The organism is Mesorhizobium zhangyense (genome assembly GCF_011045115.1).
Taxonomy (GTDB): Bacteria; Pseudomonadota; Alphaproteobacteria; order Rhizobiales; family Rhizobiaceae; genus Mesorhizobium_M; species Mesorhizobium_M zhangyense.
The window spans coordinates 1-175,284 of record NZ_JAAKZG010000012.1 but is presented as its reverse complement, the minus strand read 5'-3'; the positions used below and the strand labels follow the sequence as shown (position 1 = coordinate 175,284).

Here is a 175,284-nt window from a genome sequence, read left to right as displayed (position 1 = left end):
CTTGCCGGGCACGATCGGTTTGACTGTTGCCGGTTTCTTCGCCGCAGGTTTCTTGGCAGCGGCCTTCTTCGGCGCGGCCTCAGACTTTGCCTCGGCTGTCCTGGTTGCCTTCGCCGCCGGCTCGCTCTGAGCGGGTGCGGCATTGGCGAAATTCGGATGAACGACCTTGCCACCGTCGGTCAGCATCGTCGCCTTGACGAGATCGTCCTCGCGATTGATCGCAAGCTGCTTCGTGCCCTTGTCGACCATGGTTTCGAGGAAGGCAAAGAGGTTCTTGGCGTAGAGCAGCGAGGCAGATGCCGCGACCCGGCCCGGCACATTGAGATGGCCGACGATCTTGACACCGTTTGCGGTCGTCACGACCTTGCCAGGCACAGCGCCCTCGACATTGCCGCCGCGCTCGACCGCCAGATCGACGATGACCGAACCGGCCTTCATCGAGGCGACCATGGCCGCAGACACCAGCTTCGGCGCCGGACGGCCCGGAATGAGTGCCGTGGTGATGACGATGTCCTGCTTGGCGATGTGCTCGGCGGTGAGTGCCGCCTGCTTGGCCTGGTATTCCTTGGACATTTCCTTGGCGTAGCCGCCGGCGGTTTCGGCCGCCTTGAATTCCTCGTCCTCGACGGCGAGGAACTTAGCGCCGAGCGAGGCGACCTGCTCCTTGGCGGCGGGGCGCACGTCAGTCGCCGTCACGATACCGCCAAGGCGGCGCGCCGTGGCGATCGCCTGAAGACCGGCAACGCCGACGCCCATGACAAAAATCTTTGCCGCCGGCACCGTGCCCGCCGCCGTCATCATCATCGGCAGCGCCCGGTCATATTCGGCAGCACCATCGATGACGGCCTGATAGCCGGCGAGGTTGGCTTGGCTGGACAACACGTCCATCGACTGGGCGCGCGTGATGCGCGGCATGAATTCCATGGAAAATGCCGTGACGCCTGCCTTGGCCAGTGCCGCCACCGCAGCGTCATTGCCGTAGGGGTCCATGATCGCCAGCACCGCAGCGCCCGCTTTATAGCCTTTCAGCTCCGCATCGCTCGGCCGGCGCACCTTCAGCACCACATCGGCCTTGCCCGCGTCCGACACCTTGCCGATTTTCGCACCCGCTGCGGTGAATTCGGCATCGATGATGCGCGAGTTCAGGCCGGCACCAGTCTCGACAATCACGTCAAAACCAAGCGCGGCAAGCCGTTTCACCGTATCCGGAGACGCCGCAACGCGCGGCTCGTTCAAATCAACTTCCTTGGGGACAAAGATCGTCTGCGCCACGGCAGGGCCCTTTCGGCTGGAACACCATCCGGCGCGAACCGGCTGGAGCGCCAGACCCGCACCGCAAGGAGAAGTCTGGAAGGATTAGCGGAGGAGAAATCCGCCGACAGCGCAGACAATCAGGAACAACACCGTCGCCGAGAAGAAGCCGGCGCTGGTGAAGAAGCCGAAGGCCATGGCGATGAGGAGAGCGCCGACTGCAAGCGAGCCGTACTTAGCGAGCGTCAGGAACCCGGAATAGGTGCGCTCGTGCTCTCTGTAGTCCATCTCGGCGCCCATCTCGAGCGGGCCGGTCGGCGTATGGTCTGCCATCTAAAGTCCCTCCGGAAACATTCCATGCGCACATAGCGAAAAGCTGCGCCGAGGGCAATGCCTCGCGATGTCGCGATAACATTTAGCAACACTGAAACAGTCTTTAGTTTTTCGCGTTTAACCCGCGGGCCGCCAACGGCTAGCCTCCGTCCTTCCCGTTGAATGGAACTGGAGGCCGATGATGATCCCCACTGAGCGCTTCGACTGGAACGGCACGAGCATCGCCTGGGGCTCCATCGGCAGCGGTCCGCCGCTTGTGCTCGTCCATGGCACGCCCTTCTCGTCCCATGTCTGGCATCGCGTTGCGCCGGAGCTTTCGCGCAGCCACACGATCTATTTCTACGATCTCCCCGGCTATGGATCGTCGGGGAAATTCGAAGGCCAGGACGTATCGCTCGGTATCCAGAACGAGGCGTTGGCGGCAATGCTGGCATTCTGGCAACTGGACCGCCCGGACGTCATCGCCCATGATTTCGGCGGTGCAACCGCGTTGCGGGCGCATCTGCTCAACGGTTGCGATTATCAGCGGCTGCTTTTGATCGATCCCGTCGCCATTCGCCCTTGGGGCTCGCCATTCGTCCGGCATGTGAGGCTTAACGAGGCCGCTTTCGCCGGCGTTCCCGACTATATCCAGCTCGCAATCCTGAAAGCCTATATTTCCGGCGCGGTCGCGCGGAAACTTTCCGACAGCGAGCTCGAGCCATATGTCGCGCCATGGACCGGCCCGACCGGCAAGCCGGCCTTCTACCGCCAGATCGCCCAGATGGACCAGCGCTTCACCGACGAGGTGCAGGACCGCTATGGCGAGCTTCGCTGCAAGGTGGCCCTGCTGTGGGGCGAGGAAGACCAGTGGATTCCGCTCGAGCGCGGCCGAGAACTCGCCGCCATGCTGCCGAACTGCGCATTCGCGCCCGTTCCTCGATCCGGCCACCTGATGCAGGAGGATGCGCCGGAGGCAATCGTGGCGGCCGCCGTGCGTTTGTTCACGAACTGACATGATTTGAAATAAACCGTGCGCATCCTGCAACAGCCGAAAAGGAAATCGGCAGGGCGTGCATTTGTACCTTTGGCTGGCCAAGCCACACTGTTAGGAACCGCCATTCCCGAAAAACTTGCGCATGAGATTTCCGTTGCGGGCGCGCACGCCATTTGGAATGGAATATGACTTCTCTACGACCCCTGACCCTTTTCCTCGCCGTCATCCTGTCTGCGACCACGGCGAACGCTAACGACAAGCCGCTGATCTGGACGCCGGTGAAGAATTCCAGCGATTCCTATGCCATGCGCATGGGCAGCCGCCTACCGACCGACTGGGAAGCCAGCGCCGGCACCGAGGTCAGCTTCGCCGGTTCCAATCTTGAAAAGTTAACGCGGCCCAACAGACCGGTGAATTTCTGGGGCTCGTTGAAACTGCCCTCCCCGGGCGGCAAGGCTGCGACGAACACCGCCGACGTCAGCGTCAGGCTGAACGGCCTGACCGGCAGCCGCTCGGTTTCCGTGAGCCGGTCGCGCTCGCTGACATTGACGCCGGAATTCGCCGCGCAGCTCGACGATTTCTACACGTTGAACTACGACCATGGCGGCGATCGCCGCATCGACATGCGAACCACCAGTTCCGTCCGCATCCTCTCATCTTCAACAGGCACATCTTTCTTCGCGCGTGGCTCACGCTCGACCCGCGATCAGGAATGGCAGGCAAGCGTCGGCGTGGAGCAGAAGGTGCTGACGGGCATTAACCTTCGCGCCAACATCGATAATCTGGCACGGCGGCACAAGACCGGCAGCTTCGGCGCCAGTTATGCGCATAAATGGTAGGTTGAAGAGGCGATATGGCCTCAGGCATCCCTTTTTAAGTTTGCGCCGCCCCTCATCCGCCTGCCCGGCACCTTCTCCCCGTATAGTGACGGGGAGAAGGAGGAAGCTCCAACGCCGACCCCTCCCTCTCCCCGTTCTTCACGGGGAGAGGGAGGGGTGAGGGGCAGCAGCTTCGACAACAGCATCAATTGTTGACGTCTGCGCTCTTATGCCAGCCAGCGCTTGCGGCGCTTGTAATGCTTCACGTCCTTGAACGACTTGCGCCCTTCGCCGGCGACGCCGAGATAGAACTCCTTGACGTCCTCGTTTTCGCGCAGCGCCTGGGCCTCGCCGTCGAGCACGATGCGGCCGGATTCGAGGATGTAGCCGTATTTGGCATAGCGCAGCGCGATGTTGGTGTTCTGCTCGGCAAGGAGAAAGGAGACGCCCTGCTCCTCGTTGAGCTTCTTCACGATCTCGAAGATTTCCTCGACCAGCTGCGGCGCGAGGCCCATCGACGGCTCATCGAGCAGGATCATCTTCGGCTTCGACATCAGCGCGCGGCCGATCGCCGTTATCTGCTGCTCGCCGCCTGAGGTGTAACCGGCCTGGCTGGTGCGCCGCACTTTGAGGCGCGGGAAATATTCGTAGACGAGATCGAGATCGGCGCGGATGGCGGCGGCCCCATCGCGCCGGGTGAAGGCGCCCGTCATCAGATTGTCCTCGACCGACAGATGGCCGAAACAATGCCGCCCCTCCATGACCTGGATACAGCCGCGCCGCACAAGCTGGTTGGGTGAAAGTGACTGAATCTCGTCGCCTTCGAAGACGATGGTGCCCTTGGTCACCTCGCCGCGCTCGGCGTGGAGCAGGTTGGAAATCGCCTTCAGCGTCGTCGTCTTGCCGGCCCCGTTGGCACCGAGAAGTGCGGTGATGCCGCCCTTCGGCACTGTCAGCGAAACGCCCTTCAGCACGAGGATGACGTGATCGTAGATCACCTCGATGTTGTTGACCGAGAGGATCGGGGTGGCGGGTTCGGACTGCGGTGCGGCGTTGGTCATGCTGGCTCCGGTGGTGAGACTTCCTTCTCCCCTTTCGGGCTCCGAAGGACGGGCCGAGACCTTTGGCTCGACCCGGAGAAGGTAACCCGAAAGGCCGGATAAGGGGCGGCGCTTCCTTCGATGAAGATGGTCAACGTCGGCACAGCCCCTCACCTGTCTGCCGGCATCCTCTCCCCGTAAAAACGGGGAGAGGAAAGCTGTCATTACATCTTGCACTCTTCGTTGATCGGCCAGGGCGCGTTGGCCTCGGCGTATTTCTTCGCCTCGGTCTGAACCAGCGGGTCGATCATCTCAGCATCCGCAGTGATATGGTCGGAAACCTTGACGAATTTCGCGCCGTCCCATTGCAGCATCCAGCCGCCGGCATGGCCGGCATGGTTGTTGCAGGCGGTGGAGAACGGCGCGATCATGCCGTCCATGCCGATTGCCTTCAGCGCCGCCTCGTCGAGCTTGAGGTTCTCGAGACCCCAGCGAAGCTGCTCGGCGCTGACCACCTTCGTGTTGAAATGCGCCTGCGCGGCCTTGATGCCTTCGACGGTGAACATCGAGATCAGCACGCCGCGCTGGTAGAACACCCAGTCGAACTCGCCTTCGCCGATTTCGGCCTTCTTGGCGTCGAGGACGTATTTCTTGATGTCCTGCATGACCGAGGACTCGGAATGCGGCAGGCTCCACGAGATCGAGCGATAGCCCTTGCCGGCCTCACCAACCGACTTCATGTCGCCGTCATGACCCGACCACCAGATGCCGACGAACTTGTCCATCGGGAACTTGGTCTTGGCAGCTTCGGTGACGGCGCCGACATTCATCGCGCCCCAGCCCCACATCAGCACGAAATCAGGACGCTCGCGGCGGATCTGCAGCCACTGCGCCGACTGGTTCTGCATTTCCTTCACGCCAACCGGAATCGGCAGCAGGGTGAAGCCGTATTTCTCGGCATAGGCCTGAAGCAGTGGGATAGGCTCCTTGCCATAAGGCGCGTCGAGGTGCAGCAGCACGATCTTCTTGCCCTTGAGACTGTCGAGATTGCCCTCCGAAATGTTCTTCAGGATCATCGAGGCGCCGTCCCAATAGGAGGCCGGCGGGTTGAAGGCCCACTGGAACACCTTGCCGTCGGACATTGGCGAGAAGCCGTAGCCCGGCGCCAGGATCGGGATCTTGTCGACATTCGACTTCGGCAGGACCTGCAGGGTGATGCCGGTGGACCAGGGCTGCGTGACGATGCTTGACCCCTTGGTCTTTTCGTAGCACTCGGCACCCTTCTCGGTGTTGTAGCCGGTCTCGCATTCGTCATAGACCAGCTTGACGCCGTTGACGCCGCCATCGCGCTCGTTGAGCATCAGCATGTAATCGCGCTGGCCGTTCATCAGCGGCGTGCCGGTGGCCGCGAACGGCCCGGTGCGATAGGACAGGTTGGTGACATTTACAGCGTCCTCGGCCAAAGCGGGGGACGCGCCAAGCGCCGCCGCAAGAGCGAAGACCGCCGGAAGCAAGGCGGATTTCCTCATAAGTGTCTTCATTGCCATTTCCTCCACGTGGTCGTTTTTCCATGACGGACCGGGGAAACCACCCCCCGTTTTCAACGACCGCCCCCGCGGCCGCTATCTTTTTGACCATGATCTTATCCAAAAACCGGCTGCCACTTTTTGGGATCATGCTCTGCCTCAATGCGGGAACGGCCAGATGACCAGCTTCTCCCGGATGATCGCCCACAGCCTTGCCAGGCCATGCGGCTCGAGGATCAGAAAGCCGATGATGGTCGCCCCCACGATCATTGTATTGAGATGCTCGACCATCGCCGAACTGACCGGTAGGCCAAGCGCGCCCGGCACGAACGAGATCAGCACCGGCAGCGCCACGATCAGCACCGCGCCGAGATAATTGCCGAGGATCGAGCCCATGCCGCCGATGATGACGATGAACAACACGCGGAACGACAGTGGAATGTCGAACAGCACCGGCTCGGCAGCACCCCGCCACAGGAATACGAACAGCGCACCCGCGACACCGACGATGTAGGATGAAACGGCGAAGGCCGAGAGCTTCGCCTTCATTAGATTGATGCCGACGAGTTCGGCGGCGATATCCATGTCGCGCACCGATTTCCAGATGCGGCCGATGCGCCCGCGTGTGATGTTGATGGCAAACCAGGTGATCAGGCAGACGACGCACAGCACGAAGTAATACTGCACGACGGCCTTGGCGTTTGGCCCGGCCACCGTCAGCCCGAACATGTCGATGTTCGGTACCTGGATCGCGCCCGAGGAATTGTAGTTGTAGAGCCAGGCCCATTTCTCAAACAACCAGACGAGGAAGAACTGGGCTGCGAGCGTCGCGATAGCCAGATAAAAGCCCTTGATGCGCAGGGATGGCAGGCCGAAGGCAACGCCAACCGCTGCCGAGAAGAAGCCCGACAGCGCGATCGCCACGACGATGTTCAGTTCCGGGAAAATCGTGACCAGCTTGTAGCAGGCATACGCCCCCACGCCCATGAAGGCGCCAGTGCCGAGCGACAACTGGCCTGCATAGCCGGTGAGGATGTTCAGCCCAAGCGCCGCCAGTGCATAGACCAGCACCGGGATCAGCAGCGCGTTGAAGACGAATTCATTGGCGGTTGCCGGCAAGACGACGAAGGCGATGAGCAGGATGAAACCCAGCAGCCAGGCATCCTGCTTCACCGGGAACAGAGCGTGGTCTGCATGATAGGAGGTTTTGAACTGGCCGACGGTGCGGTAGAGCATGGATTACACCCGCTCGATAATACGTTCGCCGAACAGGCCTTGCGGCCGGAACAGCAATACGATGAGTGCGAAGACGAAGGCGAACCAGGTTTCGGTGTTGCCGCCGAGCAGCGGCTGGCCCCAGTAGATCTCGAAAAGCTTTTCCAGAATGCCGATGGCCAGTCCGCCGACGATGGCGCCGAGCACCGATTCCAGCCCGCCCAGCATCAGCACCGGCAGCGCCTTGAAGGCGATGACTTCCAGCGCGAAGGAAACGCCGGCACGCGCGCCCCAGACGATGCCGGTGACCAGCGCAATCACGCCGGCGATGAACCACACCAGCACCCAGATCGTCGACAGCGAGATGCCGACCGAAAGGGCTGCCTGATGGTCGTCGCCGAGCGCGCGGATGGCGCGGCCCATCTTGGAGCGGTTGAGGAACAGGATCAGGCCCGCCACCAGCAGGATCGCGCCGACCACCGCCGTCACGTCCTTCTGCTCTATCGAAACGAAGCCGCCGAAGGGCTCGAACTCGATGCTGCCGGTCGGGATGTAAAGCTGCTCGGTGATCATCACCTTGTTTTCGCCGCCGAAGATGATCTCGCCGAAACCGACGAGGAACAGCGTGATGCCGATGGTGGCCATAAACAGGATCATGTCGGGCTGGTTGACCAGCGGGCGCAGCACCACCCGCTCGATGACCACTGCCAGTATGAACATGACGAGCAGCGTCAGCGGCACGGCAAGCAGCGCCGGTACGCCTTTTTCATGCAGGCCGACCAGCGTGAGTGCGGCGAACACCACCATGATGCCCTGCGCGAAATTGAAGATGCGCGACGATTTGTAGATCAGCACGAAGCCGAGCGCGATCAGCGCATAGAGCACGCCGGCGACGAGGCCCTCCCAAAGCACCTGCAGCAGAAAATCCGGCGCGCCGGCCATGTCGGCAAATGGTTTGACGAGAATGGAATTCAGGAAATCCATGGTGTCAGTTTTTCCTTTGCCCGGTAGCCGGCGCGCCGTTGATGCAAATTACCCCGCCAGATGCGGGAACAGGCCGAGAAGGCCGATGACGATGAGGTAGAACGCGACGATGTAGTTGAGCAGGCGCGGCATCACGAGGATGAGCACGCCGGCGATCAGCGAAACCAGTGGGGTGATGGCAAGCGTCGAGATGGTCATTTCGATTTCCTTTCAATGCGCGACACCGAGATAGGCGTCGATAACGTTCTGGTTGGACTTCACGGCATCGGGTGTGCCGTCGGCAATCTTCTTGCCGTAATCCAGAACGACGACGCGGTCAGAAAGGTCCATGACGACGCCCATATCGTGCTCGATCAGCGCAATCGTGGTGCCGCGCTGCCGGTTCACATCGATGATGAAGCGGCTCATGTCCTCCTTCTCTTCAAGGTTCATGCCGGCCATCGGCTCGTCGAGCAGCAGCAGCGACGGCTCCATGGCAAGCGCCCGGCCAAGCTCGACGCGCTTCTGCAGGCCGTAGGGCAGCTTGCCGACCGGCGTGCGGCGGATGTGCTGGATTTCGAGGAAGTCGATGATCTCCTCGACCTTTTCGCGATGCTCGATTTCCTCGCGCAGCGCCGGGCCATGCCAGAACATCTGCCAGAACAGGTTGCGCTTCATCATCACCGAGCGGCCGGCCATGATGTTGTCGAGCGTCGACATACCCTTGAACAGCGCCACATTCTGGAAGGTGCGGGCGATGCCTTGCCGCACCGCGTGATGCGGCTTCATCGCCCGCCGCTCCTCGCCGCGAAAGACGATGGTGCCCTTCTGCGGCGTGTAGAAGCCGTTGATGACATTGAGCATCGAGGTCTTGCCGGCACCGTTGGGGCCGATGATGGCGCGGATTTCGCCCTTGCGGACATTGAAGGAAATATCGGTGATCGCCTTCACGCCGCCGAAGGACAGCGAGACGTTCTTCACGTCCATCAGAAGGTCGCCGGCGGGAATGCCGTCGTCCGGGGCGACAATGATCAGCGGTTCGGCGCGTGAGTTCATTCCGCGGCCTCCCTGACTGGTTGCACGGCCGGATAGACCTTGGCATCCATGATGCGGACGGTGGCGCGCACGATGCCCTTGCGGCCGTCCTCATAGGTCATGTCCGTCTCGATGAATTTCTCCGTCGAACCGTCATAGAGCGCGGCAATCAGCGGCGCGTAGCGCTCGGAGACGAAGGCGCGGCGCACCTTCAGCGTTCGGGTCAGTTCGCCGTCGTCGGCATCGAGCTCCTTGTGCAGCACGAGAAACCGCTTGATCTGCGCTCCCGCCATCATCGGCTCTTGCGAAAGCCGCAGATTGGTCTCGTCGACGTGCTTGGCGATTATCTCATAGACTTGGGGATGGCCGGCCAGCTCCTGATAGGAGGCATAGGCGATATTGTTGCGCTCGGCCCAGTTGCCGACGGCCTGAAGGTCGATGTTGAGGAAGGCGGCTGTGAAATCCTGCCCATGTCCGAAGGCCACCGCCTCCTTGATGTTGGGGAAGAATTTCAGCGTGTTCTCGATGTATTTCGGCGCAAACAGCGCGCCCGAGGTGAGCTTGCCGACATCCTTGGCGCGGTCGATGATCTTGAGCTGGCCGTCAATATCAAAGAAGCCGGCATCGCCCGTCTTGACGTAACCGTCCTCGGTCAGCGTCTCGGCAGTCGTGTCGTCCTGCTTGAAATAGCCGGAGAACATGCCGGGCGAGCGGAACTGCACCTCGCCGGCGTCCGAGATGCGGAGATCAACATTGGGCGCGGCCGGCCCGACCGTATCGGCGCGCACCTGGCCATCCTTCTGCACGGTGACATAAAGGAAGGCTTCGGTCTGGCCGTAGAGCTGCTTCAGATTGATGCCGAGCGAGCGGAAGAAGGAAAACAGGTCCTGCCCGATCGCCTCGCCCGCCGTATAGGCGACGCGGATGTTGGAAAGGCCGAGCACATTGCGCAGCGGCCCATAGATGAAGAATTTTCCCAGCGCATAGGACGCTCGCCCCGAGAGCGGCACCGGACGGTTTTCCAGGATCGCTTCGCCGTATTTCTTCGCCACGCCGATATAGTGCGAAAACAGCTTGCGCTTCAGCCAGCCGGCATCCTCCATGCGGATCGTCACGCTGGTGAGCAGGCTCTCGAAAATACGCGGCGGCGCGAAATAGAAGGTCGGCCCGATCTCGCGCAGATCCTGCGCCACGGTCTCCGCACTTTCCGGGCAGCACATGCAGAAGCCGGACGTATAGCCCTGCGCGTAGTTCAGGTAGTGGTCACCGACCCAGGCCAGCGGCAGATAGGCGAGCACGCTGTCCCGCTCCGAAAGCCGGTCGAATTCGGCCGTGTCGCGCGCGGCGTTGACAGCATTGATCGCCTTGATCATCACGCCCTTTGAGCGCCCGGTCGTGCCTGACGTGTAGAGCATGATCGAGATGTCATCGCCGCTCGCAGAGCGGATGGTTTGTTCCCAGCGCCCGGCAAGGCCGGCATCGGCCTTCATCAACGCCTCGCCCTTCTCCTGAACGGTGGAGAAAGCGTGCAGGCCGGCAGGGCTATAGTCGCGCAAGCCGCGCGGCTCGTCATAGATGATCTCGGCGAGCTGCGGGATCTTGTCTGCGAAGGACTGGATCTTGTCGACCTGCTCCTGATCCTGCACGACGGCGAAGCGCACGCCGGCATGGTCGAGCACATAGGCCATCTCTTCGGCCACGGCGTCGGCATAGACCGGCACCGGCACGGCGCCCAGCGATTGCGCGGCGGCAAATGTCCAGTAGAGGCGCGGCCGGTTGGCGCCGATCACGGCGATGCGTTCTCCATGCTTCAGGCCGAGCGCCTGGAGGCCGAGCGCAAAGGCGCGGATTTCTCTGAGCTGTTCCGCCCAACTCCAGCTTTGCCAGATGCCGTAGTCCTTGTGGCGCATGGCGGGGCGGGCACCGAACCGTTCCGCATTGCGCAGAAGGTATTTCGGGAATGTATCAAGAACCATGTCGGCGGCGGAAACCGTCGCAACCATGATCAAGCTCCTCCCAGTTCCGCGTTTTCAGCGGTTGTGGAAGGCATCATGGCACCAAGCAGTGCTGCGGCAAATCCCCAATTAGACTCAGAGAAACCGGATGCGCCCGATTGCGGCTGAACGGTCTTCCCGGCTGACGGCCAAGGCTTCGTCAAACGCTTCTCCTCCCAGGAGCGCGGGTATGTTCCCGCTGCTCGAAAAACCTCCGCCCGAAGTTGGCGCGGCTTCTTTTTCATTGTGGTCAGCGTATTCCCGAATCGTCTCTCCGATCAACGCGCCCCTTGACAGACAGGCCGGCAGATTGTCTCTTGAATGCGCGGCCTGTGTGCCCGCCCCTCTTCCTGACAATCTAGCCGATCTTCAGACCGCGATCTCAGGCGCCGTAATCGCCGAGCCTTTCGGCGTCGGCAACGATCACCCGGCTGTGCTCGACGGTCACGAGCCCTTCATCCGCCAGCACCTGCAAGCTGCGATTGGCGACGGGGCGAGAGACGCCGGCAAGCAGCGCCAGTTCTTCCTGCGTGATCTCGACGACGCCCTTTACATCAGGGCAGAGCACCGGGTTGCACAGCCACGACAAATGGCGTGCCACGCGCGCCTTCGGATCGAGGAGGCGCTCATATTCGGTCGAGGCGATGAACTGCGCCAGGCGCTCGTTCAGCAGCCGCACCAGGAAACGGTTGAAGCCGACGCTGTTTTCATAAAGCCAGAAGAAGGTGGCGCGGTTCATCATCAGGAGATGCGTATCGCGGATCGCCACCAGATCGTATTTGCGTGGCTCGTCCTTCAGTACCGAGCCTTCGCCGAACCAGCCTCCGGCACCGATGCCTGCGAAGGTGATCGCCTTGCCGCTGCGGGCGATGGAACTCATCTTGACGAGGCCGGTGACCGCGCCGGTCCAGTAGTCCAGCCGGTCGCCGCGATGGCAGAGATAGCTGCCCTTGGAAAAATTTCGCTCGGAAACCCCGCGCAGTGCCCGCTCCACCTCGTCGCCGGCAAGTTCGCGCGCCCAGACTGTGGCACGGACAAGGTCGCTTCTGCTGTTCATCGATTCCCTTGGCTGGAGAATGCTCGGCCTCGGCAAAGTTATGAACGGGCGTTCCGGCGATGGCAAGGCGAGGTAAATGCCCCGCCCCTCAGGCCGCGTCGCGGAAATACTTCGCCGTCGGCAGAATGGTCAGCGGGCCAAGCTCGCCGTGCAGCGGTTTGGCAAACAGCATACGCTGTTCCATCGCTGTGGATTTGAAGAATGGGTAGCGGTTGAACGAGCGCTCGCGGATCGCCGCCACATCGGCCCGGTACAGCACCACCTGGTAGTTCAGGCCCGGATAGTTCCTGGTCTCGCCGATCTGCTCCGAGCGGTAAATGCGCTTGTAGAAACCGGCGTGCTCTTCGCGGATGGTCGAGAGGCAGTAGGGCGCCTTGAAATGAAAGCAGGCCATGCCGGCAAGCCGAAGCGTCAGGTAAGGAATCTGCGGAAATACGCGTGACCAGTCGGGATCGGCGGCAAAACGGCTCGGATCGATGAAGCTCGCACCCGACGCCAGCATCGGCCGCAGAATATCGCCGTAGACAGTGTTTGAAGGTGATTGCGGCGTCGCCTCGCAAACATGATGAATACGCAGCGTGCTGATCAGTTCGCCATCGACATAGACACCGAACTTGTAGCAGTTCGGGGCTTCATCCAGCTCGTCATGGATAATGTGATCCGGGTTCTCCGGAACCATGTCGCTCAGCCGATAGGACTTGTAGCGCAACCGATAGATGTCTTCGAGATCTTCACCCTTGTCGCAGCAACGATACTCGGTGCGCTCGAGCAGTGCCGAGACATGACGCGCAAATGTCGACATTTCCGATACGCCGGATGCCTCGGCACTGGCGTCTTCGCCAGCCGTCGTCTGCTGCGTTGTCATGAATTTCCCTGTACTTTCCGCCGCCGGGAATAAGCGTACTCGGAGGATATCATATGTAAAGGTGAAAATCGGACCGAAGCCGTTTACCGATTGTTAAGGTTAACGGCGCAGATGCCGATAATCGACTGAAAACCGATGCGATCAGGCCTTCGAGCCGCGGTTGGCCGCCTTGATTTCGCTGGCAAACGGCCAGACGGTGTTGGACATCGTCTCGATGCCGGAAGCGGTCAGCGCGGAGCCGAACAGAAAGCCCTGCACCAGGTCGGGCTTGACCGAATGCGCCAGGATTTTCAGCTGTTCGAAGGTTTCCACCCCCTCGACCGTAACGGCAAGGCCGAGCGGCCGCGACAGGTTGACGATGCCCTTCAGCAGTTCCAGCGAGCGCTTGTTCTGCGTCACGTCAATCAGGAAGCTGCGGTCGATCTTGACCTTGTCCAGCGGCAGCTTGTGCAGGTAGCTTAGGCTCGAATAGCCTGTGCCGAAATCGTCCAGCGCGATCCTCACGCCGAGTTGTTTGATCTCTTCGATGTACTGGCGGGTAAGCGACTTGTCGTCGAGAAGTGCCGTCTCGGTCACCTCGATCTCCAGCCGATGAGCGGCAAGGCCCGAGGAGGCAAGTGCGTCGCGCACCTTGTCGACGACATCGTGGTTGCGAAAATCCTTTGCCGAAAGGTTCACCGAGACGCGGAGTTGTCCCGGCCATTTGGCGCACTCGCCGCAAGCCGTATTCAGCACGAAAGTGCTGATGTCCGAGATGATGCCCATCTCTTCAGCCAGTGGAATGAAGACCGCCGGGGAGACGGGGCCGAGATCGGGATGGTTCCAGCGGCACAGCGCCTCGCAGCTTGCGATCCGCATCGTATCCATCGACACGATGGGCTGGAAAACGACGCGCAGGTCCCTGGCTTCCACAGCGCCGCGCAGATCGGCTTTCATCATCTGCTTGTCGCGGAAGGCCGCATCCATTGCAGATTCGAACAACCGCCAACTGTTCTTGCCGAGTTCCTTTGCCTTGTACATGGCAAGGTCGGCCTTGACGATCATCGTGTCGACATCGCTATCCCTGACCTTCGCCAGAACCGCCCCGCCGCTCGCCTGGATGCGCAGGACATGACCAGCCACATCGACATCACCCTGCAGGCCCGCAAACAGATCGTCCAGCATGCTGGCAAGATGGCTCTCATCCTCGACCCGGTCGAAGAACACCATGAATTCGTCGCCGCCGAAGCGGCTGACCTTCACGCCCTCGGCTGCCACCGCCGACAGCTTTTCGGCCACCGCATAGATCAGCCCGTCGCCAATCGGGTGGCCGAGCGTGTCGTTGACGCTCTTGAAATCGTCGAGATCGAGAACCGCAAGACCACACAGCCTTTCGCGGTCGCCGGCAGCCATGAATTCGCCGACCAGTTCATGGAAATAGGCGCGGTTGGGCAGGCCAGTCAGGCTGTCGTAGCGGGCCATTGAGCGGATCTTCTCTTCCGCTTCGACGCGCTGCGACACATCCTCGAAGGTAATGACGCCGAGATCCTGATTGCCTTCGCGCGCCGAGAATTCATAGTGCTGGCCGTTCGAAAACGACACCAGGACCTTGCGGTCCCGGCCTTCGCGCAGCGCCCGCGTCAACTGCGCCTCGATATAGCGGCAATCCTTGGGGGCGAGCATGCCCCCGGCCACGCCGCGCTGGAGTAGCGAATGTATGGAACGGCCCAGAAGCGCATCCGGTGACTGAAGCGACATCAGGTGGGCGGCTTCGGCGTTTGCCACCACCACCTTGCCGTTCGGCCCGAGCATCACCAGGCCATGCGACATGGTGTTCAGCGCGCGGTTGAAGCGCTCCGCCAGACGGTTCGCCTTCTTCTCTTCCGACAGCGCGGTGAGCAGTACTTCGCGCACCATGTCGGCAAAACGCCTGATCGCGAAGAGGAACGGCACCGACAGCAGACCCAGGAGGATGTGATACAGATCGCCTCGCAGGATGAAGCCCAGTGATATGGGCCAGGTCATCGTCATGATGAACATCATGACCATCCGCGGTGATCCGTAGTTCCGCCCGGCGATCGAGGTGGCGGAGGCAAGCGTTACGCAAACCGACGCGATTTCGGCGAAACTGTCATGTGCGAAATAGATGCCGAGGAAACAGAACATCCCAAGCGTAAAACCGTGCAGCGACCCATAGAGGATATAGTCGTTCTCGCGCCGACGTGCCTCGTCACGGGACTGTGGCGGCGGCGCATTGCGATATTTGCGTATGTTGGCGAGGCGCACTACCCCGACCGCGATCAAGCATGCGGCAAGCACGACGTAGCTCACATCCTCGGTCTTCCAATAGACCAGGACGATCAGCAGCGTCTGCGCCACCAGACCGATCGTAAGTGTCAGGCCGTCACGGAACAGCGTCTCTACAAACGGAATGTAGACGTCGACCGGAATCTCGGTTTTTCTTTTTATAGCCACGCCTGCACCCGTTTTTCGGGAGCTTAGCAATGGCATATTCGCCTTAAGAAAGACTTATTGGAAAGCATCGGAACACTGGAAACAATAGGGAAAATGGCCTTTAGTACAGGGCATGAAAAGACACTGGACCAGAAAGAAAAAATCATTCTGCCGCCTGTAGAACAGTGTCTATCCGCGCTCCTGCAAAACGCTCTACAAGTCTTTCCCGTTCACCCGCGGCCTTTGTTGCACTGGCGGCTTTGACATGACCATAGCCACGGATGAGTGCGGGCACGGAAGCAAGTGCAGTCGCCGCTTCGATCTTCTCCGCAACGAGTGAGGTCCCTATCAGGTCGAGATCGCGCTCATACCGGGCGAGCAGGTCGCGTTCCATTCGGCGCTCCGCGGTGTAGCCGAAAACATCAAGCGGCGAGCCGCGCAGTCCCTTCAGCCCGGCGAGGATACGAAAGCCTTTCATCATCCAGGGGCCGAAGCTCGACTTGCGCGGTTTTCCATCGGTCGTGCGCCGTCCCATGATCGGCGGCGCCAGATGGAATTCGAGCCGGTCGTAGTCCTGGAACTGCTTGGTCAGCTGCCGCAGGAACGAGCCGTCGGTGTAGAGCCGCGCGACCTCGTATTCGTCCTTGATCGCCATCAGCTTGAACAGGTTTCTCGCGGCGGCCTCCGTCACCACGGTCGAGCCTTGGGACGCCTTGGCCTCAGCTGCCCGGAGCGCTGCGATGCGGTCATGATAGCGACGCGCATAGGCAGCGTTCTGATAGGCGGTGAGGAATTCGACGCGGCGCACGATGATATCGTCGAGCGTCTCGGCGATTTCGCGCTTACCGCCAGCCTCCCCAGGCTGGCTGACCAGCCCGCGCACGAACTCCGGCTCGTGTGCTGCGCGGCGGCCCCAGCGGAAGGCCGCGATGTTCATCGCGACTGCCTCGCCGTTGAGTTCGATCGCCTTCTCCACCGCCTCGGCTGACAGCGGCAAACCGCCATGCTGAAAGCCGAAGCCGAGCATGAACATGTTGGCGCCGAGCGAATTGCCAAACAGAGCCGTTGCCGTGCGGGTGGCATCGAAGAAATGCGCGTGATTATCGCCTGCCGCTTCGCGGATCACCTTCTTCAGCCGCTCGGTCGGAAGCGAGAAATCGGCCGAGCGGGCGAATTCGCCGGGCATGATCTCAGCCGTGTTGGCAACGAAGATCGTGTGCCCCTCGCGCACGGCAGCCAGCACCTTCTTAGCGCCGGAAACGACGAGGTCGCAGCCCAGGATCAGATCGGCCTTGCCGGCCGATACGCGGATGGCGTTGATATCCTCAGGAGTCTTGGCGATGCGCACATGCGTGAAGACCGAGCCGCCCTTCTGCGCCAGGCCGGCCATGTCGATCATGCCGCAGCCCTTGCCTTCGAGATGGGCTGCCATGCCGAGGATCGCGCCGACCGTGACGACGCCGGTGCCGCCGACGCCATCGATGATCGAGGACCAGCCCTGATCGATCGGGAACTGTTTTGGCTCCGGCACACCGGTCAGCGGATCGGATTTGCCTGCGATGCCTTCGGCCTTGCGGATCTTGGCGCCGTGCACCGTCACGAAAGACGGGCAGAAACCGTTGACGCAGGAAAAGTCCTTGTTGCAGCTCGACTGGTCGATCCTGCGCTTGCGGCCGAACTCGGTTTCCACCGGCTGGATCGAGACGCAGTTGGACTGCACGCCGCAATCGCCGCAGCCTTCGCAGACCAGCTCGTTGATGATGACGCGCTTGTCCGGATCGGGAAACGTGCCGCGCTTACGGCGGCGGCGCTTTTCGGCGGCGCAGGTCTGGTCATAGAGCAGAACGGAGACGCCCTTGACGTCGCGCAGCTCGCGCTGGACCAGATCGAGGTCGTCGCGATGATGGATCGTCGCGCCCGCAGGGAACTCGACATGACCAGCATATTTGCCCGGCTCGTCGGTGACGACGGCTATGCGATCGACGCCTTCCGCCCGCACCTGCCGGGCGATCATGTCGACGGTGAGATTGCCCTCATGCGGCTGGCCGCCGGTCATGGCGACGGCGTCGTTGTAGAGGATCTTGTAGGTGATGTTGGCGCTCGACGCCAAGGCGAAGCGCAGCGCCAGCGTGCCTGAATGATTGTAGGTGCCATCGCCGAGGTTCTGGAAGATGTGGTCGCGCTTGGAGAACGGCGCCTGGCCAACCCACTGCGCGCCCTCCCCGCCCATGGCGGTGAAGCCGATAGTCGAGCGGTCCATCCACAGCGCCATGAAATGGCAGCCGATACCGGCCGCCGCGATCGAACCGTCAGGCACCTTGGTCGAAGAATTATGCGGGCAGCCCGAGCAGAAGAACGGCGTGCGCGAGCCGACATCCTGCGTGTCGGCCAGCATCGCCTGAAACTGCTTCAGCCGGCTGACCTTGGCGGCGATCTCTTCCGACGGGCCGATGGCCTTCAGGATGCGCTCGCCGAGCGCGATGGCGATGTCGTTGGGGTCGAGCGCGCCCTTGGCCGGGAACAGCCAGTCGCCGCGCTCGTCCTTTTTGCCGATCACGGTCGGGTGCATGGCGGTGTTGTAAAGATTTTCGCGTACCTGCACTTCGATCAGCGAGCGCTTTTCCTCGACCACGATGACCGTTTCCAGCCCGCGCACGAAATCGGCGATGTGCTCGAGATCCAGCGGCCATGGGCAGCCGACCTTGAACAGCCGCACCCCGATCTCGTTGGCGCGCATCTCGTCGATGCCGATGTCGTCCAGAGCCTGGCGCACGTCGAGATAGCTCTTGCCGACGGTGATGATGCCGATCTTCGCATTGCGCCCGCCGGAATAGACGGTGTGGTTCAGCTTGTTGGCAAGGATGAAGGCCGAAGCCGCCGCGCGCTTGTACTCATGCAGCCGCGCTTCCTGTCCAAGCTGGTCGAGCTCGTTGCGGATATTGAGCCCGCCCGGCGGCATGTCGAATTCGGGGATGACGATGTTCAGCCGGTCGAGCGACGCATCGACCGAGGCCGTCGATTCGATATTGTCCTTGACACATTTGATCGCCGCCCATGTGCCGGCAAAGCGCGACATCGCATAGCCGTAGAGCCCATAGTCGATCAGCTCCTGCACACCCGCCGGATTGAGGATCGGCATCATCGTGTCGACGAAGAGGAACTCGGTGGCATGCGCATTGGTCGAGGATTCGGCGTTGTGGTCATCGCCCATCAGCGCCAGCACGCCGCCATGCCTGGACGAGCCGGCGAGATTGGCGTGGCGGAAGACGTCGCCGGAACGGTCGACCCCCGGCCCCTTGCCGTACCAGAGCGAAAACACCCCGTCATATCTGCCTTCGCCGAGCAGTTCTGCCTGCTGCGTGCCCCAGACGGCAGTGGCTGCCAGTTCCTCGTTCAAGCCGGGCTGGAAGACGACATCGGCCTGCTTGAGCTGTTCCTTGGCTTTCCAGAGCTGGAGGTCGAGACCGCCGAGCGGCGAGCCGCGATAGCCCGAAACGAAGCCCGCGGTGTTCAGCCCAGCGCGCCGGTCGCGCTCGCACTGCATCAGCAGCATGCGGATGACGGCCTGCGCACCCGACAGGAATATACGTTCCTTGCCAAGATCGAACTTGTCGTCGAGGGCAACGTCGTGAAGCGTCATCAGGCAGTTCCTCTGCGGAAGCGGCACGATTCGGGGCCGCTAACGTCGGGACAGATGACTAACTGTTTCCTCCCTTGGAGGCGAGGTCAAACAAAAACCGCCACATTCCAAAAACAACAACAGCAGCGATAAATGTCTGGCAATCCTTGATAAAAGATTGCTCGGCCATCTCTGGGAACGCATGAAAATTTCGTGATCGAATCCGACGTCAGCTCGATGCCGGGCAGGTTACGCCGCGCCCGCCGGGCAGCTTCCCGTCAGGATGACCAGCCAGTTCGGGATTTGGCTCATAACCCGGCCCCACCACCAGCGGCTTGTCGGGCAGCATGCTCTGGTCCTGAGACGAGACCATCGTGGTTTCGATCCCCTGCAGCAGCGCGCCACCCGCGCCCTCGATGCGGATCGCCACCTTGTAGGGCTTGTCCTTGACGAGGCATTCCAGCGGCGGGCTTTCGAGCGTCACCTTCTGGTGGTTGGGAAAGAGCTTTTGGGTGACCACGATGGGCTCGCCACCGGCCGGGTTGTCCATGGTCATCACCGCCTTCTCTCCTTCGGCGATCGGCTGCAGTGGGACGAGATTGACCAGATAAGTCACCTTCGCCTCCCGGTAATTGAAGACGACGAGCCGCCCGGAAAGCTCGAAAAGCGCGTCCTTGCCGCTGTCACGGCAGGCTGCAAGTGCCGCCGGTAAAAGCAGAAGCGCGAAAGCGAGACGCAGTCGCTCAGACATGGGAAATCTCCTCCGACCCGCTTTTGCGGCGGTGATAGTGGCGCTTTGCCTTCTGGCGGTTGCCGCAGACCGCCATGTCGCACCACATGCGGCTGCCATTGCGGCTCCTGTCGAGAAACAGCCAGTTGCAATTCGGACAGACCCTCAGCCGCCTGACGCTTTCATTCGACAGCAGCGACAGCGCCGAAACGGCAAGTGCAGCCTCGAAGGCCAATGGTGCAGCAGCATTGCCGAACGGTCTTCCCTGCCCACCGATTTTTCCGTCATGACCGGCAAGCCCGTCGGCGCAGGCGCGCAGGAACTCGGGCAGATGTCCGGTCGAAACGTCCCCCTGCACCGCCGCATCGCGAAACAGCCGGTCGGTCGTCTCGCGGATGGCCAGCACGGTCGGCAAGATGGCCAAGGGTCTTGGCGCGATAAGCGGCCGCGCGTCCAACTCGGCGGCGCGAAAGCCGGTGGCGGCGGCAGCAAACCGTGGCAGCTCCGCCGCATCCTCGAAACGGTCGAAACTACGCACCGCATCGCCGCGATGAACGACCGTGTTGGTGACGTCAAGCGCCAGCACGCCGCCGGAAAATCGGTGCCGGGTCCAGGAAATAGTCATCCCTCAAATCTAACTGCTAAATCGCCTTTGACAAGTTAGATTTTCAGGCGCAGTTTTCGCTCAGGTCGCCCCGATCGCGGCCACTGGATGACGCATGCTCTATTTCCTCCAGCAAGCGCTGAACGGCCTGCATATCGGTGCGATCTACGCGCTGCTCGCCTTCGGCTATGCGTTGATCAACGGCGTGCTGCATCGGACGAACCTCGCCCATGGCGCGATCTTCGCTTTCTCGGGCCAGACCATGATCCTCGTCGCAGTCTATGGCTGGCAGGTGCTGTGGCTGACCTTGCCGGCAACCATAACGGTGGCGATCATTGCTGCCCTCGCCTATGCGGCGCTGATCGGCATGGTTCTCTCGCGCAACGTGTTCGAACCCTTGGCCGACCGTTCGCCCAACATTATCGTCGCCGCCACGCTCGGCGTTTCGATCGTGCTGATGGAGCTTTCGCGCATCGCCGCCGACACACATGATTTCTGGCTGCCGCCGCTCCTGTCCACGCCAATCGTCTTCACGCAAGGTGGCGGCTATCAGGTCACGCTCACCGTCATGCAGCTTCTCAACTGCCTGGTAATCCTAGCCACGCTTGCCGTCGCCGGCCTTGCCCTTGCCCGCTCGCATTTCGGGCGCGAATGGCGCGCCGTCTCCGACGATCCTGCAGCAGCAGCCCTGTGCGGCGTCGATGCACGCCGCGTATTCCGCGGGACGGTGCTGGTCGGCGCGGTCACCGCAGCACTCGCCGGCATTCTCGCCGCTCTTTACTTCGGCAATATAGGTTTCGGCAGCGGCCTGGTCTTCGGCCTGAAGATCCTCTTCGTCACCGCCATCGGCGGCTATCATGCGCCAACCCGCGCAGCACTTGGCGCGTTCGCCTTCGGCATCGCCGAGTCACTATGGTCGGGCTATTTCCCGATCGAATGGCGCGACGCCTGGATGTTCGCGCTGCTTGCCGCAGTGCTGGTGCTGCGCATGGCCGGCCAGGAAACGCAGAAACCCGCCCAGCCCTGACCCATCGGAAGTTCTACAACTTTCGTTGCATTCGTGTCCCGGAACGTTGGATTTCCACAACGCTTGGCATAATCCGTACCGAGTCGTGCACCATCCGTTGTTGACGCCGCCCCGCCTGTCAGCCTACCGATGAAAGCCAGATGCGCCATCAAGCCCGGGAAACGGGCGATGGCCGAAAGCTTATTGAGGGAGGAGATCGCATGGCAGGGCTAATCGCTCTATCCAGAGCCATCGACCGCATGAACGAAGTCGTCGGCAGATGGGTCTCGTGGCTCATTCTGCTTGCGGTGCTGGTCAGCGCGGGCAACGCCATCATTCGCAAGACATTCAACATGTCGTCGAATGCGTGGCTGGAATTGCAATGGTATCTGTTCGGCGCGGCATTCCTGCTCGCCGCCGCCTATACGTTGAAGCAGAACGAACATATCCGCATCGACATCGTCTACGGCATGTTCTCGCGCCGCAAGCAGCACTGGATCGACCTGTTCGGGCACGTCTTCTTCCTGATGCCCTTCGTCCTGCTGATGATCTTCTATTTCGTACCCTATGTGAGCCTGTCCGTCCGCAACGGCGAAATGTCGTCCAGCGCCGGCGGCCTGATCATCTGGCCCGCCAAGGCGATGCTGTTGATCGGCTTCCTGCTGCTCGGTTTCCAGGGCATTTCAGAGATCATCAAGAAGATCGCAATCATGCGCGGCGACATGGATGATCCAACACCGTTCATATCGGCTCATGAGGCAGCTGTTGCCGAAGGCGAAGCGCTGGCGAAAGAGGTGCAGAAGTGATCCATTTCATCGCCGAGAACATGGCGCCGATCATGTTCTTCTGCCTCATCATCTTCCTGCTGCTGGGGTATCCCGTCGCTTTCTCGCTGGCCGCCAACGGCCTGCTGTTCTTCTTCATCGGCGTGGAACTCGCGCCGTACTCCAGCGGCTCGATCAACCTTTCCTGGCCTCTGCTCTATGCCATGCCCGAACGATTATGGGGGGTGATGTCGAACGACACATTGCTCGCCATCCCGTTCTTCACCTTCATGGGCATCGTGCTCGAACGCTCCGGCATGGCCGAGGACCTGCTCGACACGATCGGCCAGCTTTTCGGCCCGATTCGCGGCGGCCTCGCCTATGCGGTGATCTTCGTCGGCGCGCTGCTGGCGGCGACCACCGGCGTGGTGGCGGCATCCGTCATCGCCATGGGCCTGATCTCGCTGCCGATCATGCTGCGCTACGGCTATGACCGCCGCGTCGCCTCGGGCGTCATCGCGGCATCGGGAACGCTGGCGCAGATCATCCCACCGTCGCTGGTGCTGATCGTTCTGGCCGACCAGCTCGGCCGCTCGGTCGGCGACATGTACAAGGGCGCGCTGATCCCCGGTCTGGTGCTGACCGGGCTCTACGTTCTCTACATCTTGCTGATGTCGATTTTCCGGCCGAAATCCATGCCGGCGCTACCGCTCGAGGCGCGCACGCTCGGCCATGGCGTCACCTCATTGGCTGTCGCACTGGTCGCTGCGGCGGCCGTGGCCTACGTTTCCCATGTGCTGCTCACGCCAACCCTTGGCGTCGATGCAGACATCTGGGGCGCGGTCGTCGGCATCATTCTCATCTATATCTTCGCCATCATTGACCGGGCGATGAACCTCAACATCATGTCGAGGCTGGCCCAGCAGGTCATCATCGTGCTGATCCCGCCGCTGGCGCTGATCTTCCTGGTGCTGGGCACGATCTTCCTCGGCATCGCCACGCCGACGGAAGGCGGCGCCATGGGTGCCGTCGGTGCCTTGATCATGGCGGCGGCGAAAAGCCGCCTCTCGATGGAAGTCATCAAGCAGGCACTGGCGGCAACGACGCGGCTGTCCTCCTTCGTGCTGTTCATCCTGATCGGCGCGCGCGTCTTCTCGCTCACCTTCTACGGCGTCAACGGCCATCTCTGGGTCGAGCACCTGCTGACCTCGCTGCCCGGCGGCGAACTCGGCTTCCTGATCGTCGTCAACGTGCTGGTGTTCTTCCTGGCCTTCTTCCTCGATTTCTTCGAACTGGCCTTCATCATCGTGCCGCTGCTGGCGCCGGCGGCCGACAAGCTCGGCATCGACCTGATCTGGTTCGGCGTGCTCTTGGGCGTCAACATGCAGACCAGCTTCATGCATCCGCCATTCGGCTTCGCACTGTTCTACCTGCGGTCGGTGGCGGCCAAGGTGCCCTATCTCGACAAGGTCACCGGCAAGCGCATGCAGCCAGTCACCACCGGCCAGATCTACTGGGGCGCGGTGCCGTTCGTCTGCATCCAGGTCGTCATGGTCGGGCTGGTCATCGCCTTCCCGCAGATGGTCATGCACTACAAGGGGCCGGTGGTTGATCCAAATTCCATCCAGATAAAGATGCCGGACATGCCGGGTCTCGGTGGAGGCGGGCTCGGCCTGCCGCCACTCGGTTCACCGCCGCCTGCGGGCGGCACCGCTCCGGCGAACCCTACGCCGCCGGCCAACGACCTGTCGAAGCCGCCGAGCTTCAACTGATCGGCAAGGAGCCCGGCCAACGCGCCGGGCTCTTTCTTTGCAGATGCAGGCAACAAAAAACCCCGGAACGATCGTTCCGGGGTTTTCTTTGAGGTCAGGTTCCTGCGATCAGAGCTTGCCGTTGCGCTGCTGGATCATCATGAACGTATCGTAGTTGTATTCGGCGATCTGCGCCCAGAGGTAGTGCTCCTTGCGGAAGTCCTTGATCGAATCCCAGATCTTCTTGAAGGCCGGGTTGCTCGCTTCCATCTCGGCATAGACCTCGTTGGACGCATTGAAGCAGGCTTCAAGGATTTCCGGGCTGAACGGGCGCAGCTGCGCGCCGCCGGCAACCAGCCGCTTGACGGCCGGCGGGTTCAGGAAGTCGTATTTCTGTAGCATGTTAGCGTCCGCAGCTTGCGAAGCGGTGTGCAGCAGCGACTTGTAGGCCGGCGTAAGCTCTTCATACTTGGCCTTGTTGTAGAGGAAATGGACCGTCGGGCCGCCTTCCCACCAGCCGGGATAGTAGTAATAGGGCGCGACCTTCTGGAAGCCGAGCTTCTCGTCGTCGTAGGGGCCAACCCATTCGGCAGCATCGATCGTGCCCTTTTCCAGCGCCGGATAGATGTCGCCGCCGGCGAGCTGCTGCGGCACGACGCCGAGCTTCTCGAGAACCTTGCCGGCAAAACCACCGACGCGGAACTTCAGGCCCTTGAGGTCTTCGACCGAATTGATCTCCTTGCGGAACCAGCCGCCCATCTGCACACCGGTGTTGCCACCCGGCAGGCCAAACAGGCCCTGCGTGCCGAGGAACTCGTTGAACAGGTCAATGCCGCCGCCGTGATAGTGCCAGGCATTGATGCCGCGCGCATTGAGCGAGAACGGAACGGCCGCACCCAGCGCCCATGTGGGGTCCTTGCCCCAGTAATAATATGCCACCGTGTGGCAGGCTTCGACCGTACCGGCAGAAGTTGCATCCGCGGCCTGCAGGCCCGGCACGAGTTCACCCGCCGCGAAGGGCTGGATGGTGAAGTTTCCGTCGGTCGCTTCCGACAGATATTTCGACAGCACTTCCGCGCCGCCATAGATCGTGTCGAGCGATTTCGGGAACGAAGAGGCAAGGCGCCAGGTGACCTTGGGATTGGACTGGGCAATCGCGGGAGCGGCCAGCGTCGTCGCGGCGACGGCCCCGGCACTGGCCAGCCCGGCCTTGCTGATGAATGAACGGCGATCCATGAAGTTCCTCCCTATTGGACCAAGACAGAGGCCGGATACCTTTGAAATATCAGCTTTTCCGGCGTGAGCACCGCCCGAACAATACACAGCACTTGGTCCAAGTCCAGCACCGACGGGACAAACGGTACGCGCATGGTGTAAGAATTCTGAGTTGGCGCCGCGCGCCTAAAACTATAGTCTAAGAAGGTATTTTCTTCTCGCGAAACAGCAATGGAAAGCCGCCGGAATATCGCCTATTTTAAAGGCAGAATACCGTCTCGTCCTGAATCGGAAGCAATAGACAAAATGCACCAGCCGCTCGTCGCCATATCGACCGATGTACGCCAGTTCGACAACTACACGTGGCATGCCGCGCCGAAGCAATATCTCGAAGCCGCGATTTCCGGAGCCGGCGTGTTCCCTGTGCTCGTTCCCAATTTCGGCGACCGGCTCGACCTCGACCAGCTTCTGGCTTCCGTCGACGGCGTCATGATCACCGGCTCGAAGTCGAACGTGCACCCCTCGCTTTATGGCGGCGACGCCAGCGAAGCCAACGGTCCCTATGATCCCGATCGCGACGCCACCACGCTGCCGCTGATCCGCAAGGCGATCGAATATGGCGTGCCGCTGCTGGCGATCTGCCGCGGCATCCAGGAGATGAACGTCGCGCTCGGCGGAACGCTGGCGACCGAGCTCCAGGAGCGCGAAGGTTCGCTTGATCACCGCGCACCGGTGAGCGATATCCAGGACGAGCGCTTCGCCATCCGCCAGAACGTGACGATCAAGCCGGGCAGCTGCCTTGCCGGCATCTTCGGGCCGGGCGACATCATGGTCAATTCGGTCCACCGCCAGGGAGTCGACCGGCTCGGCTCACGGCTTCAGCTCGAGGCAGTGGCCGAAGACGGCACTGTGGAAGCCGTGTCGGCCAAGGACGCGCGCGCCTTCGCCGTCGGCGTCCAGTGGCATCCGGAATACTGGGTGCAGTCCGACAGCGTCTCTGCCCGCATCTTCAAGGCTTTTGGCGATGCCGTGCGCCAGCATGCCGTGGCAAGGCAGGGCGCCAGAAGCGCAGCGGAATAGAACAATCTTTGAAGGTGGCAGCGCTCCGAGGGCGAAACCTTGGAGCGCAGCGCCGCCCCTCATCCGCCTGCCGGCACCTTCTCCCCGTATAGTGACGGGGAGAAGGAGGAAGCTCCAGCGCCGACACCCCCCTCTCCCCTTCTTCACGGAGAGAGGGTGAGGGGCAGCACCAACTTTTCAAAGTCAGCCTGCCAGCCGAATATCAGCTTTTCGCCTTCACATTCACCGTCTCAGGCACCGGCGCCAGCGCCCTACCTTCTCCGAACCATGAAATAAGATTGTCCACCACGAGGTCGGCCATGCCGTCGCGCGTATGGACCGAGGCCGAGCCGACATGCGGCAGCAATGTTGCGTTGGGCAGGTCCAGCAGCGCCTGCGGCACATTTGGCTCGTCGGCGAATACGTCGAGCCCCGCCGCCGCTATGGTGCCGTTGGCGAGGGCCGCAATCAGGGCATCCTGATCCACCGTCGAGCCACGGCCGATATTGACGAAAACACCATTAGGCCCGAGCGCCTTCAGCACTGCCGCATTCACCGCCTTCTGCGTCGATGCCGTTCCCGGCGCAACCGAGATCAGCGTATCGACCGCGCCGGCAAGCCCGGCCAGCGTCTCGTGATATTCATAAGCCAGGCCTTCCACGCGCCTGCGGTTGTGGTAGGCGACGGTCATGCCGAATGCCTCCAGCCGCTGCGCGATGGCAAGCCCGATGCGGCCCATGCCGAAAATGCCGGCCTTGCGTCCGCGCAGTGTGAGCCGGCTCAGCGGATAGTTGCCGTCCTTCGCCCAGCGGCCGTGGCGCAGCCACGCTTCGGCGCGCGGCAGTTCGCGCACGGTGTTGATGAGCAGGCCGATTGCGGTGTCCGCGACCTCCTCGGTCAGCACATCCGGTGTGTTGGTGACCATGACGCCGTGCTTGCCGGCATGGGCGGCATCGACGCCGTCATAGCCGACACCGAAATTGGCGACGATCTCCAGCTTCGGCAAAGCCTGCATGAAGGCAGCGCTCACCGAATTGTCGCCGAGCGACGGCGAGGCGGCAACGCCGCGCACAGTCTGCTTGAGTTCGTCCGTTATCAGCGTCGGATCGATCTTGTCGAGGCGCACCAGCCGGAATGCCTCGCCGATGCGCGAGACTGATCGCGGGTGCAGCTTGCCGGGAACAAGGATGGTGATGGCGCTGAGTTCGGTCATGCCTGCTTCTTTCGGTGAGTATCTGGGTGTTTCAGCCGCGCTCTACGGGCTTGCCTGTCGACTGCCGGACATGAAGCTCCGGCCTGATGAGTTCTTGCGATGGCCGAACCGACTGGCCGTTGAGCTTGTCGAGCAGCGCGCTTGCCGCCCGCCGGCCCACTTCGCGCTGGCCGTTCCACACCGTCGTCAGCGCCGGCGTGGCGATCGCGGCCTCCTCCAGATCGTCGTAGCCGGTGACGGAAATGTCGATGCCGGGCACGAGGCCGGCGCGCGCTATACCGTTCATCAGGCCAATGGCGACAAGATCGTTCCAGCAGCAGGCCGCAGTGGGCTTGTCTTTCAACGCCAGGAACTGGCCGGCAGCCTCGAAGCCCGCCTGCTTGGTGCGCGGGCCAGGAATACGCCAGCTTGGCCGGACCTCCAGCCCGGCGGCTTCCATGGCGTTCAGGTAGCCCTGATAGCGGTCGCGGCCTGTCGAGGTCTGGTCGGTGCCGCCGATCATGGCGATGCGCTTGTGGCCAAGCGAGATCAGGTGGTTGGTGGCCAGCCCGGTGCCATAGGAATCGTCGCCACGGAAAACCGGCACTTCGGCCCCTTCCACCGTTCGTGCGATCAGCACCGCCGGCAGGCCGTTTTCCTCAGCCATGATGATGTCTTCCGGCGGCGTACCGATCGCCGGCGACATGATCACGCCATCGGCACCGAGTTGCAGCAGCGTGTCGATGAAGGTGCGCTGCTTTTCGAGATCGTCGTAATGATTGGAAAGGATGAAGGTCTGGCGGCTGCGGTCAAGTTCGCTCTCGATGGAGCGCAGGATTTCGGCGAAGAAGGGGTTCATGATGTCGTGGACGACGACCCCGACGATACCAGACCGCGACGTGCGCAGGCTGGCTGCGCGCCGGTTGTAGATGTAGCCGATGGCGCGGGCGTGTTCCTTGATGCGGTCCCGCGTCGTGTCGGCCACGAGCGCGCTGTCGCGCAACGCCAGCGAAACGGTGGCCGTGGAAACGCCGAGCGCATCCGCAATGGTCGAAAGCTTGATCTTCTGTGCCAGAACGTCCTCCCCCGAGCGACGATTTAAACTGTTTAAATCGGCTTATGCCATCGAACACCGGCAAATCAAAGCTTTTTTGCCAGATCCTCGTCTTCGGCATTCGGAACGGTGCGGTTCTTGAGGCGCAACCTGTGCTCGCGGTGGACGATATAGAGGCCGCTGGCGACGATGATGCCGGCGCCAACCAGTGTCCACTTATCCGGGAACTGATCGAAAACCAGATAGCCAGCGGTGATCATCCAGACCATCTGCAGATAGGGATAAGGGGCAAGCGCCGTCGTCGTTGCCTGCTTGTAGGCTTTTATCAGCAGCCAATGGCCGAACCCGCCGAAGAAGCCGAGCGCCAGAAGAATCGCCCCGTGGAAAAGATCCGGTGGCATCGAAGCCGTATAGGGCACGGCGGGCGCCATCAGCACGACCGGAGCAAGTGCTGAATAGAAGATCAGGCTTTCAGGACTTTCCTTTGCCGACATCGAGCGCGTCATGATGACGTAGAGGCAGTAGCTCACGGTCGAGCACAGCGCATAGAGATGGCCGATCTGGAACGTGACGAAGCCCGGCCGCGTGATGACGATAACCCCGACCAGTCCCGCAAGGATCGCCATCCAGCGCCGCCAACCGGCCCATTCGCCCAGCAGAGGCCCGGCAAGCGCGGTGATGACCATCGGCGCGAAGAAATAGATCGACATGGTTTCGGCAAGCTGCAGCGAACGCAGGGCCATGAAATTGAAGATCGTCGAGCCGAACAGGAAGACGCCGCGCAACACCTGCAGCGGCAGGTTCTTGACCCGGAACATCGCCGGATTGCTCCAGCCCCGAAACAGCAGAAACACCAGCACCAGATGGGTGGCAAACCGCACCCATGAAACGAATGCCGGATCCATGCCTGACAGCACGAGATATTTCGCGCTGGTGTCGAGGCATGAAAACAGGACACCGGCGCAGAATACGAACAGAATCGCAGATGCCGGTGTGGCCTGTTCGGAGGTGGCGGGAGAAGAAGTCACGGGAAGCAGTCGTTTCGGTGATCGTTATCCCCGCTTGTCGGCCACGAAGCAGGTCAGCGCAAGTTGAAAAACACCGCAGGGCGCAATTGTCGGCCGATATGGCAGGATTGCCGGATCAGGCGTGCATGCGCGCACCCTTGACGATCTTGTCGACGAGCTTCTTTTCGGCCCTAAGGGCAATCCCGACAACCTTCGCATCGTCCGGTCCGAACTTGCCGAACACCTCCCGGTTGGCCACGTCATGACCGGTAGAAAACATCTCCTCGACATAGAGCGAGGTCTTCACGCCGCGTTCCAGCGAACGCTGATGAATCTTCGCCATGGTTGCGCCATCGGCGGAGAGCACGATAACGGGCTGGATCGACATCGGATTGTAAAGATTGCCGGCGGCATCCCGATAGGGATCGCCTATGATGGCCGGAAGCTGGGCGACGATGCCGCTGGCGAGAAAGGCCGTGACATTGAGTTCCTGCCAGGTGGCGAGATTGTCTCGCAACACGATTGCAAATTTTGTATCGAACATGAAACGCCTTGATGTTGTGCGGATGTGATTATGCCTGACGATCTAAGCACCGCGCCTTCCCAAGGTCTTGGACGTTTGTGCGCAAACGAAGGTGACAACCGGATCATCTCGGCACCCGCGCTTGCCGGCATCGAGCGCATCGAGGCCCGGTTCTCGGGCAATGCCTTCGACATGCATCGCCACGACACCTATGCGATCGGCGTGACGCTGCACGGCATCCAGACCTTCCGCTATCGCGGCCGGACGCGTCACAGCGCGCCGGGGCAGATCATCGTGCTGCATCCGGACGAGCTGCACGACGGCGGCGCCGGCACCGAGGACGGCCTGCGCTACCGGATGCTTTATCTGGAGCCGTCGCTTCTTCTCGAATGCCTGGGCAATGAAGGCGGGGTACTGCCCTTCGTCGACGAGGCCGTGCTCAGCGACAATGCGCTTAGCGCAACGTTGCTTTCGGCACTCGGCCCACTCGATCGGGCACTGGACGAGCTGTTTATCGACGATTTCGTGACACAACTGGCGCGCAGCCTTTCGCGGCATTCAGGCCGGCCGGCACAACCGGTCGGCAAGCCGGCGCTGCGGGCAGCAAGCCTCGCCCGCGATTTTCTGGATGCAAATGCCATGCGCGTTGTGCGCTCGGAGGAACTGGAAGCTGTGACCGGTCTCGATCGCTACGCACTGTCGCGGCATTTCCGGGCTGTGTTTTCGACAAGCCCGCACCGTTTCCTGTTGATGCGCCGGCTTCAGAGCGCTCGCCGGATGATCGAAACGGGTGAACCACTGGCGGAGATCGCGGTGACCGCCGGTTTCAGCGACCAGAGCCATTTCAATCGACAGTTCAAGAAGGCTTACGGGCTTACGCCGGGCCGATGGTCTGCGCTGACCCGCCCCGCCTTTGCCGAAGGGTTGATTGCACGTCGTCAGTCGGCTTGACGCCGGCTAACGCGTAGACAAGCTTTAATCTTCCGTCAGTTCGATCTCGTCATCGGCCTCGATCGTCGCGGCATCGGAGAGATTGGCTTCGATCCGGGACAGAAGTTTGGCGAGCGCCTTCTGCTCCTTCTTGTCGAGACCCCGAAACGCCTGCTTCTCGGTCTTGCGCACCGATTTCTCGATGGCCCGGATGGTGTCCCTACCCGTCTCGGTCAGGAAGATATGCGCCTGCCGCGCATCGGCTTCGGAGGCGCGCTTTTCCAGAAAGCCCTGCGCCTGAAGCCGGTTTATCGTCTTGGTGATGGTCGGCGGGCGAACGCCGAGCCGCGTCGCCAACTGGCCGGGGGTCTGCCCGTCTTCATGGTCCAGCGACAGCATGATCTGGTCCTGGCCGGCATAGAAGCCGTGCGCAAGAAGCCGCGACGCCAGCGCTGTCCGCGCCAGTCTCGCCGCCGAATGCAGCCGGCTCATGGTCGCGCTCTTATCTGCCTTGGCCATTTTTTACCTTTCCTGGCCGCGCCGTCGCCTTCAGCGCAGAATAGTCCCGGTCTTCACAATGACAATCGGCAAACAGACATATTCCCGGTATTCGAGGCGAAGCTTTGCCGGCAATCGACGATTGTGCCCGCAGCGCTAATGCCAGACGCATATTTCATTTAGATGACAAACTAAAATTGCTTTCGCGCAAATGCAGATTTTTTGCCGGCGGTTCAGGTATCCGCTTTCACGGCGACGACCAGCAGCGCCTCATAAGCGGCCTTGGTCTCGCGCAGGGCTGCTTGCGACATCGGCCCGGCCTGACGCGCGATGCCGTCCTGCGCGTTGAACATATCGCGCTTTTCGGGCCGGTCCGTGTATGGCGCAACCGTCGTGAAAAGATGCTCGCTGAGATCGTCGGGAAAGAACAACTGCCCGGTCATCGCCGTATTCGCGTCGGGAAAGACCTTGAAGTGGATATGCGTGGTGCGTCCGCGATACCAGCCGGGATAGATCGTCTGGAACGAGACGATGCCCTGCTCGTCTGTGTGCTGGATGCCGCGCAGGAATTTCTCGCCGCTCGTGTCGATATCGCGACCGTCGCCCTGCCGGGGATAGCCGGAATAGATGCCCTTGGCGTCGCAGTGCCAGATATCGACCCGCGCCTTGACCAGAGGCCGGCACTGGTTGTCGACCGCCTGCAGGCGCACCGTCAGCGGCACGCCCTGCCGGCCTTCTGTGATGTCCTGCCGCTCAAGTTCGGGATCGAAATAGAACGGACCTTCTGTCACCTCCGGCGTGATCGTACAGACGCCGGCACCGGGCATCAGCAGTGATGCGTTTCCAAAGGGCGACCCTACCGCCGCACGCGCCGCTGGCGTCACGAAAGCGCCGCCGGTTGCCGTCACGGCGATCAATCCGAGTGCCTGGCGGCGGTTCATCCTGGTCGCAAATTGCCTGGCTGTCATTGAAACTTCCTTTGCAATGCTGAAGCCCCGGGCCTTCTATCTAGGCGCTTCCACACGCACATCCCAATGACATTTCGGTAATGCCGGCTGGCCGGTTGAACTGCGTGGATTGGCACGTGCAAATCCGCTTTCAGCATCCTATATGGAAGCAACAATCCATCCGAGGACCATCATGAGCGAAGCACAGACGCAGATCCCGGTGACCGTCCTGACCGGCTATCTCGGCTCCGGCAAGACGACGCTGCTTAACCGCATTCTCTCCGAAAACCACGGCAAGCGCTACGCCGTCATCGTCAATGAATTCGGCGAAATCGGCATCGACAACGACCTGATCGTGGAATCCGACGAGGAAATCTACGAGATGAACAATGGCTGCGTCTGCTGCACGGTGCGCGGCGACCTGATCCGCGTCGTCGAGGGCCTGATGCGCCGTCCCGGCCGCTTCGATGCCATCGTCGTCGAAACCACCGGCCTGGCCGACCCCGTTCCGGTCGCACAAACCTTTTTCATGGATGACGATGTCCGCTCCAAGACCAAGCTCGACGCCGTCGTGGCGCTGGTCGATGCCAAGCACCTGCCGCTGCGCCTGAAGGATTCGCGCGAGGCCGAGGACCAGATCGCTTTTGCCGACGTCATCGTGCTCAACAAGACCGATCTCGTCACCCCGGAAGAACTGCGAGACGTGGAAGCCACGATCCGCGCCATCAACCCGGCCGCCGCCATCCATCGCACCACCCGCGCCGGCGTACCGCTGGACACCGTGCTCGACCGCGGCGCTTTCGACCTGAAGCGCGCGCTGGAAAACGACCCGCATTTCCTCGAAGCGCATGACCACGACCACGACCATGAGTGCGGCCCGGATTGCGACCACGATCATCATCACCATGATCACCACCATCATCATCACGGCGAAGCCTCTTCGATCCATGACGTGACGGTGCAGTCGGTCTCCCTGCGCGGCGGCGAGATGGACCAGAAAAAATTCTTCCCCTGGATCGAGAAGATCACCCAGATGGAAGGCCCGAATATCCTGCGACTGAAGGGCATCATCGCCATCAAGGACGACCCGGACCGCTATGTCATCCAGGGCGTCCACATGATCGTCGAGGGCGACCACCAGCGCGCCTGGAAGGACGACGAAAAGCACGAAAGCCGCCTCGTCTTCATTGGTCGCGAACTGGACGCCGAACGCCTGAAGCGCAGCTTCGACGCCTGCCAGGCTGCTTAAGCTCCACGGCCAATCTGCTGCGTATTTGCTGCCCCTCATCCGCCTGCCGGCACCTTCTCCCCGTATAATGACGGGGAGAAGGTGGAAGCTCCAACGCTGACGCCCCCCTCTCCCCGTTCTTGCGGGGAGAGGGTAAGGGTGAGGGGCAGCACAAATCTTTCAATGGAATAGCTCGCCCATGCCCACAGTCGCCCCGCTCGACCTCGAAGGTCACTGCATCGCCACCATCTTCCTCGGCGGCGTACCGCATTTCGCGCTGGCCGACGGCGTCGTCCATCGCCTCGACCACGGCCACAAATGGACCGAGCTTCACGACGGGCTTCTCTCGACCGCCTATGACGCCGCCCGCTCGCGGCTGGTCACCGGCGGCGAGGACGGCAAGGTCCGCGCAATCGGCGCGAACGACAGCGTTGAAACGCTTGCCGAGGCCGGCAGGAAATGGATCACCAGCGTAGCCAGCGGCCCGCAAGGCGCCATCGCCTTTGCCACCGGCAAGACCGCCACGGTGCGCTTTGCCGACGGCAAGACCAGGGATTTCACCCATCCGCGTTCGGTCGAAGGGTTGGCCTTCGCGCCCAAGGGCATGCGCTTCGGCGTTGCCCGCTACAATGGCGCGACGCTGCATTTCCCGGCGACCGAAGGCAAGCCGGTGGACCTCGAATGGGCCGGCGCCCACACCGGCATCACCTTTTCGCCGGACGGCAATTTCCTCGTCACCTCGATGCAGGAAAATGCGCTGCATGGCTGGAAGCTTGCCGACGGCAAGCACATGCGCATGACCGGCTATCCCCTGAAGGTCAAAAGCATGTCGTGGAGCGCCAAGGGCAAATGGCTGGCAAGCTCCGGCGCGCCGGCAGCCATCGTCTGGCCCTTCACCGGCAAGGACGGCCCGATGGGCAAGGCGCCGCTGGAACTCGGCACGCGCGGCAATGCCGCCGTCACCTGCGTCGCCTGCCACCCGAGCGAGGACATCGTCGCCATCGGCTACAATGACGGCATGATCATCGCCGCACGCTTCGCCGACGCCAAGGAAGTGCTGCTGCGGCGCCCCGGCAAGGGCGCGATCACCGCGATGGCCTGGGACAACGATGAAAAGCGCATCGCCTTCGGCTCGGAGGCAGGTGATTGCGGCGTCATCGATATTACGGGCTGAGCTGACTCCGCAATAAACTTCAGACGTAGGCGCTGCCCCTCACCCTTACCCTCTCCCCGTAAGGACGGGGAGAGGGAGGCGTTGGCGTTGCGGCCAATTTCCTTCTGTCCGTCATGTAGAGAGCAGGATGAAGCTCCACGTAGACGTCCCCTCTCCCCGTTTTTCACGGGGAGAGGGTAAGGGTGAGGGGCAGCGCGACGTTTCAGAACGAACACGCGCCTCAGACACCACCATCACCCCCCTGCCCCAACCGCCCGCCATTGCCTGACCTTACGCCGGACGCTACAAATTCCGCCGACAGGGGCAAACAGGCAGGTAATCTTGCAATCATCGACAGGCGCGGCCGCCACGCAGGGCGGCATTTCCTCCTCGCGGATAGACTCCATCCGCGCGGCCGAGGCCAAGATTTTCCGCAAGGCGCGGCCGAAATCGGAAGCTGCCGTCGGCAAGGGCGTGAAAGGGTTTTTCGGCGGCGTGCCGATGCACTGGATGAACGACTGGCCGACCCCTTTCCCGATCCTCGTCGAAAAGGCCAAGGGCGCGACCATCACCGATGTCGACGGCAACAAGCTTGCCGATTTCTGCCTCGGCGATACCGGCTCGATGTTCGGCCACTCGCCTGCCCCGGTGGCCAAGGCGATCCGCCGCCAGAGTCGCCGCGGCCTGACCTACATGCTGCCGTCGGAAGACGCGCTGGTGCTCGGCAAGCTGCTTTCCGAACGCTTCGGCCTGCCACATTGGCAGATCGCCACCACCGCCACCGACGCCAATCGTTTCGCGCTGCGCGTCGCCCGCGCCGTCACCAACCGGCCAAAAATCCTCGTCTTCAACGGCTGCTATCACGGCTCGGTCGATGAAACCTTCGTGCGGCTGGACAATGGCAAGCCGGCCAACAAACCCGGCCTCACCGGCGAATTCCGCGACCTCACACAGGGCACGAAAATCGTCGAATTCAACGACCTGCCGGCGCTTGAGGCAGCGCTTGCCGACCAGGATGTCGCCTGCGTCATCACCGAGCCGGTGCTGACCAATTGCTGTATGGTTCTGCCCGAACCAGGCTTCCTCGAAGGCTTGCGCAAGGCGACCCGCGCCACCGGCACGCTGCTGCTGATCGACGAAACCCACACCATCTCCACCGGCCCCGGCGGCTACACCCAGCGCTACGGGCTGGAGCCCGACCTTTTCGTGCTTGGTAAACCGGTCGCCGGCGGTGTGCCGGCCAGTGTCTGGGGCATAAGCGACGAACTTGCCGCGCGCTACGAAGCCTATAACCGTTCCAAGCAGCCCGGCTATTCCGGCATGGGCACGACGCTTTCGGCCAACCCGCTGCAATTCGCCGCCATGCGCGCAGCCCTTGAAGAGGTGATGACCGAGGAAAACTACGCCCATATGGAAAAGCTCGCCGGCAGGCTCGCTGCCGGGCTGGAGGCCGCGATAGCAAAGCACAAGCTGCCCTGGCATGTCCGCCGCGTCGGCGCGCGCGTCGAGTTCATCTGCGCGCCGGGACCGCTGAAGAACGGCAGCGAGGCCGATGCCGCCCACGCATCCGAGCTCGAAGCGGCCATTCACGTCGCTCTGGTCAATCGCGGCATTCTCATTGCGCCGTTCCACAACATGATGCTGATTTCGCCGGCCACCACAAAGGCGCAGGTCGACCGCCTGATCTCGGCTTTCGGCGACATTGCCGCGCAACTCACGGCGTGAGACAAGCGCCTTTCACAACAGAGTATCCCTAAATGACTTCACCCACCGGTTCGACCGCCGACGAGGCCAAGGCGTTTCTCGAAGCGCATCCCGAGATCGAAGCCTTCGATATCGTGCTGACCGACGCCAACGGCATCGGCCGCGGAAAAATCATCCGCCGGCATGAGTTGATGGGCATCTATGAGGGCGGCCGGCATCTGCCGATCTCCATCCTCGGCCTCGACATCACCGGCGAGGACGTGCACGAAACCGGGCTGATCTGGGATTCCGGCGACGGCGACCTGCGCGCTTGGCCCATCCCCGGCACGCTGAAGCCGCTGCACGCGACCAACCCGCCGCGCGGCCAGTTGCTGATGTCGATGTTCCATCTCGACGGCGCGCCGATGACCTCCGACCCACGGCTGGCACTGGTGCGGCAGGTCGAGGCGCTTGCGGCCAGAGGCCTGCATCCGGCGGGCGCCTTCGAGCTCGAATTTTTTCTCCTCGCAAATGAGCGCGATGGCGAAGGCCGCGTGCAGCCCGCAAGTGCTGTGCTCGACGGGCGCAAAAGCGGCAAGACCGAGGTCTATTCGGTCGACCATCTCCATGGCATGGAGCCGTTGTTTTCCGACATCTACGCCGCCGCCAAGGCGCAAGGTATTCCAGCGGAGACCGTCATTTCGGAATATGCGCCCGGCCAATACGAGCTGACGCTGCACTACCGCAAGGACATCATGCAGGCAGCAGACGACTTGTTGATGCTGAAGCGGCTGGTGCGCATGCAGGCCCGCCGCCACGGCGTCACCGCCTGCTTCATGGCCAAGCCGATCGAGAAATATGCCGGCTCCGGCATGCACCTGCATGTCTCGCTGCAGGACGATGCCGGCAAGAACGTCTTCACTGAAGCCAAAGAAGGCGCATGGTCGCCCGCGCTGCTGCATGCGCTGGGCGGGCTGACTGAAACCATGGCCGAATCCATGCTGATCTTTGCCCCGCATGCCAATTCCTGGCGGCGCTTCGTCTCGCAGTCCTATGCGCCGATCGCGCCGACATGGGGCGTCAACAATCGCTCGGTGGCCCTGCGTGTACCTGCAGGCGACGCAAAAAACCGCCGCATCGAGCATCGTCCGTCAGGCGTCGATGCCAATCCTTATCTGGTCGCAGCGACCGTGCTTGCCGGTATTGCGAAAGGCCTCGACGAAAAGCTCGATCCCGGCCCGGAAACCACCGGCAACGGCTACGAGCAAGGCGCCTCAAGCAGTTCCATGCCCGCCGACTGGCGCTCGGCCATCGAGGCGGCCAAGGGTTCGTCTTTCCTCAAACAGGCGCTCGGCGAGGATTTGCACCGCACGTTCACAGCGATCAAGGAAGCCGAACTGTTCCGCGTCGCCCGCACCGTGAGCGAGCTGGATTATCATCTTTATTTGCATGAAGTGTGAGGGGATCGGGGGACGTCCTTCGAGGCTCGCTTTGCGAGCACCTCTGGATGAGGGCCGTCAGCGCGACCGGCATTACCCCCACCCCCTTGTGGGCAGGGCAATCGCATATGGCACGGCTTACCCCCACTCCGTCGCGCTTCGCGCGCCACCTCTCCCCCTCAAAAGGGGAGAGGAAGGGTGCCAGCCTTGCGGACGGCTTTTCCTCTCCCCCGTCGATCGGGGGAGAGGTGGCTCGGCGAAGCCGAGACGGAGTGGGGGTCGAACTCCATACGAGATTGCCCTGCCCACAAGGGTCGGGGGTAAGGGGTGGGGGTGTTTCAAATGCGAAGCCCTGCGACAAGGAAGAGCAATCACCGCACCAATATCGCCCTGAGATCATTCACATTCGTGCCCGTCGGCCCTGGAACAAACAAATCGCCGACCGAATTGAACGCCGTCCAGGCATTGTTGGCGGCAAGCATCGCCTTGGCATCGACGCCCCCGGCGCGCATGCGGGCAACGCTCGTGCCGTCGGCAAAGGCACCGGCATTGTCTTCCGAACCATCGATGCCGTCCGTATCTGCCGCAAGCGCGTGGATACCGGACACACCATCAATGCCGAGCGCGAAGGCGAGCAGGAATTCGCTGTTCCGGCCGCCCTTACCCTTGGCCCGCAGCGTCACCGTGGTTTCGCCGCCCGACAGGATCAGCACCGGCTTTTTGAATGGCCGGTCTTTCGTGGCCACTTCGCGCGCGATGGCCGCATGGACCGCGCCGATATCTCGTGCCTCACCCTCGATCGAATCCGACAGGATCACCGCCTCGACGCCCTGCTTCTTCGCTTCCGCAGCCGCTGCTTCCAGCGACACGGCAGCCGAAGCGATCACCCGAACCGCGTTGCGAGCGAAACGGCTGTCATCCGGGCGCGGCGCGTCTGCTTGGGGCGCATTCAGATGCGCCATCACAGCCGCCGGCAATTTCATGCCGTAGGTTTCAACGATCTTCAGCGCATCTGCGCGCGATGCATCGTCCGGCACGGTCGGACCGGAGGCGACCAGCGCCGGATTGTCGCCGGGAATATCGGAAACGACAAGCGATACGACACGCGCCGGATGCGCAGCAGCGGCGAGCCGCCCGCCCTTGATCGTCGAGACATGCTTGCGCACCGCGTTCATCGCCGAGATCGGCGCGCCGGAGGCGAGCAGTGCCTCGTTGACTGCGATTTCGTCGGCCAGCGTCAAACCTTCCGGCGGCGACGGCAGCAGCGCGGAGCCGCCGCCGCAGACCAGCGCAATGACGAGATCGTCAGCGCTCAGCCCACTCACCATGTCGAGCAGCGCCTTCGATGCTTCGATCCCCGCCGCATCCGGCACCGGGTGCGACGCCTCCAGAACGCGGATACGCTCGCAGGGCGCGGCGTAGCCGTAGCGCGTGACGATGACGCCCTCGAGCGGCCCGTCCCACGCCTTCTCCAGCGCCGCCGCCATCTGCGCCGCCCCTTTGCCAGCGCCGATTACGATGGTGCGGCCCCTGGGCTTTTCCGGCAGGTGGCTGCGGATTGTCAGTTCGGGATCGGCTGCTGCAACAGCGGCGTTGAAGATGGAGGTTAGGAAGGTCTTGGGGTCGATGTTTTTCAGGTCAGCCACGTTCGATCATCCGTATCGGTATCAAATAACAAACGCGGCGCTGCCCCTCACCCTTACCCTCTCCCCGTGAAAAACGGGGAGAGGGGGTCGCCGGCGTTGCGGCCAGCCTCCTTCTCCCCGTCACTATACGGGGAGAAGGTGCCGGCAGGCGGATGAGGGGCGGCGCCAACCTTTCAAGCCTTTGCCTCAGCCGGCAACGCCAGCCCCGCATAATCCAGCCCCAGATGCTCGCACACGGCACGAACCACCACCTCATGATCCTGCCTCTCCGGCAGACCCGAAACGGTGATGCAGCCGATGACGCCGGCGCCCTTCACGGTCACCGGAAAGCCGCCGCCCGCCAGCACGTAGTCAGCGATGTCCAGCCCCTCGCTGGGCTTGAAGGAGCGGTCGGGGCGATCCTGTTCCAGCACCATGCGGTAGGTGCTTTTGAGGAAGCGTTTCACCACATTGATCTTGCGGCGCGCCCAGTCGGGATTGGATGCGTTCGAGCCGGGCATGGCGGCATAGAACAGCGGGCGGTCCCAGGTCCGGATATCGACAATGATGCCAAAACCGTCCTTCAGCGCCCGGTCGCGTATGCGCGAACCCACGGCAAAGGCGGTCGCCTCGTCGAAGGTAGGAAACACCAACTCGCGCTCCTGCCGAATGATCGTCTGGATATCGTCAGCAGCGCCCAATCTTTCCTCCGCGATCCAACCATGCCGATAATCGATGCCGTGGTTTTATGACATGATGACGGTGGGTCAAGCCCGGATCAGGCGGCAGCCAATTCCATCGTGCTCTTTGCCGGCCTGCCGGCGACATAGACCTCGCGGATGGCGCGGTCGTCGCCCATGGTCTGGAGCAGAAACAGTTCCTCGGCGAGCGTCTCCACCCGCTCCATCCTCAGCCGCATACCCGGCGTTGCACGAGAATCCAGCACGACGATATCCGCGTCCGTACCGGCATCCAGCGTCCCGACCTTGTCGTCCAGCGAAAGCGCCTGTGCGTTGCCGAGCGTCATCTGCCAGAACGAGGCGAAGGGGGTAAGCTTCTCGCCATTCAACGCGATCACCTTGTAGCCCTCGTCCATGGTACGCAGCATCGAATAGCTGGTGCCGCCGCCGACATCGGTCGCAGCCGCGATGCGGATCGGCTTCTCGCGCTGCCGGAACCGCTGGTAGTCGAACAGGCCGGAGCCGAGAAACAGGTTGGAAGTGGGGCAGAACACGGCCACCGAACCGGTTTCCGACATGGCATCGGCCTCGCGCTCGGAAAGGTGGATGCAGTGGCCGAACAGGCTCCTTTTACCGAGCAACCCGTAATGCTCGTAGACATCCGTATAGTCCTTCGACCACGGATAAAGCTGCTGCGTGAAGGCGATCTCGGCGTGGTTTTCCGATAGATGCGTCTGCATATGCAGGTCAGGATGCTCGCGCATCAGCGCGCCCGCCATCTCCATCTGCTCCGGCGAAGAGGTGATGGCGAAGCGCGGCGTCACCGCGTAATGCTGCCGGCCTCGCCCGTGCCATTCGGCGATCAGCGCCTTGGTGTCGTCATAGCTCGATTGCGGAGTGTCAAGCACACCCTCGGGCGCATTGCGGTCCATCATAACCTTGCCGGCGATGGTCAGCATGTTGCGGTCATGCGCTTCAGCAAAGAACGCTTCCGCCGACTGCCTGTGCACCGAGCAATAGGCCGCGACCGTCGTCGTGCCCTGCCGTACCATCTCGTCCAGGAACAGCCGTGCGATGCGGCGGCCATGCTGCGCGTCGCGGAAGTGCGATTCTTCCGGGAAGGTGTAGGTATTCAGCCAGTCGAGCAGCTCGGCGCCATAAGACGCTATGATGTGCATCTGCGGCACATGCACATGCGCGTCGATAAAACCTGGCAACAGCAGATGCGGCCGATGGTCGATGACCTGGACGCCCGCGCCCGCCTGTACGGCGACTTCCGCATAGGGGCCGGCGGCAACGATCGTGCCGTCGCGCAGCAGCAGGCCGCCGTCTTCCTCGTAGCGATAGGCGGCGTGGTCGTCGACGCTGTCGGGCCAGCGCAAGAAGGAAAGCGTGCGGCCGCGAAGGAGTGTTTCCGTCATATTATTTCTTCTTCGCCTCTTCGAACCAGGTCACCAGCAATTCCCGCTCCTGCGGGGTAATCGCGGTAACATTGCCGGGCGGCATGGCGTGACTGCGCCCGGCCTGGAGATAGATTTCGCGAGCGTGGGCTGCAATCGCTTCATCCGTTTCGAGGATCACGCCCTTCGGGGCCTGATAGACGCCCTCATAGACCGGCTCGGCGGCATGGCACATGGAACAGCGGCCAAGCACCGTGTCGCGTACCGCCGGGAAATGCGACGAGGCGATATAGGTCTGGTCGGCGGCTGCGGTCTTCGGCTCGCCGGTCAGGATTTTCGGCACCGTCGAAAGCCAGACGATGATGATGAACAGGATGACGGTTGCCAGCCACGTCCAGGTCGGGTTGCCCTTGCGGGCGTGCAGGCTGTTGAAATAATGCCGGATCAGCACGCCGATGATGAAGACCAGCGATGCGATCACCCAGCTGAACTGCGTGCCGAACGCCAGCGGATAGTGGTTCGACAGCATCAGGAACAGCACCGGCAGCGTCAGATAGTTGTTGTGCAGCGAGCGCTGCTTGGCGATCTTGCCGTATTTCGGGTCGGGCTTGCGGCCCGCGATCAGGTCGGCGACGACGATCTTCTGGTTCGGGATGATGACCATGAAGACATTGGCCGACATGATCGTGGCGGTGATGGCGCCGAGATGCAGGAAGGCCGCACGCCCGGTAAACAGATGCGTCAGGCCCCAGGCCATGAAAACCAGGATAACATAAAGGATCAGCATCAGCGCGGTATCGGCCTTGCCGATCAGCCAGCGGCACAGAAGATCGTAGACAATCCAGCCACCCGCCAGGCAGGCCAGCGAAATCAGGATACCGACCGGCACTGAGACGTCGAGCACATTGCGGTCGATCAGGAACAGGTCCGCGCCGGCATAATAGACGATTGCCAGCATGGCGAAGCCGGACATCCAGGTGGCGTAGGACTCCCATTTGAACCAGGTGAGATGCTCGGGCATCTCGGCCGGTGCCACCAGATATTTCTGGATATGGTAGAACCCGCCGCCATGAACCTGCCATTCCTCACCGAAAGCGCCTTGCGGCAGGCCGGGACGCTGGCGCAGGCCGAGATCGAGCGCGACGAAATAGAAGGACGAGCCGATCCAGGCGATGCCCGTTATCACGTGCAGCCAGCGCACGGCGAAGCTCACCCAATCCCATAGTATCGCGAAATCGTTCATGTCGGCCCTCTCTACCACCTCGACTTTACGGCCTTGCGCCCAAACCGAAAGGGGCGAGGTGCACGATGACTTTCAAAAAAAAATGTAAAATACTAGGATGATTATATCGTTCGCCAACGGAACAGCGGGTACGCATGGCCTATCTCGACAACATCGCCGTCTTCGTCCGCGTCGTCGAACTCGGCAACCTGTCTGCAGCCGGACGCGACATGCGGATATCCCCTGCTGTCGCGTCGAATCGCATCAAGGAGCTGGAAAAGCATCTCGGCGTGCGCCTGTTCAACCGCACGACGCGGCAATTGATGCCGACCGAACAAGGCACCGTGTTCTATGCCGGGGCCAAGCAGGTGCTGGAGGCGATTACCGAGGCGGAGGCCGCCGTCAGCGCGCTATCAGGCCAGCCGCGCGGCACGATCCGCGTCACCGCCCCGCTCGGCATGGGTCGGCGGCTGATTGCGTCCGGCATTCCCGATTTCCACGACAAATATTCCGATATCGAAGTGCGGCTTCGCCTGTCGGACCACAATGTCGATATCATGAAGGAAGGCATCGACGTCGCCTTCCGGCTCGGGCTGCTTGAGGATTCCAGCCTGAGGATGCGCGGCATCATGGAATGCGAGCGCGTGCTGGTCGCAGCCCCCTCCTACCTCGAACAGCGCGGCGAGCCGCAGCATCCGCAGGAGCTGGTGGACAAGAAGCACGACTGCCTGATGCTGCGCTTTCCCGGCATGCGCGAGTTCTACTGGACCCTGAACACGCCGTCCGGCCCGGCCAAATTCGAAGTCCATGGGCCGTTCGATTCCGACGATGGTGATGTCCTGACCGGCTGGGCGCTGTCTGGGCGCGGCATCGTCAACAAGCCGCGTTTCGAGGTCGAGCCCTTTATTCGCGACTGGCGGCTGAAGGTGATCCTGCCCGAAACGCCGCCAACCCCGATCCAGCTCGCCGCCGTCTATCCGCACAAGAACCTGCAGGACCCGAAAGTGCGCCTGCTGCTCGACTTCATGGCCGAGCGCTGCCAGCGGCTGATCAAGGATATTCTGGCGGGGAAGTAGGGCGTCAGATCAGGCTTTTTTTGCCAACGCCATCATGATCTCGGCCGCGGCCATCGCCGCGATCACTGCCGGGCGCTTGTCCTTCACCGCATCGCCGCCGATGGGCGAGACGAGGCGCGCGAAGGCGTCTTCGGTGCCGTTCGCGGTCTTGAGATACCAGCTCCTGAACGTCGCCTTCTTGGTCTTCGAGCCGATCATGCCGACATAGGCCGCATCGTCGCGCTTCAGCGCTTCCGCGACAATCAGGAAATCCAGCGCGTGGTCATGCGTCAGCACGACGAAGGCAGCGCCCGCCGGTGCCTCGCGCACCATTTCCTCCGGCATCGGCGTCAACCGCGTCTCTGTCGATTCCGGCATGCCTTCCAGAGCCTCGGCGCGGGTTTCGACGACAATGACGTGAACCGGCAGGAGAGAAAAGGCCGAAGCCAGCGCATGGCCGACATGACCGCCGCCGAACACATAGATATGCGGGCTTCTGGCATCCTCGATGCGGGCTTCTTCGATCAGGTTTTGACGCAGGGGGTCGTCGACCACGCTGATAGAGAGATTAACCCGACCGCCGCAACATTGGCCGATTTCGGGGCCAAGCGGGATGTCGAGCACTATACCCTCCCCCTTGCGGGGAGGTTCGATCTGCGAAGCGGAGCGGGGTTGGGGTGGTAACGGGTTCGCACCATTCTGAGCCACCCCCACCCGACCCTCCGGGCCACCCTCCCCGCAAGGGGGAGGGAGGAGCGCTTCCGCCAACATCTCCCGCGCCTTGTCGATCGCCATGAATTCCAGTTGGCCACCGCCGATAGTCCCGAAGATCGCATCAGGCGAAACCAGCATTTTCGTGCCGGCCTCTCGCGGGGTCGAACCCTTTGCCTCTGCCACCTCGACGAGTGCGACCGCCGGCGACACGTCGAAGAAGGCGCGCAGGCTTTCGGCGTTGCGTGTCACTTGCCCGCCGCTTCAGCCTTCAGCCGCTCGACCGCCATCAGCACACGCTCAGGCGTGGCGGGCGCGTCGAGGCGCGGGCAAATCTTGTGATCGGCAACGCTCGCCACTGCGTCCGACAACGCGTGCAGCACCGACATGCCATGCGGCAGCGGCGGCTCGCCGACGGCCTTCGAGCGATGGATCGTCGGCTCATAGGCCTGCGACCAGTCCGTCAGCGCCACGTTGAAGATTTTCGGCCGGTCCGAGGCGAGCGGGATCTTGTAGGTCGAAGGCGCATGGGTGCGCAGGCGGCCCTTGTCGTCCCACACCAGTTCTTCGGTGGTGAGCCAGCCCATGCCCTGGATGAAACCGCCTTCGACCTGACCGATGTCGATCGCCCGGTTCAGCGAGCGTCCGGTATCGTGCAGAATATCCGTGCGCTCAACGACATATTCGCCGGTCAGCGTATCGATGGAGACCTCCGAACAGGCCGCGCCATAGGCGTAGTAGTAGAAGGCATGGCCGCGGCCCTTGGCTCGATCCCAATGGATTTTCGGCGTCTTGTAGAAGCCGGCGGCCGACAACTGGATGCGGTTGAGATAGGCCTGCTTGACCAGTTCGTTGAAGCCGATCTCCTGATTGCCGATGCGCACGCGGTTCGGCAGGAACACCACCTGATCGGTCGGCACCTGATATTTTTCGGCGGCAAAATCGGTGAGCCGCTTGCGGATCTGCCGCGCGGCATCCTGCGCCGCCATGCCGTTCAGGTCGGCTCCCGAGGACGCCGCCGTCGGCGCGGTATTGGGCACCTTGGCCGTGGTCGTCGCGGTAATCTTGACGCGGTCGAGGTCGATCTGGAACTCCTCGGCCACCACCTGCGCGACCTTGAGATGCAGCCCCTGCCCCATCTCGGTGCCGCCATGGTTCATATGCACGGAGCCGTCATTGTAGACATGCACCAGCGCGCCGGCCTGGTTGGACTCCGTCTTGGTGAAGGATATGCCGAACTTGACCGGCGTCAGCGCCATGCCGCGCTTGATGAAGCGGCTGTTGGCATTGAACGCATCAATCGTGCGGCGGCGGCCGGCATAGTCGGCACTTTCCGCCAGTTCCGCCACGATGCGGTGGATGATGTTGTCCTCGACCTTCTGGTGATAGGGCGTGACGTTGCGCTCGCCTTCAGCGCCCATCGGGTCATAAAAGTTCAGCTTGCGGATTTCGAGCGGGTCCTTGCCGACGGCGAAGGCCACCTCATCGATGACGCGCTCGGCCCCAACCATGCCCTGCGGGCCGCCGAAGCCACGAAATGCCGTGTTGGAAACCGTGTTGGTGTAGAGCGGCGCGGACTTGGCGTGCACATGCGGATAGAAATAGGCGTTGTCGCAGTGGAACAGCGCGCGGTCGCCAACGGGACCCGACAGATCGGCGGAAAAGCCGGCATTCAGCGCGAACATGAAGTCGACGCCGAGGATATTGCCCTCATCGTCGAAGCCGACCTCATAGTCGATGGCGAAGTCGTGGCGCTTGCCGGTGGCGGTCATGTCCTCGTCGCGGTCGAGCCTGATCTTGACGGCTCTGCCGTGCTTCTTGGCGGCGATCGCAGCGATTGCCGCGCATTGGTTCGCCTGCGTTTCCTTGCCGCCGAACCCACCGCCCATGCGCCGCACTTCCACCGTCACGGCATGGCTCGGCACGCCCAGCACATGGGCGACGAGATGCTGCGTCTCGCTCGGCCCCTGCGTCGAGCAATAGACGATGACCTCGTCATCCTCGCCCGGTATCGCCAGCGACACCTGGCCCTCGAGATAGAAATGATCCTGGCCGCCGAGTTTCATGCGGTTCTTGATGCGGTGCGGTGCCGCTGCGATGGCAGCCGCCGCATCGCCGCGCGTTAGCGTCAGCGGCGTCGTCACCTGCTTGTCTTTTTCGGGATCGAGGTTCCAGATATCGAAGATCCCCGGCAGTTCCTCGTATTCGATCTTCGCGAGGCGGGCAGCAGAGCGGCCCTGCTCGCGCGTTTCGGCAATGACGGCAAAGATCGGCTGACCATGGAATTGCACCTTGCCTTCCGCGAAAACCGGATCGTCATGCATGCCGCTCGGCGAGACGTCGTTCTCGCCCGGCACGTCGGCATGGGTAAGCACGTCAACCACACCGGGCGCGCTCCGCACCGCCGACAGATCGACCGATTTTAGCTTGCCATGCGCAACGCTCGACAGGCCGATGCCGACATGCAGCGTGCCCGCCGGCTCCGGCATGTCGTCGATATAGACGGCGGTGCCGGCGACATGCTTGTGCGCTGAATCGTGGCGCTGGTCTGTGTGAACGCCACCGGCGATCTTGGCTGCTTTCAGGTTGGGGGAAGCGTGTTTGTTCATGAGCAAGCTCTCCCGGCCGGGCAGCGCTCTACGTTGCCCCCCTCTGGCCTGCCGGCCATCTCCCCCACAGGTGGGGAGACTAGCTGTGTCGCTCGCCCCGCATATTCTGAAACGTCCAAGATTGGCGAAAGCCATGATGAAGGCTGATCTCCCCACCCGTGGGGGAGATGGCCGGCAGGCCAGAGGGGGGCGCGAAGGAACGTGGCATTCAATGTTAGGTTCATGACCGTCACCTCACGCTACCCGGTGCCGCGAGACCTGGATCGGCGCTTTTCCGCCTTGGCTCTCCGCAAAGAACCGCATCAGCAAATTGCGCGCAGCCAGCATACGATATTCCGCCGTCGCGCGCATATCGGTCAGCGGGGTGAAGTCTTCGGCATATTTTGTCATGGCCGCTTCCACGGCCGCTTCGGTCCATGGCTTGCCGGTCAATGCCGCCTCCACCGCCCGCGCCCGCTTCGGCGTCGCCGCCATGCCGCCATAGGCGATGCGGATGGAGGCGACGGTGCCATCCCTCGCAAGCGTCAGAAGAAACGCGCCCAGGGCGGCCGTGATGTCCTCGTCGCGGCGCTTGGTGATCTTGTAGGCGGCAAAATAACTATCTTTCGCCGGCACCGGCACATGCACGGCCTCGACGAATTCGCCCGGCTGCCGGTCCTGCTTGCCATAGGCAATGAAGAATTCTTCCAGCGGGATCGTGCGCCGCGCCTTGCCCTTGCGCAGCGTCAGCGTCGCGCCGAGCGCGATGAAGGGTGGCGGCGTGTCGCCGATCGGCGAGCCGTTGGCGATGTTGCCGCCGATCGTTCCCATATTGCGCACCTGCTCGCCGCCGATGCGGTCGATGAGCGGCCCGAGGGCAGGAATGCGCTTCGACAGCGTCTCAAACGCTTCCGTATAAGTCACGCCGGCGCCGATGCTGACCAGGCCGTCCTTTTCCGAGATCGTGCGCAATCCGTCGAGATGGCCGATGAAGACCACCGGCGAAATATCGCGCATGTGCTTGGTGACCCACAGGCCGACATCGGTAGACCCTGCCACGATCGTCGGCTTCTGCTCGCTTTCGAGAATGGAGGCGAAATCGTCCACATCCGCCGGCACGATCAGGCGATGCTTTTCCGCACCGATCTCGACGCGCGAACCGTCGCGCAGCACAGTGAGTTTCTCGGTCACCGCCGCGCGCTCGACCGCCAGCGGGTCCTTGGCAACCTTGCCGTAGCTCGAAATAGCGCGGGCAGCGCGCATGATCGCCTCATAGCCGGTGCAGCGGCAGAGATTGCCCTGCAGCGCCTTTTCGATCGCCGCATCCGCCGGTTTTGGCTCTTTCATCCACAGCCCATAGAGCGACATGACGAAGCCCGGCGTGCAGAAACCGCATTGCGAGCCATGGAAATCGACCATTGCCTGCTGGACGGGATGCAGCTTGCCGGCCTCGCCGCGCAGATGCTCGATCGTCACGACATGGCAGCCATCCAGCGAACCGACGAAGCGGATGCAGGCATTGACGCTTTCATAGACCAGCTTGCCGTCCGTCAGCCGACCGACCAGCACCGTGCAGGCACCACAATCGCCCTCGGCGCAGCCTTCCTTGCTGCCGCGCAGCGAGCGGCGCAGGCGCAGATAGTCGAGCAGCGTCTCGTCGGGCGCGACCTGCGACAGCGCCACATCCTCGCCATTGAGCAGGAAGCGGATTTCGTTGCGGGTTTTGGTCATTTTCAATCTCTCCAACCGCAGCGCTGCCCCTCATCCGCCTGCCGGCACCTTCTCCCCGTAAACAGGGAGAAGAAGGAAGCTCCAACGCCGACGCCCCCCTCTCCCCGTTTACGGGGAGAGGGTAAGGGTGAGGGGCGGCACAAACCTGCAAATGCCATCGTCAACTCCCCCGATACGTCGAATAGCCGTAGGGCGAGATCAGCAGCGGCACATGATAATGCTTTTCTTCCGACATGCCGAAACGGATCGGCACCTCATCCAGGAACATCGGCTCCGGCAGCGCCAGCCCGGTGGCGCGGAAATAGGCGCCGGCCGAAAATACCAGTTCATACTGTCCGGCCTGGAATGCGTGCCCCGCAAGCAGCGGCTCGTCGCAGCGCCCGTCGGAGTTCGTCACCACGGTCTTTACCTTGCGGTGCGAATTGCCGCTGACCTTGAACAGCGAAATCGACAGGCCTGCGGCCGGCTTGCCGGAAGCCGTATCGAGAACATGGGTCGTCAGGCGCCCGCCATCCGTCGTCGACATACTGCCTCCCTGCTTGTGAACACGAACGATCGATTGTGCGGCAAATAAATGCCATGCATAAGTCCCGGAGAAGCCGAAGGCCACAAAAAGACTTTCAAAAATAATAAGGGGAATGCCCCGGCCAGTCTTTCGATTATTCTTAATCTGCAAGTTCGGCTTTCGCCGGAAGCCTGAGGGATTTCATGCGTTACGAAAGAGACATGCGCGGCTATGGCGCCAACCCGCCCGACCCGAAATGGCCGGGAGGCGCGCATGTCGCCGTGCAGTTCGTCGTCAACTACGAGGAAGGCGGCGAAAACTGCGTTCTGCATGGCGATGCCGCTTCCGAAGCCTTCCTGTCGGAGATCGTCGGCGCTGCCCCCTGGGTCGGCATGCGTCACTGGAACATGGAATCGATCTACGAATATGGCGCGCGCGCCGGCTTCTGGCGGCTGCACCGCATGTTCACCGAGGCAGAAGTTCCGGTCACCGTCTATGGTGTCGCCACAGCGCTTGCCCGCTCGCCCGACCAGGTGACCGCCATGCAGGAAGCCGGCTGGGAGATCGCCTCGCACGGGCTGAAATGGATCGACTACCGCGAGCATTCTCTCGAGGCTGAGCGCGCCGACATCGTTGAGGCGATAAGGCTCCACACCGAAGTCACCGGCGAGCGCCCGCGTGGCTGGTACACCGGGCGCACCTCGATCAACACGGTGCGACTGGCCTGCGAGGCAGGCGGCCTCGACTATATCTCCGACACCTATGACGACGAACTGCCCTACTGGCTCGAGCATCAGAACCACGCTCACCTGATCATCCCCTACACGCTCGACGCCAACGACATGCGTTTCGCGACGCCGCAGGGCTTCAATTCCGGCGACCAGTTCTACGCCTATCTGAAGGACTCCTTCGACACGCTCTACGCCGAAGGCAAGGCAGGCCGCCCGCGCATGATGAATATCGGCCTGCACTGCCGCCTCGTCGGCCGCCCCGGCCGCGCGGCAGCACTCAAGCGCTTCATCGATTACGTGAAAAGCCACGACAAGGTCTGGCTGGCGCGGCGCATCGACATCGCCCGCCATTGGCAGGAGCATCACCCCTATCAGCCGCAAGCGCTGCGCCCGTCAAAAATGGCGCGCGAAGAGTTCGTCGAAAAATTCGGCGGCATCTTCGAGCATTCGCCATGGATCGCGGAACGCGCCTACGGGCTGGAACTCGGATCGGCTCACGACAGCGCCGGTGGCCTGCACAATGCGCTCTGCCGGGCCTTCAGGTCAGCGAGTGAAAAGGAGCGGCTGGGCGTGCTGACCGCCCACCCCGACCTCGCCGGCAAGCTTGCGGCCGCAAAACGCCTGACACCGGAATCCACCCAGGAGCAGGCCTCCGCCGGGCTCGACGCCCTGACCGATGCCGAGCGCGAGCTCTTCTCCAAGCTCAACGCCGCCTATGTCACCACCTTCGGCTTTCCCTTCATTATCGCCGTAAAGGGCAAGACCAAGGACGATATTCTCGCCGCCTTCGAAACCCGCATCGGCAACAGCCGCGCCGAAGAATTCGAGACGGCCTGCAAGCAGGTGGAGCGCATCGCGCTGCTGCGCCTGAAAGACCTTTTACCCGCCTAGATCGTGAAAGCTCCGGCTTGGGCGGGATAACGCTCAACTACTAAGGACCCAGAATGGCCGACCGCACCTATTACGCCCCGACCGGAGGCCTGCCGCCGCAGACGCAGCTTTTGACCGGCCGTGCCGTCTTCACCGAGGCCTATGCCGTCATTCCCAAGGGCGTGATGAGCGACATCGTCGCCAGCCTGCTGCCTTTCTGGGACAACACCCGCGCCTGGGTGCTGTCGCGCCCGCTCTCTGGTTTTGCGGAGACGTTTTCGCAATACATCATGGAAATCGCTCCCGGCGGCGGCAGCGACAGGCCGGAGCCGGACGCAGGTGCCGAAGGCGCGCTCTTCGTGGTCGAGGGCGAACTGACCATCGCCTTGGACGGCAAGAAACATGTCCTGCAGCCGGGCGGGTTTGCTTTCCTGCCGCCGGCCAGCAAATGGACCGCCCGTAACGAGAGCGGCACACCCGTCCGTTTCCACTGGGTCCGCAAGGCCTATGACTATGTCGACGGCATCGACGTGCCGGAAGCCATCTTCGCCAACGAGAAAGCCATCGCGCCCTCCCCCATGCCGGGCACCGAGGGCAAATGGGCGACGACCCGCTTTGTCGATCCGGCCGACCTGCGCCACGACATGCATCTGACCATAGTGACCCTCGAGCCGGGCGCGGTGATTCCCTTCGCCGAAACGCATGTGATGGAGCACGGCCTCTATGTTCTGGAGGGCAAGGCCGTCTACCGCCTCAACCAGGACTGGGTCGAGGTCGAGGCCGGCGATTACATGTGGCTGCGCGCCTTCTGTCCGCAGGCCTGCTATGCCGGCGGACCGGGAAACTTCCGCTACCTGCTCTACAAGGACGTCAACCGGCATATGAAGCTGGGTGGCGCTGCTGTGCGCCGGCCCTAAACCGAAAGGACGCCGCCATGGATCGGATCATCACGGCAAAGCTGCTCACCCGCGAGAACTTCGCCGAGTTCGGCGATGTCATCGACAAGGGCGGCGACAACCACTACCCGATCAATGGTGGAAAGACCGAGCGCTATCACGATCTGGCCAAGGTGGACGCCGCCGGTCCGAACGCGCGCGTGCTGGTCAGCATAGGCGCCGGCACACCTTACAAATTTCCGCTGAAACTCTCCATGGTCGAGCGCCATCCCTTCGGCAGCCAGGCCTTCATCCCGCTGTCGCCGCGCCCCTTTCTCGTCGTCGTCTGCCACGATGGCGAGGACGGTCCGGAAACGCCGCACGCCTTCCTGACCCAGCCCGGCCAGGGCGTGAACTATCCGCGCAATCTGTGGCACGGCGTACTCACCCCCATCGGCAAAAAGCAGGACTTTCTGATCGTCGACCGTGGCGGCGACGGCTCGAACCTGGAAGAATTCCACTTCTCCCACCCTTACGAAATCCACCTGCCGGAAGCCCGATGACCGAAACCTCGCTGATCAACCGCCTGTTCGACGTCATCGAGGACGACATCGTGCCGAAGACGGCGGAAGGCGTGGCCCATGGCAACAAGCTGTTCGGTGCCGCGATCCTGCGCAAAGCCGACCTGTCGCTGGTGCTTGCCGAAACCAACAACGAGATCGAGAATCCCCTCTGGCACGGCGAGATGCATTGCCTGAAGCGTTTCTACGAAATGCCCAAGGCCGACCGCCCGGACACGAAGGACTGCATCTTCCTGTCAACCCACGAGCCCTGTTCGCTCTGCCTGTCGGCCATCACCTGGACCGGCTTCGACAATTTCTACTATCTTTTCTCCCACGAGGACTCGCGCGACAGCTTCGCCATCCCGCACGACCTGAAAATCCTCAAAGAGGTCTTCACGCTCGACCCCGGCGGCTACAATGCCGAGAACGCCTATTGGAAAAGCTTTTCCCTGCGCAAGCTGTTGCGAGAGTTACCTGAAGCCGAACGCCAGACGTTGGAGGAGCGTGTCGCCAAAATCTCGGCCAGATACGACCGGCTTTCGGGAGAATATCAGGACGGCAAGGCCGAGAATGATATTCCGCTGAATTGAGCTGGCTTCAGCGCTTGCTTGCGGCCTCATAGATCGCCGAGCGGTCCCGCCTGCCGACGGCTATGACCAGCACCACCAATTCACCGTCGATGACTTCATAAACCAGCCGGTAGCCCGAGCTGCGGAGCTTTATCTTGTAGCGATCCTTCGCGTCGCGGAGTTTGGCCGATGGCAGGCGCGGGTTCTCGCAGCGCTCTTTCAGCTTCTTGCGGAACTGTTCACGCGTATTGGCGTCGAGTTTCTTCCATTCCTTGAGTGCGGATGTGAGGAACTGGACCTCATATGGCATCGAGATCGACCCGGATGCGCTCCTCGCCCTTGCGGGCATCGGCAATCGCATTGAGTTCGAAATCCTCGATCCGGTCCATCATCGCCTCGAACGCCTTGGCTGGCACGCAATAGAAGGCCGGCTCATTGCGGTTCAGGATCGCGACCGGAAAGCCTTCGCCGGCCGCAACCGTTCCCATCGGGTTCTTTTTCAGCTCCGAAACGCTGGCCGTGACTTCGGCAAGAATGGTGTGAGGCACGAGAAGCTCCGTCCTTTATTGGTACTTTAAATAGCACTCATAACAGGTCTTTTCAATTGGTCCGTCCAACTGGATTCAGATTTCGAAATTGAGCCATTCGCCGCAAAAAGCAATCCGGGCGGCGTTTCTCCGACTTGCTTTTGGCCCCTGTCCGATGCCTCCTGTAGTCATCAGGAGCATAGGCATGAAAACCATCACCGATTTCCCCCGCACCGTTCTCGAATTTCCCGATATGGGCATCGTCATGCCCGATGGCTGCCGGTTGTCGGCGCGGGTGTGGATGCCGGACGATGCCGATCAGGACCCGGTGCCGGTGATCCTCGAGCACCTGCCCTATCGCAAGCGCGACGGCACCACGGCACGGGACGATCTCACTCACCCCTACTTTGCCGGCCATGGCTATGCCTGCATCCGCGTCGACATGCGCGGCAATGGCGATTCCGAAGGGCTGATGGACGACGAATATTCGGAGCAGGAATTGCAGGATGCGGTGAATGTCATCACCTGGGCAGCAGGCCAGCCCTGGTGCAACGGCAATGTCGGCATGATGGGCATTTCCTGGGGCGGGTTCAATTCGCTCCAGGTCGCAGCCAAGCAGCCGGAGGCGCTGAAGGCGATCATCACGCTCTGCTCCACCGACGACCGCTATGCCGACGACATCCACTACAAGGGCGGCCTGCTGCTCAACGAGAATCTCGGCTGGGGCTCGACCATGCTGTCCTATTCCTCGCGCTCGCCCGACCCTGCGCTAGTTGGCGACAAATGGCGGGATATGTGGCTGGCGCGTCTTGAGAACGAGCCCTTCCTGCCTGCCGATTGGCTCAGGCATCAGCGCCGCGACGCCTATTGGAAGCGCGGCTCTGTCTGCGAGGATTTTTCGAAGATCAAGGCGGCGACACTGGCTGTCGGCGGTTGGGGCGACGCTTACAAGAACGCCGTCGCGCGGATCGTCGAAGGTGTGCAGGCGCCGGCCAAGGGGCTGATCGGCCCGTGGATCCACAAATATCCGCATTTTGCCGTGCCCAAGCCGGCAATCGGCTTCCTGCAGGAAGCGCTGCGCTGGTGGGACCATTGGCTGAAAGGCATCGACACCGGCGTCGAGAACGACCCGGCGATGCGGCTCTATGTCATGGATTCGGTGCCGCCGCGCGACTGGTATGAGGAACGTCCCGGCCGCTGGATCGCCGAGAAGAACTGGCCCTCGCAAGACATCAAGCCGAAACGCCTGCATCTGGCGGCTGACAGCAAGCTCGCCGACACCGCCAAAGCGCTCGGCAGCGTGAAAGTCGCCACGCCGCAGGATTGCGGCATGGCCGGCGGCGAATATTGCGCGATCTGGCTTGGTCCGGAACTTCCCGGCGACCAGCGCGAGGACGACGAGAAATCGATCTGCTTCGACGGGCCGCCGCTGGAAGCCGCGATGGATATCGTCGGCGCCCCGGTCATCCGCCTCAGGCTCGTGGCCGATCACGAACGGGCCATGGTCGCGGTTCGTCTCTGCGACGTTCAGCCGGACGGCTCGTCCACGCGCATCACATACAGCGTGCTGAACCTCACCCACCGCGACAGCCACGAGTTCCCCAAAGCCATGCCGCCCGGCGAGGCGGTGGAGATCACGCTTCAGCTTGACGACATCGCCTACAGCGTCGCCAAGGGCCACCGGCTTCGGGTCGCCGTTTCGTCCACCTACTGGCCGCTGGTCTGGCCTTCGCCCAGGCCCGTTACGCTGACGCTTGAACAAGGTGCGATCGATCTTCCGTTGCGCCCGTCCGGCAGCGGCGATGAGGTCACTTTCGCGGAACCCGAGGGCGCCACGCCCTGGCAGGTTGAAACGCTGCGCAAAAGCGCCAACAGCCGCAAGGTCGATCGCGATCCGGCGACCGGCAAGGTCTCGCTGGTCATCGTCGATGATTTCGGCGAAATCCGCGACAAGGACCACGGCCTGGTGAATGGCGGTGTCGCGCGCGAATGGTGGACCATCGATCCCGCCGATCCACTGTCGGCTTTCGGCAAGACGCACTGGACATCGACCCTGTCGCGAAATGAATGGTCGCTGCGCACCGAGACTTTTTCGGAGATGCGCTCCGACGCGAAAAACTTTTATCTCACCGGCAGGATCGAAGCCTACGAGGGAGACGAACTAGTGTTCGAGCGCGACTTCAAGGAGGAGATTCCGCGCGACCACATTTGACGAATGAAACGCATTGGTCTAAATACGACATTCTATTTGCGTCATTTCATGTCTCGACCGGCATCGTTAGATGCCGGTTCTGCATTCAGTATTTCTGCTGTTCGAAAGAGAAAATCGACGCCCGCCAAACCACCGGACCGGGGAGAAATCGATGTCGAACGATTACGCCTATTCAGGCCTTTTTCCAGTTATCGCCTTCTAGGCCTTCGCTGCGGAGCGGGATATTTCCCGCTCATCGGCCGGGACCGCCGAGAACTGCCGGCGTTGGTCCACCATCACGCATCATTTACGCCACGTCATGTCGCAAACTGCCTTGCGCGCGGCGCGATGTTGCGAGCAATATTCCCTCAACAAGAAATCAAGACCGATAACGGTCACCTAACAGAGTGAGGAACCTCTATATGTCGAATGAACTCGAATTCCTGAGCCATCGTGTAGCCGTCGGCAAATTGAGCCGGCGTGATTTTCTCGGCCGCGCCGCGGCTCTCGGCGTTACCGCCACTTTCGCCAATTCGCTGCTCGGCACAGCCGCCTTCGCCGCTGGCCCGCAGAAGGGCGGCGTCCTCAAGGCCGGCATGGTCGGCGGCGCTGCCACCGACAGCCTCGACCCGGCTTCATGGTCGAGCCAGGTGCCTTATTTCTTCGGCCGGCAGTGGGGCGAGCAGCTCGTCCAGCTTACCGCCGATGGCGAAGTCAAGCCCGCGCTGGCCGAGGAATGGGGCGCATCGGACGATGCCAAGGTCTGGACCTTCAAGATCCGCAAGGGCGTGCAGTTCCACAACGGCAAGGAAATGACCCCGGCCGACGTGCTGGCGACGATGGAGCGGCATTCCGACGAGAAGTCGAAATCCGGCGCGCTCGGCATCATGGGCGGCATCGACACGATCAAGGTCGACGGCCAGAACGTTGTCTTCACGCTCAAGGAAGCCAACGCCGATCTGCCCTACCTGCTCGATGATTATCACTTGATGATCCAGCCGAATGGCGGCAAGGACAAGCCGGACGAAGGCATTGGTACCGGCCCCTACAAGGTCACCGTCAATGAGGCCGGCGTGCGTCTCGGCGGCGAGAAGTTTGCCAATTACTGGCGCGACGATCGCGGCTTTGCCGACCAGATCGAGATCATCATCATCAATGACGCGACCGCCCGCACCTCCGCCCTTCAGGGCGGCCAGGTCGACATGATCAACCGCGTCGAGCCCAAGATCGTCGAACTCATCAAGCGCGTTCCCGGCGTCACCATCCAGAACGTCGCCGGGCGCGGCCACTATGTGTTCATCGCCCACTGCAACACCGCGCCCTTCGACAACAACGATCTGCGGCTGGCGCTGAAATTCGCGCTCGACCGCGAGGAGATGCTGCAGAAGATCCTGATGGGCTACGGCTCCATCGGCAACGACACGCCGATCAACAAGGCCTATCCGCTGTTCGCCGAGATCGAGCAGCGCAAGTTCGATCCGGAAAAGGCTGCCTTCCACTACAAGAAGTCCGGCCACTCCGGCACGGTGCTGATGCGCACTTCCGACGTTGCCTTCCCCGGCGCCGTGGACGCAGCCCAGCTTTACCAGCAGAGCGCTGCCAAGGCCGGCATCACCATCGAGGTAAAGCGCGAGCCGGGCGACGGCTATTGGTCGGAAGTCTGGAACAAGCAGCCCTTCTCGGCCTCCTACTGGGGCGGGCGCCCGACGCAGGACCAGATGTACACCACCGCCTATTATTCCAAGGCGGACTGGAACGACACGCGTTTCATGCGCGAGGACTTCGACAAGCTGCTGTTCCAGGCACGCTCGGAACTCGACAAGGAAAAGCGCACCGCCATCTACAAGTCGATGGGCGAGATGGTGCGCGACGAGGGCGGCGTCATCACGCCGATGTTCAACGACTTCATCGACGCCACCAGCGCCAAGGTCGGAGGGTGGTCGCCCGATGGCAACCAGGAAATGATGGGCGGCTACGCACTGTCCAAGTGCTGGGTCCAGGCCTGAGTTCGGCCTTGTCCAGATGGCTCCCATCCTGAAACTGATAGCCCAGCGCCTGGCGCTGGGCGTGCTCCTGCTTCTGGCCGTTTCGGTCCTGATCTTCGCCGGCACGCAAATCCTGCCCGGCGACGTCGCACAATCCATCCTCGGCCAGTCGGCGACGCCGCAGGCGCTTGCAAACCTGCGCGAGGCCATGGGCCTCAACGATCCCGCCTATGTCCGCTATTTCAAGTGGCTCGGCGGCGTGCTGACCGGCGATCTCGGCACCGCTCTGTCGAGCGGCCAGGACATTGCGACGTCGATCAAGGGCCGGTTGTGGAACACGCTGTTCCTGGCCTTCTGGGCAGCCATCGTCTCGGTACCGCTGGCGATCATTCTCGGCCTGCTCGCCGTGCGCTACCGCAACGGCTTCGTCGACAAGCTCATATCCGGCCTTGCGCTAGCCTCGACTTCGCTGCCGGAATTCCTCATCGGCTATGTGCTGGTCTTTTTTTTCGCCGTGAAGCTGCAATGGTTCCCCGGCATTTCAACCGTCTATGAAGGCATGCCCTTCGGCCAGCGCATGCAGGCGATCGCCCTGCCCGCTACCGCGCTGACGCTGGTGGTGCTGGCGCATATGATGCGCATGACGCGCGCCGCCATCCTCAACGTCATGCAGTCGGCCTATGTCGAAACCGCCGAACTGAAAGGCTTGTCGGCCTTCAACGTCATCCGCAAGCACGCATTTCCCAATGCGATCGCGCCGATCATCAACGTCGTCATGCTCAACCTCGCCTTCCTCATCGTCGGCGTGGTCGTGGTGGAGGTCATCTTCGTCTATCCCGGCATGGGCCAGTATCTCGTCGACCATGTCGCCAAGCGCGACGTGCCGGTGGTGCAGGCGGTCGGGCTGATCTTCGCCGCCGTCTATATCGGCCTCAACATCATCGCGGACATAGCGGCGATCATCGCCAATCCGCGCCTCCGGCATCCGAAGTGAGGGCGCGCAGCTATGCTTAGTCTGACAAGAATCCCCCTCGGCGCCGTGATCGGCCTGATCTTCACGACGCTCTTCCTCCTTACCGCCATCTTCGCGCCGCTCATCGCGCCTTACGGGCTCGGCGAAATCGTCGGCCAGGTCTGGGAGCCATCGTCGGCGAACTTCCTGCTCGGCACCGACAATCTCGGCCGTGACCTGCTCTCACGCATGATCTATGGCGCAAGAACGACGATCTTCATCGCGGTTCTCGCGACCGCGCTGTCCTTCTCGCTGGGCTCGATCCTGGGCTTCACCGCCGCCGTCGTCGGCGGTTGGTTCGACATGATCATGTCGCGCTTCGTCGATCTCCTGATGGCAATCCCGACGCTGATCTTCGCGCTCGTCGTGCTCTCGGTCCTGCCCACGAACATCTTCGTGCTGATCATGGTCATGGGCATCCTCGACTCGACCCGCGTCTACCGCCTGTCGCGCGCAGTGGCCGTCGACATCAACGTCATGGATTTCGTCGAGGCGGCAAAGCTGCGCGGCGAAGGCCGCCGCTGGATCATCTTCCGCGAGATCCTGCCGAACGCGCTGTCGCCGCTGGTATCGGAACTCGGCCTGCGCTTCATCTACTCGGTGCTACTGTTGTCGGCCCTGTCCTTCCTCGGCCTCGGCGTCCAACCGCCGGCAGCTGACTGGGGCGGCATGGTCAAGGAAAACAAGGACGGCATCGTCTTCGGCATTCCGGCAGCGCTTATCCCCGCCGCCGCGATCGCAGCGCTTGCCATTTCCGTCAATCTCGTCGCCGACTGGGTGCTCAACCGCACGACCGATCTCAAGGGAGGCCGCGGCAATGGCTAATCTGGCGACCCCGAGCGACAATCTGCTCGACATCCGCAACCTGCGCATCGAGGCCAAGGTCTACCCGCCCGGCGAAGAGCCGCGCAACATCACGCTGGTGCATGACGTGTCGCTGACCCTGAAGAAAGGCAAGGTGCTCGGCCTGATCGGCGAATCCGGCGCCGGCAAATCGACCATCGGCCTGTCGTCGCTCGGCTATGGCCGCGGCGGTGTCAGGATCACCGGCGGGCAGGTCTTCATCAATGGCCGCGATATCCTCACCAGCGGAAAGAGCGGCATCCGCAAGCTGCGCGGCCGCGAGGTCTGCTATGTCGCGCAATCGGCCGCTGCCGCCTTCAACCCGGCCCACCGGCTGATGGACCAGGTCGTCGAGGCATCCCTCCTGCATGGCACAGGCACCCGCGCCCAGGCCGAAAAGCGCGCTGTGGCGCTGTTCAAGAAGCTTAGCCTGCCGGACCCCGAGAACATCGGCAAGCGCTTCCCGCATCAGGTCTCCGGCGGCCAGCTCCAGCGCGTCATGACCGCGATGGCGCTGTGTTCGGAACCCGACCTGATCGTCTTCGACGAGCCGACGACCGCGCTCGACGTGACCACGCAGATCGACGTTCTGGCGGCAATCAAGGATGCCATCCGCGATACCGGTGTCGCCGCGCTCTACATCACCCACGACCTCGCCGTGGTGGCGCAGGTGTCGGACGAGATCATGGTGCTGCGCCATGGCCGGCTGGTCGAATGGGGCGGCACGCGCCAGATCATCAAGGAACCGCGCCAGGAATACACCAACCAGCTCGTTTCGGTTCACGAGATCACCCACGAGGAGCAGAAGCCCGGCACCACGCCGTTCCTGTCGGTGAAGAATGTCACGGCCGCCTATGGCGGTGGCGCGGTGAAGGTGCTGAAAAACGTCTCCGTCGACATTTATCCCGGCCAGACGCTCGCCGTCGTCGGCGAATCCGGCTCCGGCAAGTCGACGCTGGCGCGTGCTGTCACCGGCCTTTTGCCGCCGCTTGAAGGCAACGTCACCTTCGCCGGAAGGCCGCTGGCAAACCGCCTCGCCGACCGCACCAAGGACGATCTGCGCCAGCTCCAGATGATCTACCAGATGGCCGACGTAGCAATGAACCCGCGCCAGACCGTCGGCACCATCATCGGCCGGCCGCTCGAGTTCTATTTCGGCATGCGCGGCAAGCAGCGCGACGCGCGCGTGGCCGAACTCCTCGACAAGATCGAGATGGGCAAGGGCTTCATCGACCGCTACCCGGCAGAGCTTTCGGGCGGGCAGAAGCAGCGCGTCTGCATTGCCCGCGCGCTCGCCGCCAAGCCCAAGCTCATCATCTGCGACGAGGTGACCTCGGCGCTCGATCCGCTGGTCGCTCACGGCATCCTTGAGCTGCTTCTGGAACTGCAGAAGGAAGAGCAGGTCGCCTATCTCTTCATCACCCACGATCTCGCAACGGTGAAGTCGATCGCCGATTCCATCGCCGTCATGTATCGCGGCGAGGTCGTTCGCTATGGGTCGAAAAGCGAAGTGCTGAAGCCACCCTTCGACGCCTATACCGAGCTGCTGCTTTCATCGGTTCCAGAAATGGAAATCGGCTGGCTCGAAAAGGCGATCAAGGGCCGGCGCATGGAGAGCGCGGGGAACTGACGGGCCTGCGTTTAACCTGCAGCGTCGACCTGCTCGACGTTCAAGAACCCCTCTCCGCCTCGCTGCGCTCGGCACCTCTCCCCGCTTTGCGGTGCGAGGAAAGGTGGCGCGCGCAGCGCGACGGAGAGGGGGTAGCACCCCAAAAGGCTCCGCGACGCCTACCGATTAAACCAGAAAATCCCCACTCCCCGCCTTCGCGGCAGCCTGCGTAACCCCATCCAGCTCATACGCCTTGATATAGTCGATCTGCATCTCGGCCGGCGTCGCCAAGCCATCCGCCGGCGTTCCCGCCACACCGCCGACCGCCAGATTGACCAGCATGTACATCGGCCCGTGCATGTCGCTCGGCGTATCGGTGCGCGCGATCTCGACATCGTCGAAATACCAGACGATCTCCTCCTCGGTCCACAGCACGCCATAGGTGTGAAAGCCGGACGTATCCGGCACATTCACCGCCGAGGAGACAGAGGTGTGGCTTCCGGTTTCATTGGTATGCGCCGTCACATGCACCTTGCCGGGTTCCTGTCCGCGCATTTCCACCACGTCCAGTTCCGGCGGCCAGGAGCCATCCGCCGGCAGCAGCCAGAAGGCCGGCCAGGCGCCCTGGTTTTCCGGCATGTCGGCGCGCATCTCGAAATAGCCGTAGGTCTGCGAAAACGACTCGTAGGTCGTCAGCAGGCCGGACGTATAGTCGTAATTGTTGACTTCGGGCTTGATCGCATCCGGCGTCGGCGCGGCGGTGATGGTGAGAACGCCATTATCGATACTGAACGGATTGACCGACTTCGTCGGCGCGTAGTTGGTGTCGATATACCACTGCTTCTCACCATTTCCGGTGTGGGTACTGCCGTTCTCGGCACCCCACCAGAAATTCGAATCCCACGTACCGCTCTCGCCGTTCCACAGGCTGAGCGAATTGAAATCGTCGGAGAAGGACAGGCTCATCTCGGACTTGTCCAGGCTGAGCTTGAACCGCCCCGCATCGAACTGGTCGACGGTGGTGTTGGCGAAGACAAGGATCTCGTCATTGCCGAGATCGAGCGTCACATTGGCGCCCGTTTGGGTCAGGTTCGACTGGATCGCATCGAACGAGATAAAACCGTAACCGTCGAGACGCACCTGATCGTCAACACTGAAATCGAGTATCAGGTCGCTGCCATTGCCCTCCGAAATGACAAAAATATCGGCGCCGCCACCACCCTTAAGCACGTCGTTGCCAGCGCCGCCGTCGATGGTCTGGCTGCCGGATGCGCCGCTGATGATGTTGTCGCCGTCATTGCCGATCGCCGCCCGGCCATTGCCGGTCACGGTCAGATTCTCGATGTTCTCGGGAAGCCGATAGCTCATCCAGGTGTTGATCGTGTCAACACCTTCACCGGCCTTTTCGAAGGCGCTGTTACGGGCCGAATAGAGATAATAGATGTCGTCGCCCGTTCCGCCCTGCATGACGACATTGACCGAACTGTCGCCCCACATCGAATCGTTGAGCGCACTGCCGGCAAGCTGCGGGCCGGAATTCGTTGCCGAGAAATGGTTGACCGAGGAGCCGCTGTAAGGGAGGGGGACGCCCTTGGCGTTCAATACAGTGTTCATCGTCGCTTCCTGCTTCCTGGATTTATCCTCCCGAAGTCAGGCTAGCATCCGAACCATGACGGCGCGACCGGCCATCGTTAACGTTGTGCTAAATTAGGTTTATCAAAAGTTATTTGGGACCATAGAATTTTATGCAAACGCCCACTCACGCCGGCCAAGCATCGCCACCGCTTCGATGATCCGCGTGAAGCTGGCGCGGGCGCGACCAACCGTATGGCGGGCGCGCAGATAGCCGTGCACCAGTCCCGGCTCTTCATGCGAGAAGGCCTTGCCGCCCGCCGCGATCACCCGCGCGGCATAGGCCTGCCCGTCGCTCGAAAGTGGATCGCATTCGGCGGTAACGATCACCGTCGGCGGCAGATTTGAGAAATCGGCGTCAGCCAGCGGCGTGTAGGTGACGTCGCCCGAAACGTCGGCGCCGCCAGTGCGGATGTCCTTGTAGAAGGCCATATCACGCATCGTCAGCATCGGCGCTTCGGCGTGAGTCACATAGGAGCCCTTCGACTGGTCGCCACCCAAGCCCGGATAGATCAGCACCTGCCCGACCGGCCGGCGCGCATGGCCGCGCGTAGAGTGGCTGACGGCGGCGGCGAGATTGCCGCCGGCGGAATCGCCGCAAAGCAGGATCGGCTGCGTATAATTTTTGGCGACCCATTCGAACGCGACAAAAGCATCGTCGAACGCCGCCGGATGCAGATGCTCCGGCGCGAGGCGATAGTCGACCGACACGACTTCGTAGCCGGTGCGTGCGCAAAGCTCGGCGCAGACATCGTCATGGCTGTCGAGCCCGCCGAGGATAAAGCCGCCGCCATGATAATAGACCACGATGGCCTTGGGGTCGGCCGAAGCGCGATAGATGCGGACCGGGATTTCGTGCAACGGCGCAGTAAGCGTGCGGTCCTCAGCCTTTACACCATCTGGATAGCCGGCAAAGAACTCACGGCACATGCGGTCATAAATCGCGCGCTGCTGCTCGATCGTGTAGTCGATCGTATCGGGCGGATAATAGGAATTTGTCCGCTCGATAAAGGCCCAGGTCTCGGCATCAATCAGTTTTGTGTAGTCGGTCACGAGCCTTACTTGCCCTTCCACACGGGATCGCGCTTTTCGGCAAAGGCCTTGAAGCCTTCCATATTGTCTTCCGACGCGTAGAGCTCATCGACCGTGCGGAACTTGCGCTTGGTGATCCAGTTCATCGCGTCCTGGAACTCCATCGCCTCGGCCCGGCGCGCGACCTCCTTGATCGAGGCGAAGACCAGCGGCGGCCCGCCGGCGAGCAACCGTGCGACTTCCCAGACACGATCCTCCAACTTGTCGGCGGGCAGCACCTCGTTGACCAACCCCCAGCGATGCGCCTCCTGCACATCCATCCAGCGCCCAGTGAGCAGAAGGTCCATGGCGACGTGATAGGGAATGCGTTTCGGCAGCTTTATCGTCGCGGCATCGGCCAGCGTGCCAGCCTTGATTTCGGGCAGGGCAAACGAGGAATGGTCGGAGGCGTAGATGAGATCACAGGACAGCGCCAGCTCGAAGCCGCCACCCACCGCCATGCCGTTGACGCAGGCGATCACCGGCTTGTTCATGTCGCGCAACTCCTGCAGTCCGCCGAAACCGCCGACGCCATAATCGCCATCAACCGCATCGCCGCCGGCTGCCGCCTTGAGATCCCAGCCAGCGGAGAAGAATTTTTCCCCGGCGGTCTTCACGATGGCGACGCGCAGTTCGGGGTCATCGCGAAAGGCACGAAAAGTCTCGCCAAGCAGGCGCGAGGTTGCCAGGTCGATGGCGTTGGCCTTGGGCCGATCGAGCGTGACTTCGAACACTCCACCCTCGCGACGGGTTTTTACGACGTCGGACATGATTACTCTCCTGCGCTGACTGCCCCCTCCCCCTTGAGGGGAGGGTGGCTGGACAAAGTCCGTTCGGGTGAGGTCGCCGCGGCAGTGCGCGACGGCGTGGCAGTGTCTTCTGAGGTAACCCCCTCCGCCCACTGCGCGGCCACCTCCCCCTTGAGGGGCGAGGATGTGACGAGCAGCACATCGGCAATCCACGCGCCCTTGCCCTCCCCGCAGACGATGAGTGGATTGATATCGAGTTCCTCGATCGCGTCGGCCTCTTCAAGAACGAAATCCGCAATGGCAAGGATGGCGTCGATGGCCGCCGAAATATCGGACCTGGGTCTGTCGCGATAGCCGTCGAGCAGCGGGAACATCCTCAGGCCGCGCAGCGCGGTCTCTATCTCGGCGCGCGAGGCTGGCAGCAGCAGCGTCGCGCTGTCCTTCAGAAGCTCGACCAGAACACCGCCCGTGCCGACCGTCATCACTGGGCCGAAGAGTTCATCTCGGGTAACGCCGACGATCAATTCGGCGACCCCGCCCTCGACCATGCGCTCGACATAGAGGCCGGTTCCAAGCGGAAGCAGCGCCTCGCCGGCGCTGCGGACATCGTCGGCGGATTTGAGATTGAGCCTGACCGCGCCAAGCTCGCTCTTGTGGGCAACGCCAAGCGCTTTCAGGGCGACGGGGAAGCCGAGCTTTTCGGCGGCTTCAACCGCTTCGGCAACGCTCCCTGCGCGCGCGCCCTGCGGAACGGCAAGGCCGGCCTTGCGCAGCAGTGCTTTGGCCTCTGCCTCGTCGGGGGTGTTCCCCTCCCCCTTGAGGGGGTGAGGAACGCCCGGAGCCATAGCGGAGGGCCGGGCCCCGCCGGGTGGGGTCGCCGATGAAGCGCGCGACCTAGTGGCGGTGCCTTCTGAGGCTACCCCCTCCGTCCGCTTCGCGGACACCTCCCCCTCAAGGGGGGAGGGCCGCCGCCAAGCCTCTCCAATAAACGCAGCCGCCTCAGCCGCATCCATCGCTTCAACAATGCCCTGCAAGGGCACGATACCGCGCCGGAACAGTTCCGCGGCATGCGCCTCGGTCAGGTTCTCGAGCATCGAAGCAACGACCGCGCCACGCGCATTGTTAGACTTCAACGCGGCCTCGAAGGCCCGCACCGTCGGCCACCAGTCGGCATCCGAGCAACGATCGTTGCGCGGGAAATCCAGCACCAGCATGTTGAGGTCGAAACCGCCCGACACCATGGCGGTGAAGGTCGCCGTCATCGCCGGCTCATCGTTCCAGATGAAGGTGTGATAGTCGAGCGGGTTGGCCACCGCTACGAAGGAGCCGAGCGTCGATTTCACACGCGCCCAGTGCTCTTCGCCCAATGCCGGGAAGCGCACCTTGCGGCCCTCGGCGCTGTCGGCCATCACCGACGCCTCGCCGCCCGAACAGCTCATGGATGACAGCGTGCCGCCCGCAAGCGGCCCGAATGCGTGCAGCAGCTTCAGCGTCTCGAGGAAGGACGGGATCGAATTGACCCGTGCAATGCCGAGGCGTTTCAGGAAGGCGTCGGACGCAGCGTCCGATCCCGCGAGCGAGGCCGTATGCGAAATGGTCGCTGCCCGCGCCTGTTCGGAACGCCCGACCTTCATGGCAACTATCGGCTTTTTCAGTTCTCGCGCCCGCGCGGCAAGGCGTTCGAACCCATCGACCTTGTCGAAGCCTTCGATATGGAGGCCGAGGCAGGAAACGCGCTCATCCTCGATCAGGCCGAGCGCCATTTCGGACAAGCCCGTCTGCGCCTGGTTGCCCGCCGTCATCAGGAAGGCGATCGGCAGGCCGCGCTGCTGCATGGTCAGGTTGCAGGCGATGTTGGACGACTGCGTGATGATTGCAGCACCCCGGGTGCCCGGCTCCAGGCGCTGCCCGCCATGCTGGTCCGGCCACAGAAGCGCGCCGTCGGCATAGTTGATCAGGCCATAACAGTTCGGCCCGATGACGGGCATGGTACCTGCTGCCTCGATCAGTTCGGCCTGAAGCCGTTCGCCGTCCTCATCGTCGGCGCCTGCCTCGAGAAAGCCGGCGGCAAAGCAGATCGCGCCGCCTGCGCCGAGCTGCGCAAGCTCGCGCACGATGTCTATCGTGGCGAAGCGGTTGACGCCGATGAACACCGCGTCCGGAGCGCCCGGCAGGTCGCTGACGGAGCGATAGGCTTTTACACCCGCGACCTCGTCCCGCTTCGGATGGACGGGCCAGACATCACCGGCAAAGCCCATCTTGAGCGACTGCCTCACGACATTGGGAGCAAACGCTCCACCACCGATCACGGCGATGGATTTGGGACGAAGGAGACGTTCGAGACGCAGCATGGTTACCCGCCGACTGCGCGCAGAAGCGCTCGCGAAATGATATGCCGCTGAATCTCGGACGTGCCTTCCCAGATGCGTTCGACGCGGGCGTCGCGCCAGATGCGCTCCAGCGGCAGGTCGTCCATCAGGCCCATGCCGCCGTGGATCTGGATCGCCTCATCGGCGACGAAAGCAAGAACCTCCGTCGCCTTGAGCTTGGCCATCGCCATATCCTGATCCGTGACGGTGCCCTGGTCGTATTTCCAGCCAGCTTCGAACACCATCAGGTCGGCCGCCTTCAGCTCGGTCGCCATGTCGGCGAGCTTGAACGACACACCCTGGAACTTGCCGATCTGCTGGCCGAACTGTTCGCGCTGGGCGGCATATTCGATGGCATGCTGCAAAGCCCGTTCCGCCCGGCCGAGGCAGGTCGCGCCGACTTGCAGGCGGGTCGCGCCAAGCCAGCTATTGGCGACCTCGAAGCCTTTATGGACTTCGCCCAGAACCTGCTCCTTGGGCAGGCGGCAGTCGTCGAACTCCAGCACCGAATTGGTGTAGCCGCGATGCGAGACATTGCGGTAGCCGTCGCGCACGGTGAAACCCTTGGTGCCCTTGTCGACGAAGAAGGCGGTAATCTTCTTGCGCTTGCCGCGGGAAGAATCTTCCTCGCCGGAAGCCATGAAGACGATGGCGAAATCGGCAATGTCAGCGTGGCTGATGAAATGTTTGGTGCCATTGAGCACCCAATCGTCGTCGTCCTGCACGGCGGTTGCCTTCATGCCGCGCAGGTCGGAGCCCGCGCCCGGCTCGGTCATGGCGAGGCAGTCGGATTTTTCGCCGCGAATGCAGGGAAACAGATATTTCTCGCGCTGCTCGGGCGTGCCGGCGAGCAGGATGTTGGAAGGCCGCGCCACGCAGGTCCAGTGCAGCGCATAGTTGGCGCGGCCAAGCTCCTTTTCGTAGAGCAGCCATGTCACCGTATCGAGCCCCGCCCCGCCAACATCGGCCGGCATGTTGGCGGCGTAAAGCCCGGCTTCGATCGCCTTGGCCTTCAACGCCTCGATCAGGTCGCGGCGCAAATGGCCGGTGCGCTCCACCTCCGCTTCATGCGGATAGAGCTCGTTTTCGACAAAGGCCCTCGTCGTGTCGACGATCAGGCGCTGCTCTTCGGAAAGGCCGAAATCCATGGCTTAGCCCTTCTTCTTTTTCTTCGGCTTCTCGGCCTTGGCTTTCACCGCTTTGGTTGCCTTGGCCTTTTCTGCCGATTTCGACGCCTTGGGCTTCTTGGCCGCAAGCTTGGCTAGCTGCTTTGTGTAGTCGTTGTGCAACTCCCCGGCGCCCCAGCCCTTGCCCTTGTTCTGCTTCGAAAGGGCTTCCATGATGGCGACGAGATTGTCGTCGCGGATCTTTTCGAGTTCGCGGATCGACCATTTGTCGGACTGGTCGTCCGACTGCGTGGCGATGAGGTCGACCAGTTCGTCGTTGAATTCCGGCACATCCATCAGCTTCGTCCACGGCCATTTCAGGCAGGGGCCGAACTGGGCCATGAAGTGGCGCATGCCGGCCTCGCCGCCGGCAACGCGGTAGACCTGGAACATGCCCATCTGCGCCCATCGCAAGCCGAAGGAATAGCGCATGATGTCGTCGAGTTCCTCGACCGTGCAGATGCCGTCCTTGATCAGCCACAGCGCTTCGCGCCAGGCCGCTTCGAGCAGGCGATCGCCAACGAAAGCCTCGATCTCCTTGCGGATCACCACCGGCTTCATGCCGATCGAGGCGTAGATTTCCTTGGCGACCTCGATGGCTTCCGGAAAAGTCTGTTCGCCACCGACGATCTCGACCAATGGCAGGAGATAGACCGGGTTGAACGGGTGACCGACGACCAGCCGCTCCGGGTGCTTTTTCATCGCCACCTGCATGTCGGTGGGCTTGATGCCGGAGGTGGACGAGCCGACGATGGCGTTGGCCGGCGCGTGCAGGTCGATTTCGGCCAGCACGCGATGCTTCAGGTCGAGCCTTTCCGGCACGCTTTCCTGGATGAAATCGACGTCGTGCACGGCCTCCGCGATGGTCTTGGCAAAGGTCAGCTTGCCTTCCTTGGGCAGGCCACCGGGCACCATCTGTTTATAAGCGCGGCGCGCGCCCTTCATCACTTCGCTGACCTTGCGCGAAGCCTCCGGGTCGGGATCGTAGATCGAAACGTCGATGCCGTTCAGAAGCAGGCGGGCGACCCAGCCGGCGCCGATGACCCCGCCACCGATGGCGGCGGCCTTGCTGACAATGCTCATGCGGATGCTCCGGCTTTCTGGCTGATGGGTGCGCGCTTGGTCAGGTTCAGCTTCTTGCGCACTTCCTCCGGCCCGATGATGCGCGCACCCATGTTGGAAACGACCGTGACGGCTCGCTCGACCAGCTGCGCATTGGTTGCGAGCACGCCCTTGTCGAGCCAGAGATTGTCCTCAAGCCCGACGCGGACATTGCCGCCGGCAAGCACGGCAGCGGCGGCATAGGCCATCTGGTTTCGCCCGATGGAAAAGGCCGACCAGTTCCACGTCGACGGGACGTTATTGACCATGGCCATGAAGGTGTTGAGGTCGTCCGGCGCGCCCCACGGCACGCCCATGCACAATTGCACGAGTGCGTCCGGCTTCAGAACGCCTTCCTTCACCAATTCCTTGGCAAGCCAGAGATGCCCGGTGTCGAACGCTTCGATCTCCGGCTTGACGCCCATCGCCGTCATCATGCTGCCCATGGCGCGCAGCATGCCGGGAGTGTTGGTCATGACATAATCGGCTTCGGCGAAATTCATGGTGCCGCAGTCGAGCGTGCAGATCTCCGGCAGGCACTGGCGCACATGCTCGACACGCTCGCTGGCGCCGGCCATGTCGGTGCCCTGCGTCTTCAGCGGCAGCGGCTGCTCGGTCGAGCCGAACACCATGTCGCCGCCCATGCCGGCGGTGAGGTTCAGCACGACATCGACATTGGCATCCCGAATGCGCTCGGTGACCTCGCGGTAGAGGTGAACGTCGCGGCGCGGCTTGCCGGTTTCGGGGTCACGCACATGGCAATGGACGATCGCGGCTCCAGCCTTTGCCGCGTCGATCGCCGAATCGGCGATCTGCTTGGGAGAGCGCGGCACATGCGGGCTGCGGTCCTGCGAGCCGCCGGACCCGGTCACGGCACAGGTAATGAAAACCTCGCGGTTCATCTCAAGCGGCATCGAACTCTCTCCCAATCGAAACAGGCGACAACAATGCCTGACTTGCCGGAAACTGCTTTGCACTTTACGAAGTATGATTGATGAAAAGCGAAAAGCCCTCGATCTTTCTGCCGGACCGTTCAGCCCTCAAGGTGACGCTTCTGGTTTTCTCCGGTTCGTCCATCATGTGCGTGGCCTCGGCAATCGACCCGCTGCGCGCTGCCAACCGCGTTTCGGGCGAAACGCTTTTCGACTGGAAGATCGTATCGATCGACGGAGAAGCACCCATCACCACATCCGGTCTCCCCGTTGCAGTCAGCAGCCGCTTCGATGCCAATGAAAAAACCGATGTGCTGGCAATCGTCGGCGGCTTCGGCACCAAGACGCAAGGCACACCCGCCCTCCTGGCCGCGTTGCGACGCACCGCGCGGTCGGCGCAGGCCATCGGCGGCATCGAAGCCGGCACATGGCTTGTCGCGCGGGCGGGATTGCTGGAAGGCCGCGCCGCAACCACGCATTGGGAAGACATGGAGGATTTCGCGCAAGCCTTCCCCGGCGTCGACGTGCGGCCGGACCGCTACGTCATCGACGGCCCGGTCTTCACCAGCGGCGGCGCATCACCCACCTTCGACCTGATGCTGCACCTCATCCGCTCGCGCCTCGGCATGGCGGTGGCGCTCGATGTGGCGAGTGTCTTCATCTACGATCAGGCGCGCGCCGCAACGGATGCGCAGCCGCTCGTCTCGCTCGGCCGGCTCGACGGCTATGACCCACGCCTCGCCCAGGCGATCCGCCTGATGGAGGCGCATATCGACCAGCCATTGACGGTCGCGGCCATCGCCAGACGCGCCGGCGTAACGCCGCGTACGCTGGAGAGCATTTTCCGCAAGTCGATCGGCGAGACGCCGGGTGCCTATTATCTCAGGCTGCGCCTCGCCGCGGCGCGCCGGCTGGTCGCCGACACGCAGGTTTCCATGGCGGACATCGCCACGCGCACCGGCTTCTCATCGCCGGCGGCATTTTCCAGAAGTTTCTCGCATGCATTTGGGGAAGCGCCGGTCAAAGTGAGGCGGCGCTAGACGGAGCGGTCAGGCCGCGTTGCGCTGGTCCTTGCCGATGAGCGAACGCAGCTGATTTGCCAGAACCGCCTCGAGCCGGCTGTTGACAGCGCGGTCCCATTCGTTCGTCTGCTCGCCGGTGGAAACCTGGGCGGGCAAGGCAAACAGGCCATCGACGATCGAGCTGCCTTCGCGGCGCGAAAGCAGTATTTCAATCTGGTTTTCAGGTTCGGAGTTCATCTCGACTGTCCTCCTATAAGGCTACTCTGAAGCCACTATATAGGAAGCAGGTGACGGCTTCTTGAAGGCAGGAGAGGGGTCATCATGAGGCAAATTCGGTCACACTTTGTTGCGCTGACACCCTGCCGCGAAACACAAATTTGAACCGCGCAATCAGGCGAATTGCTTGACAAACAGGACCGTGGTGAAGCCGCTGTCCCACTCATCGTCGGGATAGCGGCCCTTCTCCTCATATCCGCGCGCCTTGTAAACGGCCTGAGCCTGCTCGTTGAACGTGTCCGTCTCCAGTCGGGCCTGCGGGAAACCGGCGCTGCGGATCATCGCCTCCGCGTGATCGAGAAGGTTGCGGCCGACACCACGCCCCTGATATTGCGTGGAAACGTGCAAGGCTTCGATGAAATCGTCTTGCCAATGCACCAGCCCGGCAAGCTTTCCGTCTATCTCGGCGACGGCGAAGTCCTGCCCGTGTTCATCCACATAGTGGCCGCCAATATCCGAGTGGACATAGCGCTCTGCCGATGCGGGCGTTATATGCGGCAGCCAGGTATTCTCGAACGTATCGCGCAGGATTTCCTTCAGCGCGACAGTATCGCCTGCCCGCGCGCGGCGCACATTTATCCGACCATCACTCATCTGCCTTCAGCTCCGCTTAGCCGACCTTTCTTAGCAGCAGGCAGCAGCGATGGCTTTCGTCAGATCAGGGCAAGCGTGGTGCCAGCGGCGTAGCGCGCCGGCACCCTGCCAGGCTCATACGTAGCGGTTGACGACGTTCTCAAGATACTCCTGCCGGCCCGACTTCGGCTGCGGCTCGATCTTCTTCTTGACGACGCGCTCGGCGATCTCTTCCAGCGAACGCTTGCCCGAAAGCATCGCCTTGGCTTCGGCGGATTTCCAGCCGGCGTAACGCTCCTCAAGCGGACCCGAAAGCGCCTTGTCCTCAATCATTTTCGCGGCAGCCTTCAGCCCGCGCGCGCAGCAATCCATCGCGCCGATATGGCCGATCAGCAGATCCTGCGGGTCGAGTGACTGGCGGCGCAGCTTGGCATCGAAATTGGTGCCGCCGGTCTTGAAGCCGCCGCCGGCCAGCACGTGATAATAGGCCAGCGCCATTTCCGGCACATTGTTGGGGAACTGGTCGGTGTCCCAGCCGGACTGGTAGTCGTTGCGGTTCATGTCGATGGAACCGAAGATGCCGAGCGCGTTGGCCAGCGCCAGTTCGTGCTCGAAGGAGTGGCCGGCGAGAATGGCGTGGCCCTGCTCGATATTGACCTTGACCTCCTTCTCCAAGCCGAAATCCTTCAGGAAGCCATAGACCGTCGCAACGTCGTAATCATACTGGTGCTTGGTCGGCTCCTGCGGCTTCGGCTCGATGAGGATCGCGCCCTTGAAGCCGATCTTCTTCTTGTAGTCGACGACCAGCGACAGGAACCGCCCTGCCTGCTCGCGCTCGCGCTTCATGTCGGTGTTGAGCAGCGTCTCATAGCCCTCGCGTCCGCCCCACAATACGTAGTTCTCACCGCCGAGCTTCTTGGTGACGTCGAGGCACTTTTTCACCGTCGCGGCAGCGTAGGCAAAGACATCCGGGTCGGGATTGGTGGCAGCACCTGCCATGAAGCGGCGGTTGGAAAAGAGGTTGGCCGTGCCCCAAAGCAGCTTGACGCCCGTCTGTTTCTGCTTCTGCGCGAAGATGTCGACAATATCATCGAGACGGGCTGCACTTTCGGCGAAAGTATCGGCTTCAGGGCGCACATCCGCATCGTGGAAGCAGTAATAGGGCGCGCCCAGCAGCGAGAACATCTCGAAGGCGACATCGGCCTTCAGCTTGGCATTCTCCATCGTATCGCCGAACCACGGACGCTCGAAGGTCTGGCCACCAAAGGGATCGCCGCCCGGCCAGGCAAAGGAATGCCAGTAGGCAACGGCAAAGCGCAGATGATCCTCCATGCGCTTGCCGAGCACCACTTCGTCCTTGTTGTAGAAGCGGTAGGCCAGCGGGTTGGTGCTGTCGGGGCCTTCATATTTGGCGGGCTTGGCGTCGCCGAAAAAACCGGTGGTCACGATGAAACTCCTCTGATGGCTGGGTAGAGCGCGCGGTAGCGCTGATAGGCGTTCGAATAAGGGTCTGCTTGCCGGGCGTCGGGCTCGATCGTCTCGGCCGTTTCCGGCGCAACACAAACGGCCAGCGGATCGGCGTTCTCCGCCGCGATCAGTCCAAGACGGGCAGCGCCGAAAGCAGCGCCGAAATCGCCGTCCGCCGGGATATCGACCGGCACGCCGAGCGCGGTGGCGATCGATTTCAGCCAGTAGCGCGAGCGCGAACCACCGCCAATCGCCGTGACGCGGGAAAGCGTCGTGCCCGCTGTTTTCAGAGCCTCGAGGCTGTCGCGGAAGGCAAACGACACGCCTTCAAATACCGCCTGCGTGAGCGCCGCACGGTCCGATTCATGGCCAAGGCCGGCAAAGACACCGCGGATCGCCGCATCGTTGTAGGGCGTGCGTTCGCCGGAGAGGTAGGGCAGGAAGGAAACACCGGTCGGTGCTTTCAATTCATCGCCGAGTTCCTGCGTCAGTTCGGCTGCGCTTTTGCCCGTGATCTCGGAAAGCCAGTTGAGCGAATCCGTCGCCGACAAAATGACGCCCATCTGATGCCAAGTATCCGGCAAGGCATGGCAAAAGGTATGGACGGCACTTTCCGGGTTCGGAAGGTAGGAGCCGTTGGAGGCGAAAAGCACGCCGGATGTCCCAAGCGACACAAACGCATGACCCGGCTTGACGATGCCCATGCCGCAGGCAGAGGCCGCATTGTCCCCTGCACCGCCGGCAACGACGACCTTGCCATTAATGCCCCACTTGGCCGCGAGCTCGGCGCGCAGAACGCCCGCTTGCTCGGTGCCCTCGACAAGGCTCGGCATATGCTTTTCATCGAGGTCGGTTGCCGCCAGCAGTTCGGGCGACCAGCGCCGGTTGGCGACGTCGAGCCAAGACGTGCCGGCCGAATCCGACATCTCGGAAATATGCTCGCCCGTCAGCCAGAGCCGCAGAAAATCCTTGGGCAGGACCACCTTCGCGACCTTGGCGAAAACCTCCGGCTCGTTGTTCTTGACCCATGCCAGCTTCGGCGCGGTGAAGCCGGGAAACACGATGTTGCCGGTGATCTTGCGAAAACGCGGATCGGCATCCAGCTTGGCCGCTTCCGCATGGCTGCGCGTGTCATTCCACAGGATGCAGGGCCGCAGCACCTGATCGCGCTCGTCCAGCAGCGTCGCGCCATGCATCTGGCCCGAAAGGCCGATGCCCTTGACCGCGCCAACCTCTTTGGAATGTTTCGCCTTCAGCTCGCCCAAAGCTTCTTCGGTGGCGCGGATCCAGTCGGCGGGGTTCTGCTCCGACCAGCCATGGTGGGGGCGAGAGACATCCAACGCACCGTGCCCGGAGGCCACGATTTTCTGCGCATGGTCCATCAACAGCGCCTTGACGCCGGACGTGCCGAGATCAATTCCGAGATACATCGCTCTCCTCCCGACTGAAGCCAAATGCAGGCAGATGCCGCGCTTCAGACGTATTCGCTTCTTGTGTCAGAGCGACGCAAAGCTGACCTCGCGCCGCAAATCCTCCCGTATTCCTGTTTCATAGCAAATATTGCTGCGCTGGGAAGTATTTTTTCGAGTCTCGTAAAAAATGATTGTTCAAGCAGCCCCTGCTCTCAGCGTCTCGGCGCGCTTGACGAAAAGCTGGGACAATGGGCTGGCCGGGCGCGCATTCGCCCGGTCCGCCGACAGCTTTCCTGCGAGCGCGGCATCGCCCGCCCGCAATGCCGCCTCGATGAGGGTGAGGTCGATAACATCGCGCTGCGCATGACTTCCGCCGAATGTGTGTGCGATCGAAAGCACCGGTTGGAGCAATCGAACGGTGTCGTCGTAGCGCCCTTCCCCGAACGCCTTGAGAGCCAGCGTGACCGGATGGCCGACATCCCGCGTGAAGGCGGCATTGTCGTCGCCAGCCTGCATCGCCTCATGTTGCGCGTCGAGAAGTTCCCTTGCCGGCTCGGAAAGTCCCGCACCGACAAAGGCCATCATCGCGTGGATGTCGTTGAAGGCGTAATTGCCGGCTTTCGCCTTGGGTGCCCAGCTGGCGGCGAGACCGGCCCAGCGCGAACCGACATCGACGCCACCCAGATGCAACCGCCAGAGGATCGCCGAGGCATCGACCATGTTGAGCGCGAGCTGCGAGCGAGCGCCGTAGATCGGCCCGTCATAGAGTGCCAGCACTTCGTCCGTTTCGCCGAGGTCGTAGTGAAACAGTGCCAGGTGCCACCAATTATGCACCTGCAGGAAGCTCTCTTTCGTCCATCCTTCGGTATTGGCTCGCATCCAGGAGATGCCGTCGCGCTGGCGGCTCTGCATTTCCATCACATGGGCGACTGCATGCTGTGCCCAGCCGTCACGCGGCTCGAGGTCTATCGCTGCGCGGCCCAAGGCTTCGGCGCGGGCGTAATCCCCCATTTCCTCGAAGCCGAAAGCCTGCATCCCGAGGATGGCGTGATAGCCGTCCATACCGGCACTCCAGGCAGGCATGGCGCGTGCGAGCCGATCGCGCAGCATCGGCGCGTTGCCGGTGAAGAAATCGATCTGATGACCGGCCTGTAAGGCCAGCGCATCGCGCGGCACCTCCTGCGTCAGATCTTCAAGAACGCGCCCGGCATCGTGCCAGCGCCCGTTGGCGAGATGGCCGAGTGCGGTGACATGCGCGTGTTCGCGGCCCGTTGCGCCAAATTGCGACGCAGCCTCATGACATTCACGCGCAACCACCATGGCCTCGCGCTCTGTAGCGAGGCCGTAGAGATAGCCCTTCAGCACATGCGCCATGACGAAACCGGCATCGACGTCGATCGCCGCATTCACCGACCCGACCGGATCGCCGACGAAGCACTGCAGCTCATGCAAGGCGCGCTGATAATGCGCCAGGCTTTCACGCCCCGCCCCGGAAAGGGTGAGACCGAGAGTGTCCCGCTCCTGCATTTTTTTCTCCCGACGCTGAGACTACCACTGCCACGCAACCACCTGCTTGTGGCATCGCGACAGGATCGATCTTCCCCGCCGGGTTTTCAAGCCGGCACAATGGGGCGGGGCACGCGACGTGCGATGACGCTACGTCAGCAAAAAAGCAACACTTGTAAACCAAACCGCAATTTCGCCGTACACGGTACGGTTGCCTTCATTGCTGGATTATGGCTTTAATGCGGCGGGGTTGAGGCATGGGGATTCTGATTGAGCTCTTCTGATCTATAACAATATTGCATTTGGAGACGGTGATGCGGCACTTCACCTTGGACGACCCGATGCCGGGAATATCGGCTTGGGATTCTGTTTCTCGTACGAGGGGCAGAAAGCGCCGCCTCGGACTTCTGGCCTCTACATCGATCGGTATAGCATTCCTTCAGGCAGCACCGGCCATGGCCGCCTGCACGTTCGTCCCGACAGCCGGCAATGACACTTTCATCTGCGACAGCGGCATATCTCCCGGCGGCCTGACGGACCTTCTCGGCAACAACACGTTGCAGTTTCCGGACGCCGGCACAGGAAATCTTAACGGCAACGTGGCCTTCGGCGACGGCGCCGACCGCATCGAGATGAATTCCGGAACGATCACCGGCACGGTCGACCAGGGCGGTGGCGCTGACAGTTTCATCATCAACGGCGGCGCCGTCACGGGCAATGTTCAGCAAGGCGGCGGCATCGACGATTTCCAGATGACGGGTGGCGTCATCCAGTCGCTCAACCAGGGCGACGCGCTGGATACGTTCTTCATGTCTGATGGCCGCATCGTTGACTTCTTCGATGATGGCGACCGCGCCATCATGACCGGCGGCCGCATCGGCCGCGTCAACATGAAGCTCGACAAGAACTACTTCAACATGTCGGGCGGCACGATCGACCGCAATCTGGTTACGGGCTTCGATCAGGACACCGTCATCATCTCCGGTGGAACGATTGGCGGCAATATCAGCGTCAGCGGCGGCAATGACAGCGTGACCGTCACCGGCGGCAGCATCGGCGGCGACGTGCTGATGAGCTTTGGCTCCGACACCTTCACCTGGGACGGCGGCGGCATCATCTACGGCACGGTGGATCTGGGAGGAGACAACGACACCGCGACGCTGAAAGACCTCACCAATGCCAATCTCGGGGCAACGACGGCCATCACAGGCGGCCTCGGAACCGACAGCCTGACCCTCAATCACGTCCTGACACCTGGCGTCGCCCGCTTCCAGAGCTGGGAAAGCATCGCGGCCACCAACGACACGCAGCTGACCTTCGACGGACAGCTGAAGCTCGGCGACAGCGGAACCGGCACCGGAACGCTCAGCGTCGATGCGACGAGCACGCTCTATGGCGGCGGTTTCAACAGCGGCGTCAGCGCCTTCACTGCCGGTCAGCTTGCCAGCGTCGTCAATTCCGGACGCATCGACCTGACCAATAATGGCGGCGGCACCAGCGACACCTTCACCATAGGCGGCAATTATACCGGCGATGGCGGTTTGCTGCTGCTCGACACCGTTCTTGGCGATGATGCATCCGCTTCCGACAAGCTGGTGATTTCCGATGGCACCGCGTCTGGCACAACAAGCATCAGCATTGTCAATGCTGGCGGTGCTGGGGCGTCCACAACGCAGGACGGGATCCAGGTCGTCGAGGCGGTCAATGGCGCAACCAGCGCCAGCGGTTCTTTCTCGCTCAACGGGCCTGTCGCTGCCGGCGCCTTTGAGTACCTCCTGTTCAAGGGCGGCGTGTCCGACGGCACCAGCGAAAACTGGTATCTGCGCTCGACGCTGGTCGCGCCTCCTCCACCGCCACCGACACCCGAGGAACCAAACCCACCGGCACCGCCGCCGCCGGAGCCAGCACCTGCTCCGCCTCCGCTCGAGCCAACTCCGTCGGAGCCGGACCCAGCTACACAGCCGGTAGAGCCGGAACCGACGCTACCGGCACCGCCGCCTCAGGTAACGCCACCGCCGCCGGTGCCGCCGGAGCCCACTCCGAGCAATCCTGATCCTGTTGATCCGGCACCACCGGTGCAGCCTACCGACCCGGCACCCGTGGCTCCTCCGCCAGCGCCACCGGCACCACCGATCGATCCGCCGCCGGCACCACCGACGCCGCCGACGGAGCCGGCACCTGTACCAGTGCCGACACCGATCAACACCGGCCCCGAGCCGTTGCCGCCGCCTGTTCAACCGGTGCCGCCAACGCCGGGAGCAACACCGGTCATTGCCGAGGTCATTCCGCTCTATCGCATCGAGGTGCCGACCTATTCGGTCCTGCCTCCGGTTGCCTATGAGCTTGGCCTTGCCAATCTCGGCACGTTCCACGAACGCCGCGGTGAGCAGGCCCTATTGCAGGGCGTGGACTTCCTGCCGGTGGTCTGGGGCCGTGTCTTCGGACAGGACAACGAGACCAAATGGTCCGGAACGGTATCCCCGACCTTCGACGGCCATTTGCTCGGCTTCCAGGCCGGCGCGGACCTGTTCGGCTGGGAGAGCTCGTCAGGCCATCGCGATCGTGCCGGCCTGTTCGTCGCTCACTCGAGCATGGACGGCGACATTCGCGGCCAGGCACTCGGCTGGAACGATCTGGCCGTTGGCAAGCTCAATCTCGACGGGACCAGTGTCGGTGCCTACTGGACGCATATCGGCCCGACCGGCTGGTATCTCGACGGCATCGTCATGGGCACCTGGTTCAGCGGCGATGCGACCTCGGATCGCAATGTCGGCGTCGACATCGATGGAAGCGGCGTTGCCGTCTCCCTCGAAGGCGGCTACCCGATCGCCCTGACCGGCACCTGGACGATCGAGCCGCAGGCCCAGATCATCTGGCAGCACTTGTCGTTCGACGATCAGCAGGACCGGTTCTCCACCGTCTCCTTCGATCCGGGCAGCGGTGCCACCGGCCGCCTCGGCGTGCGTCTGCAAGGCGAAATGCCTTTCGGCGACATGAAGCTGCAGCCCTATCTGAAGGCCAATCTCTGGCACGACTTCAAGAGCACCGACACGGTCACCTTCGGCTCGGACGCTATTTCGACCGAGCGCAAGGGAACCGCTCTTGAGCTCGGCGGCGGTGTCGTCGCCAAGCTCACCGACACGGTCAGCCTGTTTGCCACCGCCGACTACACGACCAATCTCGGTGGCGAGAAGACGCGGGTCTTCGAGGGCAATATCGGCCTCAGCGTGAAGTGGTGAGGCCGAACGCATGAAAGCAAAGAGGCGGGCATTGCCCGCCTCTTTTTTATCCCGAACTATGAAATGCTAACTACCGGACCTGACAGCAACAGTCGCGATACCCGCGCCGACAAGCAGCGTGCCGCCGGTCTTGTTGAAGATGCCGATCGCCTTTGGATTGCGGACGAGATTGCGCGCCCGCGCAGCCACCAGCGCGTAGCCGAACGCATTGGCGAAAGCGAGCGCCAGGAAAGTCGTCTCGAAGATCAGCATCTGCGTCAGGAAATCGGCGTTGTGGTCAAGAAACTGCGGCAGGAACGCCACGAAGAAGGTGATGCTCTTCGGGTTCAGCGCCGTCACCAGCCAGGCATGGCCCATCATCTTCGCAGCGGATGCGGCGTCCGTGCGCGGTTCGGCGTTGAGCGTTCCGCCGGCGCGAAACAGCTTTATGCCGAGATAGACCAGATAGGCCGCCCCGATCCATTTGAGGATGGTGAAGACCGTGGCGGATGCGGCCAGCAACGCACCGATGCCGAGCATGGAAAGCGTCATGGCGGTGAAGTCGCCGAGCGCGACACCGACCGCCATCGGAAATGCGGTGCGCCAGCCCTGGCCGAGCGCGTAGGAAACCACCAGGAGAATGGTGGGACCGGGAATGATTAGAAGAACTGCTGACGCGGCCGCGAAGGCTGCCCAGGTTTCAAACGGCATGGAACTCTCCTGTGCTCAAAGGAGAGTATAAATCCTTGCCATCGCGATGAAGTAAAGGGGGAAATTTTGGACGCGAAAAGATCGTCCTTGGGCCGGGTTTTCATGAGAACGCCCGCGCAATCGCAGCCACGATATCGGCAGCGCTGACATTGGCGCCAAGCACCATCGCGGTTGCAATGATCGTTCCGAAAAACAACGCCAGATCCGTCTTGAATGTCACGCTCATGATTCCCTCGCAGCACAGGCGGCGAACCTAGAAACGGGTCCGGTCGAGATTGTGACGCAACGAAGGTGTTGTTGCGTCTTGCAACCCTTCATTGAGGCATTTTGGCGGTCCCGTTCCAGGCGCGCGTCGGCAAGTCCTTGCAAAGTCAGGCGGAAATGCGATTCACGATTTATCAACCACGATTGATGAAAATGCTAACGGCTTTGATCGCAGGGTTTCGCGAATCCCAGAGCGTGTGTGTTCAACCGTGGAAACGTGCCCGTGTCGCAAAATCCAGCCTTGCCGAAATCCATGCCTTCCGACGAACCCGGCCTCATTTCGCGGCGAGCGGCCCTGATCGGGCTTGGCTCGGCTGCACTCCTTGGAACTGCCGGCTGCTCGCGCAGCGTGGATATGTCCGCGCTCCAGCTCGACAATGTCACCACCGGTTCCATCCGGCCGCGCATCAGCGTCGACAAGCAGGTGACGCGCCCGGAGCTGATGTATGCCTCCTTCACCGACAGCGGCAACACGCTACCGGAAATCCCCTTCGCCAAGATCAACCCGAAATTCCGCCGGCAGATCGTCGTCGACCCAACCGGCGAGCAGCCAGGCACGATCGTCGTGCACCTGCAGGAGCGCTTCCTTTATCTCGTGCAGCCGGGCGGCGACGCCATCCGCTACGGCGTCGGCATCGGCAAGGACGGCTTCGTCTGGAACGGCCGTGCCAACATCCAGTACAAGAAGGAGTGGCCGACCTGGACGCCGCCGTCGGAGATGATCGGACGACGCCCGGAGCTGGAAAAATTCCGCGGCGGCCAGCCCGGCGGCCTGACCAACCCGCTCGGCGCGCGCGCGCTCTACATCTTCAAGGACGGCAACGACACGCTGTTCCGCGTCCATGGCTCGCCGGAATGGTGGTCGATCGGCACGGCCGTATCGTCCGGCTGCGTGCGCATGATTAATCAGGATGTCATCGACCTTTACAATCGCGTACCGACCAAGACACCGATCGTGGTCGTCTGACCCCTTCTCTGATCCTCAGAAACAGAAACGCCGGCGGTGATGACCGCCGGCGTTTCTGCTTTAAGTAAACCGATCTCAGGCGTTGGCTGCGACCAGCGCCTTTTCAAGCTTGCCCAGGCCCTCGGCGAGGATCTCGTCGGAGATCGTCAGCGGCATGAGGATGCGGATCGTGTTGGCGTTCACGCCGCAGGAGAGAAGCACCAGACCTTCGGCAAGTGCTGCCGTTGTCACGCGCTTCGTCGCGTCGGCGTCGGGCTCCTCGCTTCCGCGGCCCTTCACGATATCGAACGCGACCATCGCGCCCGGTCCGCGGATGGCTGACATCGCCACCGTGTCGTTGCGCCGGGCAAAGCGGGCCAGTTCGCCCTTGATGCGATCGCCGAGTGAATTGGCGCGATCGATCAGCTTTTCCTCGGCAATCACGTCGAGCACGGCCAGCGCTGCCGCACACGCAATGGGGCTGCCGGCATAGGTGCCGCCAAGACCGCCGGGCTCGGCGGCATCCATGATCTCGGCGCGGCCGATGACGCCCGAAAGCGGGAAGCCGCCGGCAAGCGATTTCGCGATCGTCAGCAGGTCCGGCTCGACGCCGCTGTTTTCGATGCCGAACATCTTGCCGGTGCGGGCAAAGCCGGTCTGGACCTCATCGGCGATCAAAAGGATGCCATGCTGGTCGCAGAGCTTGCGCAGCGCTTCCAGAAGCTCGGTCGGCGCGGGATGGAAACCGCCCTCGCCCTGAACCGGCTCGATGATGAAGGCGGCGACGTTCACCGGGTCCACATCTGCACGGAACAGATACTCGATTGCCTTCAATGTGTCGGCCACCGTCGTGCCGAGCTGCGAAACGGGGAACGGCACATGCCAGATGCCGCCGGGCATCGGTCCGAACTTCTTCTTGTAGGGCGCGACCTTGCCGGTGAGCGCGCTGGTCATCAGCGTGCGGCCGTGGAAAGCGCCGGTGAAGGCAATCACATTGGTGCGCCCGGTGGCAGCACGTGCGATCTTGACCGCGTTCTCGACGGCTTCCGCGCCGGTCGAAAACAGGATGCTCTTGGCTTCGCCCTTGAAAGGAGCCAGCGCGTTCAGCTTCTCGCAGAGCTCGATATAGGGCTCGTAAGGCACGATCTGGAAGGCCGTATGCGTGAAGGCGTCAAGCTGCTCGCGCACGGCGGCAATGACCTTCGGATGGCGATGGCCGGTGTTGAGCACGGCGATGCCGCCGCCGAAATCGACATAGCGCTTGTCATCGACATCCCAGATCTCGGATCCTTCGGCGCGCTTTGCGAATACCGGATAGGCCGTCGCCACGCCGCGCGGTATCGCCGCGACCCGGCGGGACTGGAGAGAAGCATTGCTTGTCATGACATTCCTCATTCAAAAATCGTTCCGCCCATCTATTCGATGCAGCATGCCGGCGGCAACGGTACTCCATGCAGCCAGCGCGAAAGATTGCATGGTTCCAGCGAGGGAGCCGCAATCGATCGGATAATACCCGCTTTTGTGCCAAGCATGTTGCGCCAAACCGGCAAGCGCGCAATCATGCCGCAAACAATTCGAGAGGAATACCTGGATGGCTGCAACATTCGTGATCGCTCAAGGCGGCGGACCTACGGCGGTCATCAACCAGACCATGGTGGGAGCGGTCATCGAAATCCAGAAACGCCACCCGGATGCCCGGATTCTGGGCGCCCGTCACGGCGTGCGCGGCATTCGTGATGGCGACTACGTCGAACTCTCCGACGTACCGGAAGAACAGTTGCGCCGCGTTGGCACGACGCCGGGCGCCGCCCTCGGCAGCACTCGCGACAAACCGGATGCGGCCTATTGCGAGCTCGTGTTTGCCGGCCTGAAAAAGGTAGGCGCGGACGCCTTCATCTATATCGGCGGCAACGATACGGCGGGCACGCAGCAGATACTGGCCGATGCTTCGGGCGGCTCGATCGCCTTCGTCCATGCACCCAAGACGATCGACAACGACCTCGTCGAGAACGACCACACGCCGGGTTTCATTTCCGCCGGCGAATTCGTCGCCGGCGCGTTTCTGAGCGTCGATCTCGATTTCCGCGCTTTGCCCGGTGTCTATGTCGGCATCGTCATGGGCCGTCACGCCGGCTTCCTGACCGCCGCTGCCGCTGCCTGGCGCGATGACGAGGACAGCGGCCCGCATCTTCTCTACGTGCCGGAGCGGGCTTTTTCAGTGCCGCGCTTCATCAATGACGTCCGCGCCACGCTCGGCCGCTACAAGCGCTGCATCGTTGCCGTCTCCGAAGGCGTGAGCACGGCGGATGGCAAATCACTGGTGGAAAGCATTGTGCCGCCCGATCGCCTCGAGCGCGACGCCCATGGCAATCTGAAACTGTCCGGCGGCGATCTCGGCCTCGCCTTCGAGCATGCGCTGCGCGACGGCCTGCCCGGAACGCGGGCCCGTGTCGATGCACTGGGCTACATGCCGCGCGGCTATATCGGCGCGATCAACGACACCGACTCTCACGAGGCGTTCAACGCCGGTGCGTTTGCCGTGGAAGCCGCAGCACAGGGCGGCGGTTCGGTCGCCCTCCAGTTCGACGGCAACAAGACGGTGATGAAGCTGGTTCCGCTTTCAGCCGTGGCGGGCAAGACCCGCCACATGCCCGACGATTTCCTGAAGCCGGATATCAACGAGCTTTCCGACAAGGGTATCGCCTATCTGAACCGGCTGGTGCCGGGGAAGTATCAGGTCGGCAAGCCCTTCGTTTAGATCGTTTCCACCTCAGGCAGAATTGCCCCTCATCCCGCTGCCGCGACCTTCTCCCCGTATAGTGACGGGGAGAAGGAGGCTGGCCGCAACGCTGGCGACCCCCTCTCCCCGTTCTTCACGGGGAGAGGGTAAGGGTGAGGGCTGTTTCCATCAAGACCGGAACCGTCTAAAGACCACTCACTTCGCCGGATGTGCCGCCAGCCATTCGTTGAGCTGCTTGATCTCGCCTTCTTGCGCCTTGATGATGTCTTCGGAAAGCTTGCGGATTTCCGGGTCCTTGCCGTATTCGAGCTGAACCTTGGCCATGTCTATGGCAGCCTGGTGATGCGGGATCATGCCGCGCGCGAAATCGATGTCGGGATCGCCCGTATAATCCACCGAGCCCATCGCCTCGTGCATCGCGTCCATCGCCTTTATATAGCCCTTGGCCGCGGGCGTCTCCGCCCCGGCGGTAGCCGCCATGCCGCTCATATTATGGCCGCTATGGTCAGTCTGCGCGAGTGCGGCCCCGGCTATGCCGGCACCCAGCAAAAGGGCAGCCGAAAGCGCTACGAGCTTGCGTTGTGAAGTCATGGAAATCTCCTGTTTCAGTGCTTGGAAGGGGATGAATGTTCCGCCGCCTCGGCAGGCGAAGGATCGCGCGGTGCTTTGCCGGAAAGATCGTCGAGTATCGGGCAATCGGGCCGCGCATCGCCGTGGCAATTGTGGACGAGGTGCTGCAGCACACCACGAAGCTCGATGAGTTCGGCAATCTTGCGGTCGACTTCGCCGAGCTTGACCTCGGCCATAGCCTTCACATCCGCGCTCTCGCGGGCTGTATCGCCATAAAGCGACAGAAGCTGGCGGCATTCCTCGACCGAGAAACCGAGGCTGCGCGAACGCTGCAGGAATTTCAGTCGATGCACATCGCTCGATGAATAGTCGCGGTAGCCGTTTTCGGCGCGGCCGGGCTTGAGCAGCCCGATATCCTCGTAATAGCGGATCGTCTTGGCCGGAAGGCCGGAGCGGTCGGATGCGTCACCGATATTCATGGTTCTCGTCTCCAGAAATTCAAAGCTTCAGCGTCCTGAGCCGCAGCGCATTGGCAATCACCGACACCGACGACAGGCTCATCGCGGCAGCGGCCAGCATTGGCGACAGCAACATCCCGAAGATCGGATAGAGCACGCCCGCCGCCACCGGCACGCCGAGCAGATTGTAGATGAAGGCGAAGAACAGGTTCTGCTTGATGTTGCGGATCGTCGCCTGCGCCAGCGTGCGGGCCCGCACGATGCCGTTGAGATCACCCTTCACCAGCGTGATACCCGCACTTTCCACGGCGACGTCGGCCCCGGTTCCCATGGCAATGCCGACATCGGCAGCCGCAAGCGCCGGCGCGTCGTTGACGCCATCGCCGGCCATGGCGATCCTGGCACCCTTGGCGCGCAGTTCGTCTACCAGCGCTTTCTTGCCTTCCGGCAGGACATCGGCGCGAACCTCATCGATGCCGAGCTTGGCGGCGACCGCTTTGGCCGTGCGCTCATTGTCGCCGGTGGCCATGATGATCTTCAGCCCGCTTTCATGCAGCGCCTTGATCGCCTCGACCGTGGTCTTCTTGATCGGATCGGCGACAGCGACGATGCCGGCAAGCTTGCCATCGACGGCGACGAACATCGCCGTCTTGCCGTCGGCCCGGAGTGCATCCGCCTTGGCACTCAATTCGCCAGCGTTGACCTTGATCTCTTTCAGCATCGCGGCATTGCCGAGCACGACATGCTTTGCGCCAACGACGCCCCGGACACCCTTGCCCGTCACCGCCTCGAAATCCTTGGCCTCAAGCAGTTTCACGCCGCGCGTCTTGGCACCTTCAACGATCGCGTCAGCCAGCGGATGCTCGGAGCCTTTTTCCAGCGTCGCGGCAAGCGCCAGCAGTTCGTCCTCGGCGAAACCATTCACCGTGACCACATCGGTCAGCACCGGTCTGCCTTCGGTCAGTGTGCCGGTCTTGTCGACGATCAGTGTGTCCACGCCGGCGAAACGCTCCAGCGCTTCCGCATCCTTGATCAGCACGCCGGCATGCGCGCCTCTGCCCGTCGCGGTCATGATCGACATGGGTGTGGCAAGCCCGAGCGCACAGGGACAAGCAATGATCAGCACCGAAACCGCCGAGACGATGGCGAAGATCATGCTCGGCTCCGGCCCGAACAGCGCCCACACTATGAAGGCGGCGATCGCCACCAGCACCACCGCCGGCACGAAATAATAGGCGACGCGATCGGCCAACCCCTGGATCGGCGCACGCGAACGCTGCGCCTTGGCGACCAGCTCAACGATCTGCGAAAGCACCGTGTCCGCGCCGACCTTTTCGGCCTTGATGATCAGCGAGCCATTCTTGTTGATCGTGCCGCCGGTAACGCGGTCGCCGGTGGTCTTTTCGAGCGGCACGGCCTCACCGGTGATCATCGATTCATCGATCGAGGAACGGCCCTCGAGCACAGACCCGTCGACAGGAACGCTGTCGCCCGGCCGGACACGCAGCCGGTCGCCGGTCTTGACCTCTTCCAGCGGCACGTCGGCTTCCGACCCGTCGGCATGGATCAATCGTGCGGTCTTCGGCGCAAGGTCGAGCAGCGCCCTGATGGCAGAACCGGTGCGCTCGCGCGCCTTCAGCTCAAGCACCTGACCAAGAAACACCAGCGCGATGATGACGGCCGCCGCCTCGAAATAGACGGGAACCGCCCCACCGTGACCCCGGAATGTGTGCGGGAACGCATCGGGAAACAGCGTCGCCACGACACTGTAGAGATAGGCCGCGCCAACGCCGAGCGAGATCAGCGTCCACATGTTCGGGCTGCGATTGACGATCGATTCCCAACCGCGATGGAAGAAGGGCAGCGCCGCCCACAACACGACCGGCGTGGCCAGCGCGAGCTCGATCCAGACCGCAAGCTTTTCGCCGAACCAGTCGCGCACCGGCAGGCCAACCATCGGCCCCATAGTCAGGATCAGAAGCGGGATCGAGAGCGCGGCACTGACCCAGAAACGATGCGTGAAATCGACAAGCTCGGGGTTCGGCCCCTCGTCACCTGTAGGAACGCCCATCGGCTCCAGCGCCATGCCGCATTTCGGGCAGGAACCGGGCTTGTCACGGACGATCTCAGGATGCATCGGGCAGGTATATTGCGTACCCTTCGGCATCGCCTGCGGCGCCGGGCGGTCGCCCAGATATTTTGCCGGCTCAGCCTCGAACTTCGTCTTGCAACCCGCCGAGCAGAAGTAGAAGCCCTGCCCTTCGTGGCGGGCAAAATGCTTGGCCGTTGCACGGCTGACCTTCATGCCGCAGACAGGATCGACGGCTTCGAGATAGGCATCGGGGGCCTTGGTGAACTTCTCGCGGCAGGAGGCGCTGCAGAAATGATAGACGTGCCCGCCATATTGCGCCGTCGGCTTTCCCGCCGCCGGATCGACGGTCATGCCGCAGACCGGATCACGAACGACCTCGGCGGCAGCGTTTCCGCCATGCGCGCCGCAGCAATTTGCGTGTTCGTGATGATGATCCATGACTTCAATTCCCATGCCGGTCTTATGTAGGAACTGAACGTAAGGCTTCCAGCAACTGGAAGGTCAAGGCCTATTCCTTTTATTTCGGAACGATTGACAAAGGGGTGAAGTTACCCCTTCAGAGAATCCACCCAAATCAATGAGAGAAAGGATTCGCAATGAAACGCGTCGAGCTTTTGGCTCGCCTGAAATCAGCGCAAGTACATGATCTTTATAGGGGCAAGGACATCACAACCCTGACCGCCTTCATGAACAACACGGAACTTGAAAAGCACATCCAGAGCTTCGAAAAAGGTATCGAAGCCTCCGGGGACAGGCGCGCTAAAACGGCGAATGCCTGAGATCAGGTGACGGCTGCGCGAACCGCGAAGCGCTCCTGCTTCCAGCTGCCGGTCTTCAGGATATCGTGCAGGATCGCCACCGCATCCCAAACATCGCGATAGCCGACATAGAGCGGCGTGAAGCCGAAGCGCATGACATTGGGCGCACGGAAATCGCCGATGACACCGCGATCGATCAGCGCCTGCATGATCTCATAGGCATTCTGGTGCGCAAACGACACCTGGCTGCCGCGCCGTGCGCCTTCCCGCGGCCCGACCAGCGTAACGCCATATTCGCTGCAGCGTGCCTCCACCAGTTCGATGAACAGGTCAGTCAGCGCGATGCTCTTCTGGCGCAGAAGCGTCATATCGACATCGTCCCAAACATCGAGCGCGCCCTTCAAGGCTCGCAAAGACAGGATCGGCTGCGTACCGCATAGAAAGCGTCGAATGCCCGAGCCGGCCTGATAGCCCTGCTCGAAGGCAAAGGGCTTGGCATGACCCCACCAGCCGGTCAGCGGCTGGCGGATATGTTCGTGATGACGCTTGGCCGCATAGATGAACGCCGGCGCACCGGGGCCGCCATTGAGATATTTATAAGTGCAGCCAACGGCGAAATCCGCATTGGCACCGTCAAGATCGACCGGCAGCGCGCCGGCGCTATGGCACAGGTCCCAGATGATAACCGCGCCTGCTTCATGCGCCTTGCGGGTGAGCGCTGCCATGTCGCACAGCTCACCGCTCTTGTAGTTCACGTGATTTACCAGAACCACGGCAACCTGCTCGTCTATCAAATCCTCGATCGCCGGTGCATCGACGCCTTCGAGGCGGATGGTGACACCCGGCCGCGTCGCGGCGACACCTTCGGCCATGTAGATGTCGGTCGGGAAACTGCCGCCTTCGGCAACGATCACCGAGCGCTCCGGCCGCAGCCAGAGCGCGGCGTGAAGTGCCTTGTAGATATTGACCGAGGTGGTGTCGCAAACCACCGTTTCGCCGGCGGCAGCGCCGATCAGGCGACCGACGCTGTCGCCCAGCTGTTCGGCGAGTTCGAACCAGCCGGCGCGGTTCCAGCTGCGGATCAGGCCGTCGGCCCATTCCTCGCGCGCTGCTTTGTCGAGTTCGGCGAAAGCGCTCTTTGGCGCTGCACCCAGCGAGTTGCCGTCGAGATAGATGACGCCCTGCGGCAGCACGAAACGATCGCGCATATGGCGCAAAGGATCGGCAGCATCACGCGCTTCTATGGCGGCATGATCGGGAACTGCACTCATGATCGACAACCCTCGTTTTTTCGCGCGCGGATGCTGCTTCAGCCTATCGTGCAGGGGATCATACGAGCCCGATATCACCTGTCAATATTATATATAATTTCTGCAATCGACAGCTATGATATATAAGGCAACGATCAGAACCAATGGACCAGCCCATGGATGGCGAGCACATCAGCAAGACCGAAGCGGCCTACCGCACTTTGCGTCGCGACATATTGTCGACGCGCCTTGGTCCCGGCACGCCGCTGAAACTCGGCGCATTGCGCATCGCCTACAGCATCGGCTGGACGCCCTTGCGCGAGGCCCTGTCACGGCTCGAGGCCGAGCGGCTGGTAACGGCGGTCAGCAATCGCGGCTTTGCCGTCGCAAAGGTGTCCAGGGAGGAACTGGAAGATCTGACCCGCGCGCGCCTGCTGATCGAGGTGCCGTTGTTCGTGGAATCGATCCGGAATGGCGGCAGCGATTGGGAAGCGTCCGTCATCACCGCCCATTATCGCCTGTCCCGCTGCACACTTGCAGTCGAAAATCCTTCGGAAACAGCACTCGACGACTGGGATGAAAAGCATCAGGCATTTCACGATGCCTTGCTTGGCGCGGCTACGTCAGCCTGGCTTCTGCGTTTCCAGGAAACGATCTCCGATCAATTGCGCCGCCACCATCGCTTCCTCAGCCTCGCCCCGATGCTGCGGGCAGCGGCCGGGCAGGAACATGGACATGAACAGGCGCTGGCCGCACTGCGCGATGCCACGGCCATCGAACATCATACGCATCTGATGGAAGCCGCATTGGACCGCGACATTGAGCGGGCCAAGGCGCTGATGACCGAGCACATCGGCTATACGCTCGATGTTTACGCACGGTCGGAGGAAAAGCCGACGAGCACGAAGCGCCGCCGCCGCCCAAAGTGATCAGCCGCTACTCGGCAGCCTGCTTGGAACCTGCTATCTCGACAGGCAGCGTTTTGGCCTCGTCGCTCTTTTCACCACGCCCGGTGATACGAGCGAGCCAACCCGACAGCTGTTCCATGTAGAGATACAGAACGGGCGTGACGAACAGCGTCAGCGTCTGGGAGACCACGAGGCCACCGACAACCGCGACGCCCAGCGGCTGGCGCAATTCGGCGCTCGCGCCAGCACCAAGCGCGATCGGCAACGTGCTCATCATCGCGGCCAGCGTCGTCATCATGATCGGCCGAAACCGCATCAGGCAGGCCTTGTGAATAGCGTCTTGTGCCGAGGCCCCTTCGCGCCGAAGCGTCAGCGCCACATCGATCATCATGATCGCGTTCTTCTTGACGATACCGATCAGCATCAGCAACCCGATGACGGCGATGACCGACAGGTCGAAGCCGAACCAGCCTATCGCAAGAAGCGCGCCCGCCGCTGCCGCCGGCAGGCCCGAAAGAATGGTAATCGGGTGGATGAAGCTCTCATACAGAATGCCGAGCACGATATAGATCGTCAGGATAGCGCCCAAAATGAGCAGCCCCTGGTTGGCCGCCGCATCCTGAAAAGTCTTGGCCGTTCCGTAGAAACTGGTCGTCACCGATTGCGGCATGTCGATCTGCGTCTTGAGCCGATTGATTTCGTCGATGCTGTCGCCCAGCGCCACGCCGTTCGGCAGATTGTAGGAGATGGTGACCGCCGGCAATTGCCCAAGCTGGTTGACGGTCAAGGCACCGGCAACTCTGTCGATATGCGAGAAGGAGCCGAGCGGCACAAGCGTTCCCGAACTCGTCGAAACCTGCAGCCGCGACAGCCGCTCCGGCGTCCAATCTATCTTTGGGTCGAGTTCCAGGATGACCTCGTAGCTGTCGCTCGACGTATAGATCGTCGAAACCTGCTCGGCGCCGAAACCGCTATAGAGCGTGGAGCGCAAGACATCCGCCGTGATGCCCAGTGTGGCAGCCTTGTCGCGGTCGATGACCAGCCTTGCCTGCAAGGCATTGTTCTGAAGGTCCGAACTGACATCGGTAAAGAAACGCCTGTCGGTGCTCATCGCATCGTTCAGCTTCTGTGCCCACTGGTTCATCTGGGTCTCGTCCAGGCTCTGGACGACAAGCTGGTATTGACTGGCCGAAGAGCGCGCGCCGACCGACAGATTCTGCACCGGATTCATGAAGGTGTTGATGCCGGGAATCTCGCCAAGCTGATGGCGTAGGTCCGAAAGTACGGTCTGCAGCGGCGGCCGCTCGGATTTGGGCTTCAGCTCTATGAAGAGCCGGCCTGAATTCATGGCATTCGAGCCGCCGCCGGCCCCACCGCCACCCACCGAGCTGCCGACATGCGTGACATAGGGCGATTTGGCGAAGACGTCGGCGACCTTCGCCTGAAGCGCGCTCATCGCGTCGAAGGAAATGTCCTGACGCGCCTGCGTCGTAACCTGAAGCTGGCCGATATCCTCTGTCGGAAAGAAGCCCTTGGGAATTGTGTTCAGCTCATAGAAGGTCAGGCCGATCGTGCCGAGAAAGACCAGGAAGACAACAAGATGAAAGCGGAAACACACCTTCAGCAATCGGTCATAACCGCGAACGACCGCATCGAACCCACGCTCGAGCCAGGCCCCAATTCCGTGCTGGTCGCCTCCCTCCGAAAGGGATGTCGTCGGTAGACGCGATGCAAGCATCGGCGTCAGTGTCAGAGAAACGAATGTCGAGGCAAGAATGGCAACGACCACCACCACGGCGAACTCGTTGAAGATCTTGCCGATCACGCCGCCCATCAGCAGCACAGGGATGAACACGGCAACCAGCGAGATCGATATCGCGATGATGGTGAAACCGATCTCGCGCGAGCCCTTCAGTGCTGCCTCGAACGCGGTGTCGCCGTTCTCCTCCATGTGACGAACGATGTTTTCGAGCATGACGATCGCATCGTCGACGACGAGGCCGACGGAAAGTGTCAGCGCCATGAGAGAGATGTTGTCGATGGAAAAGCCGAACAGATACATAACGCCAAGGGTAGCGATCAACGAAATGGGAACTGCCAGCGCCGGGATGAGCGTTGCCCACACGCGCCGCACGAACACGAAGATCACCATAACGACCAGCGCGATTGTGAGCGCCAGGGTGAACTGCACATCGCTTACCGACGCAAGGATGGAGGCCGCACGATCGTTGAGCGTTTCCAGCGTGGCAGCCGCCGGCAACTCGCTCTGGAATGTCGGCAGCATCTCCTTCACGCGGTCGACCACCGCGACCGTATTGGCATCGGGCTGGCGCTGCACGGCGAGGATGATGGCGCGCGAGCTGTCATACCAGCTCGCCGTCTGCGTGTTCACCACCGAGTCGATAACCCGTGTCACGTCGCCGAGACGAACCGCCTTGCCGTTGTTGCTTGCGATGATGAGGTTGGAGAAGGCGGCCGCGTTGTCGAGCTGGGTGTTCGCGACAATCGTCAATTGCTGCTGGCTGCCTTGCAGGGTGCCAAGCGGGGCATTGCTGTTGGCCGCAGCGATTGCCGTCTGGAGCTGGGAGACGGAAATGCCGCGTGCAGCCAGCGCATTGGCATCGATCTGAATGCGAACAGCATATTCCTGGCTGCCGAAAATCGAGACCTGCGCCACGCCGTTGAGCGTGGAAAGCGACGGCGAAATGACCTGCTGGGCAAAGGCATCGAGGTCGGTAAGCGGCACGACATCGCTTTTCAAAGCGAGAAGCAGGATCGGCGCATCGGCCGGATTGACCTTGCGGTAACTCGGCGGCGACGGCATCTCGTCCGGCAGAGCGCGCTGCGTGCGGGTGATGGCCGCCTGCACGTCGGCAGCGGCAGCATCGATGTCGCGATCGAGATCGAACTGAATGGCAATCGACGTCGTGCCGAGCGAATTGGTCGTCGAGATGCTGTCGATGCCGGCAATGGTGGCAAACTGCTTGATCAGCGGCGTCGCGACCGATGTCGCCATCGTATCGGGCGAAGCGCCCGGCAGCGAAGCCGACACGTTGATGACCGGAAAATCGGCCCGCGGCAGCGCCGCAACCGGCAGCGCCGTGTAGGCAAAGAGGCCGGCCAGCACCAGCGACAGCGACATCAGCAGCGTTGCGACGGGCCGGCGTATGCAGAATTCGGAGATCGTCATCGCCGTCGCCCTACTGTTGTACGCTGTCCTGCGCCGTGGTTTGCGACTTCTCGTAAGCTGCAGGCTGGACTGCCGAGCTGTCATCGGCCTCTGCAGTGGCCGTCGTCGGCTTGACCGCGGCACCCGGCTTCAGCCGCAACTGCCCCTCGGTGACGATCTTGTCCCCCGGCTCCAGGCCCGAGGCGATCGCGGAGGTATCACCGTCACTCAACGCCACTTTGACGGGACGAACCTCAACAGTGTTGTTCGACCCGACGACATAGACGAACTGGCCGTTCTGGCCGGGCTGGAGCGCGACTGTCGGAATGACGGTCGCATCGTTCAGGTCGTCCTGATCGATCTCGACATCGACGAATTGCCCCGGCCAGAGCACGAAACTGCTGTTCTCAACGGTCGCGCGCATGGTGATCGTGCCGGAAGCCGTATCGACCGCTGAATCGATGAAATCCATCCTTCCCGAGGCAATCAGATCGGCGCTGCCGCTCTTGAGAACCCTGACCTCGGGCGCCTTGCCGGCATCCAGCAGTGGCTTGAAGACCTGCAAATTACTCTCGGGAAGATGAAAACTGACCTGGATCGGATCGACCTGCGTGATCGTGACGAGGCCGGAAGTCGTGCTCGACGACGTGCTGGAGCCACCCACAAGATCGCCGACCGAAACCTGCACCGCACCCAGCCGCCCATCGATCGGGGCGGTAATGCTGGTGAAATCGAGCTGTATCTGGTCGGCTTCGACGGTTGCCTGATCGCTATCCACCGTCGCCTGTGCCGATTGCTGCGCGGCGAGCGCGTCGTCATAGGCCTGCTGCGTGCCGGCCTGCTTGGTGGCGAGATCCTTGGCGCGGTTCATGTCGGCTGTCGTGCTGACCAGAAGCGCACTGTCCTTGGCCAGAATGGCCTTGTCGCGCGCCAATTGCGCGCGCAGCGCCCGGTCATCCAGCGAAATCAGCAGATCGCCGGCCTTGACCATCTGCCCGTCTTTTACGTGAATTTCGGTGACCTGACTGCTTATCCGTGCCCCGACCGTGACGACAGCCGGTGATTGAACGGTGGCAAAGCTCCGGGTGACGACGGGAAAGGATTGCTTCTGCGCCGTAGCGACGATCACGGCAATCGGCCCGCCCCCGCCTGATCTGCCCTTGCCGGACGAAACCGCAGATTGCGCGGCGGCTGTATTGGCATTCGACGTTGCTGCGTCCGGCATTTTTGCGGCGTCGGCAGCCGGCTTGCCCGCGATGAGTTCTGCTACATAGCGCTGGCCGGTGCTCGTCAAGTTCGGAAAGAAGAACAAGACGCCGGCAATGCCGAGCGCCGCAATGGCAAGGACAACGAAGCGGGAAGCCTTCATAACTTCGACCTTCAGAAACCTGACGATATTTTATGGATTGGACGCCGCCCAAAGCAATGACGCTTTGCTCCGGGACTTAAGGACACGAAATGCGGATTTCCGACGCTGCATGAAACCGCATTCTTGTAACCGGCCTCGACCTGTAACATCGCTTTATGTCCCGACGAGGCGCAAAACGTTGCATCACGACCCGACAATTTGACGAAGGACTGCATGCCCAACAAGGCGGTACGCGTCCTGACAGCCGAGATGTAGGGGAGAAAACCGGTCCAAGCGAGGCGAAACCCGCGGATTACCAAGATTTAATATGCCGCTCATCAGGACGCGTTCTATGAAAACATCGAAGTTCTGAGCAGGCTGAGGACGGTACGGCTGTGGCGATGACGCCGGTCCGAGTCGTTCGTCGCCGTCTGATATGAGGTGCAAGGCGCTTTGCGCCCGGTGCTGGAAACAAGTTGCCATTCAGTTTTGCTACAGAACCGCCCGGCGGTACCTATGACGAAGCGCTGTGTCGAATAGGCCAGATCGAACGGCTCCGCGCTCGATAATCTCACTGAACTTGACCGCGTCGTGGCAGGATCAATTCAATACTGCCCCGACGACGCTGGAGCACTTATTCCCAAATCCGAGGCTAGCTCGGCTGCAATCCCTGCCTCCATAAGCCCGAAATCGGTGCCACAGGCGACAAAATTGAAGCCCTCCTTGAACCGCTCCCTGAACGGAACCTCCAAGACCACAATGGATTCCGGAGATCTTTCCTGCCTCCTGCACCTTGCGATGCACCATCGCGATGCCGTCCACTACTTCCCGGTTACCGGATGTGAGGCTTGGCTCATAGCCAAGAGACAAGGAAAGATCCGCGGGACCGATATACACGCCGTCTATGCCGTCCACCGACAGAATTTCGTCGATGTTCGACAGAGCTTCTCTCGTCTCTATCATCGCCAGCGCTGTCACGACGCTGTCCGATTCGCGCCGGTAGCTATCGCCATATACCCGCCTTGCCCTGGTCGGCCCGGGGCGGATAAAAACATGCTCTCGCCAGGCGAAGCGCGTCTTCCCGCGTGTTGACCATAGGACAGATGATGCCCACCGATCCGGCATCCAAAAGTTTTCCCACGATGCCGGGTTCGTTTGTCGGGATGCGGCAAAGCGGAGCGACACCGGAACTAACCGTCGCCTGCAGCATCTGCAGGGCGACCTGATAATCGATCAGCCCGTGCTGCAGATCGACTGTAACCGTGTCGAAGCCCTGGGCGCACATGATTTCGGCGGATGAGGCCGCCGGAATCATGCACCAGCCATTGGTGGCTTGACCGCCATTTAGAAGAAAGGTCTTCAGTTTTCTGCTGCGATTGCCATCGGTTTGTCCAGTCAGCGTCGTTTCGGAAGGAAGGCGAATTAAAGCTCAAGCACGACATAGTCATCCTCAACGACGACCTTGCAGGTCTCCGCCACAAAGGGACCCTTGGCGAGCTCCGCGCCATTTTCCACGTCTACCTTGTATGCCTTTGCGCGCACGCTGTTGGGGTCGCACCAAGACTGACCTGTCTTGATGTCGAACTCCCAGCAATGCCACGGGCAGCGGATCATCTTCTCGCCGGAGACGAGTTTGTACTCGCCGGGCTGGCTCGAGCTCGTCTTCGAAGACGGTGCCCTCGCACAGCGGTGCTCCTTGATGGAGGCAACGATTGATCAGTCCGTAGAATTGATTGTCGATGTTGAATATCCCAACTTCCCGGCCGCCGACCGAAACCAGCTTTTTGCCGCCAGATGGAATTTCCCCGATCGCGGCAACGACATGTTTGGCCATGGGTCAGAGGCCGCGCGCGAGCGCTCCCTCTTCTCTGATGAGTCCGCTAATGCCGCGATACGTGGCCACTCCCTCTGGCTCCGTGATGCTTTGTCATTTAGGATAGCTGTTATGTCGTCCAATTCCGGCAAGCGTCGCTGGTGTCTGACAACCAAGCAAGGGATGCGCCGCATTGATGCCTTGGGCGCCGGCGAGAATCCAATTCGCTGCAATTATTCGAATCTAAGCCAGTTCTCGCCCTGTATCAGTCGACCGCCATGCTCGCACGCATCGCCGAACCGCGCGACCTTCCTGCCATTGATCTTCGCCACGGACGACCCACCGGTGATGGCGGCGGTGGTCGGCACGCCGGTGCATAGGCACTTATCGCCGACAGTCGCGATGGGGACACCATTCACCTTGACGAAGTTCTGGCTGGTCGACTGGACGGGACCGCCGACATGCGGCTTCGGTCCCGGATCACACATCGGGCAGACATGCATCGCGCCTTGCAGGGCTACCGGCTTTCCCATATCACGTTACCTCCACGCTATTCTGGCGCATCAGCACGCAATCACGTCTTTCAGTTGAAACCTGCGGATGCACGCGGTGGCGCGGCAGCACTTTCTCGACATGGAAATCGACCTTTTCAAGCAAGCGGATCAATGGCGCGACCTGCGCGTCGATCAGCGTCCACGCCTGCGTCAGCCCGAGTGCTGGAATCAGCGCGCGCATGATCTCCTCCGACAGCCCCGCGCCCGAGGCGCTGTGCATCAGCGCACCTCCAAGCTCTTCGTCCGGCCCTATGTTCACAAAACCGATGGGCTCGCCCACCGCTTCCTTGCGCGCAACGACATAGGTGCGCAGACCCTTGTCCCAGTGCTCCTCCCAGTCGACGATGATGAGCTTCACCTCCATCAGGCTGGCGGCTAGCGGCACGGGGCTGTAGTGGAATAGCTGCGGGTCTGAAAGCATGGCGTAAAGCCCATCGGCATCGCCAAGCACCGGGCGTCGCAGTATGAGCCGCGCGGTCTCGATCCGGTCTGGCGACTCGTGCCTTGGTGCTTGCTCAGCCATATCGGATCACCCCAGAACCGAATGGTTGATGAACTTGTCCATCTCGCCTTCGGGCAGATAGGGTTTTTGGCGCAAGGTCACGGTGCGTCCCTGGAATTGCTCGTCGGCCTCGTCCAGCGTACGCACGCCGGCAGCCGCGTCGGTCACGCAGAACCCATCCGTCGAAATAGCGAGCTTGTCGAATGCCGCTCCCGTGCTGGCGTAGCGGCCGGGGCCGCCATTCAGCCGCTCCAGCAGTGCCAGCGCCTCCAACGCGCTCAGCGAAAACACGTCCTTGCCGTCGAGGAAAAGCGGGCGCTGCTTTATGGCCGGCATGATCTCGACGAGCCGGTCGGCCTCGTAGTGCAGGACGAGACCCGGATTGCCGCGCGCTTCAGTCACACTGTCAGCAGACGGAGCGCTTTGTGCATAGGCTGCGATAAGGGCCTGTTTTTCCTCTTCGCTCATCGCGTCGCCGAACTTCTCCAGCGTGTCGCGCAAAATGTCGTCGGGAATGGCGTCATTTCTGCGCCCTGTCACAGCACCATAGGTATCGGACAACGCGTCCACCTGCGCCGGAGACATGCCGAATTCGAGTTTTCCCAGCCCCTTGCCGGGAAAAGCCGTCCAGTCATCTTCTGCTGCCATCGTGATCCCTGTCTCTTACTGTATGATACCAAATCTTTTGAGACAGCTCGCATAGGCGGTAGCCTGGGCGATTGCCCCGTCATATTTCGTCGGGTTGCCTTGCGCTGTCGCTACGGCGCGGGCGTCGGCGGCATCAAGCATGAACGCCGCGTAGGTCTGGCCGCGCGCAAGGAGACCCCTTTGCACCGCATATCTCGGCCCATGTACGCCGCCGCCATAGGAAGCCGTAAGGCGATGGTCGACCGGATCCATCTGTATCGCCGGCCCGACGGGCGTGGGCAAGGGCGATTGTGAATTCGCCGGCATATGATGGCTGTCCAGCCCATCGCCCACCGTCTCGGTCGTGCCGGTCATGCAGCCATGGGCTCCGCCGCGATAGGTGCTGCCGGGAATCCCGCAGGCCAGATAGGCGCAGGGATTTTGAGCACAGCGGGCGCAGGTGACGGTCCGGGTCGCCGGTACCGCCTGGTCCTGCGTCGTCGCCTCGGTCTGGGCGCCCGACATGGCGTTGCTGACCCCGTCGGCGATTTCGTCCCTGTAGATATATGCCCCCGTGGCAACAGTCGCGCCGCCAAGAATCCACGCCGCGGTGCCGGCCGATATGGTGGCCCCGCCTGCCGCCGCGGCCGTGCCGCCGCCTGCAAGTGCAAGCCCACCGCCAACTGCCAACAAGGGAGGCATCAGGCAGCATTCCTGTGAATGCGGACGACGCTCTTCGTCTTGTTGAAGAGCACGTCGAAATTCTGGTCGGGGCTACCCGGCCCGGATTTGATGAAGGCCCGCACCTCCGGCGCTTGCCCGGCTTTTTCACCACCGATAACCATCATGAACGCCCATAATTTGTGAGAGTATTCGCGCTTGAGTCCCAGCTCGTTCGCCTCGGCCTCCTGCCGCCGCACGAGGTCGCACAACTCGTCATCGCTCATCGCGACCGTGTAGTCCGGCGCGACCTTGCGCAGATAGATCATGCGCTTGCGGATGACGGCCTCCCGCCGCCGGTTTTCGATTTCCTCGATATTGCTCATATCGACGGTGAGCAGGCCTCTGGGCGGCGGCGGCGAATTGTCCTTGCGGCTGGCGCGCGTGACGTTGGCGCCCCATTCCTCATCCGGCTGGAAGATGATGGCGTTGGCCGGTCCCAGCAGGCGCAGATATTGCGCCTGGTTGAGCGAGGGAATGAGCTGCGCCATCACATTGGCGTCGGCATGGCGCAGGATCACCCGTCGTAGCTGGCTCGGCTTCGGCGCCGGCCGTTCCGCTGGCGGGCGCGGGTCCGCCTCATAGCTCTTGCCCGGATCGACGTCAGCTTCCGTTGGAAAGAGCGCCATGTTGATCGTGCGCAAATGGCGGTAAAGCCGTTCTCCGCCACCGTCGCACTCCCAGAACACGCAGGCGTGCTTGCCATTGACCAAATCGATCAGCCGTTCCAACACGGCCTGATCCGCAGGGCCGTCCGGTTTGTCAGAGGCGGCGCCCCGTTCCCGATCCAGCCAGACCAGTTGCGGGGCGGCGCGTTCTTGATCCTGCCCAGCGTTCGCCGCGTCGCGATAAAGCGAACGATGGTATAAATCCTCATCAAACAACGCCGAAGGCAAGTCAGGAAACTGTGCGCCGTCAACCACGGCGAACAGCGGATTTTGCACGCGCCGGAGAACCTCTCGCAGCTTGAGCAGATCAGCCATGGCGACTACCCTACAAACGGCGTGGAGCCGCCGGCCATGGCCCGCAGACAGGAAGGCCCCTGCCCCGGTCCACCTTGTTTGAAGTTGATGCTGTTGCCTTCAATATCGATCTTGAGGGCGTAGAGCTTGATGCCGGTTTTCGTCAGCGAGATATAACCACCCGGCGTCGAGAGGCGGATTTCATCCTCGGCGAAGATCTCCCATTTCCGAGCCTCGCCGTGATACTTGTCCTGTGAGATCAGATTGTAGAGCTTGCCAACCTCGATATCGATTGTCTTGCCAACCTTGAACTTCTGCTCCTCGCCAACTTCGGTTTCCTGCTTCTTGCCGACCTTTGTGGTCTGCACAACTCCAATTTCATTGTGCTGCGCGTTGCCAACCTTCGTCACCTGCGAGACGCCGACATTCGTCACCTTGCTCGAGCCAATCTGCTCGGCCTGTGCCACGCCGACGCTGGTTGACTGGAACGATTGCACGATGGTGTTCATCACGCCGGGCATGGAGAACAGCCCACCCACGCTACCGCCAAGCCCACCGCCAGCGCCGGCCAGCGCCGTTCCGGCGTCCGCACGCGGGCTGGGGCCGGAAACCACGCCGCCCCGCGCGCCAAGGCCCGAACCGGAAAGGAAGCCGAGCGTCGATCCGGCCATCGCCGCCCCGAATGAAGCCATGCCACCGGCGCCCGCTACGCCCCCGGCCTGTTGCAGCAATCCCGCCGTTCCCGAGGCCAGACCTGCCACCCCGGCCATCGCCGCCATCGCCAAAGGGCCAGTGCCGCCAACCGTCAGATTATAGGAGCCGCCGATTTCCTGCTTCTGGTTGCTCGCCACTTCCACGGAGCGGCTGCCTCCGACGGAATGTACGTCATGGCTGTCAATGCGGGCCGTGCGGTTGTTCAGCACTCGCGTCGTCTGGTCCTTCTGCGCGTGGAAGAACATGTTCTCGCGCCCGGCCTCGTCCTCGAACGTCATTTCGTTGAAGCCGGCAGCCTTGTGGCTGTTGGAGCGCATCACCATCCGCGTCTTGTTGGCGGGCAGGTCGTAGGGCACCTTGTTGTTGGGATTGGGCACCACGCCCGTCACCAGCGGGCGGTCCGGGTCGCCATCAACGAAAGCGACCATCACTTCCATGCCGATGCGCGGGATGATCTGTCCGCCCCAGTTTCCACCGGCCCAGTTCTGGCCGACGCGCACCCAGCAGGTGTCCGAACCGTCCTTCTTGGCGCGGCGATCCCACGGGAACCAGAGCTTGATGCGGCCATACTGGTCGGGATGGATTTCCTCGCCGGGCGGGCCGGCCACGATCGCCACCTGCGCACCCTCGATGCGCGGGCGTTTCGTCTCGCGATGCGGCGTCAGCGGCACGCGCGCCGGAAGCGCTTCGAACTCGTTGCTGAACTCCGGTTCGTTGGCATTCGTCTCGTAGGAGCGGTCGACGACCGAATGCTTTATCTTGACGATGACATGCTCATCATAGGCGCGTTCCGGATGCGCAACCTCGTAGGGCGTAAACCGCCGGCCTGCCTCCAGCACCCGCGATGTCGACTTGCCCAGGACGCGATCGTGATCGGCCTCGATCGACTGGGTCCTTAGCTTTTGCGCGCGCTCCGCCGCTTCCACGGTAAGCGCCCTGGCGGGAAATTCGTAGAGCTCGCGCTTGGCAGCATCCGGCATCTGGACGAGCGAAGGCGTCATCGTGCCCGGCACCATGCGCGGCGTCTCGAAATTCCAGTCCGCGCCGGCCCGCTGGCCCGGAACATAGGCGTAGTGCCGCATCCATTCGGTGATGTGGTTGCGATCCGAAGAACCCTGCGCGAGCCGCACACGCCCTTCTCCCTGTGCCGAGGGTGAAGGCTGCCCCCATGAACTCGCAGCGTCGGCGACATGCAGCCGGTGACTGCCTTCCTCATGGCTGAACCAGTAGAACAGCCCGTCTTCCTGGAAGCGCCTGGTGAGGTAATCGAGATCGGTTTCATTCCACTGGACGGAATAATGCTGCGCCGGCGGCGGCGTTACCACGCCCGAGACATCCGGCGCCGGCAGGCCGTGTTCGGAAAACAGCATTTCGACGATGTCGACTGCCGTCTTGTCCATCCAGATGCGGCAGTCGGAGCGCCGTGACAGAAGCCACATCTGCGGCCGCAGGACCATTGCGTAGGACCGCAGCCCGCGCGTCACCGGCGGGCCTTCGCTTAGCTCCGTCACCAGACCGTTGAAGGGACGGCGCACGCCGCCGTCATCTTCGCCCTGCTGGATCTCGACGGAGACGTCCACCAGCCGCCCGATGAGTTCTTCCGGCTTCACGGCCTCGCGCTTGGCGCGCACGGAAAGCCGTATCTCGAAGAGCGAGGACACGCCCTCGTCGATCGAAACACGTTCAGGCAGAAGCTGATCCTCACCGAGTGGCGAGGACACCTTCAGCACACGGCTAGCCTGGATGAAATCGGCGCCAGACGGCTGATCGTTCATTGCAAGAGCCTCATTGTTGCGCTTCTGCCTGCCGATGGATCGGCCGTTGACTTCGCGGGACGGTTACTGGGCGCACCGCGCTAGTGAACGGTGCGCTCCCCGACCAGATAGGCGTAGACATACTTCGTCGCCCTGTTCGGAGGCGTTGCATCGACGCTCGGACCATAAAGCCGTTCAGGGGTCAGGATCTTGCTGACGTCGCTGCGAGACTGGGCATAGCCAAGCAGATAGATCCCACGTCCCATGAAAACGCGTGTTTCGAAGGAAGGCGTCACCGAATAGTTGACCTGGACGACAAATGCCTGATTGCCGCTTGCGCTCATTTCGGAGACGATCTTTGCTTCGTTGTTCTCCAGCCAGACCTTCAAGGCATGGGTCAGCGCATACTCGTTCAGAGCCTCGGAGCCCTGACGAAACAAAGCAGCTGCGGCACCGGCGGTCGCGTTGCGCGCGCCAAATTCGCGAGGTCCGCTGGCGTAGGTCAGATGTTCGAGGGAGGGACCGCGTCCCATCCGCTTGACGGGAGCAAGATCGGCCTCGGCCAACGGCCGCACGCGGAGCTTGGGCGACGAGACAGAAAAATTGGGCATGACAACTCCAGCGAATGAGAAGCCTCAACCGGGTCGCAGTTGACGCTCCAGCCCCAGGTGAACCGTTGCAAAACTTCCAAGACACCGCCGGAGCGATGCCTTGGAAATTGTTGCCAAGACTATGCAGCCTTGGTCGTGGCGAGATCGTAGGATGCGATCATCGGCGACTGCGGCGACTGGTTCTCGTCGAATGGGGTGTACTTCACTTCCAGCTTGGTGAAGTTCAGCTTGACCGTCTCGACCGGGCGGTCGCCATTCGAGTCGATCGAATAGCTGGCCAGCAGCGTGTTGGTCAGCGTGTATTCGATATAGGTCTCGCCCGGATTGCCGGTGGTGACGAGATGGATCGTCGCGCGCTTGCCGGTGCGGCCCGAGCAGGCCTCCTGGAAGAGCTTGGTCGAGGAGGAATCGCTGACCTTGGTCAGGATCACTTCCGAAACCGTCGGCTCGGAAGCTTCACGGTTAGCGGCCGAACCGGCCGAGGTGTTCATGTTGCGCGAAACGTTCCAGTGAATCGCTTCGATGTCCATCCACTTGCGGTGCTGTTCGTGGGTGGCATCGCCCTGAATACCATCGATCTGAAGATAAATAGGCATGCTCTGAGCTCTCCTGTTCGTCAGTTTATTTGCCAAGTACAGTTCAAGGCGCTCTGGCCTTTCGGGTTGTTGCCGCATCCGAATGAACTTTCTTGCCATTCGAGGCTGCTTTATCCGCCGGCCGCTCCTTGGGCGCAGCGAATTCATTTTCGTCCACCGCAGGCTTCGCATCGATGCTGAAGCGGTGGTCGTCAAAACCGATATGGATGCTCGCGATCTTGCGCCCTTCGGCCACGGCATCGAGGAAGAAGGTGGAAAGAACGGGCAGAAGATCGCGGGCGATCATCGACTCGATTGCGCGAGCGCCCATCTCGCTGGATTCGGCGCGCGAAACGAGCGCCTCGCGTGCCTCCGGCGACAGCGTCGCCTCCGTCCCGTAGCTCGCCTTGACGCGATCGCCGATGCGACCGATCTGGATATCGACGATGCCCGACAGCGCTTCCTTGCCGAGCGGCATGAAGGGCAGGATGGTCGTTCGACCGAGGAATGCCGGCTTGAAGTGCTTCTGCAATTCTGGAAGAAGCAGTTTCTCCAGCGCCTCGCCTTCCGGCATGGTGTCGGGATCGGCAGCAAGTGCTGCCAGCAATTCCGAACCGGTGTTTGCGGTCATCACAATGGTGGTGTTCTTGAAGTCGATGTCGCGGCCTTCGCCGTCGCGCAGCATCCCCTTGTCGAAAACCTGGTAGAAAATCTCCTGGACGCCCTGGTGGGCCTTGTCGATCTCGTCTAGCAGCAGCACGCCATAAGGACGCCGGCGCACGGCCTCAGTCAGCACCCCGCCCTCGCCGTAGCCGACGTAGCCGGGCGGCGAGCCGAGCAGCATCGAGATCTTATGCTCCTCCTTGAACTCCGACATGTTGATCGTCGTCAGGTGCTGGCTGCCGCCGTAAAGCAGGTCGGCCAGCGAAAGCGCAGTCTCGGTCTTGCCGGTGCCGGACATGCCGACGAAAAGGAACACGGCAGGCGGGCGGCGGGGGTCCGACAGACCGGCGCGAGCAGCCCGCATTGCCGAGGAGACGCGCTCGATCGCGACGTCCTGCCCGATGACGCGCTCCTTGAGCCGTGCGTCGAGCGACTTGACTGTCTCGACCTGGTCGGAAAGCAGCTTGCCGACCGGAATGCCGGTCCAGCGCGCGACCAGAGCGGCGATCACATCGCGGTCTACTGCCCGAGGCACGAGCGGTGTTTCGCCGGCCACGCGCGACAGGTTCCGTTCGGTCGCCGCGAGTGCGGCACGCGCGCTCTCAGGCGAGGCCGTCTGAGCGGGGAACTGCGCCACATTGCTTTCGCCAGCATCATCCAGCACCGGGGCCTGATCCTCGATCGCGTCGTCCTGCGAAAAGACCGCCTCCAGCCGATCGGCCTCACGTACGAGACGGAGTTCCTCTTCGAATTTGTTTTCGAGAGCTTCTATTTCGGCGGCAATCTGCTCCCGTTTTGCTTCGATTTGACGACAGCGATCGCGGATTTCCGAAGTCTCCGGCTCGCTTGCCAGCCATTCCGCTTCAGCCTCGAGCAGGCCGCGCTCGTTGTGCAGCGACTTCAGCGATTCAGGAACCGTCTGGCGGCCGAGCGCCACGGCGGCGGCAGCAGTGTCGATCAAGCTGATGGCCTTGTCGGGCAATTGCCGCGCCGGAATGTAGCGCGCCGACAAGCGCACTGCAGCGGCCAGGGCTTCGTCGCGGATGCGGACCTTGTGATGCGCCTTGAAGGAGCCGGCGACGCCACGCAGCATGTGGATCGCGGTTTCCTCGTCGGGCTCATCGACCTTGACCGTCTGGAAGCGTCGGGTGAGCGCGGCATCCCTTTCGATGAAGCGCTTGTATTCGCCCCATGTCGTGGCCGCGATGGTGCGCAGTTCGCCACGCGCCAAAGAAGGCTTCAGGATGTTGGCGGCATCGCCCTGCCCCGCCTGCCCGCCTGCGCCGATCAGATTATGGGCTTCGTCGATGAACAGGATAATCGGGGTGCTCGACGCCTTCACCGCATCGACGACACCGTGCAACCTGCGCTCGAACTCGCCTTTTACGCCCGCACCGGCCTGAAGCAGGCTGAGATCGAGCGAAAGCAGGCGGACCGGCTTCAGCATATCGGGAACGTTTCCGGCTGCGATCTCCAGAGCCAGCGCTTCGGCAATGGCCGTCTTGCCGACGCCGGCCTCGCCGACAAGGATCGGATTGTTCTGCCGGCGGCGCATCAGCACGTCGACGAGCTGGCGCAATTCGCGGTCCCGCCCGATCACCGGATCGATGCGTCCGGCACGGGCATCGGCGGTCATGTCCTGCGTGTAGAGGCGCAGGAATTCGTTCTCGCCTGACGGGGCACCCGCAGCCGTCAAATCGGATCTCACCGATTTTTCAGCCTCACCGGGCACCGTGGCATTCAGTTCGGATTCGACGGCCTTGAGGTCGATTTCACGCAGCGACGGCGCTATCGCGCGCGCCACTATACGGAGCGACTGATCCGTCGAAAGTGCGACAAGAAGATCGCCGAGTTCGACGCGGCTTCGGCCATATTGGAGCGATGCGACCAGCCAAGCCTCGCGCGCCAGAGCAAGCACATTCTGCGACAAGGCCAGTTGCGCGCCGTCTTCACGCGCCAAGTCTTCGATCGCCAGTTCAAGTTCTTTTCGAAGATTAACCGGCTTCACACCGAAGCGCTCGAAACGCGGCGCGACGGCTGTAATGTCTAATAATGCATACAACCAATGCGCTACTTCCACAGTCGGGTGAGCGTGGCGCGCAGCGACGGACGCGGCCGCCTCGAGACCGACGCGCAGATTCGGCTCCAGCGTTCTGACCAGTCGATTGAGATCGATATTGGACATCCCGAAAACTCACATTTCTGCGGCTGAAGCGAGTGGTCGCCATCAGAGAGTGAATGCAACTAGGGCGTTTGTGAACGCTTGGATAGAAGTCACAGAGTAACGTTTTGTTTCGAGTCATTACAGGTTAATGTCATCAACTTGTCACATTAATTACATGGTTGACAATGACGTTATACCGAAAGAAAATAGAGAAAGAATATTAGTGTCTTCTAATTTGGAGTTATTGTGCTGTTGAATCTCAGCGAAATTGTATCTCCACTTGGGCAAGATAGCCCTTGCGGAGAAGACATTAGAATAAATCCAAATTATCAGGAAATATACTATAGAATTAAGGATGCGCGCAACTCTGCGCGCAGCGCAGAACGAGGTATTCCTCCTGGCGAAGCAATGCGACTTACGCCCTCTTGGCACGATGTAAACAATCTTGGATTGCAGATACTTTCTTCAAAAAGTAAGGACATAGAAGTCCTTGCCTGGCTTGCAGAAGCTCAACTTAGACTTCGAGGTTTCGAAGGTCTTCGAGACATCTTTTCTGCAATGGCGTCACTTTTGGAAAATTACTGGGATAGGTTGTATTCCATCGGCGACGATGACGTCGAAGAAAAGCTCGCACCACTTGCAGGATTAAATGGCGTCAGCGGTGAAGGCACCTTGATCCAGGCAATTCGTCTTGCTCCTTTGGTGCCGAATTCACATTTCGCACAACATACATTGTGGGATTATCAACTTTCGCAGCGTGCCAATGAGACGGCCCGGCGCGATAGTCTTCACGAAGCGGCCAACGATGCGGGCGTTGCTGCAATGGCCGCCCACCTCGACATCCTCAACGATTGCATCGCTGCTTTCGACGATCTCGTTTCGATCCTCGACGAGCGTTGCGGCGACAAGGCGCCGCCGAGTTCCAACACCCGCAACGTGCTCGTGGAGGCGGCCGCTGCCATCCGCGATCTGGCGGGCATCGAAGAGGAACCCGCCGAAGAACCGGTCGATGAAAAGCCCGGTCTCCAGGCGGCAAACGGCAATGGCGCGGGGCAGGTTATGGTCGCGCCCAAACCGGTTCACGCCGGCAGCATCGCCTCGCGTGAAGAAGCGTTCGAAGTATTGCTTTCGGTCGCGCGTTACTTTCGCCGCACCGAGCCGCACTCCCCGATTTCACTGGCGATCGAAACACTCGTACGGCGCGGCCGCATGGATTTCACCGAACTCCTGGCCGAACTTCTTCCGGAACCACAAACGCGAAACGCCGTTCTAACGGCGGCAGGAATTCAGCCGAGGGTTGAAAAGCGGGAACCCTGACCGGTTTCCGGAACCAGATCCAAACGGCCAGGCGGAGGCCGATTCGGACAAGCATTTTTTGAAACATTGACCGCGAAATGGCGCCAGGCGCACGAAGGAGAGTCCTGATGGCAAGTGTTCACGAGAAATTGGAAAGGGTCCGTAAGCCCCGCGTTCACATCAAATACGAAGTCGAAACCGAAGGCGCGATGGTAATCAAGGAATTGCCGTTCGTTGTCGGCGTGCTCGGCGATTTCTCGGGCGATCCGACGCAGCCGCTCAAGCCGTTTGGCGAGCGCAAATTCGTCCAGGTCGATCGCGACAATTTCGACGACGTGATGCGCCGGATGACGCCCGGCCTCAACATTGCCGTCGAGAACACGCTGCAGAACGACGGCACAGACCTCGCCGTTTCGCTCAAATTCGAAAGCATGGACGATTTCGAGCCGGGCGCGGTGGTCAACCAGGTGCCGGCACTCAAGGCGCTGCTCGACGCGCGCAACCAGCTTCGCGACCTCATGAGCAAGGCCGACCGCTCGGAAGACCTGGAGCGCATGCTTGAGGAAATCCTGCAGAACCAGACCGACCTGAAGAAGCTGGTCGGCGAACTCGATGGCCGCGCTGACGGCGGCTCCGCGAACTGAACGCTGTGACGGGAAGGATCAAGCTATGAACGCCAAGACACAGTTGAAGCCGGAAGCCGGCGTAGAATTCGCACAGGACGAGAACCTGCTTTCCAAGGTCGTCGCGGCAACGCGCCAGACCGAGCCGGACCGTGCGCAGGACCTTCTGCGCACGCTCACCGACCAGGCACTGAAGGGCACCGTGGTCTATGACCGCAACCTGACGGTCACGCTGAACAACGCAATCGCCGAACTCGACAAGACGATCTCGCGCCAGCTTGCGGCGATCATGCAGTCGCCCGCCTTCACCAAGCTCGAGGGCACCTGGCGTGGTCTGAACTATCTGGTGAAGAACACCGAGACGAGCGTGAACCTCAAGATCCGCGTCATCAACGCGTCCAAGCGCGAGGTTTCCAAGGACCTTTCGAAAGCCGTCGAGTTTGACCAGTCCCGGCTGTTCAAGTCGATCTATGAAGACGAATTCGGCACCCCCGGCGGCGAGCCTATGGGCGCGATCATCGGTGACTACGAGTTCGACAATTCTTTTGAAGACGTCCAGCTTCTTCAGGGCGTTTCTTCGATCGCCGCTGCCGCCTTCGCCCCGTTCATCTCGGCGGCCAGCCCGCGCATGTTCGGCTTCGAGGACTATCGCGAGCTTTCGCGTCCGCGCGATCTCGAAAAGATCTTCGAGACGGTCGAATATGCCAAGTGGCGGTCGCTGCGCGACAGCGACGATTCGCGTTTCGTCACGCTGGCCCTGCCGCGTGTGCTGGCGCGCATGCCCTACGGCCCGAAGACCAATCCGGTCGACGAATTCGGCTTTGACGAGACCGGCGGTTCCAAGACCGGCGAACTGCCGCACAACGACTATTGCTGGATGAACGCCGCCTATGTGATGGGCACCCGCCTGACCGAAGCCTTCGCCAAGAGCGGCTGGTGCACGGCAATCCGCGGCGCCGAGAACGGCGGCAAGGTCGAGAACCTGCCGATGCACATCTTCTCCAGCGACGACGGCGATCTCGATCTGAAGTGCCCGACCGAAGTCGGTATCACCGACCGTCGCGACGCTGAACTCGGCAAGCTCGGCTTCCTGCCGCTCTGCCACTACAAGAACACCGACTACGCCGTGTTCTTCGGTGCCCAGACCACGCACAAGCCCAAGCTCTACGACAAGCCGGAGGCGACAGCGAACGCTGCCGTGTCGGCCCGCCTGCCCTACATGATGGCGACGTCGCGCTTCGCCCACTACCTGAAGGTCATGGGCCGCGACAAGATTGGCTCCTTCATGGAAGCGTCGGACTGCGAAGCCTGGCTCAACCGGTGGATATCCAACTACGTCAACGCCAATGACGAGGCCGGCGAAGAGTCGCGGGCGAAATACCCGCTGCGCGACGCCAGGGTTACGGTTCAGGAGATTCCCGGCAAGCCTGGCTCCTATAACGCCGTGGCATGGATGCGCCCGTGGCTTCAGATGGAAGAGCTGACGACTTCGCTTCGCATGGTCGCCCGCATTCCGGCCAAGAACTGAGGCATGAGGTCCCGCGCGGCAGGCCCGCGCGGGACCTCTCACAACGCCGTAGCCACGCCATGACGATGGGTCCGAGCACATTGTGGCGACGCAGGGCAGATCAGCTTATTGCGCTGATCGACGAGGCCCTGAACCGCCAGGTCAACGCTATTTTGCACCATCCCGAATTTCAGGCGATGGAGGCGAGATGGCGCGGGCTTGCCATGCTCGTTCGCGTCGCCTCGCGCGGCAGCGACGTCAAGGTCAAGCTGCTCAGCATCAGTTGGGCGCAGCTCGCGCGCAGCATGGAGCGAGCGACCGATTTCGACCAGAGCCACCTTTTCGAGCTGGTTTACAGCCGGGAATTCGGCATGCCCGGCGGCGAGCCCTACGGTCTTCTCGTCGGCGACTATCAACTGTCTCCGGGCGATGCCGGTGGCGACACCGTCAGCACGCTGACCGAACTCGGCACGGTGGCCGCCGCTGCATTCTGTCCCTTCATCACGGGCGCTTCCCCGCGCGCCCTGGGCCTCGAAAATTTTGACGAGCTGAACCGGGTCCATGACCTTTCATACCTCGCTAACGACCCGCAGCGCATTCGCTGGAACAGCCTGAGGGCGCGCGAAGACTCGCGCTTTCTCGGCCTCGTTGCCCCACGCGTCCTCATCCGCTCACCCTACGAGCCTTACTCGCGGCGGCGCGACGATGGCTTTCCGTTCCGCGAAGAGATCTCCGAGGATGGCGGCACGCTGCTGTGGAGCAACGGCGCTTTCGCCTTTGCAGCCATCGTCATCCGCAATTTCATAGAAACCGGCTGGTTCGCCGACATCCGCGGTGTCACGCAGGACGCGATAGACGGCGGGCTTCTCGGTCCCTCGGAACTTGCGCCCTACGATTTCGGCACCGAAAGCCAAGGCCTTTCCGCGCAGGCGCCCGTCGAGATAAGGCTGACCAGCACGCAGGAACAGCAGTTCTGCGATCTCGGCATCGTGCCGGTCGCCACCACTTATCTGTCGTCCTCGGCGATCTTCAATTCGAACCAGTCGCTGCATGCGCCCCAGCATTATTCCAACGAGAACGCCCGCCAGAACGCTCGGCTGGCAGCAATGCTGCAATATGTGCTGTGCGCCTCGCGCTTCTCGCACTACCTCAAGGTGATCATGCGCGACGAGGTCGGCAGACTTGCCGACGCGCTCTCGATCGAGCGCAAGCTGGAGGAATGGCTGTCGGGCTACACGCTCGGAAACGACGACGCCGACCTGCCGCTACGCACGCGCTTTCCCCTGCGCTCGGCCGGCATCAGCGTCGACGAGGTTCCCGGCAAGCCCGGCACCTTCACCTGCACGGTGAGGCTGCAGCCGCATTTCCAGCTCGACGATGTTTCGACGAGCTTCCACCTCATCGCCGAGACGGCGCAGCCGACGACGGGCCGCGCCAACGCCGCTTCCGTGCCGCAAAGGATGACCGCATGACGCTTTCCGCCAGCATCGCAAAATCGCTTGCCGACGACGCTCTGGGCGAGGCGATCGAGATCGCCAAGGCGCATATCAAGGCCAAGCCCTCGGACAAGGAGGCGCGGCATATCTATATCGACCTGCTTGTTCTTGCCGGAGACTATGCGCGGGCGGACGCACAATGCAGCCTCGCCACCACATTCGCGCCGGAAGACACGATGGGCTTTGCCCTGCTGCGCAACCAGTTGCGCGCCATGGCCGCGCGCAATGCCTGGTTCAGCACGGGCGCTGTCCCGGAATTTCCGCAAGGGCCGAGCGAACTCGACACAGCGGCAGTCCGGCTCAATGTCGCCAACCGTTTCGGCTCGCGCGACGAGACGGCTGCCGCGCTCGAAAGCCTTGAGGCTATCCGCGGCGAGCAGTCGATGCTCTGGAACGGCAAAGCCGTGTCCGATTTCCGCGACCTCGACGACCGCATTCCGCACGCGCTCGAAGTGATCATGACAGGCGGCGCCTATCTGTGGATCGATTTCGCCAAGATCGCCGCCGTTTCGGTCGAGCCCATTGCACGGCCGCGTGACCTTGCCTTCCGGCGGGCCGAGCTTTCGCTGATCGATGGCGCGTCTGCCCCCGTCCTCCTGCCGGCGATCTATCACGGCACCGGTGACGCAGAAAAACTGCTTCTGGGCCGCGAGACCGAATGGGTCGAGGAAGTAACCGGCATCACCACCGGGCGCGGTCAGCGCTGCTTCCTGGCCGGCGACGAGCTCGTCTCCTTCCACGATGCTGAGACGCTCGAGGCCGCTGCGGTCATCAACAAAAGGAAGGCGGCGAATGGCTGACCCGCTTGACCGTTACAGACCGCGCGAACGGGTCCTGTCGCGATCGATCCTCGACAGGCTGCTCGATCCCACTCCTGATCTTCTCCAGGACGCTCCGTCGAGCGTTGTCGATCAGGTCAGGGAGACGCGCGAGGCGATCCGGCGCGATCTTGAAGCGTTGCTCAACACGCGGCGCTGCCCGACCGCGCCGCCGAACGCGCTTGGCGAGCTCAGGGATGCGCTGGTTTCCTACGGGGTCGAAGGCATCGTCTCGGCCAATCTTGTCACCGATGAATCCAAGCTGCGACTGGCGCGCGCCATCGAGCGGCGCATCGCGCTTTTCGAAACCCGGCTTTCCGACGTGCGCGTGACCATCCTCAAGAACAGGGCTGCCGGCGAACGCGCGCTGCGCATGCGCATCCAGGCGACGTTTCGCCTGCATGACGGCATGCCGCCGATAAGCTTCGAATCGACCATCGACCCGTCCACCCAGCGTTTCCAGGTGGAGGCGGCAAATGGCTGACGGCTTCCTGCAGCGCTACAATGACGAGCTTACGGCGCTGCGCCGGCGTGCCTCGCGCTTTGCCGATGCCTTCCCGAAGATTGCCGGCAGGCTGCGTATGACCGGCGAGGTCGCCGACGACCCGCATGTCGAACGCCTGATCCAGAGCTTTGCCTATTCCGCCGCCCGCGTGCGACAGAAACTGGACGACGAATTCCCCGAGCTCACCGACGGGCTGCTGGAGACGCTCTATCCGCATTATCTGGCGCCCATACCGTCGATGAGCATCGTGCGGTTTTCGCCCAGCGAGACTCTGGCTGCAGTGCAGTCGGTGCCGCGTCACACCGAAATTCTGGTCGAGCCGGTTGCCGGGGAAACCTGCCGTTTCCGCACCACGCAGGATGTCGAGATCGCGCCGGTAGAGATCACGGCTGCGGGTCTTTCCGGCCAGCCGATCCGGGCACCGCTGTCGCCTTACACCGGTGCGGCTGGCTGCTTCAGGATATCGTTGCGGCCGCAGGACACCCGCAAGCAGCTTTCAGAAATTGGGCTCAAACGGCTTCGCTTCCACATCCCCTCGCCCTGGCGGCAGGCGAGCGCGCTTTACGAACTGCTGATGAACCATACGCTCGGCATAGCCCTTGCCCGTCATGCCGACGACGAAAACCCGATCTTCCTGTCGGCGGACAATTTGCGGCCGGTCGGTTTTGCGGCCGACGAGGCAATGCTGCCCTACCCCGCGGCAAGCTTTGCCGGCTATCGATTGCTGACCGAATTCTTCGCCTTGCCGCAAAAGTTTCTTTTCTTCGACATCGAGGGGCTGGATCGCTGGCGCGGCGAAACGCTCGAGATTTTCATCTACCTCAACGAAACAGACAGCAAGTTGGAGCGAGCCGTCTCAGCCCGCGACCTGGCGCTTCATGCGACGCCGGTCGTCAATCTTTTCCGCCAGACCTGCGAGCCGGTCGTGATCGACGGGACGCGCACGGAGTACCGGCTGCTGCCGGATTCTCGCCGGCAGAAGACGCGTGAAATCTACGCCATCGATCGCGTCCTTCTTTCCGGGCGCGGCGGCGCGGAGCATCTTTGCCAGCCCTTCTTCGGACGCGCGCAACGCGGCGGGACGGCATCCTCCTTCTGGCAATCCTATCGCCGCTTTGACGAAGATGACGGCACCTGCGACGTCGACATCGCATTCGTCGATCGCGCACGCCGCAGCACCGGAAGGCTGGACGCAGTGGCAAGCGTGGACGCCTTGTGCCTCAATCGCGACCTGCCCGAGAAGCTTCCCTTCGGGGGGGGGCATCCCTACCTGCAACTTGCGACCGGCAACGCGGCCGTCGCCTCAATCGAGGCGCTTGTTCCGCCGACGCCGGCCGTGCGCATGAACGACGCTGACGGCCGCAATTGGCGGCTGATGTCGCACCTGCTGCTCAACCATCTGTCGATCTTCGACAATGACGGCGCGGCGCTGAAAGACATCTTGTCCCTCTACGCCTTCCGCGATTCACCCGAAACCAAGCAGCTTGCCGATGCCATCACCAAGGTCGAAGCCAAGGCCTCGACGGCCCGCCTCGGCGGCGGCGGCATGGTGCCCGGAACCGACATCGCCATCGAATTCGACCCCGCTGCCATCGACCGGCCGTCGGCCTTCCTGTTCGGCAGCGTGCTCGACCGGTTCTGCGGCCTCTACACCTCCGTAAACAGCTTCACGCGGCTCACCGTATCGATCAAGGGGCAGTCGAAGCCCGTTGCGCGATGGCGGGCAAGGGCCGCCGAGCGCCCGCTTCTCTAGAAGGATTTTTGCCACGACATGAGCCTTGCCGCCGAAAAGAAGACTGACAGCCTAGCCGATCTGCTCGAGCGCGACCCCGGCCGCTTCGAGCCGACGACCGCATTTCGCGTGGCGCAGGCAACCGACGACGGTCTGGAAGTCACTTCGCATTTCGGCGTCTCGCCAGCACCCGTTGCGGTCGCCGCTTTCCGCCGCAAGGGCCGCAAGTCGACCGTGCGCGGCGCGCTTGCCGGCCTGCTCGGCCCGCTCGGTTCCCTGCCGCCCGCTTACAACGAACATGTCATACGCGAGGAGCGCAACAAGTCGCGCGCGCTTTCGGCCTTCTTCGATCTCTTCAGCGCCCGCATGGCCGAACTCTTCGTCGCGGCCTGCGAAAAATACAGGCTTGCGCGCCTGCTGCGCTGGGGAAGCGACGATGGCCGCAACGCCTTCGTCACCGCCCTCTTCTCGCTGACTGGCTTCGCAACGGCAAAGCTGCGGGAACGCAGCGGCGTCGAGGACGACGTCCTTCTGCGATTCAGCGGCTTCCTTGCGTCGAGAACCAGAAACGCCGTCAATCTGCGGGCCATGCTGCGCGAGTTCAGCGGACTGCCGGTGGAGATCGAGCTGTTCCGCGGACGCTGGCTTTCGATCCCGGTCGAGGAACTGAGCCAGATGAGCCGGGCTGGCGCCGTGCGTCTCGGCGTCAACGCCATGGCCGGCACGGCAATCCATGATTTCAGCAGCGGCTTCCGCGTCGTCATCGGCCCGCTCGACTATCCCGATTATCTTTCGCTCGCACCGGGAAGCCGCAATGTCGAGGAGCTTTTCGCCCTGACGCGGCTCTTCGTCGGCTCGGGCCTCGATTTCGACATCCAGATCATCCTGAAGAAGGAGCATGTTCCGTTCTGCCAGCTCGGCCAGGCCGGCGATCCGCCGCGTCTCGGCTGGAACAGTTGGGCGCGGGTGGCGCCCGCCGCCCACGACAGCGATGACGCCGTAATCATGCAGCGCCAGGCCGCGCTGCCGATGGCCTTGTGAAGGGCGGCACCGCGATGAGGCTCGAGCTTAAGCAGAAAAAGGGTACGGGGCAGGACGCAGCCGCGCAGCGCTGGTATTTCGAGCGCGGCCGCCGCACGATCGGCCGGTCGAGCGATTGCGACTGGCAGGTGCCCGACACCACCCGCTCCGTTTCCAAGCTGCACTGCACGATCGAGCGCGACCGCGAGGGCTTCCTGCTGCGCGACGAAAGCGCCAACGGCACCAGGGTCGACGGCGTTCTCGTGCTGGAGGGCGAGACCGCCCGACTCTCGGACAGCTCGCAGCTGGAATTCGGTGGGTTCGCGTTTTCCGTCGCCATTTCGGGCGAGAAGGATCACGAGGTCGAAGACCCCGAAGCCGGCCTCGCCCTGAGCGACGAGAACCTTACCATCTCGGCCATCCTTGCCGACATCGCTCCCGGCGGACAGTCCGCCAACGGCATATTGCGCGGGCGCGATAGCGAGGACTGGTCCAGCCCGATCCCCATTGGCAGCCCCAGGCGCAAGGGTGAAACAGCGCCCTCCTCGCGCAACGTCGAAATCGGCTGGAGCGGCCCTCCCGCGACGACCGGCATGTCTCCGATCCTGCCCACTGACTGGAACGAGGACCTCGACTACAGCAACCGCCTTGAGCACTCCGCCGCACCTCATGTTTCCGTGCCGACGGCCCGAAGCCGCAAGCAGGTGGATGTGGCGGAGCAACCAGCTGCCAGCGCTTCGGTCGTGGTCAAAGAAGGTCACGACGACACCCATTCAGCACCTACCGGCATCCCGGAGTCCGTCCTGTTGCCGCGCATCGAGGCCTTGCTGGATCGATGTGAGGAAGCCGCCGGCGAGGCCTTCGCCGCTCTCGACATCGACCCTGCGGGCCTATCTGAAATGCCTGACCTTTTCGGCACCGGCCGGGAAGAAGCGACGATTGCACGGCTGGAAAACCTGCTTGCCAGACAGGTGTTGCTGGCCACAGCAATCGAAGGGCTGCTGAAGGAGGCAAGCCATGCTTTTGAGCCTCGTGTGATCGAGGCGCGCGTCGATGCCGAGCCGCGAAAGCTGCCATGGCGCAACGACCGTTCCTACTGGCAGGCATATCGCCAGAATTTCGAAACCGGCGGAGCCAGTCTCTCCGTCCGCGAATTCTTCCGCAACGCCGTGCTGCGAGCGCTTGGCCAGCCGGAAGAAGACGCGCCTGAAGTGATAGAGAAGGTGAAGCGCAGCTCATGAGAAACGAAAACAGGGTCGCGTGGAGCGAAGGCATGTTCCTTCGCGTGCAGCATTTCCAGCAGGCGGACCGCTGGACCGAACGGCTCGTGCGCATGACGACGCGCGAGCTTGCCGCCTATCCCTGGGGCGTCGCCGAGATCGGCATCGACCGCAGCGCCCTTGCCATCGGCCAGTTCGCGCTGTCCAACCTGCGCGGCATCCTGCCCGACGGCACGCTGTTCGAAGCGCCCATCGACGCCGACCTGCCGCCGCCGCTCGATCTCGACGAAACGGTGAAGAACGCCACGATCTACCTCGCTTTGCCGGCGCGGCGGCCCGGCAAGGCCGATGTCGCGATCAATGGCGGCGCTTCCTCCAATGGCGTTCGCGTCGTCGCCTCTCACTACGAGGCGCCGGACTCCAATGTCGAAACCGACTTCATGGCGCCCATCGATGTTGGCCGGCTCAGCCTGCGCTACCTGAAGAGCGGCGACGAGCTGGCCGGCTATGAGCTGATCGGCCTTGCTCGCGTCATCGAGGTGCGCTCGGACAAGGCCGTCATCCTCGATCCCGAATACATCGCGCCGAGCCTCAACTGTGCGGCCGAACCACGGCTGAGCGAACTCGTCACCGAGCTTCTCGGCATCGTGCGCCACCGCGCCGAGGCCATCGCCGAGCGCATCGGCGATCCGACAATTCGCGGCACGGCGGAAGTCGGCGATTATTTCCTGCTGCAGATACTCAACCGCGCCGATCCGATGCTGCGCCACATCTCCGCAAACGCCACGCGCATGCACCCGATGATATTCTTCGAGAATTGCATCCAGCTTGCCGGCGAGCTTGCCACCTTCACGATGGATTCGAAGCGCGCGAGCGACTTTCCGCCCTATCGTCATGACGACCTGAAGGGCACCTTCGCCGCTGTCTTCGACGACCTGCGCACCTCGCTCTCGGCGGTGCTCGAACAGTCGGCGGTATCGATCGAGCTTTCCGAACGCCGGCACGGTGTTCGCGTCGGCACCATCAACGACCGCACGCTGTTCAAGGAAGCGGGCTTCGTGCTTGCCGTGCGCGCCGAAATGTCGGCCGAGGACATTCGCCGCAAGCTGCCCGCGCAGATCAAGGTCGGACCGGTCGAGCGTATCGCCGAACTGGTCAATGTCGCGCTGCCCGGCATTCCGGTGCGGCCGCTGCCGGTCCTGCCGCGCCAGCTGCCCTATCGCTCGGGCACGATCTATTTCGAACTCGACACCAAGAACCCCCTCTGGAAGCAGCTCGACACGTCGGGTGCCATAGCACTCCATCTCGCCGGGGACTTTCCGGGCATAGAGCTGGAGCTCTGGGCGCTGAGGGAATAGGGGACCGCACCGCATGAACAAGGGAACCACTATCCCCTGGCAGGACCTGCCGACGGTCGTCGAACTGACCGAGGACGGCGCGCGCAAGCAGCAGACCGCCCGCAAGATGGCCGAGATGCTGGACGATAAGCTTGAAGGCGGCGCGCTTGGTGGGCTCGCCGTCAGGCCGGGCGGCTGGTCGGTGGAAGCCCTGGTTCGCGACTTCCGCTTTGGCGGCGAAGAAGTGCCGACCATCGTTGCGTCAGCCGCGCCGCTTCTCAATCTCGCCCACGCGCTGCGGCATACCGACAAGCAGCCCGACATCGAGCAGCTGCGGCGCACGACGACGGAGGCGATCGGCCGCTACGAACGCGACCTCGCAAGCGCTCGCATCAGCCCGGAGCGGGCGCGCGCGGCACATTATGTGGTCTGCGCCACCGTGGACGACGTCGTGCTCAGCAAGTCGTGGGGCGTTCGCGCCGGCTGGGCGCGGTCCGGTCTTGTTTCGACGTTCCATATGGATGTGACCGGTGGCGACCGGGTGTTCGACCTGCTCGACCACTTCCACCAGAGCCCCGGCACAAACAAGGACCTCCTGCTCCTCATCTATCTCTGCCTGTCGCTGGCCTTCGAAGGACGAACCCGCGTGTCGCCGCGCGGAACGCTGGAACTCGGCCGCATCCGCGACAGCCTCTACAAGACGCTGCTTGGCCAGTACGGCGTGTTCGAGCGGGAGCTTTCGCCGCACTGGCGGGGTGTTTCGGCTCGCCACAAGCCGCTGCGCACCGCCGTCGCGCTCTGGACCCTTTTGTCTGCGCTCGCGCTGCTCTTCGCCCTTGGCTACCTCTTCTTCACGCTCTCGCTCAATCGGGCCTCGGATGGCACTTTCTCGCGTCTGGCGAACCTGCCGCCGCGCGATGCGCCCAGCGTCTATCTTCAGCCACTCGCAACGCCGGCTCCGCCCGAACAGCCAAAGGCCGAAGTGAAGCCGCAAACACCGCCGGAGCCGAAGAAGCCGAGCCGCCTGGAAAACCTGCTCGCATTCCTCCAGCCCGAGGTGGAGCGAAAACTGGTGACGCTTTCCGATGCCGACGGCCGGCTGCTCGTGCGCATCAACAATTCGGGTCTTTTCTCCGTCGGCAGCGCTGAGGTCAGCTCCGAATTCCGCGGCCTGCTGGAGCGGATCGGCGGAGCGCTCGCGGCCGAGAAATTCCGAGCCGTCGTCGTCGGCTATACCGACAACGTTCCGATACGGACCATCCAGTTCCCGTCCAACTGGCACCTGTCGGAAGCGCGCGCCAGCGCGGTGGGCAAGATCCTGTCGGCCTATACCGGACCCGAGGCGATCCTCACCGAGGGCCGCGCGGACAGCAATCCGCTCGCCGCCAATGACACGCCCGAAGGCCGCGAAATCAACAGGCGCACGGAGATTCTCGTGCTGACCGACCCGACCGAGAAACTCGACGCAGCCGGCGTGATGCCCACGATCCGAAACGACGGGACCGGCAGCACACCCGCGCCCGCAGCAGGAGGCGTTTCGCCGTGAACCCTCTCAGCTATTTCTACACGCTCCGCTCCTATGTGGATTCCTATGCCGGGATCGTCGGCCGGCGCTTCCTATCCGTCATCTGGGTGGCCGCGATCTGCGTCGTCATCTGGTTCTACGGCTACCTCATCGGCTATGGCGACTTCAAGCCGCTGGAAAGCACGCGCAACCGGATCATCGTCATCGCCGTCGTGCTGGTGGCGTGGATCGCATACATGCTGTTCACGACCATCCGCGCGCGACGCCGCGATAAGGCGCTGGTCGACAGTCTCGAAAAGGACGCGGAAGCCGAAGCAGCCGCCAGCCAGCAGGCCGAGGTCGGCGAAATCCGCAACCGGCTGAAGGAAGCGCTGGCGCTGCTGCGCCGCATCACCAAGAAGCGGTTCGGCTATGTCTATGAGCTGCCATGGTATGTGATCTTCGGCGCGCCCGGCTCCGGCAAGACCACGGCGCTCAGCAACTCCGGGCTGAAGTTTCCCCTCGGCGACGCGCTCGGCAGCAATTCGGTGCAGGGCATCGGCGGCACCCGCAACTGCAACTGGTGGTTCACCGACGAGGCCATCCTCATCGACACCGCCGGCCGATACACCACGCAGGACGATCTCAACGGCGCTTCCAAGGCCGGTTGGGAAGGGTTTCTCAAGCTGCTGAAAAAGTATCGCCGCTCGCAGCCCATCAACGGCGTGCTGGTGACGCTTTCGATCGGCGACCTGCTGACACGCGACCCCGCCGCGAGGCTCGAGGAAGTGCGGGCCATCCGCCAGCGCCTGTCCGAACTCGACGAATTTCTTCAGGCTCGCGTGCCCGTCTATCTCGTGCTGACCAAGGCCGATCTGCTCACCGGCTTCGTCGAATTCTTCGACGGGTTCAGCAAGACTGACCGCGACCAGGTCTGGGGCACCACCTTCGGCCTGGAGGAGAGCTACAAGGGCGAGAACCTGCCGGACCGGTATCTTGAGGAATTCGGGCTGCTGCAGGAACGTGTCGGCGCAATGCTGGTCGAAAGACTGCAGCAGGAACCGGACAGCCAGGTTCGGGGTCGGATATTCCGCTTTCCCGCCGAACTCGCCGCGCTCAAGGAACGGCTTCACGAGGTGCTGACGGAGCTTTGCGCGGGTTCCAAGCTGGTCGAATCCCCGCTTCTGCGCGGTGTCTACTTCGCCTCGGGCACGCAGACCGAGGAGATGACGACCGCCAAGGCGCAGGCCGGCGCGCCGCGTATGCGCCGCAGCTATTTCCTGTCGCGGCTGTTCAAGGAGGTCGTATTCGACGAAGCTTCTCTCGTCGCGCGCGACAAGCGGCTTTCCCGGCGCCAGATGATACTGCGCCGCGCCGCTTATGGCGTGGCTGCCGCGCTCCTGGCCGTCGTGTTGACGAGCTGGACCGCGACCTATTTCCAGAACACCAGTGCGCTGGCACAGGCTGATGAGCGCATCGCCGCCTATGAGCAGCTTGTCCGCGGCGTGCCGGTTCGCGACGTCTCTGATGCCGACTTCCTGCGCATCCTTCCCGCGCTCGACAATCTGCGCAGCGTGACGACTGGTTTTTCCGACAAGCGCGTCTGGCCGGTCAGCTTCGGATTGGATCAGGAAAGCAAGATCGCCGGCCGCCAGCGCGAGGCCTATCAGCGTGCGCTGAATGCGCTTCTGCTGCCTCGCATGCTGGTTCAGTTGCAGAAGACGATGGCCGGCAGCAAGGATGTCGGCCAGACATTCGATGCGCTGAAACTCTACGGGATGCTTGGCGGACTTGGTCCGGTCAATCCGGAATTCGTCTCGCTGGAGGCGGAGGACATGTTCGCCTCGCTCTATCCCGGCGAAGGCCGCGCGACCGCTCGCGAAGCCCTCGTCCGTCATGCCGAGACGATGGCGGCGGGGCCTCTGGCCACCCTCGATCTTGACGCCGGCCTGATCGCCAAGGCACGCGAAACCATTCGGGACCAGAGCATTGCGGCGCGCGCCTACGACATATTGGCCAATCGCCGCGAGGCGCGCGCGCTAGCGCCCTGGATACCTGCCGATGCGCTCGGTCCGCTCGGCGAGCAGGCTTTCGAACGCAGCTCGAAGGCAGCTCTACGCGAAGGGGTTCCGGGTCTCTTCACCGGCGAAGGCTACCGCACGGTGGTGCTGCCGCAAGTCACCGATGCGGCGCGCGAAGCGCTTGACGAACAGTGGGTGCGCGGCGACCAGCCGAATGCCATCGGCATGACCGTGGACGCCGTCACCCAGGCGGCACTCCAGCTCTATTTCGACAATTTCGAACAGCGCTGGTCGGGTCTGCTGACGGATATGCGGGTGCGGTCTTCGCAAACGCTTTCGGACGCCACCGAAACCGTGCGCGTGCTCGCAGGCGACCCGAGCCCGGTCGAGGCAGTCTCGCGGGCAATCGTGGCAGCGACCGACCTGCGGCCGCAAGGCAGCGCCATCGTTGCCACGATCGGCACCGTACCGGAGGGCGCGTCGACTTCTGCGCTGGCAAGTGTGGCGAACGCGCCCGACCCGTTCGGCCGGCTGCGCGAGGCGCTGGAAACGCCGAAGGCGGGCGACGCCGGCCAGAACCAGAGCCAGGGCGAAAAGCCGCGCTCGCAGGTGGCCGCCCTTCAGCCCGTTTTGAAAACCATCTATGGCCAGCTTTCGCGCGCCACCACCTCTACGGCAGAGGTCGCCAAGGTGTTCGATGTCGACAGCCAGCTCACCGAGGCCAACCAGGCATTGCTTGAAGAAGCCAGGCGACTGCCGGCTCCCGTCGATACATGGATGGCAGGCGTTGCCGCCGATATCGGCTCGCTTGCGGTCAAGACGGCCCGCACGCGCCTCGGCAATTTGTGGGCGGCGGACGGCGCGAGCCTGTGCTCAAGCGTCGTAATCGGCAGATATCCTTTCGACCGCACCTCCGCCCGCGATGTGGCGATGGCCGATTTCGTTCGCCTCTTCGGGCCGAGCGGTCTGTTCAACAGCTTTTTCAAGGACCGCCTGGAGGCTTTCATCGACACGAGTGCTACGCCATGGACCTGGCGCGGCACATTCGGCACCGAGGGCATTCCCGCCCAGGCGATTGCCCAGTTCGAGAATGCCGACAAGATCCGCCGCGCCTTCTTCCCGGCGGGCAGCGAGAGCCCGGCCGTCAGCATCAACGTCAAGCCGATCTCACTGAGTGACAGTGCCAATGCCGTCATGATGGAGATCGAGGGCGAGCGCGTCGTCTATTTCCACGGCCCGATACAGTCCAAGTCGATTGCGTGGCCGTCGAGCGAGGCGACGAATGTCTCGCGCATCGCCTTCCAGCCGGGCGGCTGGCAGCAGGCGCTGACGGAGAATGGCGACTGGTCACCCTTCCGCCTGTTCGACGAGGCCGACATCACCAATGAGGGAGAGGATCTTTTCCGCGCGCGCTTTACCAGCGCCGGCCAGACCGCGGAATTCGATGTGCAGTTCGGCTCTGTGCTCAATCCGTTTCGCCTGAAGGCGCTGTCGGATTTCGCCTGCCCCACACAGTTCTAGGGAGACGCCGGGCTGATGAATGAACGCCATGTCATCGACGCCGCAACGGAAGCCGACCGTATCGGTTTCTTCGGCAAGGTTCCGACGCATGGCGACTTCATATCGACCGGACTTGGCCGGACGTTCCAGACCGAACTCGACAACTGGTTACAGGCCGGCCTGCAAGCAAGCGAGCAGGCGCATGGCAAGGAATGGCAGCGCCTCTTTCGCGCAGCACCGCCGTGGCGCTTCGTCATCGAGCGCTCGCTATGGGGCCAGTCCACGATGGTCGGCGTGCTGCTGCCGAGCACGGATCGCGTCGGGCGCAGCTTTCCGCTGGTCATCGCCGCCAAGCTCGGCAGCTTCAGCGGCAATCCACGCCTGCTGTGCTTCGATGAAACCTGGTTCACCGCAGCCGAAGCTCTGGCGGAAACATCGCTGACGCGCGACTTCGACATTGCAGGCTTCACCGCAGGTCTGAAGCGCTTGCGCCTGCCGCATGCCAAACTCGCAGCCCGTGGTGAGATGCCGGGGTCGAACGGTGACGACCGCATCTCCATCTGGTGGACGGTCGATGTGGATACCAGACGCCCCCATGGGTTCAAGACGATCGGCCCGCCCCAGGCGGCTCACTTCCTGAAACTCCTGAACGGCAAGCAGACCACGGACACGCCGAAGCCCGACCCGGAGGCCCCGCCTGAACCTGCTCGCAAGGCGCCTGATGCTGCCGCACCGGAGCGGGTTCCTGCGAAGAAATTCGCCATCGAACGGAGCTACGCGACGCATCCCGGCACGCGGCTCTCGGTGAATGCCGACGCCCTGCTGGTTTCAGAAAAGCCGCGCCTGTTTGCGGTAGCCGACGGCGTCGGCGATGGAAACGGGGCCGCCGACGCGGCCAAGGTGACGACCAATACGCTCGCTAACGTCTCGGCGCACGAAACGCTCGAAGAGCTGATCCAGGACGTGAAAGGCAAGCTCGGCCGCGCCCACGGGCTGCTGCAATCCGCGCATGCGGTGAGCGAGCGCGAGGCCCAGGGCGCAAGCGTCGTCGCACTCACCATCCGCGACAGCACCTTCGCCATCATCTGGGCCGGGAACGCCCGCTGCTATCTGGTGCGGGACGGCATGATGCGATGCCTCACGCGCGATCATGTCGAGATCGGCTTGCGGTTCGCGCTGTCGCGCAGCATCGGCTCGCAGCGGCAACTGGTGCCGGAAGTCTTTACGGACACAGTGCAGGACGGCGATCGCTTTCTCCTCTGCAGCGCAGCCCTTGCCCGCACGCTCGACGAGCGCAGCATCGCCGAAACGCTGCTTGAAAAGCCGGTAGCGGAAACCGCGGGCATCCTCATTCAGGATGGTTTGATCGCCAATACCCGCGAAAATATCAGCGCCATCGTGATCGGCATCCGCTCCGCATGAGTGCGGACCGATCACCTGATGGGCTTGAGGATATCGTCACGCGCTTTTCCGCGCTGTGGCGGGCGCTGAGCCACGACGGAGACGTGCCGCGAGCACTGGCTGAAACGACTATGCTGGCCGATCGCGTGCGCGATGCCCTCGACCGCCGTCTGTCCCGCCTCGATGAGGCAAATGCTACTTTCATCGCCAACACCTTCGTGGTCGAAGAACTCGTGCATGACGGCATGCCGGCGCAAATCCATCGTGTTCGGCATCGAGACCTGCAAACGCTTCTTGCGCTGAAGACGCTTCGCCCGGATCGGGCCGACGACGCCGTTTCAAGGCACTTGCTATTGCGCGAAGCGCGGCTGTCGATGACAATCAATCACCGAAATGTCGCGAGTGTTCAGACCGCACTGAGGCTTCCCGACGGCAGGCCGGCGCTAGTCGCAGCGTGGATGCCTTTTAGCCTTTCCGATTACCTGAACACGCGATCTTTCTCGCCACGCGATGTCCACCAAGTGATGATCTCGATTCTGTCGGGACTGGAAGCGATACATTCGGCAGGACTCATCCATGCCGACATAGCTCCCGACAACCTGCTTCTTTCCGGCGAAGACCTCAAAGACCTGAAGATCGTGGATTTCGGCATCGCGCTGGAGCGTGGCCAGCGTCATGCCGACCTCGATCTGGCGGCAGCCGGCCACAGCGAATTTTCCGCGCCGGAGCAGAAGGAAGGCATGGTTCTCGATGGCAGGGCCGATCTTTATGCCTGCGGCCTGATCCTGAATCTGCTTCTGGAACGCTGCGGAGGTGAAAGTGGCGCACGGGAACAGCTTACGGCTCTGGCGGGCCACCTGTCGCAACGGGACCGAGAAAACCGGCCCGAAAGCGCATCAGCAGCCCTGAGGCTGCTGATGAAGATCGATGTCTAGAGTCGGACGAAACTAAAGACCGGCGGCCGTCTGAACCGTGGCTCAGTTCCCGCCACCGCCAGGCGGTGGTGCGGCTGCTGTCGCCACGCTCTTCTGGAAGACCGTGATCAGCTTTGCCGCATCCACAAGACCCGCATTGCTCGCATAGAGGATGTCGCCATCCTGAACCTGGAACTGCTGCATCAGTGCAAAATTGGACACATCCTTCAGGTTGACGCGATAGATCACCGGCTTGCTCGTCACGAATGGCGCGCCCGGATTCTTGCCGGCCTTCGCGAAGGCAGCATCGGAATAGACCGGCTGATTGCGGAACACGTAGAAATTGCGGGCGTCGGCACGATCGTCGAGCAATCCACCCGCGCGGCCAAGCGCCTGCGCCAGCGTCAGCTTATCCTTCTCGAACTCGAATTCGCCCGCGCTTTTAAACGCGCCCAGAGCCATGAAGCTCGGCGAATCGCCTTCGATCATGACCTGATCGTCAGGCAGCAGATAAACATTCTGGCGGTCTTCATTCATGATGCGATCGAGCGAGGCGCTTGCCCGCTGCTTGCCGCGCACGATCGTCACCGTCGTGCCCCCCGGCGCTCCAGAAGCGCCGCCGGCAAGCGCGATTGCATCCAACACACGCTCCTTGCGGGCTGTCAGCGGGAAGCGGCCGGGCGCGCGCACGTTTCCGTTCACGGTAATGCCGTTGGCGGGCTTTTCAACGACCGACACCACCGCCTGCGGGTTGACCGCCGAACCCTTCAAACCTGCGACAATCCTGGACTGGAGCGCCTCGGGCGACGATTCCATGACACGTTGCCTGCCCACGAAGGGCAGCGTGACGAAGCCGCTCTCGTCCACCGTGAAACGGCCGAGATTGAGCGTCTTGCTGTTGGTGGTGGAAAGTATTCCCTCCTCCCCCGTATCGAAGATGGTGACATCGATCACGTCGCCGCGACGCAACCGGCTGTCGACATAGCCGCCGGATCGAAAGCTGCTCAGCCCCGCATCATTCGACGCATAGGACATCGTCGTCGCGCCCATGATGCCGAGCGGCGCATCGGCAAGTTCGACAACGGGAATCTTCTCGTTTGAATTGGGCAGGGAGGCGTTACGAATATTGGTGGCGCTAGGGCCATCAGAAGGGCTGGCGCATGCGCCTAGAACTACAAGAAAGGCAATAGGCACCAGTTTCCGCATCACTGATCCTCGTTGTGATTTGCTCAACCTAAGAGATACCCAGCCGCCACATTTCGAACAACAACATGAACGTGAAAATCACATGACAAACAGGCAATTACTGGTTGTTGTGTCTTATCTGCAACCAGAGCCACCGGCTTTCTAACCTGTCTCGTCAGCTGACCATGGAAGTTTCAATTTCACTAAATTCTAATATAGTTGAATCTGCCCGCGCCACGGTAATGAGCGACACTGTCATCAGGATTGGGCGAGCTACATATATGTGGCACCACTATAAGTTCCGGTGGGAACTGATACCCAAGCTTTGGACTACCTACATGGACCGGTGCTTGCTCAGCCTTCGACGGTTTGCCGGGCGAGATCCCAGAAAGCCTTCACCAGCTTGCCGCTGGAGCGTTCGCGCAGGCAGATGAGCGCTTCGTCCATCAGCATTTCCGGTCCATCGATGATGATCGGCCTGAGGCGTCCGTCTAGGCCAAACTCAGCCCGCGACACAAAGCCGACTCCGACGCCGGAGGCCACGATCTCACGCACTGCCTCACGGCCTTCGGCTTCTATGGCCGGCTTGAGTTCGATACCCTGAGCCGTGGCCAGCGCTTCCAGCTTGGATCTGGTCTTGGAACCACGTTCACGCAGCACAAGCGGCTGTTCGGCGATTTCGGCCAGCGTGAGCTTACGCGCTTCGGCCAACGGATGATTATGCGCCACAAACGCGATGATCGGTGAGGAATTGAGCTTCAGCATATTGTATTCGCGCCCTTCCGGAATTTCGCCCAGGACACCGATATCGGCTTCATAGGCGTAGAGGCTGGCCATCACGGTCTCGGTATTACCGGCACGAACGGTCACCTGGATTCCGGGATATCTGGCCCGGAATTGCCCCAGTATCTGCAGAAGGTGATGCGCGGCGTCAGCGACGATGCGCAATGTGCCGGCCCGAAGCGCGCGTGACTCCGAAAGCAGATCGAGTGCCTGCTGCTCGGTGTCGAACATGCGGTGCGTGATTTCAAGCATGCGCTCGCCCTGCTGCGTAAGCGTTACCTGCTTCTTGTGCCGGTTGAAAAGCAGCACGTCGTACTCTTCTTCCAGCTTGCGAACCTGATCCGAAATAGCCGGCTGGGTCAGGAACAACGCCTCCGCGGCACGCGAGAAACCGCCGCAAATGGCGACGTAGTGGAAAGCTCTCAGCTGCACGTACCGCACCGGGGCATCCTCCATAAGTAAAATCAATGCAAGTATAGAAACTAACGAATTGACTTATGTAAAGGGGAAGCCGAACTTTTCCTTCTGACAGGAAGCCGGCTATGCATTTCTCGATCATCCTTCTGCACCTCGCGGGCGCAACCTTGCTGCTGCTCTATGCCGTGCATCTCGTGCGCACCGGGATGGAGCACGCCCACACCCCCATCTTGCGCCAGCTGTTTGGCGAGGCAAGAGGCGGGCACGTGCGGGCTGCTGCCGGCGGCGCGGCCATGGCCGTGATGCTGCAAAGTTCAACGGCGGTGGCGATGCTCGCCTGCGGCTTCGCTGCCGGCGCTGTACTGGCGCTGCCGACCGGGCTGGCTCTGTTGCTCGGTGCCGATCTTGGCTCGGCGCTGGTCGTGCGGGTGCTCTCCTTCGATCTTGGATGGCTCATCCCGGTCTGCCTGCTGGCTGGCGGCGTCATGCATCTCAAGCTGCCGGGCGAGAAAATCCGCGAGACCGGACGGATGGTTCTCGGAGTTGGCTTTGTGCTCCTGTCGTTGAAGCTGCTGGGCGAAGCAACCGGTCCGCTTCGGAATGCAGAGCTTCTGCCCATGATCTCCGGTTATCTCGCCCAGGACTATCTGACGGCGTTCCTGCTTGGTGCGGTGTTCACCTGGCTCATTCACTCCAGCGTCGCCGCCGTTCTGATGATCACCGCCCTGGCCTCGCAGGGGTTGGTTTCGCTGGAAGCCGGCATACCGCTGATACTGGGCGCGAATGTCGGCAGCGGGCTGATAGCATTCTGGCTGTCACGGGGCATGGGACCTGCCGCCCGCCGCCTCCCGCTCGGCAATCTGATTTTTCGAGCCTGCGGGACAGTCGTCGCATTGGTTGCCATTCAGCTGTTCAACCTGCCGGTTGGCTGGCTGGGGGACAATGCAGGCGTGGCACTGATCAATCTCCACGTCCTCTTCAACGCATGTTTGGGCGTGTTTTGCCTTCCCCTCACCGGCGCGATGGCGCGGCTGACGACGAAGCTGCTGCCGGAAGCTCCGGCCAGGACGAAAGATGATGATCATGTCGCGCGGCGCATCACAGCCCTCGATCGTGCGGTGACCGGCGTTCCGGCCCTGGCTCTGGCGAGCGCCACGCGCGAGCTTTTGCGCATGGGAGAACTTGTCGAACTGATGTTCCGGCCGGTCATGGACATGTTCAAGTCCGGGACGAGCGAGCAGATCGCACGCCTGCGCAGCCTGGACGAAGACGTCAACGATGCCCACACCGGCATCAAGCTCTACATCGCCGAGGTGAACCGGGGCCGGCTGACGGCGGAGGAAGCGCGGCGCGGCATCGAACTGACCGACGTAGCGATCAACCTGGAGCATGCCGGCGACGTCATCGCCAAGAATCTGCTGGTGCTTGCCGCCGAGCGCTCGGAGAAAAACCTGAATTTCTCCAAGGAGGGCTGGGCGGAGATGACGGACCTTCATGCGCGTGTCGCGGAAAACATGCAGCTTGCGCTGAACGTCTTGATTTCAAACGACCTTGCCGCAGCCCGCCAGTTGGTGGCCGAGAAGGAGCGCATTCGAATGCAGGAGCGTCAAAGCCACGAACAGCATCTGCGCCGCCTGCAATCGGGCAAAATGGAAAGCATCGAGACCAGCGATATCCATCTCGAAGCCGTCCGCGCTTTCAAGGAGATCAATTCGCTTCTGGTTACGATCGCTTATCCGCTGCTTACGCAAAGCGGAGACCTGCTGAGCAGTCGGCTGGTGCGTCTGGCCTGATGATCATCGTTATAACTTATGTAAGGATACAAAATAACGATTTTGCAAATACATCATCGGCGGCGATAATCACGCCATTGCAGAACGCCGTGTGGAGGAAAATCAATGAGCGCCGAGACCAAGTTTTCGCCAGTCGAGGGTTTTGAGCCACCGGCGCTCGGCGAACCTTATTTGCTCACGCCGGGGCCACTCACCACAGCCTACGCCGTCAAGCAGGCCATGCTGCGCGACTGGGGTTCCTGGGACGGCGATTTCCGCGCCATGACTGCCGATATGCGCCGCCGATTGCTGGCGTTGACCGGCGACACCAAGGGCGAATTCGATTGCGTGCCCATGCAGGGAAGCGGCTCCTTCTGCGTCGAGGCCATGCTCGGCTCCTTCGTGCCGAAGGACGGAAAGGTTCTGGTGCTCGCCAATGGCGCCTATGGCCTTCGCGCCGCGCAGACCATGCAGTATCTGGGCCGCGCCTATACGCTGATCGACAAGGGCGATTACCTGCCGCCGCGCGGTGCCGAGGTCGCCGCCGCACTCGACGCCGATCCGGCGATCACCCATGTCATCGCCATTCACTGCGAGACCAGTTCCGGCATCCTCAACCCGGTCGCCGAGATCTCCGAAGCCGTCTACGCCAAGGGCCGCAAGCTGCTGGTGGACTCCATGAGCGCCTTCGGCGCCATCCCGCTCGACGTCAACGAAATCCGCTACGAGGCGATGGTCTCGTCGGCTAACAAATGCATCGAGGGCGTGCCGGGCTTTGGCTTCGTCATTGCCAAGAAGACGGAACTGGAAGCGGCCAAGGGCCGCAGCCACTCGCTTTCGCTCGACGTGCATGCCCAATGGGCGACGCTGGAAAAGACCGGCCAGTGGCGCTTCACCCCGCCGACGCATGTCGTTGCCGCCTTTCTCGAGGCGCTGAAGATGCACGAGGCGGAAGGCGGTGTTGCCGGCCGCGGCGCCCGCTACACCAAAAACCGCGACGTGATGGTTGCCGGCATGCGTGAGCTTGGGTTCGAGACGCTACTGTTGGACCACTGGCTGTCGCCGATCATCGTCACCTTCTTTTGCCCGGCGCATGAGAACTTCGCCTTCGACCGCTTCTATGGACTGATGAAGGACAAGGGGTTCATCATCTATCCCGGCAAGCTGACCGTGGTGGAATCGTTCCGCGTCGGCTGCATCGGCCGCATGGACGAGCACGTCATGCGGCGGGTCGTTGAAGCGGCCCGCGAGTCGCTCGCAGAAATGAACGTGCCTGATGCGGCGCCGCCCCGTACCGCGCTCGAAGAGCGCGCCAAGCTCGCCGCCTGAAAATCTCTCCAATCCCAGGGAACGCCCCGATGAACCAGATGTCACCTGTCACCGTGTCCGCGAATGGACGCAATTATGCCTGGCCGCGAGTGCCGGCGATCGCGATCTGCCTTGATGGCTGCGAGCCGGCCTATCTCGATGAGGCGATCCGTGCGGGGCTGATGCCGGCGCTGGAGAGGATCAAGGCGAAGGGCACGGTGCGGATGGCCCACAGCGTCATCCCGAGCTTCACCAATCCCAACAATCTGTCGATCGCCACCGGTCGTCCGCCGGCTGTCCACGGTATCTGCGGCAACTACCTCTACAACCCCGAGACGGGCGAAGAGGTGATGATGAACGACCCGAAATTCCTGCGCGCGCCGACGGTCTTCCAGGCCTTCTACGATGCTGGCGCCCGTGTCGCGGTGGTGACGGCGAAAGACAAGCTGCGCTCGCTGCTCGGTCATGGCCTGAAGTTCGATGAGGACCGCGCCATCTGCTTTTCCTCGGAGAAGTCGGACACCACGACCAAGGCCGAGCACGGCATCGACAATGCATCCGCCTGGCTCGGCCGACCGGTGCCGGAAGTCTATTCGGCCGAACTGTCGGAATTCGTCTTCGCCGCCGGCGTCAAGCTGTTGAAGGAATGGCGGCCGGACGTAATGTACCTGACCACGACCGACTATGTGCAGCACAAATATGCGCCGGGCGTGAAGCAGGCCAACGATTTCTACGAGATGTTCGACAAGTATCTCGCCGAACTCGACGCGCTGGGTGCTGCAATCGTCGTGACCGCCGACCATGGCATGAAGCCGAAGCACAAGGCCGATGGCTCGCCGGACGTCGTCTATGCGCAGGACCTGCTCGACGAATGGCTGGGCAAGGATGTCGGGCGTGTGATCCTGCCGATCACCGATCCTTATGTCGTCCACCACGGCGCGCTGGGCTCGTTCGCCACCGCCTATCTGCCCAAGGGTACGGACCGCGCTGATATCATGAAGCGGCTGGCCGGCATCGAAGGCATCGACCTTGTCGTCGACCGCGAGGAAGCCTGCCGCCGTTTCGAGCTGCCGGAAGACCGCATCGGCGACATCGTCATGATCTCGACCGAGAACAAGACGATCGGCACCAGCGAGCATCGCCATGACCTTGCTGCCCTCAACGAGCCGCTGCGCTCGCATGGCGGGCTGACCGAGCAGGTGGTGCCGTTCATCACCAACCGGGTCCTGCCGGACCAGCCCGGCGCGCCGAAGCTGCGCAACTTCGACGCCTTTTACTATGCGGTGATGGCCGCAGCGCAGCCGGCGAGCTGAGGACAACTGCCGTGACCAAACTCGATCCTACGATCAAAGTCCGCCATGAGCCGATGCGCATTGCCGGCCGCAAAGTCGATGCCGATGGCGTCGTCGAGGTGCGCTATCCCTGGAACGACACGGTGGTCGGCACCGTGCCGGCAGGCGGCGCCGAGCATGCCCGGCAGGCCTTTGCGATTGCTGCCGCGTACAAGCCGAAGCTGACCCGTTATGAGCGCCAGAAGATCCTGCTCAGGACGGCGGAGCTGCTGAACTCCAGGAAGGAAGAAATCTCCGACCTGATCACGCTGGAGCTCGGCATCTCCAAGCAGGATTCGCTCTATGAAGTCGGCCGCGCCTATGACGTGTTCACCCTGTCGGGCCAGATGTGCATCCAGGACGACGGCCAGATATTCTCCTGCGATCTCACCCCGCACGGCAAGGCACGAAAAATATTCACCATGCGTGAGCCGCTCAACGCGATCTCGGCGATCACCCCCTTCAACCATCCCTTGAACATGGTCTCGCACAAGGTGGCGCCGGCGATTGCCACCAACAACTGCGTCGTCGTCAAGCCGACCGAGCTGACGCCGATGACAGCACTGGTGCTGGCCGACATCCTCTACGAGGCCGGCCTGCCGCCGGAGATGCTGTCGGTGGTGACCGGCTGGCCGAAGGATATCGGCGACGAGATGATCACCAACGAAAACATCGATCTCATAACCTTCACCGGCGGCGTGCCTGTCGGCAAGCTGATCGCGTCCAAGGCCGGCTACAGGCGCCAGGTGCTGGAACTTGGCGGCAACGACCCGCTGATCATCCTCAACGATCTCTCCGACGACGACCTCGCCAAGGCCGCCGATCTGGCGGTCGCCGGTGCGACCAAGAACTCCGGCCAGCGCTGCACGGCGGTCAAGCGCATCCTCGTCCAGGAAAGCATCGCCGACCGCTTCGTGCCGCTGGTGCTGGAACGGGCAAGGAAGATCAGGTTCGGCGACCCGATGGACCGCACGACCGATCTCGGCACCGTCGTGCATGAGCGCGCCGCAAAGCTCTTCGAGGACCGCGTCCACATGGCGGCAGAGCAAGGCGCCGACATTCTCTACAATCCGGGCCGCAAGGGCGCGCTACTTCCCCCCATCGTCGTCGACCGCGTGCCACATTCATCCGAACTGGTCATGGAAGAAACCTTTGGGCCGATCATCCCGATCATCCGCGCCCCCGACGATGACGACACGCTGATCGCGCTCTCCAACTCCACCGCCTTCGGCCTCTCCTCAGGCGTGTGCACCAACGACTTCCGCCGCATGCAGAAATACATCGCCGGCCTTCAGGTCGGCACCGTCAACATTTGGGAAGTCCCGGGATACCGCATCGAGATGAGCCCCTTCGGCGGCATCAAGGATAGCGGCAACGGCTACAAGGAAGGCGTCATCGAAGCCATGAAGAGCTTCACCAACGTCAAGACTTTCTCCCTGCCCTGGTGATCCATGACTGACATGCAATATGATCTGGCTGTCGTCGGAGCCGGCATCGTCGGCCTTGCGCATGCGCTCGCTGCCGCGCGCCGCGGACTGCGCGTCGTCGTCATCGACCGCGATGCACAGGCGAACGGCGCTTCGATCCGCAACTTCGGGCTCGTCGTGGTCACCGGTCAGGAAGCCGGCATTTCGCGCCAATATGCCGAACGGTCACGTGAGGTATGGCTGAGCCTCGCCGGGCAGGCCGGAATAGAAATCCTCCAGCAGGGCAAACTCGTCGCCGCGCAACGCCCCGAAGCGCTCGCGCTGCTTGAAGCGTTCAAGGCGGGCGAGCATGGGGAAGACTGCCGGCTGCTGACAAGCGACGAGGTGACCAGTCACCAGCCCGGCCTCGATGGTTCGAAAATCGCCGGTGGCCTCTACAGCCCGTTCGAACTGCGCGTGGAATCGCGTGAAGCGTTGCCGAAGCTCGCATCGTTCCTGGCGGACCGCCACGGTGTCGAGTTCCGTCGCGGCGTTGCCGTTTCGGCCATTGCGCCGCCGGTTGTGGAAACCAGCCACGGCCCGGTGCGGGCAGCAAAGGTCGTAGTCTGTCCCGGCGATGACCTCGCCACTCTCTATCCGGAGCGCATAGGCCGCTACGGCATCCGGCGCTGCAAGCTGCAGATGCTGCGGCTTGCCAACCCCGGTCACAAGCTTCGCTCGGCGCTGGTCTCGGATCTCAGCCTTCTACGCTACGCCGGCTATGCGGCACTGCCTGAAGCCGCATCGCTCCGCAAGACGCTGACCAGCCAATGTTCCCGGGCGCTGGACAACGGCGTCCATCTGATCGTCGTCCAGAGCGCGGATGGGTCGCTGGTCGTCGGCGATTCCCACCACTATGGCCTCACGCCGGACCCCTTTGCCTCCGACGAGGTCGATCGCCTGATCCTCGACGAATTCGCCGCACTGTTCGGGGGATCAACGCCTGATGTGCTCGCGCGCTGGACCGGCACTTACGCGTCCGCATCTGATCATGCGAGCTTCACGGACGAGCCGCACGAAGACGTGAGACTGGTGATGGTTACCAGCGGAACCGGCGCCAGCACCGGCTTTGCGATTGGCGAGGAAACGATCGCCGAGCTGTTCGGTTAGCGGGCGTGTCGGCAACCGCACTTTCGATCGTACTTTTCGCAGCACTTCTTCATGCGAGCTGGAACGCGCTCGTAAAGGCCGCGCCCGACCGCGCACTCACATTGGCAGCGGTTTCCGCCATGCATGCGTTGGCCGGCATCCTGCTGATAGCCATATCGCCACCGCCTGCCGTCGCGAGCTGGCCTTCGATAGCGGTGTCGACCATCGTTCACTACGGTTACTATGTCCTGCTGTTCCAGGCCTATCGGCTGGGCGACCTCAGCCAAGTCTATCCGATATCGCGCGGCATGGCGCCGGCGCTTGTTGCCATTGGCACGTTCCTGTTGATCGGCGAGACGCTGTCGCCGCTCGGCTGGTCGGGCCTCGCACTCGTCACCGCCGGCATTGCTTTCCTGGCGCTGCAGCGTGGCGCCGGTCACGCGGACGGCAAGGCAGTTGTCGTCGCCGCATTGCTCGGTCTCAGCATCGCCGCCTATTCCGTCGCCGATGGCATCGGGGTTCGATTTTCCCAAAGTCCCACCGGCTATATGGGCTGGCTCTTTCTTTTCGAGTCGCCGGTCACCTTGGCCATACTGGCGAGCCGCCGCAGGGCAGGCATTCGGATCGATTGGAAAATCGTCGGCATCGGTCTGGTCGGCGGGCTCTTCGCGGTCACCGCCTACGGCCTCGTGCTCTACGCCAAGACGATCGCTCACATCGGCGCGGTGTCGGCGGTGAGAGAGTCCAGCGTCATCATCGCCGCCCTGATCGGCGTGGTCTTCTTTCGCGAGAGACCATGGTTTGGGCGCGTTCTTGCAGCCCTCGTCGTAGCCCTCGGCGTCATAACGCTGGCTGTCTCCGAGTAGTGTGACAGCACTGTGACTACTATCGTCTCAGGTGATGGCTTTATAGGATAAATAGATTTTACTTATCGACCATACGGCTTCACGATTGACACATGGGCGACCTCGACCGGCGCGAATGACCGGTGAACTGCCGTAGAGCATGAGCGCCTCGATACATCGCAGATTGTGTCAAATGGGGAACCAAACAATGAAAAATACCGCATCCATCATCGTTGCTGCACTGGCGGCAGCGCTCTCTGCTTCAACCGCCTTTGCCGAAACCAACCTCACAGTCTACACCGCGATCGAGGCCGTCGATCTCGACCGCTACAAGGCCGAGTTCGAGAAGGCCTATCCCGACATCAAGATCAACTGGGTTCGCGATTCCACCGGCGTCATGACCGCCAAATTGCTCGCCGAAAAGGACAATCCGCAGGCCGATGTGGTCTGGGGATTGGCGGCGACTTCGCTCCTTCTGCTCAAGGGTGAAGGCATGCTGGAGCCCTACGCTCCTGCCGGCGTGGAAAAACTCGACCCGCGCTTCGTCGACAGCACCACGCCTCCATCGTGGACAGGTATGGACGCCTATGTCGCGGCGCTGTGCTTCAACACCGTCGAGGCCAAGAAGCTCGGCATCGCCGCGCCAAAATCCTGGAAGGACCTGACCAAGCCCGAATACAAGGGCCACGTCGTCATGCCGAACCCCAACTCCTCGGGCACCGGCTTCCTCGACGTCTCCGCCTGGATGCAGACCTTCGGCGAAAAGGATGCCTGGGCCTTCATGGACGGCTTGCATGAGAACATCTCGGCCTACACCCATTCCGGCTCCAAGCCTTGCAAGATGGCCGGCGCCGGCGAGACGGTGATTGGCGTTTCCTTCGAGTTCCCCGGCGCCAAGGCCAAAAGCGCCGGCGCGCCGATCGACATCATCTTCCCGGAAGAAGGTTCGGGCTGGGAGGCCGAGGCAACGGGCATCATCGCCGGCACGGCAAATCTCGACGCGGCCAAGAAGCTGGTCGACTTCTCGGTCTCCAAGGAAGCCAACGAGATGTACAACCAAGGCTATGCCGTGCTCGCCTATCCGGGCATCGCCAAGCCGGTTGAAAACCTGCCGGCCGACGTTGCCTCCCACATGATCAAGAACGACTTCGAGTGGGCGGCCAACAACCGCAAGGCGATCCTGACGGAATGGGCCAAGCGCTACGACGCAAAGTCCGAGCCGAAGAGCTGATCGCAGCTTTGACGAGGGGCGCCCAGCAATGCGGCGCCCTTTTCGCAACCAAGCACTGGTGGCTAGAATGAGACATGAGATCGTGGCCGCGCAACCGGCGACGCCGACCGGGGTGCATCCAATGACCGGGAAGCCGGCCTATCTTGAAATCGATGGCCTGTGGAAGGCATTCGGCGAATTCGTCGCGCTCAAGGGCGTGTCGCTTTCGATCCGGGAAGGCGAGTTCGTCTGCTTCCTCGGACCATCGGGTTGCGGCAAGACCACGCTGCTGCGCGCCGTCGCCGGCCTCGACCTGCAGACGCGCGGAACGATCCATCAGGCCGGCAAGGACATTTCGACCTTGCCGCCGTCGAAGCGCGACTACGGCATCGTCTTCCAGTCCTATGCGCTGTTCCCGAACCTGACGATCGAAAGGAACATAGCCTTCGGCCTGGAGAATGCGGGACGCCCAAGGGCGGAAATCAATGCGCGCGTCGCCGAGCTTCTTGCCCTCGTCGGGCTTGCCAGCCAGGCCAAAAAGTACCCGGCTCAGCTTTCCGGTGGCCAGCAGCAGCGCATCGCGCTGGCGCGCGCCATGGCCGTGGCGCCCGGCCTGCTTCTGCTGGACGAGCCGCTCTCGGCTCTGGATGCCAAGGTGCGCGTGCATCTGCGCCATGAAATCAAGGAATTGCAGCGCAAGCTCGGCGTGACGACCATCATGGTGACGCACGACCAGGAAGAGGCGCTGTCGATGGCCGACCGCATCGTGGTCATGAACCACGGCGTTATCGAACAGATTGGCACGCCGACGGAAATCTATCGTCAGCCGTCGACGCTTTTCGTCGCCGATTTCATCGGCGAGACCAACCAGATCCCGGCCAAGGTGCTGGCAGATGACAGGCTGGCCGTGGAAGGAACCGAACTGGCATGCGCGCCTCATCAACTCGCGCTCGACAGCAATGCAACGGCGGTGATCCGGCCCGTCGATATCATTCCGCATTCCATGAGTGGTATTGACAAGGTCGGAACGCCTGAGAACCTGATCGAGGTGATTGTCAAGGAGATGGAATTTCTCGGCAGCTTCTGGCGTACGCGGCTGTCATCGCCGCGTCTGGGCTCCCGCATCCTGATCGCCGATTTCTCCATCAATGCGGTTCGCCGGCTCGGCATCGCGGTGGGCGGCGCGATGCGCGTCGAACTGCCGGGCGAACGTCTGCTCGTCTTCGGAAAGGCCGCCTGAGATGGCCGCGGCGACGCTGACCATGCCGGCCGGCCGGGCGTTGCGCCCGCAAATGTCCTCGGACGACATCATCAAGCGCGGATTGATGATCGTCATTTCGCTGTATCTTCTGGTGGCGCTGGCCGCGCCGCTCTATGTGCTGCTTTCAAAATCCGTGACGACCTACCACTTCGATCTCGCCGCCTTCGAGATCCAGCGCAGCGACGAGACAGGCGCGAATTTCGGCCCGGCCAAGACCGCGGCGGCGCTGAATGCCGAGACCCATGCCATAACCCCTGAGCAGCTCGAGGCCGGTTCCGGCGACCGACTGTCGGTGACCCGCCTGTTCCCTGATTTCAGTTTCCGCAGCCCTGTCAAATACCGCATACGCGGCATGGACAGCGCCGCCTCATTCCTCGTCGGCTCGGAACTGCATCGCGGCACCGATTGGCTCGAGCTCGACTCCAACACGTTCCGCCGCGTTTCGTTGCGACCGTCGACCGCCACGGGCCTCGACAATTTCGTCAGCTATTTCTCGACGCCGTCGCTGACCCAGGCGATCTACAACTCCGTCCTCATGGGCGTGATCACGACGGTGCTCGTCATCGCGATCGCGTTTGGCCTTGCCTATGCGCTGAACCGCAGCCAGATGCGCCTCAAGGGCTTGTTCAGGCTCGTCACGACGATCCCTATCCTCGTGCCGTCGCTGTTGCCGGGCATTGCGCTGGTCTATCTGTTCGGCAACCAGGGCCTGCTGAAGGAAGCCATGATGGGCTATTCCATCTACGGCCCGATCGGAATCGTCGTCGGCTCGGTGTTCTTCACCCTGCCGCATGCGTTGCTGATCGTATCCACCGCCCTCGCAATTGCCGACGCCCGCCACTACGAGGCGGCGGCCTCGTTGCGGGCCAGCAAATGGCGCACCTTCTGGACCGTCACGGTGCCCGGCGCACGCTACGGCATCATCTCGGCCGCCTTCGTGGTGTTCACCATGGTGGTTACCGATTTCGGCCTGCCCAAGGTCATCGGCGGCCAGTACAACATGCTGGCGGTCGACATCTACAAGCAGGTCATCGGGCAGCAGAATTTCGAGATGGGCGCGGTAGTCTCCGTCATCCTTCTTGTGCCGGCCGCCGCCGCCTTCTTCGTCGACCGCCTGATCCAGAAGAAACAGGTCGCGCTGCTGTCGGCTCGCTCGGTGCCCTATCAGCCCAAGCCCAATGCGCGCTTCGACTGGATCTGCTTCGCCTATTGCGCCGCAGTTGCCCTGTTCATCCTGACCTTGATCGGCGTCTGCCAGTTGGCTGCGACAGTAAAATTCTGGCCCTACGACCTGACGCCGACGCTCAAGAATTTCCGCTTCGACCTGGTCGATGGCGGTGGCTGGGGCGCCTATGCGAATTCGATCAAGATGGCATTGCTGACGGCGATCTTCGGCACAGTCATCGTCTTCGTCGGCGCCTATATGGTCGAGAAGAGCGAAGGCTTCCCGCTCGGGCGCACGCTGTTCCAGTTCCTGGCCATGCTGCCTATGGCGGTGCCGGGCATGGTCCTCGGCCTTGCCTACATCTTCTTCTTCAACAATCCGGCGAACCCGTTCAACGCGATCTATGGAACGATGGCCATCCTCGTCGTCAGCACCGTGACGCATTTCTATACCGTGTCGCATCTGACCGCACTGACGGCATTGAAGCAGATGGACCGCGAGTTCGAGCCGGTTGCCGCATCGCTCAAGCAGCCATTCTACAAGCTGTTCTTCCGCGTCACGGTTCCGGTATCGCTGCCGGCCATTCTCGATATTTCGATCTACCTCTTCGTCAATGCGATGACGACGGTATCTGCGGTGGTGTTCCTGTATTCGACACACACGCAGCTCGCATCGGTCGCCGTACTCAACATGGACGACGCCGGCGACGTGGCGCCGGCAGCGGCCATGGGCATGATGATTTTCTACACGAATGTCGTTGCCCGGCTCGTGCACGCGGGCATATCGCGCACGTTACTAACACGCACCCAGGCATGGCGGCGGCGCTAGATGTCGAGAGTACATTGGCTTCACCGGTCTCGGGCTCGACCGGCCGTTCGTCTTCGGGGCGACATAGCATTGGTTTCAGAGGCCGTAATCTCATTTCGGTCACTGCCATTGATTTTCAATCGAAATTATCGCGCGCCGGCAACGCTTCCCACTGACCTTCGCCGCCACCGAATTCGTTCCGTGCAATACGCACGTTCTAGGACGATCGCGAAGAAAAACGAGACTATGCAGCATAGTCGCATTGCCTCGCATCATTATCCTTGCCCCGGTGCCGAGATAATCTGGAGCGTGTCCATTGCCTGACGAACTAGCGAGTATTCGCATTCGCCCCCTTGGCCAGAACGCCACATGGCCAACTGCTTTAGCAGTGTAGCGAATGTGATGTCTTCGCCGCTGCCGCCAGTAAACGGGTGCCTGGGTTGGGGCGAGTAACCGAACGCTGAGTCGGCTATTCCAACGCGAAACCAGCATGTCGTTTATTCACTGGCGCCAGCAACTGCATATCGGTCTGGCACTGCAGCGTTTCGCACAACGCGAACTGGGTACGAACATCGCCGCCGATCTTGGCTATGAGAGCGTCACCGCGTTCATCCCGATGTTCAGGCGAATGCTGGAAACAACGCCCGCGCGGTATTTTGGAGAGGCAGCCTCGGATCGAAAGTGATCGAAAGACGCTTGCTCGCGACGAAGGTGATCGTGACATCGCGAAAGCAACCGAAACAGCGCCGAATGCCGTCCCGTTAAGAAGATCATAAGCGCTTCAGCACGGAACCTGAAAGAACCCCGCACCGCCGGCTGATGACCGGCACTGAGGGTGGCCACTTCGGCTCGCCGGTCGCTCCTCATAAGGGACATCAAAACCCATCAGTTCGGCTACAGTGCTGCAGGCCAAATGGATCGCCAGAGACTAGGACAGCTTGATGAAAAGTTGGAGTGATGTCGCACGCTTTTACGTTGCCTGAGACAAAGCTTCGTGAAGGCTCCAGCAACATAAATTTATTCGTTTTTGAACAATACGCGCCGCCGATTTCCTGTACTCTGCAAAAAACACCGGGAAAACCGGGGACCAAACAGAAAGGTCGGGGAATGAAATACGTCGTCGATACGATCGGCGGCCCCACGGGCGGAGACGCCTGGCAGGCCGCAGTAACCGAAGCCTATTTTCCGCTCGACACGGAGTATCAAAATCGTCGGGAATTTTCCGGTACGTTGGAAATCTTTTCGCTGGGGCCTGTCAGTGTTTCGAAGATGCGCTGCAATGCCGTCAGCTATCGCCGTCACCGCCGCCATTTCCTCAACGAGCGCGACGCCAGTCTTCTCATCACCATTCCGGAAATGTCGGAGGTGAATTTCTCGCAAGGGTCGCGCACCGTGAAATGCGCGCCGGGCGGGTTCCTCCTTGAGCGTGGCGATGCCCCTTACGAATTCTGGCACGGCAAGCCGAACGCGCTTTGGGTTCTCAAAGTACCGTCGTCGAGCGTCCGCGCGCGGATCGGATCGGCCGAACGGCTCAGCGCCCTCAGCTTCGACGCGACGCAAGGCGTGGCCGCGCTCTTTATCGATACGGTCCGCGCCACGATTGGCCACGCCGACAACGTCGGTGAAGCCGCACGCGAGATGGCAGGCAGGCACATCCTGGAAATGTTGTGCTTGTCTATCGTTAGTGACGACCGCGTTCTCGACAGCAGTATTTCGCCGATCCGAGCCGGTCATCTGCACCGGGCCGAGCAGTATATTCGCGATAACCTGAAGAGTTTCGACCTCGGACCACAAGCCGTGGCGGATGCCTGCGGCATTTCCCTGCGTTATTTGCAGGGACTTTTCCAGGACAGCAACAAGTCTATCAACGGCTTTATCCGCGATCATCGCCTCGACCGTTGCGCGGAGGAGCTGACGCTGCTGACCAACACCAGCAGCATCGCCGAGATCGCCTATCGCTGGGGTTTTGCCGACCAGTCGCAATTCTGCAAGCACTACCGGACGCGGTTCGGCTGCTCCCCCACCGATACCCGTCGCGAGGCGGCCGTTCGGGCAGGACACGCATCGGCCTTACGCGGACGGCACTGAACCACGCATCGTCCGATGCTCTAGCCGCTTTCCCGACTGATTTTTCCTGACGCCGCTCCCGCTGGGGCGGCGACTGACGGGTCATGCCCGAAACCATTCAAGCCTGCGAAGGAAACGTTATGAGCAGAACCAGAGTTGCCGTGGATGTGGGGGGAACCTTCACCGACATCTGCATCATGGACGAAGACAGCGGCGCGATCCGCATCGAAAAGACAGCGTCCACGCCTGACGATCCCATGCAGGCGATCATGAACGGCGTGGAACAAGGCCGGATCGACCTGTCGGAGGTGACGATGTTCTCGCATGGCACCACAGTTGCGACCAATGCGCTGATCACCCGCCGCCTGCCGCGCACCGCCATGGTCTGTACCGAAGGGTTTCGGGATGTCGTCGAAATTCGGCGCGCCAACAAGGAAGACCTCTGGGACACCTACAAGGACGTCGCCAAACCTTATATCCCGCGCCGCGACCGGCTGACGGTTCGGGAGCGGATCGATGCGGAAGGTACGATCCTCGAAACGCTGAACGAAGCGGACGCCCGCCGTGTTGCCGAAGTGCTGAAGAAGCGCGAAGTCAAGTCCATCGCCGTCTGCTTCATGAACTCCTACGTCAACGGCGCAAACGAGCGCCGCATGCGCGATATCTTTAAGGAAGTCATACCGGACGTGCCGGTCTCGATCTCCTCCGAGGTGATGCCGGAAATCTTTGAGCACGAACGCTTCTCCACCACCATGGCAAACGCCGTCTGCGCGCCGGTCGTCGTCGACTACGTCTCGCGGCTGGGCGAAAAGCTTGCCGCTGCGGGTTACAAGCGCGACCTGCTGCTGCTGCATTCGGGCGGCGGCGTCATGACACCGGCAAGCGTCAAGGACTTCTCGGCCCGCCTTGCCGGGTCCGGCATTGCCGCGGGCGCGATCGCCAGCCGTTTCATCGGCAATCTCTGCGGCTTCCCCAACTCGATCGGTTTCGACATGGGCGGCACCAGCACCGACGTCTCGCTCGCCTCAAACGGCGAGTCACGCATTACGAAGGACTGGTACATCGAATATGGCTATCCGATCCGCTTCCCCTCCATCGAGGTGCTGACGATCGGTGCGGGCGGCGGGTCGCTCGCCTGGCAGGACGAGGGCGGCAGCTTGCGCAACGGACCGCAATCTGCCGGCGCCTATCCTGGCCCCGCCTGTTACAAGAATGGCAACCGCACGGCCACGAACACCGACGCCAATGTCATGCTCGGCCGTCTCGGCACCAGCCTTGCCGGCGGCAAGATTACGCTTGACCCTGCCCTAGCAGCCGAGGCAGTGCAGGAGACCGTGGCAACCCCCTTCCGCATGGAATTGCACAAGGCCGCCGAGGCGATCATCGCGGTGGCCAACGCCAACATGGCCAATGCCGTCCGGCTGCTTTCCATCAGCCGCGGCTATGATCCGCGCGACTTCGCGCTCGTCGCCTTCGGCGGTGCCGGTGCCCTGCATGGCGCCGCGGTTGCCAAGGAACTGTCGATCCCGACCGTGATCGTTCCGCTCAATCCCGGCGTCACCTCCGCGCTCGGTTGCCTTCTTGTCGACGTGCAGCACGATTTCTCCGAAAGCTTCATGGCCGACGCCTCAACCGTCTCGCCTGCCGAGATGCAGACAGCCTTCGCCCGCATGGAGGAACAGGCCGTCGAGCGTCTTGCCCATGAGGGCGTGGCGCAGGAAGACATGGCGCTGCAGCGCACGGTCGAGATGATGTATCAGGGCCAGTGGCGCTCGCTTGCCGTCTCTGCACCAGCGCAAATCGACAGCATGTGCTCGATGATCGAGGCGTTCCACAACGAGCACGAGCGCGAGTTCAACTACCGCCGCGAAGAAGCGCCTGTCTCCATCTTCCGCATCGCCGTGAAGGCGGTCGGGATTGTCCCCAAAGCCGAAATAGCCAAATACGACGTCTCGCCGCACAAGGCCGAACCGGTTGGACGCCGCAGTGTCTGGTTCGACGGCGTTGCCCACGATGCCGCGGTCTACGAGCGCGACCGGTTGACTGCGGGCGCGGCCTTTGCCGGCCCGGCAATCGTCGAACAGTTCGATTCCACCACAGTGGTTCCGCCGGGAATGAGCGTGACCGTCGACGGTTTCCTCAACATCCTCATCGGAACGAAAGGCTGAGACATGACAAAGATGGTTGAACCCACCGCCAGCCTCGATCCGGTAACCTTCGAGGTTCTGAAGAACTCATTCATCACCACCGTCGATCAGATGGCCGAGCAGATGTTGCGCACCTGCTATTCCTTCGTCATCTACAATCGCGACTTTTCAAACGCCCTGCACGATGCCGACGGAAATTCGGTCGCCCAGGGCAATTACGACATCGCGGTCCATGTCGGCACGCTGCACAACACCTGCAAGGACGTGATCCGCGTCTTCGAGGGCGACATGGCGCCCGGCGATGTCTATGCCATCAACGATCCCTATGCTGGGGGCACGCATTTCAGCGATGTTCGTCTCGTCCGGCCGATTTTCGATGAAGACAGACTGATCGGCTTTTCGCAGTCCAACGGTCACTGGTCGGATCTCGGCGGCTCGGTGCCGGGCTCCTTCGACGTCACGGCCCGCGATATGTTCCGCGAGGGCCTTCGGATCACCCCGATACGCCTTTTTCAGCGCGGCCGCTTCTGCTCCGACGTGGCAAACATGATCGCCGCAAATACGCGCGATCCGGCATCGATCATCGGCGACATCCATTCCCAGGCGCAGGCAACGCAGGCGGCCGAACGCGAACTGCTGAGGCTCGTCAAGAAATACGGTCGTGACCAGGTAACGCGTGGCATGGAGGAGGTGCAGGATTACGTTGAACGTGCCGTGCGCAAGCGTCTCGCCGAATTGCCCGACGGCACCTGGGAGACGGTCGACTACATTGACCGGGATCTAGGCGCCGGCGAAGGAATGATCCCGATCCGCATCAAAATGACGATCAAGGGCGACACGATCCACTACGACTTCACCGGAAGCCATTCGACCATTGCCTCGATGTACAATTCCGCGCCGGGCGCGACCTTCTCGGCCGTGGTCGCCGGCATGAAGACCTTCTTCCCCGACCTTCCGCTCAACAGCGGGTTCTATCGCATGATCGAGGTGACCGCGCCGAAGAACAGCGTGGTCAGTGCGGAATGGCCGGTGGCGGTGACCGGCTTCCTGATGCCGTTCGAGAAGATCATGAACGCGATCTTCGAAATGTGGTCCAAGATCATGCCCGAACGCGCCATCGCCTGCGCTTTCAACCTCGAATATCTGCTGGCGGGCGGTCGCGATGCGCGCAAACCCGACAAGCCGATCTTCATGTTCTACGAATGGCTGCCCGGTGGCTGGGGCGGCCGCAACGGCAAGGATGGCGCCGACGTCACCACCGCCTGCTTCGGCACGGGCCTTATGTCGCAGCCGAACGAAGGCAACGAGCGGGTGAACCCGACGCGGACCACCGAGTTCCAGATCAAGCAGGATTCAGCCGGCCCCGGCAAATGGCGAGGCGGCGTCGGCGTGCAGAAGACCTCCGTGCTGCTCGACGCGGAAAACGCCGTCATGTCCTACATCTGCGACCGCGAGCGCGCTGTGGTCTGGGGCGTCGAAGGCGGCCTGCCGTCCATGCCGCACGGCCTGACGCTGAAGCGGGCCGGAGAAGACACGGCGACATGGCTCGGCTCGGTGTTCTCCGACCATGCCGTCTATACTGGCGATGAGTTCGCGCGGCCGACGGCCGGCGGTGGCGGCTTCGGGGATCCGCTTGAGCGCGATCCCGCCAAGGTGAAGGAGGACGTCATCGACGACTACGTTTCCTTGGAACGCGCAAAGACCGACTATGGCGTCGTAATCCGCGAGATCGACCGCGATCTTTGCCAATATGAAATCGACGAGGCGGCGACCGAAGCCTGTCGCGCCGACATTCGGGCCACACGCAAGGATCGGGCACGGATGGATCCGGCAGAAGTCGCGCGCAAATATCAGGCCGGCGAGATCAATACGCTCGATGCGGTTCGGCACTATGCCGTGATCCTCGACTGGGAGACGGGGGAAGTCCTCCCCAAGACCACGGCGCAGTTCCGCGAGAGCTTCGAGAAACGCAGCGTCGCCCACTGGGCCTGACCGCTGGAGAAAGGCGAGCGCCGCAGAAACTTGCAAGCGCTCGCCATCCGTCAGAAATATCTGTTTTTTCGATATAACATTCCAAGAATTACTATTTCACAGGAGCCAAAAGCTGGAGCATCAATGCTGCAGCGCCACAAAAAGATGGCAGTTTCCGAGGGGTAAAGACAAATGGCGCAAAGCGTGGAACGGTCGTTCACCGTGGCCGGCAGTATTGACGAGGCGTTGGCCGCACGCCAGCAAGGCGCAGCGGTGCTTGCCGGCGGCACATGGATGATGCGTGACCCCCTTCGTGGGGTCGATCTTCCCGAGGCGGTCGTCACACTTCACCGAATTCCGGCCTTGTCCGAGGTCGAAGTCGATCCGGATCATACCGTTATCGGCGCTGCGGTTACTCACGCGGTCCTTGGTCGTGCGCTGCGAGGGCTGGCGGGCTTCGAGGCTCTGGTTGGAGCGGCGGTCGGTGCGGCCAATCCCGGCATCCGCAGGGTTGCGACCGTTGGCGGCAACCTCTGCACCCTGGATTTTGCCGCCGCAGACCTTGCCCCTGCCCTTCTTGTCTGCGAAGCGATGGTGGAAATGGAGACTTTCGACGGCCCGAAGCTCATCGGCATTTCGGATTTCCTCAGAGATCGGCCTACTTTGCTGGCCGATGCGATCCTGACGAAGGTCCACCTGCGCCGCGACCTGATCGCGAGCGCACATATCCGCCTGCCGCTTCGCATGGCCGGCGACTATCCCGTAGCGATCGTCTCCATCGCTGTGGACAAAGACAAACGGTTTCGCATCGCGGTTGGCTCGGTGGAGGCGGTAGCGCGGCGCTGGACTGCGCTGGAAAAAGCTTTGGCTGACGAACCGGGTGGTTTCGCGCCCAATCCTGAACGCGCAGCCGAGCTGGCGGCGGAAAACAACGACTTTCATGGCCGCGACGGCACGGAAGCTGACGGCTGGTATCGGCGTCAGGTTCTTCCAGCGCTGGTCAAGCGGGGCGTGGCGGCACTTCTCAAGACGGAGGGCCAGGCATGACGGTGACATTCCGGCTGAATGGCGAAGACTATCGCTTTCGCGACGATCCGATGACCCCGCTTGTCGACATATTGCGGCAGGAACACTTCCTGACTGGCACGAAGGCCGTATGCCGCGAAGGCTTCTGCGGCGCCTGCACGGTCCATGTCGATGGTGAGGCCGTCCCTTCCTGCCTGAAGCCGGTCGGCCTCCTGCACGGATGCGAGGTAACCACCATCGAAGGATTGAGCTCCGGCCAGGAAGCACTCCATCCGCTTCAGGCCGCGTTCGAGGCGGCGGATGCCGTGCAATGCGGCATGTGTTTTCCGGGAATGGTCATGAGCCTGTCAGCCTTCATGCGCGACAATCCGGGCGCGTGCCGTGCTGAAATCAAATCCGCCATGGTCGGCAATATCTGCCGCTGCACCGGTTACGAGCGGATCGTCGACACCGTCGTCGACTGCCTCGACACACATCGGCAAACCACTGAGACGGCAGGGAGCATGAATGTCTGAGCTGTCCGCCACGGTAATGAATCTTCCCCGCCGCGACGCGCAGGACAAGCTGCGCGGGCGGACGAAATACACCATTGACCGGGTTCGCCCCGACATGCTGCATGCCGTGCTTTTGCGCTCGACGGTGCCGGCAGGACGTATCCGGCGGCTCGACGTGTCAGCGGCACACGACTGTCCCGGTGTCCGCGCAGTAGCGACTGGAGCCGACGCCCCCGGGCTCTATGGTATCGGCATTGCCGACCATCCGCTCCTTGCCATCGACACGATCCGCTATCACGGCGAACCCATCGCGGTCGTCGCAGCAGAGACAGAGGCGCAGGCGCGAGCGGCCCTTGCGGCGATCGTGCTGGAGATCGAACCGCTTGCACCGGTCTTCACCATGGCCGAAGCGCTCCAGCCGAGCGCTCGGCTCGTTCACGAGGACTGGCGCAACTATGAGATAATCACCGAAGGCGGCGCGCGCGCCGGCAACATCGCCTGGGAAGCCAAGTCCAGCCGGGGCGACGTCGACGCTGCCTTCGCCCGTCCCGATGTCCGCATCGTCGAGAGCAGCTTCACCGTCGGCCGGCAGAGCCATGTCCCCTTCGAGCCGCGCGTTGCCATCGGCTCCTGGGAAGACGGACGCGCCCACATCCAGACCTCAACGCAAGTGCCCTGGACGGTCCGCAACGTCACCGGAAGGGTGATGCAGCTGCCGCCCGGGCGCGTGCGGGTCACGGTGCCGCCGGTCGGCGGTGGCTTCGGCCTCAAGTTCGATGCCTCCATCGAGCCGATCACCGCACTTCTGGCGCGGATGACGGGGCGCACGGTGATCTTGGAAAACAGCCGGCAGGAAGAGATGGCCACCTGTCTCTGCCGCGAGAATGCGGAAATCCGCATCCGTTCCGCCGTCACGGCAGAGGGAGAGATCGTCGGACGCGAGGCGGTCGTGCTGATGGATTGCGGTGCCTATGGCGGCGAGCAGGTCTTTCTGACCACGATGACCGCACACACGCTGGGCGGCAATTACAGGGTCGGTGCGATGCGCCTCGTCAGCCGTGCGATATACACCAACACCCCGCCCAATGGTGCTTTTCGGGCCTGCAACGGCGTCTACAACACCTTCGCGCTGGAGCGGCATACCGACGAGATCTGCGAGGCGCTCGGCTTCGATACGATCGCATACCGCAAGAAAAACGTCCTGCGGAACGGCGATCTCGGCGCCACCGGCCAGGTCTTCGAGGCCGACGTGCTGGGTCCGATGCTTGACCGCATGGAAACCTTGCGAGCCAACACCGGCACCTCGGAAGCGAAGGCCGACGGTAGGCTCTACGGTACTGCTACGACTGTCGGCACCTGGTTTGTCTTCGTTGGACCATCGGCTGCGACGGTCAACCTGAACGCCGACGGCAGTGCGACATTGGTCACGTCAGGCGTCGAGATCGGCTCGGGCACGATGATGCAGTCCCTGCCACAGATCGTGGCAGGACAGCTTGGGCTAGCGCCCGACCAGGTGATCGTGCGCGAGGCCGATACCGACGCCGCCGGCCTTGACGTCGGCGTTGGCGGTGGCCGCACGACCGTATCCATCGGCGCCGCCAGCGTTGCTGCCTGCACGGAAGTGAAGGAAAAACTGCTGCGTACCGCAGGCGAAATGCTGCAGACCCGGCCGGAAGACCTCCTTCTGCAGGGCGGTCGCGTGGAAATCTCGGGCCGCCCTGGTTCGGGCGCGACAATCCCTGCCGTCGTCGCCCATGCGCAGGCCACCACCGGTCCGATATCCGGCAGCGGAGCGTTCACGGCCAAGAACACTCCGGCAATGTCCGGCTGCGCCATGGGTCATTTCATCGACGCACTCGATATCCCGGTCTTCGTGGTTCACGAGGCGGAGGTGGCGGTCGATCCCGACACCGGCCATGTCGAGGTGCTGGCTTATCGCGTCGTGCAGGATGTCGGTCGCGCGCTCAACCCACGTGCCATCATGGGCCAGATACAGGGCGGCGTCGTGCAAGGGCTGGGCTACGCCTTGCACGAGGAGGTGACGATCACCACCGACGGGCGCATCGCGCAGGACAACTTCGAGACCTATCGCCTGCCGCTGGCTCCGGACGTAATTCCCGTCACGGCCGACCTCTATGAGGGTGCGCCGTCGATGGGGCCGCTCGGCACCAAAGGTGCGGGCGAGGTGCCGATCCTGGCGGTAGGTGCCGCGATCGGTTGCGCGGTGGCACGCGCGATAGGCAAACCGGTGCGACAGTTGCCGCTGACACCGCCGCGCGTGCTTCGCCTGCTCCACGAGCGCGAAACACAACCGGAATTTCCGCACATCGCCCCCGGCTGGGCGGCAAATACCCTGGGCTGAGGGACGCAAACCATGGTCACCCTGAACTGCGACATGGGCGAAAGTTACGGCAACTGGCGCTTCGGCGACGACACCGGCATCATGCCATATATCGACTGCGCCAATATCGCCTGTGGCTTCCACGCCTCCGACCCATGGACGATGCTGAAGACGGTCCGGCTGGCGCTGTCGCATGGCAAGAATGTCGGCGCGCACCCTTCCCTTCCGGATCGCGAGGGGTTTGGCCGGCGCGAAATGAAACTGCAGCCGGAAGAACTGACCGCGGCCTTCCTCTACCAGATTGGCGCTCTGACAGGGATGCTGGTCGCCGAGGGCGGTCAACTCAGCCACGTGAAGCCGCATGGCATCGTCTACGGCATGGCCGCGCGCGACATGGACACCGCCCGTGCCATTGCCGCAGCCGTCAAGCCGTTTGGCGTACCGCTTTTCGGCATGGCGGGAACCTGTCACGAGACGGCGGCCCAGGCACTCGGCGTGGAGTTCATCGGCGAATTCTTCCCCGACCTCACCTATGCGCCGGACGGCAGCTTGATCATTCCCCGCGTCCAGTCGGCCATCGATTTAAAGCTCGCCGAAGACCGCATGTCGCGTGCGCTCACCCGCAACGAACTGGTGACGACGGACAACAAGGTCCGCCCGATATCCTTCGGCACGGCATGCATTCACTCCGATCCGCCCAACGCGCGCGATGTCGCCGCGCTGATGCGGCGGGTCATCGACACGCATTCCTGAGGTTCATCATGCTGCCTGCTGGCGATACCCGGCTTTCCGATAGCGACCTTGGCCACGAAGGCTTCTTGTACGGGATCGAAGCGCATCTCGATCTCAAACCGCTTACCATTTCCCCAAGCCGCTGAGGACTTTCATGGACACGCTTTCCAACTCTCTCGCCACAGCCGACATCGCGACCACGATGCATCCGTACACCAACCTGCGCCAGCATGAGAAAACCGGGCCGTTGGTCATCAGCCGTGGCGAAGGCATTCGCGTCTATGACGAGCGAGGCAAGGAGTATATCGAAGGCCTCGCCGGACTCTGGTCGGTGGCCGTCGGCTTCTCGGAAAAGCGATTGGCCGATGCGGCCTATCAGCAGATGCTCAAGCTGCCCTACTACCACACATTCTCCTCAAAGGCGCATGAGCCCTCCATCCGGCTCGCCGAGAAACTTGTGGAGATAACACCTGAGAACCTGACACGCGTGTTCTTCACGTCATCTGGCTCGGAAGCCAACGACACCATCGTCAAGATGATGTGGTTCATGAACAACGCGCTCGGCCGGCCCAAGAAGAAGAAGTTCCTCGCACGCACCAAGGGCTATCACGGCATCACCGTCGCCTCCGGCAGCCTCACGGGCCTGCCGGTCAACCATCGCGACTTCGACCTGCCGGCGATCCCGGTTCGCCACCTGACCTGCCCGCACTTCTACCGGTTCGGCATGGAAGGCGAGGACGAAACGGCCTTCACCGCGCGCCTGCTCACCGAACTCGAAGCCGTAATCGCAGAGGAAGGCGCCGACACCATTGCCGCCTTCATCGGCGAGCCGGTCATGGCCGCCGGCGGCGTTCTGCCGCCCCCGGCCGGCTACTGGGAAGGTGTCGAGAAAATCTGTCGGGCAAACGACATCGTCCTGATCGCCGATGAGGTGATCTGCGGTTTCGGCCGTCTCGGCACACCCTTCGGCTGCCAGAAATTCGGCTTCACGCCCGATATCATGACCCTATCCAAGCAGATCACGTCCTCCTACATGCCGCTGGCGGCCGTGGTATTTTCGGAAGCGATCTACCAGGCGATCGCCGACAACACGGCGACTATCGGCAATTTCGGCCACGGCTTCACCGCCTCGGGCCACCCGGTGGCAACCGCGGTGGCGCTGGAAAACCTCGCCATCTTCGAGGAACATGATCTGATCGGCAACGCAGCTAGGCTTGAAGCTTCGTTCCAGGCCGGCATCCGCTCCTTTGCCGATCACCCGCTGGTCGGCGAAGCACGCGGCACAGGTCTTATCGGAGCCGTCGAACTGGTGGCCGACAAGGCCACCAAGCGCCCCTTCGCGACGGTCGGGCGTGCCGGTGCTATCGCGTCAGGGATCGGCCACGAGGAAGGCCTCATCTTCCGCGCCATTGGCGATCAGCTGGCCCTTTGCCCGCCACTGATTTCGACGGAAGACGATGTCAGGGAGATCATGGCGCGCATGGGCCGGACACTCGAACGCCTGACCAGTGCCGTGGCGGAGGAGGGACTGGAATGAGCCGCCCGAAAGCTGAATCCGTTACCCATATCGACGACGACCGTTTCCGTGTGACCGAATGGCGCTTTGCCACCGGGGCCGAGACGGGGCGGCACATCCACGGCCATGATTACGTCATCGTGCCACTGACTGACGGCAAGCTCGGCCTTGAGGGTCCTGACGGCGCTCAATCGCAGGCAGCGCTCACCCAGGGGGTTCCCTATTCGCGGCGAACCGGCGTCGCCCATAATGTCGTCAATGCGGGCGACGCGCCCCTCGCCTTCCTGGAGGTCGAGGTGGTGGACAGCGACCTCTCCGCCCGCAGGCTTGCGGTTCTCGACCGTTTCCTGGCGGCATGGAATGCTCGCGATGTGGACGCGCTGATGGACTGCATGGCCGAGGATTGCGCCTTCCACGGTTCTGCCGGTCCCGACGCGGAAGGGCGCAGGCATTTGGGGAGGACCGCCGTGCGCGCTGCCTATGCGGCTTTGATCGATGCCTTTCCGCAAGCGGCATGGACCAGGGGAAGCCACATCGTGACCGGCGACACCGGCCTCTCGTCCTGGCGCTTCGTCGGCACCACAACAGCGGGGCAGCAGGTCGAAGTCGATGGCTGCGATATCTTCGCCTTTTCCGGCGACCTCATCTCGCTGAAGGATTCCTACCGCAAGGCGCGCGGATAGCCGATATCTCAAGTTGCCAAGGCGCGGTCCAAACGGCGGTCCCTCCTGAGTTCGAAATGTCCCTCGCAGAAAAAAGAAAAGGCCCGGCAACGACCGGGCCTTTTGCATGAAGGGCCGGATCTGGTCCGGCCCTTCTTCCGTCCTTTACTTCAGCAGGGCTTCCATCGGGACCGGCTCGGAGATCGTCCAATTACCGACGACGCCAGGCTTGCCGGCCTTGGTTTCCACGATCAGATAGCGCGCCTTGTTCTGGTGATGCAGCTCTGGCGTGAAGGTGCGGGTACCAAACAGCGTCGGCTCGTCCTTCATCTTTTCCAGTTCCGCCACGACCGCATCAGCCTTTGTAGTGCCTGCGCGTTCAACCGCCTTGGCCCAGACGTCAATCATGACGTAACCGGGATAGACGTACTGGCTCGACGGATCGGCACCGGTCTTTTCCTTATAGGTGGCATTGAACTTGTTGACGTCGACGCTCGGATCGTCACCATAGATAGAGCCCTGAACAGGGACGAAGAAGTTCGACAGATCCGGCACCGCCGAAAGCCAATAGCTGCCATCCACGCCCGAGCCGTTGAGGATCATCGAGTTGATACCGGCGGCGCGAAGCTGCTTGATGGCCGAGACGGCGCCCGGCATCATGGTGCATAGCATGATCGCATCCGGCTCCTTCGGCAGGGACTTGATGCGGGTGATCTGGGCTGCGATGGACGCGTCTTCGTTCTTGAAGGTGTCTTCACCGACAAGCTTTGCACCCTGGGCCTCGAGCTTGGGCATCATCCAGTCGAAGCCGTCACAGATACCCTTGTTGTACACCGTCCAGGTGTCGAGCAGACGGTAGAAATCCTTTGCACCCTTCTCCTTGAAGGCCCACTCGGCCATGGTCGCGCCCTGAACCGGTGCCAGTACCGAAGCTGAGAAGCTGTGCGGGCCAACGCCCTGAATACCGGCCTTGATCGATTCCGCGCACAGGAAGAATGAGACCTGGCCTGCATCCTCGGCGGCTAGCGCAGCTGGGGAGCCGAAGTCGTAGTCGCACGAGACGACGACAAGGTCCGCACCCCCGTCGAGCACCGAAAGACCCGCCTTGGCGCCTTCGGCACGGTCGGACTTGGTATCGGCCTTGACCACCTCAATCTGCTTGCCGAGCAGACCGCCCGCCGCGTTGATCTCCTGGATGCGGATCATGGCCGCTTCCTGGGCGGGTTTGTCATAGGCTTCCATGAAGCCCGATTCCGCCGTGGCGAAACCGACAACGATCTTGTCGTCATCGGCCAGTGCGGGGTACGCCACCGACAACACAGCCAAAGCTGTCATCGCAATTCTCATTTTGTACGCCATTGGACATCTCCTTGTTGATCTCCGGTCGGCTTCCTGCCGCCGGTTAGCCACGGTTTCTGCGGGGTAAGGTGACTTCGCGATTGCCCATGAGGCCGGATGGGCGAAGCGCAAGGATCACGATCATGATGATGCCGAGGGCGATTTCCTGAAGCCCCTTCGGCATTGCGAAAGTGGACTCGCCGATCGGCACGCCCGCCTCCAGCCAGCGCAGCGCCTGGATGAGGGCGGACAGAAGCACGACGCCGATCACTCCGCCTGAGAGACTGCCCATGCCACCGACGACCAGCATGGAGAGGGTTGTGAATGTCAGGCTGAGATAGAAGGTGTCGGGTGTGACGACACCGATTGAGTGCGCCATGAGCGCGCCGCCCAAACCCATCACCGCGCCCGAAACCACAAAGGCCACGAGGCGTTCCTTGGGGATGTCAACGCCCGACGCCGAGGCCGCGATGGGTTCGTCCCGTGCCGCACGCAGCGCGAGGCCGGAACGCGAAATGGCATGTGCCCAGGCAATGAAGATGGCGACGACGGCACCGATCAGATATGGCCAGATCGTGCGGATGATGGGAATGCCGACGACCGACGAGGTTCCGCCCGTAACGCTGTCCCAGTTGGAATAGATGGTGTTGATCATCGCCAGCACGGCAAAGGTGGCGATCGACGCGGCGATGCCTGAAAGCCGCATCAACACCCTGCCGAATATCAACGCCGCTACGCCGGCAAAAAGCGCGGCAAGAACCGCTGCCTCCCAATAAGGAAGCCGCGTCTGCAGCAGCCATTCGGGCAGCCCCGGCAAGGCGCTGCTTTTCATGATGGGATTGATGGTGAGCCAGGCGGTGGCATAGGCACCAAGGCAGGCGAAGCCGACATGCCCGAAGCTGAGCACTCCCGAATTGCCGATGAAGATGTAGAGCCCCACGACGAAGATGACGCGGACAAGAACGTCGATCACCGTCTGGTTGAAGGGGCGCGACCCCGTCATCACGGTGATCAGAGTGATGGCGATCAGCAGAAGCGAGAGCAGGATCGGAGTTATGATCGTGCGGCGCGCCAGCGAGAAACGCGCCGGCTTTTTAGCGGCTTTGACAACGCCGGCAAGCGGAGTTTCCGATACCACTGCGGACATGGTTCAGACCCTTTCCTTGGTGCCGCGGGCGGCAATAAGTCCCTGAGGACGGAAGAGAAGCACGAGGATGACGGCGCCATAGACGAAGGCGTCGCGGAAAGGCCGGGCGTCGACGGGCAGCATCACCTGCATCACCACCGAAGCCGCGCCGAGCAGGAAGCCGGCAAGTACCGCTCCTCCAAGGCTGCCCAGGCCACCGATGACGGTGGCGATAAAGGCCATCAACATGATCGAGGCGCCCATCTGGATATCGGCAGTGCCCGTCTGGCTGCCGAAGATCAGGGCTATGGCCCCGGCAAGTGCGCCCGACAACGCGAACGCGCCCATGATCACCCGATTGGCGCGAACGCCGAGCATGCGCGCCATCGAGAAGTTTTCCGCCGCCGCCCGCATTTCCAGACCAAAGCGTGTCTGGCGCAGGAACAGCGTCAGGCCGATCAGTATGGCCATGGTGGCGATGATCGTTATCAGTTGCAGGAGCGGAAGCCGGGCGCCGAAGATTTCGACCGGTTGGGAAAGTGTCGGCAGCAATGAAATGGATTTCGGCCGGCTGCTGTAAAGCATCAGCAGGAAGTAGCGGATGACGAAGCCAAGCGCGAAAGAGGTGATCATCATCGTCGCCGGATTTGCCTTTCGGAACCTGCGAAAGACGACGATTTCGCAAAGCACCGACAGACCCGCCCCGCACAGGAGAACGAAGGGTACCAGCAGGTACCATGGCAATTGACCGGCAAAGACGATGGCCATTGCGTCCGTGGACGGCCACAGCAGGGCGAAGACGCAGAAGGCGATGACGTCGCCATGGGCGAAGTTCACGAGCCGCATGACGCCGAAGATGAGGGCAATGCCGAGTGCGCCGAGCGCATACAGCGAACCGAGCGAGAGCGCGTCGAACAGGATCTGAAGCATCTCAGTGGTCCTCGTAGCCGAAATAGGCAGCCTGTATCGCCTCGCCATTGCCCAGCGTGCGGGCGTCGCCGTCGAGTACGATCTGACCACCCCGCATCAGGATCATCCGCCCGCCCACCATCATCGCGCGAGCCGAACTCTGTTCGACGATGAGGAGCGTGAGCCCGCGTTGGGCGCGCAGCACGATCAGCCGCTCGTAGACCTGGTCGGTGATGTTGGGAGCAAGGCCAAGCGAAGGCTCATCGATGGCGATCAGCTTCGGATTGGTCATCAGCGCGCGTCCGATCACCAGCATCTGCTGCTGGCCGCCCGAAAGCAGTCCCGCCTGTCCATTCCGCCGCTCCTTCAACATCGGGAAGGTTGCGTAGACGGCTTCCAGCTCGCTCGCTGCACGCGTACGCCAGCCGCGATTGTTGGCGTGCATGCCGGTGCCGATCAGAAGATTTTCCTCGATAGTCAGAGAGCCGAAGACCTCGCGTCCCTCCGGCACCATGGAAAAGCCGAGGCGGGCGATGTTCTCCGGCGCCTGGCTGGTGATTTCCTGGCCGGCAAGGTCGATCCGCCCGCCCGCTACCGGCGTGACCCCGGCGATCGCTCGCAGAAGCGACGATTTTCCGGCTCCGTTCGGGCCGGTGATGAACAGGATTTCTCCCTCGGCCATCGAGAAGGAAACATCACGGACTGCTGTGAGTCTGCTGTAGCGAATGGTGATATCGGAAAGGGCAAGAAGGCTCATTCCATCACCTCCAGCACCGGCAGGTCGGCATCCGCGGTCGTGCCCATATAGGCGTGTCGCACCTTCTCGCTGCCGCGAATCGACACTGGGGAGCCTTCCTCGATGATGGCTCCGGAATCGAGCACGACGATATGCTCGCAAAGGCCGAGCACGAGCCCGACATTGTGCTCGATGAGCAGAACGCCGCATCCGAGGTCGGTGGCGATGCGGCGGATGAGTGCGGAAAGCTCCTTCGATTCTGGTCCGCTCATGCCGGCAGCAGGTTCGTCGAGCAGGATGTAGGCGGGGCGGCCCATAAGGGCGCGGCCGATGGCCACCCGTCGCTCGTCCGTATAGGGCAAGGTTCCCGCGATACGCGAGCCCAGCGAGGCGATGCCGATCCAGTCAAGCATCGCTTCCGCCTCTGCAATGGCCGCGCGGCGGCTCATGCCGAGCCCCACGCCCGTCACTTCGAGGTTGTCCACCACCGGCAGGTCGCGGAAAAGCCGGCCGCCCTGGAAGGTTCGCGCAATGCCGCGCCGCCTGACCAAGTGTGGCTTGAGGCCCGTCAGCGCTTCTCCGTCGAGCTTCACGGCGCCTTCCGTTGGTGTCTGGAAGCCCGTCAGCACATTGACGAGTGTGGTTTTGCCCGCGCCGTTCGGACCGATGAGGCCGCTGATGCGGCCCGGCATGATTTGGAGGTCGACAGCCGACAGGGCTTTTAGCCCCGCAAACGCCACCGAGACGTTCTCCGCGCTCAGATGACTCATGTCCCTTTCCTTCTTGTTGCCGACGGAAAGGCGCGCAGCGTCCGGCCTTTTGGCCAGCCAAGTTGCGAATGTCTTCCCCTATCGGTTCCGGCGGTCTCTAACGGATCGCTCGGATGGCCAAATTCATGCCATTTGCTGGCATCGTCTTGTCGTTTCGCGCGCCGGATTTTGTCTTCTGGCACGCCGGGGCCGGTTTTGGCCGACCGATCCCCTCCCTTCCGGCTCCTCCGCCGGCAGTTTCCTGGCCGATATCAACCGGCCAGATACTCTTCAGCGCGAGCCAATGCGGCGTTGCCTTCCACTCGAGCTACCAGCGCCTCCTCCAGCGTCACGGGAACAAACCGGGCCGGCGTGTGCGGCTGGAGCTGGGCTATCAGATCCATGTCGGCCGATATCACCACACCCACCATCATGTAGCCGCCACCGGAAACTGCGTCGCGATGAAGAACGATCGGTTCGGTCCCGCTCGGCACCTGGACCGAACCATAGGGATAGCAGGCGTCGACGATGTTCGACGGATCGGAGCCAGCACCGAAGGGTTGCTCGCGCTCGATGAATTCCAGTGGCGTGCCGCCACGGAAACGATAACCGATGCGGTCAGCCTCCGGCGCAACCTTCCATGTTTCCTCGAAGAACCGCTTGCCGGCGGCCTCGGTGATCCGGTGCCAGTAGATGCCGGGAAGCATCCTCAGTTCCGACGGAGCGCTTTGCGCACGGCGCAGGTTTGCAGGCAGCGAACGACCGGCTCTCCCGGAGCCCTGGCCGATGGGAAGCTCGTCGCCTGCCTTCAGCGTGCGGCCCTCATGGCCGCCAAGCGCGCCCAGAATGTAGGTGGAGCGCGAGCCGAGGGCCAAGGGTACGTCAATGCCGCCGGAAACGGCGATGTAAGCGCGCGCGCCACCCTTCAGGTAGCCAAAGGAAAGCCGGTCGCCCGCCTTCACCGGAAAGCTTTCCCAGGTCGACCGTTCCTCGCCATTGAGCTTGGGCGGCAGCTCACCGCCGGTGACCGCGACAGTTACAGCCTGCGTGAACTCGAGTTCTGGCCCCATGAAGGTGGCTTCAAGCAGGGCCGCACCAGGATCGTTGCCGACAAGCAGGTTGGCGATACGGGTGGCGAAGCGGTCCATGCCGCCGCCTTCGGGGATGCCGACATGGTAGTGGCCCGGGCGGCCAAGGTCCTGCACAGAGGTGGAGAGGCCAGGGGAGATTACCTTAACGGCCATTGATAAGCTCCATAAGCTTTGCGTTGGTGCCGTAGATATCGCGATTGAAGTCGGTGAGGCTGAAGGTGCATTCGCGCACCGTTGGCTGCCATCGGTTCGCTTCGATCTCCTCAAACGTGGCGTCATATTCGTCGCGACTTATGGACTTGAACTTGACGATATCGCCCGGCTTGAACAGGCACATCTCGTCGGAGAGGTAGCGCACCTTCCTGGCCGGATCGTAGATAGGGGCCGGGGTCACTCCGTACATCTGGTAGCCGCCCGCCCCTCGCACCGAATAGATCGCCGCAAAGCACCCGCCATGACCAATGGTGAGCTTCGGTGTGTCGGTGCGCGGGCGCAGATATTTCGGCGCCTGAATCTGCTTTTGGCGCTCGACCATCTGGTACAGGAAAGGCAAGCCGGCGACAAAACCGACCATAGAGACGAACCAGGGCTGGCCGGAATAGGCTGCGATAAACTCCTCCACCGTGGCATAGCCATTGATACGAGCCGAATATTCGAGATCGGTGGACGAGGGATCCTGATGACGCTCGCGGAAGCGCAGGCAGGTTTCATGCGTCCACGGATCCTGGAAATAAACCGGCAGTTCGATGATCCGGGTCTTCAGCACCGGATCTGCCTTGGAAGCTGCCTCTTCCATCGACTGGAGCTCGGCGAGCAGGTCCTGCGGTGCGAGCAGGTCCGGATTGAACCGTATCTGAAAACTGGCATTCGCCGGGCAGATTTCCGTCACACCTTTGATGTTGGCAGCGCGCACCGCGTTGGTCATTGAAAGGCCGGTGAAGAAAGAGGCCAGCGACATCTCCTCGGACACTTCGCCGAAGATGTGTTCGTCACCGCCGAAGTTGAAACGTATCGACATCGGTCTCCTTTCAGTCTGCCAATGCTGCAGCGTTTTCGGTGAGCCAGCCTTCCAGCCAGCGTGTATGCACCTCCCCGGCCTGCACCGACGGGTCGGCGGCAAGCGCGAGAAAGAGCGGCTTGGTTGTCTTGAGGCCACCGATCTTCAGCTCGCGAAGCGCGCGGGCAAGACGGGTGATCGCGGCCTCCCGCGTCTCGGCGTGAACGATCAGCTTGGCGAGCAGCGAGTCGTAGAAGGGCGGCACCTGATAGCCCTGATAGAGCATGGAATCGAAGCGCACGCCGGGACCGCCCGGTATGCGAAGCTCGCCGACCTGGCCGGGGAACGGTGCAAAATCCCTCGCGGGATCCTCGGCATTGAGCCGCACCTCGATCGCATGTCCCCTGACCAAAACATCGCCCTGGCGAAGCCGCAGCTTCTCGCCGCCGGCGATGCGCAGCATCTCGGCAACGAGATCGATGCCAGTGATCGCCTCGGTGACCGGATGCTCCACCTGAATGCGGGTGTTCATCTCGATGAAGTAGAAGCGGTCGGCTTCGTCGTCGTAAAGATATTCCACCGTGCCCGCGCCGGAATAGCCGACGGCCTTTGCCAGCGCGACCGCCGAAGCGCAGAGCTCTTGCCGCACCCGATCAGGCAAAGCGCGTGACGGCGCCTCTTCCCACACCTTCTGCCGCCGCCGCTGCAGCGAGCACTCGCGCTCGTAGCAGTGAATGGCGTCTTTTCCGTCCGCCAGCACCTGAACCTCGATATGGCGGGCCTTGCCGATGACCTTTTCCATATAGAGCCCACCGTCGCCGAAGGCTGCGAGCGCTTCGGCCTCGGCCTGCGGAAAGGCTTGCTCGAATTCGGCCAGCGAGTTGGCGATGCGGATTCCCCGCCCGCCGCCACCTGCGGCAGCCTTGATCATCACCGGAAAGCCAGTGTCAATCAGCACCTCGCGGGCTGCCTCGATGCCCTCTACCCGGCCCGTTGAGCCCGGCACCACCGGAACATGGGCGGCTGCTGCTGCCGAACGCGCGGATACCTTGTCGCCCATCAGGCGGATCGCCTCCCCGGATGGACCGACGAAGACCAGTCCGGCAGCAGTGACTGCATCGGAAAACGCAGCATTTTCAGCGAGGAACCCATAGCCGGGGTGAACGCTGTCACAGCCGGTATCACGGGCCGCCTTCAAAAGCGCGTCGATGTTCAGATAGGACTTCTTCGCCGCCGGCGGGCCAATGTCGACGGCCTCGTCGGCCAGTTGGACATGCAGCGACTCAGTGTCGGCCGCTGAATGCACCGCCACGGTGGCGATACCCAGATCCTGCGCGGCGCGGATGATCCTGACTGCTATCTCGCCCCGGTTGGCAATCAGAAGTTTCTTCAGCATCAATCGACGTCCGCGAGAGGGGCGCCCGCCATAACGGGATCCTCGTTGTCGGCAAGGAAGCGGATGTTGGTGCCGGACGCCTCGGCCGTGACCTCATGGAACGACTTCATCACCTCAATGAGACCGATGACGTCTCCCGCCGCCACCGCATCGCCGTCAACCTTGTAAGGCGGCTTGTCGGGTGAAGGGCTCCGATAGAAGGTACCAGGAAGAGGCGAAAGAATCTGGGCCATAACGAACTCCAAAAATCTGCGGACTAACTGATAAAAAGCCGCCCGTAGGGACGGCTGGGATCGACTTTAATGCCAGGGCGCGATGGCGTCGCGCACGGCCTTTGCAATTTCGAGGGCATTCGGCGTGTCGGAATGGACGCAGATGGTTTCGCAGCGAACCGGGAAGACGCCTCCATCTTCCGTCGTGCCCTTGCCCTCGGTGATGGCGCGCACGCAGCGCTCGGCCATCGCCGCAGGGTCCTTGGCGTCATGCACTCGCGTCACGATGAGCTTGCCGGAAGCGTCATAGTCCAGATCGGCGTAGAACTCGGCGACGAATGGAATGCCGCGTTCTTGATAGACCTTCTCGTGCAGGGTTCCGGTCATGCCGAAGAGCGGCACACCGAAGATTTCGGCAGCGTCGCACACACCATGCGCAACGGCTTCCTGTTGCGTCGCCATGAAATACAGGCTGCCATGCGGCTTGATGTGGTGGAGTTCCACGCCCTCTGCCTTAAGGAAGCCCATGAGCGCTCCCACCTGGTAGACGACGCTGTTCCTCACTTCGTCGCGCGTCATGCGCATCTCGCGTCGGCCAAAACCCTGGAGGTCGGGCAAGCCTGGATGAGCGCCAACCTTGACGCCGTTGGCTTTTGCGCGAAGCACGGTCGATTGGATATGATCCGGGTCGGAAGCGTGAAAACCACAGGCGACATTGGCTACGTCGATAAGCGGCATCATGCCAGCATCATCGCCCATTTTATAAAGGCCAAAGCTCTCGCCCATGTCACAGTTCAGTGTGACAGTCATCGTGTTGTTACCCCTCAAAGCTGCCATCTTTTGTGGCGTTGCAGCATTTTTTACGCAACGCGGGGGACTTGTGAAATAGTAGTTTTTTGATTGTGATATCAAAAAAACAGATACTTGGACCAAGGTCATGACCATCACACTGAAACAACTCGATTATTTCATTGCGACGGCGGAAACTGGCCAGGTCAGCCACGCGGCGGCCGAGCTGAATCTCTCGCAGTCGGCAGTCACCGCCGCCATCAAGGGGCTGGAGGCGGACCTGGCGGTAAAGCTTTTTGAACGCACCCACACCGGCGTCAGACTGACTATGGAGGGGTCGCGATTTCTGGAACATGCGCGGGTCATAACCGGCGCGGTCGCCGCCGCGGTGCGGAGCCCGCTGCGTGAAAAGAGCGGGCTGTCCGGCAAGCTCCGCCTGGGCATGACCTATACGGTCGTCGGCTACTACATGTCGCGGCACTATGCGCGTTTTCGCAAAACCTATCCGCAAATCGACGTCGAGCTGCTCGAGCTTCCGAGAGAGGAGCTCGAGCAGGGCTTGCTGCGGGGGGAGATCGACATGGCGGTCATGCTGGTCTCCAACCTGGCGCATACCGACGACCTCGTCCAGGAAGTGCTGATGCGCTCAAACCGCCGGCTGTGGCTTTCAGCCGATCATCACCTGCTCGGCCGAAAGGACATTACCCTCGCCGATGTCGCGGCCGAGGACTACATCATGCTGACCGTCGACGAAGCACGCAAGACCGCGTCTCGCTATTGGGACAACGCAGGCCTCACACCCAAAACCGTTCTGACGACAAGTTCGGTGGAGGCCGTGCGCTCCCTGGTGGCTGCGGGAATAGGCGTTACCGTGCTGTCAGACATGGTTTACAGGCCATGGTCGCTCGAGGGACAGCGGATCGAGGTTCGCGGCCTCGTCGAGCCGATCCCCAGCATGGATGTCGGCCTGGCATGGTCGCGCAACCGGCCCATCGGCCCTGCCGGCGCCACCTTCCGCGCCTTCATGTCCGTGACGATGGGCGGCGGTGGATGACTGCCGCCCATCCTCTCAAAATCACCGATATCGACGGCGAAAAGTTTCTACAGTGATCTACGCTAGGTCTCACCCCGGTTCACATGTAAATCTGCCGTCGCTGCAGCATTCGACTGGAGCAGCAAGTAGCAAAGGTTAACTATCTCAAACCGTAGGCGAAAGCGCTCCACTATCAACCGCACTTCGGCCGCGCGTTCTGCTTCTATGCAGGAGGAAAATTTTTGGGGAACCAAACAAGGCGGGAGGGGTTTTGGCGGCAGAGCGTCGATAAAGTATCGGAACTGCCTTGGCCGGCTTGCAATCCGGCATGGAGTGGACTGTCATCTTTCCTCGCAGCGCTCGATCGAACTGAAGCCCTGGCGGAAAGGATGACATTTCACGGATTTTCTCAGTGCCGCTTATGCGGTTGAAAAAACGGCAGCGTCGAGTACGAGTTAGAAGGATGGCATTGGCCGGAAGGCTGTCGCCATTACATCGCGACTCACACGGTAAGGCCTAGTCCCGAGTTCGAACAATTCATTAGGTCTCGCTTCGCGTGAAGGGCCAATATGGCAGGAAGCGACCCCTCCTAGCCGTTTAGGCGGCGGCTAATCAGCGTCTTGAGCGGGGCGCGTTGCCGCCCGGCAGCTTGGGGGTCGGCACCAAACTGGTCGCTGTCGAACAGCTTCTACCGTAAAACTGCCTTTTAGCGATCTCCCAGGTTCATTCGAACAGCTGCCACTTTGTTGCTCATGATTAGCGACTCGATTTCAGGCAGCGTTCGACAGAATCTTCAGCCCTATATCTTGTGTATCGACGATGCTTTGGCTAACCCATTCTTTGATGGTGCCTCTCTTGCGAGAGGTTAAAAGGGAATGCGGTGTGGACGGTATCGTCCAAAGCCGCGGCTGCCCCCGCAACTGTAAGCGGTATGAGCCTGACATATGCCACTGGGTGATCCCGGGAAGGCGTCAGGCATTCTCCGCGAGCCAGGAAACCTGCCATCGAAACCATGGACTGTCGCCGGGCGGGGTGTCTCGGAGGCTTCGGCTTGGCCTCCCACGGCGAAGCGGTCCCAGGCGCACCCCGCTCGTAAAAGGCTCGGCCGGGTCCGCCATGCACGACGTTCCATATCTCCACACGACGCACGTGCGCTCGAACTTCGATGTGAAGGAGCAGATTCGCGAATACTGGTCGCGTCGCTCGGAAACGTTCGATCAATCTCCCGCCCACGGGATCCATTCCAAGCGCGAACTGGCGACCTGGAAACGGTTGATCGGCGACAGCGCCGAGGGTATCGGCGGCGGCCGCGTTCTGGAGCTGGCGAGCGGGACCGGCGAATTCACACGCGTGCTGCGGGCGCTTGGTTGCGAGGTGGAAGGTCTCGATCTTTCCGAGGCGATGATTGAGCGAGCCAGCAGGAAGCATGGCAATGATGTCAGGTTCTATCTCGGCGATGCCGAGAACGCGATGCTTCCGGACGGGCGCTATGACGCGGTCGTCTGCAGGCATCTCGTCTGGACCCTGCTGGCTCCAGAAGACGCGTTCCGCGACTGGCTGCGTGTCCTGAAACCCGGCGGGCACCTCGTGATCATCGACGGCAACTGGCAGCACCAGGCACTTGTCGCGAAGGTAGCGGCTCGGGTCGCAAAGATATGGGACCGCATCTCACCGCGCGCAGTCCTCTATGACGCGGTCGCGCACCGCCTGATCCAGGATCAGCTCTATTTCCGGGAAGGACTGCTCCCAGACCGACTTACCGGGATGCTGCGCGACGCCGGCTTCACCGACGGTCACACAGGTCCGCTCCAGGGGGTCCTGGCGTCCCAGCTTCGTGCAGCCGGCTGTGGCGCGACCGTCTTGGCCTTCTGCAGTCGCTCGGCCGGTCCTTCATCATGACTGCACGTCGCCCATCCGAAACCTGAGCCCCATTGAACACATCCAGAGGATTTCATGACCGATATTTCCCGCAGAACAGTCTTGCTTGGCAGCGGCACGCTTGCCGCCCTTCTTGCCGCGCCGCGTTGGCTTGAAGCACAGGAAAACGCACCGAAGAGCATTCGCGCGATCCAGCCTTGGGAGTTCAAGAGCATTCAACCCGCCGAGAGCGGCTTCGTCCTCAACCGCGCAAGCATCGCCGAAGGATTGACTGCGCTTCAGCCCGACGGCAGCGTCGTGCCCTGCCTTGCCGCGAGTTGGACCGCCTCCGACGATGCCAAAGAATGGCGTTTCGTGTTGCGGGAGGGCATCGTCTTCCATGACGGCACCCCGGTCACCGCCGAGGCAGTCAAGGCCTCGATGGAGGCACTCCTTCCTCAGGCAAGGCGCTTGTCGGCAGTCCACATCGCGTCGATCACGGCCGAGGGGAAAGAGGTCGTATTCCATCTCGAAAAGCCTTTCGGACCGCTGCCGGCATATCTCTGCGACTACGCAATCAGCGTCTACGCTCCGGCCGCGTTCGGCCCGGACGGTCAGGTCGCCCAGGTAATCTCGACGGGACCATTCAAGGTCGATGCCATCGAGTTGCCACGGCGCTTGTCGCTGGTGCGTCATGACGGCTATTGGGGCGAGAAACCCGTTGTGGAGCGGGCCGAATTCGAGGCCGTCGCAAATGGCGAGACCCGCGCCAACATGGCGCTCGCGGGCGATGCGGACGTGATCATGAACATCCCGACACCCAGCGTCTCGCGGATCGCCAGTTCCGGTACCATGCAAGTGCATGAAGTCATCAATCCCCGCGTACATGCTCTCTACCCCGACTGCGGCAAACCACAGTTCTCCGACGTTCGCACACGCCGCGCCTTGAGCCTCGCGATCGACCGGACGGCCATAGCAAAGACCATCATGCGCAATGCCGATCTCGCGGCGACGCAGCTCTTCCCGCCCGTGATGCCGGACTGGCACTTCGACGACCTCCCTCGCTATGACTATGACATGGCCGCCGCCGAGGCCCTGCTGGACGATGCAGGCTGGGTGAAGGGGCCGGACGGCATCCGCTCGAAAGATGGCGTCCGTTTCGCAGGTACCATCCGCACCTTCCCGAACCGCCCGGAGATGCCGGTCATCGCCGCCGCACTCCAGGCAATGTTCAAGACGGTCGGTTACGAGCTGGCGATCAGCATCGGCGAAGCCAGCGCCATCGTAGAGGCGAAGCAGAACGGCACGCTCGACATTGGCTTCTCATCGCGCCATCTTGCGATCGTACCCGACGGAATCGCGGTCATTTCCAGCGAGTTCGTCGTGGAGGATTCCCGCAACCAGTCGGACACGGGCGCCACGAACTGGCGCAACGAGGAATTCGATAAGCTCTGCGATGCCTACTATGGTGAAACGGATGAGAAGGTTCGCGCGACGAGCCGTCGCCGCCTGACCGAAATCCTTCAGGAGGATCTGCCTGCCATCCCAATCGTCTGGTACAGCCAGATTTTCGCAGTTTCCGACCGCGTCGATGGTTTTGTCAACGATCCCTTTGAACAGCGCCTCTATCTCGACCGGCTGAGCTTCAAGGCCTGATGACGCATTGGACGAACATGATCGTCGGGAGGCTGGCGCAGACTGCGCTGGTCGCCCTGACGCTCGTCACGATGTGCTTTGTTTTCGTCCACACGCTTCCCGGAGACACGGCGCTCCGCATCGCCGAGGCCAGGGGTGGCAGTGAGTTCCTCAACGTCGGCAAGGCCCGGGAGATTGCCGCGGAAGAAGGACTGGACCGCCCTATTCTCCTTCAATATGGCGAATGGATTGAACGCATCGCGACAGGCGACCTCGGCATGTCGCTCGTCACCCGCCAGCCCGTCGCGAGCGAGCTCTGGAACAGAGGGCAGAACACGCTCATCCTCGGTATCGCCGGCTGGCTCGCTTCCTATCTGGTGGCATTGCCGATCGGGATCTACGCAGCGCTTCGCCCGCATGGCTGGGTGGACAAAATATCTTCGTTCTATTGCGTGACGATGGCATCGCTTCCCAGCTTCCTGATGGGCATTGGACTGATATCGATTTTCGCGCTCTCCCTGCGCTGGTTGCCGCCGGCCGGATTTCGCTCGTGGGAACATCTCATCCTGCCGGCGGCAACCCTCGCACTCGGCCTGTCGGCTTTTTCGATCCGCTTGATCCGGGACACTGTCCGCGAGGTCAATGGAGCTTTCTTCATCACTTTCGCCCGGACGAAGGGCCTCACGGCTTCGGCAGCGCTGCGGGAGAACGGTTCGCGCAACGCCGCGATCCCTATTGTTGCCTTCGCCGCCCTCCAGTTCGCCGCCGTCGTCGACGGCTTCATCATGATCGAGACCCTTTTCAACTTTCCCGGCCTGGGCGATCTCCTGGTCTCGTCCATGCTGTCGCGAGACGTTCCCATGGTGATGGGCGCGGGACTGGTCGCAGCCGTCGGCTACGGTCTCGTCAACCTCGCTGCAGACCTCGCCAGCCTTGCGCTGGACCCCCGGCTCTCGCAGCGCGGCCAATGAAGGGCGGCACTCCGATGATGCGCCGTATGCAAGTCGTCTCGATCACAGTCCTCGCGGTTGCGGCCAGCGTGCATCTCATCCTGCCGGGAGACCCGAACGCCCAGGACCTGCTCAAGGCATTTGAGGGTCCGAGCCTTCCGCATCCTTTCGGCTTCGATCATCTCGGCCGTGACGTCTTCCTGCGTGTTGCGCATGCCGCGCCGAGATCGCTTGGTCTTGCCGCACTCTGCGTCGTATTCGCCTATGTCGTGGGGATCGCACTCGGAATGATCGCCGCCTACCGAGGCGGTTTTGTCGAAGCTGCACTGATGCGCCTTGTCGACCTGCTTCTCGCCTTTCCGGGAATCCTTTTGGCCTTGTTGCTGGCAGGGTTCTTGGGAGCCGGCCCCGGCCCGATCCTGCTCGGTATCTCTCTCGGTCTCATGCCTCAATTCGCCCGGCTGTCCCGAGCAACGGCAGGCCAGGTGCTGGCCGAACCGCATGTCGAGGCGGCCGAGATGGCGGGGTTCCGGACGACGGCAATCCTGCGCCGTCACGTCCTGCTTCCGGTGATACGCTCGACCTTGCCGATCGGCATCCTTTCCATCGGCGGCGCAATCCTCTCGGTCTCATCGCTCGGCTTCCTCGGTCTTGGCATCCGCCCCCCAACACCGGAGTGGGGTGCCATGATCAGCGAGATGATGCCCTATATCTCCGAGGCGCCGGTACAGCTGGCTGCGCCATGCATCGCAATCTTCCTCTCGGTTCTGGCATTCGCTCACCTGTTTACAACCGAACGAAGCACCGCGGTCGCGGGACGCCCGTCATGAGCGATCACAGGATCGAATTCCAGCTGGATGAGATTGCCGATGCCGATGGCCATCGCGTGGTCGGCCCGGTGTCGCTCCGCTGGGAGGCGCCCGGCGATGCGTGCGTTCTCATCGGCGAGACCGGCAGCGGCAAGAGCCTCGTCGCGCAGTCGATCCTCGGCCTCCTGCCCCCCGATTTCCAGGCCAGGGGATCCGTTTGGATCAAGGGAAATCGCATAGCGCTGGAGAACGAGGCGGCGCTCCGGGCGCAATGGTCGACGACGATGGCTCTGGTGCCGCAGGAGCCGTTCCGGGCGCTTGATCCGACCATGCGCATCCGTCGCCAGCTCATGCAGGTGAAAGGATCGGATGACAGGCGGATCGATGCCGCGCTGAACGAACTCGACCTCTCTCCGTCGGTCGGCAAAGCGTACCCCTTCCAGCTCTCCGGAGGCATGGCTCAACGGACGTTGTTTGCCACCGCACTCATTAGCGACGCGTCTCTGGTCGTTGCCGATGAACCGACAAAAGGATTGGACGAAGCTCGCGCAGCTCAGAGCCTGGCGGCATTGAGGCGCCTCCGCGCGGAAGGCCGAAGCGTGCTCGTCATCACTCACGACCTCCACCTGGCGCGGCAGTTAGACGGCACGACGGTGGTCATGAAAGCGGGCGAAGTGGTGGAGGCAGCGCCTGCCCAGGAACTATTCGCGAACCCACGCAATGCCTATTCACGTGACCTGTTCCAGGCAGATCCTTCCAACTGGTCGAACGGCACCGCACACGCGAAGGCCCAGAGCAAGACGGTGGCGGAATTGCGCGATGTCTCCTTCGGGTATCGTGTCGAGGCGCCGCTTTTCGAGAATCTTTCCTTTACGATCGACGCAGGACAGGTCGTAGCCGTGACCGGGCCAAGTGGAATCGGCAAGACGACACTTGGCGACGTCCTTCTGGGCCTCCACCGTGCGACATCCGGCGCGGTGCTGTGGGAAGGCATCGATATCGCTGCCACGAGAGGGACCGTGCCCCGCCTGCGCAGGAAGTACCAGAAGCTCCATCAGGACCCGGCATCGGTCTTCGCGCGCCACCGAACCATTGGTCAGCATTTCGTCGACCTCGCAGATGTCATAGGCGGAGCAAAACTCAAGGAGCGCCTGGACCAACTGCTGGAGCGCATGAAGCTGTCTGCACGCCTGATGGAGCGGTCGGTCAACGAGATTTCCGGCGGCGAAGCTCAGAGGCTGGCGCTGATGCGCATTCTGATGCTCGACCCGCTCCTGATAGTCGCCGACGAGCCGTCCTCGCGCGTGGACCCGATTGTCCAGCGCGACGTTTTCGAGCTTCTGGGCTCGCTCCGTGACCAGCAGAACGTCGCAATCGTTCTGATCAGCCATCAGCCGCGCGTCGTGTCTTCGTTCGCTGACAAGGTTGTGCCGTTGGATACCTCAGGCGAGCGGGCGTAAGCGTGGCAATCTCGAAGGAAACGAAGAGTGCCGTCGCTCCAAACACGGCAAAGGCGATGGCCGAGCACTAGGCCGGGGGTGCTGACAAGTTCCAGCAGTCTCCGTCGCACCTTAGGCTTCGTCAGGTCTGGGCAGACGTATTCGCCGGAGCGGGAATGCGTCACCGAAATGCTCGATGATCACACCCTCGCAGTGCGCGAACAATACGGCCTGGTTTTATACGGAATGGCGTCGCTCACGCCTTCTGCTGTCACCGCTAGCCGGCAGACACTGGATCGGCGCAGCTTGACATCATGCGCAGCGGCTACAGCTCGGATCGACGCAACCACGTCAGTCGTTGACGATCCATGGCCATGACCAACGGAATGCCACTTTTGATGACAAGATCGCCTCCGTTCACGGCTCGAAGCAATTGGAGAGATCGTTGGCGCTGGTCATCCGCCCGTAATGATGCGGCAATGTTGCACTCACAGGGTCTTCCGAGACATCTTTCACAGGAAGCCTGATACCTATGTGCAGCATCACAATATCCGAGCCAAGCAAGCTGGCGATCGGCCCCGCCCGCCTGTCCCAGTTGAAAATCGCATGCATCGCGCTGCCCGTGACCCTGGTCATGGCGGGTTGCAGCACGGTTCCACTCAAGGAAGCCGGAACGTTGACATCCTATGGCAGCCTTGGCGCGGTCAAAGGCAAGTTCAGCAAGTCGCGCTCCTTCGTGGACGGGCCGGCCTTGGCGGGTGTGAAAACCGTCAGTATTTCACCGACTTCGTATTCGCCCGGCGCTTTTGCTCGGGTGAAACAGAGAGAAGACCGGGCACTGGTTGCAAATGCTCTGGATCGGGCGATGTGCGTCGCACTCAGCGATAAATACCAGGTCGTGCCAACGGGGCGGCCTGCCGACCTGACCGTGCGGGCCGTGGTTGCCGATCTGGTGCCGACGGACAAGACGATGGCAGGCGTTTCGACCGCCGTAACACTGGGTAGCGGCGCCGTATTGCCGGTCAGCATCCCTCGCCTGCCCATGGGCCTGGGAGGTCTCGCAGTTGAGGCCGAGGCGCTTGATCGTAATGGTATCCAGCGCGCTGCCATTGTCTGGTCCCGTGGAGCGAATTCCATCTCGAACAAACCCAGGTTCTCCGAGGTCGGCGATGCCTATAGCCTGGCCTCTACCTTCGGAAATGACTTTTCCAAAATGCTCGTCAGCGGGAAGATCCCTGCCGGGTTGCAGATAGCGATACCTTCAGGTCAGAAAATGAAATCGATGCTTGGCGGCAAACCGAAATATGCCGCCTGCGAGGCTTTCGGCCGGGCCCCCGGCATAGCCGGCATGGTCGCCGACAAATTCGGCGCGCCGCCTACCTGGACGGACAAATCTGGCAGGAAGCCGGTTACAACACTCACGGCGCAGACCGGCCCGTCACTCCCTGAATAGCTAAATCCGGATTTTCAGCTTCGTTCCGGCTGTCCCGCTATCAAGCAGAACCCGGCCACCGTGGTTCGTAACGATCTGCCGGACAAGGCTCAGTCCGAGCCCGGCGCCTGTCGAGCGCGGCGTAACCCGGTAGAAGGGCTCGAACACCAGTTGCTGCTGGTCCAGTGGTATCCCCGGCCCTTGATCCGCGACTTCGACGTGTCCGTCCGCAAAGACGGATACGGAAATCATGCCGACATTCCCGCCGTGGTCGATGGCATTGCGAACCAGATTGCTGATGACCCGCGTCATTGCCGATGGACTGCCCTGCCGCTCGAGCTTGTCTGTGTCGGTGTGGAACGAGATTTCGTATCCGGCCGCGATTGCAAGAGGAGCGAGGTCGGCAACCGCCATCCTGGCGATGTCGACCAGCTCGATCGTCTCGAAGGGGTCTTCGTTCAGGTCGTTTCGCTCGAAATCGAGCAGCTGTTCGGCAGTTCCCCCTAACCGTGCAACATCTTTCAGAAGGCGCTGACGGTCCTGCCCCTCTGCCATGCCTTCGATCCTGGTCTGCATGATCGCTATCGGCGTGCGCAACTCATGGGCAGCATCCACCAGAAAGCGCTGTCTCTTCTGGAATTCGGCGTCAAGACGCTCAAGCGCTCCGTTGAACGCCGCGATCAGCGGGGCAACCTCCCGCGGAACAGATTTGGTTGGAAGTCTTGCGCCACGGCTACGCGGTTCGATCGCCTTCGCCCTGCGGGCGACATCGTTCACGCCACTGAGCGAACGTTGGACAATGCGGGGTACGGCCAGGAATATCGCAGGCAGCGTGAGACCGAGCAGAGGTAAATAAATGGGGTTCAGCCCAACAAGAAGAGCCGGGACGACCCAGTCGCGCCCAGAGGTCTTTCCAAGCATGATCCTTACTTTGCCCGCGGCGGTATCGATGCTTTCGATCGAGGCGATTTCGCGTGCATTCGCCCCTCTCATGTCCGCTTCATGAAATCGGTACACAAAGGGAGCGAGGTCTGCATAGGATGCAGGTATCTCGCCGTAGGAAACCATTTCGCCACGAGCAGTCGCAACGACGTACCACAACCCTTCGGTCTGGCTCTTGATGGACCGAAGACCCGGCGTGTCGCGTATTTCGAGGCGCCCTTGAGAATCAAGGACTATCGCATCCTCCATGGCCGAGGAGACTTTCTTCTCGAGGACCAGATTGGGCGAAAGGACTGTTGCCCCATAGAGCGACAGGCCGACTATCAACAGCGCGACAATCACGATGAATACAAGGCTGAGCTGCCAGCTTAGCTTCCACCTGAGCGAAGTATTTCCTTCCGACATCACTCTTCCTTCAGAAGATATCCGACGCCTCTTATGCTGTGGATTGCCACTCCGGCGCCGGCATCGAGCAGCTTCTTGCGCAGGCGCGAAATATGGGTGTCGAGCGCGTTCGACTGGATCTCGTCTTCATAATTGTAGACCGCAGCCTCCAAGGTGGAGCGAAGAACGGTTTTTCCGCTCCGCTTTGCCAGGGCGGCGAGGACCATAAGTTCTCTTCTGGGGATGTCGATCGGCCTGGAATTGGCAGACACATTAAAATGGACGGGATCAATGGTTATTCGGCCGACCGTGATTTCCGGTTCTGCCAGATTTGCCGGCCTGCGCAGCACCGCACGCAGGCGGGCCATCAACTCGTCGATCAGGAAGGGCTTACCCAGATAGTCGTCCGCGCCGGCGTCGAGCCCCTCAACGCGCTCTTTCGGCTCGTTTCGTGCCGTAAGAACGATTATCGGCGTGTCGATGCCTGCCAGCCTCAGCTTTGGGATGAAACCAAGACCGTCGCCATCAGGCAGGCGGCGATCCAAAAGGATTGCGTCATACACGTATTGGCGCGACAGCTCGATCGCATCTCCGAGCAGCATGGTGTGATCTATAACGATGCCCTGTTTACGCAGCGCTCCCGTAAGCGCTTCCGCCAATGCCTTTTCATCCTCGATCAATAAGATCCGCATCGCGGCCGCCCCTTTTTTGGACCGTTCTTGCACCTGCGGAGATTGCAGCAGCATTACGGATAGCAGGCGGACGCTACGCGACTTCAATTTCGATTTTTGTATGTCGAGCTCAGCTCTTAAATGGACGAATGCCGAATGGGCCCGCTCGGCACGAGCGTCTCGGCGGCCTTGAGGATACCTGTGGCATCCATCCCGAAACGCCTGCAGAGATCGGCGATCGTCCCAGTTTTGCCGAAATGCTCGACACTCAGTGACCGCGTGCCATCTCCGCGCACTGATCCAAGAATTCGAGTGTGATGTCCGATTGCTGGCCGGTTTCGATGCGGCGCCGCTCCATGCGCAGGTCGGGCCATTCGGCTAGCTCGCTCAGCCGCTGGCTTGCAAGATATTTGCAATCTCCGTGCCCAACCAAGAGCACCTCAGCCTCCCGCTTGAAAACACCCATAGCGATTCCGATACAAAAACGACGGGTTGAGTTTGTCCCTCAATCTCTTTCTAGCAACGAAATCCGAGTTTGAGACAAATCCTACGATCCAGCTGTCATACGTCGCCAAGAAAGCGAATTGGGATGACCGCTTTTGGACGAGATCAGGGTCATGATGAAGGGCAACAAGGAAGGCGCGTTGCTGCCACCTCTTCACCGCGCCGCGGAGGGGCGCTGGCGAGCCCACCCGTGATATTCGGACGTAAAGCATTGCAAGATTGTCAGCCTGCCAGGCTTTCTGTAGCTTCTGGATATGAAGGAGACGGCCCCGAAGATTATCTATCCAGTAGCTGTGCGCGCGCTGATGAAGGTTCTCGTGCCCCGGTTGGAGGCTGCGTTGGGCACACCACTCGATCAGGCCATAGACCTTAATCCGGCGATTGCCCAGCGCATCGCGGATGGGGAGCGTTTCGATGTAGGTCTCACCAATCCGCATTTTGTCTCTGCGTTGATCACTAAAGGTCACATCGGCGAGTCGAGTCATCGCGCCTTCGGCCGCGTCCCGCTTGCCATCGGTCGCAGAGAAGGAGGCTTCGTCCCGGTCGTGACAAGTGTTCGCGACATCATTTCACTCATCAACGATGCAGAAAGTATTGGATACACAGCAGCCGGCACAAGCGGTCAAACCTATCTACAGGTGATGGAGCGGCTCCGCCTTACTGAAATGACGAAGTCAACGAGCAGACCGATGGGCACCGGCGAACCGATGGCCGCAGTCGCCGCTGGCGATGTCCAATTTGGTGTGGTGCCGCTGACGACGGTCCTGTCGGCAGCGGGCGTCGTGCCGGCAGCGATCTTCCCGGACGACTTGGGGGCGCACATCGACATATCAGTCTTCCTGAGTCATTCGCCTCACGAGCGTGCCGCCTTGATTTTGAAATTCCTCACTTCACCAGAAATAGACGCCGAGTTGGCGACGGCGGGCATGTCGCGCTTTGCGTTTACGTGAGCGGCCCAATCCAAATTCCTACATTCGCAACATCAGCTCCTCAGCTTCCGTCAGCCGCAAAAGCCAACAATGTCCGCAATCAGAAGTGCAGACATCCCCTCGCTGCATGAAAGACATCTAATCGCCTTTGGCTCAGCGCTTCTGTTTCGGCCGGCCCGTCGTTACTAGTCGGGAATGCGCGCCGCGGCTCACACCAGTGCCGCCGGCGGCGCGAGACGGTCTAACGCAAAACGCCGCCCCGATTTATTAGATCGGGGCGGCGATTGATTTCTACTGGAA

149 protein-coding genes, 1 pseudogene and 1 riboswitch are annotated in these 175,284 nt (G+C 62.0%); of the genes and pseudogenes, 68 read left to right on the top strand and 82 right to left on the bottom strand.

Annotation, left to right across the window (positions count from 1 at the left end; genetic code table 11):
- Positions 1-1,272 (bottom strand): Re/Si-specific NAD(P)(+) transhydrogenase subunit alpha (locus tag G6N74_RS23420; protein WP_165120419.1); only part of this gene is annotated, 1,272 nt, incomplete at its 3' end.
- Between the two features lie 84 nt (positions 1,273-1,356).
- On the bottom strand, positions 1,357-1,584 hold the full coding sequence (locus G6N74_RS23415) for an aa3-type cytochrome c oxidase subunit IV (protein WP_165120418.1): 228 nt from the start codon (positions 1,582-1,584) through the stop codon (positions 1,357-1,359).
- A 178-nt stretch (positions 1,585-1,762) separates the two neighbouring features.
- Here G6N74_RS23415 and G6N74_RS23410 point away from each other — a divergent pair, with 178 nt between their 5' ends.
- A complete protein-coding gene (locus G6N74_RS23410; protein WP_165120417.1) occupies positions 1,763-2,578 on the top strand; it encodes an alpha/beta fold hydrolase in 816 nt (271 codons plus the stop codon).
- A gap of 167 nt (positions 2,579-2,745) precedes the next feature.
- Positions 2,746-3,399, top strand: a complete 654-nt coding sequence (locus G6N74_RS23405) for a hypothetical protein (protein WP_165120416.1) — start codon at positions 2,746-2,748, stop codon at positions 3,397-3,399.
- Positions 3,400-3,605: 206 nt separating this feature from the next.
- Here G6N74_RS23405 and G6N74_RS23400 read toward each other — a convergent pair whose 3' ends face one another.
- The 13 genes from G6N74_RS23400 to G6N74_RS23340 all read right to left on the bottom strand — a co-directional run bounded on the left by G6N74_RS23400 (position 3,606) and on the right by G6N74_RS23340 (position 20,480).
- Positions 3,606-4,439, bottom strand: a complete 834-nt coding sequence (locus G6N74_RS23400; protein WP_165120415.1) for an ABC transporter ATP-binding protein — start codon at positions 4,437-4,439, stop codon at positions 3,606-3,608.
- A 203-nt stretch (positions 4,440-4,642) separates the two neighbouring features.
- Positions 4,643-5,959, bottom strand: a complete 1,317-nt coding sequence (locus tag G6N74_RS23395; RefSeq protein WP_165120414.1) for an ABC transporter substrate-binding protein — start codon at positions 5,957-5,959, stop codon at positions 4,643-4,645.
- A 144-nt stretch (positions 5,960-6,103) separates the two neighbouring features.
- On the bottom strand, positions 6,104-7,180 hold the full coding sequence (locus G6N74_RS23390) for a branched-chain amino acid ABC transporter permease (protein ID WP_165120413.1): 1,077 nt from the start codon (positions 7,178-7,180) through the stop codon (positions 6,104-6,106).
- Between the two features lie 3 nt (positions 7,181-7,183).
- Entirely contained in the window at positions 7,184-8,143 is a 960-nt protein-coding gene (locus G6N74_RS23385; RefSeq protein ID WP_091915392.1) for a branched-chain amino acid ABC transporter permease, read from the bottom strand.
- A gap of 48 nt (positions 8,144-8,191) precedes the next feature.
- Entirely contained in the window at positions 8,192-8,341 is a 150-nt protein-coding gene (locus tag G6N74_RS23380) for a DUF3096 domain-containing protein (protein ID WP_091915394.1), read from the bottom strand.
- 12 nt (positions 8,342-8,353) lie between these two features.
- The gene (locus G6N74_RS23375; RefSeq protein WP_091915396.1) at positions 8,354-9,178 is read right to left on the bottom strand and encodes an ABC transporter ATP-binding protein; all 825 of its coding nucleotides are present in this window, start codon (positions 9,176-9,178) and stop codon (positions 8,354-8,356) included.
- Positions 9,175-11,160, bottom strand: coding sequence for an AMP-binding protein (locus G6N74_RS23370; protein WP_165120412.1), 1,986 nt, complete (start codon positions 11,158-11,160; stop codon positions 9,175-9,177). Before G6N74_RS23370 ends, G6N74_RS23375 begins: the two co-directional genes overlap by 4 nt.
- A 373-nt stretch (positions 11,161-11,533) precedes the next feature.
- The gene (locus G6N74_RS23365) at positions 11,534-12,208 is read right to left on the bottom strand and encodes a Crp/Fnr family transcriptional regulator (RefSeq protein ID WP_165120411.1); all 675 of its coding nucleotides are present in this window, start codon (positions 12,206-12,208) and stop codon (positions 11,534-11,536) included.
- 88 nt (positions 12,209-12,296) lie between these two features.
- Positions 12,297-13,073: an N-acyl amino acid synthase FeeM domain-containing protein gene (locus G6N74_RS23360; RefSeq protein ID WP_165120410.1), complete on the bottom strand. Its 777-nt coding sequence runs from the start codon at positions 13,071-13,073 to the stop codon at positions 12,297-12,299.
- Positions 13,074-13,214: 141 nt separating this feature from the next.
- Complete coding sequence (locus tag G6N74_RS23355) at positions 13,215-15,563, bottom strand: putative bifunctional diguanylate cyclase/phosphodiesterase (protein WP_165120409.1); 2,349 nt, start codon at positions 15,561-15,563, stop codon at positions 13,215-13,217.
- A 106-nt stretch (positions 15,564-15,669) separates the two neighbouring features.
- The gene (locus G6N74_RS23350; RefSeq protein ID WP_165120408.1) at positions 15,670-19,146 is read right to left on the bottom strand and encodes an indolepyruvate ferredoxin oxidoreductase family protein; all 3,477 of its coding nucleotides are present in this window, start codon (positions 19,144-19,146) and stop codon (positions 15,670-15,672) included.
- Positions 19,147-19,354: 208 nt separating this feature from the next.
- Entirely contained in the window at positions 19,355-19,876 is a 522-nt protein-coding gene (locus tag G6N74_RS23345) for a hypothetical protein (protein WP_165120407.1), read from the bottom strand.
- The gene (locus tag G6N74_RS23340) at positions 19,869-20,480 is read right to left on the bottom strand and encodes a CGNR zinc finger domain-containing protein (RefSeq protein ID WP_165120406.1); all 612 of its coding nucleotides are present in this window, start codon (positions 20,478-20,480) and stop codon (positions 19,869-19,871) included. Before G6N74_RS23340 ends, G6N74_RS23345 begins: the two co-directional genes overlap by 8 nt.
- A 94-nt stretch (positions 20,481-20,574) precedes the next feature.
- On the opposite strand from G6N74_RS23340, the gene G6N74_RS23335 reads away from it, so the two are divergent.
- The 3 genes from G6N74_RS23335 to G6N74_RS23325 all read left to right on the top strand — a co-directional run bounded on the left by G6N74_RS23335 (position 20,575) and on the right by G6N74_RS23325 (position 24,001).
- Positions 20,575-21,486 (top strand): branched-chain amino acid ABC transporter permease, encoded by a 912-nt coding sequence (locus tag G6N74_RS23335; RefSeq protein ID WP_165120405.1) that lies wholly within the window; start codon positions 20,575-20,577, stop codon positions 21,484-21,486.
- Positions 21,487-21,686: 200 nt separating this feature from the next.
- Entirely contained in the window at positions 21,687-22,271 is a 585-nt protein-coding gene (locus tag G6N74_RS23330; protein ID WP_165120404.1) for a TRAP transporter small permease subunit, read from the top strand.
- Entirely contained in the window at positions 22,268-24,001 is a 1,734-nt protein-coding gene (locus tag G6N74_RS23325) for a TRAP transporter large permease (RefSeq protein WP_165120403.1), read from the top strand. Before G6N74_RS23330 ends, G6N74_RS23325 begins: the two co-directional genes overlap by 4 nt.
- Before the next feature lie 108 nt (positions 24,002-24,109).
- Here the strand turns inward: G6N74_RS23325 and G6N74_RS23320 are convergent, their stop codons facing one another.
- A complete protein-coding gene (locus tag G6N74_RS23320) occupies positions 24,110-25,216 on the bottom strand; it encodes a TRAP transporter substrate-binding protein (RefSeq protein ID WP_165120402.1) in 1,107 nt (368 codons plus the stop codon).
- A gap of 285 nt (positions 25,217-25,501) precedes the next feature.
- Between G6N74_RS23320 and G6N74_RS23315 the strand changes: the two genes are divergently transcribed.
- Positions 25,502-26,275, top strand: a complete 774-nt coding sequence (locus G6N74_RS23315; protein ID WP_165120401.1) for a gamma-glutamyl-gamma-aminobutyrate hydrolase family protein — start codon at positions 25,502-25,504, stop codon at positions 26,273-26,275.
- A 202-nt stretch (positions 26,276-26,477) separates the two neighbouring features.
- Here G6N74_RS23315 and G6N74_RS23310 read toward each other — a convergent pair whose 3' ends face one another.
- The 4 genes from G6N74_RS23310 to G6N74_RS23295 all read right to left on the bottom strand — a co-directional run bounded on the left by G6N74_RS23310 (position 26,478) and on the right by G6N74_RS23295 (position 30,051).
- A complete protein-coding gene (locus G6N74_RS23310; protein WP_165120400.1) occupies positions 26,478-27,467 on the bottom strand; it encodes a 2-hydroxyacid dehydrogenase in 990 nt (329 codons plus the stop codon).
- A gap of 31 nt (positions 27,468-27,498) precedes the next feature.
- The gene (locus G6N74_RS23305) at positions 27,499-28,521 is read right to left on the bottom strand and encodes a LacI family DNA-binding transcriptional regulator (RefSeq protein WP_091915423.1); all 1,023 of its coding nucleotides are present in this window, start codon (positions 28,519-28,521) and stop codon (positions 27,499-27,501) included.
- Between the two features lie 65 nt (positions 28,522-28,586).
- A complete protein-coding gene (locus tag G6N74_RS23300) occupies positions 28,587-29,528 on the bottom strand; it encodes a DMT family transporter (protein ID WP_165120399.1) in 942 nt (313 codons plus the stop codon).
- A gap of 115 nt (positions 29,529-29,643) precedes the next feature.
- Complete coding sequence (locus tag G6N74_RS23295; protein ID WP_165120398.1) at positions 29,644-30,051, bottom strand: DUF2000 family protein; 408 nt, start codon at positions 30,049-30,051, stop codon at positions 29,644-29,646.
- Between the two features lie 30 nt (positions 30,052-30,081).
- Here G6N74_RS23295 and G6N74_RS23290 point away from each other — a divergent pair, with 30 nt between their 5' ends.
- A complete protein-coding gene (locus tag G6N74_RS23290) occupies positions 30,082-30,981 on the top strand; it encodes an AraC family transcriptional regulator (RefSeq protein ID WP_165120397.1) in 900 nt (299 codons plus the stop codon).
- A 24-nt stretch (positions 30,982-31,005) separates the two neighbouring features.
- Here G6N74_RS23290 and G6N74_RS23285 read toward each other — a convergent pair whose 3' ends face one another.
- Both G6N74_RS23285 and G6N74_RS23280 read right to left on the bottom strand, forming a co-directional pair.
- Positions 31,006-31,479: a MarR family winged helix-turn-helix transcriptional regulator gene (locus G6N74_RS23285; protein WP_165120396.1), complete on the bottom strand. Its 474-nt coding sequence runs from the start codon at positions 31,477-31,479 to the stop codon at positions 31,006-31,008.
- Between the two features lie 212 nt (positions 31,480-31,691).
- Entirely contained in the window at positions 31,692-32,426 is a 735-nt protein-coding gene (locus G6N74_RS23280; RefSeq protein WP_165120395.1) for an intradiol ring-cleavage dioxygenase, read from the bottom strand.
- 172 nt (positions 32,427-32,598) lie between these two features.
- Here G6N74_RS23280 and G6N74_RS23275 point away from each other — a divergent pair, with 172 nt between their 5' ends.
- From G6N74_RS23275 to G6N74_RS23260, 4 genes are all read left to right on the top strand, one after another.
- Complete coding sequence (locus G6N74_RS23275) at positions 32,599-33,654, top strand: CobW family GTP-binding protein (protein ID WP_165120394.1); 1,056 nt, start codon at positions 32,599-32,601, stop codon at positions 33,652-33,654.
- 178 nt (positions 33,655-33,832) lie between these two features.
- Positions 33,833-34,807 carry a WD40 repeat domain-containing protein gene (locus G6N74_RS23270; protein WP_165120393.1) on the top strand — a complete coding sequence of 325 codons (975 nt, stop codon included), beginning with the start codon at positions 33,833-33,835 and terminating at the stop codon, positions 34,805-34,807.
- Positions 34,808-35,128: 321 nt separating this feature from the next.
- On the top strand, positions 35,129-36,511 hold the full coding sequence (locus G6N74_RS23265; protein WP_205826824.1) for an aspartate aminotransferase family protein: 1,383 nt from the start codon (positions 35,129-35,131) through the stop codon (positions 36,509-36,511).
- Between the two features lie 32 nt (positions 36,512-36,543).
- Complete coding sequence (locus tag G6N74_RS23260) at positions 36,544-37,929, top strand: glutamine synthetase family protein (protein ID WP_165120392.1); 1,386 nt, start codon at positions 36,544-36,546, stop codon at positions 37,927-37,929.
- A gap of 350 nt (positions 37,930-38,279) precedes the next feature.
- On the opposite strand, the gene G6N74_RS23255 is transcribed toward G6N74_RS23260, so the two are convergent.
- The 4 genes from G6N74_RS23255 to G6N74_RS23240 all read right to left on the bottom strand — a co-directional run bounded on the left by G6N74_RS23255 (position 38,280) and on the right by G6N74_RS23240 (position 42,856).
- Positions 38,280-39,545 (bottom strand): glycerate kinase type-2 family protein, encoded by a 1,266-nt coding sequence (locus G6N74_RS23255; RefSeq protein ID WP_165120426.1) that lies wholly within the window; start codon positions 39,543-39,545, stop codon positions 38,280-38,282.
- A 182-nt stretch (positions 39,546-39,727) separates the two neighbouring features.
- Complete coding sequence (locus tag G6N74_RS23250) at positions 39,728-40,234, bottom strand: heme-degrading domain-containing protein (protein ID WP_165120391.1); 507 nt, start codon at positions 40,232-40,234, stop codon at positions 39,728-39,730.
- Between the two features lie 77 nt (positions 40,235-40,311).
- Positions 40,312-41,634 carry a guanine deaminase gene (gene guaD / locus G6N74_RS23245; RefSeq protein ID WP_165120390.1) on the bottom strand — a complete coding sequence of 441 codons (1,323 nt, stop codon included), beginning with the start codon at positions 41,632-41,634 and terminating at the stop codon, positions 40,312-40,314.
- Between the two features lies 1 nt (position 41,635).
- Complete coding sequence (locus G6N74_RS23240) at positions 41,636-42,856, bottom strand: urate hydroxylase PuuD (RefSeq protein WP_165120389.1); 1,221 nt, start codon at positions 42,854-42,856, stop codon at positions 41,636-41,638.
- 134 nt (positions 42,857-42,990) lie between these two features.
- Between G6N74_RS23240 and G6N74_RS23235 the strand changes: the two genes are divergently transcribed.
- Positions 42,991-43,911: a LysR family transcriptional regulator gene (locus G6N74_RS23235; RefSeq protein WP_165120388.1), complete on the top strand. Its 921-nt coding sequence runs from the start codon at positions 42,991-42,993 to the stop codon at positions 43,909-43,911.
- A 9-nt stretch (positions 43,912-43,920) separates the two neighbouring features.
- Here the strand turns inward: G6N74_RS23235 and xdhC are convergent, their stop codons facing one another.
- From xdhC to uraH, 4 genes are all read right to left on the bottom strand, one after another.
- Positions 43,921-44,853: a xanthine dehydrogenase accessory protein XdhC gene (gene xdhC, locus G6N74_RS23230; protein WP_165120387.1), complete on the bottom strand. Its 933-nt coding sequence runs from the start codon at positions 44,851-44,853 to the stop codon at positions 43,921-43,923.
- Positions 44,850-47,210 carry a xanthine dehydrogenase molybdopterin binding subunit gene (gene xdhB / locus G6N74_RS23225; protein WP_165120386.1) on the bottom strand — a complete coding sequence of 787 codons (2,361 nt, stop codon included), beginning with the start codon at positions 47,208-47,210 and terminating at the stop codon, positions 44,850-44,852. The genes xdhC and xdhB overlap by 4 nt, the downstream gene beginning before the upstream one ends.
- Positions 47,211-47,444: 234 nt before the next feature.
- Positions 47,445-48,920 carry a xanthine dehydrogenase small subunit gene (gene xdhA / locus G6N74_RS23220; protein ID WP_205826823.1) on the bottom strand — a complete coding sequence of 492 codons (1,476 nt, stop codon included), beginning with the start codon at positions 48,918-48,920 and terminating at the stop codon, positions 47,445-47,447.
- Between the two features lie 160 nt (positions 48,921-49,080).
- On the bottom strand, positions 49,081-49,446 hold the full coding sequence (uraH, locus tag G6N74_RS23215) for a hydroxyisourate hydrolase (protein ID WP_165120384.1): 366 nt from the start codon (positions 49,444-49,446) through the stop codon (positions 49,081-49,083).
- Between the two features lie 182 nt (positions 49,447-49,628).
- Between uraH and puuE the strand changes: the two genes are divergently transcribed.
- From puuE to G6N74_RS23195, 4 genes are read left to right on the top strand one after another with little or no spacing between them, the layout of a single operon-like run.
- Positions 49,629-51,047: an allantoinase PuuE gene (puuE, locus tag G6N74_RS23210; RefSeq protein ID WP_165120383.1), complete on the top strand. Its 1,419-nt coding sequence runs from the start codon at positions 49,629-49,631 to the stop codon at positions 51,045-51,047.
- A gap of 53 nt (positions 51,048-51,100) precedes the next feature.
- Complete coding sequence (locus tag G6N74_RS23205) at positions 51,101-51,943, top strand: bifunctional allantoicase/(S)-ureidoglycine aminohydrolase (protein ID WP_165120382.1); 843 nt, start codon at positions 51,101-51,103, stop codon at positions 51,941-51,943.
- A gap of 17 nt (positions 51,944-51,960) precedes the next feature.
- Positions 51,961-52,464, top strand: coding sequence for an ureidoglycolate lyase (locus G6N74_RS23200; protein WP_165120381.1), 504 nt, complete (start codon positions 51,961-51,963; stop codon positions 52,462-52,464).
- A complete protein-coding gene (locus G6N74_RS23195) occupies positions 52,461-53,054 on the top strand; it encodes a nucleoside deaminase (RefSeq protein WP_165120380.1) in 594 nt (197 codons plus the stop codon). The genes G6N74_RS23200 and G6N74_RS23195 overlap by 4 nt, the downstream gene beginning before the upstream one ends.
- 7 nt (positions 53,055-53,061) lie before the next feature.
- Here G6N74_RS23195 and G6N74_RS23190 read toward each other — a convergent pair whose 3' ends face one another.
- Positions 53,062-53,343: a type II toxin-antitoxin system RelE family toxin gene (locus G6N74_RS23190; protein ID WP_165120379.1), complete on the bottom strand. Its 282-nt coding sequence runs from the start codon at positions 53,341-53,343 to the stop codon at positions 53,062-53,064.
- Positions 53,333-53,581 (bottom strand): type II toxin-antitoxin system Phd/YefM family antitoxin, encoded by a 249-nt coding sequence (locus tag G6N74_RS23185; RefSeq protein WP_165120378.1) that lies wholly within the window; start codon positions 53,579-53,581, stop codon positions 53,333-53,335. The genes G6N74_RS23190 and G6N74_RS23185 overlap by 11 nt, the downstream gene beginning before the upstream one ends.
- 184 nt (positions 53,582-53,765) lie before the next feature.
- On the opposite strand from G6N74_RS23185, the gene G6N74_RS23180 reads away from it, so the two are divergent.
- From G6N74_RS23180 to G6N74_RS23160, 5 genes are all read left to right on the top strand, one after another.
- A complete protein-coding gene (locus G6N74_RS23180) occupies positions 53,766-55,772 on the top strand; it encodes a CocE/NonD family hydrolase (RefSeq protein ID WP_165120377.1) in 2,007 nt (668 codons plus the stop codon).
- Between the two features lie 401 nt (positions 55,773-56,173).
- Positions 56,174-57,757: an ABC transporter substrate-binding protein gene (locus G6N74_RS23175; protein ID WP_165120376.1), complete on the top strand. Its 1,584-nt coding sequence runs from the start codon at positions 56,174-56,176 to the stop codon at positions 57,755-57,757.
- Between the two features lie 16 nt (positions 57,758-57,773).
- On the top strand, positions 57,774-58,730 hold the full coding sequence (locus tag G6N74_RS23170) for an ABC transporter permease (RefSeq protein ID WP_165120375.1): 957 nt from the start codon (positions 57,774-57,776) through the stop codon (positions 58,728-58,730).
- A gap of 12 nt (positions 58,731-58,742) precedes the next feature.
- Entirely contained in the window at positions 58,743-59,573 is an 831-nt protein-coding gene (locus tag G6N74_RS23165; protein WP_165120374.1) for an ABC transporter permease, read from the top strand.
- Positions 59,566-61,221, top strand: a complete 1,656-nt coding sequence (locus tag G6N74_RS23160; protein ID WP_165120373.1) for an ABC transporter ATP-binding protein — start codon at positions 59,566-59,568, stop codon at positions 61,219-61,221. Before G6N74_RS23165 ends, G6N74_RS23160 begins: the two co-directional genes overlap by 8 nt.
- Positions 61,222-61,386: 165 nt before the next feature.
- On the opposite strand, the gene eglC is transcribed toward G6N74_RS23160, so the two are convergent.
- The 7 genes from eglC to bcoG form a co-directional block, all read right to left on the bottom strand.
- Complete coding sequence (gene eglC / locus G6N74_RS23155; RefSeq protein ID WP_165120372.1) at positions 61,387-62,814, bottom strand: endo-1,3-1,4-beta-glycanase EglC; 1,428 nt, start codon at positions 62,812-62,814, stop codon at positions 61,387-61,389.
- A gap of 129 nt (positions 62,815-62,943) precedes the next feature.
- Positions 62,944-63,885 (bottom strand): alpha/beta hydrolase, encoded by a 942-nt coding sequence (locus G6N74_RS23150; RefSeq protein ID WP_165120371.1) that lies wholly within the window; start codon positions 63,883-63,885, stop codon positions 62,944-62,946.
- A 5-nt stretch (positions 63,886-63,890) separates the two neighbouring features.
- Complete coding sequence (locus G6N74_RS23145) at positions 63,891-64,673, bottom strand: carnitinyl-CoA dehydratase (RefSeq protein ID WP_165120370.1); 783 nt, start codon at positions 64,671-64,673, stop codon at positions 63,891-63,893.
- A gap of 2 nt (positions 64,674-64,675) precedes the next feature.
- Positions 64,676-67,003 (bottom strand): acetate--CoA ligase family protein, encoded by a 2,328-nt coding sequence (locus G6N74_RS23140; RefSeq protein ID WP_165120369.1) that lies wholly within the window; start codon positions 67,001-67,003, stop codon positions 64,676-64,678.
- A gap of 2 nt (positions 67,004-67,005) precedes the next feature.
- Positions 67,006-68,169 (bottom strand): acyl-CoA dehydrogenase family protein, encoded by a 1,164-nt coding sequence (locus G6N74_RS23135; RefSeq protein ID WP_165120368.1) that lies wholly within the window; start codon positions 68,167-68,169, stop codon positions 67,006-67,008.
- Positions 68,170-68,172: 3 nt separating this feature from the next.
- Entirely contained in the window at positions 68,173-69,270 is a 1,098-nt protein-coding gene (locus G6N74_RS23130; RefSeq protein ID WP_165120367.1) for a carnitine 3-dehydrogenase, read from the bottom strand.
- Entirely contained in the window at positions 69,267-70,202 is a 936-nt protein-coding gene (gene bcoG, locus G6N74_RS23125; RefSeq protein WP_165120366.1) for a 3-dehydrocarnitine:acetyl-CoA trimethylamine transferase BcoG, read from the bottom strand. The genes G6N74_RS23130 and bcoG overlap by 4 nt, the downstream gene beginning before the upstream one ends.
- Before the next feature lie 77 nt (positions 70,203-70,279).
- Here bcoG and G6N74_RS23120 point away from each other — a divergent pair, with 77 nt between their 5' ends.
- Entirely contained in the window at positions 70,280-71,260 is a 981-nt protein-coding gene (locus G6N74_RS23120) for a GlxA family transcriptional regulator (protein ID WP_165120365.1), read from the top strand.
- 9 nt (positions 71,261-71,269) lie between these two features.
- Here the strand turns inward: G6N74_RS23120 and G6N74_RS23115 are convergent, their stop codons facing one another.
- From G6N74_RS23115 to G6N74_RS23095, 5 genes are all read right to left on the bottom strand, one after another.
- Complete coding sequence (locus tag G6N74_RS23115; RefSeq protein ID WP_165120364.1) at positions 71,270-71,479, bottom strand: hypothetical protein; 210 nt, start codon at positions 71,477-71,479, stop codon at positions 71,270-71,272.
- Between the two features lie 153 nt (positions 71,480-71,632).
- Positions 71,633-72,112, bottom strand: a complete 480-nt coding sequence (locus G6N74_RS23110; RefSeq protein WP_165120363.1) for a GNAT family N-acetyltransferase — start codon at positions 72,110-72,112, stop codon at positions 71,633-71,635.
- 114 nt (positions 72,113-72,226) lie between these two features.
- Positions 72,227-73,537, bottom strand: coding sequence for a xylose isomerase (xylA, locus tag G6N74_RS23105; RefSeq protein WP_165120362.1), 1,311 nt, complete (start codon positions 73,535-73,537; stop codon positions 72,227-72,229).
- Entirely contained in the window at positions 73,534-74,988 is a 1,455-nt protein-coding gene (gene xylB / locus G6N74_RS23100; protein WP_165120361.1) for a xylulokinase, read from the bottom strand. Before xylB ends, xylA begins: the two co-directional genes overlap by 4 nt.
- A 177-nt stretch (positions 74,989-75,165) precedes the next feature.
- A complete protein-coding gene (locus tag G6N74_RS23095; RefSeq protein ID WP_165120360.1) occupies positions 75,166-76,497 on the bottom strand; it encodes a tetratricopeptide repeat protein in 1,332 nt (443 codons plus the stop codon).
- A 320-nt stretch (positions 76,498-76,817) separates the two neighbouring features.
- Here G6N74_RS23095 and G6N74_RS23090 point away from each other — a divergent pair, with 320 nt between their 5' ends.
- Positions 76,818-79,715 (top strand): autotransporter family protein, encoded by a 2,898-nt coding sequence (locus tag G6N74_RS23090; protein ID WP_376767742.1) that lies wholly within the window; start codon positions 76,818-76,820, stop codon positions 79,713-79,715.
- A 66-nt stretch (positions 79,716-79,781) separates the two neighbouring features.
- On the opposite strand, the gene G6N74_RS23085 is transcribed toward G6N74_RS23090, so the two are convergent.
- Entirely contained in the window at positions 79,782-80,405 is a 624-nt protein-coding gene (locus tag G6N74_RS23085; RefSeq protein ID WP_165120358.1) for a LysE family translocator, read from the bottom strand.
- Positions 80,406-80,505: 100 nt separating this feature from the next.
- Positions 80,506-80,631 carry a hypothetical protein gene (locus G6N74_RS31260; RefSeq protein WP_281354028.1) on the bottom strand — a complete coding sequence of 42 codons (126 nt, stop codon included), beginning with the start codon at positions 80,629-80,631 and terminating at the stop codon, positions 80,506-80,508.
- A 291-nt stretch (positions 80,632-80,922) separates the two neighbouring features.
- On the opposite strand from G6N74_RS31260, the gene G6N74_RS23080 reads away from it, so the two are divergent.
- Positions 80,923-81,636 carry a L,D-transpeptidase gene (locus G6N74_RS23080; RefSeq protein ID WP_165120425.1) on the top strand — a complete coding sequence of 238 codons (714 nt, stop codon included), beginning with the start codon at positions 80,923-80,925 and terminating at the stop codon, positions 81,634-81,636.
- Positions 81,637-81,711: 75 nt separating this feature from the next.
- On the opposite strand, the gene gabT is transcribed toward G6N74_RS23080, so the two are convergent.
- The gene (gene gabT / locus G6N74_RS23075) at positions 81,712-82,998 is read right to left on the bottom strand and encodes a 4-aminobutyrate--2-oxoglutarate transaminase (protein WP_165120357.1); all 1,287 of its coding nucleotides are present in this window, start codon (positions 82,996-82,998) and stop codon (positions 81,712-81,714) included.
- Between the two features lie 208 nt (positions 82,999-83,206).
- Between gabT and G6N74_RS23070 the strand changes: the two genes are divergently transcribed.
- Positions 83,207-84,373, top strand: coding sequence for a diphosphate--fructose-6-phosphate 1-phosphotransferase (locus tag G6N74_RS23070; RefSeq protein ID WP_165120356.1), 1,167 nt, complete (start codon positions 83,207-83,209; stop codon positions 84,371-84,373).
- Positions 84,374-84,550: 177 nt separating this feature from the next.
- Here the strand turns inward: G6N74_RS23070 and copM are convergent, their stop codons facing one another.
- From copM to G6N74_RS23055, 3 genes are read right to left on the bottom strand one after another with little or no spacing between them, the layout of a single operon-like run.
- Positions 84,551-84,946, bottom strand: coding sequence for a CopM family metallochaperone (copM, locus tag G6N74_RS23065; protein ID WP_165120355.1), 396 nt, complete (start codon positions 84,944-84,946; stop codon positions 84,551-84,553).
- Between the two features lie 14 nt (positions 84,947-84,960).
- Positions 84,961-85,404, bottom strand: a complete 444-nt coding sequence (gene cueR, locus G6N74_RS23060; RefSeq protein WP_165120354.1) for a Cu(I)-responsive transcriptional regulator — start codon at positions 85,402-85,404, stop codon at positions 84,961-84,963.
- Between the two features lie 19 nt (positions 85,405-85,423).
- The gene (locus tag G6N74_RS23055) at positions 85,424-87,913 is read right to left on the bottom strand and encodes a heavy metal translocating P-type ATPase (protein WP_165120353.1); all 2,490 of its coding nucleotides are present in this window, start codon (positions 87,911-87,913) and stop codon (positions 85,424-85,426) included.
- A 158-nt stretch (positions 87,914-88,071) separates the two neighbouring features.
- On the opposite strand from G6N74_RS23055, the gene G6N74_RS23050 reads away from it, so the two are divergent.
- Positions 88,072-88,254 (top strand): hypothetical protein, encoded by a 183-nt coding sequence (locus tag G6N74_RS23050; protein ID WP_165120352.1) that lies wholly within the window; start codon positions 88,072-88,074, stop codon positions 88,252-88,254.
- 2 nt (positions 88,255-88,256) lie between these two features.
- Here G6N74_RS23050 and kynU read toward each other — a convergent pair whose 3' ends face one another.
- Positions 88,257-89,504 (bottom strand): kynureninase, encoded by a 1,248-nt coding sequence (gene kynU / locus G6N74_RS23045; RefSeq protein ID WP_165120351.1) that lies wholly within the window; start codon positions 89,502-89,504, stop codon positions 88,257-88,259.
- 143 nt (positions 89,505-89,647) lie between these two features.
- On the opposite strand from kynU, the gene G6N74_RS23040 reads away from it, so the two are divergent.
- Entirely contained in the window at positions 89,648-90,412 is a 765-nt protein-coding gene (locus tag G6N74_RS23040; RefSeq protein ID WP_246245895.1) for a GntR family transcriptional regulator, read from the top strand.
- 7 nt (positions 90,413-90,419) lie between these two features.
- Here G6N74_RS23040 and G6N74_RS23035 read toward each other — a convergent pair whose 3' ends face one another.
- The 15 genes and pseudogenes from G6N74_RS23035 to tssH form a co-directional block, all read right to left on the bottom strand.
- Positions 90,420-93,581 (bottom strand): efflux RND transporter permease subunit, encoded by a 3,162-nt coding sequence (locus tag G6N74_RS23035; protein WP_165120350.1) that lies wholly within the window; start codon positions 93,579-93,581, stop codon positions 90,420-90,422.
- A gap of 10 nt (positions 93,582-93,591) precedes the next feature.
- A complete protein-coding gene (locus G6N74_RS23030; RefSeq protein WP_246245893.1) occupies positions 93,592-94,929 on the bottom strand; it encodes an efflux RND transporter periplasmic adaptor subunit in 1,338 nt (445 codons plus the stop codon).
- A gap of 579 nt (positions 94,930-95,508) precedes the next feature.
- Positions 95,509-95,886, bottom strand: coding sequence for an aldolase/citrate lyase family protein (locus tag G6N74_RS31255; protein ID WP_165120349.1), 378 nt, complete (start codon positions 95,884-95,886; stop codon positions 95,509-95,511).
- A gap of 25 nt (positions 95,887-95,911) precedes the next feature.
- On the bottom strand, positions 95,912-96,223 hold the full coding sequence (locus tag G6N74_RS31250; RefSeq protein WP_165120348.1) for an aldolase/citrate lyase family protein: 312 nt from the start codon (positions 96,221-96,223) through the stop codon (positions 95,912-95,914).
- 107 nt (positions 96,224-96,330) lie between these two features.
- Positions 96,331-96,522, bottom strand: a complete 192-nt coding sequence (locus G6N74_RS30905; protein ID WP_246245906.1) for a Rieske (2Fe-2S) protein — start codon at positions 96,520-96,522, stop codon at positions 96,331-96,333.
- Between the two features lie 115 nt (positions 96,523-96,637).
- Positions 96,638-96,742 (bottom strand): annotated as a pseudogene (locus G6N74_RS30900) (Rieske (2Fe-2S) protein); the annotation flags it as partial.
- 212 nt (positions 96,743-96,954) lie between these two features.
- Positions 96,955-97,254, bottom strand: coding sequence for a PAAR domain-containing contractile injection system baseplate protein (locus G6N74_RS23010; RefSeq protein WP_165120347.1), 300 nt, complete (start codon positions 97,252-97,254; stop codon positions 96,955-96,957).
- 1 nt (position 97,255) lies between these two features.
- Positions 97,256-97,798 carry a GNAT family N-acetyltransferase gene (locus tag G6N74_RS23005; protein WP_165120346.1) on the bottom strand — a complete coding sequence of 181 codons (543 nt, stop codon included), beginning with the start codon at positions 97,796-97,798 and terminating at the stop codon, positions 97,256-97,258.
- Positions 97,799-97,804: 6 nt separating this feature from the next.
- Positions 97,805-98,425, bottom strand: coding sequence for a hypothetical protein (locus tag G6N74_RS23000; RefSeq protein ID WP_165120345.1), 621 nt, complete (start codon positions 98,423-98,425; stop codon positions 97,805-97,807).
- 15 nt (positions 98,426-98,440) lie between these two features.
- A complete protein-coding gene (locus tag G6N74_RS22995; RefSeq protein ID WP_165120344.1) occupies positions 98,441-99,106 on the bottom strand; it encodes a hypothetical protein in 666 nt (221 codons plus the stop codon).
- A complete protein-coding gene (locus tag G6N74_RS22990; RefSeq protein ID WP_165120343.1) occupies positions 99,106-100,107 on the bottom strand; it encodes a DUF4123 domain-containing protein in 1,002 nt (333 codons plus the stop codon). Before G6N74_RS22990 ends, G6N74_RS22995 begins: the two co-directional genes overlap by 1 nt.
- A gap of 5 nt (positions 100,108-100,112) precedes the next feature.
- The gene (gene tssI / locus G6N74_RS22985; protein WP_165120342.1) at positions 100,113-102,575 is read right to left on the bottom strand and encodes a type VI secretion system tip protein TssI/VgrG; all 2,463 of its coding nucleotides are present in this window, start codon (positions 102,573-102,575) and stop codon (positions 100,113-100,115) included.
- 80 nt (positions 102,576-102,655) lie between these two features.
- The gene (locus G6N74_RS22980) at positions 102,656-103,165 is read right to left on the bottom strand and encodes a hypothetical protein (RefSeq protein WP_165120341.1); all 510 of its coding nucleotides are present in this window, start codon (positions 103,163-103,165) and stop codon (positions 102,656-102,658) included.
- A gap of 119 nt (positions 103,166-103,284) precedes the next feature.
- Entirely contained in the window at positions 103,285-103,761 is a 477-nt protein-coding gene (locus G6N74_RS22975; protein WP_091916068.1) for an Hcp family type VI secretion system effector, read from the bottom strand.
- Between the two features lie 43 nt (positions 103,762-103,804).
- Positions 103,805-106,588 (bottom strand): type VI secretion system ATPase TssH, encoded by a 2,784-nt coding sequence (tssH, locus tag G6N74_RS22970; protein ID WP_165120340.1) that lies wholly within the window; start codon positions 106,586-106,588, stop codon positions 103,805-103,807.
- 288 nt (positions 106,589-106,876) lie between these two features.
- Here tssH and tssA point away from each other — a divergent pair, with 288 nt between their 5' ends.
- From tssA to G6N74_RS22900, 14 genes are all read left to right on the top strand, one after another.
- Positions 106,877-107,884 carry a type VI secretion system protein TssA gene (tssA, locus tag G6N74_RS22965; protein WP_376767741.1) on the top strand — a complete coding sequence of 336 codons (1,008 nt, stop codon included), beginning with the start codon at positions 106,877-106,879 and terminating at the stop codon, positions 107,882-107,884.
- 107 nt (positions 107,885-107,991) lie between these two features.
- Positions 107,992-108,507, top strand: a complete 516-nt coding sequence (gene tssB / locus G6N74_RS22960; RefSeq protein WP_165120338.1) for a type VI secretion system contractile sheath small subunit — start codon at positions 107,992-107,994, stop codon at positions 108,505-108,507.
- A gap of 25 nt (positions 108,508-108,532) precedes the next feature.
- Positions 108,533-110,014, top strand: a complete 1,482-nt coding sequence (gene tssC / locus G6N74_RS22955) for a type VI secretion system contractile sheath large subunit (RefSeq protein WP_091916062.1) — start codon at positions 108,533-108,535, stop codon at positions 110,012-110,014.
- Between the two features lie 65 nt (positions 110,015-110,079).
- Complete coding sequence (gene tssC / locus G6N74_RS22950; protein ID WP_165120422.1) at positions 110,080-111,465, top strand: type VI secretion system contractile sheath large subunit; 1,386 nt, start codon at positions 110,080-110,082, stop codon at positions 111,463-111,465.
- A complete protein-coding gene (locus tag G6N74_RS22945) occupies positions 111,462-112,289 on the top strand; it encodes a type VI secretion system accessory protein TagJ (RefSeq protein WP_165120337.1) in 828 nt (275 codons plus the stop codon). The genes tssC (G6N74_RS22950) and G6N74_RS22945 overlap by 4 nt, the downstream gene beginning before the upstream one ends.
- Positions 112,282-112,791 carry a type VI secretion system baseplate subunit TssE gene (gene tssE / locus G6N74_RS22940; RefSeq protein ID WP_165120336.1) on the top strand — a complete coding sequence of 170 codons (510 nt, stop codon included), beginning with the start codon at positions 112,282-112,284 and terminating at the stop codon, positions 112,789-112,791. Before G6N74_RS22945 ends, tssE begins: the two co-directional genes overlap by 8 nt.
- Complete coding sequence (tssF, locus tag G6N74_RS22935; protein WP_165120335.1) at positions 112,784-114,565, top strand: type VI secretion system baseplate subunit TssF; 1,782 nt, start codon at positions 112,784-112,786, stop codon at positions 114,563-114,565. Before tssE ends, tssF begins: the two co-directional genes overlap by 8 nt.
- An 18-nt stretch (positions 114,566-114,583) precedes the next feature.
- Positions 114,584-115,585, top strand: coding sequence for a type VI secretion system baseplate subunit TssG (tssG, locus tag G6N74_RS22930; protein ID WP_165120334.1), 1,002 nt, complete (start codon positions 114,584-114,586; stop codon positions 115,583-115,585).
- 14 nt (positions 115,586-115,599) lie between these two features.
- Positions 115,600-116,805, top strand: a complete 1,206-nt coding sequence (locus tag G6N74_RS22925; RefSeq protein WP_165120333.1) for a type VI secretion system-associated FHA domain protein — start codon at positions 115,600-115,602, stop codon at positions 116,803-116,805.
- The gene (gene tssK, locus G6N74_RS22920) at positions 116,802-118,142 is read left to right on the top strand and encodes a type VI secretion system baseplate subunit TssK (protein ID WP_165120332.1); all 1,341 of its coding nucleotides are present in this window, start codon (positions 116,802-116,804) and stop codon (positions 118,140-118,142) included. Before G6N74_RS22925 ends, tssK begins: the two co-directional genes overlap by 4 nt.
- A gap of 13 nt (positions 118,143-118,155) precedes the next feature.
- Positions 118,156-119,667 (top strand): type VI secretion system protein TssL, long form, encoded by a 1,512-nt coding sequence (gene tssL, locus G6N74_RS22915; RefSeq protein ID WP_165120331.1) that lies wholly within the window; start codon positions 118,156-118,158, stop codon positions 119,665-119,667.
- A complete protein-coding gene (gene tssM, locus G6N74_RS22910) occupies positions 119,664-123,167 on the top strand; it encodes a type VI secretion system membrane subunit TssM (protein ID WP_165120330.1) in 3,504 nt (1,167 codons plus the stop codon). Before tssL ends, tssM begins: the two co-directional genes overlap by 4 nt.
- A 15-nt stretch (positions 123,168-123,182) precedes the next feature.
- Positions 123,183-124,568: a type VI secretion system-associated protein TagF gene (gene tagF / locus G6N74_RS22905; protein ID WP_165120329.1), complete on the top strand. Its 1,386-nt coding sequence runs from the start codon at positions 123,183-123,185 to the stop codon at positions 124,566-124,568.
- Positions 124,565-125,482 (top strand): protein kinase domain-containing protein, encoded by a 918-nt coding sequence (locus G6N74_RS22900; RefSeq protein WP_165120328.1) that lies wholly within the window; start codon positions 124,565-124,567, stop codon positions 125,480-125,482. The genes tagF and G6N74_RS22900 overlap by 4 nt, the downstream gene beginning before the upstream one ends.
- 42 nt (positions 125,483-125,524) lie before the next feature.
- Here the strand turns inward: G6N74_RS22900 and G6N74_RS22895 are convergent, their stop codons facing one another.
- Positions 125,525-126,667: a polysaccharide biosynthesis/export family protein gene (locus G6N74_RS22895; protein WP_165120327.1), complete on the bottom strand. Its 1,143-nt coding sequence runs from the start codon at positions 126,665-126,667 to the stop codon at positions 125,525-125,527.
- Positions 126,668-127,000: 333 nt separating this feature from the next.
- Positions 127,001-127,870, bottom strand: a complete 870-nt coding sequence (locus G6N74_RS22890) for a LysR substrate-binding domain-containing protein (protein ID WP_165120326.1) — start codon at positions 127,868-127,870, stop codon at positions 127,001-127,003.
- A 101-nt stretch (positions 127,871-127,971) separates the two neighbouring features.
- On the opposite strand from G6N74_RS22890, the gene G6N74_RS22885 reads away from it, so the two are divergent.
- The 19 genes from G6N74_RS22885 (at position 127,972) to G6N74_RS22795 (ending at position 153,077) form a co-directional block, all read left to right on the top strand.
- Positions 127,972-129,639, top strand: a complete 1,668-nt coding sequence (locus G6N74_RS22885) for a Na/Pi cotransporter family protein (RefSeq protein WP_165120325.1) — start codon at positions 127,972-127,974, stop codon at positions 129,637-129,639.
- A gap of 105 nt (positions 129,640-129,744) precedes the next feature.
- The gene (locus G6N74_RS22880; protein ID WP_165120324.1) at positions 129,745-130,947 is read left to right on the top strand and encodes a 2-aminoethylphosphonate--pyruvate transaminase; all 1,203 of its coding nucleotides are present in this window, start codon (positions 129,745-129,747) and stop codon (positions 130,945-130,947) included.
- A gap of 29 nt (positions 130,948-130,976) precedes the next feature.
- Positions 130,977-132,239 (top strand): phosphonoacetate hydrolase, encoded by a 1,263-nt coding sequence (gene phnA, locus G6N74_RS22875; protein WP_165120323.1) that lies wholly within the window; start codon positions 130,977-130,979, stop codon positions 132,237-132,239.
- 11 nt (positions 132,240-132,250) lie between these two features.
- Positions 132,251-133,705 (top strand): phosphonoacetaldehyde dehydrogenase, encoded by a 1,455-nt coding sequence (gene phnY / locus G6N74_RS22870; protein ID WP_165120322.1) that lies wholly within the window; start codon positions 132,251-132,253, stop codon positions 133,703-133,705.
- 3 nt (positions 133,706-133,708) lie between these two features.
- Positions 133,709-134,833, top strand: coding sequence for a TIGR03364 family FAD-dependent oxidoreductase (locus G6N74_RS22865; protein WP_165120321.1), 1,125 nt, complete (start codon positions 133,709-133,711; stop codon positions 134,831-134,833).
- Positions 134,834-134,838: 5 nt separating this feature from the next.
- Positions 134,839-135,678, top strand: coding sequence for an EamA family transporter (locus G6N74_RS22860; RefSeq protein WP_165120320.1), 840 nt, complete (start codon positions 134,839-134,841; stop codon positions 135,676-135,678).
- A 187-nt stretch (positions 135,679-135,865) separates the two neighbouring features.
- A complete protein-coding gene (locus G6N74_RS22855) occupies positions 135,866-136,888 on the top strand; it encodes a putative 2-aminoethylphosphonate ABC transporter substrate-binding protein (protein WP_165120319.1) in 1,023 nt (340 codons plus the stop codon).
- A gap of 67 nt (positions 136,889-136,955) precedes the next feature.
- Positions 136,956-138,107 carry a putative 2-aminoethylphosphonate ABC transporter ATP-binding protein gene (locus G6N74_RS22850; RefSeq protein WP_165120318.1) on the top strand — a complete coding sequence of 384 codons (1,152 nt, stop codon included), beginning with the start codon at positions 136,956-136,958 and terminating at the stop codon, positions 138,105-138,107.
- Position 138,108: 1 nt separating this feature from the next.
- Positions 138,109-140,121, top strand: a complete 2,013-nt coding sequence (locus G6N74_RS22845; protein ID WP_165120317.1) for a putative 2-aminoethylphosphonate ABC transporter permease subunit — start codon at positions 138,109-138,111, stop codon at positions 140,119-140,121.
- 469 nt (positions 140,122-140,590) lie between these two features.
- Entirely contained in the window at positions 140,591-140,785 is a 195-nt protein-coding gene (locus G6N74_RS22840; RefSeq protein ID WP_246245890.1) for a helix-turn-helix domain-containing protein, read from the top strand.
- Positions 140,786-141,207: 422 nt separating this feature from the next.
- Positions 141,208-142,188, top strand: coding sequence for an AraC-like ligand-binding domain-containing protein (locus G6N74_RS22835; protein WP_165120316.1), 981 nt, complete (start codon positions 141,208-141,210; stop codon positions 142,186-142,188).
- A 119-nt stretch (positions 142,189-142,307) separates the two neighbouring features.
- A complete protein-coding gene (locus G6N74_RS22830; protein ID WP_165120315.1) occupies positions 142,308-144,335 on the top strand; it encodes a hydantoinase/oxoprolinase family protein in 2,028 nt (675 codons plus the stop codon).
- Positions 144,336-144,338: 3 nt separating this feature from the next.
- Complete coding sequence (locus G6N74_RS22825) at positions 144,339-146,306, top strand: hydantoinase B/oxoprolinase family protein (protein WP_165120314.1); 1,968 nt, start codon at positions 144,339-144,341, stop codon at positions 146,304-146,306.
- Between the two features lie 171 nt (positions 146,307-146,477).
- Positions 146,478-147,332 (top strand): FAD binding domain-containing protein, encoded by an 855-nt coding sequence (locus G6N74_RS22820; protein ID WP_165120313.1) that lies wholly within the window; start codon positions 146,478-146,480, stop codon positions 147,330-147,332.
- Entirely contained in the window at positions 147,329-147,826 is a 498-nt protein-coding gene (locus G6N74_RS22815; RefSeq protein WP_165120312.1) for a (2Fe-2S)-binding protein, read from the top strand. Before G6N74_RS22820 ends, G6N74_RS22815 begins: the two co-directional genes overlap by 4 nt.
- Positions 147,819-150,167, top strand: a complete 2,349-nt coding sequence (locus tag G6N74_RS22810; protein WP_165120311.1) for a xanthine dehydrogenase family protein molybdopterin-binding subunit — start codon at positions 147,819-147,821, stop codon at positions 150,165-150,167. Before G6N74_RS22815 ends, G6N74_RS22810 begins: the two co-directional genes overlap by 8 nt.
- Positions 150,168-150,179: 12 nt before the next feature.
- Positions 150,180-150,899: a LamB/YcsF family protein gene (locus G6N74_RS22805; protein WP_165120310.1), complete on the top strand. Its 720-nt coding sequence runs from the start codon at positions 150,180-150,182 to the stop codon at positions 150,897-150,899.
- 133 nt (positions 150,900-151,032) lie between these two features.
- Positions 151,033-152,415 (top strand): aspartate aminotransferase family protein, encoded by a 1,383-nt coding sequence (locus G6N74_RS22800; protein WP_165120309.1) that lies wholly within the window; start codon positions 151,033-151,035, stop codon positions 152,413-152,415.
- Positions 152,412-153,077 carry a nuclear transport factor 2 family protein gene (locus G6N74_RS22795; RefSeq protein ID WP_165120308.1) on the top strand — a complete coding sequence of 222 codons (666 nt, stop codon included), beginning with the start codon at positions 152,412-152,414 and terminating at the stop codon, positions 153,075-153,077. The genes G6N74_RS22800 and G6N74_RS22795 overlap by 4 nt, the downstream gene beginning before the upstream one ends.
- Positions 153,078-153,221: 144 nt before the next feature.
- Here the strand turns inward: G6N74_RS22795 and G6N74_RS22790 are convergent, their stop codons facing one another.
- The 10 genes from G6N74_RS22790 to G6N74_RS22745 form a co-directional block, all read right to left on the bottom strand.
- Positions 153,222-154,391 carry an ABC transporter substrate-binding protein gene (locus G6N74_RS22790; RefSeq protein ID WP_246245888.1) on the bottom strand — a complete coding sequence of 390 codons (1,170 nt, stop codon included), beginning with the start codon at positions 154,389-154,391 and terminating at the stop codon, positions 153,222-153,224.
- Positions 154,392-154,458: 67 nt separating this feature from the next.
- Positions 154,459-155,541 carry a branched-chain amino acid ABC transporter permease gene (locus G6N74_RS22785; RefSeq protein WP_165120306.1) on the bottom strand — a complete coding sequence of 361 codons (1,083 nt, stop codon included), beginning with the start codon at positions 155,539-155,541 and terminating at the stop codon, positions 154,459-154,461.
- 3 nt (positions 155,542-155,544) lie between these two features.
- Entirely contained in the window at positions 155,545-156,450 is a 906-nt protein-coding gene (locus G6N74_RS22780; protein ID WP_165120305.1) for a branched-chain amino acid ABC transporter permease, read from the bottom strand.
- 1 nt (position 156,451) lies between these two features.
- Complete coding sequence (locus G6N74_RS22775) at positions 156,452-157,186, bottom strand: ABC transporter ATP-binding protein (protein ID WP_165120304.1); 735 nt, start codon at positions 157,184-157,186, stop codon at positions 156,452-156,454.
- A complete protein-coding gene (locus G6N74_RS22770; protein ID WP_165120303.1) occupies positions 157,183-157,935 on the bottom strand; it encodes an ABC transporter ATP-binding protein in 753 nt (250 codons plus the stop codon). The genes G6N74_RS22775 and G6N74_RS22770 overlap by 4 nt, the downstream gene beginning before the upstream one ends.
- 251 nt (positions 157,936-158,186) lie before the next feature.
- A complete protein-coding gene (locus G6N74_RS22765; protein ID WP_165120302.1) occupies positions 158,187-159,158 on the bottom strand; it encodes a 5-oxoprolinase subunit C family protein in 972 nt (323 codons plus the stop codon).
- Positions 159,148-160,023, bottom strand: coding sequence for a 5-oxoprolinase subunit B family protein (locus G6N74_RS22760; RefSeq protein WP_165120301.1), 876 nt, complete (start codon positions 160,021-160,023; stop codon positions 159,148-159,150). Before G6N74_RS22760 ends, G6N74_RS22765 begins: the two co-directional genes overlap by 11 nt.
- A 10-nt stretch (positions 160,024-160,033) precedes the next feature.
- Positions 160,034-161,398 carry an acetyl-CoA carboxylase biotin carboxylase subunit gene (locus tag G6N74_RS22755; RefSeq protein ID WP_165120300.1) on the bottom strand — a complete coding sequence of 455 codons (1,365 nt, stop codon included), beginning with the start codon at positions 161,396-161,398 and terminating at the stop codon, positions 160,034-160,036.
- Entirely contained in the window at positions 161,398-161,631 is a 234-nt protein-coding gene (locus tag G6N74_RS22750; RefSeq protein ID WP_091917564.1) for an acetyl-CoA carboxylase, read from the bottom strand. The genes G6N74_RS22755 and G6N74_RS22750 overlap by 1 nt, the downstream gene beginning before the upstream one ends.
- A gap of 66 nt (positions 161,632-161,697) precedes the next feature.
- Positions 161,698-162,420 carry a LamB/YcsF family protein gene (locus tag G6N74_RS22745; protein WP_165120299.1) on the bottom strand — a complete coding sequence of 241 codons (723 nt, stop codon included), beginning with the start codon at positions 162,418-162,420 and terminating at the stop codon, positions 161,698-161,700.
- Between the two features lie 127 nt (positions 162,421-162,547).
- Here G6N74_RS22745 and G6N74_RS22740 point away from each other — a divergent pair, with 127 nt between their 5' ends.
- The 6 genes from G6N74_RS22740 to G6N74_RS22715 all read left to right on the top strand — a co-directional run bounded on the left by G6N74_RS22740 (position 162,548) and on the right by G6N74_RS22715 (position 170,143).
- Positions 162,548-163,453: a LysR family transcriptional regulator gene (locus tag G6N74_RS22740; protein WP_165120298.1), complete on the top strand. Its 906-nt coding sequence runs from the start codon at positions 162,548-162,550 to the stop codon at positions 163,451-163,453.
- A gap of 806 nt (positions 163,454-164,259) precedes the next feature.
- Positions 164,260-164,452, top strand: a riboswitch (cobalamin riboswitch).
- A 96-nt stretch (positions 164,453-164,548) separates the two neighbouring features.
- Complete coding sequence (locus G6N74_RS22735) at positions 164,549-165,331, top strand: class I SAM-dependent methyltransferase (RefSeq protein ID WP_165120297.1); 783 nt, start codon at positions 164,549-164,551, stop codon at positions 165,329-165,331.
- Positions 165,332-165,385: 54 nt separating this feature from the next.
- A complete protein-coding gene (locus G6N74_RS22730; RefSeq protein WP_165120296.1) occupies positions 165,386-166,945 on the top strand; it encodes an ABC transporter substrate-binding protein in 1,560 nt (519 codons plus the stop codon).
- Positions 166,945-167,895 (top strand): ABC transporter permease, encoded by a 951-nt coding sequence (locus G6N74_RS22725; protein WP_165120295.1) that lies wholly within the window; start codon positions 166,945-166,947, stop codon positions 167,893-167,895. Before G6N74_RS22730 ends, G6N74_RS22725 begins: the two co-directional genes overlap by 1 nt.
- A 14-nt stretch (positions 167,896-167,909) precedes the next feature.
- On the top strand, positions 167,910-168,704 hold the full coding sequence (locus tag G6N74_RS22720) for an ABC transporter permease (protein WP_165120294.1): 795 nt from the start codon (positions 167,910-167,912) through the stop codon (positions 168,702-168,704).
- Positions 168,617-170,143: an ABC transporter ATP-binding protein gene (locus tag G6N74_RS22715; RefSeq protein ID WP_165120293.1), complete on the top strand. Its 1,527-nt coding sequence runs from the start codon at positions 168,617-168,619 to the stop codon at positions 170,141-170,143. Before G6N74_RS22720 ends, G6N74_RS22715 begins: the two co-directional genes overlap by 88 nt.
- Positions 170,144-170,322: 179 nt before the next feature.
- Here the strand turns inward: G6N74_RS22715 and G6N74_RS30895 are convergent, their stop codons facing one another.
- Positions 170,323-170,472, bottom strand: a complete 150-nt coding sequence (locus G6N74_RS30895; protein ID WP_312857913.1) for a hypothetical protein — start codon at positions 170,470-170,472, stop codon at positions 170,323-170,325.
- Positions 170,473-170,756: 284 nt separating this feature from the next.
- Here G6N74_RS30895 and G6N74_RS22705 point away from each other — a divergent pair, with 284 nt between their 5' ends.
- Entirely contained in the window at positions 170,757-171,575 is an 819-nt protein-coding gene (locus G6N74_RS22705) for a DUF3313 domain-containing protein (RefSeq protein WP_246245901.1), read from the top strand.
- Here G6N74_RS22705 and G6N74_RS22700 read toward each other — a convergent pair whose 3' ends face one another.
- The 3 genes from G6N74_RS22700 to G6N74_RS22690 all read right to left on the bottom strand — a co-directional run bounded on the left by G6N74_RS22700 (position 171,576) and on the right by G6N74_RS22690 (position 174,017).
- On the bottom strand, positions 171,576-172,901 hold the full coding sequence (locus G6N74_RS22700) for a sensor histidine kinase (protein ID WP_165120291.1): 1,326 nt from the start codon (positions 172,899-172,901) through the stop codon (positions 171,576-171,578).
- Positions 172,901-173,572, bottom strand: a complete 672-nt coding sequence (locus G6N74_RS22695) for a response regulator transcription factor (RefSeq protein ID WP_165120420.1) — start codon at positions 173,570-173,572, stop codon at positions 172,901-172,903. The genes G6N74_RS22700 and G6N74_RS22695 overlap by 1 nt, the downstream gene beginning before the upstream one ends.
- 247 nt (positions 173,573-173,819) lie before the next feature.
- On the bottom strand, positions 173,820-174,017 hold the full coding sequence (locus G6N74_RS22690) for a hypothetical protein (RefSeq protein WP_165120290.1): 198 nt from the start codon (positions 174,015-174,017) through the stop codon (positions 173,820-173,822).
- A gap of 292 nt (positions 174,018-174,309) precedes the next feature.
- Between G6N74_RS22690 and G6N74_RS22685 the strand changes: the two genes are divergently transcribed.
- A complete protein-coding gene (locus G6N74_RS22685) occupies positions 174,310-175,005 on the top strand; it encodes a molybdate ABC transporter substrate-binding protein (protein WP_165120289.1) in 696 nt (231 codons plus the stop codon).
- The last annotated feature ends 279 nt before the right edge of the window (positions 175,006-175,284 follow it).

Excerpts from the sequence above, each read along its gene's own strand:
- tssB (WP_165120338.1), top strand. The coding sequence starts at position 107,992 with ATGGCAAGTGTTCACGAGAAATTGGAAAGGGTCCGTAAGCCCCGCGTT.
- G6N74_RS23160 (WP_165120373.1), top strand. The coding sequence starts at position 59,566 with ATGGCTAATCTGGCGACCCCGAGCGACAATCTGCTCGACATCCGCAAC.
- G6N74_RS22715 (WP_165120293.1), top strand. The coding sequence starts at position 168,617 with ATGCATCGCAATCTTCCTCTCGGTTCTGGCATTCGCTCACCTGTTTAC.
- tssI (WP_165120342.1), bottom strand. The coding sequence starts at position 102,575 with ATGAACGATCAGCCGTCTGGCGCCGATTTCATCCAGGCTAGCCGTGTG.
- G6N74_RS23200 (WP_165120381.1), top strand. The coding sequence starts at position 51,961 with ATGGATCGGATCATCACGGCAAAGCTGCTCACCCGCGAGAACTTCGCC.
- G6N74_RS22690 (WP_165120290.1), bottom strand. The coding sequence starts at position 174,017 with ATGGGTGTTTTCAAGCGGGAGGCTGAGGTGCTCTTGGTTGGGCACGGA.
- G6N74_RS23115 (WP_165120364.1), bottom strand. The coding sequence starts at position 71,479 with ATGAACTCCGAACCTGAAAACCAGATTGAAATACTGCTTTCGCGCCGC.
- G6N74_RS22800 (WP_165120309.1), top strand. The coding sequence starts at position 151,033 with ATGGACACGCTTTCCAACTCTCTCGCCACAGCCGACATCGCGACCACG.
- G6N74_RS23415 (WP_165120418.1), bottom strand. The coding sequence starts at position 1,584 with ATGGCAGACCATACGCCGACCGGCCCGCTCGAGATGGGCGCCGAGATG.
- G6N74_RS22835 (WP_165120316.1), top strand. The coding sequence starts at position 141,208 with ATGAAATACGTCGTCGATACGATCGGCGGCCCCACGGGCGGAGACGCC.
- G6N74_RS23400 (WP_165120415.1), bottom strand. The coding sequence starts at position 4,439 with ATGACCAACGCCGCACCGCAGTCCGAACCCGCCACCCCGATCCTCTCG.
- G6N74_RS22700 (WP_165120291.1), bottom strand. The coding sequence starts at position 172,901 with ATGTCGGAAGGAAATACTTCGCTCAGGTGGAAGCTAAGCTGGCAGCTC.
- G6N74_RS23320 (WP_165120402.1), bottom strand. The coding sequence starts at position 25,216 with ATGGATCGCCGTTCATTCATCAGCAAGGCCGGGCTGGCCAGTGCCGGG.
- G6N74_RS23170 (WP_165120375.1), top strand. The coding sequence starts at position 57,774 with ATGGCTCCCATCCTGAAACTGATAGCCCAGCGCCTGGCGCTGGGCGTG.
- G6N74_RS22820 (WP_165120313.1), top strand. The coding sequence starts at position 146,478 with ATGGCGCAAAGCGTGGAACGGTCGTTCACCGTGGCCGGCAGTATTGAC.
- G6N74_RS22790 (WP_246245888.1), bottom strand. The coding sequence starts at position 154,391 with ATGACAGCTTTGGCTGTGTTGTCGGTGGCGTACCCCGCACTGGCCGAT.
- G6N74_RS22880 (WP_165120324.1), top strand. The coding sequence starts at position 129,745 with ATGAGCGCCGAGACCAAGTTTTCGCCAGTCGAGGGTTTTGAGCCACCG.
- G6N74_RS22775 (WP_165120304.1), bottom strand. The coding sequence starts at position 157,186 with ATGAGCCTTCTTGCCCTTTCCGATATCACCATTCGCTACAGCAGACTC.
- G6N74_RS22840 (WP_246245890.1), top strand. The coding sequence starts at position 140,591 with ATGTCGTTTATTCACTGGCGCCAGCAACTGCATATCGGTCTGGCACTG.
- G6N74_RS22815 (WP_165120312.1), top strand. The coding sequence starts at position 147,329 with ATGACGGTGACATTCCGGCTGAATGGCGAAGACTATCGCTTTCGCGAC.
- G6N74_RS22975 (WP_091916068.1), bottom strand. The coding sequence starts at position 103,761 with ATGCCTATTTATCTTCAGATCGATGGTATTCAGGGCGATGCCACCCAC.
- G6N74_RS23330 (WP_165120404.1), top strand. The coding sequence starts at position 21,687 with ATGGCAGGGCTAATCGCTCTATCCAGAGCCATCGACCGCATGAACGAA.
- G6N74_RS23090 (WP_376767742.1), top strand. The coding sequence starts at position 76,818 with ATGCCGGGAATATCGGCTTGGGATTCTGTTTCTCGTACGAGGGGCAGA.
- G6N74_RS23205 (WP_165120382.1), top strand. The coding sequence starts at position 51,101 with ATGGCCGACCGCACCTATTACGCCCCGACCGGAGGCCTGCCGCCGCAG.
- G6N74_RS23035 (WP_165120350.1), bottom strand. The coding sequence starts at position 93,581 with ATGACGATCTCCGAATTCTGCATACGCCGGCCCGTCGCAACGCTGCTG.
- G6N74_RS23360 (WP_165120410.1), bottom strand. The coding sequence starts at position 13,073 with ATGACAACGCAGCAGACGACGGCTGGCGAAGACGCCAGTGCCGAGGCA.
- G6N74_RS22885 (WP_165120325.1), top strand. The coding sequence starts at position 127,972 with ATGCATTTCTCGATCATCCTTCTGCACCTCGCGGGCGCAACCTTGCTG.
- eglC (WP_165120372.1), bottom strand. The coding sequence starts at position 62,814 with ATGAACACTGTATTGAACGCCAAGGGCGTCCCCCTCCCTTACAGCGGC.
- G6N74_RS23030 (WP_246245893.1), bottom strand. The coding sequence starts at position 94,929 with ATGAAGGCTTCCCGCTTCGTTGTCCTTGCCATTGCGGCGCTCGGCATT.
- tssE (WP_165120336.1), top strand. The coding sequence starts at position 112,282 with ATGGCTGACCCGCTTGACCGTTACAGACCGCGCGAACGGGTCCTGTCG.
- G6N74_RS22995 (WP_165120344.1), bottom strand. The coding sequence starts at position 99,106 with ATGCCTCCCTTGTTGGCAGTTGGCGGTGGGCTTGCACTTGCAGGCGGC.
- G6N74_RS22735 (WP_165120297.1), top strand. The coding sequence starts at position 164,549 with ATGCACGACGTTCCATATCTCCACACGACGCACGTGCGCTCGAACTTC.
- G6N74_RS23315 (WP_165120401.1), top strand. The coding sequence starts at position 25,502 with ATGCACCAGCCGCTCGTCGCCATATCGACCGATGTACGCCAGTTCGAC.
- tssK (WP_165120332.1), top strand. The coding sequence starts at position 116,802 with ATGAGAAACGAAAACAGGGTCGCGTGGAGCGAAGGCATGTTCCTTCGC.
- G6N74_RS22750 (WP_091917564.1), bottom strand. The coding sequence starts at position 161,631 with ATGGCCCAGATTCTTTCGCCTCTTCCTGGTACCTTCTATCGGAGCCCT.
- G6N74_RS31250 (WP_165120348.1), bottom strand. The coding sequence starts at position 96,223 with ATGATTCCGGCGGCCTCATCCGCCGAAATCATGTGCGCCCAGGGCTTC.
- xdhB (WP_165120386.1), bottom strand. The coding sequence starts at position 47,210 with ATGAACAAACACGCTTCCCCCAACCTGAAAGCAGCCAAGATCGCCGGT.
- G6N74_RS22685 (WP_165120289.1), top strand. The coding sequence starts at position 174,310 with ATGAAGGAGACGGCCCCGAAGATTATCTATCCAGTAGCTGTGCGCGCG.
- cueR (WP_165120354.1), bottom strand. The coding sequence starts at position 85,404 with ATGAATATCGGTGACGCATCCGACCGCTCCGGCCTTCCGGCCAAGACG.
- G6N74_RS22900 (WP_165120328.1), top strand. The coding sequence starts at position 124,565 with ATGAGTGCGGACCGATCACCTGATGGGCTTGAGGATATCGTCACGCGC.
- G6N74_RS23055 (WP_165120353.1), bottom strand. The coding sequence starts at position 87,913 with ATGGATCATCATCACGAACACGCAAATTGCTGCGGCGCGCATGGCGGA.
- G6N74_RS22805 (WP_165120310.1), top strand. The coding sequence starts at position 150,180 with ATGGTCACCCTGAACTGCGACATGGGCGAAAGTTACGGCAACTGGCGC.
- puuE (WP_165120383.1), top strand. The coding sequence starts at position 49,629 with ATGCGTTACGAAAGAGACATGCGCGGCTATGGCGCCAACCCGCCCGAC.
- tssL (WP_165120331.1), top strand. The coding sequence starts at position 118,156 with ATGAACAAGGGAACCACTATCCCCTGGCAGGACCTGCCGACGGTCGTC.
- G6N74_RS22845 (WP_165120317.1), top strand. The coding sequence starts at position 138,109 with ATGGCCGCGGCGACGCTGACCATGCCGGCCGGCCGGGCGTTGCGCCCG.
- G6N74_RS23070 (WP_165120356.1), top strand. The coding sequence starts at position 83,207 with ATGGCTGCAACATTCGTGATCGCTCAAGGCGGCGGACCTACGGCGGTC.
- G6N74_RS22725 (WP_165120295.1), top strand. The coding sequence starts at position 166,945 with ATGACGCATTGGACGAACATGATCGTCGGGAGGCTGGCGCAGACTGCG.
- copM (WP_165120355.1), bottom strand. The coding sequence starts at position 84,946 with ATGACTTCACAACGCAAGCTCGTAGCGCTTTCGGCTGCCCTTTTGCTG.
- G6N74_RS23380 (WP_091915394.1), bottom strand. The coding sequence starts at position 8,341 with ATGACCATCTCGACGCTTGCCATCACCCCACTGGTTTCGCTGATCGCC.
- G6N74_RS23310 (WP_165120400.1), bottom strand. The coding sequence starts at position 27,467 with ATGACCGAACTCAGCGCCATCACCATCCTTGTTCCCGGCAAGCTGCAC.
- G6N74_RS23365 (WP_165120411.1), bottom strand. The coding sequence starts at position 12,208 with ATGAACAGCAGAAGCGACCTTGTCCGTGCCACAGTCTGGGCGCGCGAA.
- G6N74_RS22945 (WP_165120337.1), top strand. The coding sequence starts at position 111,462 with ATGACGCTTTCCGCCAGCATCGCAAAATCGCTTGCCGACGACGCTCTG.
- G6N74_RS23280 (WP_165120395.1), bottom strand. The coding sequence starts at position 32,426 with ATGACAGCCAGGCAATTTGCGACCAGGATGAACCGCCGCCAGGCACTC.
- G6N74_RS23130 (WP_165120367.1), bottom strand. The coding sequence starts at position 69,270 with ATGAGCATTGTCAGCAAGGCCGCCGCCATCGGTGGCGGGGTCATCGGC.
- G6N74_RS22695 (WP_165120420.1), bottom strand. The coding sequence starts at position 173,572 with ATGCGGATCTTATTGATCGAGGATGAAAAGGCATTGGCGGAAGCGCTT.
- G6N74_RS23135 (WP_165120368.1), bottom strand. The coding sequence starts at position 68,169 with ATGGATTTCGGCCTTTCCGAAGAGCAGCGCCTGATCGTCGACACGACG.
- bcoG (WP_165120366.1), bottom strand. The coding sequence starts at position 70,202 with ATGCCGCTTGAGATGAACCGCGAGGTTTTCATTACCTGTGCCGTGACC.
- G6N74_RS22850 (WP_165120318.1), top strand. The coding sequence starts at position 136,956 with ATGAGACATGAGATCGTGGCCGCGCAACCGGCGACGCCGACCGGGGTG.
- G6N74_RS23335 (WP_165120405.1), top strand. The coding sequence starts at position 20,575 with ATGCTCTATTTCCTCCAGCAAGCGCTGAACGGCCTGCATATCGGTGCG.
- G6N74_RS23390 (WP_165120413.1), bottom strand. The coding sequence starts at position 7,180 with ATGCTCTACCGCACCGTCGGCCAGTTCAAAACCTCCTATCATGCAGAC.
- G6N74_RS23000 (WP_165120345.1), bottom strand. The coding sequence starts at position 98,425 with ATGGCAGCAGAAGATGACTGGACGGCTTTTCCCGGCAAGGGGCTGGGA.
- G6N74_RS22770 (WP_165120303.1), bottom strand. The coding sequence starts at position 157,935 with ATGAGTCATCTGAGCGCGGAGAACGTCTCGGTGGCGTTTGCGGGGCTA.
- G6N74_RS23240 (WP_165120389.1), bottom strand. The coding sequence starts at position 42,856 with ATGAACGATTTCGCGATACTATGGGATTGGGTGAGCTTCGCCGTGCGC.
- tssF (WP_165120335.1), top strand. The coding sequence starts at position 112,784 with ATGGCTGACGGCTTCCTGCAGCGCTACAATGACGAGCTTACGGCGCTG.
- G6N74_RS23140 (WP_165120369.1), bottom strand. The coding sequence starts at position 67,003 with ATGCTGCGTCTCGAACGTCTCCTTCGTCCCAAATCCATCGCCGTGATC.
- G6N74_RS22730 (WP_165120296.1), top strand. The coding sequence starts at position 165,386 with ATGACCGATATTTCCCGCAGAACAGTCTTGCTTGGCAGCGGCACGCTT.
- G6N74_RS23395 (WP_165120414.1), bottom strand. The coding sequence starts at position 5,959 with ATGAAGACACTTATGAGGAAATCCGCCTTGCTTCCGGCGGTCTTCGCT.
- phnA (WP_165120323.1), top strand. The coding sequence starts at position 130,977 with ATGAACCAGATGTCACCTGTCACCGTGTCCGCGAATGGACGCAATTAT.
- G6N74_RS23290 (WP_165120397.1), top strand. The coding sequence starts at position 30,082 with ATGCCTGACGATCTAAGCACCGCGCCTTCCCAAGGTCTTGGACGTTTG.
- G6N74_RS23085 (WP_165120358.1), bottom strand. The coding sequence starts at position 80,405 with ATGCCGTTTGAAACCTGGGCAGCCTTCGCGGCCGCGTCAGCAGTTCTT.
- gabT (WP_165120357.1), bottom strand. The coding sequence starts at position 82,998 with ATGACAAGCAATGCTTCTCTCCAGTCCCGCCGGGTCGCGGCGATACCG.
- G6N74_RS23190 (WP_165120379.1), bottom strand. The coding sequence starts at position 53,343 with ATGCCATATGAGGTCCAGTTCCTCACATCCGCACTCAAGGAATGGAAG.
- G6N74_RS22780 (WP_165120305.1), bottom strand. The coding sequence starts at position 156,450 with ATGCTTCAGATCCTGTTCGACGCGCTCTCGCTCGGTTCGCTGTATGCG.
- G6N74_RS22825 (WP_165120314.1), top strand. The coding sequence starts at position 144,339 with ATGACAAAGATGGTTGAACCCACCGCCAGCCTCGATCCGGTAACCTTC.
- G6N74_RS23195 (WP_165120380.1), top strand. The coding sequence starts at position 52,461 with ATGACCGAAACCTCGCTGATCAACCGCCTGTTCGACGTCATCGAGGAC.
- G6N74_RS30905 (WP_246245906.1), bottom strand. The coding sequence starts at position 96,522 with ATGATCCGCTGCCCGTGGCATTGCTGGGAGTTCGACATCAAGACAGGT.
- G6N74_RS23260 (WP_165120392.1), top strand. The coding sequence starts at position 36,544 with ATGACTTCACCCACCGGTTCGACCGCCGACGAGGCCAAGGCGTTTCTC.
- G6N74_RS22785 (WP_165120306.1), bottom strand. The coding sequence starts at position 155,541 with ATGTCCGCAGTGGTATCGGAAACTCCGCTTGCCGGCGTTGTCAAAGCC.
- G6N74_RS23375 (WP_091915396.1), bottom strand. The coding sequence starts at position 9,178 with ATGAACTCACGCGCCGAACCGCTGATCATTGTCGCCCCGGACGACGGC.
- G6N74_RS22855 (WP_165120319.1), top strand. The coding sequence starts at position 135,866 with ATGAAAAATACCGCATCCATCATCGTTGCTGCACTGGCGGCAGCGCTC.
- tssC (WP_091916062.1), top strand. The coding sequence starts at position 108,533 with ATGAACGCCAAGACACAGTTGAAGCCGGAAGCCGGCGTAGAATTCGCA.
- kynU (WP_165120351.1), bottom strand. The coding sequence starts at position 89,504 with ATGAGTGCAGTTCCCGATCATGCCGCCATAGAAGCGCGTGATGCTGCC.
- G6N74_RS22760 (WP_165120301.1), bottom strand. The coding sequence starts at position 160,023 with ATGTCGATACGTTTCAACTTCGGCGGTGACGAACACATCTTCGGCGAA.
- G6N74_RS22865 (WP_165120321.1), top strand. The coding sequence starts at position 133,709 with ATGACTGACATGCAATATGATCTGGCTGTCGTCGGAGCCGGCATCGTC.
- G6N74_RS23405 (WP_165120416.1), top strand. The coding sequence starts at position 2,746 with ATGACTTCTCTACGACCCCTGACCCTTTTCCTCGCCGTCATCCTGTCT.
- tssH (WP_165120340.1), bottom strand. The coding sequence starts at position 106,588 with ATGTCCAATATCGATCTCAATCGACTGGTCAGAACGCTGGAGCCGAAT.
- uraH (WP_165120384.1), bottom strand. The coding sequence starts at position 49,446 with ATGTCGACGACGGATGGCGGGCGCCTGACGACCCATGTTCTCGATACG.
- G6N74_RS23275 (WP_165120394.1), top strand. The coding sequence starts at position 32,599 with ATGAGCGAAGCACAGACGCAGATCCCGGTGACCGTCCTGACCGGCTAT.
- G6N74_RS22755 (WP_165120300.1), bottom strand. The coding sequence starts at position 161,398 with ATGCTGAAGAAACTTCTGATTGCCAACCGGGGCGAGATAGCAGTCAGG.
- G6N74_RS23080 (WP_165120425.1), top strand. The coding sequence starts at position 80,923 with ATGCCTTCCGACGAACCCGGCCTCATTTCGCGGCGAGCGGCCCTGATC.
- G6N74_RS22830 (WP_165120315.1), top strand. The coding sequence starts at position 142,308 with ATGAGCAGAACCAGAGTTGCCGTGGATGTGGGGGGAACCTTCACCGAC.
- G6N74_RS23295 (WP_165120398.1), bottom strand. The coding sequence starts at position 30,051 with ATGTTCGATACAAAATTTGCAATCGTGTTGCGAGACAATCTCGCCACC.
- G6N74_RS23145 (WP_165120370.1), bottom strand. The coding sequence starts at position 64,673 with ATGTCCGACGTCGTAAAAACCCGTCGCGAGGGTGGAGTGTTCGAAGTC.
- G6N74_RS23340 (WP_165120406.1), bottom strand. The coding sequence starts at position 20,480 with ATGACTATTTCCTGGACCCGGCACCGATTTTCCGGCGGCGTGCTGGCG.
- xdhA (WP_205826823.1), bottom strand. The coding sequence starts at position 48,920 with ATGACCAAAACCCGCAACGAAATCCGCTTCCTGCTCAATGGCGAGGAT.
- G6N74_RS23040 (WP_246245895.1), top strand. The coding sequence starts at position 89,648 with ATGGACCAGCCCATGGATGGCGAGCACATCAGCAAGACCGAAGCGGCC.
- G6N74_RS22810 (WP_165120311.1), top strand. The coding sequence starts at position 147,819 with ATGTCTGAGCTGTCCGCCACGGTAATGAATCTTCCCCGCCGCGACGCG.
- G6N74_RS23370 (WP_165120412.1), bottom strand. The coding sequence starts at position 11,160 with ATGGTTGCGACGGTTTCCGCCGCCGACATGGTTCTTGATACATTCCCG.
- G6N74_RS22705 (WP_246245901.1), top strand. The coding sequence starts at position 170,757 with ATGGCGGGTTGCAGCACGGTTCCACTCAAGGAAGCCGGAACGTTGACA.
- G6N74_RS22720 (WP_165120294.1), top strand. The coding sequence starts at position 167,910 with ATGATGCGCCGTATGCAAGTCGTCTCGATCACAGTCCTCGCGGTTGCG.
- G6N74_RS23005 (WP_165120346.1), bottom strand. The coding sequence starts at position 97,798 with ATGGCTGAGCAAGCACCAAGGCACGAGTCGCCAGACCGGATCGAGACC.
- tssG (WP_165120334.1), top strand. The coding sequence starts at position 114,584 with ATGAGCCTTGCCGCCGAAAAGAAGACTGACAGCCTAGCCGATCTGCTC.
- G6N74_RS22895 (WP_165120327.1), bottom strand. The coding sequence starts at position 126,667 with ATGCGGAAACTGGTGCCTATTGCCTTTCTTGTAGTTCTAGGCGCATGC.
- G6N74_RS23350 (WP_165120408.1), bottom strand. The coding sequence starts at position 19,146 with ATGACGCTTCACGACGTTGCCCTCGACGACAAGTTCGATCTTGGCAAG.
- G6N74_RS23285 (WP_165120396.1), bottom strand. The coding sequence starts at position 31,479 with ATGGCCAAGGCAGATAAGAGCGCGACCATGAGCCGGCTGCATTCGGCG.
- guaD (WP_165120390.1), bottom strand. The coding sequence starts at position 41,634 with ATGACGGAAACACTCCTTCGCGGCCGCACGCTTTCCTTCTTGCGCTGG.
- G6N74_RS22740 (WP_165120298.1), top strand. The coding sequence starts at position 162,548 with ATGACCATCACACTGAAACAACTCGATTATTTCATTGCGACGGCGGAA.
- G6N74_RS22795 (WP_165120308.1), top strand. The coding sequence starts at position 152,412 with ATGAGCCGCCCGAAAGCTGAATCCGTTACCCATATCGACGACGACCGT.
- G6N74_RS23050 (WP_165120352.1), top strand. The coding sequence starts at position 88,072 with ATGAAACGCGTCGAGCTTTTGGCTCGCCTGAAATCAGCGCAAGTACAT.
- G6N74_RS31260 (WP_281354028.1), bottom strand. The coding sequence starts at position 80,631 with ATGAGCGTGACATTCAAGACGGATCTGGCGTTGTTTTTCGGAACGATC.
- G6N74_RS23385 (WP_091915392.1), bottom strand. The coding sequence starts at position 8,143 with ATGGATTTCCTGAATTCCATTCTCGTCAAACCATTTGCCGACATGGCC.
- G6N74_RS22765 (WP_165120302.1), bottom strand. The coding sequence starts at position 159,158 with ATGGCCGTTAAGGTAATCTCCCCTGGCCTCTCCACCTCTGTGCAGGAC.
- G6N74_RS23095 (WP_165120360.1), bottom strand. The coding sequence starts at position 76,497 with ATGCAGGAGCGGGACACTCTCGGTCTCACCCTTTCCGGGGCGGGGCGT.
- tagF (WP_165120329.1), top strand. The coding sequence starts at position 123,183 with ATGAATGAACGCCATGTCATCGACGCCGCAACGGAAGCCGACCGTATC.
- G6N74_RS22990 (WP_165120343.1), bottom strand. The coding sequence starts at position 100,107 with ATGGCTGATCTGCTCAAGCTGCGAGAGGTTCTCCGGCGCGTGCAAAAT.
- G6N74_RS23110 (WP_165120363.1), bottom strand. The coding sequence starts at position 72,112 with ATGAGTGATGGTCGGATAAATGTGCGCCGCGCGCGGGCAGGCGATACT.
- G6N74_RS23165 (WP_165120374.1), top strand. The coding sequence starts at position 58,743 with ATGCTTAGTCTGACAAGAATCCCCCTCGGCGCCGTGATCGGCCTGATC.
- G6N74_RS22980 (WP_165120341.1), bottom strand. The coding sequence starts at position 103,165 with ATGCCCAATTTTTCTGTCTCGTCGCCCAAGCTCCGCGTGCGGCCGTTG.
- G6N74_RS23175 (WP_165120376.1), top strand. The coding sequence starts at position 56,174 with ATGTCGAATGAACTCGAATTCCTGAGCCATCGTGTAGCCGTCGGCAAA.
- G6N74_RS23270 (WP_165120393.1), top strand. The coding sequence starts at position 33,833 with ATGCCCACAGTCGCCCCGCTCGACCTCGAAGGTCACTGCATCGCCACC.
- G6N74_RS23345 (WP_165120407.1), bottom strand. The coding sequence starts at position 19,876 with ATGTCTGAGCGACTGCGTCTCGCTTTCGCGCTTCTGCTTTTACCGGCG.
- tssC (WP_165120422.1), top strand. The coding sequence starts at position 110,080 with ATGGGTCCGAGCACATTGTGGCGACGCAGGGCAGATCAGCTTATTGCG.
- G6N74_RS22745 (WP_165120299.1), bottom strand. The coding sequence starts at position 162,420 with ATGACTGTCACACTGAACTGTGACATGGGCGAGAGCTTTGGCCTTTAT.
- G6N74_RS23410 (WP_165120417.1), top strand. The coding sequence starts at position 1,763 with ATGATGATCCCCACTGAGCGCTTCGACTGGAACGGCACGAGCATCGCC.
- G6N74_RS22925 (WP_165120333.1), top strand. The coding sequence starts at position 115,600 with ATGAGGCTCGAGCTTAAGCAGAAAAAGGGTACGGGGCAGGACGCAGCC.
- G6N74_RS23180 (WP_165120377.1), top strand. The coding sequence starts at position 53,766 with ATGAAAACCATCACCGATTTCCCCCGCACCGTTCTCGAATTTCCCGAT.
- G6N74_RS23355 (WP_165120409.1), bottom strand. The coding sequence starts at position 15,563 with ATGCCATTGCTAAGCTCCCGAAAAACGGGTGCAGGCGTGGCTATAAAA.
- xylB (WP_165120361.1), bottom strand. The coding sequence starts at position 74,988 with ATGTATCTCGGAATTGATCTCGGCACGTCCGGCGTCAAGGCGCTGTTG.
- G6N74_RS23235 (WP_165120388.1), top strand. The coding sequence starts at position 42,991 with ATGGCCTATCTCGACAACATCGCCGTCTTCGTCCGCGTCGTCGAACTC.
- G6N74_RS23010 (WP_165120347.1), bottom strand. The coding sequence starts at position 97,254 with ATGGGAAAGCCGGTAGCCCTGCAAGGCGCGATGCATGTCTGCCCGATG.